This is a genomic window from Pseudomonas sp. FP2294 (assembly GCF_030687625.1).
Classification (GTDB): Bacteria; Pseudomonadota; Gammaproteobacteria; order Pseudomonadales; family Pseudomonadaceae; genus Aquipseudomonas; species Aquipseudomonas shahriarae.
Genome location: NZ_CP117441.1, coordinates 3320484 through 3551169, shown reverse-complemented (window position 1 = coordinate 3551169; position 230686 = coordinate 3320484). Strand labels below are relative to the sequence as shown.

The window sequence follows — 230686 nt, the reverse complement described above, 5'->3', positions numbered from 1 at the left end:
GAGCCAGTAAGCCTAGGGGAATTGCCATGTCAATGAGATCCATAAGATTGAACTCCCGTACCACCCTGTGTTTTGGCGTGGTGTGCCTGTTGCTTTTAATACAAGGCGCGATGACCCTGGTGAAAGTTGACAAAGTCTATTCGTCCACTGTGCAAATAGAAACTAACTGGCTACCCAGCATTCGTCAGGCTGGAAAGATGGAAAGTACGTTATTGAAACTTCGCTTGGAGTTGCGCAGGTTTGCACTGGATGCTAATCGGCTAAGTTCAACTTCGGTCGCTGCTGTTAAAGAGGCGAGTAGTGCGCTGGTTAAAGTAACCAATGAGTATGCTTCGTTTGTATCCAGTCCCGAAGAAAAGAATAAATATGATCAAGTCATACGGGATATACAGGCCTATAACCTGAAAGTTGATGAGTTGCTGGCCATGGACAGTTCACATTCGGCTGCTGACTTGAGTGTGTTTTTTAGAGATTACACCAGCCCTCTGGCCGTTAAGCTGCAGTCCATGATTGGGGAATTGTTGGCTATCAACGAAACGGGTGGGCAGGCCGCAGTGGCCACTGCGGCCCATGAATATGATGCTGCCCGATTGTTCACATTGATCCTGATGTTAGCTTCGGTGCTGTTGACCATTGTGGTCGCCCGACTGTTCACCAAAAGTATCATCACGCCGGTTGGCGAACTGTTGGCCGCGACGGCGAAGATTGCCCAGGGAGACTTGCGTGTCGCCATCCAGATCAGCGGCAAGGACGAACTGACCGACCTGCAACAGTCCACTGCAGCCATGCAGATGAGTTTGAAAAGTACTTTGCAGCATATATCCGAAGCATCCGGCCAACTGGCATCGGCTGCTGAAGAGATGAGTTCGATCACCAAGGAGTCCAGTGCCGGTATTGAACGACAAAGTATGGAGACCGATCAGGCCGCCACGGCGGTCAATGAGATGACTGCCGCGGTAGAAGAAGTGGCGCGTAATGCGGTGTCGGCCTCCCAGTCGACCCAGGACTCCCAACGCTCGGCAAAAGTCGGCCAGGAGCGGGTGACCCAGACCATCGCTTCGATTGAAAAATTGAGCGCCACCGTCCAGCAAACCGGGGTCGAAGTAGAGGGGCTGGCCAAACAGGCCCAGGACATTGCAAGGGTGGTGGAAGTCATCCGCTCCATTGCCGAGCAAACCAACCTGCTGGCCCTGAATGCGGCCATCGAAGCGGCCCGGGCCGGCGAGCAGGGGCGTGGCTTTGCGGTGGTGGCCGACGAGGTCAGGGCGTTGGCCCATAGAACGCAGACCTCGACCCAGGAAATCGAACAGATGATCGCGAAGATCCAGAGCTGTTCCAGTGAGGCGGTGCTCTCGATGGGGCTGAACCGAACTGAAGCCGTGGATTCGTTGAAGATCGCCCATGAAGCGGGTGCGGCCATTACTCAAATCACCCATGCGATCGAGGATATCAACGAGCGAAACCTGCTGATCGCCACCGCGTCGGAAGAGCAGGCCCACGTCGCACGCTCTGTCGACCAGAACCTCATCAGCATTCGTGACCTGTCTATCCAGAGCTCGTCGGCCGCCAGTCAAACCTCGATCGCCAGTAATGAACTGTCGAAGCTGGCGATTGATCTCAAACAGATTGTTTCGAGGTTCTCGGTGAACTGAGCCGAGTCGGGCAGGTTGTTTGATCTTGAACTGTGAGGTAATGCCTATGTTGAAATGCATTCCTACTTCGCAAGTCAGGTTGGGTATGTACGTCCAGAAGCTCAACGGCGCCTGGACTGACCATGGTTTTTGGAAAAACAGTTTTTTGCTGACCCGTCTGCAAGACCTGCAGCGTTTGCGTCAGTCACAGGTGCAGAGCCTGTGGATTGATACCGAGAAGGGGGACGACGTGCTGCCGGACGAGCTGCCGCGTTCGCCAGCTGTTACCTCAACGGTCGCTGCACTGGCGCAATCTGCGGTGCCCCCGCGTGTTGATATGAAGGTCGAGGTGGCGCGTGCCGTCAAGGTGTGCGCGCGGGCCAAGAGTGCCGTCGTCGAAATGTTCAGTGACTTGCGCATGGGGGGCGCGATCGACCCTACTCGCGTGGTTAGCCTGGTGGATGAAATTTCCCAGTCGATTTTGCGCCACCCCCATGCCTTGATCAGCCTGGCCCGGTTGAAGCGGGCCGATGAATACACCTATATGCATTCGGTCGCGGTCAGTGGCTTGATGATCGCGTTGGCCAGGCAGTTGGGGCTGTCGCCGGCATTGGTCCAGGAAGCAGGGCTGGCAGGGTTGTTCCATGACGTGGGGAAAATGGCCATCCCGGAGGGCATTTTAAGCAAGGCCGGCAAGCTGACTGAGGCGGAGTTCGAGATTGTGCGCAGCCATCCCCAGGAGGGGGTGAACATGTTGCGCAACAGCCCGCATATCAGCGCCCTGGTATTGGATGTGTGCTTGCATCACCATGAAAAGTGCAACGGCGAGGGTTATCCCCACGGCCTGCGCCAGGATCAGATCAGCTTGTTTGCACACATGGGCGCTGTGTGTGATGTGTACGATGCGGTGACCTCAGAGCGGCCTTATAAACAAGGCTGGGGGCCGGCCGATGCCATTCAGAAAATGGCCGAGTGGAAAGGCCATTTCGATGAGCGGGTGTTCCAGGCGTTTGTCCGGTGCATGGGGATTTACCCGGTGGGCGCCTTGGTGCGCCTGGAGAGCGGGCGTATCGGTGTGGTGATTGAGCAAAGCCAGAAGTCGTTGCTCACGCCACGGGTCAAAGTGTTCTTTTCGGCGCGCTCCCGCTTGCCCATTATCCAGGTGGTGGTGAACCTGGCCGAGCAGCGCGACAAGATTGTCGCTCGCGAGAGCATCGAGGACTGGGGCTTCAAGCATATCGACGAGCTTTGGTCAGGCTTGCCCAAGCCCAAGGGCTCTTACTTCAGTTGAGCCCGATGTGCCGTGTCACAGCTGGTTGATCGGGATTTTCAGGTACACCACGCCATTGTCTTCCGCCGGCGGCATATTCCCCGCTCGTACATTCACCTGGATCGCCGGCAGCAACAGCGTCGGCATGCCCAGCCCGGCATCACGGGTGGTGCGCATTTGCACAAATGCCGCTTCATCCACCCCGTCATGCACATGGATATTGCTCGCTCGCTGTTCAGCCACGCTGGTCAGGCATTTGGCCTCGCGGCCCTCGGGTGGATAGTCATGGCACACGTACAGCCGGGTGTCGCCGGGGAAGGCCAGCAACTTGCGCATCGAGGCATACAACTGGCGCGCATCGCCGCCAGGGAAGTCACAGCGGGCGGTGCCCACGTCGGGCATGAACAGGGTGTCGCCCACCAGGATCAACTGGTCGTCGATCAGGTAGGCCATGTCTGCCGGGGTATGGCCGGGCACGTGCAGGGCCTGGGCCTTGAGGTTGCCGATGTGGAACACCTCGTCGGGGGCGAACAGATGGTCGAACTGCGAACCGTCAACGCGAAACGCCGGCTCCAGGTTGAACAGGTGCTTGAACACGCTCTGCACCTGGCTGATGGACTGGCCAATGGCGATTTTGCCGCCCAAGGCACGGCGCAGGTACGGCGCGGCGGACAGGTGGTCGGCGTGGGCGTGGGTTTCCAGCAGCCATTGCACCTGCAAGCCATGGGCCTGGACGAACGCCACGACGTGGTCGGCCTGGCGCGTGTCGGTGCGTCCGGACGCGGGGTCGTAGTTGAGCACCGAGTCGACAATGGCACAGGGTCCACCGTCCGCTTCATAGACGATGTAGGTCCAGGTCGACGAGGCCTCGTCCAGGAAGGGTTGAATCAGCGCAGGCATGACGGTTGTCCCTGATGGCTAAAAAAAGCGTGATATTCACTTTATGTTTAAACATAATGTTTTGAGCTTAAGTGAGAGAAAGGACCGAAGCAAATGGAATCCAGTCTGAGTGAAGGTGAAGTCGCCCAGTTGCGTGCGTCTGCGTCCAAGGCCTGTACCTTGCTCAAGGCCCTGGCCAATGAGGACCGGCTACTGATCCTCTGCCAGTTGACCCAGGGCGAGCGCAATGTGGGTGAGCTGGAAACCATGACCGGCGTGCGCCAGCCGACGTTGTCCCAGCAACTGGGAATCCTGCGCGACGAAGGGCTGGTGGCGACCCGTCGTGAAGGCAAGTACATCTTTTACGGGTTGGCCAGCCACGAAGTGATTCAAGTGATGAAAACCCTCTCCGGGCTGTACTGCGGGGCGGTGATAAAAAGCTGGGCGTGACGCCATACGGCAACGACCCTTGTGTGCATTGTTGAAATAAGAAAGGCCAGGACTATGAACGACCAACACTGGGGACCGACCATCAGTGGCGACATCGTGGTCATCGGCGGCGGCTCGGCAGGCATCGGCCTGCTGGCCAGCCTGCTCAAGCGCGACCCGCAGCTCAATATCATCCTGATTGAACCCAGCGCCGAACATTACTACCAACCCGCCTGGACCCTGGTGGGCGGTGGCGCCCATGACATCCGCAAGACCATGCGCCCCATGGCCCGGGTATTGCCCGACGGCGTGACCTGGGTGCAGGCGGCGGTCAGTCAGTTGCTGCCCGACGAGCAGGCCCTGGTGCTCGACAGCGGCCAGCGTGTGACCTGGAATAACCTCATCGTCTGCCCCGGCCTGCGCCTGGCCTGGGAGAAAATCCAAGGCCTGGAGCAGACCCTGGGCCACAACGGCGTTACGTCCAACTACAGCTACCAGCACGCGCCCTACACCTGGCAACTGGTGCAGCAGCTCAAGGGTGGCAAGGCGATCTTTACCCAGCCGGCCATGCCGATCAAATGCGCAGGGGCGCCGCAAAAGGCCATGTACCTGTCTTGCGATCATTGGCTCAAGCAAGGTGACCTGAACACCATCGACGTCGAATTCAACCTGGCCGGCGCCGCGCTGTTTGGCGTGGCAACCTTTGTGCCGCCGTTGATGAACTATGTCGAGAAATATGGCGTGCAGTTGGCCTTCAATTCCAACCTGATCAAGGTCGATGGCCCGGCGCGCAAGGCCTGGTTCGAGGTCAAGGACGCCGAAGGCAATACCAGCGTCGAAGAAAAATCCTTCGACATGCTGCACGTCGTCCCGCCGCAAGTGGCCCCGGACTTTATCCGCCACAGCCCACTGGCCGACGCCGCTGGCTGGTGCGAGGTCGACCCCCACAGCCTGCAACAGGTGCGTTACCCGCACATCTTCGCCCTGGGCGATGTGTGCTCCACCAGCAATGCCAAGACGGCGGCGGCGGTGCGCAAGCAAATCGTGGTGGTCGCCGAGAACTTGCTGGCCCTGCGCAGACAGGCGCCATTGCCGCTCAAATACGACGGTTATGGCTCCTGCCCGTTGACGGTGGAGAAGGGCAAGGTGGTGCTGGCCGAGTTCGGTTATGGCGGCCGGCTGCTGCCGACCTTTCCCCTCGACCCGACGGTGGCGCGACGCTCGGCGTGGTTTTTGAAGGCGACGCTGCTGCCGTGGTTCTACTGGAACGGCATGCTCAAGGGCCGCGAATGGCTGACCCGTCTGGCCAAGGTGGAGTGAGAGAACCCTATGCTGCTGGCAAGTTTTTTTGGCGTGTTCATGGGGCTGGTGATGGGCCTGACCGGGGCCGGGGGCGGGATCCTGGGGGTGCCGGCGTTGGTGCTGGGGCTGGGCTTGACCATGACCCAAGCGGCCCCGGTGTCATTGTTCGCCGTGGGGGCGGCGGCAGCGGTGGGGGCGATTGATGGCTTGCGCCATGGCCTGGTGCGGTACCGCGCGGCGTTGCTGATTGCCTTGCTTGGCGCCCTGTTTTCGCCGCTGGGGGTGTTCTTCGCCCATCAGTTGCCGGACAAGATCCTGATGGGCCTGTTCAGCGCGCTGATGGTGCTGGTGGCGTGGCGCATGTTGCGGCGCGAAAAGCTCGAGGCCGGCCCCAGCGACCATGGCGCCGCGTCCTGGGGGCAGAAGAACTGCATGCTCGATCAGCAGACCGGGCGGTTTTCCTGGACCGCCAAATGCACCGCGACCCTGGCCGCCCTCGGTGCGGTGACCGGTGCGGTATCGGGCCTGCTGGGGGTGGGCGGCGGTTTTCTGATCGTGCCGGCGTTCAAGCAACTGACCGATGTGCAGATGCGCGGGATTGTCGCCACCTCGCTGATGGTGATCAGCCTGATTTCGCTGATTGGTGTGGTCGGCGCGTTCCATGCCGGGGTGGTGATCGACACCCTCGGCTGGGTGTTTATTGGTGCCAGCATCGTCGGCATGCTCATCGGCCGGCGCCTGGGCTCGCTGATTCCGGCGCGGGCCTTGCAAATCGGCTTTGCCAGCCTGTGTATCGTGGTGGCAGGCGGGATGTTGTTCAACGCCCTTTGACCCCAACCCCGCGCCTACCGGTGTAAGCCTTAAGTGGCGGGCCCTCGGCGCCCTCCAAAGCACCGCGCATTTCCCTCCAAGGCAGCGTTTAACCGCGCTGCCTGGCTTTCGATAATCGCCTCCGACACCCAGACCCCCGTCGCGGAGCGCGCCATGCATAACAATAAGAACTTCCCCCGTCGTTTGTTGCCAGCCTTTATCGCCAGCCTCGGTTTGAGCTCGGTGGCCCAGGCCGAGATCGTGCTGTACGACAAGGACCAAACCACCTTCTCCACCGATGGCTACGTCAACGCCTTCTACGTCAACAGCGATGTGGACCGTGCCGGCGAGCAATACGACCGGCGCCAGTCGCGGGTGAAAATGGGCTTTTTGCCCAACTACCTGGGCTTCAACATGGGCAAGCAGGTCGATGACCTCAAGCTCGGCGCCCGTGCCTCGTTCTGGGTGACCATCAACGACAGTGAAACCAACGGCACCGACACCGCCATCGACGTGCGCCAGTTCTACGGCACCGTGGCCAACCCCGAGTGGGGTGAAGTGCTGATCGGCAAGGACTTCGGCCTGTTCGCCCGTTCCAACATCCTGCTCGACGAACTGCTCGCCGGCTATGGCCAGGTCAGCGACAGCCTGGGCCTGGTGGACGGCGGCGGAGTATCGTTCGGCAATATCGGCAGTGGCTACCCGTACCCGTTCCCCACCTCGCAAATCACCTACCGCACCCCGGTAATGGACGGCCTGCGGGTGGCCGTGGGCATCATGGACCCGGTCGACACCAACGACAGCAGCCCGCTGGGCAAGGCCTACCAGAAGAACCCACGTACCGAGAGCGAGATCACCTACCAGTTCGACGTGGGCGGGGCGAAGATCTACAGCTGGCTCAACGGCAGCTACCAGACCTCGGACAACACCGACTCTACCGTCGAGTCGGTGACCTCCAAGGGCCTGGGCTATGGGGTGCAGGCGAAGATGGGCGGCTTGTCGCTCACCGGCTCCGGCTTCCAGGCCAAGGGCATCAACCCGTTCTTCACCAACAACGCCGGGGAGGCCACCTTGCGTAATGTCGACAGCAATGGCTACCTGCTGCAGGGCTCCTACAAATTGGGCAAGAACCGCCTGGCGCTGTCCTACGGCAAGACCAAGGACGACGGCAACGGCGTGGTCGGCAGCGGCGCCGACTACGAAACCCGGGGCATTGCCCTGTTCCATGACATCAACGACAACCTGAAGCTGGTGGCCGAGTACAACCAGTTCGAGATCAGCGGCCACGACACCAGTGCGCAGAATGAAGACACCGATACCTTTGCCGTAGGCGCGGTGCTGACCTGGTAATGATCTGGAACACGGTCAAACGTGTGGGAGCCAGCTCCCACACAAAGCCAGTTCCCACTGAGATTCATCTGTTGCCCGGTGGCTCTCATCCCATCGAAGCCCCGACCCAGTACCCAAGTAGCATAGGTCGCCACCCCGCGCGTTCGTACACTTGAGCTTCAACGGGGAGATGACCATGCAACAGGTGCACAGCGAAGGCGTAGTCACAGCCATGTCCCAGGCCAGCGATGCGCAGCTGGTGGCCGATGAGCTGGCGTGCCAGTTGTTGCACCCGTACCTGGGGTTCGTGCTGTTCTTCTGCTCTGCCACCTATGACCTGCAGGCCCTCGGCCAGGCCCTGCAACACAGTTTCGGTGGTGTCCGCGTGGTGGGTTGCACCAGCGCCGGCGAGATCACGCCCCAGGGTTACGGGCGCAATTGCGTGACGGCGGTGGGGTTTGACCATGCGCACTTTTCCATTGCCACCGAACTGATCGACCAGGTCGAGCACTTCAGCCTGATCGACGCGCAACAAATGGTCGAACGCCTGGTGGGTGGCTGTCGCAGCAACACCCTGGCCCCGATCAAGGGCAACAGCTTTGCCTTGACCCTGCTCGACGGCCTGTCCAGCCGCGAAGAAATGGTCCTCGCCGCCCTGAGCGCAGCGCTCGGCGATATCCCGCATTTCGGCGGTTCGGCCGGCGATGACAACCACCTGACCCACACCCACGTGTATTTCGACGGCGCCTTCCACAGCGGCGCGGCTGTCGTGGTGCTGGTCAATACCTGGCTGGACTTCGAGGTGTTCACCACCCACCACATCCTGCCCTTGGCACACAAACTGGTGGTGACAGGGGCGGACAGCGCGTCGCGGCGGGTCTTTGAGTTGAATGCCGAACCTGCCGCCGAGGAGTACGCACGGCATATCGGCGTGGCCGTTGCACAGTTGGATCACCGGATCTTCGCCGCCCATCCGTTGGCGGTGCGTATCAACGAGCAGTACTACGTGCGGGCGATCCAGCAGGTCCACGATGACTTGAGCCTGAGTTTCTACTGCGCGGTGGAAAACGGCATCGTCCTCACCGCCATGACCCCGGGGCCGATCCTGCCCAACCTGCAGACCCTGTTCGACGGCCTGCAAGCGCGTCTCGGCGACCTGCTGCTGACCATCGGCTGCGACTGTTTCCTGCGGCGCCTGGAGCTGGAAGAGCACGGCACCCTGGAGCCGATCGGCGCCTTTTTGCGTGAGCAACGGGTGATGGGGTTCAACACCTACGGAGAACAGTTCAATGGCATGCACATCAACCAGACCTTTACCGGGGTCGCCATTGCCCGTGGTCGAAGCTCTGGACAGCGCTGAACTGCACGCGCAGATCCGCGCCCTGCAGCAGGACAATCGCAAGCTGGCGCGGATCAACGCCGCGCTGATCGAGCGCGTCGAGTCCGGCGCGACCCGTGGCAACGACCCTTATGCGGCGTTCCAGCATTCGGTGGTGCTGGCCGAGCAGGTGCGCGAACGTACCGACGCGCTCAACCAGGCGATGGCCGAACTCAAGGCCAGCAACCATCTGCTGCGCGATGCACGGCTGCGCGCGGAAACCGCCCACCAGCATTTGATTGATGCCATCGAGAGCATTTCCGATGCCTTTGTGCTGTTCGACCAGCACCAACATATTGTGTTGTTCAACAGCCGCTTCCAGGGGTTCTGGAGCAACAGCCCGGTGCAGATTGTCGCGGGCATGGGCCTGCGTGAGGTCAAACGGCTGATGACGGTCAACGGCCTGTTCACCGAAGAGGCCCACGGGCACGCTGATGAAACCCTGTTTTACCGTCTGGATAACGGCCGTTGGCTGCAAGTCAGCGAGCGGCCGACCCAGGACGGTGGGCGGGTGATTCTGTTTACCGACATCACTGACGTCAAACTGGCGGAAACCCTGCGTCGTGAACAGGCCGTCGCGCAGAAATCCCAGGAAAGCGAACGCTGGATCCGCCTGATCACCGACCATGTGCCGGCGTTGATTGCCTACCTCAATGCCGATCTGGTCTACGAGTTCACCAACAAGGTCTACGAGCAATGGTATTGCTGGGCGCAGGGCGCGATGCTCGGCAAAAGCCTGCGCCAGGCCCACAGCGAACAGCATTACCAGCGCCTGGAGGCCTACGTGGCGCAGGCGCTGGCGGGGGAGAGCGTGACCTTCGAGTTCGCCGAAACCAATATCAACCATCAGGAGCGCTACATGCTGCGTTCCTATGTGCCCAACCGCCTGGCCAGTGGCGAGGTGGTGGGGATCTTTGTGCTGATCCGCGACATCACCGAACGCCGGCGCACCGCCGAGGCCCTGCACCAGGCTTATCAGAACCTGGAACTGCGAGTGCGCGAGCGCACCGCCGAACTGACTTCGCTCAACGACCAACTGCTGCAGGAAATCGACGAGCGCCGCCGCGTGGAGTCGCGCCTGCGCGAAGCCAAGCTGGAAGCCGAGCAGGCCAACCTGTCGAAAACCAAGTTTCTGGCGGCGGTCAGCCATGACCTGCTGCAACCGCTGAATGCCGCCCGCTTGTTTACCGGGGCCTTGCTGGAGCGGCGTGACCCGGTGGCCAACGAGACCCTGGTGCGCAACGTCAGCAATTCCCTGGAGGACGTGGAAAACCTGCTGGGCACCCTGGTGGATATTTCCAAGCTCGACGCCGGGGTGATCAAGGCCGATATCGCACCGTTTGCCTTGAGCGAACTGCTGGACAACCTCGCCGCCGAATACACCCAAGTGGCGCGCAGCGAAGGTTTGCAGCTGCACTTTATTGGCTGCTCGGCCCTGGTGCGCAGCGATATCCAGTTGCTCGCCAGAATCTTGCGCAACCTGTTGAGCAATGCCATCCGCTACACCTACGGCGGGCGCGTGGTGCTGGGTTGTCGGCGTGAGCATCAGCGGTTGTCGATCCAGGTCTGGGACACCGGCATGGGCATCGCCGAGGAGCGCCTGGAGGAGATTTTCCAGGAGTTCAAGCGCGGCGATGTGCAACGCCCGGACCAGGATCGTGGGTTGGGCCTGGGGTTGGCGATTGTGGAAAAAATTGCGCGGATCCTCGGGCACCGGATCAGCGTGCGCTCCTGGCCGGGACGGGGCTCGATGTTCAGTGTGGAGGTGCCGTTGAGCAGCACCGCACCCAGGGTCTTGCCTATGCCGGTGATGAGTGAGCCGATGCTGGAGCGTTTGCAGGGCGCCCGGGTGTGGGTGCTGGATAACGACGCGGCGATCTGTGCCGGTATGCGTACCTTGCTCGAAGGCTGGGGCTGCCAGGTGATTACCGCCTTGTCCGAACAGGACCTGGCACGCCAGGTGGATAACTACCATGCCCAGGCGGACTTGCTGATTGCTGATTACCACCTGGATGACGAACAGAACGGCGTGGACGCGGTGGCCAGGATCAATGCGCGGCGGGCCAGTGCCATTCCGGCGATGATGATCACCGCCAATTACAGCAACGAACTGAAACTGCAGATCCGCGAGCTGGGGCATACCCTGATGCACAAGCCGGTGCGGCCGATGAAACTCAAGACTGCCATGAGCCACCTCTTGGGCCGTCCCTGACATGCCCTCGATCAAAATGTGGGAGCGGGCTTGCCCGCGATAGCGGTGGGTCAGGCAAATAAATGCTGAATGACACACCGTTATCGTGGCGTAGGTATCTACACAGGTCTTTTCTGGGGGGGGTGTACATATCCGTTGCTGCGGTCATGGCCACTTAGGGTTCCGCCCTTACGGCGGCTCACTTTTGGAAAAGAGCCCGGAGTGCCGGCCCAGCCAAAAGTAACCAAAAGGGCTCTTGCCCCACCACTCGGCACCTCGCCTAGGCTCGGTGTGCCCGTCATCCGACATTGATTTGGGGGGCCGCCGCGATGGGCCATCCATGGCCCAGCGCGGCTAACCCGGCGTCCTGCCGGGTTACCCCCCAAATCAAAATCGGATGACGGCCAGCGTGGTTTAACGGGGCGCCTCAGATCAAGATCAAGATCAAAAGCAAAGCGAGGCGGCCTTAAAGCCGACCTGATCTTTGAATCGTACGCGTACCCCTGTGGGAGCTCAGTTGTAAGGAAAATCAGCGCCGCAGGTAGGAGCCGAAGTCGATATCTCCAGCGCTAAGGATCGCCTGCACCCGGTTATGTACGTTCAACTTGCGCAGAATCGCCGACACATGGGCCTTCACCGTGGTCTCGGCAATTTCCAGGGTGTAGGCAATCTGCTTGTTCGACTCGCCCTTGGTCATCCGCTCCAACACCAGCAACTGTTTGCGTGTAAGGGCCTGCAGCAGTTCCGGGGCGAAGGCCGGGTTGTCGTGCATGCGCCGCTGGCCGGGGTTTTTCTGGGTGCGGATGATGTCGGGCGGCAGGTATACGTTGCCATTGAGGATCTGCTGGATCGCTTCGGTCATCTGCGCCCGTGGCGAGGATTTGGTGATAAAGCCCACCGCGCCATAGGTGATGGCTTGCAGCACGATCTGCTTGTCCTGTTCGGCCGAGACGATCACCACCGGTATGGTCGGCGCTTCGTTGCGCAGGTTGATCAGGCCGTTGAGGCCGTGCATGCCGGGCATGTTCAGGTCCAGCAGGATCAGGTCGAGGTCGTCGTGCTCCTGGGTCAGGGCCAGGGCGCTGTCCAGGTCGGCAGTTTCCATCACTTCGCTGCCGGCAAAACCGTCGCTGATGACGTTATGGATCGCTTCGCGAAACAGCGGGTGATCGTCGGCAATCAGAATTTTATACATGGCCGTTCACCTTTTTATTGTGATGTTTCAGGGGGCAAGCTCAAAGGGCTCTGGGTGTGCCGCGGCGACGGGCAGCTTGGCGGCCTCCCACGCGTCCAGGCCATCGCGATACCAATACACAGTGTTATAGCCCAAGGCTTTGGCCCGTTTTACCGCGTTCCAACTCAACCAGCAATCGGCGCGGCAGTAGAACACCAAGGGGTGGGCAAGGTGACCGTCGGTGTAGGTGTACAGGTGGCGGGCAAAGTAGCTCTGCCACTCGGGCGTCAGCTCGCCATCGCCGGTATTGGCCAGCCAATGGCTGCCGGGCAGGTTGGCGTGGGGCAGGTCTTCGATGAACTGGCCGTGCAGCCATTGCCGGCGGTAAACGTCGATCAGCACCGGGCGCGGTTGTTGCGCCAGCAGGGTTTGCAGGGCCTGGGTATCGACGATGGTCGCGCCCGGCAGGTGTTCGGGGGTGGGACTGCGATAGAGGTTGATGCGGTAACCGTCGCGGGAAAACAGCGCGGTTGGCGGCTGGGCAGCAGCCAGCAGCGGGGTCAGCGACAGCACGGCAGCCAGAGTCAGTCGGGCGGGCAGCATGGCAGGTACGATCCTTATAGTTATGCGTCTATTACATGCCAGTCGCGCTGCCTTGGGAATGCGACGATAGACAGCAAAACCAGTACCAAAGTAGTAAATCAGCCGGCGCTTGAGGGCTCTAGCATGAAAGTACCGGTCATCCTCAGGAGTTGTACGATCATGCGAATTCTCAAGGCGCTGCTCTTGCCGTTTTTGCTGATTGTCAGCCTGATCGGCGTGGACAAGCTCCACGGCCCGCGACCGGCGCCGCTGTTGGTGATGCCGGCGCATGCCTCATGAATATCCTGTTGGTAGACAAGCACGCCGTGGTGCGCCTGGGTTACAGCAGCCTGTTGCGGGCGCTGCTACCGGGCGTGGAGGTGCGCGAGGCGGGCACTGGCGAAGAGGCGCTGGCGCGGGTGCAGGAGGCGGTGCCGAACCTGGTGATCATCGGTTTTGGCCTGCCGGGCATCAGCGGCCTGGAGACCACTCGCCGCCTGCGCCAGCGCCTGCCGCAATTGCGCGTGCTGTTTTTCAGCCAGCATCAGGAGCTGCCCCTGGTACGCCAGGCCCTGGAGGCCGGTGCGTCGGGCTATATCACCAAGGGCGCGACGCCTGCGGTGATGAATGAAGCGGTGCAGCGCATTCTCGACGGCCACACCTATATCGAACAGGCCCTGGCCACCGAGCTGGCCTACCACCCGGTCGATCATCGCCTGCAGGGCATGACGGCCCGTGAGCTGGAGATTTTCCTGATGCTGGCCAAGGGCACACCCACCCGGGCCATTGCCGATCAACTGAGTATCAGCAGCAAGACCGTGTCCAATCACCTGACCTTGCTCAAGAGCAAATTGCAGGTCAGCTCCCATGCGGAGCTGGTGCATGTGGGGATTGATATGGGCGTGGTGCGGGCGGCGGGATAAGTCGCTCCTCTGCGGGAGCCGGCAAGCCCGCTCCTGCAAAAGTTAACGATCCCAGGTGGTGGGGCAGTCCTTGCAGCCCTCCATATTCGCGTCCTGGAAGTTTGCATAGTGCTGGCGGCTGCCGGTGAGGGTGGCCTGTTCCAGGTTGCTTTCACCGAACTTGGCCTCTTGCAGGTTGGCGTCGCTCAGGTCCGCACCTTGCAGGTCGGCTTTGCTCATCCAAGTCATTTCCAGGTCTGCTGCACGCAGGTTGGCCTTGTGCAGCTTGGCCCCCGACAACCGCGCAAATTGCAGGTAAGCCGCGCTGAGGTTGGCGTTTTCAAATTGCGCGCCCTGGGCAAACATGCCCCAGCCTTGCACGGCCATCAAAGTGGCCCCGCTGAAATCTGCCAGGCGCAGGTTGGCTTGCTGCAGGCTGGCGCGGGTCAGGTTGGCGCCTTGCAGTTGGGCTTTTTCCAGGTTGGCCAGGTCGAGGTTCGCGTGGCGCAGGTCGGCCTCGCGCAGATCGGCCCCGGCCAGGTTCATTTTGCTCAAGTCCTGGTTGCGCAGGTTGGCGCCCTTGAGGTTGGCGCCGGGGCATTGGCTGTGGGGGGCGAGGGTGCAGCCGTTGATGACCAGGGGTTGATCGTCGCCGTCGTCGGCGTAGGCCAGAGGGAGGGAGAGCAGGAGTAGCAGGGGCAGGTAGTTCATGGCAGGGACCTCGTGGTGGCCGTTGGGGCGCGGAGCGCCCTGGGAGGCATTCCCACGCAGAGCGTGGGAACGATCATCAACGGGGGGTTATTTTTGCGCGGTTTTGTTATCCCAGCTCGGGATTTTGAAGACCCAGAACGACCCGCCCTGTGCCACCGGTTTGGTCAGCTCGGCCATGTCGCCGCCCCACAACGGCACGGCGCCGCCGTAGCCAACGGTCACGCCGATATATTGCTCGCCATCCTGATCCCAGGTGATCGGTGGGGAGACGATGCCGCTGCCGGTCTGGAACTTCCACAGCTCCTTGCCGGTTTTTGCGTCGAAGGCTTTGAAGAAACCGTCGCCGGTGCCGGTGAACACCAGGTTGCCCTTGGTCGCCAGCACGCCGGCCCACAATGGCAGGGCCTCCTTGTGCTCCCACACCACCTTGCCGGTGGTCGGGTTCATCGCGCGCAGGGTGCCGACGTGGTCGTCATACATGCGCTTGATACGGAAGCCCATGCCCAGGTACGCCGAACCCTTCTTGTAGTTGACCTCTTCGGTCCAGTATTCCTCTTTCCACTGGTTGCCGGGGATGTAGAACAGGCCGGTGTCCTGGCTGTAGGCCATGGGGTTCCAGTTCTTGCCACCGAGGAACGGCGGCGAGACTTCCACCGGCTTGCCCTTGGTTTCACCCGGCAGCGGCTTGGCCGGACGCTGGCCTTCGTTTTCCACGGGGCGGCCGGTCTTCAGGTCGATATGACTGGCCCAGGTGATGTTGTCGACGAACGGGAAGGCGTTCTGCAGCTTGCCGTTGTTACGGTCCACCACGTAGAAGAAGCCGTTGCGGTCAGCGTGGCCGGTAGCCTTGACCACTTTGCCGTCCTTGTCCTTGTAGTCGAACAGCACCAGTTCGTTGTTGCCGGAGAAGTCCCAGGCATCGTTTGGCGTGTGCTGGTAGAACCACTTCACTTCGCCGGTGCTTGGGTCGACACCCACTTGGCCTGAGGTATAGAGGCTGTCGAAGTCGTGAGGGTTGCCATCCTTGGAAGTACGCGCCCAGGTGTTCCACGGGCCGGGGTTGCCGGCGCCGACGATGATGGTGTTGGTCTCGGCATCGAAACTGGCGCTCTGCCAAGGGGCACCGCCGCCGTGGCTCCAGGCCTCGACCTTGCCGGTTTCGGTGGTCGGATCATCCGGCCAGGACGGTGCTTTCACATCGCCGGTGGTGGTGCTGTCCTTGCCATTCAGGCGGCCCATGTGGCCTTCGACGAACGGGCGCATCCACACTTCTTCGCCGGTGTCCGGGTCGCGGGCAAACAACTGGCCGACCACGCCGAATTCATCGCCGGAGCTGCCGTGGATCAGCAGGACCTTGCCGGTGACCTTGTCTTTGATCAGCACCGGGGCGCCGGTCATGGTGTAGCCGGCGGCGTGGTCGCCGAATTTCTTGTTCCACACCACTTTGCCGGTGTTTTTATCGAGGGCGATCAGGCGCGCATCGAGGGTGCCGAAGTAGATCTTGTCGCCAAAAATCGCGGCCCCGCGGTTGACCACGTCACAGCACGGGCGAATGTTGTCGGGCAGGCGGTGGTTGTAGGTCCACAGGCGCTTGCCGGTCTTGGCGTCGAGGGCGAACACCCGGGAGTAGGAGCCGGTGACATACACCACGCCGTCGTTGACGATGGCCTGGGACTCCTGGCCGCGCTGCTTCTCGTCACCGAACGAGTACGACCAGGCCGGGGTGAGCTTGAATACGTTCTTGTCGTTGACCTGGGCCAGGGGGCTCCAGCGCTGGGCGTTGGTGCCCATGCCGTATTGCAGCACGTCCTTGGTGGTCAGGTGGTCGTTGGCAATGTCTTCCCAGGTGACGTTGCGCGTCTGCTTTGCAGGTTCGGCAGCGGCGAAGCTCGCCGCACTCAAGGACAGGCTGCCGACCAGCAGGAAAGCCTGCACGGCAAGGCTCAGCGGCGAGAGGGCGGGTAGCGATCTTATTGTCATGGTTGCAGTTCCCAGTGGAGGTTTTGGCCTGCACAGGTTGCTGGCTGGACGGTGCCCGCGGATACGGAAAATATCCCGGTGTGGCCGGGACAATTTCCCGAACCGCATCTGATTTAGCAGGGGCCCGCAAGCCTTACTACGAAGGGAGTAGAGCCCGGCCACCAAAGCAGCATACGGGCCCTGGCGAGGCGTTCCTATGATGGTTGCCATAGCCTCTGTAGAGAGGTTTTGCGTGCAATCCTGAGGGGACAATAATGACAACAAAACGCAACGCCTTGCTGGTTGCCGGCCTGTTGGCCGGGGTGATCGGTGCAGGCTCCGTCTGGGCTCACGGCAACGTGACGCCAACTGCCGTGGAAACCCAAGGCCTGACCCCGATCAAGGACGCCGGCGTACCGCTGGATGCCGATGGCTGGGCGGCGGTGAACCCGTATCGCCAGTCGCCGGAACACGCCAAGGCCGTCGAAGTGGGGGCCTCGGCCTATAACCAGAACTGCGCCGCGTGCCACGGTCTGGAAGCCAAGTCCGGTGGGATCGCCCCCGACCTGCGCATGCTCGATGAGGGCGATGCCGGGGACGAATGGTTCGTCGAACGGGTGCGCCACGGCGCCGTGCGCGATGGTCGGGTGTACATGCCGAAAATGGCCGACTACTTGAGCCAGGAAGCCTTGTGGGCGGTACGCACTTATCTTGATAGCGTGCACGTCGAGGAGTAAGCCATGGGCTGGCGCGCACGTTGGCTGTTGGCTTGCTGGTTGCCAGTGGCCGCCTACGGGATGGACCCCGGCAAAGACCCGGTGCCATCGGTGATGTGGAGCTATTTCCACCAGCAGTTCCTCGGCAATGCGCCGTTTGTCTTTGATGAACGGGTCAAGCTGCTGGCGCCGCCATTTGCCGAAGATGCGCGGCAGGTGCCCCTGGAAATCGACGCTCGCGCCTTCAAGGGCCAGGTGGTGAAAATCATCGCCTGGGCCGAACTCAACCCACTGCCGAAAATCGTCGACTTCCAGCCGGGCGAGGGCGTGTTGCCGTGGCTGGCGATCCGCGTCCGGATCGAGCAGGCCACGCCGTTGCGCGCCGCCGTGTTGACCAAGGATGGCCTGTGGCATGTGGGGTCGACCCTGATCGACGCCGCCGGCGGCGGCTGTACCGCGCCCAGCGTGGTGCGCAGCCAGCCGGGCTGGGAAGAACACCTGGGGGAAGTGTTGGGCGGTCGTTACCCCCGCGAGGATTTCAGCCGACTGCGCCTGCAGGTAGCACACCCGATGGACAATGGCATGGTCAGCGGCATCCCTGAGTTCTACATCAACCACGCCGAACTGCGCGACGCCCAGGACCGGGTGTTGGCGCGCCTGGAGCTGTTCGCGGCGGTCAGCGAGAACCCCGACCTGGCGTTTGACCTGCAAGGCGCCGGGCCGGTGCGCCTGCTGTTGCGCGATACCAGCGGTAGTGAATTCGCCGGGGCCATCCCATGAAGTGGCTATTACTGCTGTTACTCGGCCTGGGCCTGCCCGCGCTGGCCGACCTCGACTACGCCCTCAAGCCCCGGCAGATCGCCGCCGACACCTGGCTGCTGGAAGGCAGCACGGATAATTTCGCCAGGGCCAACGGCGGCAACATCGTCAATACCGGGTTTATCGTGACCCAGGCCGGGGTGGTGGTGATCGACACCGGGCCGTCCCGGCGTTACGGCGAAGCATTGCGCCAGGCGATTGCCACGGTCACCGACAAGCCGGTGATCCAGGTCTTGTTGACCCATCATCACCCCGACCATGTGCTGGGCAACCAGGCGTTCAAGGATGTGCCGATCGCTGCGCTGGCAGGCACCACCACGCTGCTGCGCGAACAGGGCGATGGCATGGCGGAAAACATGTACCGCATGGTCGGCGACTGGATGCGCGGCACCGAAGTGCTGCTGCCCAGCCAGACGTTGAGCCCCGGAGTGCAGACCGTCGGCGGCCACGCTTTGCGATTGTTGAGCCTGAGCGGCCATACCGGCGCCGACCTGGCGATTTTCGACGAAACCACCGGCGTGCTGTTTGCCGGCGACCTGGTGTTTTACCAGCGCGCCCTGACCACCCCCAACACCCCGGGTCTGGCGGTATGGCTGGCGGATATCGCCACCCTGCAAGGCCTGCCCTGGAAACTGATCGTGCCCGGCCACGGCCCGGTGGCCAGCGATGCCCAACCCTTCGCACAAATGCGTGATTACCTGGGCTGGCTCGACCAGCTCATGGCCACCGGTGCTGCCAATGGCAGTGCCATGGGCGAGATGATCCGCAGCCCCATTCCCGAACGTTTTGCGGCCATCAGCCTGAGCCGCTACGAACTGATCCGCAGTGTCAGCCACCTGTATCCCCGCTATGAACGCGCTCAGATGCAACGGATAGATCAATAACAACATCCCCCGAAAGAGGCCTCATCATGATCTACGCACAACCTGGCACCCCCGGCGCCATCGTCACCTTCAAGCCGCGCTACGGTAACTTTATCGGTGGCGAGTTTGTGGCCCCGGTCAACGGTGAATACTTCACCAACACCTCGCCAGTGACTGGCGAGGTGATTGCCGAATTCCCGCGCTCCAGCGCCGCCGATATCGACAAGGCCCTGGACGCTGCGCATGCTGCCGCCGACGCCTGGGGCAAGACCTCGGCCCAGGACCGCGCCCTGGTGCTGCTGAAAATTGCCGACCGCATCGAGCAGCACCTGGAAGTGTTGGCCGTGACCGAGACCTGGGACAATGGCAAGGCCGTGCGCGAGACCCTGAATGCCGACGTGCCATTGGCCGCCGACCACTTCCGTTACTTCGCCGGCTGCATCCGCGCCCAGGAAGGCGGCGCCGCCGAGATCAACGAACTGACCGCGGCCTATCATTTCCATGAGCCCCTGGGCGTGGTCGGGCAGATCATCCCGTGGAACTTTCCGTTGCTGATGGCCGCCTGGAAACTCGCCCCGGCCCTGGCCGCCGGCAACTGCATCGTGCTCAAGCCGGCCGAGCAGACGCCGCTGTCGATCATGGTGTTTGCCGAACTGATCGCCGACCTGTTGCCGGCCGGCGTGTTGAACATCGTCCAGGGTTTTGGCCGCGAAGCCGGCGAGGCCCTGGCCACCAGCAAGCGCATCGCCAAGATCGCCTTTACCGGCTCCACCCCGGTGGGTGCGCACATCATGCATGCGGCGGCCGAGAACATTATTCCGTCCACCGTCGAGCTGGGCGGCAAGTCGCCGAATATCTTCTTTGAAGACATCATGCAGGCGGAGCCGGCCTTCATCGAGAAAGCCGCCGAGGGCCTGGTGCTGGCGTTCTTCAACCAGGGCGAAGTGTGCACCTGCCCGTCGCGGGCGCTGGTGCAGGAGTCGATCTACGAGCCATTCATGGCCGAGGTCATGAAGAAGATCGTCAAGATCAAGCGCGGCAACCCGCTGGACACCGAGACCATGGTCGGCGCCCAGGCGTCCGAGCAGCAGTACGACAAGATCCTCTCGTACCTGACCATCGCCCAGGAAGAGGGCGCCGAACTGCTGGCCGGTGGCGCCGCCGAACACCTGGCGGGCGACCTGTCCAGCGGCTATTACATCCAGCCGACTCTGCTCAAGGGCCACAACAAAATGCGCGTGTTCCAGGAAGAAATCTTCGGCCCGGTGGTGGGCGTGACCACCTTCAAGGACGAAGCCGAAGCCCTGGCGATTGCCAACGACAGCGAATTCGGCCTGGGTGCCGGGCTGTGGACCCGCGATATCAACCGCGCCTACCGCATGGGCCGGGCGATCAAGGCCGGGCGTGTGTGGACCAACTGCTATCACCTGTACCCGGCGCATGCTGCGTTTGGTGGCTACAAGAAGTCCGGGGTAGGGCGTGAGAACCACAAGATGATGCTTGATCATTACCAGCAGACCAAGAACCTGCTGGTGAGCTACGACATCAACCCGCTGGGGTTCTTCTGATTGCCTGATTGAACTGCCAGCTTCCACCCTTTGATGGGTAGGCATCAGCCGCCCTGCTTGAAATGCAATCAAGTGTGGGAGCTGGCTTGTCTGCGATAGCGGTTGTCCAGCTTGCATTATTGGCGGCTGACCTTCGGTCATCGCAGCATGAGTAGCTACACAACCCTCTTCTGGGTATGTGTACATATCCATTGCTGCGGTCACGGCCACTTAGGGTTCCGCCCTTACGGCGGGTCACTTTTGGAAAAGAGCCCGGAGTGCCGGCCCAGCCAAAAGTAACCAAAAGGGCTCCTGCCCCACCACTCGGCACCTCGCCCAGGCTCGGTGTGCCCGTCATCCGACATTGATTTGGGGGGCCGCCGCGATGGGCCATCCATGGCCCAGCGCGGCTAACCCGGCGTCCTGCCGGGTTACCCCCCAAATCAATATCGGATGACGGCCAGCGTGGTTTAACGGGGCGCCTAAGATCAAAATCACCAGCAAAGCGAGGCGGCCTGACAGCCGACCTGATCGTCGAATCGTGCGCGTACCCCTGTGGGAGATTCTATGTACATCCGAGACTAACGACTGCGACCGGTTCGTTCGAAAGTAGCATTCGCCCGCCAGCCCACCCATGTATTAATGCCTGTACCGGACTCTCCCGGTATAACAAGAGGAACGCTCCCATGTGGACCAAACCCGCCTACACCGACCTGCGTATCGGCTTTGAAGTGACCATGTATTTCGCCAACCGCTGAAACCATCCCAGGAGCCGGCCTGCCGGCTCCTGCAGGGATAAGGGCTAGCCCATTGGTCTGATTGCATTCGCCAGCGGATGCGTTAGTGTGGCCCGTATCTTCCAAAACAATAAAAACAGGCTTTCCAATGAGCCATAGCCTCAGCCAATTGCGTAAATTCGTCTCCCCAGAAATCATCTTCGGCGCCGGTTCCCGGCACAGTGTCGGCAATTACGCCAAGACTTTCGGTGCGCGCAAGGTCCTGGTGGTCAGCGACCCGGGTGTGGTCGCTGCCGGTTGGGTCGCGGATGTCGAGGCCAGCCTGCAGTCCCTGGGGATCGAGTACTGCCTGTACACCGCGGTGTCACCCAACCCGCGTGTCGAAGAAGTGATGCAGGGCGCCGAGGTCTACCGCGAGAACCATTGCGATGTGATCGTCGCCGTCGGTGGCGGCAGCCCGATGGATTGCGGCAAGGCCATAGGTATTGTGGTCGCCCATGGGCGCAGCATTCTTGAGTTCGAAGGGGTGGACACCATCCGCGTGCCCAGCCCGCCGCTGATCCTGATCCCGACCACCGCCGGCACCTCGGCCGACGTGTCGCAGTTCGTGATCATTTCCAATCAGCAGGAACGCATGAAGTTTTCCATCGTCAGTAAGGCAGTGGTGCCGGATGTGTCGCTGATCGACCCGGAAACCACCGCCAGCATGGACCCGTTCCTCTCGGCCTGTACCGGGATCGACGCGCTGGTGCATGCCATCGAAGCCTTTGTGTCCACCGGCCACGGCCCACTGACCGACCCCCATGCGCTGGAAGCCATGCGCCTGATCAATGGCAACCTGGTGCAGATGATCGCCAACCCCGGCGATATCGCCCTGCGCGAGAAAATCATGCTCGGCAGCATGCAGGCCGGCCTGGCGTTTTCCAATGCGATCCTCGGCGCGGTGCATGCCATGTCCCACAGCCTGGGCGGCTTTCTCGACTTGCCCCATGGCCTGTGCAACGCGGTGCTGGTGGAGCATGTGGTGGCGTTCAACTACAACTCGGCGCCGGAACGGTTCAAGGTGATTGCCGAGACCTTCGGCATCGACTGCCGGGGCCTCAACCACCGGCAGATCTGCGGGCGGCTGGTGGAGCACCTGATTGCCCTCAAGCACGCCATCGGCTTCCATGAAACCCTCGGCCTGCACGGGGTGCGGGTGGCAGATATTCCGTTTTTGTCGCAACACGCCATGCACGACCCGTGCATCCTGACCAACCCGCGTGAGTCGAGCCAGCGTGACGTCGAGGTCGTCTATGGCGAAGCTCTCTGACGACCAGCAGCGGGCTCTGGCCGGGCTGCTGGGGCTGGGCGATCACTCGGCGCGCAAGAGCCACTACCCGGAGCTGACGGCGCGGCTGGATGAACTGGAAGCCGAGCGCAAACGCTATATCCGCCTCAACGATGAGCTGGAACAACGGGTGGCGGCGCGCACCGATGAGCTGCTCGAAGCCAACCACAACCTGCAACAGCAGATCGCCCGGCGCGAACAGACTGAACAAGACCTGCGCGACGCCCGTGACGCCGCCCAGGCCGCCAATCGCAGCAAGGACAAGTACCTGGCCGCTGCCAGCCATGACCTGCTGCAACCGCTCAACGCGGCGCGGCTGCTGATCTCTACCCTGCGTGAACGCAACCTGCCCAGTGTCGAGAAAGTGCTGGTGGAGCGCACCCATCAGGCCCTGGAAGGGGCCGAGGACCTGCTGACCGACTTGCTGGATATCTCGCGCCTGGACCAGGCGGCGGTCAAGCCGGACGTGGCGCTGTACCGCCTGGATGAGCTGTTTGCGCCGCTGGTGTCGGAGTTCCATTCGGTGGCCCAGGCGGCGGGCCTCAAGCTGCGGGCGCGCACTGCCGGCTACGCGATCCGCACGGACTTGCGCTTGATGACGCGTATTTTGCGCAACTTCCTCAGCAATGCCTGCCGCTACACCGACGAAGGTTGCATCCTGTTGGGCGCGCGGCGGCGCGGTGATCGCCTGCGCCTGGAGGTCTGGGACACCGGGCGCGGAATTGCGGCGGACCGGTTGAGCTCGATCTTTCTGGAGTTCAACCAACTCGATGTCGGCCGCGCCGCGGATCGCAAGGGCGTTGGGTTGGGCCTGGCGATTGTCGAGCGTATCGCGCTGATTCTGGGTTACCCGGTGGCAGTACGCTCATGGCCGGGGCGCGGCTCGATGTTCAGCATCGAGGTGCCGTTGAGTGCCGAGGTACCCCTGGCCATCAGTCAGTTGCCGACACAGCCGAGCACTGGTAATCCGTTGCCCGGGCGCCGCCTGCTGGTGATCGATAACGAGCTGAGCATCCTTGAAAGCATGCGCGCGCTGCTCGGGCAGTGGGGCTGCGAGGTGGTGACCGCCACCGACCAGGCCGGTGCCTTGCTGGCGTTGCAGGGCCGGGCGCCGGAGCTGATCCTGGCTGACTATCACCTCGACCATGGGGTGGTGGGGTGTGCGGTGGTCAAGCAGTTGCGCGAGCATTTCGCCCAGAACATTCCCGCCGTGATTATCACAGCGGACCGCACCGACCAGTGCCGCCGCGCCCTGCGCCGCCTGGAAGCACCGTTGCTGAACAAACCGGTCAAGCCAGGTAAGTTGAGGGCGGTGTTGAGCCAGTTACTGGGGTAGGGCAATACTCCCTGCTCTTGTACGGGGCTATCGTTAAAAATTCTTTCGCTCTGAATAAAAATTACATGCTGTGTGTTTCTGTAAAAGCAGCACAAACTTTGCCTTATTCCACTGTCATTTAAATAGATGGTGATTTAAGGAGCGCTCCATGCAGTCGATTTTTCATCTGGCCTACCATGTTCGCGATTTGGAAGTTTCACGTCAGTTCTACTGTGACTTGCTGGGTTGCGCACAAGGGCGCAGCACGGATACATGGATGGACGTGAATTTCTTCGGGCATCAATTATCCCTGCATCTGGGTGAGCCCTTTGCCGTCACTGATACCGGCAGGGTCGGCGACCATCTGGTACCGATGCCTCATCTGGGGGTGTTGCTGGAGATGCCGGACTGGCTGGTGTTAAAGGACCGTTTGATCGCGGGCGGGGTGAAGTTTGTCCTCGCCCCTTATCTGCGCTTTGCCGGCGGACCGGGCGAGCAGGCAACCCTGTTCTTCCTGGATCCGGCCGGCAATCCCATCGAGATAAAAGGCTTCTGTGATTTGCAATCGGCGTTCGCTGTTTAACGCATGTTACGCAAACGACGTTAAGTTGATTTAAGTCTTTTGGGCACGCCAGCCAACGGTAGGACGTGAACTCGTCAAGTTGCTCAATGGCTGCGACGGAACCTGGAGCGCGTGCGCATCCCGGAGCAGGCCCACAAGGTGCCGGGCAATTGTCGGGCTGTCAGCAACAGCGCGTGGCGATTACCCGTGCCCTGTGCATGAAGCGGAAAATCATGCTGTTCGACGAGCCGACCTCGGCGCCCAATGACTTCTTCGACAACCCGCAGCTTTTGCATTGAGCCCTTGGGCAGACAGGCCTGTAACAGAGGAATGCCATGTACCGTTTTGATCATTTGGATGCCTCCGCCCTGGCACAGCGGGTCTGTGCGGGTGAGGTGAGCGAAGAGACAGTCGCCGCACACTTCCTTGGGTGTGCCGAGGCCCAGGAGTCGACAGTACAGGCCTTTGTTTCGTTCGACCCCGACGCGGTACGTGCTCAAGCGAGGCAATTGACCGGGACGCGTGCGCGAGGTCTGTTGGCAGGTATTCCGGTGGGGGTCAAAGATAACTACGACACCGTGGATCATCCCACCGGTTTTTACTCGCCGATCTATGAGGACAACCGCCCGTCCCGTGACGCACAGGTTGTCTCGCTGCTGCGCCAGGCGGGGGCGCTGATTATGGGCAAGACCCATACCACCGAATTCGCCTATATGTACACCGGGCCGACGCGCAATCCCCGGGACCCCCGACGCACGCCTGGGAGTTCGAGTGCGGGCTCGGCGGCGGGGCTGGCGGCTGGATTCTTTCCCATCGCCCTGGGTACGCAGACGGCCGGATCATTGATCAAACCTGCCGCTTACTGTGGGGTGCACGCCTTCAAACCCAGCTATGGGCTGGTCTCGCTTGAGGGGGTCAAGCCACTGGCTCCGAGTTTCGACACGGCCGGCTGGTTTGGGCGTTCGGTGCGTGACTTGAGCCTGATTGCGCAAGTCCTGATCCCGGGGTTCCCGGCGCGCCCCGCGGAAAGCCCGCTACGGTCGTTGGGTTTTTGCCGTACGGCGCGCTGGGATCAGGTGGACAAGGACGTGGCCCTGGCACTGGAAGCCGCTATGGATACGCTGCGTGCGGCAGGGCACCGAGTGAGCGAGGTGGTGTTGCCCGAGGGGTTTGCCAGAGTGTTTGATGACCATCTGCTGATAAACGATTGTGAGGGCGCCCGCTCATTGGCCGCTGAGCTCAATCGACATCCGGACAAGATGAGCATGGAAATCCTCGATATGTTCGCCCGCGCCGAGCGGACCAGTTGGGAGCAAGAGTCAGCGGCCAAGAGGCGTCTGGCACAGTTGGCGCCGGTGCTGGAGGAGATATTCAGCCCGTTTGACGCTGTCCTGGGGGCGAGCTGCGGCATCGTCGCCCCGTTGGGCCTTGGCGCCACTGGGCCGTCGGATTTCATCAAGTTCTGGATGGCATTTGGATTGCCGCAAGTGAATATTCCTCTTGTGCGCAAGGCCGCAGAGCTGCCGGTAGGGCTGCAAATAATCGGAGGATTTAGAAACGACAGCCTTTTGCTAAGCGTGGCTGAGCAGGTCGATGCTCTGCTGCGGCCGGCTGGCCGATAGGAGGGGGCTGGGCTCACGTGTTGGCCTGGCACGTTGATACCCGTCAACACGGCGTGCGGTGCTTTGCCTCATGCTGTCGGCCTGATTTGAAGGCTGACGGAGAACCCCATGAACGGCCCCGCAACAACCGCTGCATCATTCAAGTTGCCCATGGGCCTGGTGATTGCCGTACTGGTGATGGTCGGCGTGCTGCTGTTGCCGCTGCCCGCCGATTTGCCGGTGGCCGGCCAGCGGATGCTGGCGATCCTCGCGTTTGCCGTGGTGGTGTGGATCACCGAGGCGGTGTCCTACGAAGCCAGTGCGATCATGATCACCTCGTTGATGGCCTTTCTGTTGGGCACTGCACCGTCCTTGCAGGACCCGACGCACCTGATCGGTTCCAGCCCCGCTATCAGCATGGCGCTCACCGGGTTTGCCAACCCGGCCCTGGCCCTGGTGGCCGGTGCGTTGTTTATCGCCGCCGCCATGACCCACACCGGCCTCGACCGGCGTATCGCCCTGGTGACTCTGACCCGGGTCGGCACCAGCACTCGCGGGATCCTGGTGGGCGCGATTGCGGTGACCATCCTGCTCAGCCTGGTGGTGCCCAGCGCCACCGCCCGCAGCGCCTGCGTGGTGCCGATCATGATGGGGGTGATTGCCGCGTTTGGCGTGGACAAACGCTCGAATATCGCCGCCGGAATCATGATCGTCGTCGCCCAGGGCACCAGTATCTGGAACGTCGGGATCCAGACCGCCGCCGCGCAGAACCTGCTGACGGTCGGTTTTATGGACAAAATGCTCGGCCAGCGCGTGTCGTGGATCGACTGGTTGATCGCCGGGGCGCCGTGGGCGCTGATCATGTCGGCGGTACTGCTGTTTCTGGTGCTCAAGTTGCTGCCCCCGGAAAGCAATAGCATTCCCGGTGGCAAGGAAGCGGTGGCGCAGTCCCTGGTGGAGATCGGCCCGATGACCGGGCCGCAGAAGCGCTTGCTGACCGTTTCGGTATTGCTGCTGCTGGCCTGGGCCACGGAAGGGCGCCTGCACAGCTTCGATACCACCTCCACCACCTACGCCGGCCTGGTGTTCCTGCTGCTGCCGGGGATCGGCGTGATGACCTGGAAGGACGTGCAGTCGCGTATCCCCTGGGGCACGGTGATTGTGTTCGGTGTGGGCATCAGCCTGGGTACCGCGTTGCTCACCACCCAGGCCGGGCAATGGCTGGGCGCGCAGGTGGTGGGGCATACCGGCCTGGATCAACTGGGGCCGCTGGGGGTGTTTGCGATCCTCGGCGCATTCCTGATTGTGATTCACCTGGGTTTTGCCAGCGCTACCGCGCTGACCTCGGCGTTGTTGCCGATCCTGATTGCCGTACTGCAAACCCTGCCGGGAGACTTCAGCCGGCTGGGCATGACCATGTTGCTCGGGTTTGTGGTCAGCTACGGTTTTATCCTGCCGATCAACGCCCCGCAGAACATGGTGTGCCTGGGCACCGGCACCTTCACCGCGCGGCAGTTTGCCAAGGTAGGCTTGCTGGTCACGGTGATTGGCTATCTGCTGATGCTGGTGTTTGCCGCCACCTACTGGAGCTGGCTGGGCTGGATCTAAAACCCCCTGTGGGAGCTGGCTCTCACAGGAGGGGCTCGGCTGGGGCACATAATTTGCGCCACATCACAAATCAAATGTGGGAGCTGGCTTGCCTACGATGGCAGTGTGTCAGCCACCAGAAATAGCGCCTGAACCGCCGCTATCGCGAGCAAGCCCGCTCCCACAGGGGGGGCGGCTGGGCACGTATTTGCGCCACATCACAAATCAAATGTGGGAGCAGGCCAGCTCCCACAAAGATGACAAGATGAACCCCGCTCAGGTCTACTAAGCTCTGAGTCAGGGTTTTACCGGCCTCGTGCGTCGGTCATCAAGGTCACGAATGGATAAATACACCCCGCACACCTGGCAACCCCACGAGCGTCCGAGCTTGCCGGGGTCGCCGTCGACGCCCCATCACCCCACGCTCAAACGCTGGGCTTTTGCCCTGGTTGGGGTGCTGGTGGCAATCACCGGCGGCCTGGGCAATGCGCTGGTGATCGCCAATCTGCCGTATCTGCAAGGGGCATTGGGCGCGACCACCGCCGAAATGGCCTGGCTACCCGCCGCCTATGTGATGACCAACGTGTCCATGAACCTGCTGCTGGTGAAGTTCCGCCAGCAGTTCGGCTTGCGCGCGTTTACCGAGGTGTTCCTGGTGCTCTACGCCCTGGTCACCTTTGGCCATCTGTTCGTCAATGACCTCAGTTCGGCAATCGCCGTGCGTGCCGCCCACGGCATGGTGGGCGCGGCCCTCAGTTCCCTGGGGTTGTACTACATGGTCCAGGCGTTCCCGGCGAAGTGGCGGCTCAAGGCTCTGGTGCTGGGCCTGGGTACCGCGCAACTGGCGTTGCCGATGGCGCGGCTGTTTTCCGAAGACTTGCTGCAGATTGCCGAGTGGCGCGGCCTGTATCTGTTTGAGCTGGGCATGGCGCTGACTTGCCTGGGCTGTGTGTTCCTGCTCAAGTTGCCGCCGGGCGATCGCTTCAAGACCTTTGAAAAGCTCGACTTCCTGACCTTTGCTTTGCTCGCCTCGGGCGTGGCATTGCTCTGCGCGGTACTGTCCCTGGGGCGCATCGACTGGTGGCTGGAAGCCCCGTGGATCGGCGTGGCCTCGGCCTGTTCCCTGGTGCTGATCATGGCCGGGCTGGCCATCGAACATAACCGCGCCAACCCGCTGCTGATGACCCGCTGGCTGGGCGGCGGGGTGATGATTCGCCTGGCCCTGGCGGTAATCCTGATCCGCATGGTGCTGTCCGAGCAATCCACCGGCGCCGTGGGCTTTTTGCAGGCGCTGAATATGAGCAGCGAGCAGATGCGCACCCTGTACCTGGTGATGCTGCTAGGGGCGATCAGTGGCCTGGTGATCAGCGCGCTGACCATCAACCCGGCACACTTGCTGATGCCCCTGGTGATTTCCCTGGCGCTGATGGCCACGGGCTCGGTGATGGACAGCTTCTCCAGCAACCTGACGCGGCCGCAGAACATGTACCTGAGCCAGTTTCTGCTGGGGTTTGGCGGTACCTTCTTCCTCGGCCCGACCATGGTGCTGGGGATGCGCAATGTGCTGGCCAACCCGCGCAACCTCGTGAGTTTCTCGGTGTTGTTCGGGATCTGCCAGAACCTCGGCGGGCTGATGGGCGCGGCGTTGCTCGGCACCTTCCAGGTGGTGCGGGAGAAATTCCATTCGAGCATGATTGTCGAACACCTGACCCTGCTGGATCCGCGGGTCGCGGCCCGTGTACAAAGCGGCGGCTCGGCCTACGGCTCGGTGATTGCCGACCCGGAACTGCGCAACCTGATGGGCATTCGCAGCCTGGCCACGGCGGCCACCCGCGAGGCCAATGTCATGGCTTATAACGACGTGTTTATGCTGATCGCGATCATCGCGATCCTCACCATGTTGTGGATCTTTACCCGCAGCCTGTGGCTGATGAGCACCACCAAGAAAGCTGCCGCCAGTGCAGCGCCTTCCGTTCAACCTAGCGGCGCACTTCCTTCATGAGCGAACCTACGGCTACCACCACGACCACCAATGCCATTGCTGCCACCCCGGAGGGCAGCACGCCGCCGGGTGCGACGGCCATCGAGCCACGCTCCCTGGGCGTGCGCATCGTCTCGTCCCTGGGCTTTGCCGCGATTGCCATCGTTGGCGTGTTGATTGTGCTGTACGCCTGGCAATTGCCGCCGTTCAGCAGCGCTGTGGAAACCACCGAAAATGCTCTGGTACGCGGCCAGGTGACGATCATCAGCCCGCAATTGGGCGGTTATGTGTTCGAGGTGCCGGTGCAGGACTTCCAGCACGTCAAGGCCGGGGATTTGCTGGTACGCCTCGACGACCGCATCTACAAGCAACGCCTGGACCAGGCCCAGGCGCAACTGGCGGTGCAGCAGGCCGCCCTGGCCAACGTGGTGCAACAGCGCAACAGTGCCGAGGCGACCATCAAGCTGCGCCAGGCCGCCCTGGCCGATAGCCAGGCCCAGGCGCGCAAAAGTACTGCGGACCTGCGTCGCAACGAAGAGCTGATCAGCGACGGCTCGGTGTCGCGCCGCGAACTGGACGTGACCCGCGCCGCCAATGCGCAAACCATCGCCGCTGTGGCCCAGGCCCAGGCCAGCCTGGAAATCGCCCGCCAGGACCTGCAGACGGTAATCGTCAATCGCGGCTCCCTGGAAGCGGCGGTGGCCAGTGCCGATGCAGCGGTGGAGCTGGCGCGGATCGACCTGTCGAACACCCGCGTCCTGGCCCCCCGGGACGGCCAGCTGGGGCAGATTGGTGTGCGCCTGGGGGCCTACGTCAACTCCGGCGCGCAGTTGATGGCACTGGTGCCGAACCAGTTGTGGGTGATCGCCAATATGAAAGAAACCCAGATGGACAACGTGCAGGTGGGCCAGCCGGTGACGTTTACCGTGGATGCCCTGGACCACCGCAAGTTTCATGGCACGGTGCAGCGTATTTCGCCGGCGACGGGGTCTGAGTTCAGCCTGTTGCAGGCCGATAACGCCACCGGCAACTTCGTCAAGATCGCCCAGCGCGTGCCGGTGCGGATCACGGTGGACCCCGATCAGGAGCAAAGCGAACGCCTGCGACCGGGGCTGTCGGTGGTGGTGAGTATCGACACGGCGGGGCGCTTGAAGAACAGTCCGCCTTGAACTGGACGATGCTCCTACAGCATCGGTGGCAGGGTGCCCAATAGGGAAACGGCTGCCACCGCCGCCGCGCCCAACAGCCATTCCAGCAACACGCTGGCCTGCAATTGGCCACGTCGCTGCTGGCAATCCTGGGTCCGTAGCCGGTTCAGCACTGCCAGGCCGAGCATGCCCGCCACCAGCAGCGCCTTGATCAACAGGATCAAGGCAAACCCGCTGAACAGCGGGGTAGGCCAGAATTGCCCGGTGAGCACGCGGATATTGATCAGCCCGGTGACCAGCAAACCCGCCACCAGCCCGTAACCGACGCCACTGAAGCGCTGCAGAATCTCTTCCAGGGGCGTGTGCTGCGTTTGGCGCAGGAGCAGGACCAACAACAGCAACCCACCGAGCCACGCACCGACGCAGAGCAGGTGCACCGCCTGGTTGAGGATCAGCAATTGGCCGCTCAGGCCACTGAGCATGGCGCCATGGCCCACGGGGGCCAGGGTTGCCAGGAGCAGCGCCGTCAGGGGCAGGCGCGCGCGGTTGCAACGTGTCAGCAGGCTCAGCACCAACAGGCCATTCAACAGCAGGTGCACGCTCCAGACCTGGCCGAAAAAAGTCTTGCCCAGCACCAATTGCACCGTTGCAAGGTCCAGCGCCAGCAAGTCGCTGCCGGCCATGCTGGCACTGATCAACAGCAGCCACGCCACACCGCTGCCCAGGGCCAGCCAGGCCAGTGGCCCGGTGAGGCGCGCCAGTTGCCGGTCCACTGCCGGCTGGGGCTTGGTGCCCAGGAGCAAGGGCCGGAACACACTGGCCCCGAACATCAGCAGCACCGCCATAAAGTGCAGGAAACGGCATAGCACCAGCAGGGTTGCCATGGGTTATTGGCCGACCTTGAAGCTGTAGCTGCCTGCGCTCTTGTGGGTATCGACCGAGATGACGTGCCACTCGACCTTGTAGGTGCCGGCAGCCAACGGGGCGGCCGGGGTCACCACCAGAGTTTTCTTGTCTTTGTCCGGAGTTTCCAGGCCCTTGACCGCCACTTCGGTACCGTCCTTGCTCAGGGACACCTTGGTGAACGTGGCTTCGACGCCTTCGGAAAACACCAGGCGCACGTCGGCGGGGGCCGCGACGGTGCTGTCGGCCGCCGGCGTGGTGCTTTTCAGGTGGGCGTGGGCCAAGGCCGCCTGGGCGCCCAGCAGAGAGGTCAGCAAGGCAACCGCCATCAACGTGTTCTTGATCAACATCGTGCACTACCTATCAAGGGGAAGAGCGGGCAGTGTACGAAGTTTCCACTTAGGCTGTCGCCCCGATCTAGAGCGGATGGTAGTCTTCCAGGCATGTCGTTGTCAGGGAGCCCCTATGGGCAATCACAAGATCGGTATCCGTCGGGTCAACGTCGAAAAGATTCTGCTGGCCGCTGAAAAGGTCTTCGCCGAAAAAGGCTATGGCAGCACCGCCATGGCCGACATTGCCGAACAGGCGCAACTGCCGCGTTCCAACCTGCATTACTACTTCAGCACCAAGAGCGAGTTGTACAGCGCAGTGTTGTTCGACCTGCTGGAAGTGTGGAAGCAGGATGCGCTGTGCTTCGAAATGTTCGATGACCCACGGGTGGTGCTCAGCAGCTACATCCGGGCGAAGATGCAGCACTCGCGCAGCCGCCCCTATGGTTCGAAAGTCTGGGCCAATGAAATCATCCACGGCGCGCCGACCCTCGGCGAAGCGCTGGATGCGAGCCTCTACGATTGGGCCAAGATGAAGGAAGCGAAGATCCGCCAATGGGTGGAAGACAAGCGCATCCTCGCGGTGGAGCCGTCGAGCCTGCTGTATATGATCTGGGCCTCGACCCAGCACTATGCCGACTTCGATCACCAGGTGATGATCCTCAACGACCATCAGGCGCTGTCGGATATGCAGTTCGAACGGGCGGTGCAGACGGTGACCAGTGTGATTTTGCGGGGGATTGGCTTGGAGCCCTGAGCTTTGGGGAGAGGTTGAGGGCCTCATCGCAGGCAAGCCAGCTCCCACATTGGATTGGATTTACACCATTGAAATGTGGAAGCTGGCTTGCCTGCGATAGCGATTTAAACGGTTACACCGCCTCCCGATAGGGGTTCCTCGGATCCTGGGTCCAGTTGAGAAACGGCTTGCCAGTGTCCATCGGCACCATCTCGATGCAATCCGCCACCGGGCAGGTGATCTGGCACAGGTTGCAGCCCACGCATTCGTCGTCGATCACTTGGTACACGTGGGTGCCATCGGCCTGCTTGAGGCTGGCAATCGCCTGGTGCGAGGTGTCTTCACAGGCAATATGGCAACGCCCGCAGCCGATGCACGCGGCCTGGTCAATCTTGGCGATGACCTGGTAGTTGATGTCCAGGTACTTCCAGTCCGTGGTGTTGCCCACCGCGCGCCCGGAAAAATCCTGCAGGCTGCTGTAGCCCTGGCTGTCCATCCAACGCGACAAGCCATCCTTCATCTCGTCGACAATCCGAAAACCATGCAGCATCGCCGCCGTGCACACCTGCACTGCACCGCAGCCCAGAGCCACGAATTCTGCGGCATCGCGCCAGTTGCCGATGCCGCCGATCCCACAGATCGGCAGGCCCTGGGTCTGGGGATCGCGGGCAATTTCGGCGACCATGTTCAAGGCAATCGGCTTGACCGCCGAGCCGCAGTAGCCGCCGTGGGTGCTTTGGGTGCCGACGATCGGCAGGGCGACCATGCGTTCCAGGTCGACGCTGGTGATGGAGTTGATGGTATTGATCAGCGACACCGCATCGGCGCCCCCGCGATACGCGGCACGGGCGGCCACGCGAATATCGGTGATGTTGGGCGTGAGCTTGACGATCACCGGCAGCGAACAGTAGGTCTTGCACCAGCGTGTCACCTGTTCCACGTACTCCGGCACCTGGCCCACGGCCGCGCCCATGCCCCGTTCCGGCATGCCGTGGGGGCAGCCGAAGTTCAGTTCGATGCCATCGCAACCGGTGGCTTCCACCAGGGGCAGAATGTTTTTCCATGACTCTTCGACGCACGGCACCATCAACGACACAATCAGTGCGCGGTCCGGCCAGTCCTTTTTCACCTGGGTGATTTCCCGCAGGTTGATCTCCAGGGAGCGGTCGGTAATCAGCTCGATATTGTTGATACCCAGCACTTCGCGGTTGGCGCCAAAGTGCGCCGAATAACGGGACGAGACGTTGACCGCCGCCGGGTCCTCACCCAGGGTTTTCCAGACCACGCCACCCCAGCCGGCCTCAAAGGCGCGGACCACGTTGTAGGCTTTGTCGGTGGGTGGCGCAGAAGCCAGCCAGAACGGGTTGGGGGCTTTGATACCGGCGAAGACAATCGAGAGATCGGCCATTTACGCAGCCTCCACGTTGAGCATGAGTTGAGCGTGCATGGCCTCGGCGGCCAGCTTGCCGTGTTGCACGGCCTGGACGGTGAGGTCTTGCCCGAGGCTGACGCAATCGCCGCCGGCATACACGCCGGGGATGCTGGTTTGCAGCTGCGCATCGACAAAGATCCGTTCACCCTGGCGTTGCAGTTGCTGGGCCAGGGGATCGTGCAAGGCCTGCTCGTCGAAGCCTTGGCCGATGGCCTTGAAGATCGCATCGGCCGCCAGCTCGAAGGTTTCGCCGGTGGTGTGCAGCCGGCCGTTTTCCAGGCGCGTGCGGGCAAAGCGCATACCGCGTACCTGGCCGTGGTCGTCCAGCAGCACGGTGTCGGGTTGGGCCCAGGTCAGCAGGCGGACCTGGTTGGCCTTGGCGATCTCCTGTTCATGGTCGGTGGCGCCCATGTCGGCAAGGCCACGGCGATATACCAGGTTGACGTCCCGCGCGCCCAGGCGAGCCATTTGTACGGCCATGTCGATGGCGGTATTGCCGGCACCGAGCACGATGCAGCGGTCGGCCAGGGGCAGTTGGCTGAGGTCGTCGGCCTGGCGCAGCTCACGGATGTAGTCGGTGGCGGCGAGCAGACCGGGGGCGTCTTCGTGGGGCAGGCCCAGGTGTTTGCTGGCGGCCAGGCCCAGGCCGAGGAATACCGCGTCGAATTGCTGGTGCAGGTCGCTCAGGCTCAGGTTGTCGCCCAGGCGCTGGCCGTGGCGGATTTCGATGCCGCCTATCTGCAAGAGGAAATCCAGCTCCTGCTGGGCGAAGTCATCCACCAGTTTGTACTTGGCGATTCCGTATTCATTGAGGCCGCCGGCCTTTTCCCGTGCTTCGAAAATCACCACGTCATGCCCATGCAAGGCACTGCGATGGGCACAGGACAGCCCCGCAGGCCCGGCACCGACCACCGCGATGCGCTTGCCGGTAGGGGCGGCGCGCTGGAACGGGTGTTGCTCAAAGTGCGCGTTGTCGATGGCATAGCGTTGCAACAGGCCGATCAGCACCGGGGCGCATTCGTCGCTGTGGTTGCGCACACAGGCCTGCTGGCAGAGGATTTCTGTCGGGCAGACCCGGGCGCAACTGCCGCCGAGGATATTGGCCGAGAGAATCTTCTGCGCCGCGCCCTGGACGTTGTCGGTGTGGATATTGCGAATGAACGAGGGGATGTCGATCTCGCTGGGGCACGCGTTGACGCACGGCGCGTCGTAGCAATACAGGCAGCGCGAGGCTTCCAGGTGGGCCTGGCGGGCATTGAGGGGCGGTGCCAGGTCGGTGAAATGGCTGGCGAGGGTCGCCCCATCTTCGTTGGGGTGGGGGAGGTGGTTCAGGGTCTGGATCACGGTAAGGGCCTCACGGTTTTTTTTGCCTCTGGCGGGCATTGGTTTTTTGTTGTTTGCACTGGCCTCATCGCGGGCAAGCCTGCTCCCACATTTGATCGGGTTCACCTATCAACGGGGGGCAGCTGGCTTGCCTGCGAGTGGCGATTTCAGCGGTTTATCGCGACTGGCCTGGAATGCTCGGCCCGCTTGCGCAGCTGCTCGAACACCGCCGGATACGCCGGCCGTTCGACATAGCGCCCGGCACCACGCTCGGCGCGCAGGTCGCCATCGACCCACACCAGCTTGCCCTGGCTGATGGTGTGGCTGGGTACGCCGCGTACGGTCTTGCCTTCGAAGATATTGAAGTCCACCCGCTGGTGGTGGGTCTTGGCCGAGATGGTCCGTGTGCCCTGGGGATCCCACAGCACCAGGTCGGCATCGGCACCGACGCGGATCGCCCCCTTGCGTGGGTAGAGGTTGAAGATTTTTGCGGTGTTGGTGGAGGTCAATGCGACAAACTCCTGCATCGACAGGCGCCCGCTGTTGACGCCTTCGTCCCACAGCAACGCCATGCGGTCTTCGATGCCGGCGGTGCCGTTGGGGATCTTGCTGAAGTCGTCACGCCCGGCGGCCTTTTGGTCGGCGCAGAAGCAGCAGTGGTCGGTCGCGGTGGTGTGCAGGTTGCCCGATTGCAGGCCGCGCCACAGTGCGTCTTGATGCCCGCGGGGGCGGAAGGGCGGGCTCATCACGTAGCCCGCTGCGGTTTGCCAGTCGGGATGCTGGTACACGCTGTCGTCCAGCAGCAGGTGCCCGGCCAGGACCTCGCCGTAGACCGCCTGGCCCTTGGCGCGGGCGTAGGTGATTTCGTCGAGGGCTTCCTGGGTCGAAACATGCACCAGGTACAGCGGCGTGCCGATGGTTTCGGCAATCCGGATCGCCCGGCTGGCCGCTTCGCCTTCCACTTGTGAAGGGCGCGACAGCGGATGGGCTTCGGGCCCGGTGATGCCCTGGGCCATCAGCTTGCGTTGCAGGTGATACACCAGCTCGCCGTTCTCTGCATGCACGGTGGGCACCGCGCCCAGTTCCAGGCAGCGTTCGAAGCTGGCGACCAGGGTGTCGTCGGCGGCCATGATCGCGTTCTTGTAGGCCATGAAGTGCTTGAAGCTGTTGATGCCGTGGTGGCTTACCAGCTCGGCCATTTCCTCGCGCACCTGTTCGCTCCACCAGGTAATCGCGACATGAAACCCGTAGTCGGCCGCCGACTTCTCGGCCCAGCCGCGCCACTGATGGAAGGCCTCCAGCAACGACTGCTGCGGGTTGGGAATCACGAAGTCGATGATCGACGTGGTCCCGCCCGCCAGGCCTGCTGCCGTACCGCTGAAGAAGTCCTCGCTGGCCACGGTGCCCATGAAGGGCAGTTGCATGTGGGTATGGGGGTCGATACCGCCGGGCATCAGGTATTGGCCGCTGCCATCGAGTATCTCGGTGCCGGCGGGCACCTCCAGATCAGTGCCAATAGCGCGGATTAGACCGTCTGCGCACAAGACATCGGCTGGATAACTTTCATCATGGGTAACAACGGTGGCGCCGCGGATCAACAGAGACATGCCGAGTTCCTCAGGGGCTTGACCGGCTTATGCCAGTTCTAAGTGTTGTAGTTCTGCTCACCGTACAGAATCTATTCTTGTCATCGGTGACAGGAATAGAAACTAGCCCGAGTTTTTCGAATGATCAAGATTATTTTTTATAAGTATATATCTGTAATAACTTATTGATTTATAAGGGTAAAAACTGAAAATCACCAAAATGTAGCGACCTCTCACCATTTTGACGCACTTGACAGGTTCCCAATATGAGCAACATTTCCTATTGCAAATCAGACGCTTGAGAGTTGCCTCTTGACGGCAGGCAGTAATAAAAATAATTGTGTTGCACCAGATTGAGTCCTGATTGTTCGGACAACTTCTGCGTTATTTGGCCTGAGTAACGTTGAAAGTGCCGTGGGACTTTTCGGTAAACAAAATAAAGCTGATAAACATCAGCCAGTTATATAAGCGGTACGGATGCGGTGACGGTGTGCGGCACGGTAATTGAGTGCGCTGCCGGTTGGCCGGGTCCGTGATGTCATGTTGTCCATGCGGGACTGCGGCCATCCAGCGTTGAACGCCGGATGAGCAACAATAATTCAAAAAAACCGTGGAGCGGCCATGCAACAGAACAGATCGCAAGTCATAGAACGCGACGGCCTGTATGAACTCGACGCCGGCAGCGACGTCCTCGACAGCCCCCGTTACAACCACGACATGGCACCGACCAAGGTGCACGAACGAACCTGGAACAAGTGGCACATCACCGCGCTGTGGGTCGGCATGTCGATCTGTGTGCCGACCTACACCCTGGGCGGGGTGCTCACCGCGTACTTCGGCTTGTCGGTGGGCGAGGCGCTGGTGGCGATCCTGCTGGCCAATATCGTGGTGCTGGTGCCCCTGACGCTGAATGCCTTTCCGGGCACCAAGTACGGCATTCCGTTCCCGGTGTTGCTGCGTTCATCCTTCGGCATCCTTGGTTCCAATGTGCCGTGTCTGATCCGGGCGCTGGTGGCCTGCGGCTGGTTCGGTATCCAGACGATGTTCGGCGGGCTGGCGATCCACTTGTTCCTCGGCTCGATCTTCGAGGGCTGGAAGAGCCTGGGCGGCACCGGTGAGGTGATCGGCTTCATGATCTTCTGGGTGCTGAACCTGTGGGTGGTGCTGCGCGGTGCCGAGTCGATCAAATGGCTGGAAACCCTGTCGGCACCGCTGCTGGTGGCCGTGGGTATCGGCCTGCTGGTGTGGGCATTGCCCAATGTGTCGTTCAGCGAATTGATGGCGATCCCGCCCAAGCGGCCCGAAGGGGCGAGCCTGACGGGGTACTTTATGGCAGGGCTGACCGCGATGGTCGGGTTCTGGGCCACCTTGTCCCTGAACATTCCTGACTTCAGCCGTTATGCCAAAAGCCAGAAGGACCAGATCCTGGGGCAGATTTTCGGCCTGCCGCTGACCATGTTCCTGTTCGCCGCCCTGGGCGTGATCATGACCGCCGCCTCGGTGAAACTGGTGGGGGTCAGCGTCTCCGACCCGGTGACCCTGATCGGGCACATCCAGAGCCCGGTGTGGGTCGCGGTGGCGATGGCGCTGATCATCATTGCCACGCTGTCGACCAACACGGCGGCCAATATTGTTTCGCCCACCAACGACTTCCAGAACATCGCGCCCAAGCTGATCAACCGCACCACCGCGGTGATACTCACCGGCCTGGTGGGGCTGGCGTTGATGGCCCACGAACTGCTGAAAAAGCTCGGCCTGATCGTGTCCGATGTCAGCCTGGAAACGGTGTATTCCAATTGGTTGCTGGGTTATTCGAGCCTGTTGGGGCCGATTGCCGGGATCATGGTGGTGGACTATTTCCTGATCCGTCGCCAGCAACTGGACCTGGCGGGGCTGTACCGCGATGACGTGTACCCGGCCTGGAACGTGGCGGGTTTTATCGCTTTCGGTGTGCCGGTGGTGCTGACCTTGCTGTCGTTGGGCAGCGATGCCTTCAGCTGGTTCTACAGCTACGGCTGGTTTACCGGATCGGCATTGGGCGGGGTGTTGTATTACGGGCTGTGCAGCAAGCGCAAAACCAGTCCTATCGCCGCTAAATTTCCGTCGTAAATGCGGTCAATGTGGGCGCTGGCTTACCTGCGATAGCGGTGGTAACTGACCCACCGCCATCCCAGGCAAGCCAGCCCCCGCGGATATCGCGCCGACTCAAACAATAATATTGCCTGAGGAGATCCCCATGAACGCTGCCATCGACGTTCTGCAATCCACCCATCAGCACATCAACCGCGACCGCCTGTGGCAGTCGTTGATGGACCTCGCCAAGCTTGGCGCTACCCCCAAGGGCGGTGTGTGTCGCCTGGCCCTGACCGACCTTGATCGTCAGGCCCGGGATCTGTTTGTGCAGTGGTGCGAGGCGGCGGGGTGCACTGTGACCGTCGATGGGGTGGGCAATATTTTCGCCCGTCGTCCGGGGCGCAACCCGGCGCTGGCGCCGGTGATGACCGGCAGCCATATCGACACCCAACCCACTGGCGGCAAGTTCGATGGCTGCTTCGGTGTACTGGCGGGTGTGGAGGTGTTGCGCACGCTCAATGACCTGAAGATCGAAACCGAGGCGCCGCTGGAGGTGGTGGTGTGGACCAACGAAGAAGGCTCGCGCTTCCCACCGTGCATGATGGGCTCCGGGGTGTTCGCCGAGAAATTCACCCTGGCAGACACCCTGGCCAAGACCGACGCCGAGGGCGTCACGGTGGGCGATGCACTGAATGCGATTGGCTATGCAGGCACCCGGCCGGTCAGCGGGCATAAGGTGGGGGCCTATTTCGAAGCCCATATCGAACAGGGGCCGATCCTGGAAGACGAACGCAAAACCATCGGCGTGGTGCTGGGGGCGCTTGGCCAGAAATGGTTCGACCTGACCCTGCGCGGCGTTGAGGCTCATGCCGGGCCGACGCCGATGCACCTGCGCAAGGATGCTCTGGTCGGCGCTTCGGCAGTGGTGGCTGCGGTCAATGCCGCAGCCCTCGGCCATCAGCCCCATGCCTGTGGCACCGTGGGTTGCCTGCAAGCCTACCCGGGCTCGCGCAATGTGATCCCCGGCGAAGTGCGCATGACCCTCGACTTCCGCCACCTGGAACCGGCGCGCCTGGACTCGATGATTGCCCAGGTGCGCCAGGTGATCGACGACACCTGCGCCAAGCACGGCCTGACCTTCGAAATGGTGCCCACCGCCGATTTTCCACCGCTGTATTTCGATAAGGGCTGTGTCGATGCAGTGCGTGAGGCGGCCAATGGCCTGGGGTTGTCGAATATGGATATCGTCAGTGGCGCCGGGCACGACGCGATCTTCGTCGCTGAACTGGGGCCGGCGGGGATGATATTTGTGCCGTGTGAAGGCGGGATCAGCCATAACGAGATCGAAAATGCGGCACCGGATGACCTGGCGGCGGGGTGCGCGGTATTACTGCGGGCGATGCTGGCGGCGTCAGTTGCGGTCGCTCGCAAACAGCTGGCCTAGATCTGTAGGGGCCGGCTGCCTGCCGGCTCCTGGCTGGGCTCAGGCGTGATGCGCGACCGGCTTGTGGCTCTTGGCGTGTGCAGCGGGTTTGGGTTGTGGGTGATGGTGCCGGCGGGTCACGCGCAACACCCCCCACAACATGGCGCCGGCGACGGCCAGCCAGCCAAGCACCAGCATGAAAATCGTGGTTGTCAGGCTCATAAGTGCCTCCTTTTGCCCTGTGCAGGGCACTCACTGTCTTTGCAATGGACAGTCTAGCTGCCTCCCGGTTGCGTGCTATTGACCAATGGTCGTGTACATCCAACTTGTTTGCTCTATGCCGGGCTTTTTACTGTGGCCCAAGGCTATACCCGCGTCCCCGGGCGCCCTATGATCAACGCCCCAGCCCGCTGATGATCAAGAGAGTGAAGAAGTTGCGTTTACGGTCGAACCTCAAAACATCCTTGTTGGTGGCTGCCTGCGTCCTCGGCTTGGCCGCGTGTGCGGGGCATCCCACTCCCTCGAACATCCGCGGTTTGCCCGAGCGCGTAGAGCTCAACGGGGTGCCGGCGTTTCGCGGTGACACCTATCAGGGTGGTCCGGCCGCTTTGGCTAGCATGCTGTCGCAACAAGGCATTGTGATTACACCGGGGTTGCTGGATAAGCCATTGCACTTGCCGGGCGGGGAAGCCGACCTTGAGCGCAATATGCAGGTACTGGCGCGTGAGTACGGGATGCTGGTGTATCCGCTGGACCCCAAGCTGACCGCGCTGTTGGCGCAGGTGGCGGCGGGGTACCCGGTGATGGTGCGGATTACCGAGGGCTCGACGCTATGGGCCGAGCCGCGTTATGCGGTGCTGGTGGGGTTTAATCAGCAAAACAGTACGGTGGTGTTGCGAGTTGCCAGGGACCGGAGACGCCCAGTGGCGTTCAGCGACTTCGAGTCCGCCTGGAAAAGCGCCGGCCAGTGGGCGGTGCTGGTCCAGCGGCCAAGCCAGTTGCCGGCCAACCTGGATGCGGGTAGGTGGCAGCAGGCCGCCAACGCCACGGCCCAGGCCGGCCAGGAACAGGCGGCCGCCCAGGCACTCAAGGTGATGGCCGAAAGGCCGAAGCAGCCATAATGCAAATGGCGCCCGAGGGCGCCGTTTTTTGTGCCTGTCAACCGTGCCTCAGTGGGACTGGGCGACCCCGGTCTGGCGGGCCTTGAGGTTCTTGTCGGCCTTGTATTGCAGGGCCACGTCCGGCACCGAGCCGCTCTTGCCGGTTTCGATCCACTTGCGGATGCGGCTGGCATCGGCAAAGTGTGTGAACTTGCCGAAGGCATCGAGGATCACCAGCGACACCGGGCGGTTGCCCATGCTGGTCACCAGCACCAGGCAGTGGCCGGCCTGGTTGGTGAAGCCGGTCTTGGTCAGCTTGATATCCCAGTTGGCACGGTTGACCAGGTGATCGGTGTTGGAAAAGCCCAGGGTGTAGTTGGGCTTGCGGAACGACACGGTTTTTTCCTTGGTGGTGCTCAATTGCGTGAGCATCGGGTACTTGCGCGCGGCCTGCACCAGCTTGCTCAAGTCGCGGGCGGTAGACACGTTATGGATCGACAGACCGGTCGGCTCGACATAGCGCGTGCTGTTCATGCCCAAGGCCTTGGCCTTGGCGTTCATCGCGGCAATAAACGCGGCATAGCCGCCCGGATAGTGATGGGCCAGGCTGGCGGCGGCGCGGTTTTCCGAGGACATCAGGGTAATCAGCAACATCTCCTTGCGCGGCATCTCGCTGTTGAGCTTGACCCGCGAGAACACCCCTTTCATTTCCGGGGTGTCGCTGATGTTGATGGAGATGTACTCGTCCATATTCTGCTTGGCGTCCAGCACCACCATGCCGGTCATCAATTTGGTGACGGAAGCAATCGGCACCACTACGTCGGGGTTGCTGGCGTAGATCACCTTGTTGGTTTGCAGGTCCACCAACATCGCGCTGCCCGAAGCGATGTGCAGTTGCGAGGTGTCCCGTGGGGCCAGGGTGGTTTCGCTGGCGTTGGCGACAGTGCCTGCGAATGCGAAGAACAGGCTGACAAGAGAAAGACGAATATTCACGCGGATGAACTCGCTAAAAGGTAGAAAAATACCGGGTGTGACCGGCTATATGAAAAATGACGTTACATATTATTAGTATGGATCAGAAACTGATAGAGAGCCTTTAAATAAAGGCTGTAAGCCGATGATTGGTTAGGGTTGTAGCGCAAAGCGCATTGGCGCGCAGATATGGCAAAAACGCTTCTGTCAGCCCTGGGCATGTAGGACTGATACAAAAGCCTCAGGGCCTTTGAGAGGGGCTTTTTGTCAGCGGTGCGTCGAGTAGGAGTCGTTGAAATCAGGGACGAAGATGAACGGTAAAACGATTCGTTGGGCCACCCATTTATTACTGTGCGTAGGGGTACTACGTTGTTGATCGGTGAAGTCGCAGATGCCACTGACCATCATAGGGTTATGGGGTTTGGGGATTGCACTGCTGATTGGCGTTGCTTTTAAGTGCGCAGGCATCACTTTCAGAAAGCCGCGGCGCACTGTTCTGTCGAGCGGGAATAAAAAAATCCGCTGCCAGACAGCTGGCAGCGGATTTTTCAGGAGGCCCGGCGTGACCTGTGAACAGCCTTGGGTCAAGACGGGGCTCTTTTGGCGCTGCAGGTGATCAGCTGTGCAGGGTTTCGGCCGCGTACAGCGTGTTTTCCAGCAGGCAGGCACGGGTCATCGGGCCAACACCACCCGGCACCGGGGTAATCCAGCCAGCACGGGGCAGGGCGGTTTCATACACCACGTCGCCCACCAGCTTGCCGTCGTCCTGACGGTTGATGCCCACGTCGATCACGATGGCGCCTTCCTTGATCCACTCACCCTTGACCAGGCCCGGCTTGCCGGCGGCGACTACCACCAGGTCGGCACGGCCGACATGGCCCGCCAGATCCTTGGTGAAGCGGTGGGTCACGGTCACGGTGCAGCCGGCCAGCAGCAGTTCCATGGCCATTGGGCGACCAACAATGTTGGACGCGCCGACGATCACGGCGTCCAGGCCGTACAGGTCGACGCCGGTGCTTTCCAGCAGGGTCATGATGCCCTTCGGCGTGCAGGGGCGCAGCAGTGGAATACGCTGGGCCAGGCGACCGACGTTATAGGGGTGGAAACCGTCGACGTCTTTGTCGGGGCGGATGCGCTCCAGCAACAGGGAAGCATCCAGATGCTCCGGCAGCGGCAATTGCAGCAGGATGCCGTCGATATTCGGATCGTCGTTGAGGCCGTCGATCAGGTCGGTGAGGGCCTGCTGGGTGGTGTCGGAAGGCAAGTCGTAGGCCTTGGAAATAAAGCCGACCTCTTCACAGTCTTTACGCTTGTGCGAGACATAAACCTGGGAGGCAGGATCGCTGCCGACCAGGATCACCGCGAGCCCCGGCGTGCGCAGGCCAAGCTGGCGACGCTCGGCGACACGTTTGGCGATCTGCTGGCGCAGGCTGGCGGCGATTGATTTGCCGTCGATAAGTTGTGCAGTCATTACGCGTGATTAACCATCGAGAGGGGGAGGAAAAGTGCGCGCATTCTCGCACGCCAGGACGTGAGGGCAAAGGCGCTTGGTCTGCAAATTCCCCTAACCCCTTAAATAAAATGAATTTTTTTCAAAAAAGATTTGACGGCCCCTGGGGGCGTCTATACTATTCGTCGCACTTGTCGGGCACAGCCTAGCACTGGTTAAGAAGGTCGAGCGCAATAGCTGTTTGATTGTGTGAGGCTGGAAGCATTTAGTTTGTAGTCCTCCAAGAGTACAGATTAATCAGGCGCCCGTAGCTCAGCTGGATAGAGCATCCGCCTTCTAAGCGGATGGTCGCAGGTTCGAGTCCTGCCGGGTGCGCCATTAGGCAGCTTTGGCACAAGTAGCGCAAGATGGTGGGCGTAGCTCAGTTGGTAGAGCACGGGATTGTGACTCCCGTTGTCGAGGGTTCGATCCCCTTCGTCCACCCCATATTTCAAAAGGCGCCAGATTTAACGGTCTGGCGCCTTTGTTTTAAAAGTTTCAAGCCGCGGATGTGGTGGAATTGGTAGACACACTGGATTTAGGTTCCAGCGCCGCGAGGCGTAAGAGTTCGAGTCTCTTCATCCGCACCAAATACAGCGTCACCCTTGCCATGGGCTAGGTTGGGGCTTAACAGAGAAGGCAATTGGCTTCTTTGTCACGCAATATGGTGGGCGTAGCTCAGTTGGTAGAGCACGGGATTGTGACTCCCGTTGTCGAGGGTTCGATCCCCTTCGTCCACCCCATATTCCGAAAGGCGCCAGATTTAACAGTCTGGCGCCTTTTTTGTTTTAGCGGTTTGCGTATTCGGCGGCTGCAGGTACTGGGTCGCAGGGGTAGGGCGCTTCGTCGTATTTTTGTTTCTCGATGATGCCGAACTACCCGCCGGCCTTGCGTGCAAGGTCGGCTGTCAGGGAGATGGTCGCTGGCTGCTTCTATATATAGAAGGGTTGGCACAGAGCCCTGGCGTGATTGGCTGTATTTGTCACTGGGGCGAGGAGCATTCGTGCATTCGTACCTGTAAATTGCCTGCTGTTTTTTTACCCGTTTTCAGTAGGGTGACTTCTTGAGTTTGACCCACTAGAATGCATGCCCTTGATTCTTGGGTCGGAAACGGCCGGCTAACGTCTGTGCAACGAGGAATATCCATGCAAGTTTCTGTTGAAAATACTACTGCTCTCGAGCGCCGCATGAGCATCACCGTGCCGGCAGAGCGCATCGAGACCGCGGTCAACAAGCGTCTGCAGCAGACTGCCCAGAAGGCCAAGATCGCTGGTTTCCGTCCAGGCAAAGTGCCGATGAGCGAAATCAAGCGCCGTTTTGGTGCTGATGCACGTCAAGATGCTGTCGGTGACGTGATCCAGGCTTCCTTCTACGAAGCTGTTGTCGAGCAAAAGCTGAACCCGGCTGGCTCGCCTTCCATCGAGCCTAAGTCCCTGGAAGCTGGCAAGGACCTGGAATACGTTGCTGTATTCGAAGTGTTCCCGGAGTTCACCGTTGCTGGCTTCGAAGGTATCGAAATCGAGCGCCTGAGCGCCGAAGTGGCCGATGCCGACCTGGACAACATGCTGGAAATCCTGCGCAAGCAGAACACCCGCTTTGAAGTGGCCGATCGCGCTGCCCAGAACGAAGACCAGTTGAACATCGACTTCGTGGGCAAGGTTGACGGCGAAGTGTTCGCTGGCGGCTCGGCCAAGGGCACCCAGTTGGTACTGGGCTCCAACCGCATGATCCCGGGTTTCGAAGACGGTCTGGTTGGCGCTAAAGCCGGCGAAGAGCGCGTTCTGAACCTGACTTTCCCTGCTGACTACCAGAACCTGGACCTGGCTGGCAAAGCCGCCGAGTTCACTGTGACCGTCAACAGTGTTTCCGAGCCTAAGCTGCCAGAACTGAACGAAGAGTTCTTCGCCCAGTTCGGTATCAAGGAAACCGGTATCGAAGGTTTCCGCGCCGAAGTTCGCAAGAACATGGAGCGTGAGCTGCGCCAGGCCATCAAGTCCAAGGTCAAGAACCAGGTTATGGACGGTCTGCTGGCCTCCAACCCGATCGAAGTGCCTAAGGCCCTGCTGTCCAACGAAGTGGATCGCCTGCGCGTACAAGCTGTTCAGCAGTTTGGTGGCAACATCAAGCCTGATCAACTGCCGGCCGAGCTGTTCGAAGAGCAAGCCAAGCGCCGCGTTGTGCTGGGTCTGATCGTGGCTGAAGTGGTCAAGCAGTTCGACCTCAAGCCAGACGAAGATCGCGTTCGCGAAATGATCCAGGAAATGGCTTCGGCCTACCAGGAGCCTGAGCAGGTCGTGGCTTGGTACTACAAGAATGACCAGCAGCTGAACGAAGTCCGTTCGGTTGTGCTGGAAGAACAAGTTGTGGATACTGTTCTGCAGAAGGCTAAGGTGACCGACAAAGCGGTCTCTTACGAAGAAGCAGTCAAGCCGGCAGAAGCAGCACAAGCCGACTGATTGTCCAACTCGTTTGAAAATACACCCATAAGCCAGCCTCGCGCTGGCTTATGCGTATTCAAGACATGACTATTTGGGAGTAACTGCAGAGCATGTTCCGTAATTCGTATATTCAGCAGAACTCTGATATCCAGGCCGCAGGCGGCCTGGTCCCGATGGTTGTCGAGCAATCTGCTCGTGGCGAACGCGCCTACGACATCTATTCGCGCCTGCTCAAGGAGCGAGTGATCTTTCTGGTTGGTCCGGTAGAGGACTACATGGCCAACCTGATCTGTGCGCAACTGCTGTTCCTTGAAGCGGAAAACCCGGACAAGGACATCCATCTTTACATCAACTCCCCAGGCGGTTCGGTGACAGCCGGCATGTCGATCTACGACACCATGCAGTTCATCAAGCCGAACGTGTCCACCACTTGCATTGGCCAGGCCTGCAGCATGGGTGCATTCCTGCTGACAGCCGGTGCTGAAGGCAAGCGTTTCTGCCTGCCTAACTCGCGTGTGATGATTCACCAGCCACTGGGCGGTTTCCAGGGCCAGGCGTCGGACATCGAAATCCACGCCAAGGAAATCCTGTTTATCCGTGAGCGCCTCAACACGCTGATGGCCAAGCACAGCGGGCACACCCTGGAAGAAATCGAGCGCGACACTAACCGCGACAACTTCATGAGTGCCGAAGCCGCACGTGAATACGGGCTGATCGACGCCGTGATCGACAAGCGCCCCGCTTAATATAAGCAGCTCAAAATAGGCCTGGTCGGCATGTCCGACCACCGGCGGGCTTGAAAAAGCCCGCATAAGCCTTCATCTTGTGTTGCAAGCCTATCGGATTTGGATCGAACGAATGACTGACACCCGCAACGGCGAGGACAACGGCAAGCTGCTCTATTGCTCCTTCTGTGGCAAAAGCCAGCATGAAGTGCGCAAATTGATTGCCGGCCCCTCGGTCTTTATCTGCGACGAGTGCGTCGACCTGTGCAATGACATCATCCGTGAGGAGGTGCAGGAGGCACAGGCCGAGAGCAGCGCGCATAAATTGCCTTCGCCTAAAGAAATCAGCGGCATCCTTGATCAGTACGTGATTGGTCAAGAGCGTGCAAAGAAGGTTCTGGCCGTAGCGGTGTACAACCACTACAAGCGCTTGAACCAGCGTGACAAGAAAGGTGATGAGGTCGAACTCGGCAAGAGCAACATCCTGCTGATCGGTCCTACAGGCTCGGGTAAAACCCTGCTTGCAGAAACCCTCGCTCGCCTGCTGAACGTTCCCTTCACCATCGCCGACGCCACCACCCTCACCGAGGCGGGTTACGTGGGTGAAGATGTCGAGAACATCATTCAGAAACTGCTGCAGAAGTGCGATTACGATGTAGAGAAGGCCCAGATGGGTATTGTCTATATCGATGAAATCGACAAGATTTCGCGCAAGTCTGACAACCCGTCGATCACCCGGGATGTTTCCGGTGAAGGCGTGCAGCAAGCCCTGCTGAAGCTGATTGAAGGCACGGTCGCTTCCGTACCGCCCCAAGGCGGCCGCAAGCACCCGCAGCAGGAATTCCTGCAGGTTGATACGCGTAACATCCTGTTTATCTGTGGCGGTGCGTTCTCCGGCCTGGAAAAGGTTATTCAAAACCGTTCCACCCGTGGCGGCATCGGTTTCAGTGCAGAAGTGCGCAGCAAGGAAGAAGGCAAGAAGGTGGGCGAGTCCCTGCGTGAAGTCGAGCCTGACGATCTGGTCAAGTTCGGTCTGATCCCGGAGTTCGTTGGCCGTCTGCCGGTCCTGGCGACGTTGGACGAGCTGGATGAGGCTGCTCTGATTCAGATCCTCACCGAGCCGAAAAACGCCCTGACCAAGCAATACGCCAAGCTGTTCGAAATGGAAGGTGTAGACCTCGAGTTCCGTGCCGACGCGCTTAAATCGGTGGCCAAGCGGGCACTGGAGCGCAAGACCGGTGCACGCGGTTTGCGTTCGATTCTCGAAGGCGTATTGCTCGACACCATGTACGAAATCCCCTCGCAGTCCGAGGTGAGTAAAGTGGTGATCGACGAAAGCGTTATAGAAGGTAAGTCCAAGCCACTGTATATCTACGAAAACAGTGAGCCGGCTGCCAAGGCTGCGCCAGACGCGTAAGCGTTTCGCAGTTTCGGTACAAACAAGGGGCCTCTAGGGGCCCCTTTGTTTTGCATAGGAATTTTTACTGTGTGTAACTGCCAGCATTGAGCTTGTTTTTTTTACACGCAGCCCCCATCTTGGTTTCAAGCTTACTTTCATCTGTCATAGAGGCGAAATCATGAAGACAACCATTGAATTGCCTCTCCTGCCATTGCGTGATGTGGTTGTGTATCCGCACATGGTTATCCCGCTGTTCGTGGGGCGCGAGAAGTCTATCGAAGCCCTCGAGGCCGCGATGACGGGCGACAAGCAGATCCTGCTGTTGGCCCAGAGAAATCCGGCTGACGACGATCCAGGCGAAGAAGCCCTGTATCGCGTCGGCACTATTGCTACCGTTCTGCAATTGCTCAAGCTGCCAGATGGCACCGTCAAGGTGCTGGTCGAGGGCGAGCAGCGCGGTGCGGTCGAGCGCTTCATGGAGGTGGATGGCCACCTGCGTGCAGAAGTGGCGTTGATCGACGAAGTCGATGCGCCTGAGCGTGAATCCGAAGTTTTTGTACGCAGCCTGCTGTCCCAGTTCGAGCAATACGTGCAACTGGGCAAAAAAGTCCCGGCTGAGGTCCTGTCCTCCCTCAACAGCATTGATGAGCCAAGCCGCCTGGTCGACACCATGGCCGCGCACATGGCGCTGAAGATCGAGCAGAAGCAGGACATCCTCGAAATCATCGACCTGTCGACCCGGGTCGAGCACGTCTTGGCCCTGCTGGATGCCGAGATCGACCTGCTGCAGGTTGAGAAACGCATTCGCGGTCGCGTGAAGAAGCAGATGGAGCGCAGCCAGCGCGAGTACTACCTGAATGAGCAGATGAAGGCCATTCAGAAAGAGCTCGGCGACGGCGAAGAAGGCCACAACGAGATCGAAGAGCTGAAAAAGCGCATCGACGCCGCTGGCTTGCCTAAAGACGCGCTGACCAAAGCCACCGCCGAGTTGAACAAACTCAAGCAAATGTCGCCGATGTCCGCCGAAGCCACCGTGGTTCGTTCCTACATCGACTGGCTGGTGCAGGTGCCGTGGAAGGCCCAGACCAAGGTACGCCTGGACCTGGCGCGTGCCGAAGATATCCTCGACGCCGACCACTATGGCCTCGAAGAGGTCAAGGAACGCATCCTCGAATACCTCGCCGTGCAAAAGCGTGTGAAGAAGATTCGTGGCCCGGTATTGTGCCTGGTCGGTCCTCCTGGCGTGGGTAAAACCTCCCTGGCCGAGTCGATCGCCAATGCCACCAACCGCAAATTCGTGCGCATGGCCCTCGGTGGTGTGCGTGATGAAGCGGAAATTCGCGGTCATCGCCGGACTTACATCGGTTCGATGCCGGGAAGATTGATTCAAAAGATGACAAAGGTTGGCGTACGCAACCCACTGTTCCTGCTCGATGAAATCGACAAAATGGGCAGCGACATGCGTGGCGATCCGGCATCGGCCTTGCTTGAAGTGCTCGACCCCGAGCAGAACCACAATTTCAACGACCATTACCTGGAAGTCGACTACGACCTGTCCGACGTAATGTTCCTGTGCACCTCCAACTCCATGAACATCCCGCCGGCGTTGCTGGACCGGATGGAAGTGATTCGTCTGCCGGGTTACACCGAAGACGAGAAGATCAATATCGCCGTCAAATACCTCGCGCCCAAGCAGATTTCGGCCAATGGCCTGAAGAAGGGCGAGATCGAATTCGACGTCGAGTCGATCCGCGACATCATTCGTTACTACACCCGCGAAGCCGGTGTACGGGGCCTTGAGCGCCAGTTGGCGAAGATCTGCCGTAAGGCGGTCAAGGAACACGCCCTGGAAAAACGCTTCTCTGTGAAGGTCACCGCCGATGCTCTGGAACACTTCCTGGGCGTGCGTAAATTCCGCTACGGCCTGGCCGAGCAGCAGGATCAGGTAGGGCAGGTGACTGGCCTGGCGTGGACCCAGGTGGGCGGCGAATTGCTGACCATCGAAGCGGCGGTTATCCCTGGCAAAGGTCAATTGATCAAGACCGGTTCCCTGGGTGACGTGATGGTCGAATCCATCACTGCTGCGCAGACCGTGGTGCGCAGCCGCGCACGCAGCCTGGGGATCCCCCTGGACTTCCACGAGAAGCACGACACCCACATCCACATGCCGGAAGGGGCTACCCCCAAAGACGGCCCCAGCGCTGGCGTAGGCATGTGCACGGCCCTGGTATCGGCCCTGACCGGCATTCCGGTGCGCGCCGATGTCGCCATGACCGGGGAAATCACCCTGCGCGGCCAGGTATTGGCCATTGGTGGCCTGAAGGAAAAGTTGCTGGCGGCCCACCGTGGTGGCATCAAGACGGTGATCATTCCGGAAGAGAATGTTCGCGACTTGAAGGAAATTCCTGACAACATTAAGCAGGATCTGCAGATTAAACCGGTTAAATGGATTGACGAGGTCCTGCAAATTGCGCTGCAATACGCGCCGGAGCCCTTGCCGGATGTGGCTCCGGAGATAGTCGCGAAGGACGAAAAACGCGAGACTGACTCTAAGGAAAGAATTAGCACGCATTAATACGTTTAAGCCTGGTGGCTTCCTTGACAGCTTTTTAGAGCCCTTGTTATAAAGCGGCTCTTAAGTGTCTGTAGGCCATTCAGCACTGGTTTTTGCTTTCACCAAAAAACTTAGAATCATACTCAATAGATATAAGGGGACTTAGAGTGAACAAGTCGGAACTGATTGATGCTATCGCCGCATCTGCTGATATCCCGAAAGCCGCTGCTGGCCGTGCGCTGGACGCAGTAATCGAATCCGTCACTGGCGCTCTCAAGGCCGGCGACTCCGTGGTACTGGTAGGTTTCGGTACTTTTTCTGTGACCGATCGCCCAGCTCGCACTGGCCGTAACCCACAGACTGGCAAAGCACTGCAAATCGCTGCTGCCAAGAAACCAGGTTTCAAAGCCGGTAAAGCCCTGAAAGAAGCCGTTAACTAAGCTTCGTTCAAGCCTTTGCCTATCCGGGCTGGACGCTGGTCTGGCCTGGCAGCGGAGCGGCAACTGACCCGAGTATCCATCGGGTCGCTACGCCGGGGGGCGGGTTCAATACCCGTCCGTTCCGCCAGTTACGAGAAGGCGCATCCTCGGATGCGCCTTTCTTCTATCCGGATTCTACCCACGCTCCACGGTTGCCTAATTTTGAAGTTCAACCGTTTCTGGGGGACGCATGCTGCAGAATATCAGGGACAATTCACAAGGCTGGATTGCCAAGACCATTATCGGCCTCATCGTTGTATTGATGGCTTTCACCGGTATCGAGGCCATTTTCCAGGCCACGACCAACAGCCAGGACGCGGCCAAGGTCAACGGTGAAGAAATCAGTCAAAACGAGCTGAGCCAGGCCGTCGACATGCAACGTCGGCAGCTGATGCAACAACTGGGCAAGGACTTCGACGCGTCCTTGCTGGATGAAAAAATGCTGCGCGAAGCGGCCCTCAAGGGCCTGATCGAGCGCAAGCTGCTGCTGCAAGGCGCGGCGGATTCGAAGTTCTCCTTCTCGGAAGCTGCACTGGACCAAGTGATCCTGCAGACCCCGGAGTTCCAGGAAGACGGCAAGTTCAGCGCTGAGCGCTTTGACCAGGTGATCCGTCAACTGGGCTACAGCCGTATGCAATTCCGTCAGATGCTGACCCAGGAAATGCTGATCGGCCAACTGCGTGCAGGCATTGCCGGCAGCGGTTTTGTCACCGATCAGGAAGTCCTGAACTTTGCGCGCCTGGAAAAACAGACCCGTGATTTCGCCACCGTCAGCGTCAAGGCCGACCCGGCCGCAGTGAAACTCACTGACGACGAGGTCAAGGCTTACTACGACCAGCACGCCAAGGAGTTCATGACCCCGGACCAGGTCGTCATCGACTACCTGGAGCTGAAGAAGGCTTCGTTCTTCGACCAGGTAACGGTCAACGACGATGAGCTGCAGGCCCTGTACGAGAAAGAAACCGCCAACCTCGCTGAACAGCGTCGTGCCGCGCACATTCTGATCGAAGTCAACGACAAGGTGACCGAGGCCCAGGCCAAGGCCAAGATCGACGAAGTCCAGGCACGCCTGGCCAAGGGCGAAAGCTTCGAGGCCCTGGCCAAGGAGTTCTCCCAGGATCCGGGCTCGGCCAACAACGGCGGCGACCTGGGTTTTGCAGGCCCTGGCGTCTACGATCCTGAGTTCGAAAGCGCCCTGTACGGCTTGAACCAGGACCAGGTCTCGGCACCGGTACGTTCCAGCTTCGGCTGGCACCTGATCAAGCTGCTGGGTGTTGAAGCGCCAGAAGTGCCATCGTTCGCCAGCCTGAAAGACAAGCTGACCCGCGAGCTGAAGACCCAGCAAGTGGAGCAGCGCTTCGTCGAGGCGACCAAGCAACTGGAAGACGCGGCATTCGAAGCCTCCGACCTGGCCCAGCCAGCTTCGGACCTGAAACTGACCGTGCACACCTCCGCGCCGTTTGGCCGTGAAGGTGGCGAAGGCATCACGGCCAACCGTGCCGTGATCCAGGCAGCTTTCAGCCCTGAAGTGCTGGATGAGGGTGCCAACAGCACCGCCATCGAGTTGGATCCGGAAACCATCGTAGTCCTGCGCGCCAAGGAGCACCGCAAGCCGGAGCAACTGCCGCTGGAAAGCGTGGCGACCGCCATCCGTGCCCAGATGACCAAGGAGCGTGCAAGCGCTGCGGCGAAGGCTCACGCTGACGAACTGATCGCCAACCTGCGCGATGGCAAGCTGGCGTTGGACAAGCCGGTTGATGGTCAGGCCTGGAAAGTCACTGAAGCGGCCACCCGTGGCCAGGAAGGCGTTGAGCCTGCCGTACTGCAGGCACTGTTCCGCATGGCCAAGCCTGTTGCTAAAGACAAGCCGACCTTTGCTGACGTGACCCTGCGTGATGGCAGCTTGATGATCGTGCGCTTGAACAGCGTCAACGAAGGGGCTGCGCCAACCGAAGAGGAGAAGGAGCAGTATCGTCGCTTCCTCGCTTCGCGCGTCGGCCAGCAAGACTTCGCTGCGTTCCGCAAGGAACTGGAAGCCAAGGCTGACATCAAGCGCTTCTGATGCTGTGATACCGCCGCAAAAAAAGACCCCGGCCTGAAACCGGGGTCTTTTTTTGCCTGTTTGTCAGGTACGGCGAGGCTGTAGGGTGGTGATCAATGCCAGCGTAGCCAAGGCGGCAACGACCCAGGGAAACCACATGACGCCCCATCCCTGAAGCAGTATGCCGCCCAGCAGCCCACCGCCGGCAATCCCCAGGTTCCACACCGTCACCAGCATCGACTGGGCTGCATCCGCCGAGTCACCGGCCGACTTGGCCAGCGCGGTTTGCAGCAAGGCAGGCAAGCCGCCAAATGCCAGGCCCCAGATGGCGACCGACAGGTAGACGACCTCGGTAGAGGCGATCCACAGCCCCAGGGCCAATGCCGCAGTGGCAAACAGCGTGCAACTGATCACCAGCAAGACCTGCAGCAGGCGGTCAATCAACAGGCCGACGATCCAGATCCCCATCAGCGCGGCCAGGCCAAATACCAGCAACACCCGGTCGATGTCGGCGCTAAGCCCGGCGGGCACCAGGAACGGCGCGATATAGGTGTACAGAATGTTGTGCGCCAGCACGTAGGTAAAGGTCACCCACAGCACCGGACGCACCCCCGGCAAACGCAGGACCTGGTGCAAGCCCAGGCGCTGTTGCGCACGTTGCCCGGCAAAGTCCGGCACCTGCCAGCGCACCCACGCCAGTAGCAGCACCGTCAGTCCGGTCATGATCGCAAAGCTCAAGCGCCAACCCACTGCAGTGCCCAGAAACGTGCCGGCAGGTATTCCAAGGGATAACGCCAGGGGCGCGCCCAGCATTGCCACGGCAATCGCCCGGCCCTGTAGGTGCGGCGCCACCATGCGGCTGGCGTATCCTGCCAGCAGTGCCCAGAGCAAGCCCGCGAACACCCCGGCCAACAGCCGTGCGACCAGGGTCAGCCAATACACGCTTGATAGTGCCGTGACACTGTTGACTAGCGCGAAGCCACCAATGGCTAGCATCAGCAAGGGGCGGCGGCGCCAGCCACGGGTGGCGATGGTCAGGGGGATGGCGGCCAGCAACGAGCCGAGGGCATACAGCGTGACGAGCTGGCCGACCAGCGCCTCGCTCACCCCGAGGCCGGCGCTCATCTGGGGCAGCAGACCTGCGGGCATCGCCTCGGTGAGGATGGTGATGAAGCCGGCGGTGGCCAGCGCCAGCAAGCCCGCCATGGGCAGGCGTTCGCGCTGGCTGGGCAGGCATTGCGGTGTACTGCAGTCATTCATGTGGCTCGGCTCCGTATTCAAGGCATCAGGACATCGGGGCAGAGTAGGGGGCTGAACCACTTGGAAAAATGGGCTAAGGTTCCGAACTTATCGGACGTTTATATCCGTAATTCGCAGGAAGTGACAATGGACAGTCTGGGCAGTATGTCGGTGTTTGTGCAGGTCGCGGAGACCCGCAGCTTTACCCAGGCCGGTCGGCTGCTGGGGGTGTCGTCCTCGGCTGTGGGCAAAAGCATTGCGCGCATGGAGCAGCGTCTGGGGGTGAGGCTGTTCCATCGCAGTACCCGCAGTATCACGCTGACGGCCGAGGGCGCGCTGTTTCTCGAGCGTTCACGGCGGATCCTGGCCGAGGTTGAAGCGGCCGAGCAGGAGTTGACTGAAGCAGCGACCACCCCCCGAGGCAAATTGCGCATCAGTTTGCCCCAGGTCAGGGGCCTGTTGATGCCGGTGCTGACCGAGTTTATGCGGGCCTATCCAGAGATTGAGCTGGACGTGGATTTTTCCGACCGCATGGTGGATGTGATCGAGGAAGGCTTCGACGCTGTGGTGCGCACCGGCAAGCCCGAGGATTCGCGGCTGTCGGCGCGGCTGCTGGGGCACTATCGGTTGGTGCTGGTGGGAGCGCCGCAGTACTTCGCCCTACACGGCGTACCGGCCTGTCCTAAGGACCTCAACCATCATGCCTGCCTGCGTCACAAGTTCTGCGCCACCGGCAAGCTGGAGAGCTGGCCCCTGCGCCATTTACCCGGCGAACCCGAGCCGGTGCTGCGTGCACCGTTGGTCAGCACTACCATCGAGTCGCTAAAGCACGCAGTGCACGAAGGCCTGGGGATTGCCTGCCTGCCGGACTTCATGGTCCGCGAATCCGTCGAGCAGGGCCGCCTGCAGCGGGTGCTGGACGATTACCTGGAGCACAGTGGCAGCTTCTGGATGCTCTGGCCGTCGAGCCGACATGCCTCGGCCAAACTGCGGGTGTTTATCGATCATATGAGCGCCAGGCTTTTTCCTGCACCGCGCGTCGAGCCGGCCAGTGACGTTTTACCGACAGGAATCCGCGCGCGCACCCGGTGATCTGTTGCACAATACCGCCCTGACCGTTTTCCTCAGGATGATCAATGTCGACTTCATTTCACTTGCGTGGCCTTGCGCTCGCGCTGGTGCTGGCAGGCGCCACGGGCTGCTCGTCGCCCAAGACCGCTATCTACGAACATGAGAATTTCGACGATTCCGGTACGTTTTCGCGCAATTACCCGGTCAGCGATGTCGCGGCCTGCGAAGCGGCACGCCGGGCGTTGCTCAGCCAGGGCTACATCATCACCAGCAGCGACCCGAAGCTGGTGAGTGGTAACAAAAGTTTCCAGCAGACCGGCGAGACCCATCTGCAGATCAGCTTCAACGTGGTGTGTGCCGAAGATGGCGGCGGCGAGCATCATGCGACGATGTTTGCCAACGCCCTGCAGGATCGCTACGCGCTGAAGAAGGTCAACAACTCCGCCAGCCTGGGGGTGGGCGTGCTCGGTTCGGTGTCGATGCCGATTGGCTCCACCGACGACTCGATGGTCAAGGTGGCCAGCGAGACCGTCACCTCACCCAAATTCTATGACCGCTACTTTGCCTTGGTGGACGTGTTCCTGCCTCAGGAAGTGAAGGCCGCCGAACACATTCCCGAAGCGCCCAAGGCCGATCTCGGCGTGCCGGAGCCCAAGCCCGCGCCGGTGGTGGACAAGGTGCAAGCGCCTCAGGAAGCGCCGACCATGCCTGTCGCACCGCCCGTCTCGGAGCCGCTTGCACCACCGGTGGAAGCCACGCCGATTGCGCCAGAGGCAGTACCGGCAGAAGTGCCAGCGCCGACTGCGCCTGTGCTGCCGCCACCGACAGAGACCATCCCGCCGCTGCCGGCCAACGGGCAGTAACTAGACGCCGGCCGGGTCGGCTTTATCGACGTCGATCCCGTAGCGGCTGATTGCCTCGCCGACTTTGGTGCGGCTGATCAGGCCGTCATCAGCCAGGGCCTTCAATGTCGCCAAGACGATGAAATGGCGGTCCACCTCGAAGAACTCGCGCAGCGCTTCACGGGTATCGGACTGGCCAAAACCGTCAGTGCCCAGCGCGACAAAGCGCCTGCCTGTGACGAATGGGCGAATCTGATCGGCGAAGATCTTCATGTAGTCGGTGGCAATCACCACCGGCCCCGGGTGGTCCGCCAGGCATTGCTCCACGTAGCTGGTGCGTGGCTCGTCCTCGGGGTGCAAGAGGTTCCAGCGCTCCACCCCAAGGCCCTCGCGGCGCAGTTCGGTGAGGCTGGTAACACTCCAGACGTCACTGTCCACGGCAAAGTCCTCGCGCAGCAAATCTGCGGCGGCGATCACTTCGCGCAGGATCGAGCCACTGCCCATCAGTTGCACCTGGGCTTGCTGGCCCGCCTTCAGTCGATACATGCCCTTGAGAATGCCATCCTCGACACCTTCGGGCATGGCCGGGTGCGGGTAGTTTTCATTGAGCAGGGTGATGTAGTAGTAAATGTCCTCCTGTTCGACGTACATGCGCCGCATGCCCTCGCGGATGATTACCGCAAGCTCGTAGGCAAAGGTTGGGTCGTAGGACACGCAGCAAGGAACCACCGAGGCCAGCACATGGCTATGCCCATCATCGTGCTGTAAGCCTTCGCCCATCAGTGTGGTGCGCCCGGCGGTGGCCCCCAGCAGGAAGCCACGGGCCCGCGCATCGCCTGCGGCCCAGGCCAGGTCGCCGACACGCTGGAAACCGAACATCGAGTAGAAAATGTAGAAGGGCAGCGTCATCAGGCCGTGGTTGGCGTAGGACGTGCTGGCAGCGATCCACGAAGAAAACGCGCCGGACTCATTCAGGCCCTCCTGTAGGATCTGCCCGTCTTTGCTCTCTTTGTAGTAGCTCAGTTGCCCGGCGTCCTGCGGGGTATAGAGCTGGCCCACGGCAGAATGAATACCGATCTGGCGGAACAGGCTTTCCATGCCAAAGGTGCGCGATTCGTCCGGCACAATCGGCACGATCAACTTGCCGATGTGCGGGTCTTTCAGCAGGGTGCCGAGGATGCGCACGAAGGCCATGGTAGTGGAAATGGCACGCTCGCCAGTGTCTTTGAGTTGGGTGGCAAACGCTTCGAGCGGCGGCACTTGCAGGGCCGGTACCGAACTGTGCCGGGCAGGAATATAACCGCCCAGGGCCTGGCGCCGCGCGGCAAAGTAGCGGCCTTCTTCGCTGTCGGCAGCGGGCTTGAGATAGGGGATTTCAGCCAGTTGGTCGTCAGCCACCTCCAGGCCGAACCGGTCGCGGAACGCCTTGACGGCCTCGGCGCCCATTTTCTTGAGCTGGTGATTGATGTTCTGGCCTTCGCCTGCCTCGCCCATGCCAAAACCCTTGACGGTTTTCGCCAGGATCACCGTAGGTTGCCCGGTATGGCGGACTGCGGCGGCATAAGCGTTGTAGACCTTGTCGGGGTCATGGCCGCCCCGTGAGAGCTTCCAGATATCGTCGTCGGAAAGATCCTCCACCAGTGCCAGCAACTCCGGGTATTTGCCGAAGAAGTGTTCGCGCACGTAGGCGCCGTTTTGCGACTTGTAGTTCTGATAGTCGCCATCCACACATTCCATCATGCGTTGGCGCAGCAGGCCGCTGCGGTCCTTGGCCAGCAGGGCATCCCAGCCACTACCCCAGATGACTTTGATCACGTTCCAGCCGGCAGCGCGATACAGGCTTTCGAATTCCTGGATGACTTTGGCGTTGCCCCGTACCGGGCCGTCGAGGCGTTGCAGGTTGCAGTTGACCACGAAGATCAGGTTATCGAGTTTCTCGCGCCCCGCCAGGGAGATCGCCGCCAGGGATTCCGGCTGGTCCATCTCGCCATCCCCCAGGAACGCCCAAACTTTGCGCCCCGCCTCAGGCTTGAGGGCGCGCAGGTCCAGATAGCGCATGAATCGCGCCTGGTAGGCCGCAGTGATCGGCCCCAGGCCCATGGACACGGTAGGAAACTGCCAGAAGTCCGGCATGAGGCGGGGGTGGGGATAGGACGACAGACCCTGGCCGCCGGCCTCGCGGCGGAAGTTATCGAGTTGTGCTTCGTCGATGCGCCCTTCGAGGTAGGCGCGCCCGTAGATGCCTGGCGAGGAGTGCCCCTGGATATACACCAGGTCGCCGGCAAAGGTCTCGGTTCGACCACGGAAGAAATGGTCAAAGCCTACGTCGTAGAGTACCGCGGCCGACGCATAGGTGGCGATATGCCCGCCCACGCCCGAGTGTTTACCGGCGCGCAAGACCATGGCCATGGCGTTCCAGCGGATAAACGCATTGAGCCGGCGTTCGATTGCCAGGTTGCCGGGGTAGGGCAGTTGCCGGTCCACCGCGATGGTGTTGACGTAGGGGGTGGTGACCCGCCCATGGAAGTCGCCATGTCGCGCTACGTCGAAATCCAGCAACTGATCGATCAGGTAATGGGCGCGGGGGCGACCTTCGGTGGACAGCACCGATTCGATGGACTCCAGCCATTCGCGGGTTTCCTGTGGATCGTCGTCGAGTCTTACTGCGTTGTTCGCGTTCATGTGAGGCTCCAGGTGTGCGGATACCAGCGTGCGGTTTCCTTGTGGGAAGGTGATTCGGCACGCTGCAAAAGTAATTGCAATTGCAACTACATGCCTGAATTTAGCGCGGGATGCGCTACCATTGCAACCTTCTCGAATTCCCCGGATGGTGTTGCATGTCGTCGAAAGAGCCTGATGTCTGGTTCCGTTTTGTCAGGGCCCACAGGACAGTCATCCGTGAAATCGAACGGCGCCTGGCCTTGGCCGACCTGCCGCCATACGCCTGGTACGATGCCCTGTGGGGCCTGGAAAGCGGTCCTGATGGCACTCGGCGCATGCATGAATTGGCCGATGTGCTGGCGATCGAGCGCTACAACCTGACGCGATTGGTGGACCGCCTGGAAAAGGACGGCCTGGTGGTGCGCTCGCGCTGCGAAGGTGACGGGCGCGCCGCGTTTGCCTCGATCACCGATGAGGGCCGGGTGTTGCGTAAAAAGATGTGGGGCATCTACGAAAGTACTGTGGATGAACTGTTCCTCTCGCAACTCGACGCCGAGCAACGCCAGGGCTTTGCCGATGCGCTGGAGCGCACGGCCGGGCTGGCGATGCAGGCCAGTGTGCAGACCCGCGGACGGCGCAGGCCTGAAACACCATAGGCAAGGGCATGCTCTTGCTCATTTGAGGGCGTACTGTTGCAGCGCGCGCTCCACTTGTCGCACCTCGATCCGTCCCTCGTCTGCCAGCGCCTTCAGGGCCAGCACGGCAATCCAGTAGCGGTCAGGTGCCGTCGGTTGGACTGAGCCGGCCCCCAGCGCGACAAACCGTGCATCCACATGGGCCGCCAACGGGTCGACGATGGATTGCGGATAGCCGGTGACAGCGATCACCGGGCTGTGGTGGGCCGCCAGGCAATCGCGCAAGTGGCAGCTACGCTTTTCGGCCAGAGGGTGTAGGCGGTTCCAGCGCTCGGCGGCGCGTGCTTCCCGCGCCAGCCGGGTGTAGCTGGGGCAGCTCCATAACTGCGCCGATACGTTCCAGTCGGTCTCCAGCAGCCTCGCTGCATGCAGGACTTCTTCAAGTGCGCGGCCAGCCCCCAGCAAGCGCACGTGCAATTCGCCGGGTGGCTCGCGCCCGATCCGATACATCCCCTTGATTGCATCCTGTCGGTGCTGTGGCGCCAGTCCAGGTCCGTCGTCCTGGTCATGCAGGGCCAGGTAGTAAAATCCGGGCCTGCCGTCGACATACAGCGCGTGCAAACCCGCCAGCACAATCGCTCGGGTTTCGTCGCCGGAGGCTGGATCGTATGGGGTGCACTGCGGGTTGCTGGCCAGCCATAGCGCAAGTGAAGGGTGCGCGCCGTGGCGCCCGGAGGCGGGGCGGGTGTGGATGTCGTTGCACAGAATCCCGCGTTGATCGGTGCCCTGGCAGAGGGCACGCAACTGCGCCGATGAAGTGGCGTTATGCAGGTACAGCAGTGGTTTTTCCCCGGTATTACGCGCAAACCAGGTGGGCCAGGCGGTAATGCGCCTGGAGTGGGATTGGCCGCGAATGACCCAGGCTTGCCGGCGTGTCGCCGGGTGAAACTCCAGGGTGTTGGCCATGGCCATCACTGTATACAGGGGCGAGCTGCGGGGTGGTTGTTGATCGTTGAGGGTGTCGATGCAGATTCGTGCGGATTGCGCAGTGCTGGCAGTCATGAGTCACGTCCCATGGCAATGGAGCGCATCACCCTACTGGAAGTTGACATATAATTGCAATTGCAATGATTGCAGTTGCATTTAAATCGCTCGGTTAAATCCGCGCCTGGCTGCTGCGTTTAATCTTCAAGCGCAGGAACGTCATGCCCCTGTCTTTTTTTCGTCATGACGGCACTTTACGCTGGTGATGCAGGTCACTTGAGTCACCTGCTTTGATTAAACAAGGAGTCGACGATGGACGATTATCAAGAAGAGCTGCTGGAATACCAGGCCTTTGAACTGGACCCTTCGCACCCGGCCGACGACGCCACCGAGCTGTAGGCAGGCGTCAGGCGGAATGCCGCTGACTGCGGCGAAATTCCCCTGGGGTCTGGCTGTTCCAGCGCTTGAAGGCCCGTTGAAAGGCTTCCGCTGAGGCGAAACCGAGCAAGTAGGCAATTTCCCCGAACGCCAGTTCGGTATCGCGAATGTAGGTCATGGCCAGGTCGCGACGGGTGTCGTTGAGAATGGCGCGAAACTGCGTGCCTTCCTCGGCCAGTTTGCGGCGCAAGGTCCAGGTCGGCAGTTTCAGGCGTGCCGCCACTTCTTCCAGGTCGGGTTCCCGGCCGCCATTGAGCATCGGCCCCAGTAAACGTGTGATGCGCTCGCGCAGGCTGCGGGTGCGGGTCAGTTGTTCCAATTCCCGTTCACACAGTTGCAGCAGCAAGTGCCAGGTACTGGGGCAGTGCTGCGGGTTGCGCAGGCCAAGGCTGTGCTGGCTCAGGCGCAGTTGATTGAGTTCGGCGCCGAACTGGATCGGGCAATCTCCCAGCACGGTGTAGCTCGCGCTGTAGTCCGGCGCGGCGAATTCGATTTCGATCCGCTCGGCCAATACAGGCTGCTGGCACAAGGTCGCCATCTGCTGCAGCCAACCGGCCAGAATCGAGTCCACCACGAAGCGGTTATAGGCGTTGTAGGGGCTGATGGAATAGAAACGCAGCCAGGCACCCTGGGCGTCTTCATGAAAGCTCGACTGGCCACGGTAGTTGGCGCCGTACAGGGCCTCGAAGCGCGTCAGGGTGCGCGCGGCTTCGCGCACGTTGGGCGCCTGGGCGGCGGTGACGCCGGCCAGGCCAAGTTGATTCATGCGGCTCAACTGGCCCATGCGCAGGCCCAGGCTGGGGTCGCCGGTCAGTTGGATGGCTGCATGGCCCAGGCGCATATAGCGTGGGATCGACAGGCGCGCACCGGGCTCACTCAAGCGCGCCGGGTCGAGGCCGTACTGCAACAGCAGCGGCTGCGGGTTCAGGCCATGGCTGAGGATGGCGTCGGCCAGGGTATGCACGATGCCCACCGATAAGTCCCCGAGGCGCATCGGTGCCGGTTTCATGGGCTTACAGCCACACGTTCAGCAGGCGCGCACCACGCGCGTTGCTGTCGGCGAAGACTTGGCCCTGGGCACTGAGAAAGCTCTGGCCGCTGGTTCCCTGGTCCCAGAATTGCCCGCGCATGAATACGCTCATGCCCGCACCCGCGAGGCTGATGGGAGGCTGGCTGATCAGGCTCAGACGATGCCAGGCTTCGCCTTCACTGAGCTCTTCGGGCTTGAGGCTGACTTCCGGGGGCGTGGACACGCTCTTGAAGCCGCGCCATGGCTTGTCCCAGGTGTCGCGGCCAATCACCAGTGCCGGCACGGCCACCAATTGCGCACCTTGTTCGTTGAGCTTGCGGTAGTTGTCGGGGTACCAGCTGTCGCTGCCGATCAGGATGCCCAGGCGCCCGGCCGGAGTGTCGATCACGCTGATCGCGTTTTCGTCGCCCGGGGCGATAAAGCCGCGCTCATTGAAGATCGGGTAGAGCTGGCGCTGGGGTTGGCCCAACGGCAAGCCATCGCGGTCGAACACCAGGCTGGTGTTGTACAGCGCGCCATGACCGACCTGCAATTGGCCCTGGCTGACGCTCGGGTTGGGCAGGGCGATGGAGCCGGCCACCAGGGTCACTCCGAACTCTTTGGCCAGGCCGCCAAACAGCACCTGGTAATCACGGGCCATGGCCGGCGCCTTCATGCGCAGGTAGGCATCGTCCAGGCGGTTATCGCCCTGGGCACTGATCAGTGCGCGCAGGAACAGCAACGGATTGCTTGCCGACAGCCAGTTCATCGCCTCTTTCAGGCTGGTGGCCTGATACAGCTGGTTTTTTTCGCCACTGACCATCAACCAGGTGCCGACGTGCTCCGGCAGGACCACGATGGTTTTGTCGTTGATCAGGCCCATGTCCCGGGCATTGCGCAGGTAGGCCGAGAGCTTCAGGTGCAGGCGTTCCAGGCTCTGGTAGTCGGCGGGGAACAGCTCCGGCTGGATGCCCAGCAGGTTGCCGTGATCGGCGGGAGTGCCCTCGTTCACCGCCAGGTTGATCCGCAGGTCCGACAGGTAATGCCCCACGGGGCGCTCCTGGGTCCAGACCAGATAGGCGGAAACGGCGGCGACCAGGGCCATGGTCAGGGTCAAAGCAAGTAATTTACGCATGGGGGAACAGACAACAGGCCGTGTGCAGGGTTCGCCCCTAGGGTAGGGCCCGTCGTCCCGCTTGCCAAGGGGCGCTGCACATTTGGATCAATAAGTTGTCAGTTTCAGTCATTGAGCGCTAAGGGCGGGGCTCTTAGTCTGTGGGACATAAACCGATGGCCGGCCATTCGAGCCTGCCACGTCCCGTGATGATCCGTTGTGGAGCTGTACCATGACCGCTGCTGCCTACCCGCACCTGCTGGCCCCGTTGGACCTGGGTTTTACCACCTTGCGCAACCGTACCCTGATGGGGTCGATGCACACCGGCCTTGAAGAAAAGCCCGGCGGCTTCGAGCGCATGGCCGCGTATTTCGCCGAGCGTGCCCGTGGCGGCGTCGGCCTGATGGTCACCGGCGGTATTGGCCCGAACGATGAAGGCGGGGTGTATTCCGGGGCAGCCAAGCTGACCACTGAAGCCGAAGCGCTCAAGCACAAGATCGTCACCCAGGCCGTGCACGAGGCGGGCGGCAAGATCTGCATGCAGATCCTTCACGCCGGGCGTTATGCCTACAGCCCCAAGCAGGTTGCGCCGAGTGCGATCCAGGCGCCGATCAACCCGTTCAAGCCCAAGGAGCTGGACGAGGAAGGCATCGAGAAGCAGATCAGCGACTTTGTCACCTGCTCTCTGCTGGCCCAGGTCGCTGAGTACGACGGCGTCGAAATCATGGGTTCCGAAGGTTATTTCATTAACCAATTCCTCGCCGCCCACACCAACCATCGCACCGATCGCTGGGGTGGCGCCTACGAAAACCGTATGCGTTTGCCGGTGGAAATCGTGCGCCGGGTGCGCGAAGCCGTCGGGCCGAATTTCATCATCATCTTCCGCCTGTCGATGCTCGACCTGGTGGAAGGCGGCAGCACCTGGGAAGAAATCGTGCAGTTGGCCAAAGCCATCGAGCAGGCGGGCGCGACGATTATCAATACCGGTATCGGCTGGCATGAAGCACGCATCCCGACCATCGCCACCAAGGTGCCGCGCGGCGCGTTCAGTAAAGTCACGGCCAAGCTGCGTGGCGCGGTGCAGATCCCGTTGATCACCACCAACCGTATCAACACCCCGGAAGTGGCCGAGCAGATCCTCGCCGAGGGCGATGCCGACATGGTGTCCATGGCGCGGCCGTTCCTCGCCGACCCGGAGTTCGTCAACAAGGCCGCCGCTGGCCGGGCCGACGAGATCAATACCTGCATCGGCTGCAACCAGGCCTGCCTGGACCACACCTTCGGTGGCAAATTGACCACCTGCCTGGTCAACCCGCGCGCCTGCTACGAGACCGAGCTCAATTACCTGCCGGTCCAGCAGATCAAGAAAATCGCCGTGGTCGGTGCCGGCCCAGCCGGCCTGGCTGCTGCCACCGTGGCGGCGGAGCGCGGCCATCAGGTGACCCTGTTCGATTCGGCCAGCGAGATCGGTGGCCAGTTCAACGTGGCCAAGCGCGTGCCGGGCAAGGAAGAATTTTTTGAAACCCTGCGTTACTTCAAGCGCAAACTGCAGACCACCCATGTCGAACTGTGCCTCAACACCCGGGTCGATGTAGCGCAACTGGTGGCCGGCGGTTATGACGAGATCATTCTGGCCACCGGTATCGCGCCGCGTACCCCGGCGATTCCTGGCGTGGAAAACCCCAAGGTGCTCAGCTACCTGGACGTGCTTCTGCAGCGTAAACCGGTGGGCAAGCGCGTTGCGGTGATCGGCGCCGGTGGTATCGGCTTCGACGTGTCGGAGTTCCTTGTGCACCAGGGCGTGTCCACCAGCCTGGACCGTGAAGCGTTCTGGAAGGAGTGGGGCATCGACACCCTCCTGCAGGCGCGCGGTGGCGTGGCCGGGATCAAGGCCCAGCCCCATGCCCCGGCGCGTGAGGTGTACTTGCTGCAGCGCAAGGCTTCCAAGGTTGGCGACGGCCTGGGCAAGACCACCGGCTGGATCCACCGTACCGGCCTGAAGAACAAAAAAGTGCAGATGCTCAATAGCGTCGAGTACCTGAAGATCGACGACGCCGGCCTGCATATCCGGATCGGCGCCGAGGGCGAGCCCCAGGTGCTGGCGGTGGACAATATCGTCATCTGCGCCGGCCAAGACCCGTTGCGCGAGTTGCAGGACGGCCTGGTCGCCGCTGGCCAGAACGTGCACCTGATCGGGGGGGCCGACGTGGCTGCCGAGTTGGACGCCAAGCGCGCCATCAACCAGGGCTCGCGCCTCGCCGCCGAGCTGTAAGGCGACACGAGGGGCGGTGTTAGACTACCGCCCCTTTTTTCATGCAGACATGCACTGATGGGTCCTTTCGACTGGCTTCCCCATGCGCCCCTTGAACCTTTGCAACTGGAGTGGCTGAACGGGGTAGAGGTGGCGGTGTTGCGCCTGGACCGCATCGACCCGCTGATCAGCGGCAACAAGTGGTTCAAACTCACCGGGCACCTGGCCGAGGCGCAACAGGCGGGGGCCAGCGGTATCATCAGTCTGGGTGGCGCCTACTCCAATCATCTGCATGCCCTGGCGGCGGCCGGCAAACGCTTCGGTTTTGCCACCGTCGGCCTGCTGCGTGGGCACCCACAAGACACCCCAACCGTCCTCGACCTGCAAGCTTTCGGCATGCAACTGCACTGGCTGGGCTATGGCGGTTACCGCGCGCGCCATGGGCCGGACTTCTGGTTGCCTTGGCGCGAGCGATACCCGGATTTGCATCCCGTGCCCGAGGGCGGCGGCGCAATGACAGGGGCGTTGGGCTGTGGCGTGTTGGTCGAGCAGGTGCGCAGGCAGTTGCACACCCTGGGCTGGGCCGATTACCACGCCTGGTGGCTGGCAGCCGGTACCGGTACCACCCTGGCGGGCCTGGTGCTGGCGGAGGCGGGTGCCCATCTTGTGTACGGGGCCCTGGCGGTGCCGGATGACCACGGCGTTGCGCAGAACGTGCAGGCTATCGTGCAGGGCGGGTATGAGTTGCTGGATGCCAGCCGTGGCGGCTTTGCAAAGGTCGATCCGTTATTGCTTGAGTTTATCCAGGCCACCGAGCGGGCCAGCGGCCTGCCGTTGGAACCGCTTTACACCGGCAAGGCGCTGCTGGCGCTCAAACAACAGATCGAGGCCGGGCGCTTTGCCCCCGGCACTCGCCTGATTTTTGTGCACACCGGTGGCCTGCAAGGCCGCCGGGGTTTTGTGGGTTAACGCTTGGGCAACATGCGCAACACGGTGTTATCCCGCATGAAGTAGTGGTGGTACAGACCCGCCGCGGCATGCAGGCCGATCAGCCAGTAACCGAGGGTGCCGCCCAACACATGCCAGCCTTCGATCTGCTTGGCCAGGTCCTTGTTCTCACCAATCAGCGGTGGCAACTCGATCCCGTAGAACCACACCGAATGCCCTTCGGCACTGACGATCAGCCAGCCAAAGATCGGCATGCCGATCATGAACACATACAGCGCCACATGCATCAGCGTCGCCAGCAGGGCTTGCCATTGCGGCGGCGCGGGTAAAATCTTCGGCGCCACGCCAAGGCTGCGGGCAAACAGGCGCAGCCAGACCAGTACGAATACGGTCAGGCCGAACATGAAGTGCATTTCCTTGATCAGGGTGCGGCCGCCGCTACCCTTGGGGAAAATCCCGCGAAACTCAATGGTGGTGTAGACCAGCACCAGCAGCACTAGCATCAGCCAGTGCAAGGCGATGGACATCGTACTGTAACGGGACTCGCTGTTTTTCCACGGCATCGCGTATTTCCTCACTCATCAGGGGCAAACCTCCGTTCTTTGGCGACGAAGTCCCTTTAGCCTAAACCTGTTATGCAAGGTTTGCCCGAGTGAGGGGCGATGTATTGACGTCGATCAGGCGCTTTGCGGCATTTCACCTCGGGCCAGGCGCTGATTGATGTCGGCGATCACGCCGGGCAGGTCGGTGATGGTGTCGATCAGGTAGTGCGGGCGCGAGCCGGCAAACAGCGTTTCGATGCGCTGGCGTTCACTGGCCAGGGTCGCCGGGTCCAGGGCGCGGAACTGCTCGTAGGTCAGGCCCAGGGCGTTGCCTGAGCAGGTCAGCGCCACGGTCCACATCCCGGCGCGGCGGCCTTCGAGGATGCCCGGCACGGTGTCGTCGATCTTCACGCAGGCCGCCACGTCATCGATGCCCAGGGCGATCACGTTGGCCAGGGCCTGGGCCGGCCATGGGCGGCCATTGGGTACTTCGTCGGTGGCCACGACGTGGTCGGCGATGTAGCCGTTGGTGGCGGCCAACTCGACCACTTTGTCCATCACTTGCTTGGGGTAGCCGGAGCAGGAGCCGATCTTGATCCCTTGCGCACGCAGCGCGGCAATGGTCTCCAGGGCGCCGGGAATCAGCGCCGAGTGTTCGGCGATCTTCTCGATCTGCAACGGCATGAAGCGCTCGTAGATGGCGGTCACGTCATCGTCGGTCGGCGTGCGGCCGAAGGCCTTGCGGTAGCGCTCGGCGACTTGCGGCTGATCGCACAGGGTGCGGATGTGGTCCCACTTGCCCATGCCCATCGGGCCACGGGCTTCTTCGATGGAGACCTGCACGTCGAACTCGGCAAACGCTTCGACAAAAATCTGCGTAGGCGCGAAGGAGCCGAAGTCGACCACGGTGCCGGCCCAGTCAAGAATGGCGGCCTGCAGGGTGTTGGGGTTCTGATAGTTCATGGTTTAAATCCTGTCAGTAAGGGGTAGGAGTCGGCTTGCCGGCGATGGCGGCCGTGAAGGCCCCATCGTCGAGGGAATCAGATTTCGAGTACTTCCATCTCTTGCAGCGCCTGGGCAATCGCCGCCACCGCCGCTTGCATCTCGGCCTGGTTGACATGGCCGATGCAGCCGACGCGGAAGGTCTCCACTTGGGTCAATTTGCCCGGATACAGAATGAAACCCTTGGCCTTGACCCGCTCGTAGAAGTCTTTGAACTGGTAGCGCGGATCGTTCGGCGCATGGAAGGTGACGATGATCGGCGCCTGGATCGCGCTCGGCAGGAAGCTGCGCAGGCCCAGGTCGGCCATGCCATCCAGCAGCGTCTGGCAGTTGGCGGCATAGCGCTGATGGCGCGCCGGCAAGCCGCCTTCTTCGTTGTATTGCAGCAGCGCTTCATGCAGGGCGGCCACCACGTGGGTCGGCGGGGTAAAGCGCCATTGCCCGGTCTTGGCCATGTAGGCGTGCTGGTCGAACAAATCCATGGCCAGGGAGTGGCTGTTGCCCTGGGCCGCGGCCAGGGCCTCTTTTTTCGCAAACACAAAACCCATGCCTGGCACGCCTTCCAGGCATTTGCCGGAGGCGGCGATCAGTGCATCGAACGGCACCTGGGCGGCGTCGATGGGCAGCGCGCCAAAGGAGCTCATGGCGTCGATGATCAGGTGCTTGCCGTGGCGCTGGATGACCTGGGCGATCTCCGGCAGCGGGTTGAGGATGCCGGTGCTGGTTTCGCAGTGGATCAGCGCGATATGGGTGATGCTGCTGTCAGCCTGCAACAGCCGGTCGACATCGGCGGCGGTGGTGGGCTGGTCTTCGGCGGTTTCGAAGGTGCTGAACGGGCGGCCCAGCACTTCGCAGATCTTCGCCAGGCGCTTGCCGTACGCGCCGTTGATCAGCACCAGTACCTTGCCATCGCGGGGTACCAGGGTGCCGATGGCCGCTTCGACGGCGAACGTGCCGCTGCCCTGCAAGGGCACGCAGTGATGGCTGTCGCCACCGTTGATGATCGCCAGCAGTTGCTCGCAGAGGCTGGCGGTCAGTTGGTTGAAGCGGTCATCCCACGAACCCCAGTCAACCATCATCGCCTGGCGGGTGCGGGCGGAGGTGGTCAGGGGCCCAGGTGTGAGCAGGATCGGCGCGGCAGTACTCATTCTCATGTCCTCGCAAAGCAGTGGGATGAAGCTACGGGACATAAATTGCAGTTTGGCTTGTCATCAATCAAATTGTTTGTTGTTATGCCAGCCATCAGTGAGGCCGATAGCTATGAATCTTTTCCAACTCCGTGCATTTGACGCCGTGGCCCGGGACGGCAGTTTTACCCGTGCCGCCGCACGCCTGTTTATCAGCCAGCCAGCCGTGACCGGGCATATCAAGGCGCTGGAAGAGCACTACCAGATCACCCTGCTGCGGCGTACCGCGCGGCGCGTCGAGTTGACGGAGGAGGGCATCAAGCTGGCGGCCATTACCCGCAGTATCTTCGGCCTGGTGGATGAAGCGCAGACCCTGCTCGAAGCCAACCGCCAATTGCTCACCGGGCGCCTGGAAGTGGCGGCGGATGGCCCGCATATGGTCATGCCGATGCTGGCCAAGCTGCGTGCCCGTTACCCGGGGATTACCGTCAACCTGCGCCTGGGCAATGCCCAGGAAACCCTGGCGGCGCTGCTGTCCGAGCATGCGGATGTGGCCGTGTTGACCGAAGTCGAGCCGCGCAAGGGCGTGCACCTGCAACCCTTGAGCGAATCCCGTATCTGCGCCTTGGTACCGGCTGGCCATCCGTGGCTGGCGGACCCGGCGGGTATCCGTCTGGAGCAGTTGGACCAGGTGATCATGGTACTGCGCGAGCCCAGTTCCATTACCCGCCGCACCTTCGACGACGCCTGTGCCAAGGCCAGCGTGCAGCCCAGGGTGTTGCTGGAACTGGACAGCCGCGAAGCGGTGACGGAAGCGGTGGCGGCCGAGTTGGGGGTGGGCGTGGTGTCGTCGGTGGAAGTCAGCCGCGATCCGCGGGTGCATGCGATTCCTATCCGTGGCGACGGGCTGCTGAACCAACATATGCTCGGCTGCATGGAGCGGCGCCGGGAATTGCGCTTGATTCAGGCGTTCTTCGAGTTGGCTTCAGGCTGATCTTCGCGCAGGCTTTCGCGGACAATCTCCAGAAAGGTCGCCACTACCCGCCGCGAACTCTGTTCCTTGAGGCACACCAGTGTTTCCTTCATGCGCTGGGTGCAGTCGCGGATGGGCATGGCATACACCCGTGAATCGGCGCCGAACTCCGACGCCGACACCACGCCCACGCCAATCCCCACCACCACGGCCTCACGCGCGGCTTCGCGGCCCTCCACCTGGATCGCCGGGCGGATGCGCAGCCCGGCCTGGTGCATCTCGCGCTCCAGGGTCTGACGGGTCACCGAGCCGGTTTCCCGCAGGACCAGGGGGGTGTCGTCCAGATCCGCCAGCTCGATGGACTCGCGCCCGGCCCACGGGTGGTTGCGGGCGACGAACGCCAGCATCGGGTCATCACGCAAGGGGATCGAAAGCAGGCGCTCATCGTCGACGTCACGCCCCACCAACGCCAGGTCGGCCTGATAGTTATACAGGCGGTACAGCGCATCATCGGTGTTGCCGGTCTCGATTTTCACGGTGATTCCCGGATAACGTTCGCAAAACCGGGCGATTTGCGGCAGCACATGCACCGGGGCGTCCACCGCCAGGGTCAGGCTGCCGGTTTGCAGGGCCTTGGAGTCTTGCAGCAGCTCCTGGGCTTCGGCGGCGATGACAAACAGGCGCTGGGTGATACTCAGCAGGCGCTCGCCGAGGTCGGTCAGGCGCACCGAGCGTTTGTTGCGATGGAACAGCAGCACGCCAAAACGCTCTTCAAGCTTGCGCACTTGGTCGGAAATGGCCGGCTGGGTGAGGAACAACCGTTCGGCCGCCAACGTGAAACTGCCATGGACAGCCACGGCATGGAAGGCTTTGAGTTGGGCGTGGGAAACCGACATGGCGCGACCTCTTACAAGCTGAGCTTATATTTGAAATACGATAAATCGATTTTACCTATTAGTCAGCCATTGCTTTGATAGCCCTCAGTCGCCGTAGGTTGAGTCCTACAACTTCGGCGATCATGAGCCCTTGCGTGCAACCTTGCAGGACTCATCTGACCAGTACCCGGTGCTCTGCCACCCAGTACTGCAGTGCAAAACAATAAAAACACAGGCAATTGCTTCTCGATTCTGCCGGCACACTCACACCTGAGGTCAGAACCACCATGAATATCCCTATGGGTAGCATCAAGCGTTGGCGCGTGCAGATTTTCGCCATCACCTGGCTGGCATATGCCGCTTTCTATTTCACCCGCAAAGCATTTTCCGTGGCCAAGTTAGGGATCGTTGACGACCCGAGTTTCCCGCTGGACAAGATGATGATGGCCAACCTGGATGGCCTGTACCTGGCGGCCTATGCCGTCGGCCAGTTCACCTGGGGCATGCTCGCCGACCGTTTCGGGCCACGGGTGGTGGTGTTGGGCGGGCTGGTGATTTCAGCGGCTGCCGCGCTGGTCATGGGCACGTTTGCCACCTTGCCGATCTTTGTCACGTGCATGTTGATCCAGGGGTTGGCGCAATCCACCGGCTGGTCGGGGCTGTGCAAGAACCTTGGTAGTTTCTTCCCGGCGCAACAGCGCGGGCGTGTGCTGGGCTTATGGAGCTCGTGTTACGCGTTTGGCGGGCTGGTAGCCTCGCCCTTTGCCGGCTGGTGGGCCTACACCCTGATTGGCAGTTGGCACGCGGCATTTATCTCCAGTGCCGCGGTGGTGGCGGTGGTGGCGGTGCTGTTCTTTATTTTCCAGCGCAACACGCCACAGGACGTCGGCCTGCCAGAAGTGGAGCCCGAGCCGGCAATGAGCGCCGAAGAGCAGGCGGCGGCGAAAAAAATCAGCATCCTTGAGCCGTTGCGCGAGATCTTGCGCAACCGCACGGTGCTGACCCTGGGCCTGGCGTACTTCCTGTTGAAACCGGCGCGTTACGCGATCCTGTTGTGGGGCCCGGTGATTGTCTATGAGCAGATGCCCTCGGTGGGCAAGGTCGGCGCGGCCATTGTGCCCACGGCGTTCGAGCTGGCGGGGTTGTTGGGGCCGATCATGATTGGCCTGGCGTCCGACAAACTGTTCGGCGCCCGGCGCATGCCGGCCTGTGTTCTCAGTTTGTTGGCGCTGACCGTGTCCCTGGCGCTGTTTATGGGGGCGTTGCATACCGGCAGTGTGATGTTGGTGATGGCTTTGCTGTTTGTCATGGGTCTGACCCTGTACGGGCCGGACTCGATGATCAGCAGCACGGCGGCCATTGACTTCGGTACCGCCAAGGCCGGCGCAACGGCGGCGGGCTTCGTCAATGGTTGCGGCTCGGTGGGCGCGATCCTCGGTGGCCTGCTGCCGGGCTACTTCGACACGGTGACGGTGTTTATCGTGTTCGCCGGCGCTGCCCTGTTTTCCTCGCTGGTGCTGATGCCTTATTGGAACGCCCGGCCTGCGGTATTGGCGCAAGTGGGCGACTTTGTGCCGGATCGCACGGTGGCAATCAAACCCCTGCGCACCTGAGGTACCTGCAACGCTGGCCGGTTTTTTGGTGGAACGATGGGTTCTTGCCCTATAAACTCTGCGGCCAAAGCGCCGGCCAGTAGACGTCTCGGCGCCACGGATATCAAGAGAGTGAGTCATGGGCGCACAGTGGAAGGTTAAACATAAAGAAGCGGCATCCAATGCCAAGGGCAAGATTTTCGGCAAGCTGGTGAAGGAAATCACCATTGCCGCCCGTAACGGTGCGGACACCGCGACCAACGCCCACCTGCGTCTGGTGGTCGAGCAGGCCAAAAAGGCCTCGATGCCCAAGGAAACCCTGGAGCGCGCAATCAAGAAAGGCGCGGGCCTGCTCGGCGAGACCGTGCAGTACCATCGCGTGACTTATGAAGGGTTCGCCCCGCACCAGGTGCCGTTGATCGTTGAATGCGTGACCGACAACATCAACCGCACCGTGGCGGAAATCCGCGTAGCTTTCCGCAAGGGGCAACTCGGAGCTTCGGGCTCGGTGGCCTGGGACTTCAACCATGTAGGGCTGATCGAGGCCTCGCCGGACACCCCCGATGCCGACCCGGAAATGGCCGCCATCGAAGCCGGTGCCCAGGACTTTGAGGAAGGTGAAGAAGAGGGCACGACCCTGTTCATCACCGAGACCACCGACCTGGACGCGGTGCAGAAGGCGTTGCCGGAGCAGGGTTTTACCGTGTTGTCGGCGAAGTTGGGCTACCTCGCGAAAAACCCGGTCAGCGGCCTGAGCGACGAGCAGATGGCTGAAGTCGAAGCCTTCCTGGAAGGCCTGGACAACCATGACGACGTGCAGGACATGTTCGTCGGCCTGGCGGGCTAAACCCGGCCTGGAATTATGGGCACGGGCTTGTGTGTGAGCGGGCTTGCCCGCGATTGCGGTGTATCAGATGGCACATCAGCTGGCTGACCCACTGCTATCGCGGGCAAGCCCGCTCACACATAAGCCCGCTTCCACATTTGCAGGGCGTTTCAGAGTGAGGACAGCAGTGCCTCGATCTCTTCGAACGCCGGACGCGCCAGCACCTGCGGCTGGCAGCAGCGCTCCCGCAGCGCCTCCAGCACTTGGCGCTGGTCATCGCTCAAACCTGCGTCAATGCGCTCCAGCAACTCCTCCAGCAACACCCCGAACGCCCGCACTTCAATGCGCTGCAACGCCCTGGTTTCCAAGGTGTCGGCCGTGGCATGGAATGACGCCGCGCCAAAGTCCCCCAGCAAACAATCACCCCCGGCATTCCACAGGATATTGTGGCCATACAGGTCGCCATGGGTGATGCCATGCCGGTGCAGGTGTGCGGCCACGGAGGCGATGCCGCGCGCCATGCGCAACGCCACAGCCACGCTGAAACGGCTGGCGGGGTCGTAGATGTCCCGGGTGCAGGACGCCAGGCTGGGCAGGCCGGCGAGGTTGCGGTAGCTCGGGTCGATCAGGTCCATCACCAGCGCGGCCTGGTCATCGGGGTGGCCGATTACCCGGCCTTGCACCTTGATCAGGTTGGGGTGCAGCCCGGCGGCAATGCAGGCCTGCATTTCATGCAGCGGTGAACCGTCGCTGGTGATGGTGCCCTTATAGAGTTTGACCGCGACCGGCTCGTTCGACGGTTTGCGCAGTGCCTTGCGAATCACCCCCGAGGCGCCTTCGCCGAGCACCTCGGCCAGCTCCAGTTCGGCCCAGGGAATATTCGCTGTGTTGTCGTCAATTGCCAGTTCAACCGCGCTTTCCACCGGGTTGCCGGCATAGGCCAGCCAGGTCAGGCGCGGCAGCGTCAGCAGCCATTGCGGCAATTGCGTCAGGCGGTTGGCGGCGATGCGCAGCAGTTCGAGGTTATGGCACTGGGCCAGGCTCGCCGGCAGTTGCTCCAGGCGATTACCGGCCAGCATGAGTTTTTGCAGCAGCGGCCGTTCGCCGAGTTCATCCGGCAAGTGGCTGAGACGGTTATCGGTGAGGATCAACCAACGCAATTGCGGCGGCAGTGCAGCAGCCGACACCTGCTCGATCTGGTTGGCCTTGAAGCCGACCATGCTCAATTGCTGGCATTGCCCCAGGCACGCCGGCAGTTCGGTGAAGGCGTTGTCCGAGCAAAACAGCACGCGCAGGTGGGGCAGCCGGTGCAGGTCGTCGGGCAGGCTGCGCAGGGCGTTGCCGCTCAGGTTGAGGATTTCCAGGGAGTCGGCCAGGTCGAAGATTTCCCGGGGGAACTGCGTCAGGCCGCAGGACAGGTCCAGGCGCTTGATGCCAGCCAGTTGGCCAGCCTTGAGTTGGGCAAGGGTATCCATGAACAGCTTAGGTCACTCGACAAGGTCAAAGGCGCTCATGATAGCGACTTGAGCGCCAGCGGGCTGACTTGTTGCAACTGCCCCAGGCGGCTGCGGGTGCGCGCCAGGTCAATCGCCTGGCCTTGCAGGGCATCGTCCAGTGGCTGTTGGCCCAGCAGGGTCAGGTGCTTGTCCTGGTCGTACAGCACGTCGATCAGGTTGATAAAGCGCTGTTGCACGGCAATCGGGCAATCGCCGAGCAGCGGCAGGTCGTCGATGATCCAGTGGTCGAAATCCTCGCACAGCAGCAGGTAATCCATCACGGCGGTGGGCTGTTCGCACAGGTCGTTGAAGGTCAAGGCCAGGCTGCGCGCCTGGTGCCAGCGCACCTGCAGTTGCCGCGAGCCGACCGCCAGCGCCAGGGGCGGGCCATCGGTGGCGGGCAGCCCCAGCTCACGGCGCTGGGCCGGGGCGCCCGGCCACACGTACTGGCCATGGGTGAAGCGCTGCAGCTGGTGGTTCTGCGCCAGGCCCCGGTAGTCCTGAGGCGCGCTGACTTCCATGACGTCCATGCGCGCGCTGATCAAGTCAATCACCGGCTTGAAGCGCTGATGGTACAGCGGGTTGGGCAGCAAGCCCTGGGGCGGGTAATTGGAGGTGACCAGCAGCAGGATGCCCCGTTGGAACAGGGCCTTGAACAGGCGGGTGATCAACATCGCGTCGCCGATGTCATGCACATGGAACTCGTCGAAACACAGCACCCGGCAGCCGTCGAGCAATTGATCCAGGGTGGCGCCCAGGGTATCGGCCTGCTGGCGGTGGGCAAACATGCCGCGGTGCAGGCGGGCGAAAAAGTCGTGGAAATGTACCCGCTGCTTGTCAGGCAACGGCAGGGCCTGGAAAAACCCGTCCAGCAGCCAGCTTTTGCCCCGGCCGACAGCGCCGTGCAGGTACAGGCTGCGGGTCGGGCGCTGGGCCAGCAGGTGTGCGGCCTGCCGCGCCATAGCGTCGATCACCTGCACCTGGCTGGGGCTGAGGGTGTAGCCCTGTTGCCGAGCCTTGTCCGCGAAGAAGCGCTGAATGGCTGGCGCGCTGTCGTGGGCGGTTTTTTTGCCCAGCAGGCGTTTGAGCAGGGGCAGGCGCCGGGGGCGGCTCTCTCGAAAAGGCATGGCGTTGGCGTCCTAGAACCGGGTGGTCTGCTTGAGCAATGGGGTGGTCGGCTCGTCCTCCGGGCTGACCATCGCATAGTTGTAGCCGGGGCTGGACCAGTATTCGGCCTGCAGTCCATCGGCACTGCGGCTGCCCCGTGGCAGCAGGGTGTTTTGCGGGCCGGGCGGGCGAATATAAAAACTGATGCGCCGGCCCTGCGGGTTCTCGTAAAGCACCATCGCTGCCGCGCCCTGATCGGTGCTGAGCAGCCGTGCGCTGACCGGGCTGAAGCCGGCCTCGCTGAGGTCTGGCAGGCGATGGGCCTGGGCGAAGTAACGGTCGAGCCAGGCTTGCATATCGCCATTGCCCTGCACCTGGTAATCGGCGGGCATGATTGGGTTCTGGGCAAACAGGCGGTACGCCTGCATGGCGTCGGTCATCGGCAGTGCGCTGGCGACCAGGGTCGCCTGCCGCGCTTGCCAGCCACCCAGGCCGCCCAGGCCGACGGCGAGCACCAGCATGGCGGCAGTGGCCAGCTGGCGGCGCGACTGGTGCTTGAGACGCTGGCGAATCTGCGCCGGATCCAACTCGGGGTTGGCCGCTGGCGGCGCACCGATGGCCGTGCGCAGGTGCTGGGCATCCTGTTGCCAGGCGTGGACCTGGGCCGCGACCTCGGGGTGGGCGGCGAGCCAGATCTGCAGTTGGCGGCGATCCGGCTCGCTGAGCTGGTGATCGACGTACGCGTGCAGGTCGCGTTCGTTGGGGGGCAGGCTGATCATTTGAGTATCCGCAGGGAAGGGCGGGTGATGTCACCGTCGCTGAGCTGGCGCAAGGCCTGGCGGGCACGGGACAGGCGTGACATCACGGTGCCGATGGGCACGTCGAGGATATGGGCGACTTCCTTGTAGCTCAAGCCTTCCACCGAAACCCACAGCAGCAGGGCGCGTTGCTCGCTGCTCAACTGGTCGAAGGCTTGCAGGGTCGATTGGGCGATCACCGTACGTTCGACTGACGGTTGCGCGTCATCACGACCGGTGAAGAACTCCAGCATCCGCGCATAACGCCGCGAACGCCGGTGCGCGTCGAGGAACTGCCGGTAGAGGATCGAGAACAGCCAGGCGCGCAAATCGCCGTCGACGCGCTTGTTGCGCCAACTGACGATGGCGCGCTCAAGCGTGGCCTGCACCAGGTCGTCGGCGCTGCTGGGGTTGCGTGTCAGGGATACGGCAAAGCGCCGTAGCCTGGGGAGGAGTTCACGCAATGAGTCGTCGAGTTCGTGCATGGCAATCTTGGTCACTGTGCTTGGACCAGGAAGACGTCCGGCCTTGGAGGTTATTCCAGGGATTGAAAAATAAACAGTGCGGGTGGGAATAGAGCGTGTCGACGCTCGTCCTGCTTCTCTCTCACCTGTGGCCGCTGGCCCTGGAGCACTGCATGCCAGATCAACCATCCCCCTTACGCCCGCCGCTGGGGCGCGCCAGCCTGATGCTGCGCCTGGCCGCTATCGGCGTGGTCGTCGGCGCCGCCGCCGGGGCGTTTGCCTACGTCAACGGTACACTCGACCCGCAGCGGTTGCGCCCCCAGGCCCTGGTCAATGCCCTGGAAACCAATAACGGCGTGCACCCCGGCTACCGGCGCAACCATTCCAAGGGTGTATGCGTGGCGGGCTATTTCGAGAGCAGTCCTGCGGCGCGTGCCTATTCCCGTGCGCAGGTATTCAGCGAGGCCCGCACCCCGGTGATCGGCCGTTTTGCCTTGCCCAGCGGCAACCCCTATGCCCCGGACAGCAGCGTGCCGATCCGCAGCCTGGCCGTGCAGTTCAACCAGGCCAACGGCCAGCAATGGCGCAGCGGGATGAACAGCATGCCAGTGTTCCCGGTGGGCACGCCCGAGGCGTTCTACCAGATGCTCAAGGCGGGGACTCCCGACCCGGCGACCGGCAAGCCCAACCCGGCCAGTATGCCGGCGTTTTTTGCCAGCCATCCGGAGACGGCGCCGTTCCTGGCCTGGGTCAAGACGGCCAGGCCATCAGCCAGCTATGCCACCGAGCGTTACAACGGCATCAATGCGTTTTACCTGGTGAATGCCGACGGGCAGCGCCAGGCCGTGCGCTGGGGGCTGGTGCCGATGAGCCAGGACGTCAGCGCAGCCGCTGCGCCGCCAGGGGCGGATTTCCTCCAGGCCGACCTGGAGCAACGATTGGCGGCCGGCCCCCTGCGCTGGCAGTTGCAGATCACCCTGGCCAACCCCTCAGACCCGGTGGATGACGCCAGCAAGGCCTGGTCTGGGGCGCACACGGTGCTGGATGCCGGCACCCTGGTACTCGAGCGCAGTCAGCCACAGTTGGACGGTGATTGCCGCGATATCAACTTTGACCCGCTGATCCTGCCCAGTGGTATCGAAGCCTCCAATGACCCGCTGCTGGCTGCACGTTCTGCTGCCTATGCCAGTTCCTACCTGCGCCGTACCGGCGAAGTCAGCCAGTTGCACAGCGCCTCTCAGGAGTCCCAGCCATGAAGACTCAACCACGTTTTTTCGCCCCGCTGGCGCGCCTGCTGCACTGGCTGATGGCGCTGATGGTCATTGCCATGCTGTTTATCGGTGCTGGCATGGTGGCCTCGGTGTCCCAGCGCCATGCATGGTTGTTGCACCTGCACAAGCCATTGGGCATTGCGATTCTGCTGTTGGTGATCGTGCGCCTGGTGGTGCGCTTTGCTACCCGCCAGCCGCCGCTGCCTGCCGATTTGCCGGCGTGGCAGGTGTTGGCGGCCAAGGCGTCGCATCTGCTGCTGTATAGCTTGATGCTGGCGCTGCCGTTGTTGGGATGGGCGATGATTTCGGCGGCCGGTGACCCAGTGATGCTGAGCAGTTCTTTGCAGTTACCGGCGTGGGTGCCGGCCAACGCGCAGTTGTTTGCAATCCTGCGCAAGGCCCATGGGTATCTCGCCTATTTGCTGTTCCTCACGGTGTTGCTGCATTTGGCGGCGGCGTTGTTCCATGGCTGGATTCGCCGGGATGGCGTTTTGCAAAGCATGCTCGGCAAGGACTGAGGCCCCAGGGTCGCCCACCAGTATCCCAGGGCCAGTAGGTTGATGGCGGCGCCCAGGGCACAAACGCCGAGCCAGCCGGCCCAGGCGTACATCAGGGTGGCGCCGAGCGAGCCCAGGGCGCTGCCTGCCGAATAGAACAGCATGTAGCCGGCAGCCAGGCGGCTCTGGGCTTCGGGGCGCACGCTGTAGATCAGGCTTTGGCTGGTGACATGCACGGCTTGCAGGCCGAGGTCGAAGGCAATCACCCCAAGCAACAGTGCCCACAACGAAGACTGGGTCAAGGCGATGGGCAGCCAAGACACCAGCATCAGCGCCAGGGCCGCGCCGCTGGTCCACTGTGCCCAGCCTCGGTCAGCCAGGCGCCCGGCATGGGCCGCTCCCAGCGCGCCGGCGGCACCGGCAAGGCCGAACAGGCCGATCTGGGTGTGGGACAACGACAGCGGCGGGGCGCTCAAGGGCAATACCAAGGGCGTCCATAGCACCGTGCCCGCGGCAAAAATCAGCAAGGCCAGCACTGCGCGGTCGCGCAGCACTTTTTCCTCGCGCAACAGGCTGAACACCGAGCCGAGCAACTGGCGATAGGCGCCTGGCGCCCGGGGCTGCTCGGTAGCGGGCAAGACACGCCAGAGCAGCAGCGCCATCAGCAACGTCAAGCCAGCCGACAGCAGGTACACCGAGCGCCAGCCGGCCAGGTCCGCCATGAGCCCGGACACCGTGCGCGCCAGCAGCAAGCCAACCACGATACCACTGGTCACCAGGCCCACCACATGCCCCCGTTGCTCGGGGCGCGCCAGGTTTGCGGCGTAGGCCACCAACACCTGGGCCACCACGGCGAGCAAGCCCGTCAGCAACAGGCCAGCCAGAAACCCCACGCTGCTGTTGGACAGGGCGACCAGCAATACCGCGCCGGTGGACAGCAGTAACTGGCCGACGATCAAGTGCCGACGGTTGAGCAGATCGCCCAACGGCACCAGCAGTAATAAACCGAGGCCATAGCCGACCTGGGTCAGGCTGATCACGATGCCGACGGTGGCGGGGTCCATGGCGAACGTCGTGGCCATGGCATCCAGCAGGGGTTGGGCGTAATAGACGTTTGCCACCGACAGGCCGCAGGCAATGGCGAACAGCAGCACCACGGCGCCGCTTAACGATGATTGGGGCATGCTGAGTTCTCATTGTGGTTGTTAAATAAAACCAGTTGTACGGTAGGTATTCCGGTTTTATATTGCAACTACATTTTTATCAGGCAGGCGTTACTCATGGTCAAACTCACTCGCTTTGAAAGTGCCGAATGCCCGGTGGCGCGCTCGCTGGAGGCGATTGGCGATGGCTGGGCACTGTTGATCATTCGCGATGCATTCGATGGCATCCGCCGCTTTGGCGAGTTTCAGCGCAGCCTGGGCATGGCCAAGAATATTCTTTCGGCACGCTTGCGCAGCCTGGTCGGCCACGGGATTTTCGAGATTGTCCCGGCCTCGGATGGCAGTGCATATCAGGAGTATGTGTTGACGGAAAAGGGCAGGGGGCTGTTTGCCGTGATCATTGGGTTGCGGCAATGGGGCGAGGGGTTTTTCTACGCCGAGGGCGAGGCCCATTCGGTGCTGTTGGACCGTGAGCACGGACAGCCGCTGCAGGCTTTGCACGTGCAGGCGGCAGATGGCCGGGTGCTTGGGCCGCTGGACTGCGTGCGGGTGGCGGCGCAGTCCGAGGCTGAGGGTTAACGACGCTTATTGGGGCAGGGTCAGCGCAGTACGTTGACCATGTCCGCCACGGTGCTCAGCACGTCCTTGCCCAGTTGCCGGGAGCGTTTGCCGGACCAGCCGGTGCGTGGGTCGGGCGCATCGTCATTGTCCTTGAACGGCATTTCAAGGGTCAGGGACAGGCAATCGAATTTCTCGCCCACGCTGTTGCACGCCAAGGTCATATTGGCCTGGCCCGGCAAGTCGCGGGTGTAGCCATGGGTGGTCTGGAAGTCGCGGGTCAGTTCGCTCAAGTGGCTGCGAAAGTGTTTTTCCAGGGCCTCGATACGCGGGGTATAGCCGGGGTTGCCTTCACACCCTGCGGTGAACACATAGGGGATTTCTTCGTCGCCGTGGATATCCAGGAACAGGTCGACGCCGTATTTTTCCATTTGCTGCTGGACGAACAGCACTTCCGGGCTCTGTTCCTGGCTTGCGCTTTGCCAGGCGCGATTGAGGTCCTGGCCCATGGCGTTGGTGCGCAAGTGACCGTGGAACGCGCCATCCGGGTTCATGTTCGGCACCAGGTACAGGTCGGCGGATGCCAGGAGTTTTTTCAGTTCAGCATCACCTTCCTGCTGCAGGCGCTCGATGATGCCTTCCATAAACCACTCGGCCATATGCTCGCCCGGGTGCTGCTGCGCAATGATCCACACTTTGCGCTGCCCGGCGTCACCCTTGCCACGGCGTAGCAGGGGAATATCACGGCCTTCGACACTCTTGCCGGTGGCCAGCAATTGCGTACCGGCGCGGTTCAGTGCCTGCTCGATCAACCAGGCGTGACGCTCGCGACTGTAGGGTTCGAAGTAGGCGAGCCAGGCGTGTTTTTGCTCGGCCTGCAGTTCGATGTGCAAGGTTTCGCCATCAAAGCGTGTCGGCACCCGGAACCAATTGACGTGGTCGTAGGACGCCACGGCGTTGTAACCGCTCCAGGCATGTTTGTAGGAGGACTGGCCGGCGTTGCTCAGGCGAAAGGTATGGGTATGACCAATGTGCATGCCTTCGGCCTTGAAGTGGAACCATTGGAAGTGCTGGCTGCGGGTATCAGGTTTGATCGCCAGCAGTAACTGATGGGCATCGCTGGTGTCGAGCACCTGGATATTGCCACTGTCGAAGTCGGTGCTGATTTTGATGGAGGTCAAGGCCACGGTCATAGTCTGATTGCCTGAATATGAGAGTTGTGGCGGGCAGTTTACACAGACGCGGGGTAAAGTCTGGACGCAAATTATTGCGAAAAGGGAGGGGGCGTCATCCTTGACGCAGCCGCAGCTTAGAGTCTGTGAGATTGATTCTCAAGTGCTATCTTGGAAAGAAGCGGGCCAGAGCGCTTGATCGGCTTTCTTTCGGTGATTGTCTTTTGCTACCATGCGCGCCATCGAGCAACACACAGTCTTCATTAGCCTGAAGCCACGCCAGAATAACTGGCAAAAAAAAGACCCGGCCAAAGAGCCGGGTCAAAAACCGTGATTAGCCTGATGAGGAGATATTCCAAGAGTCCGACCTAAGGTCTCTTGGCCTATCGACTGATCTCGCGACCAGCTGCTTGCAATAATAATCATTATCATTTGCAAGTCAAATGTTTTTATCCGTCTGATAGAAATATTTTTCCTTCTGTTCCTGCACGCCTATCTGGCTATGAGGCTTTGCCGCCTGCCAGTTGCAGTGGACGCTCCAGCATGGCCTTGGCCATATCAATCAAATACACCACTGAAAACGCCAGGTCTCGGGTGCCCCCCAGCTTGTTGTTCGCCAATTCATACGCGATGGCGGCGGCGCTGCGCAGCAGGTCCGAGGCATGCACCAGGGCTTCTTCGCTGCTGACATGGGGGTTGGCCTCGAAAAAGGCCACATCGTCCACTGGCTCCGTGTCCTCTTTCAAGTAGTAGTCCAGTGCGCGTCGGGCGGCTTCGCTGCCCTGCAAGAACTTTATTTCATCGTCATCAGGTGTGCCAGGCAGGTGATCCAGGGTAGTGGTCATGAGGTCGGTGCTCTGGGTGGGAAGGTGAACAGGTGGGGTTGATAATAATACGATCTGTATTTATGTCATTTGATTGATTACTACAAACTGTTTATTGTCGCCCTGAATTCATCCGGTATTGTGTGGCCCATGGATAAATGGATAGCGTTGGTCAAAGCCAACATGAAGGCCCGCAAGGTCACGCAGCATCAACTGGCCGCACGCTTGGGCATGTCCCAGGGCGGCATTGGCCACTGGCTGGGCAAGCGCCGGGTGCCCAGCCTCGCCGATATGAACCGGGTGCTCGAAGAGCTGGGCCTGGGCTATCTGGAGACGGTGCTGGTGATCCGCGAAAAAAGCGACGCCCCGGCGAACGACGACGCCGCGTCGGTCACTCAATACAATCCGTATTTTCGTTACCCTGTGACCGACTGGAAACACCCCTGCCAGGTGCACGAACAGCGGCCAGCCTATGGCGCCACGCGTTTTGAGGCGAGCGATTACGAGGCCGACGGCGAGGCGTTCTGGCTCCAGGTGAGCGGCGATGCGATGACCGCGCCCAGTGGGCCGAGTATTGCCGAAGGGATGATGATCCTGGTGGACCCGGCCCGCGAAGCCGAGCCCGGTACATTGGTGGTGGCCCAATGGGCCGGCAGCAGCCAGGCTACCTTTCGCAAGTTGATCGAGGAAAGCGGCCAGCGTTACCTGGTGCCGCTCAACCCGACCTACCCCAAAGCCCTGCTCACCGATGACTGCCGGATCATCGGCGTGGTGGTACAGGCCACGGTGAAGTTCTAGGCCTGGGCTTCCAGCTCCACCAAGGCGCTGCCTTCGCCGACCATTTCGCCTTCCTGGCAATACAGGGCCTTGATCACGCCTCCATGGGGCGCGCGGATGCTGTGCTCCATCTTCATCGCTTCAAGCACCACCAGTTGCGCACCGGCCTCCACTGTCTGCCCGACTTCCACCAGCACCCGCACGATGCTGCCGTTCATGGGGGCGCTCAGGCCGCCCTGATGGGCTTGTCCGGCATCGACGGCGGCGATCGGGTCAAACAGCGTCACGCTGCGCATCTCACCTTGCCAGCGCAGGAACAGCGTCTGCCCATGGCGCACGGCCAAGTGCGAACGGCGGATGCCAGCATCCTCGATCAGCAATTGTTCGCCACGCAGTTGCGGCGCGGTGCTGGTTTGCAGTGTTACCAGGCGATCCTGGCCGTCACTGCTCAAATGCAGGGATGTTTCGGCAGGCAGGCCCGCACGAAAGCCCAGGGTTGCAGCCCACGGCGAGGCAGGATCGTCCTGCCGCAGCCGGGAGGGCTGGCTCTGCATGAAAGCATGACCGGCCGCCTGCCAGAACTCATCACTCAACGCACTGGCGGCAGGCAGCAGTTGCTCCTGATAACGCGGGATAAACCCGGTATCCAACTGCGCTGCGGCAAAGGCGGGATGGCCGATGATGCGCCGTAAGAAGCCCAGGTTGGTCTTCAAGCCGCCGACCGCAAACTCGTCGAGCATGCTCAACAGGCGCAGGCGCGCCTGTTCGCGGTCCTCGCCCCAGGCAATCAGTTTTCCAAGCATCGGGTCGTAGAAGGGCGAGACGTCGTCCCCTTGCTCGACGCCACTGTCCACCCGCCGTCCCGGGCCTGGCGCCGATTCGCGGTACAGCGCCAGATGCCCGGTGGCCGGCAAAAAGTCATTGGCCGGGTCTTCGGCATACAGCCGCACTTCAATCGCGTGGCCGCGCAACGGCACCTGCTCCTGGGTCATGGGCAGCGGCTCGCCTTGCGCCACGCGAATCTGCCAGGCCACCAGGTCCAGGCCGGTGATGGCCTCGGTCACCGGGTGTTCTACCTGCAAGCGAGTGTTCATTTCCATAAAGAAAAACTCACCGCGCGCATCCAGCAGGAACTCCACGGTGCCGGCGCCCACATAGCCAATCGCCTGGGCGGCACGCACCGCTGCCTCGCCCATGGCCTGGCGCAGGGCAGGGCTGAGGCCGGGGGCCGGTGCTTCTTCGACGACCTTTTGATGGCGACGCTGGATCGAGCAGTCGCGTTCATTGAGGTACAGGCAATGGCCGTGCTGGTCGGCAAACACCTGGATCTCCACGTGGCGGGGCTTGATCAGGTACTTTTCCACCAGCATCTGCGCATTGCCAAACGACGACAGCGCCTCGCGCTGGGCCGAGGCCAGGGCTTCGGCCAGTTGGCTTTCGTCCTCGACCACTTTCATGCCCTTGCCGCCGCCGCCCGCCGTGGCCTTGAGCAGCACCGGGTAGCCAATGCGCGCGGCGGCCTGGCGGAAGGTTTCCAGATCCTGGCCGGCACCGTGGTAACCCGGCACCAGCGGCACGCCAGCGGTTTCCATCAATGCCTTGGCCGCCGACTTGCTGCCCATGGCATCAATGGCCGAGGCGGGCGGGCCAAGGAAAATCAGCCCGGCCTCTTCAATCGCTCGGGCAAAGCGTGGGTTTTCGGAAAGAAAACCATAGCCTGGATGAATCGCCTGGGCGCCGCTGGCCTTGGCCGCGGCGATCAGTTTGTCGATCTGCAGGTAGCTGTCGGCGGCCTTGCTGCCGCCCAGGTCCACCCGGATATCGGCTTCTCGGCTGTGGCGCGCATCGCGGTCCGTGGCGCTGTGCACGGCAACGGTGGTCATGCCCAGTGCCTTGGCCGTGCGCATGACCCGACAGGCGATTTCGCCCCGGTTGGCCACCAGTACGCAGGTAATCAACGGTGCACTCATGAACGTGGCTCCTGGGACTGCCAACTGGGCGCACGCTTTTGCAAAAATGCGCGCAAGCCTTCCTGGCCCTCGGCGCTGACGCGGATGCGCGAGATGGCGTTTTCGCAGTAGCGGCGCAACGCCGGGGTCAGGGCGCCATTACCCACTTCGCGCAACAAATCCTTGCTGGCGCGCATGGCGGCCGGGCTGTTGAGCAGCAGGTTGGCGATCCATTGCTCGACGTGCTGATCCAGCGCATCCAGCGGGTAGCTTTGCGCCAATAGCCCGATGGCCTGGGCCTGCTGACCGTCGAAGCGTTCTGCGGTCAGGGCATAGCGGCGTGCCGCGCGCTCGCCAATCGCCTGCACCACAAACGGGCTGATGACCGCCGGCGCGAGGCCGATGCGTACTTCCGACAGGCAGAACTGCGCATCATCGGCGCCAATGGCCATGTCGCAGCAACTGATCAGGCCCAGGGCGCCGCCGTAGGCCGCGCCCTGGACCACCGCCAGTGTCGGGATCTTCAGCTTGGCCAGGTTGTACATCAACTCCGCCAATTCGCGGGCGTCGTCGAGGTTGGTGTGGTAATCCAGTTCGGCCGACTGTTGCATCCAGGCCAGGTCCGCGCCGGCGCTGAAATGCTTGCCGCGCCCGCGCACGACCAGAAAACGCAGCGCGGCATCGGCCTGGACCTGGTCCAGGGCAATGATCAGCTCGCGGATCATTTCGGCGTTGAACGCGTTGTTCTTCTCTTCCCGGCTCAACCACAGCGTGGCAAAGCCACGGGGGTCGTTGACCAGCTCAACAGTGTTGAAATCGCTCATGGGTGCAGCTCCAATTACATGCGGAACACGCCGAAGCGGCTCGGCTCGATGGGGGCATTCAGCGCGGCGGACAAGGCCAGGGCCAGCACGTCACGGGTCTGCAAAGGGTCGATGACGCCGTCATCCCACAGGCGGGCGCTGGAGTAGTAAGGGTGGCCCTGGGTTTCGTACTGGTCGAGGATCGGCTGCTTGATCTGCGCTTCGTCCTCGGCGCTGAACGCCTGGCCACTGCGCTCGGCCTGTTCGCGCTTGACCTGCACCAGCACGCCGGCGGCCTGTTCGGCGCCCATCACGCCAATGCGGGCGTTGGGCCACATCCACAAAAAGCGCGGGTCGTAGGCGCGCCCGCACATCCCATAGTTACCGGCACCAAAGCTGCCGCCGATGATCACTGTGAATTTCGGCACCTTGGCGCAGGCCACGGCCGTGACCAACTTGGCGCCGTGCTTGGCGATGCCGCCGGCTTCGTATTTCTGCCCAACCATAAAGCCGGTGATGTTCTGCAAGAACAGCAGGGGAATCCCGCGCTGGCAGGCCAACTCGATAAAGTGCGCGCCTTTTTGCGCCGCTTCGGCGAAGAGGATCCCGTTGTTGGCGAGGATCGCGATGGGGTAGCCATGCAAATGGGCAAAGCCGCAGACCAGCGTGGTGCCGAACAGCGCCTTGAATTCATCGAAGACCGAGCCGTCCACCAGTCGCGCAATCACTTCACGTACATCGAACGGTTGCTTGGCGTCGGCCGGGATCACCCCATACAGCTCTTCGCTGGCATACAACGGCGCGACCGGCGTGCGCTGTTGCAACTGCCCCTGTTTGCGCCAGTTGAGGTTGGCGATGCTGCGACGGGCCAGGGCCAGGGCATGTTCGTCGCTGTCGGCGTAATGGTCGGCCACCCCGGAGATCTTGCAGTGCACATCGGCACCGCCAAGGTCTTCGGCGCTGACCACTTCACCGGTGGCGGCCTTCACCAGTGGCGGCCCGGCGAGGAAGATGGTGGCCTGCTGGCGCACCATGATCGCTTCATCGGCCATCGCCGGTACATAAGCGCCACCCGCCGTGCAGGAGCCCATCACCACGGCAATCTGCGGAATGCCCTGGGCGCTCATATTGGCTTGGTTGAAAAAAATCCGCCCAAAGTGCTCGCGGTCGGGGAACACCTCGTCCTGGCGCGGCAGGTTGGCGCCGCCGGAGTCCACCAGGTAAATGCAGGGCAGGCGGTTCTGTTCGGCGATGGTCTGGGCGCGCAGGTGTTTTTTCACGGTCAGCGGGTAGTAGGAACCGCCTTTTACCGTGGCATCGTTGGCGACGATCATGCATTCGACGCCTTCGACCCGGCCGATCCCGGCGATCACGCCCGCGGCCGGTACCTCTTCACCGTAGACCTGATACGCCGCCAGTTGGCTGAGTTCGAGGAACGCCGAGCCCGGGTCGAGCAGGCGGTTGATACGCTCGCGCGGCAGCAGCTTGCCACGGGAGGTATGACGCTCCTGGGCCTTGCTGCCGCCGCCTTGCTGGACCTGGGCGAGCAGGGTGTGCAAGGCATCGACCTGTTTGAGCATCGCCGCGCTGTTGCTGGCGAATTCCGCCGAACGCGGGTTGAGTTGGGTGTGCAGGGTGGCCATGGTGCACTCCCTCAGCGGGTTTCGTTAAACAGTTCGCGACCAATCAACATGCGTCGGATCTCACTGGTGCCCGCGCCGATTTCATATAGCTTGGCATCACGTAACAGACGGCCTGCGGGGAATTCATTGATGTAGCCATTGCCGCCGAGAATCTGGATCGCATCGAGGGCCATCTGTGTTGCGCGTTCGGCGCTGTACAGAATCACCCCGGCGGCGTCCTTGCGCGTGGTTTCGCCGCGCTCGCAGGCCTGGGCCACCGCATAGAGGTAGGCGCGGCTGGCGTTGAGCTGGGTGTACATGTCGGCAACTTTGCCCTGGATCAGCTGGAATTCGCCGATGCTCTGCCCGAACTGCTTACGGTCGTGGATGTAGGGGACGATCAGGTCCATGCAGGCCTGCATGATCCCGGTAGGGCCGCCGGAGAGCACCACACGCTCGTAGTCCAGGCCGCTCATCAGCACTTTGACCCCGCCATTGAGCACGCCGAGGATGTTTTCTTCGGGCACTTCGACGTCATCGAAAAACAGCTCGCAGGTGTTGGAGCCGCGCATGCCCAGCTTGTCGAACTTGTTGCTGCGGCTGAAACCCTTGGCGTCGCGCTCGACAATAAACGCGGTAATACCATGGGCGCCTTTTTCCAGGTCGGTCTTGGCGTAGATCACATAGGTGTGGGCATCGGGACCGTTGGTGATCCAGGTCTTGCTGCCGTTGAGCACATACACGCTGCCGCGTTTGTCGGCGCGCAGCTTCATCGACACCACATCAGAGCCCGCATTCGGCTCGCTCATGGCCAGGGCGCCAATGTGTTCGCCGCTGATCAGCTTGGGCAGGTACTTGAGTTTCTGTTCATGAGTGCCGTTGCGGTTGATCTGGTTGACGCACAGGTTGGAGTGCGCCCCGTAGGACAACGCCACCGAGGCCGAGCCGCGGCTGATTTCTTCCATGGCCACCACGTGGGCCAGGTAACCCAGACCGGCACCGCCGTATTCTTCCGGCACGGTGATGCCCAGCAGGCCCATGTCACCGAACTTGCGCCACATATCCACGGGGAACAGGTTGTCGATATCAATCTGCGCTGCCCGTGGCGCCAGCTCCTTGGCCACGAAGGCCTGCACCTGGTCGCGCAGCATGTCGATGGTTTCACCGAGGGCGAAATTCAGGGTCGGGTAACTCATGGAGGGGCACCTATAAACATTATTGTTGTGGGGCTGGCGACGCCATTGGGCGATCACCTTTACGTTAACGTAAACTTGCGTTGCATGACTGTCAATCGTAGCTTACGTTAACGTCAAGCTCGCGCCTGACCGGCGCACCGTCCACCTACAAAAAAGACAATAGGGGTCGTCATGGATCAACCGAATCAGAGCTACAGCCGTGGCCCACAGGACAAGGCCTTGCTGGCCATGACCATCGGCCAGGCATTTGACCGCACGGTGGCGCAGTACCCGGAGGGCGAGGCCCTGGTGGTGCGCCATCAGCAGCTGCGCTACACCTGGCGGCAGCTAGCCGAAGCCGTGGACCTGCATGCACGCGGGCTGCTGGCGCTGGGGTTGCAGGCCGGGGATCGCCTCGGCATCTGGGCGCCGAACTGTGCCGAGTGGTGCATCAGCCAGGTGGCCAGCGCCAAGCTCGGGGTGATTCTGGTCAACGTCAACCCGGCCTACCGCAGCAGCGAGCTGGAATACGTGCTCAAGCAGTCGGGTTGCCAGTGGTTGATCTGTGCCGGTTCGTTCAAGTCCTCCGACTACCACGGCATGCTGCAGGCGCTGGTGCCGGAACTGGCGGAGCAGGGCATTGGCCAGTTGCACTGTGATCTATTGCCGGAACTGCGTGGGGTGATCAGCCTGGATGCGCGACCGCCCTCGGGGTTCATGCCCTGGTCGCAATTGTCGGCCCTGGGGACGGGGACACCCCCGGAACAATTGCAGCACCGCGAGGCCAGCCTGCACTTCGATCAAGCCGTCAATATCCAGTACACCTCCGGCACCACGGGCTTCCCCAAGGGCGCCACCCTCAGTCACCACAACATCCTCAATAACGGTTACATGGTTGGCGAAAGCCTGGGCCTGACCGCGCAGGATCGCCTGGTGATCCCGGTGCCGCTCTATCATTGCTTTGGCATGGTCATGGGTAACCTGGGCTGCATCACCCATGGCACCACGATGATCTATCCCAATGACGGCTTCGACCCACTGCTGACCCTGACCGCCGTGGCCGAAGAGCGCGCCACCGGCCTGTACGGCGTACCCACGATGTTTATTGCGGTGCTCGATCATCCGCAACGCAGCACGTTCGATCTGTCGAGTCTGCGCACCGGGATCATGGCCGGCTCCACCTGCCCGATAGAGGTGATGCGCCGGGTCATCAGCGACTTGCATATGAGCGAGGTGCAGATTGCCTACGGCATGACCGAGACCAGTCCCGTTTCCCTGCAGACCGGCGCGGATGACGATCTGGAGCGGCGCGTGACCACGGTCGGGCGGACCCAGCCGCAACTGGAAAGCAAAATCATCGACGAGGCCGGTAACACCGTGCCGCGTGGGCAGATTGGCGAGTTGTGCACCCGAGGCTACAGCGTGATGCTCGGCTACTGGAACAACCCTGAAGGCACCCGCGAAGCCATCGACGACGCCGGCTGGATGCACACCGGCGACCTGGCGACCATGGATGAGCAGGGTTATGTGTGCATCGCCGGGCGCAACAAGGACATGATCATTCGCGGTGGCGAGAACGTGTACCCACGGGAGTTGGAGGAGTTCTTCTTCACCCACCCGGCGGTGGCGGATGTACAGATCATCGGCATTCCCGATGAGCGTTATGGCGAAGAGATCGTGGCCTGGATCAAGTTTCACCCCGGGCACGTGGCCAACGAGCTGGAACTGCAAACCTGGTGCAAGGGGCGCATTGCACACTTCAAGACGCCGAAGCATTTCCGCTTTGTCGAAGAGTTTCCGATGACTGTGACGGGGAAGATTCAGAAGTTTCGCATGCGTGAGATCACCATCGAGCAACTGCGTAGCGAAGACTGAGATCTGGCGCCGATCAAAAATGTGGGAGCGGGCAAGCCCGCTCCCACATTTGCCTTTGCATGTACCGCGCAATGGTTTTCACCCAGACAGCACAAAGGGGAGCCGAAGCTCCCCTTTAATTTGTTGTTACGTGCTCTTTTTTTATTATTGAGGGGCGGTCTATTGTTGTTTTTGGCAACCGTGGCCCTTTACCGCTGTTTTTGGCGACCCCCATCCGGGGTCAAGAGCAAACGTATTTTTTTGAGCGCTGATCTGCTTCTTCGCACGCGATCCAACCAGTGGGTAGCTACCTTGAGGTAGTTTTATTGTTCTCTGCCCGGTTGCGAGTGGCGGCTTGCGCCGTACCCTGCGAAGCACATCTTCTCCAAAAAAATCTGTTAGCTGCGTCTCTGCCGTGTTGTTTTTGTTATGTCAGAGTCGTTACGTCTTATTTTTATTAGGTTTGGTGCTTTTTATTCTTGTTATGCCATAGAGATAGCAGAAGCCGTGCCAACTTTTAAAAGCCCTTTAAAATCAATGGTTTGATTTTTTAGTAGGAAATTTACTTCAGGGAATGCGACAAAATATGTTCCCGTGTTACCCGATGTGTAGCCGCGAGGTAACACATCGGAGCAGGCGCGCTACTCAACGGGTGCTACGGGCCTTGGCCACGCGTGAGCCGGTGGGGCGGCCCAGGACCGTACAGATCTGCTGGCCCGCTACAATCAACTTGTCCATGTCGATACCGGTTTCGATGCCCAGGCCGTCGAGCAGGTACAGCACGTCCTCGGTGGCCACGTTACCGCTGGCGCCCTTGGCATAGGGGCAGCCGCCAAGGCCCGCGATAGAGCTGTCGAACACCTGGATACCCTCCAGCAGGCTGGCGTAGACATTGGCGATGGCCTGGCCGTAGGTGTCATGGAAGTGTCCGGCGAGCTTTGCCCGTGGCACGTCCTTGCCCACTACCTCGAACATGCGCCGCGTAGCGCCTGCGGTGCCGGTGCCGATGGTGTCGCCCAGGGACACTTCATAGCAGCCCATGGAATACAGCTCGCGGGCCACCGCAGCGACTTGCTCCGGGGCGACCTGACCTTCATAGGGGCAACCCAAGACACAGGACACATAGCCGCGCACACTCACGCCGTGCTGTTGTGCCGCCGCCATGATGGGTGCAAAGCGCTCCAGGCTCTCGCTGATGGAGCAGTTGATATTGCGCTGGGAAAACGCCTCGGACGCCGCTGCAAATACTGCGACCTCCTTGACCCCGGCCGCCAGCGCGTCCTCGAAGCCCCGCAGGTTCGGCGCCAACGCGCCATAGATCACGCCCGGCTTGCGCTGGATCTGCGCAAACACGTCGGCCGAGCCGGCCATCTGCGGTACCCACTTGGGCGAGACAAAACTGCCGACTTCGATATAGCCCAGGCCCGCCGCGCTGAGGGCGTCGACCAGTTGCACCTTGTCGGCCACGCTGATGGGCTGGGCTTCGTTTTGCAGACCGTCGCGCGGGCCGACTTCGATCAGGCGCACCTGAGAGGGGAGAGACATGGGATCTACCTTTTTATTGGGGTTGGCCGGCCTGGCTCTGGATCGTCTGTTCCAGGGCCTGGGTGCAACGTTCTTCGGCGGTGTCCAGTTCCAGTTTCATCTGCTCGATGTCCAGCAACTGCTGTTCCAACTGCTCACGGCGTTCGCTGATTTTTGCCAGCATGCTGTGCAGTTGCTTTTGATTGCCGCTGCTGGGGTCGTAGAGTTCGATCAGTTCGCGGCATTCGGCCAGGGAAAAACCGATGCGCTTGCCCCGCAGGATCAGCTTCAGGCTGACTTTGTCCCGGGGCGAATAGATACGCTCCTGGCCGCGGCGCTCGGGGCGCAGCAGGCCCTGTTCTTCATAGAAGCGAATGGCCCGGGTGGTGATGTCCAACTCGCGGGCCAGGTCGGAGATGCTGTAGGTCGTGCTCATGGTGGCGCTCAAGGAGGGTCTTGGCGCTACGCTAATGGCTGCTTGACGTAAACGTCAAGCAAATCACCGCCTACGTGTTATCCAACTTCTTCTCACGCGCGGTAACCTGCTGGCACAACTCGATCATCTGCTCGCGCATCCAGCGGTTGGCCGGGTCCTGGTCGGTGCTTTCATGCCAGTACAAGTGGGTTTCCACCGGCGGCACATCATTGACCGGCAGGTTGAACGAGTGCAGCTCGTTACGCCGTGCAAAGCGCTCGGGCACGGTCATTACCATATCGGTCTGCTGCAACACCTGGGAAGCCATCAGGTAATGCTGGGAGCGCAGGGCGATCTTGCGCTGGATCCCCATTTTGCCGAGGGCCAGGTCGACGTGGCCCAGGCCATTGCGCCGGCTGGAAATATGGATATGGGTCAGCGACAGGTAGTCATCGAGGCTGAACTTTTCCTTGCCCGCCATCGGGTGGCCCTTGCGCATGGCACACACGTAGCGGTCTTCCATCAGCTTGACGTGGCGCACTTGCGGGTCGGTGTTGAGCGGCGCGTCCACTGCGAAATCCAGGCGGCCGGCGGCCAGTTCCTTGGTGGTTTCCCGACGTTTGGACAGGAAACTCTCAATGATCACCGTGGGCGCCAGGCGGCGCAGGCGCTGGAACAGCGGCGGCAGGATCACCGCTTCAGTGAGGTCGGTCATGCTGATGCGGTAGGTCTTGGCCGCTTGCAACGGGTTGAAGATCCGGCTCTCTTGCACCGACACCCGCAGCAACGACAGGGCATTGCGCACTGGGCCAATGATGTTCTGGGCCATGGGGGTCGGCACCATGCCCTGGGCGGTCCGCACGAAGAGCGGGTCGTTGAAAGTCTCGCGCAGGCGTGCCAGTGCGTTGGATACGGCCGGCTGGGTGATGCCCACGATCTGTCCGGCACGGGTCAGGTTGGCTTCGGTGTAGATCGCGTCAAAGACGATGAAAAGATTGAGGTCGACCTTGCTCAGATTCATTTCGTTGCGCTCTTCTTGTTAGGTTTTCATACGCCGATCATATATCGGTGATGAATGTTAATACACGCCGAGAATAGGCTAGGTAAATTATCAGCGCTGTTCTAGCATCGTTTGCATGACCTAAACAACCTCTCCAAGAAGGGAGCTGCTCATGGATTTTGCCTATTCGCCCAAGGTTCAGGAACTGCGTGAACGCGTCACCGCGTTTATGGATGCTTACGTTTACCCCGCCGAGCCGGTGTTTGAACGCCAGGTCAGCGAAGGTGACCGCTGGCAGCCCACTGCGATTATGGAAGAGCTCAAGGCCAAGGCTAAGGCCGAAGGCCTGTGGAACCTGTTCCTGCCGGAATCCGAACTGGGTGCTGGCCTGACCAACCTGGAATACGCGCCGCTCGCCGAAATCATGGGCCGCTCCCTGCTGGGGCCGGAGCCGTTCAATTGCTCGGCACCCGACACCGGCAATATGGAAGTGCTGGTGCGCTACGCCAACGAAGAGCAGAAACAACGCTGGCTGGAGCCGCTGCTGCGTGGCGAGATCCGTTCGGCGTTCGCCATGACCGAACCCGATGTGGCGTCTTCCGACGCCACCAACATGGCCGCCCGCGCCGAGCGCCAGGGTGACGAGTGGGTGATCAACGGTAAGAAGTGGTGGACCTCCGGCGCGTGCGACCCGCGCTGCAAGATCCTGATCTTCATGGGCCTGAGCAACCCGGATGCGCCGCGCCACCAGCAGCACTCGATGATCCTGGTACCGGTGGATGCGCCTGGGGTGAAAATCGTCCGGCCGCTGCCGGTGTTCGGCTACGACGACGCGCCCCATGGGCATGCCGAAGTCCTGTTTGACAACGTGCGTGTGCCGTACGAAAACGTCCTGCTGGGTGAAGGCCGCGGCTTTGAAATTGCCCAGGGGCGCCTTGGCCCGGGCCGTATCCATCACTGCATGCGCTCGATCGGCATGGCTGAACGGGCCCTGGAGTTGATGTGCAAGCGTTCGGTCAGCCGCACCGCCTTCGGCAAACCGCTGGCGCGCCTGGGTGGCAATATCGACAAAATCGCCGACTCGCGGATGGAAATCGACATGGCACGCCTGCTGACGTTAAAGGCCGCCTACATGATGGATACGGTCGGCAACAAAGTGGCGAAAAGTGAAATCGCCCAGATCAAGGTCGTGGCGCCGAATGTGGCCCTGAAGGTGATTGACCGGGCGATCCAGATCCATGGCGGTGCCGGGGTCTCCAATGACTTCCCGCTGGCCTACATGTACGCCATGCAACGTACCCTGCGCCTGGCCGACGGCCCGGATGAAGTGCACCGGGCGGCGATTGGCAAGTTCGAGATTGGCAAATATGTGCCTAAAGAACTGATGCGCAGCGGCCAGTAGGACCGAGTCGCCGGTATCTCGGGCAAGCCCGCCCCCACATTGTGATCGCACGCGGTCAGTGTGGGAGCGGGTTTGCCCGCGATTGCGGTGGGCCAATCCACACCCGTCTTCAGGTTTCAATAAACCCATACCTCCACCCGGCGATTCTTGATCCGCCCCTCATCCACGGTATTCGCCGCTACCGGCATCTCGGCGCCGAAGCCGCGAATATCGCGCAACACCACACCACTTTTGACCAGCTCCCGGCGTACCGCCATTGCCCGCAGCTTGGACAGCAGGTCGGCGCGCTGCGGATCATCCTTGGCGTCACCAAACCCCACCAGCGTGACACGCTTGTCCCGTTTATCGTGGCTATCTATATAAGCGACCACGCGGGCGAGGTCCTGGCGCGCCTTGTTGTCCAGGCTGGCGCTGCCTTCTTCGAAGCGAAAATTCACCGTCAGGCGCTGCGCATCGCGGGCAATGGCCTGGTAGTCGGCTGGCATCGGCGCCCGTGGCTGCACGGTGATGGCCTGGACCTGCTGGGCGATAAAACCATTGGCCGCCACGATGGCCTGGCCTTGGGCGCTCTGGGTAAAGTCCACCAGCGCTTCGGCCCAGGGATTGCTGTTGTTGGGCGGCAGATAGAAAAACAAGCGGCGCGACAGCGGGTAGTCTTCGGTGGCGATCAGGCTGCTCTGCGGCAACATGGCTTGGGAGTCGCCATCGCTGATGGCCACCGCCTTGGCCTGACGCACATAGGGCAGGCCGATAAAGCCAATCCCCTGAGGATCCTGGCTGACTGCATCGGACAATTGCTCGCTCGATTCAAAGCGCTGAGCCTTGCTGTCGAGGGTTTTGCCGCGACGGCTGAGCACCAGCTCCTTGAAGGTGTCGTAGGTGCCGGATTGATCATCGCGAGCATACAGGCGGATCTTCCCACCGCTGCCGCCCAAGGCTTCCCAGGTGCTGATCTCGCCGCTGAAAATCCTCGCCAGTTGTTCGGTGGTCAACACCTGCAGCGGGTTGCGTGGGTGCAGGATGATTGCCAGGCCATCAATCGCGATCACCTGTTCGGCACCGGGGCTTTTCAGGTCACCCAGGGGCTCGAGGTCCACCAGTTCGCGGTCCTTGATCGGGCGTGACGCGGCCGCCAGGTCGGCCGCGGCCTGTTTCAGCGCGGCAAAGCCGGTGCTGGAACCATGGGCGGCGATCTCGACCAGTACCCGCTTGCCTTGGGGGCTGGTGCCGACGAGGCGCTCTTCGTTGGGGTGGGCGGGTGTTTCGCTGTGTACAGCCTTGAGACCCTGTTGCTCCATCAAACCCCTGACCAGCGCCGGGCCCAACGCCGCGCCAATGGTGTTGGAGCCCTGGATGCGTAAGGCCGGGCCGTGTTCGGGAAAGGGTAGGGGCGTTGCAGAAACTGTAAGAGGAAAAACGCTGCAAAGTGTCAGCAGGTACAGAACGCGCAGCATCATGCCGGCACCTTCTCAAGCCAAAGGACGTGCGGGCAGATTAAGTCAGTAAGGTTGCCAAAATATGACTGACACCCAGCCGGTCCAAATGTGCGAGCAGGCTTACCTGCGAAGGCGGTGTGTCAGTCAACATATCTATCGACTGACCCAGCGCCATCGCAGGCAAGCCAGCTCCTACATTTTATGGTGTGGTCGCAAAGATCAGCTCAGTTCCAGCCAGATCGGCGCATGGTCCGAGGGTTTTTCCAGGCCGCGCAACTCATAGTCCACACCCGCATCCTTGACCCGTGGCAACAGGCCGTTGGAGGCCATGATCAGGTCGATCCGCAGGCCACGCTTGGGTTCGTCTTCAAAGCCGCGGCTGCGGTAATCGAACCAGCTGAAGCGATCCGCCACGTCCGGGTTGAGGTGACGGAAGCTGTCGGTCAGGCCCCAGTTCTTCAGGCGCGCCATCCACTCGCGTTCTTCCGGCAGGAAGCTGCATTTGCCGGTCTTCAGCCAGCGCTTGGCATTGTCGGCACCGATGCCGATGTCGCAATCCTCGGGGGAAATATTCACGTCGCCCATCACCACCAATGCCTGGTCATTGCTGAACTGGCTCTCCAGCAGGTGCTGCAGATCTTCGTAAAAGCGCTGCTTGGCCGGGAACTTGGTCGGGTGGTCGCGGCTTTCGCCCTGTGGGAAGTAGCCATTCATGATGGTGATCGGGTTGCCGTGTTCATCGGCGAAGGTGCCCCAGATAAAGCGGCGCTGGGCATCCTCTTCGTCGCTGGCAAACCCCTTGTGCAGGGCCAGCGGTTCCTGGCGCGAGAGCAGGGCGACGCCGTAGTGGCCTTTCTGCCCGTGGTAGTACACGTGATAGCCCAGGGCCTGGACTTCGGCCAGCGGGAACTGCTCGTCGTGGACTTTGGTTTCCTGCAGGCCGATCACGTCGGGTTGATGTTTGTCGATCAGGGCCGCCAGCTGATGAGGCCGGGCGCGCAGCCCGTTGATATTAAAAGAGACGATTTTCATGGTCGGCAGTCCAGTCTGGCAAAAGGGCGATGCTAGCCGACAAGTCGGACGGGGGCCAGCGTGGCGGTAGGACAGATGCGCTGCTAATGTCTCTCAGGGAGCCAATGGCAGGGAACGACTCCGTTGCCCCGGGCTCGTAACAATAAGAGCGCGACCTTTTTGAGTGGCGCCCAGGGGAGATACGACTGATGCCCGACACCTCGACCGCCGTTGCCCAGGTGCACCTGCTCGATAGCGGCTATTCCCGCGAAGCGCGCTCGCTGCTGTACCACGCCTATCGGCATGAGCCGACCTTTGCCTACCTGTTCGAAGCTGAACGCTCAGGGTACGAGCAGCGGGTCCGCGCGACGGTGCGCGAGCTGGTCAAGCAGCACTTTCTCCAGGAACTGCCGGCCATCGGCCTGCTGGTCAATGACCGCCTGATCGGCATCGCCCTGATTGCCCCGCCGCAACGGCGCCTGGGCATCACGGAAAGCTGGGCCTGGCAATTGCGCATGTGGCTGAGCACCGGTTTCAGGTGCACCCGGCGCTACCTCGAATACCATCAGGCGGTGCTGGCGTGCTTGCCATCGGAGTCGGTGCATGTGCTGCCGCTGCTGGGGGTCCACCCGCAATTCCAGGGCAAGCATTACGGCGAACAACTGCTGGAAGCCGTGCATAACTGGTGCGCCGAAGACCCGCATTCACAAGGGGTGGTGCTGGATACCGGCAATCCGCTGTACCTGGAGTTCTACAAGCGCCAGGGCTATGCCGAAGTGGCAGAGGTGGCTGTAGGACCCATTCTGGAGCATGTGTTTTTTCACCCGAATCCCCAGGTGTTACAACCTGCAACGCCTTAACCCAGAATTATTCAGACAATTCCAGGTTCTAAGGTGCTCCTCAGCTCGTGTAGCATCCGCGCCTATGAAGTTTCCAAATAAAATTACCAGCGGCTTGATCCTGCTGTTCACAAGCTGCGGCGCCTTGGCACAAAGCGAACTGGACGTGCGGGTCAAGCCTTCAAACGATGCGCTGAAGGCCAATATCGAAGGCTATATCGGCGGGGTTGGCGAGCGTGACGAAGAGGCCTTGCAGCGCTTCAGTCGCGGTGCCGAGGAGCAGGCGCGCAAGGCCGCCCAGGCACTGGGCTTTTATCAGCCGCAGATTGCCAGTGAGGTAAAGCCCGGCAAGAATCCGCGCCTGATCCTCAGTATCGACCCCGGCGAACCGGTGCATTTACGCAATGTCACGATTCGCGTCGACGGCCCGGCGGCCGAACTCAAATCCTTCCGTGTGCCCGACAGCAAAGACCTCAAGTCCGGCGCCGTACTCAACCATGGCCATTACGAAGACGCCAAGCGCCTGATCCAGAACCAGGCCTCGCGCTTCGGCTATTTCAGTGGCCGCTTCACTCGTCAGACACTGTCCGTCGACCCCCAGGCGGGCGTGGCCGATATCGAACTGGTCTACGACAGCGGCCCGCGCTACACCCTCGGCAAGGTCAACTTTGCCGGCGATACCCCCTTTGATGAAGAGCTTTTGCAACGCATGGTGCCGTTCAAGAGTGGCGCGCCCTACGATTCCGAACTGATCGCCGAACTGAACCAGGCCCTGCAATCGAGCGGCTATTTCGAGGGCGTGCGCGTGGATGCCGCCCCGGCAGCGGCGGCCAATGATGTGATCCCGGTGGCGGTCCAACTGGAAACCCGTAAACCGCGGACCATGGGCCTGGGCCTGGGTTTTTCCACTGACGTCGGCCCGCGTGGCAAGGCCAACTGGACACGGCACTGGGTCAACCCCCAGGGGCACAGCTATGGCTGGGAGGCCGAGTTGTCGGCGCCCCGGCAGAACGTCGGCCTGTGGTACGACATTCCCCTTGATCCGCCGCTGACCGACAAGCTGCGTTTTGCCGGTGGCTATCAGAATGAAGAGCTGGCCAATACCGACACCCTCAGCAAGCTGCTCACCCTCGGCCCGGAATGGCACAGCAAATTGCCCAGCGGCTGGACACGGGTGATCTCGCTCAAATGGCAGCGCGAAGAATATCGCCTGGGGGACGACTCCGGCTTGAGCAATTTGCTGATGCCCGGTATCAGCTATTCCTACCTGCGCAGCGATAACCGCATCGACCCGCATAATGGCTATCGCCTGCAGTTCGATACCAAGGTGGCCAAGGAAGGGCTGGGCTCTGACACCAACCTGCTGTACGGCACTGCGATGATCAAGGGCTTGACCACCGTGTGGGACAAGCACCGTTTCCTCGGCCGCGCGCAGTTTGGCGGCAGCGCCACCAACGGCTACAAGTCGGTGCCGCCGTCCCTGCGTTTCTTTGCCGGTGGCGACCAAAGTGTGCGTGGCTACGAGTACCAGACCCTGTCCCCGGAAAACAACAAGGGCGACCGCATCGGTGGCCGCTACATGGTGGCCTTGAGCGCCGAGTATCAATATTCCATCGCCGAAAAATGGCGGATCGCGACCTTTGTCGATCAGGGCAACTCCTTTAACACCCTTGAGTTGCCAAGCCTGAAAACCGGGGTCGGCGTCGGCGTGCGCTGGGTGTCTCCGGTCGGCCCGATTCGTCTTGACCTGGCCCATGCCCTGGAAGATCCGGGCGGCATTCGTTTGCACTTTTCCATGGGGCCTGAGCTGTGAAGCGTGGTTTGAAAATAGCGGGTCTGAGTGTGGCAGCGGTCGTTGCCTTGGTGCCGCTGGCGGTGTGGAGCGTACTGGGTACGCAAGTCGGCAGTCGCTGGGCCCTCGGCCAAGTCCCGGGGTTGAGCGTGGAAAACTTCCAGGGCCGTTTGGGTGGGCAATGGAGCGCCGACCAGGTGCTGTGGCAACAAGACAGCAGCCGCGTAGAGCTCAATGCCCCCAAATTCGACTGGTCGCCGGCGTGCCTGCTGCGCATGACCCTGTGCATCCGGCAACTGGACGTGGAGCAGGTCAGCCTGCAATTGCCACCCAGCACCGAAGACAGCAGCGGCCCGATTACCCTGCCGGACTTGAACCTGCCCGTGGCGATCGAACTGGGCGACGTGCGCGTCGGCAGCCTGCTGTTCAACGGCAGCGAAGAACTCAAGGGCCTGCAACTGGCCGCGCACTGGACCGCCGAGGGCATGCAGATCGACGCGGTACATCTGCAACGCGACGACCTGGTGCTGGATCTCAGCGGTGTACTGCACCCCGCGGGCGATTGGCCGTTGACCGCGACCGGCAACCTGAGCCTGCCCTATGCCCCGGGCGGCGCGCCGTGGACGGTGGCGCTGAACGTGACCGGTGATCTGCTCAAGACCCTCAAGCTCGACGCCGACAGCACGGGCTACCTGCCGGCCAAACTTAGCGGCGAGCTGCAACCCCTGGTCGAGAACCTGCCAGCAGAGTTGCGAATCACCGCCGATGGCTTCAAACCTGCCGCCGACTTGCCGGACACCTTGCAGCTCAACCAACTGGACCTGACTGCCAAGGGCGACCTGGGCAAGGGCTATCAGTTGCTGGGCAAGGCTGTATTACCCGCAGAAAAGGGCCCGGTTGACCTGTTGCTGCAAGGCCGGGTCGATGCCAAGGGCGCGCAGCTCGCCGGCCTGGACCTGAATGCCGGGGACAAGCAAAGCCTCAAGCTCAGCGCCCAACTGGATTGGCAGCAGGGCTTCAGCGCAGACGCAAAAATCGACTGGCTGGACTTCCCCTGGCATCGCCTGTATCCGCTGATTGACGAGCCGCAAGTGGTGCTACGCACCTTCAACGGTGAAGTGTCCTACAAGGACGGCAACTACCTGGGCAATCTCAAGGCCGACCTCGATGGCCCGGCCGGCAAATTCAGCCTGATCACGCCGTTCAGTGGCGACCTCAAGCAAGTGTTCCTGCCCGAGCTGAAATTGACCGCTGGCCAGGGCAAGGCCGAAGGGCACTTGAACCTGCAATTTGCCGAGGGCATCGCCTGGGATACGGCGCTGGACCTGTCGGCGTTGAACCCGGCGTACTGGGTCGCAGAATTGCCCGGTACCCTGGCCGGGCCGCTGCGCAGCAAGGGCGAGTTCAAGAACGAACAACTCAAGCTCAACGCCGACCTTGACCTCAAGGGCCGCTTGCGCGGCCAAACGGCGGTGCTGGCCGCCAAGGCCGAAGGCGCGGGCGAGCAGTGGACCCTGGCCAACCTGGATATCCGCCTGGGTGACAACCGCATCAATGGCAGCGGCAGCCTGCAACAGCGCCTGGCCGGGCAGATCGACATCAAGCTCGCACGCCTGGCCCAGCTGTGGCCGCAGTTGCGTGGGCAGGTCAATGGTCGACTCGATGTGGCCGGTACTCTAAAGGCGCCCCAGGGCAAGCTCGACCTCAAGGGCCAGCAACTGGTGTTTGAAGATAACCGCCTGCAAGCCCTCACCCTGGACGCCACGCTTGATAACGCACAACGGGCGAAGATCGACCTCAAGGGCACCGGCATCCAGGCCGGGGATACCCAGCTCGGTACCTTGACCGCCAGCGCCCAGGGCGACATCAAAAACCAGAAAGTCCAACTGGACCTCATGGGCCCCCTGGTCAAACTGGCCCTGGCCCTGGACGGCACGCTCGACAAGGGTAACTGGCGCGGGCGCCTGGCCAGTGGCGAGGTGCAGGCCGGGGGCCAGGACTGGAAGCTGCAGGCCCCGGCGAAAATCGAGCGCATGGCCGATGGCAAGCTGACCTTCGCTGCCCATTGCTGGGTCTCCGGGCCCGCCAGCCTGTGTGGCGAAGACCAGCGACTGATGCCCGATCCCAAGCTGCGTTATCACCTCAAGCAGTTCCCCATCGACAGCCTGGCGCAGTGGCTGCCCAAGGATTTCGCCTGGCAAGGCAAACTCAACGCCGATATCCAGCTCGACCTGCCGACCAGCGGCCCTAAAGGCCTGATCGCGGTGGATGCCAGTGGCGGCACGTTGCGGGTCAAGGACAAGGACCAGTGGCTGGACTTCCCCTACGACACCCTCAAACTGGACACCACGCTCAACCCCACGCGCATTGATACCCAGCTGAATTTCCGCGGTGGCAAGCTCGGCGAGTTGCTGCTGCAGGCGCAGATCAACCCGCTGGCGAAAAACAAGCCGGTCTCCGGCAACTTCAGCCTTACCGGCCTGGACCTGGCGGTAGCGCGGCCGTTTGTGCCGATGGTGGAAAAACTCAATGGCAAGCTCAATGGCAGCGGGCGCATCTCCGGCGGCTTGTTGGCGCCGCAGGTCAACGGCAACGTCAACCTGATCGCCGGCGAGATTTCCGGACCCGAACTGCCCATCAGCCTTGAAGGCCTGAACGTGCAGGCCCTGATCGCCGGCGAAAGCGTGCAGCTCAACGGCGGCTGGCGCAGTGGCAAGGCCGGGCAGGGCAGCCTCAAGGGGCAGATCGACTGGGGCCGGGCCCTGGCCGTTGACCTCAGCCTGCAAGGCTCGCAACTGCCGGTCACGGTCGAGCCCTACGCCGAACTGGAAGTGGCGCCTGACCTGAAGATCACGCTCAAGGACGACAAGTTGGCGATTGCCGGCAATGTGCATATCCCGCGCGGTGATATCACTGTGCGTGAACTGCCGCCATCGACGGTCAAGGTCTCGGATGACACGGTGATCGTCGGCAGCCAGACCGAAGAGGGCAAGCCGCCGATGGCCATCGCCATGGACATCAACGTGGTCGTGGGCGAGGACCAGCTCAACTTTGCCGGTTTCGGCCTGACTGCCAAGGTCCAGGGCCAGGTGCATATCGGCGATAACCTGGACACCCGTGGCGAGCTGTGGCTCAACGACGGGCGCTACCGCGCCTATGGCCAGAGGCTGGATGTGCGGCGTGCGCGCCTGCTGTTCGCCGGGCCGCTGGACCAGCCATACCTGGATATCGAAGCCATCCGCAAGACCAACGACGTGATCGCCGGTATCCGCCTGAGTGGCAGTGCCGAGCAGCCGACCACGCAGATCTTCTCGGAGCCGGCCATGAGCCAGGAGCAGGCGCTGTCCTACCTGGTGCTGGGCCGTCCGTTGAGCACCACCGGCGAAGACAACAATATGCTGGCGCAAGCGGCACTGGGCCTGGGCTTGATGGGCAGTGCCGGCGTGACCTCGGACATTGCCAAGAACCTGGGGATCCAGGACTTTGAGCTGGACACCCAGGGCAGCGGCACCAACACGGCAGTGGTGGCCAGCGGCAAGATCACCGAGAAACTCAGCCTGCGTTACGGGGTCGGGGTGTTCGAACCGGCCAGCACCATTGCCTTGCGTTACCTGCTGAGCAAGAGGGTGTACCTGGAAGTGGCCAGCGGCGTGGCCAGTTCATTGGATATCTTCTACAAGCGGGATTTCTGACGGTTAAAGGCACATCAAATGGTGGGAGTTGGCTTGCCAGCTCCCACCGTCGTTTTGGGGGGCATTCAGCGCCTGATTACCAAGCAACCTAACTATTTATTTGACATTCGCTGCCTAGGCAGTAATATTTCGTCACACATTCACTGCCTAGGCAGTAATAAGGTGACTCCCGATGGAACACTTCACCCCGGAAAACTTCCATAACTGCCATCTCGGGCTGTTGCTGGGGCGCGCCGCGATTCTCAAGGACCGCATCATCGACACCCATATGGAACCCCACGGCATCACTGCCGCGCAGTTCAAGGTGTTGATCATCATGGCCCAGTTCGGCGTCGATACCCCGGCGGAGCTGTGCCGCAACCTGTCCCTGGACAGTGGCTCGATGACTCGCATGCTCGACCGCCTGGAGCAAAAAGACCTGCTGGCGCGCAAGCGCTCCGAGCAGGACCGGCGCCAGGTACAACTGGTGCTGACCGCAGAAGGCCAGCGCCTGGCGGACATGCTGCCGCAGATCGGCGCCCAGGCCCTGAACCAGTTGGCTGGCGCACTCGAACCGGGGGAGTTGCAGACCCTGGAGCACATCCTGAAGAAAATCCTGATCGCTGCGGGTGATCCCATCACGTTGCAGCGGGTCGGGACTCAATGAACACGCCAGTCACGCGCGCTGAATAACGCAAGGTACTTGTCATGGCTACTGCCCAAGCAAACAACACCGCACACTCCCAACCCAACGACGGCAACCCGCGCAAACGCAAAATCATGTTGCTGGGCCTGGCGCTGATCGTCGTCCTTTGCGTCCTGGGCGTGTGGGGCTGGTACGAGCTGTATGGCCGTTGGAGCGAAAGTACCGACGATGCGTACGTGAATGGCAACGTGGTGGAAATCACCCCGCTGGTCACCGGTACCGTGGTCAGCATTGGCGCCGACGATGGCGACCTGGTCCACGAAGGCCAGGTGCTGATCAACTTCGACCCCAACGACGCCGCCGTCGGCCTGCAAAGTGCCCAGGCCAACCTGGCGCGCACGGTACGCCAGGTGCGTGGCTTGTACAGCAATGTGGATGGCATGAAAGCCCAGGTACAGGCGCAAAAAGCCCAGGTGCAAACCGCCCAGGACAACTTCAACCGCCGCAGAGTCCTCGCCCAGGGCGGCGCGATTTCCCTGGAAGAACTGTCCCACGCCCGCGACGCCCTGAGTGCGGCGAGCAACTCACTGGCCAACCTGCAACAGCAACTCAATACCTCCACTGCGTTGGTGGATGACACGGTGATTTCGTCCCACCCGGATGTGCAGGCCGCTGCCGCGCAACTGCGCCAGGCCTACCTGACCAATGCGCGCAGTACCCTGATCGCACCGGTCACCGGCTACGTCGCCAAGCGCACCGTGCAACTGGGCCAGCGGGTCGAGCCGGGTACCGCGTTGATGGCGGTGATTCCCCTGGACCAACTGTGGATCGACGCCAACTTCAAGGAAACCCAACTGCGCCAGATGCGCATTGGCCAGCCGGTGGATATCGAGGCCGATCTCTACGGCAGCGACGTGAAGTACAGCGGCACCGTCGACAGCCTCGGCGCCGGTACCGGCAGCGCCTTTGCCTTGCTGCCGGCCCAGAACGCCACCGGCAACTGGATCAAGATCGTGCAGCGGGTACCGGTGCGCATCCATATCAATGCCCAGGAGTTGGCCCAGCACCCGTTGCGGGTGGGCTTGTCGACCCAGGTGGAAGTCAACCTGCACGACCAGAGTGGACCGGTACTGGCGCAACAACCGCCGCAAAAAGCCTCGTTCACCACCACCGTGTATGACCGCCAGTTGGCCGAGGCCGACGCGATGATCACCCAGTTGATCCATGACAACAGCGTGGCCGCGCCCAAGGCAGCACAACGCTGATGAGCAATAACGCCTCGTTCACGCCACCCAGCTTGCTGATGGCCACCATTGGCCTGTCCCTGGCGACCTTTATGCAGGTGCTCGACACCACCATCGCCAACGTGGCGTTGCCGACCATTTCCGGCAACCTGGGCGTGAGTTCGGAGCAGGGCACCTGGGTCATCACCTCATTTGCCGTAAGCAATGCCATTGCCTTGCCATTGACCGGCTGGTTGAGCCGGCGCTTTGGTGAGGTGAAGCTGTTTTTGTGGGCGACCGTCCTGTTTGTGCTGGCCTCGTTCCTGTGTGGTGTCTCCACCTCGATGCCCGAGTTGATTGGCTTTCGCGTGCTGCAAGGCTTGGTGGCGGGCCCGTTGTATCCAATGACCCAAACCTTGCTGATTGCGGTCTATCCCCCCGCCAGGCGCGGCATGGCCTTGGCGTTGCTGGCGATGGTCACGGTGGTCGCGCCCATTGCCGGGCCTATTCTTGGCGGCTGGATTACCGACAGCTACAGCTGGCCGTGGATCTTCTTTATCAACGTGCCCATCGGGATATTTGCGGTGATGGTGGTGCGTGCGCAGCTCAAGAAACGCCCGGTGGTCACCAGTCATCAGCCGATGGACTATGTCGGGCTGCTGAGCTTGATCGTCGGGGTCGGTGCCTTGCAGATCATCCTCGACAAGGGCAATGACCTGGACTGGTTCGAATCCAATTTCATCATCATCGGCGCGGCCATTTCGGTGATCGCCCTGGCGGTGTTTGTGATCTGGGAAATGACCGACAAGCACCCAGTGGTCAACCTGCGCCTGTTTGCCCATCGCAACTTCCGCATCGGCACCATCGTCTTGGTGCTGGGCTACGCCGGGTTCTTTGGTATCAACCTGATCCTGCCGCAATGGCTGCAGACGCAGATGGGCTACACCGCGACCTGGGCCGGGCTGGCGGTGGCGCCGATCGGCATCCTGCCGGTGCTGATGTCGCCCTTTGTCGGCAAGTACGCGCACAAGTTCGACTTGCGGCTGCTGGCCGGCCTGGCGTTCCTGGCGATCGGCCTGAGCTGCTTTATGCGCGCCGGCTTCACCAATGAAGTGGACTTCCAGCATATCGCCCTGGTGCAGCTGTTCATGGGTATCGGCGTGGCGCTGTTCTTTATGCCGACCTTGAGCATCCTGATGTCCGACCTGCCGCCGCACCAGATCGCCGACGGCGCAGGCCTGGCGACCTTCCTGCGGACCCTGGGCGGCAGCTTTGCGGCATCGCTCACCACCTGGATCTGGATTCGCCGCGCGGACCAGCACCATGCCTATATGAGCGAGAGTATGAGCGTGTACGACTCGGCTACCCGCGATGCGCTGAACACCCTGGGCGGTGCGGGGCACAAGGCCTACGCGCAACTGGACCAGATCCTCACCAGCCAGGCGTACATGATGTCCACCGTGGATTACTTCACGCTGCTGGGGTGGATGTTCATGGGCTTGATCCTGTTGGTGTGGCTGGCCAAGCCGCCGTTTACTGCGAAGGCGGGGCCGGCGGCATCAGGGCACTGATCTTGACGTGTTCGCGGTTAAAAATGTGGGAGCAAGCCCGCTCCCACATTTGCTTCGTGTTGTTTGCAAGTCAGGCGCCAGGCAACGCCAACTGCGGATTGACGAAGTCAAACGCCGCCAGTTGAAACCCTTGCTCATCCACCTGCAACGCCCAACCCTGCTTGTCCCAATCTCCCAGCACAATGCGCTTGGCCGCCTGCTCGCCAATCTGCAACTTGTGAATGGCCGGGCGGTGGGTGTGGCCGTGGACCAGGGTGCGCACGCCGAAGGCTTGCATCACCCGTGGCACTTCCTCGGGCGTTACATCGACAATATCGTTGGCCTTCATGCGTACCTGGGCACGGCTTTCACTGCGCAGCTTGTGCGCCAGTTTATGGCGGGTGCGCAAGGGCAGGTGGCGCAGGATAAACAGCACGATGGGATTACGCAGGATGCGCCGCAGCTTCATATAGCCGAGGTCGCGGGTACACAGGCTGTCGCCGTGCATCAACAGCACGGGCTCGCCATACAGCTGCACGACGGTAGGGTCCTTGAGCAACGTTGCGCCTGCGGCTTTGCAGAACGCCTTGCCGATCAGGAAATCCCGGTTGCCGTGCATCAGGAATACTTGGGTGCCACTGTCGCTCAGTTCACGTAGAGCCGCGCAAATCGAACGCTGGAACGGGGTCATGCCATCGTCACCAATCCAGGCTTCGAAAAAGTCCCCCAGGATGTACAACGCTTGCGCGCCACGGGCGCGGCCGTGGAGTAAATCCAGAAACGCCCGGGTAATGTCCGGGCGCTCCTCTTCCAGATGCAAGTCTGAAATCAGCAGTATCACGCAACGATCTCGGCTTTCTCGATGATCACGTCTTCTGCTGGTACGTCCTGGTGACCGCTTTTCGTGGTGGTGGAAACACCCTTGATCTTGTCCACGACGTCGGTGCCTTCGGTGACTTTACCGAATACCGCGTAGCCCCAACCCTGTACGGTCTTGGCGCTGTGGTTGAGGAAACCGTTGTCAGCCACGTTGATGAAGAACTGCGCGGAGGCCGAATGCGGCTCCATGGTACGGGCCATGGCGACGGTGTACTTGTCGTTGGAAAGACCGTTGTCCGCTTCGTTCTGGATGCTTGGACGCTTGTCTTTCTTTTCTTTCATGCCAGGCTCGAAACCGCCGCCCTGGACCATGAAGTTGCCGATGACACGGTGGAAAACAGTGTTTTCGTAGTGGCCGGCGTTAACGTACTCGATGAAGTTGGCGACGGTGATCGGCGCTTTCTCGGCGTTCAGCTCGATGACGATGTCACCGTGGTTGGTGGTCAGTTTGACTTGAGTCATGTTCATTACTCTTTTCAGGGAATTCGTGGGTTCGGACGCCTGGGCACCTTACCGGGTTGGCTAAACTGCGGCCAAGGCGCGCAGTTTAGCGTGCCTGTCAGGAATTTCGAGGTGGTTTTTTACCGCCCATGCAATAAATGCAGCAGTTTTTGGCCATGCCCTGTCAGGTGCTTGACGGCATCGGCTATGATAAGCCCTTTGTTTGTCTGGCCCGACCCGGCCACGTACCTGTCTGTTCAAGGATCCTATGAGCAAGCCCACTGTCGACCCTACCTCGAATTCCAAGGCCGGACCTGCCGTCCCGGTCAATTTCCTGCGCCCGATCATCCAGGCGGACCTGGATTCGGGCAAGCACACGCAGATCGTCACCCGTTTCCCACCTGAGCCCAACGGTTACCTGCACATCGGCCACGCCAAGTCGATCTGTGTGAACTTCGGCCTGGCCCAGGAGTTCGGTGGCGTAACGCACCTGCGTTTCGACGACACCAACCCGGCCAAGGAAGACCAGGAATACATCGACGCCATCGAAAGCGACATCAAGTGGCTGGGCTTCGAATGGTCCGGTGAAGTGCGCTACGCCTCCAAGTATTTCGACCAGTTGTTCGACTGGGCCGTGGAGCTGATCAAGGCTGGCAAGGCCTACGTCGACGACCTGACGCCTGAGCAGGCCAAGGAATACCGTGGCACCTTGACCGAGCCGGGCAAGAACAGCCCGTTCCGCGACCGTTCGGTAGAAGAGAACCTGGACTGGTTCACCCGCATGCGCGACGGCGAGTTCCCGGACGGCGCCCGTGTATTGCGGGCCAAGATCGACATGGCCTCGCCGAACATGAACCTGCGCGACCCGATCATGTACCGCATCCGCCACGCCCATCACCACCAGACCGGTGACAAGTGGTGCATCTACCCCAACTATGACTTCACCCACGGTCAGTCGGACGCCATCGAAGGCATTACCCACTCCATCTGCACCCTGGAGTTCGAAAGCCATCGCCCGCTGTACGAATGGTTCCTCGACAGCCTGCCGGTGCCGGCGCACCCGCGTCAGTACGAATTCAGCCGCCTGAACCTGAACTACACCATCACCAGCAAGCGCAAGCTCAAGCAGTTGGTCGATGAGAAGCACGTACATGGCTGGGACGACCCACGCATGTCGACCCTGTCGGGCTTCCGCCGTCGTGGCTACACCCCGGCGTCGATCCGCAATTTCTGCGACATGGTCGGCACCAACCGCTCCGACGGCGTGGTTGACTACGGCATGCTCGAGTTCAGCATCCGTCAGGACCTCGACGCGAACGCCCCACGCGCCATGTGCGTGCTGCGTCCGTTGAAAGTCGTGATCACCAACTACCCGCAAGACCAGGTCGAGCACCTCGAACTGCCGCGTCACCCGCAAAAAGAAGAACTGGGCGTGCGCAAGCTGCCGTTCGCCCGTGAAATCTACATCGACCGCGATGACTTCATGGAAGAGCCGCCCAAGGGCTACAAGCGCCTGGAGCCGAACGGCGAAGTGCGCCTGCGTGGCAGCTACGTGATCCGTGCCGACGAAGCCATCAAGGACGCCGATGGCAACATCGTCGAACTGCGTTGCTCCTACGATCCTGAAACCCTGGGCAAGAACCCTGAAGGCCGCAAGGTCAAAGGCGTGGTGCACTGGGTACCGGCCGCGGCCAGCATCGAGTGCGAAGTGCGCCTGTACGATCGCCTGTTCCGCTCGCCTAATCCCGAGAAGGCCGAAGACAGCGCCAGCTTCCTGGACAACATCAACCCTGACTCCCTGCAAGTACTTACGGGTTGTCGTGCCGAACCGTCTTTGGGCGACGCACAACCGGAAGACCGTTTCCAGTTCGAGCGCGAAGGCTACTTCTGCGCGGATATCAAGGACTCGAAACCTGGTCAGCCGGTATTCAACCGTACCGTGACCTTGCGTGATTCGTGGGGCCAGTGATCAAGTCTTAAGGGAAACATCGTGCTAACGATCTACAACACGCTCAGCAAGACCAAAGAAGTCTTCAAGCCGCTGGACGGCAACAAGGTGCGCATGTACGTGTGCGGCATGACCGTGTACGACTACTGCCACATCGGCCACGGCCGCAGCATGGTTGCTTTCGACCTGGTGACCCGCTGGTTGCGTTTCAGCGGCTACGACTTGACGTACGTGCGCAACATCACCGACATCGACGACAAGATCATCAATCGCGCCAATGAAAACGGCGAGTCGTTCGACGCGCTGACCGAGCGCATGATCGCCGCCATGCACGAGGACGAGGCGCGCCTCAATATCCTCAAACCAGACATGGAGCCGCGCGCCACGGACCATATCCCGGGCATGCACGCGATGATCCAGACCTTGATCGACAAGGGCTACGCCTACGCCCCGGGCAATGGCGACGTGTACTACCGCGTCGCCAAGTTCATGGGCTACGGCAAGCTGTCGCGCAAGAAAATCGAAGACCTGCGCATCGGCGCCCGCATCGAAGTCGACGAAGCCAAGCAAGACCCGCTGGACTTCGTGCTGTGGAAAGGCACCAAGCCCGGCGAGCCGAGCTGGGAATCACCCTGGGGCGCCGGGCGTCCGGGCTGGCACATCGAATGCTCGGTGATGTCCACCTGCTGCCTGGGCGAGACGTTCGACATTCATGGCGGCGGCAGCGATCTTGAGTTCCCGCACCACGAAAACGAAATCGCCCAAAGCGAAGCGGCCACCGGCAAGACCTACGCCAACGCGTGGATGCATTGCGGCATGATTCGCATCAATGGCGAGAAGATGTCCAAGTCCTTGAACAACTTCTTCACCATCCGCGACGTGCTGGAAAAGTACCACCCAGAGGTTGTGCGTTATCTGCTGGTATCGAGCCATTACCGCAGTGCCATCAACTACTCGGAAGACAACCTCAAGGACGCCAAGGGCGCCCTGGAGCGGTTCTACCACGCGTTGAAAGGCCTGCCGGTTGTGGCGCCGGCCGGTGGCGAGGCGTTTGTTGAACGCTTCACTACCGTGATGAACGACGACTTCGGCACCCCCGAAGCCTGCGCCGTACTGTTCGAGATGGTCCGCGAGATCAACCGCCTGCGCGAGAGCGATCTCGCCGCAGCGGCCGGCCTGGCGGCACGCCTCAAGGAACTGGCCAGCGTGCTGGGCGTGTTGCAAATGGAAGCGGACGACTTCCTGCAAGCCGGCGCCGAAGGGCGTGTGGACGCAGCCGAAGTCGACGCCTTGATCCAGGCCCGCCTGAATGCCCGTGCCAACAAGGACTGGGCAGAATCCGACCGCATCCGCGACCAACTCACCGCCATGGGCGTGGTATTGGAAGACGGCAAGGGCGGGACGACCTGGCGCTTGGCTGACTGACGGCTGATGCCTGCATGAATAAAAACGCCCCGACTGGTTCGGGGCGTTTTTGTTTGTGGCGGTGTTGCGAGTCAACGCTGCTCGATGGCATACCGGCTCTGGACAAAGCCATTGTCCGAGGTACAGGTAGCGATGTGGCGAAGCTCACATTCACGACCGACGTGACTGAACAAGGGAACTCCCTGGCCCAGCAGAATCGGAATGCGGGTGATGATCAACTCACTGAGCAGGCCTGCTTCAAGAAATGCCTGGATGGTCTGGCCGCCGTCGATATAAAGATGTTTCATGCCGCGCTCGGCCAGTTGGTCGACGAGCGTGCTCACATCGGCGGCCAACACCTCCACCTTGCCCTGTAGGTGCGCAGGAATCTCTAAGGTCTTGTGGGAAAGCGCTATGACCGGCGTGCCCTCATAGGGCCACTCTGGAAAGGACAGTACTTTTTCCAGGGTCTTGCGCCCCATGACCAACCCGTCGACTGTTGCGATGAAGCTTTCATAAGTGATGCCATTCAAGCCCGAACTTTCATATTCCGGTCGGTGCAGCCACTCAATATCCCCATCTGGTTGGGCAATAAAACCGTCAATGCTTGCTGCGATAAAGACGGAACATTTGATCCTCATGGGTGGTAAAACTCCTTTTTTATCAAGTGGAATCAAGACGGTATCACTTTAGCGCCTGCACGTTGGCGGCGAATGGCGGAGCGACGTGGTGGTTTGCAGGGCAAGGTTGCTCAGTCGTACGTCGGCCTCTACTCAGATAGCAACCTTAGATAAGGCGGCGCCGGACTGACTTCATAAGCGCTACTTTTTGCGTCATTACGGATCGTTTCATAGTGTTGGTTATTCTTGAAATGCAGGGCGACCCCGTCGTCGGCTGCGTAAGCAGGGTGCACACCCTTAAGCTTCACAAGCTCAACAAATGATTCTGCTCTTCCTGCCTCTGAGCTGAAGTGCGGACACAGCGCGCCGGGAAGTAAACCCAGGCCGTCGATCAGGGCGAAGGCTCCCCCTGAGTCGGAGTGGCCGTAGTCGAACCAGCAAATGGCTCCGGCACTGACACCACAAAGCACCTTGCCACTTTCCCATGCCTTCCTTAGCAAGCCAACTACACCAAATTCTCGCCAGATAGCTAACATGGCGCGCGTATTCCCGCCTGCTACATAAACAATGTCGGCCTGTTCAAACAACGATGCAATATAGCCAGCGTCGGGAAACGGCGGAATAAAAAACGTCAAGCAGGTGACGGTGCAACCGATACTTTCGTATTTGGTGATGAAGTCGGAAATTTTCAGGCGGTCATCGCCATTGGCTGTGGAGATATAGAGAACGGTGGGACGTGCCTTGCCCGATAGTGCGACGATGTGTTCGTCAATGCGAGTCATGCAGGTCATTTCCTCGGCTGACTCGCCACCAATAACAATTATGGATTTATCCATCACGACCTCTACCTCGTCCTGAATTTCAGCTTTTTCAAGGTATTTGAACACTGGGAAAATATCATTCAAACACATTGCTCAAGGTAGCAAAGATCAAAGGTGGGAGCTGTCGAGCCCCAGCGAGGCTGCGATGGCGGCGGCGCTGCCAGTATTTATACTGTGTGAGGCACCGCCATCGCAGCCTCGTTGCGGTTAATGGCGGTCAAATGGTTTGTTCCTCGGATCTATTCGTGTCGCCTCTATTGAGAGGGGGGAGGGGGGGAACAGTCAGTGGGCCTAAGATCCACATAGTCGAGGTCACCTTCAAATGTGATGCAGGCAATCCAGCATAGGTTTTCAGGAAAAAAATAGGTGTGTTGGGGGATTTCAGAAAATATGTCAATTGCTTCTCTAATATCGTCAATTTGAACGACATAAGCGTGATCTATAACGGAACCCCCTGAAAAGCACACATTATTAATATTTAAATGGCTAAGGGCTTCTGAGATATGAGCCAAAGCTTCGAGTCTGTCTAGAATGTTTAGATTGACGGAAGTTTTTACAGTGCTTGAATCTATCTTGCTTCCTGCGAACGTGAATTTTTTTGTATTTCATCAATTAGCTTTGCTTCTTCAGTTTTAGATAGCTCATTTTTTCGCAAACCTTCTGTTTATTTTGAGAACTGATTCTGCAGAACCTTGGAACAGATAGTGGGGCCCTTTTTTCTTTCCCTACTAGACGTTTGCGTGAGAGCCATTTCGCTCATCACGCCGTAGTGGATGGTTTATCCAAGCACACAAACTCAGGGGGCATAGGCGATCAATGGCGGATCTACTACTGCATCGACTCGCCATCAAATAGATTCGTCCCTTACTGTATGTCACTTTGGTTTTTAAGCCCAGAGCACGCAATCATGGTCATCCAGATGAACCAAAAACGATAGATCATGATCGGTGACCCAGAACGGATAACCAGTTGTTTCGCTTATTAACAGCGCAAGGTCTTGTGCGTTTTCGAGTTTCCATGCTCTGTGACCCGTGTCAAAAACCAAAAGTATGAGGTCGTTTTTTTTTATGCGGTCTGGTATTTCCTTCCAAAAGTCAGGGTTGTGCTCGGTGCATTTCTCGTTGAAATCGACTGGATCTAGTACATTTTTTTCTGTTTTAAAGTATTTTTTGGTTAAGGTGGATATTAATGTTGCGATCTCTTCAGAATTGAGCTTCTTTGAGGAGATTTTCAACGTGTTTATAGTTTCGTCTAATTCTTCTTCTAGATAATTCATCATGGTTCTCCGATTCTTGAGCGGCTAACTGGAAGTAACTCTAAAAGTATATGGCCCCTTACTGCACCACCACCTGCCCTTTTTCCGGCAGTTTGGTAACCAATATGAGGTGATTGAGGACCTTTTTTGCTAGAAACAAGCGTTGGGTCATCAATGTTGACTTCCGTTCCTCTGTTTGGCCCTTTCTGTACACGCCACTCGGTTGGGAAGGTTTTTCCGTATTTGTCCTTTCCCCACTTGGTCACGCTGTAATCGTCCTTGGAGACCCCTATCCGGCGAAATGCCTTGCGAAAAGGGGGCGGATCTATTTAACAAAGTGTAAAGATAACGACTATAATTGTTTGCCGAGCACCAGGCCTTAGTGGTTGGCTTCATTCAGACACACTACTTAAGGGGGGCATTAATGACGGGCTTGTTTTTTATTGGCTAGGAATTAAATATGTCCGTCACTTTTATCGGGCTGCGAAACCCGGTCGCTGAATTTGCAGCGACTGCCGAAGATTATGGGGGGGGCTTCCCAGTGGCAACCCTAAAACGCTGTCGGAAATATCTGAGAGGGGATTGATATATAACCCTTCCGGTAGTTGGTTAAAGGAACGGATCTATTTAGCGCCCTGCGGGAGCAATGGCCGTTTGCCGCCGCTCAACGCGTTTTGGTGTTGATTCATAGTGGGCAATGGTGGGCCTATTACTAAATTTACTAGCGATTAAATAGGTTCGTTCCTTTTGTTCCGGTTTTTATCAAGGTTTCTGGAAAAATAAGTTGGAAGTTGAGCCCTGAATTTTCTTTGCTTTTCCTTTTTCTACGTACTCGCTGAACTCTCGCTCGAGCGTCGTCTTGTTAGTGTATTTTTTGTATTTTTTTGGAACTTCGCATGCGTAAATGTAAAGTCATCCATGATTCGAAGCCATCAATTCGACCGTCGGGGCCGTAATCGAAGTCAATACATTTCTCGGATATGTAAACCCTACAGCCGACTCCATGTAGTTCGTACGTTGCGTCATCGCTGAGCTTTCCGCGCAGCGGGATTTTTTTTGAACGCCACAGTCCTAAGATATTTTTTGTACCAAAAGATAATTCAAGTAAGTTGGTTGCCTTTTCAACTTCCTCTAAGTATTCGCTGATTAGGTCTTCTAGCGTCTGAGTTTTCATTTTCTTGACCTTTCTAGCCTATCTGGTCCAGCGATTTTTGAAGAGTTCACTACGTCATTGATGCTGCTAAATGAGGTGTGGTGGTTTTCTATATTGTCAATCAGTCTTATGGTGACAAGTGTATGTGTTCGCCTTGCTGCAGACGCCCGATGGTGCCCATATTATATAATGCGAAAAGGGGGCGGATCTATTTAACAAAGTGCACAGATAACGACTATAAGCGTTTACCGAACATCACGCCTTAGTGGTTGGCTTAATTCGGGCGCACAAGTTAAGGGGGCGCATTAATGACGGACTTATTTTTTATTGGCTAGGGATTAACTATTTCCGTCACTTTTATCGCTGATATGCAGGTTCTGGACAAGGCTGTCGATACTGGGTACATTAAAGTATTGACTTTCAAGTGAGTGGCTCTCGTCTAGACGTCTGTTGGGTAAAGTGAAATGTTTGTTGTTTTTAAGTTTACATACTTTGGAGTATGGTCGGGCTTTTCTTTCAGGTCTATAAGGATTGTTTAAGATCCAATGCGTAGGGCTGCGCAATTATCATCATTCCCTAAGATCAGTTCTGCGGTTATGTAGGTAATGCTGTCTATGATCTCTATTTTTTCCTCATGCTGGGGTGGTCGGGTAATATTATTGTTTCCAACAAAAAATATCATTCAGGTCGAATTCGACATCAATATACTCTCCGATTTTCGGTATCGGGCCTATCCACGTTGCTACACCACGTCCGGCAGATGTCTCATAATTAACATAAGATTTTTCGCGATGAGAAAATATATTTAGTATTTTTACAATCATCTTATTTTTTTGTAGTGCGCTTTAATTGCTGGGTTGTCAATGTTCATTGTTTTGTTTTTTGGGGGAGTAAAAGGGAGCTATTATTGCATCGGCTTGCGATCAAATAGAATCGTTCCGTTTTTTACGTTTGGTAGTGTATGTGTTGTGTGTGCAGTCAAGTTTTTCAGCGGTATAGCTACCTGCAATTACTGTAAATATCACATCGCATCCGTCACTGGATGTGAAGCAATAACTTGTCCCTGTCTCGTTTGGATCTACTCGTGTTGCCTCTGCTGAGAGAGGCGTGTCAGTGGTTTCGTACATTTCGGATATTTCAGATCCGATCGCACCTATCCCTTGGAAGGCGATTAGTTTGTGGAAGGTTATTAGCCATAGCTGCTCCTGCCAGTCTGAAAACTCTATTGATAGCGTGCTTCTATCGCATATTAGTTTTTCTATTGTTCCGTCTGAAACGGGAAATTTCTTCATCTTAAGATCCTGGATGTTTTTCGCCCGGTAGAAACCCAGTTCCGTGCCCGGGCTGATAATTTTCAGGGGTGACCTTCAGTAGCGTATTTTGTTTTTCAGATTGCTTCCAGCTTAAGTCATTCGGCTTAAGCTCAATGTGATAGTGGTTGCCGTGATGTCTTGGACTAAAAGGGCCAGGATCTCCCGGGTGGCTTTCAAATCTAATGCGGGTATCTGTATTAGGCCTCCATTCCATTCGTTGGGTACCGTGTTTTGTTGTTGAAATCTTTGGCTGTACGCCTAAAGCCTCGGTAAAGTCATTTGGATCAGAAGGGAAGTGGGTGTAAGCATTCGGTATAGCAGGTGAGTTGTGGTCGGCTTCTATTTGCGATGTAGGGTCTTCGATACGAACGGCTGGTTTACACCCGCTTTCGCCCGGACACGTATTCAACCCCAACGGATCCACCCACCCCGTAGGGTTGGGCACATACAAATACCCGTTCAGCCCACCGGCCAACTTCACCGGGTCGGGCGTCAGGTAGCGTCCGTTATCCGGATTGTAGTAGCGATGCCGGTTGTAGTGCAGCCCGCTTTCCCGGTCGAAATACTGCCCCTGAAAACGCAGCGGGTTATCGACGGTGCTCACGTCCAGCCGGGTGATTTTTCCGTAGGCTTGGTAATGGGCTGACCAGACGATTTTGCCGTCCGTGTTCGTTAGCTCCTGGGGCGTACCCAGGTGGTCCAGTTGGTAGTGGAACGCCTGGGTATTGGCCGGACCAAACCCTTCCAGCAAGGCCAGCGGCCTGAAGCTATCAGGCTCGTAGAGATAGCTGCGATGCTGCCCCGCCGTGTGCTCGGCGATGACTTTGTCGCCTTGCCAGAAAAACTCAGTGGTTTTGCCCGCCACGGTTTTGCTGATGCGCCGCCCAAATGGGTCATAGCGATAACTGGCCTGGCTGCCGTCCGGTTGCGTCACGCCGATCAGGCGGTGCTGGCAGTCGTAGCGGTATTCGGTGACTAACTGCTGCGCGCGGCCACGGCGTTCGCGTATGAGGTTTCCGAAGGCGTCGTAGTCGTAATGCCGGTCGCCTTGCAGTAACAGGCGGTTGCCGACGACGATGCCGGGGCCTGGGCGGTCTTGCATCAGCAGGTTGTTCGCCGGGTCGTGGGCGAAGCGTTCGGTGGGATCCTGGGAATGGTCGGTGCGGGTCAGGCGGTCGAGGGGGTCGTAGTGGTAGTCGTGCTGGCCCTTGCGGGTGTCGAGCAGGCGGGTGAGGTTGCCGCTGTTGTCGTAGGTGTAGCGGCGAAGGCCGTGGCGGTGTTCGTGTTGGGCCAGGCGGCCCTGGTCGTCGTAGTGGTAGTGGCTCAGCAGTTGGCCCTGCTGGCGCTGGTGTTCGCGGCCTGCTTTGAACAGGTGCGAGCTGAGTGTCCGGCCATTCAGGTCGACAGTGGCAAGGTGGCCGCCCTTGTCGTGGTTGAAGGTCAGGCGGTTGTTGTCTGGCAGGCGCAGGGTTTCGAGTTGGCCGCAGTGGTCGTAGCCATAACGCAGGGTGCCCCAGCCTTGGTGCTCGGCGGTCAGGCGGCTTTGCGCGTCGTATTCGTACTGCAGCGGCCAGTGGCCGTCGTCGACGCTAAGCAGATTGCCGAGACGGTCGTAGGTGTAATCCACGGTGCTGCCATCGGGCAGGTTTTTTCGGACGAGGCGGCCGGCGTTATCGCGCTGGTAGGTGGTAACCAACTGACGGTCATCGTCGCCAAATTCGGTTTTTTCCTGCAGGTGGCCGTTGAGGTCGTAGACGTAGGCGGTGCGTTGGCCGTCGAAGCCGGTTTCCTGCTGGATCAGGCCGTTGGCGTGGTACTCCAGTTGATAGCGCTCACCTGCCTCGTTTTCGATCTCGGTCAGCAGCAGGCGAGTGTTGTCGTAGCGGTACTTGAGTTGAGAGCCATCGGGGTTGATCCGGCGACTGATCAGGTGCAAGCCATCGGCATATTCATACCGGGTCACACGCCCCAGCTCATCGCGCTCGGCGGTGATTTTTCCGTAGGGGTTGTAGCTCAATTCGCGGGTGGCGCCGCCCGGCATTACCACCTTGATCAGCCGACCCACCGCGTCCCAGTGATACTGGGTCAGGGCGCCATGTTCATCCTCGCGGGCAATCTGCCGGCCCAGGTCGTCATAGCGATAACGGCGCACGCCGCCATTGGGCAGTTGCTCGCCAATCAACTGCCCAAGCTCGTTCCACGTCAGGCGCTGACAGCTGTGGTCCGGGTACCAAACCGCTAAAAGCTGCCCACGCTTGCCATAGCTGTACTCGGTGACATTGCCGTCAGGGTCAGTCTGGCGCGTGATCGCGCCCTGATCATTACGCTGGTACTTCCAGACCGCCTCACCCCGGCGCATAACCCGTACGAAGCCATTCTCATACTCGTAGGAGGTAGGCTCGTCATCCCCGGGAAACAGCGCCACCAAGCGCCCAGCCTCGTCGTACTGATAGGCCGTGATCGCGCCCAGGGGATCCTGCTCAACCGTCAGCCGCCCCTGTGCGTCGTAGGACTTGAAATGCTCGCCGCCATCCGGATCAACCCGCTGCACCAGGCGTGCCCGCGGGTCATGCACGTAGACTTCCTGACTGCCATCGGCGTTAAGCAGGGTGACGCGGCCGTCATCCCAGCTATAGCGCGTATCCATCTGCGCAAAACTGGCCCAATGCCGCACACAGCGCGCCGCCTTGCCAGACCGTTCCCACTCCCAGAAAAAACTCGCCCCACCGGCCAACTGCCGCTCAGTGATCACCGCAAGGCTGTCGTACTGATAGCGCTCGCTTTCGCCGACGGCATTGATCGCCTCAAGCAGTCGCCACTGTTCGTCATAGCGGTAGGAAACAACGTTCTGCTCAGTAACCCAGGCGTCATCCGATTCGCTTCCCACGCGAAACACCTGGTAGTCCACCGCCACGATATGCCCGCGGTCATAACGCAACAGCAAGGCGCGACCGGCACCGTTATCCAGGCGCAGAATCCGCCCCAAGCCATCGCGGGAAATACCCAGGCGGTTGTCATACCCATCGCTGATCGCCGTCAGCACACGGTCGTGAAAGTGGTAGAAGCGTGCCCCCTGCGCCAGCACCAGCTCATCCGGCGTCGCCCCCAGATAAATCGCCGCTTCAGCCAGGCTATTGCTGATCGCCGGGCGGGCAACGGAGGGCAGGGGAAAGGTGGTGCTGCGGTTCTCATGGTCCGTCCACACCACCGACCCGCCGACCACCTCCAGCCGCTGCGCCAAGGAGTGGCTCCAGCCAAAGCCCAGCCCGCAATCCACCTCCACGGCACTGGTGCGATACAGGCGCGTCCAGGCAAATGGCAGCACGCCATCCAGTTCGCCATCGGTCAGGGTCAGCAGTTCTTCGCCGGTGACCATGGACACCGGGCAACCGTGGGTCGCGGTTTTATCAGCGCTAGCAGTTGCTTCCCCGTTGGGGTTTTTCGCGGAGGAGGGTGCGTCGTCCAACGCCTCTGCCTGCTTGAGCGTGGTATTGCGCCGCGCGCCCCAGTGCATCTGCAGGCCACCCTTTTTCAAGCCGCCAACCACGCCGCGCACAGCCACCGCCTTGTAGCGATCCACCGCGCCCATAAAACGCTTGAGGATGTCGAACACGCCATTGACGAAGCCCACTGCAACGTCAACCACCTGCTTGCCATACTTCGCCAGACGCAGCCCCAGGTACGCGATCCCGGCACCTTGCAGGGCAATGGTCAGCACCAGCGCAATCAGCAAATCAATGAGCAGCGACACGGCAAACCCGGCAATCACCTCGGCGGTTTTCCCTGCCACCTGGCTGGGCGGCAACGCCGACAACCAGATCATCGCCGTGCGCAACATCAGGTACAGCGCCGCTTCGTCGCTGGCCAGCAACATCGCCTGTTCCATCACCTGCGGCGCTTCGCGCGCCAGGGCTGTCAGCTCGGCGGCCTGGGCGCCAAGGCGTTCGATGTGTTTGGCCGGGTCCTTGAGGATGTCCTGCACCAGCGACAGGCTGTCCCACACCTCGGAAATGGCTGACCAGGTACCGGCCAATACCCCACTGCCAATGGCACTTGACGCCGACACCTGCCAGTGCGGTTTGAACCCCCTCCATTCCTTGCGCAGCCAGGCTTGTAGCTCGGCGGCCAAACTGTCGTAGGACGCAAACAGCGCCTCCACCTGCGCCGCCGAAACCCCGCCCTGTACGCGCACCTGATAGCGCCCACCGGCCGCGCAGTGATGGGCGCCCTTGCCCTGTTCATCCAGTTGGATAAATGTGGAACTGCCGTCCTCCAGGCCAATCACCTGCACCTGGAGATTGCCCAGCGGCACGTCATACACCGACTCGAATTTGCTTTCGATCTTCAGCTCGCCGCCTGCCGGGCACACGGCAACACTGGAAGTAAAGTCGGTGTCGGTCAGGCTTACCGACACCTGGGAATCACCGATCCGCAGCACCCGCTCCATGCCCAGCAGCGACGGCAAATCCGTGGCGTGGCTGACCTTGTCCAGGGCCAGCGCGTACCAGCTTGTTACCTGCTGGCGATACAGCGCCAGGCTCTGGTGAAAGCCATCCAGCTCGTATTCGATCAGGTCGATGGGCGATGAATCAGGGGCAGGGGCTGGCATCCATGACGTCTCTGCAAAAGAAAGGCGTCGGAGAATGCCGCAGGAAAAGGGCGCTTGGAGGTGTGGTCTGTTAAATCAGAATGGGCTTACGGACAGGGGGAGTTTTTCAGTTGGAATCGGCGTTTACGCCCACATCAACTAGCGATCAGTCTTAAAGAAAGACACAGGGTTTACGGCTATGGAGCGGCGCGTAATCGCTTGTATAAGGTAGTGCGGCTGACCCCCAACTCCCTCGCCAAGTGGGAGATATTGCCGCCGACCGCTGCCAGTCGTTGCTGAAGGTTTTGCCTATCGTCCAGATCGTCCATGACCACCGGCGCGCTGGGTGCGGCTTGCCTCAGGTCGACAAAAAAATCATCCGGCAGGTGCTCGGGGCGAATCGGTTGATCTTCGGCCATGACCAGCGCCACCTGCATTACGCTGCTGACCTGGCGCAGGTTGCCCGGCCAGGGGTGTTGCTCGAATAACGCCAGCACTTCAGCACTGAGCCCGGCCCACTGCGTGGGCTCGCGGTGCTGTTGCCACAGTTGCTTGAACAGCGCCTGCTTGTCACTGCGCTCGCGCAGGGGCGGCAGTTCCAGGGTCAGGCCGCCGATGCGGTAGTACAAATCCTCCCGAAACCGTCCGATCTGTACCTGTTCGCGCAGCGAACGGTTGGTCGCCGAGATAATCCGCAGGTCCACCGGGAACAATTCGCTGCTGCCCACCGGCTGGACGCAGCGCTCTTGCAATACCCGCAGCAGCCGGGCCTGGGTGGGCAAGGGCATGTCACCGATTTCATCGAGAAACAGCGTGCCTTTGTCCGCCTTGCGGATCAGGCCAATGCTGCCTTTTTGATTGGCGCCGGTGAACGCGCCTTTTTCATAGCCAAACAGCTCCGATTCCACCAGCTCCGCCGGAATTGCCGCACAGTTGACCGCGATAAACGCCTGCTGGCTGCGGGAACTGGCCTGGTGCAGGGCTTTGACGAAAACTTCCTTGCCGACACCGGTTTCACCGTGGATCAGCAGCGGAATGTCTTTTTCCAGTAGGCGTTCAGCCTGGCGCACAGCCTTTTCCACGCGGCTGTCACCAAAGTGCAGGGTCTTGAGGCCGATGGGCGCGGAGGCTGGTTCACTAAAGACCCTGGCCTGCACCGGCGCCTGTTTGGGGCGTTTGAGCAGGCACTGGAAACGGTTGCGCCCCGCAGCCTGCAGGGCAAAGGGCAGGCCTTCGGGCTGGTTGAGCAACTCCAGCAGCGAGACCTTGAACAGGCTGTCGATCATCACCCGCGACAGGCTGATGCCCAGCAAGTTGTCGGCGCGGCGATTGGCTGACAGCACCTGGCCACTTTCATCGAAGATCAGCAGGCCGGCCCATTGGCTGTCGAGGTTGTTCAGGCCGGTGTTGAAGGTCAGTTGGAAGTGTTCGCCGCCAAACAGGTTAAGGATCAGCCGGTTTTCCACGGTCTGGCTCATCATCTTGACCATGCCCAGGGTGTGGGAGGGCGGCAGGTAGCTGTCGCTGGACACATCCAGTACCGCAATGATCTCGCGGTTGGCATCAAAGATCGGCGCGGCTGAGCCGGTCATAAAACGGTTGGCCTTGAGGAAGTGTTCGTCATGTTCGATATGCACCGCCTGGGCGCAGGCCAGCGCGGTGCCGATGGCGTTGGTGCCGGTGGCGCGCTCCATCCAACTGGCTCCGGCGTTGAAGCCACGGGCCAGCTTGGGGTCGATAAAGCGTTGGGTGCCCCACGAGGTCAGGACTTGGCCCTGATTGTCGGCCAGCATGATCAGGCAGTTGGAATTGCTGAGGATGTTCTCGTAATAAGGCAGCACTTCCTGGTGGGTGGTCTGGACCAGCGCGTGCTGGCTCTCCAGCAGTTGGCTGATGCCCTCGGCGGGCAGCTGGTCGAAGCTGGGGGCGCTCTGGTGATCCAGGCCGAACGCACGGCAGCGGCGCCAGGAGTCCTGGATGATGGTGTCGTGGGGCAAAAGCGGGGCTGGTGCGGCCATGGCGGTGACCTTCTTTTTATTGTTGTTATGAACCCTATGCAATTCCAATGTGCGAGCGGGCTTGCTCAGTGTTGTTCAGAACTGTTCATTGTCAACCTGGAGGTTGTTCAATTGTTCAGTTGTGAATGTTCATTTCTGTTCAGCACTGAGCAGTGGTTTTGCTCAAGTCTTTGGCAAATCGACGTTTTTTATTATTGGCACGAAACTCGCTCTGCCCCTGGAAGAACAATTCCAATAAGAAAAAGGGCGTGTCATGTCATTGACCCTGGAACATGTGACCCGTGTCGTCGAAGGCCAGACCTGGATCGACGACGCCAACCTGCGCTTTGAAGCCGGTTCTTTCAATGTGTTGCTGGGCCGTACGCTGTCCGGCAAGACCAGCCTGATGCGCCTGATGGCCGGCCTGGACAAGCCTGACAGCGGACGCATCCTGATGAACGGCGTCGACGTCACCCATAAGCCGGTGCGCTTGCGCAATGTGTCGATGGTGTACCAGCAGTTCATCAACTACCCGACCATGACCGTGTTCGAGAACATCGCCTCGCCGCTGCGCCAGGCCGGGGCCTCCAACGAACTGATCCACAGCAAAGTGCTGGAAACCGCGAAGATGCTGCGCATCGAGAAGTTCCTGCAACGTCACCCTCTGGAGCTGTCCGGTGGCCAGCAGCAACGCACGGCGATGGCCCGGGCGCTGGTCAAGGATGCCGAGCTGATTCTGTTCGACGAACCCTTGGTCAATCTGGACTACAAACTGCGCGAAGAGCTGCGCCAGGAAATGCGCGAGCTGTTCAAGGCCCGCAACACCATTGCCATCTATGCCACCACCGAGCCTAACGAGGCACTGGCGCTGGGCGGCACCACCACCATTCTCCACGAAGGCCGGGTGATCCAGAGCGGCAAGGCCGCCGAGGTCTATCACCAACCGCAGACCGTGCTGGCAGCCGAACTGTTTTCCGAACCGCCGATCAACCTGATGCCGGGGCGCATCAGCGGCAATGAAGTGAGTTTCGCCAGCGACGTGCACTTTCCGTTGAATGTCGACCTGCGCCCCATCGGCGAGGGCGAATTCCGCTTTGGTGTGCGCCCCAGCCATATCAGCCTGGTGCCCAGCAACGACGATGATCTGGAACTGGCAGTAACCGTGGAAGTGGCGGAGATCAGCGGCTCGGAAACCTTCCTGCACGTGCGCAGCGAGCATTTTTTGCTGGTTTTACACCTGCCGGGAGTACACGAGTACGACGTGGATGCGCCGATCCGCATCTATATTCCGACCCATAAACTGTTTGTGTTCGATGGTCAGGGCCGTTTGGTCCAGGCTCCCGGGCGCCGTGTCGCGAGGGTTGCCTGATGGCCGAGATCCATTTGCAGAACCTGGCACATAGCTACAGCCCTACACCCGCCGGGCCTGAAGACTACGCCATTCGCGAAATGAACCACATCTGGGAGCAGGGCGGTGCCTACGCGTTGCTCGGGCCGTCTGGCTGTGGCAAGTCAACCTTGCTCAACATCATCTCCGGCCTGCTCAGCCCTTCGGAAGGCCAGGTGCTGTTCGACAATAAGGTGGTAAATGAGCTGACCCCGGAAAAGCGCAATATCGCCCAGGTTTTCCAGTTCCCGGTGGTCTACGACACCATGACCGTGTTCGATAACCTGGCATTCCCCCTGCGCAACCAGGGCATGGCCGAGGCGAAAGTGCACAGCAAGGTGCAGGAAATTGCTGAAGTGCTCGACCTGCAGAACCTGCTGGGCAAAAAGGCCCGCAACCTGAGTGCCGATGAAAAGCAAAAGGTCTCGATGGGCCGTGGGCTGGTGCGCGATGACGTCTCGGCGATCCTGTTCGACGAGCCGCTGACGGTAATCGACCCGCACCTGAAGTGGAAACTGCGGCGCAAGCTCAAGCAGATCCATGAGCAGTTCAATATCACCATGGTTTACGTCACCCACGATCAGTTGGAGGCCTCGACCTTTGCCGACAAGATCGCGGTGATGTACGGCGGGCAGATTGTGCAGTTCGGCACGCCGCGGGAATTGTTTGAGCGTCCCAGCCATACCTTTGTCGGCTATTTCATCGGCAGCCCAGGGATGAATCTGATTGAAGTGCAGGCCGAAGCTGGTGGGGCGCGGTTTGCCGGGACACATCTGGCGTTGTCCGAGGTGCAGCAGCGGCAGATCGCGGAAAAGGACTACAAAAAACTTCAGGTCGGCATTCGTCCCGAGTTTATCCATGTGTGGGACGAGCCCAATCCTGATGCGTTGCAGGCCGACGTCATGCATATCGAAGACCTGGGCACCTACAAGATCCTGACCCTCAACCTCGACGGCGCGCCGTTGAAAGTACGCCTGGCCGAAGACAAACCGGTACCCGAGGGCCGGGCGTCGATCAGCTTCCCGGCGCAATGGTTGATGGTCTATGCCGATGATTACCTGCTGGAGGCGCGGCCATGAACAAGGTGCAGAACAACAAGGCCTGGTGGCTGGTATTGCCGGTGTTCCTGCTGGTGGCGTTTAGCGCGGTGATCCCGATGATGACCGTGGTCAACTACTCGGTGCAGGACATTTTCGACCAGTCCAGCCGCTATTTCGTCGGTGCCGACTGGTACAAGCAAGTGCTGCTGGACCCGCGCCTGCATGACTCGCTGCTGCGCCAGTTCATCTATTCCGCGTGTGTGCTGTTGATCGAGATCCCGCTGGGCATTGCCATTGCCCTGACCATGCCCACCAAAGGCCGCTGGTCGTCCCTGGTGCTGATTGTGATGGCCATCCCGCTGCTGATCCCGTGGAACGTGGTCGGTACCATCTGGCAGATCTTCGGCCGTGCCGATATCGGCCTGCTGGGTTCGAGCCTGAATGCCATGGGCATCAACTACAACTATGCCGCCAACACCATGGACGCCTGGGTCACGGTGCTGGTCATGGATGTGTGGCACTGGACCTCTCTGGTGGCGCTGCTGTGCTACTCCGGGCTGCGGGCCATACCGGATGTGTACTACCAGGCCGCGCGAATTGATCGGGCATCAGCCTGGGCGGTATTCCGACATATCCAGTTGCCGAAGATGAAGAGCGTGCTGCTGATCGCCGTGATGCTGCGCTTCATGGACAGTTTCATGATCTACACCGAGCCGTTTGTCCTGACGGGGGGCGGGCCGGGGAATGCGACGACCTTCCTCAGTCAGACCTTGACCCAGATGGCTATCGGCCAATTCGACCTGGGGCCGGCGGCAGCGTTTTCCCTGGTGTATTTCCTGATCATCCTGTTGGTGTCCTGGCTGTTCTACACCGCCATGACCCACTCCGACGCCAACCGCTGAGGCCGCCAACATGAGCAAGCGCAAGGTCATCCCCCTGCTGATCTACATTCTGTTCCTGCTGGTGCCGATCTACTGGCTGCTGAACATGTCCTTCAAGAGCAACACCGAAATCCTCGGCGGCCTGACGCTGTTTCCGCAGGATTTCACCCTGGCCAACTACAAGGTGATTTTCACCGACCCCAGTTGGTACACCGGGTATCTGAACTCGCTGTACTACGTGAGCCTGAACACCGTGATTTCCCTGACGGTGGCACTGCCGGCGGCCTACGCGTTTTCGCGCTATCGCTTCCTCGGCGACAAGCACCTGTTCTTCTGGTTGCTGACCAACCGCATGGCGCCGCCGGCGGTGTTCCTGTTGCCGTTTTTCCAGTTGTATTCGTCCATCGGCCTGTTCGACACCCATATCGCTGTGGCTCTGGCCCACTGCCTGTTCAACGTGCCGCTGGCGGTGTGGATCCTGGAAGGCTTTATGTCGGGGGTGCCCAAGGAGATCGACGAAACGGCCTATATCGACGGCTATAGCTTTCCGAAGTTTTTCGTGAAGATCTTTATCCCGCTGATTGGCTCGGGGATCGGTGTCACGGCGTTTTTCTGCTTTATGTTTTCCTGGGTCGAACTGCTGCTGGCGCGCACGCTGACGTCTGTGAATGCCAAACCGATTGCCGCCGTGATGACCCGCACCGTGTCAGCGTCCGGGATTGATTGGGGCGTACTGGCGGCCGCCGGGGTGCTGACCATCCTGCCGGGCATGCTGGTGATCTGGTTTGTTCGCAACCATGTGGCCAAGGGCTTTGCCCTCGGCCGGGTCTGAGGAAACGATGATGGAATGGATGGCCTGGACCACCCCGACTGCACTGTTCTTTGCGGCGATTGCCCTGTTGCTGGCGGGCATGACCACGTGGGAGCTGCGTTCGCCGAGCATTCCCCGGCGCGGGTTGTTACCGATCAGCACCACCCGTGGTGATCGTTTGTTTATCGGTCTTCTCGGGAGCGCCTACCTGCATCTGCTGGTGATTGGCGTAACCGGCTGGAGCATCTGGGTGGCGTCCGCGCTGTCTGTGGTGTGGCTGTTGTCTGTGATGCGTTGGGGATAGCCACAGGCATCCCTTTTGATCCCAACCAGGAGGTCTCTATGTTCGATAAAAACAATAAGCTGCGACATAGCATTTCATTGGCCGCTGTCTTGGCCCTCAGTGGCCTGAGTGCTGCGGCCTGGGCTGATGCCTATGAGGATGCCGCGAAAAAATGGATTGGCAGCGAGTTCAAACCGTCCACCCTCACCGAAGCCCAGCAACTTGAAGAGTTGAAGTGGTTTATCAAGGCCGCCGAGCCGTTTCGTGGGATGAAGATCAATGTGGTGTCGGAAACCCTTACCACCCACGAGTACGAATCCAAGGTGCTGGCCAAGGCCTTCAGTGAAATCACCGGGATCAAGCTGACCCACGATCTGCTGCAGGAAGGCGATGTGGTGGAAAAACTGCAGACCCAGATGCAGTCGGACAAGAATATCTATGACGGCTGGGTCAACGATTCCGACCTGATCGGTACGCACTTTCGCTATGGCAAGACCGAATCCATCACCGACCTGATGGCCAATGAAGGCAAGGACTTCACCTCGCCGACCCTGGACCTCAAGGACTTTATCGGCATCTCGTTTACCACTGCGCCGGATGGCAAGATCTACCAGTTGCCCGACCAGCAATTTGCCAACTTGTACTGGTTCCGCGCCGACTGGTTCGAGCGGGCCGATCTCAAGGCCAAGTTCAAGGAAAAGTACGGCTATGAGTTGGGCGTCCCGGTGAACTGGTCGGCCTATGAAGATATCGCCAAGTTCTTCAGCGAAGACGTCAAGGAAATCGACGGCAAACGCGTCTATGGCCATATGGACTACGGCAAGAAGGATCCGTCCCTGGGCTGGCGTTTTACCGATGCCTGGTTCTCCATGGCCGGGGGCGGCGACAAGGGCCTGCCCAACGGCTTGCCGGTGGACGAGTGGGGCATTCGGGTCGAGGACTGCCACCCGGTGGGTTCCAGCGTGACCCGTGGCGGCGATACCAACGGCCCGGCCGCGGTGTTTGCCACGCAGAAATATGTCGACTGGATGCGCGCCTATGCGCCACCGGAAGCGGCGGGCATGACCTTCTCCGAGTCCGGGCCGGTACCGTCCCAGGGCAACATCGCGCAGCAGATTTTCTGGTACACCGCCTTTACTGCCGATATGACCAAGCCGGGCTTGCCGGTGATGAACGCCGATGGCACGCCGAAGTGGCGCATGGCACCGTCACCACGCGGTCCATATTGGGAGGAGGGTATGAAGCTGGGGTATCAGGACGTGGGCTCCTGGACCTTCCTCAAATCCACGCCTGAGAAGCAAAAACTGGCGGCCTGGCTGTATGCGCAGTTCGTCACCTCGAAAACCGTGTCCTTGAAGAAAACCATCGTCGGCCTGACGCCAATCCGCGAATCGGACATCAACTCCCAGGCCATGACTGACCTGGCACCGAAACTCGGCGGCCTGGTGGAGTTCTATCGCAGCCCGGCGCGGGTGCAATGGACGCCGACCGGCACCAACGTGCCGGATTATCCGCGCCTGGCGCAGCTGTGGTGGAGCCATATCTCGGAAGCCGCCAGCGGCGAGAAAACCCCACAACAGGCGCTGGATGGCCTGGCCAAAGATCAGGACGCCATCATGACGCGCCTGGAGCGCTCCAAGGTGCAGCCGATCTGCGGGCCGAAGATGAACCCCGAGCGCGATGCCCAGTACTGGTTCGACCAGCCAGGTGCACCGAAGCCGAAACTGGCGAACGAAAAGCCCAAGGGTGAAACCGTGAACTATGCCGACTTGCTCAAGTCGTGGGAGGCGGCGCGTAAGTGAGGTAGGGCAGATAGCACAACGGCACCGTGAGGTGCCGTTTTTTGTGGTGTCGCTGCTACCGCCATCGCGGGCAAGCCCGCTCCCACATTGATCCGGTTTCATCATGAGAGCACGGTCATGTGTGGGAGCGGGCTTGCCCGCGATGGCGACAGCGGTGGCACCGCATATCTCCCCCCAGAAACGCAAAACGGCACCCAAGGGTGCCGTTCTGTTTACTGCTTGAGCCTAAGCGATCAACCCGCCATCACCGCATGCTGCACCAGGGTGAGCAACGGTTGTGGGTAGACACCCAGGAAGAACGCCAGCAGGGCAATGGCCAGCAGCATCACGCCACCGGCTTTTTGCTCCCAGTGCAGCTCGGCGTCCACACGGCGCAGGTTTGGCTCGATCAGGTACAGGGTAACCATCACGCGCAGGTAGTAGAACACGCCGATGGCGCTGCCCATTACCAGGGAGGCTACCAGCCACCATTCGTGGGCTTCAACACCGGTCGCGACGATGTAGAACTTGCCGATAAAGCCGGCGGTCAGCGGGATACCGGCCAGGGACAGCATCATCACGGTCAGCACGGCGGTCAGGTACGGACGGCGCCAGAACAGGCCGCGGTATTCGTACAGGGCGTCGGCGTCCCGACCTTTGTAAGGCGAGGACATCAGGGTGATGACGCCGAACGCGCCGAGGCTGGTGATCACGTAGGTGACCAGGTACACGCCGATGGCTTCCACGGCCAGGCCTTTGCTCGCCACCAGGGCGATCAGCAGGTAGCCGAAGTGGGCGATGGACGAGTAACCCAGCAGACGCTTGAGGTTGTTCTGGGTCAGGGCCAGCAGGTTACCGAACAGGATCGACGCAATGGCGATCACGGTCAGCACGTCGCTCAGTACGCCGGTGTTGGCGGCAGGGGAGATCTGGAACAGACGCACCATCACCGCAAACACTGCAACCTTGGACGCGGTAGCCAGGAACGCGGCTACCGGCGCCGGGGCGCCTTCGTACACGTCCGGGGTCCACAGGTGGAACGGTACCAGCGACAGCTTGAACGCCAGGCCGATCAGCATCATGGCCAGGCCCAGTTGGGCAAGCGGCGCAGGCATGCTGGTGGTGGCCAGTGCGTGGCCGATACCGCTGAAGCTCAGGCTACCGGCTTCGGCGTAGAGCAGGGCCATACCGAACAACAGGAACGCGGAACCGGCGGCCGACAGCACCATGTACTTGATGCCGGCTTCCAGGGAGCGCTTGTTGAAGAAGGCGTAGGCCACCAGGCCGTAGGTCGGGATCGACAGCAGTTCCAGGCCGATGAACAAACCGGCCAGGTGCTGCGCGCTGACCAGCACGATACCGCCGGCCGCAGCCAGCAGGATCAGCAGGTACAGCTCTTCGCGGTTGCCCGGGTAGCCGGTGCCGCCTTCGCCGAGGTAAGCGTGGGCGAGGGTGACGCAGGCCAGTGTCGCAACCAGGATCAACGCGGTGTACAGCAGCGCGAAGTCATCGATCATCACCAGCGGGGTCACCGCCAGTGGGGCGACCTTGAGTGCCGGGATAATCGACAGCAAGGCCAGGTTCAGACCTGCGGTAGACAGCAGGAACGTCTGTGAGTGATTGCGGCGCCAGGCGATCGCCAGCATCACCACCACAATGGTGAGGCTGGTAATCAGCAGCGGCGCAAGCGCGATAAAGTGTTGGATCGTGAATTCCATAGCGCTCTTACCGGGCCGAAGCGAGTTGAGTGAAGGCGGTGCTCAACCACTGCTGCACGCCATGCATCGTGGCGGCAGAGGTGTCGAGGAACGGTTGCGGATACACGCCGATATACACCAGCAATGCCGCAAGGCCGAGCACCATGATCAGTTCGCGAGCATCCATCCCTTTGAGGACAGCGTCCGACTTGGTCGGGCCGAAGTAGGCGCGGTGGATCATGATCAGCGAGTAGACCGAACCGAACACCAGGCCGGAGGTGGCAATCGCGGTGATCCACGGCGCACTGACGAAGCTGCCCATCAGGATCAGGAACTCGCCGACAAAGTTACCGGTGCCCGGCAAGCCCAGGGAGGCGGCTGCAAAGAACAGGCTGATCGCCGGCAGGTAGGCGATACGCGACCAGATGCCGCCCATTTCACGCATGTCACGGGTGTGCAGGCGCTCGTACAGTTGGCCACTGAGGATAAACAGTGCGGCTGCCGAAACACCGTGAGCCAGCATCTGGATCACGGCGCCTTGCAACGCCAACTGGCTGCCGGAGTAGATGCCGATCAGTACGAAACCCATGTGGGAAACGGACGAGAAGGCAATCAGACGCTTGATGTCGGTTTGTGCGAAGGCCAGGAACGCGCCGTAGAAGATCCCGATCAGACCCAGGGTCATGGCAATCGGCGCGAACTCGGCCGAAGCATTCGGGAACAGCGGCAGGGCGAAACGCAGCAGGCCGTAGGCCGCCGTCTTCAACAGGATACCGGCCAGGTCCACGGAACCTGCGGTGGGTGCCTGGGCGTGAGCGTCAGGCAACCAGGAGTGGAACGGTACCACTGGCAGCTTCACCGCGAAGGCGATGAAGAAACCGAGCATGAGAATGTACTCGGTGGTCATCGACATCTTGGTTTTCAACAGGTCGGCGTAGTTGAAGGTAATCACGCCGGTGTTGTTGAAGTTGACCAGGACCAGGCCCAGGATCGCCACCAACATGATCAGGCCGGAAGCCTGGGTGAAGATGAAGAACTTGGTCGCCGCGTAGATCCGGGTTTTCTTGCCGTCCGAAGAACTGTGACCCCAGAGCGCGATGAGGAAGTACATCGGCACCAGCATCATTTCCCAGAAGAAGAAGAACATGAACAGGTCCAGCGCAAGGAACACGCCGACAACGCCGCCCAGGATCCACATCAGGTTCAGGTGGAAGAAGCCCACGTGACGCTCGATTTCTTTCCAGGAGCAGAGTACCGAGAGGATACCCAGCAGGCCGGTCAGCAGGATCATCAACAGCGACAGGCCATCGAGGGCCAGGTGCACGTTGATGCCGAAGCGTTCGATCCAGACGTGCTTGAATTCAAGCGCGAAGGTTGGATCGACACCCGGTGCCGGAGCAAATGAATAGTCGCCATGGGCCCACAGCCAGAGGCCGAGTGCGAGTTCCAGGGACATGGTCAGCAACGCAATCCAGCGGGGCAGGGTAGCGCCGAAGCGCTCGCCCATCCAGCAGAGCAGGCCGCCGATAAAAGGGATCAGGATTAGCCAGGGCAGAATCATGACGGGCTCGTTTCCTTTCGCAAGTTCGCAAAGTTCATATCAGACCGCTACCACTACGATGGCGCCGATCACCAGCACGGCACCGGCCGCCATGGAAGCTGCATACCAACGCAATTGGCCGGTCTCGGTGCGGCTCAGGGCGGTGTGACCGGCCTTGGCGGCACGCGGGATCAAACCAATGGTCTGGTCGAGCGGGTCTTTGCGCAGTACATGGCTGATCGCAAGGTAAGGCTTGACGAACAGTTTGTCGTAGATCCAGTCGAAGCCCCAGGCAGCGAACCACCAGGCCGAAAGGAAGCGGCCAATGCCACTGTTGGCCACGGCAGTGACGAAGCGACGCTTGCCGAGGAACAACATGGCCGCCAGCAGGATACCGGCGATGGCGATGGCGCCCGAGGCGATTTCCAGGCTGTGCTTGGCGTCGCCGCCGGCATGCCCGACGCTTTGTGGCAGTACGCCAGCCAGTGGCGGGGTGATCATGGCGCCGACGAAGGTCGACAGGATGATCAGCACCGACAGTGGCAGCCAGTGGGAAATGCCGTGACCTGCGTGGGCTTCGGTCTTGGCTTCACCGTGGAACGTGATGAAGATCAGGCGGAAGGTGTACAGCGAGGTCATGAATGCGCCAACCAGACCGGCGTACAGCAGGCCTTGGTTACCGCTGGCAAAGGCTTCCCAGAGGATTTCGTCTTTGGAGTAGAAACCTGCGGTCACCAGTGGCAGGGCTGCAAGCGCCGCGCCGCCGACGATGAAGCTGGCGTAGGCCAACGGCAGTTTTTTCCACAGGCCGCCCATCTTGAAGATGTTCTGCTCGTGGTGGCAGGCAACGATCACCGCACCGGACGCGAGGAACAGCAGGGCCTTGAAGAAGGCGTGGGTCATCAGGTGGAAGATCGCGCCGTCCCAGGCGCCGACGCCCAGGGCCAGGAACATGTAGCCGATCTGGCTCATGGTCGAGTAAGCGAGGATCCGCTTGATGTCGGTCTGCACCAGCGCGGCGAAGCCGGCCAGCACCAGGGTCACGCCACCCACCAGGCCCACCAGGTGCAGGATTTCCGGCGCCAGGGTGAACAGGCCGTGGGTACGGGCGATCAGGTAGACACCGGCGGTCACCATGGTGGCGGCGTGGATCAGTGCCGAAACCGGGGTAGGACCGGCCATGGCGTCTGCCAGCCAGGTTTGCAGTGGCAGTTGTGCCGACTTACCGACAGCGCCGCCCAGCAGCATCAGGGTCGCCAGGGTGATCCAGAAGTCGCCGACCTGGAATTTCTGCGGTGCCAGCACCAGCAGTTCCTGGATATTCAGCGTGCCCACCTGTTGGAACAGGATGAACAGGCCGATTGCCATGAACACGTCGCCGATCCGGGTCACGACAAACGCCTTGAGTGCCGCGTTACCGTTGTTGCGGTTGCTGTAGTAGAAACCGATCAACAGGTACGAGCACAGGCCCACGCCTTCCCAGCCGAAGTACAGGAACAACAGGTTATCGCCCAGCACCAGGAACAGCATGCTGGCGATAAACAGGTTGGTGTAGGCGAAGAAGCGCGAGTAACCGGCCTCACCGCGCATGTACCAGGACGCGAACAGGTGGATCAGGAAGCCCACGCCCACCACCACGCCGAGCATGGTGATCGACAGGCCGTCGACGTAGAGGGCGAAGTCAGGCTTGAAGCCTTCGACCGCCATCCACTGCCACAGCACCAGGGTGTAGTGACCCGCTTCTGGTGGCGCAACGTTGAATTGCCAGATGACGTAGGCGGCGACAATCGCCGACAGGCCAATGGAACCCACGCCGACCAGGGCCGAGAGGTTTTCCGACCAGCGTCCACGGGAGAACGACAGCAGCAGGAAACCGATCAGGGGAAATACGAAAGTCAGAAAGATCATGTTCATCCGCGCATCTCACTGGCAGCGTCGATATCAAGCGTGTGGAAGCGACGATACAGTTGCAGCAGGATCGCCAGGCCAATACTGGCCTCGGCGGCTGCCAGGCTGATCACCAGGATGAACATCACTTGCCCATCCGGCTGGCCCCAACGCGCACCCGCCACGATGAAGGCCAGTGCAGCAGCGTTCATCATGATTTCCAGGCTCATCAACACGAACAGAATGTTACGGCGAACCATCAGGCCGACCAGGCCAAGGCAGAACAGGATGCCGGCGACCGCCAGACCATGCTCCAAAGGGATAGCAGGCATCGTCATTGCTCCTTGGCTTCGTTGCGGCCCAAGTGGAAGGCAGTGATGGCTGCAGCGAGCAGCAGCATCGAAGCCAGTTCGACCACCAGCAGGTACGGGCCGAACAGGCTGATGCCCACGGCCTTGGCGTCTACGGTGGTGTGGCCGATGGCCTGGCCGCTCTGGTGAGCGAACAGTACATACAGCAGTTCAGCCAGCAGCAGCGCTGCCAGGATCACCGGGCCAAGCCAGATGCCGGGCTTGAGCCAGACGCGCTCCTGGGCGACCGAAGCCGGCCCCAGGTTGAGCATCATCACCACAAACACGAACAGCACCATGATGGCGCCAGCGTAGGCGATCACTTCCAGGACACCGGCAAACGGTGCGCCGAGGCTGAAAAAGGTCATGGCCACGGCGATCAGCGAAATGATCAGGTAGAGCAGGGCGTGCACGGGGTTGGTGTTGGTGATCACGCGAAGCGTGGACACCACTGCAATACCCGATGCGAAATAGAAAGCGAATTCCATCTTTCTTCCTTAAGGCAGCAAGCTCTTCACGTTGATCGGCTCGGCTTCGTTTTGTGCGGCGCCCTTGGGCTTACCGGCAACGGCCATACCTGCAACACGATAGAAGTTGTAATCAGGGTTTTTACCGGGACCAGAGATCAACAGATCTTCTTTCTCGTACACCAGGTCCTGACGTTTGAACTCGGCCATTTCGAAATCCGGTGTCAGCTGGATTGCGGTGGTCGGGCAAGCTTCCTCGCAGAGGCCGCAGAAAATGCAGCGCGAGAAGTTGATGCGGAAGAAGTCCGGGTACCAGCGACCGTCTTCGGTTTCAGCTTTCTGCAGGGAGATACAGCCAACCGGGCACGCCACGGCGCACAGGTTGCAGGCTACGCAACGCTCTTCGCCATCGGGGTCGCGGGTCAGTACGATACGGCCGCGATAACGCGGCGGCAGGTACACCGCTTCTTCCGGGTATTGCAGGGTGTCGCGTTTGCGAAAGCCATGGCCGAAAACCATCACCAGGCTTCGCAACTGGGTACCGGTACCCTTAACGATGTCGCCAATATATTTGAACATGGGTCAAATCCTCACTGAACCGCGCCCGCTGGCGTGTTCAACAACACAACGGCAGCAGTCACCAGCAAATTGATCAGGGTCAGCGGCAGGCAGAAGCGCCAGCTGAAATCCATCACCTGGTCGTATCGTGGACGCGGAATGGAAGCGCGCAGCAGGATAAACAACATGATGAAGAACGCGGTCTTGAGGAAGAACCAGAAGAACGCCAACTGCGGCAGGATGCCGAACGGACCGTGCCAGCCGCCGAAGAACAGCGTGACCAGCAGGGCCGAGATCAAGATGATGCCGATGTACTCACCGACGAAGAACATGCCCCATTTCATGCCGGCATATTCAATGTGGTAACCGTCGGCCAGTTCCTGTTCCGCTTCGGGCTGGTCGAAAGGGTGACGGTGAGTCACGGCCACGCCAGCGATGAAGAAGGTACAGAAGCCGAAGAACTGCGGAATGATGAACCACAGGTTCTGTGCCTGGTACTCGACGATGTCGCGCATGTTGAACGAGCCCACCTGCACCACGATGCCCATCAGCGCCAGGCCCATGAACACTTCGTAGGACACAGTCTGGGCCGAGGCCCGCAAGCTGCCCAGCAGGGCGAACTTGTTGTTACTGGCCCAGCCGGCGAACAGCACCGCGTAGACCGACAGACCGGCCATGGCGAAGAAGAACAGCAAGCCGATGTTCAGGTCCGCCACGCCCCAGGTCGGGGTGATCGGGATGATCGCGAAGGCGATCAGCAAGGCGCTCATGGCCACGACCGGTGCCAGGGTGAAGATCACCTTGTCGGCAAACGGCGGGGTCCAGTCTTCCTTGAAGAACATTTTCAGCATGTCGGCAGCGATCTGGAACATACCAAATGGGCCAACGCGGTTCGGACCGTAACGGTCCTGCCACCAGCCCAGCAGGCGACGTTCGACGAAGCTGAGCAGGGCGCCCGCGACGACCACGGCCAACAGGATCACGATGGCCTTGACGACCGAGATGATCACGTCGATCACTTCAGGGGTGAACCAGGTCATTGCGCTGCCTCCTGCAGACCGTCAACGGTTTGGCCAAAGATCGCAGGAGGAATCCCGGCGAGGCCTTTTGGCAGTGCAACCAGGCCAGCACCCAGCTCGTCGTTGATGCGCAGCGGCAGACGCAGGGTCTGGCCGGCTACGTTCACGCTGAGCAGGGCACCGTCGTTGACGCCCAGGCGATCGGCTTCGGACTTGGCCACGGACACGTAGGCTTGTGGAATGCGCTCTTGCACCGGTGCGGCTTTGGAAGAGGTCTCTTCGCTGCCGAACAGGTGGAAGAACGGCACAACCTGCCAGGTGCCCTGGGCCGGGTTGAACGGACGCGGTACTGCAGCGAACCAGTTCAGCGAATCGCCGGTGCTTTCGATCAGGCGGGTGCCTGGGTCGCCAGCGCGGATATGACCACCGACTTCGTCCTGGAACTTGTTCCAGGCCTGCGGCGAGTTCCAGCCCGGCGACCAGGCAAATGGCACCTGCTGACGGGGCTCGACCGAACCCGAGTAGCCTTCCATGGAGAAGGCGAACGCGGTGTCGTTGTCTTGCGGGGTACGCGGTTCGTGCACGCTGATATCCGCGCGCATGGCGGTACGCCCGGAGTAACGCAGCGGTTCACGGGCCAGCTTCATGCCCTTGATGCGGAACGCGGCGGACGGTGCGGCATCGACGATACGCGCCAACTGCGGTGCGCTCGCGGCGACGGCTGCGGTGACGTGGTCGAGCTGGGTCCAGTCGATCGGCTGGTTCAGCAGGGTTGCGCGCAGGGCATGCAGCCAGCGCCAGCCTTCGTGAACCAGGATGCTGGCGTCCATGTACTTTGGATCGAACACCTGGAAGAAGCGCTGGGCGCGGCCTTCCTGGCTGACCAGGGTCCCGTCGCCTTCGGCGAAGGTGGCGGCTGGCAGCACCAGGTGGGCGCGGTCGCTGGTGGCGGTCTTCTGGTGATCGGCGACGATCAGCACTTTGGCAGCATTCAGCGCTGCATCGACCTTGGTCGCATCGGTGCGGGTGTACAGGTCGTTTTCCAGTACCACGATGGCGTCCGCAGTGCCGTCGATCACGGCTTGCAGGGCGCTGTCCAGGGACTCGCCACCGAGCATGGCCAGGCCGAGGCTGTTGGCTTCCGGCACGACCAGGCTGATGGAGCCGTTCTTCTCGCGCAGCTTCAAGGCTTTGGCGATGTTGGCGGCGGCCTCGATCAGCGCCTTGGAACCCAGCGAGGTACCGGCAATGATCAGTGGACGCTTGGCCGCCAGCAGGGCATCGGCGATGCGCTGGGCCAGGGCTGCAGCTTCTGCGTCCAGGCCTTCGACGGCAGGGGCGCTGGCCTCGAGGGCGTGGGCCACGGCGAAACCGATGCGAGCCAGGTCGTCGGGTGCTGCGTGTACGCATTCTTCGGCGATATCGTCGAGCTTGGTTTCAGCCAGGCTGGCGATAAACAGCGGGTTCAGCGCGTGCTGGCCGATGTTTTTCACCGCGGCGTCGAGCCACGGCTGGACGCGCATGGCGTCGGCCATTTCTTCGGCCTTGCCTTTGACCGACTGGCGCAGCGACAGGGCGATACGTGCGGCGGTCTGGGTCAGGTCTTCACCGAGCACGAAAATCGCGTCGTGGTCTTCGATGTCGCGCATGTTCGGTACTGGCAGCGGGCTGTCATTGAGCACTTGCAGGACCAGGCGAATGCGCTCCAGCTCACCGGCTTCGATACCGCTGTAGAAGTGCTCGGCGCCTACCAGCTCGCGCAACGCGTAGTTGCTTTCGAGGCTGGCGCGTGGCGAACCGATACCCACGATGTTGCGCCCGCGCAGCAGGTCAGCGGCTTTATCCAGCGCCGCGTCCAGGCTCAGCTTGGCGCCATCGGCCAGCAATGGCTGGCGAGGGCGGTCTTCGCGGTTGACGTAGCCATAGCCGAAACGGCCACGGTCGCACAGGAAGTACTGGTTGACCGAACCGTTGAAGCGGTTTTCGATGCGACGCAGTTCGCCGTAGCGCTCGCCCGGGGAGATGTTGCAACCGCTGGAGCAGCCATGGCAGATGCTCGGCGAGAACTGCATGTCCCACTTGCGGTTGTAGCGCTCGGAGTGGGTCTTGTCGGTAAACACACCGGTCGGGCAGACCTCGGTGAGGTTGCCGGAGAACTCGCTTTCGAGCACGCCGTCTTCAACGCGACCGAAGTACACGTTGTCGTGGGCGCCGAATACGCCCAGGTCGGTGCCGCCGGCGTAGTCTTTATAGAAGCGCACACAGCGATAGCAGGCGATGCAGCGGTTCATTTCGTGGGAAATGAACGGGCCGAGGTCCTGGTTCTGGTGGGTACGCTTGGTGAAGCGATAACGGCGCTCGTTGTGGCCGGTCATCACCGTCATATCTTGCAGGTGGCAGTGACCGCCTTCCTCACAGACCGGGCAGTCGTGGGGGTGGTTGGTCATCAGCCATTCGACAACGCTGGCGCGGAACGCCTTGGATTCATCATCGTCGATGGAAATCCAGGTGTTGTCGGTGGCCGGCGTCATGCAGGACATAACGATACGACCACGGGTGTCGTTTTCGTCGGTGTACTGCTTGACCGCACACTGGCGACAGGCACCGACGCTACCAAGCGCGGGGTGCCAGCAGAAATAAGGGATGTCGAGGCCTAGTGACAGACACGCCTGTAACAGGTTGTCCGCCCCATCGACTTCGAGCGCTTTGCCGTCTACGTGGATAGTGGCCATGGTTCAAAGTTCTTCGTTGGCCCGTTGTCAGCGGGCGTGGCTAATGGAATCTTGTTATTCATGTGCATCAACACAGCCTTCAAGGCGTCAGCACATGACAAGGCGAAGGGCACGGACCCTTCGCCTATTGAAGCGTTACGCGCCGACTACGATCGGCTTTGCCAGAGGCGGGACGGCGGCGCTTTTGGGCGCGATGCCGGCTTCGAACTCCGAGCGGAAGTACTTGATTGCGCTGCCCAGTGGCTCCACGGCGCCCGGTGCGTGAGCACAGAAGGTCTTGCCCGGGCCGAGGAAACCCACGAGGCCCAGCAGGGTCTCGATATCCCCCGGCTGGCCTTCGCCTTTCTCGATCGCCATCAGGAGCTTGACGCTCCATGGCAAGCCATCGCGGCACGGGGTGCAGAAGCCACAGGATTCGCGAGCGAAGAACTGCTCCATGTTGCGCAGCAGCGAGACCATGTTCACGGTGTTGTCCACCGCCATCGCCAGGCCGGTACCCATCCGGGTGCCCACCTTGCCGATGCCGCCGGCATACATCTGTGCGTCGAGGTGCTCGGGCAACAGGAAACCGGTGCCGGCGCCGCCTGGCTGCCAGGCCTTGAGGGTGTAGCCGTCGCGCATGCCGCCGGCGTAGTCCTCGAACAGCTCACGGGCGGTCACGCCGAATGGCAGCTCCCACAGGCCAGGGTTCCTGACCTTGCCGGAGAAGCCCATGAGCTTGGTGCCCATGTCTTCGCTGCCTTCGCGGGCCAGGGATTTGTACCAGTCCACGCCGTCGGCGATGATCGCCGGCACGTTGCACAGGGTCTCGACGTTGTTCACGCACGTAGGCTTGCCCCACACGCCAACGGCGGCAGGGAAGGGCGGCTTGGAGCGCGGGTTGGCGCGGCGGCCTTCGAGGGAGTTGATCAGGGCGGTTTCTTCACCGCAGATATAACGCCCGGCGCCGGTATGCACGAACAGTTCGAAGTCAAAACCCGAACCGAGGATGTTCTTGCCCAACAGGCCTGCGGCCTTGGCTTCGGCCACGGCACGGTTCAGGTGCTTGGCGGCGGTGGTGTATTCGCCACGCAGGAAGATGTAGCCCCGGTAGGTTTTCAGCGCACGGGCACTGATCAGCATGCCTTCGATCAGCAGATGGGGCAGTTGCTCCATCAGCATGCGGTCTTTCCAGGTGTTGGGCTCCATCTCATCCGCGTTGCACAGCAGGTAACGGATGTTGATGGATTCGTCTTTAGGCATCAGGCCCCACTTCACACCCGTGGGGAAGCCTGCACCACCGCGACCTTTAAGGCCTGCGTCCTTCACGGTCTGGACGATATCGTCCTGGGCCATGTCGGCAAAGGCTTTGCGCGCTGCGGCGTAACCGTTCTTGGCCTGGTACTCGTCAAGCCATACCGCCTCGCCGTCGTCACGCAGGCGCCAGGTCAGCGGGTGAGTCTCGGCCGAACGCTTGATCAGGTTGGCGGGACCAAAGGAAGTCAGGGTCATGGGTAGCCCTCGAGCAATTGGGTGACGCCAGCAGCCTGGACGTCGCCGAATGTGTCGTCGTCGATCATCAACGCCGGCGCCTTGTCACAGTTGCCCAGGCAGCACACCGGCAGCAGCGTGAAGCGACCGTCTGCAGTGGTTTGGCCCAGGCCGATGCCCAGCTTGCTCTGGATCGCGTCGACCACCGACTCGTGGCCACCGATGTAGCAGACCATGCTGTCGCACACGCGAATGATGTGGCGGCCGACCGGCTGGCGGAAGATCTGGCTGTAGAACGTCGCCACGCCTTCCACATCGCTGGCCGGGATGCCGAGGATCTCGCCGATGGCGTAGAGGGCACCATCGGGCACCCAGCCACGTTCCTTCTGGACGATCTTCAAGGCTTCGATAGACGCCGCGCGCGGGTCTTCGTAGTGATGCAGCTCGTGCTCGATGGCCGAGCGCTCGGTTTCACTCAAGGTGAAACGGTCTGTCTGGATAAGCGTGCTGTTCATGCTTAGCGGTCCACGTCGGCCATAACGAAATCGATACTACCCAGGTACGCAATCAAGTCCGCGACCATCTCGCCTTTGATCACCGAAGGGATCTGCTGCAAGTGGGCAAAGCTTGGGGTACGAATCCGGGTGCGGTAGCTCATGGTGCCGCCATCGCTCGTCAGGTAATAACTGTTGATACCCTTGGTCGCTTCAATCATCTGGAAGGACTCGTTGGCCGGCATGACCGGGCCCCACGAGACTTGCAGGAAGTGCGTGATCAGGGTTTCGATGTGCTGCAGGGTGCGCTCTTTAGGCGGCGGCGTGGTCAGCGGGTGATCCGCCTTGTACGGGCCGGCCGGCATGTTGCGCATGCACTGCTCGATGATTTTCAGGCTCTGGCGCATTTCTTCGACGCGCACGATGCAACGGTCGTAGGCATCGCCGTTGGCCGCCAGCGGGACTTCGAACTCGAAGTTCTCGTAGCCGGAGTACGGGCGCGCCTTGCGCAGGTCGAAATCGCAACCGGTGGAACGCAGGCCAGCACCGGTGACACCCCACTCCAGGGCCTCCTTGGTGTTGTACTGGGCGACGCCGATGGTCCGGCCCTTGAGGATGCTGTTATCCAGCGCAGCCTTTTGGTACTCGTCCAGACGCTTGGGCATCCAGTCGATGAATTCCTTGACCAGGCGCTCCCAGCCGTTCGGCAGGTCGTGGGCCACACCGCCGATGCGGTACCAGGCCGGGTGCAGGCGGAAGCCGGTGATGGCTTCGATGACCTTGTACGCACGCTGACGGTCGGTGAAGGTGAAGAACACCGGGGTCATGGCGCCGACGTCCTGGATATAGGTACCCAGGAACAGCAGGTGGCTGGTGATCCGGAAGAACTCGGCCATCATGATGCGGATGGTGTCGACGCGGTCCGGAACCTTGATGCCGGCCAGCTTCTCGACCGAGAGCACGTACGGCAGGTTGTTCATCACGCCGCCGAGGTAGTCGATACGGTCGGTGTACGGGATGAAGCTGTGCCAGGACTGGCGTTCGGCCATTTTCTCGGCACCACGGTGGTGGTAGCCGATGTCCGGTACGCAGTCGACGATTTCTTCGCCGTCCAGTTGCAGGATGATGCGGAAGGCACCGTGGGCCGAAGGGTGGTTCGGGCCCAGGTTGAGGAACATGTAGTCCTCGTTGGTGCCGGAGCGTTTCATGCCCCAGTCTTCCGGACGGAAGCGCGCCGCTTCTTCTTCAAGCTGCTGCTTGGCCAGGTTGAGGCTGAACGGATCGAATTCGGTGGCGCGGGCAGGGAAGTCCTTGCGCAGCGGGTGACCTTCCCAGGTTGGCGGCATCATGATGCGCGTCAAGTGCGGGTGGCCCGGGAAGTCGATGCCGAACATGTCCCAGACTTCGCGTTCGTACCAGCTGGCGTTCGGCCAGATACCGGTCACGGTCGGGATGCTCAGGTCGCTTTCCGACAGGGCGACCTTGATCATCACGTCGCTGTTACGTTCCAGCGACATCAGGTGATAGAACACGGTGAAATCAGCGCCGCTCGGCAGCCCCTGGCGCTTGGTGCGCAGACGCTCGTCCACGCCATGCAGGTCATAGAGCATGACGTACGGCTTGGGCAGGTTGCGCAGGAAGGTCAGGACTTCGACGAGCTTGGCACGCGCCACCCACAGCACCGGCATACCGGTGCGTGTGGCCTGGGCAGTGAAGGCGTCAGGGCCAAAACGGTTATTGAGTTCGACGACCACATCCTGGTCGTCTGCCTTATAAGGCGGGATGTACAGAGCACTGCCTGTAGTCATGGTTTTTTATCGCTTTCGGTCAACGTAAAGAATGAAGCCAGGTTTTCGTTCTATAAAAGAAGCGGTTCTGGATCAGACTTCGTCGGGGCTGCGCAGGTTGGTGACTGCGATTCGCTGTTCGCGGCGCTGTTCCTTTTGTGACGGCATCTCGGCGCGGTACACGCCTTGATCGCCGACAACCCAGGACAGTGGGCGACGCTCCTTGCCAATCGACTCCTGCAGCAGCATCAAGCCTTGCAGGAAAGCTTCAGGGCGGGGCGGGCAGCCAGGCACGTAGACGTCCACGGGCAGGAACTTGTCGACCCCCTGAACCACGGAGTAGATGTCGTACATGCCACCGGAGTTGGCGCACGAACCCATGGAGATAACCCACTTCGGCTCGAGCATTTGCTCGTAGAGACGCTGGATGATCGGCGCCATCTTGATAAAGCAGGTACCGGCGATAACCATGAAATCCGCCTGACGCGGCGATGCCCGGATAACCTCGGCGCCAAAGCGCGCGATGTCGTGGGGCGCCGTGAAGGCGGTGGTCATTTCCACGTAGCAGCACGAAAGGCCGAAGTTGTACGGCCACAGGGAGTTCTTACGCCCCCAGTTGACCGCGCCACTCAGCACGTCTTCCAGCTTGCCCATGTAGATGTTTTTGTGGACTTGGTCTTCTAACGGATCGGAGACGGTTTCCCGCTCGCCGATGGGGTACTGATCGTTAGGAGCATCCGGGTCGATCCTGGTGAGATTGTATTGCATCGCCAAAGCCTCATTGTTTCAGCTTCGCTTGCCGCTTGCGACGAGCTTCCGGAGCCCAGTCAAGGGCGCCCACTCGGAACAGGTAGACAAGACCTGCCAACAGAATTGCTATGAAAACGAGAGCTTCGACGAATCCGGTCCAGCCGCTTTCGCGGACGGACACAGACCAGGCAAAGAGAAAGAGGGCTTCGATATCGAAGATCACGAACAGCATCGCGACCAGATAGAATTTGGCTGAGAGCCGCAAGCGGGCGCCACCTGTAGGTAGCATGCCGGACTCGAACGGTTCGTTTTTGCTGCGGCCCCAGGCTTTTGACCCGAGGAGGCTGGAAACACCGAGCATGAAGGCGCAGAGGCCGACAACACCGAGGAGGAAAATGGCAAAGCCCCAGTTGTGGGCCATGAGTCCTGTCGCTTCGGTCATGCTGGAAATCCTTAACAGAGAGCAAAGGTCTCTGAGCTCGAAAAAGTAACGACGCAGTGACGATATGTCGCAGCGCAATCAATCGCGGTGATTTTATGGCTAAACACCTAGCAAGTAAAATTCCTGTGGCTAAATTATTCGCTGAAATAAGGACATAGTGCACCTTTGTGGGGCTGTAGCCCAGACGCTGCGGGCATTAGCTTGATTTTAATCAATTGTGTTTTGTTTAGGGTGTAACGAAGTTTTATTGCTCTAAATGATAATGAATATTGTTTGCGAGAGTTTTAAGCGGGTGTTGAGTGCGTCGCGGGGAAAGTTGTTGTTACTTGCCCGTATGGCGCAAGTTGCCAGCGCGCAACTTTTAACTGATTTTTCCTAAGCCAATACCGCTCTGGATCAAGGTTTTGCTCAAAAAGTCGTTTTGACTCGGTTTCTGTGGGAGTCGGGCTTTTCGGATCGCCGCATCGCCGCGATGGCGGTGGGGCATTAGGCAAATGGGTGGCTGAAACGCCGCTACCGCAGGCAGGCCAGCTCCCACATTGGGTTTCGGGAGGGGGGGCAGTAACCTTTCGCCCAGGCAAAAAAACGCCCCGAACCAGTCGGGGCGTCAGATCGTGCGGCACTGCGGTTAGCTTTCTATCGGGCCCGCAATGGCCGTGTACTCAGGTCACTTAGTGAAACTGTTCTTCTTCGGTCGAGCCGGTCAGCGCGGTCACGGACGAGGTGCCGCCCTGGATCACGGTGGTCATGTCGTCGAAGTAGCCGGTGCCCACTTCCTGCTGGTGCGCCACGAAGGTGTAGCCTTTGGCGGCGTCAGCGAATTCCTGCTCTTGCAGCTTCACGTAGGCAGTCATGTCGTTGCGGGCGTAGTCGTGCGCCAGGTTGAACATGCTGTGCCACATGTTGTGAATGCCGGCCAGGGTGATGAACTGGTGCTTGTAGCCCATGGCGGACAGTTCGCGCTGGAACTTGGCGATGGTCGCGTCGTCCAGGTTCTTCTTCCAGTTGAAAGAAGGCGAGCAGTTGTAGGACAGCAGTTGGTCCGGGTATTCCTTCTTGATCGCCTCGGCGAAGCGACGGGCTTCGTCCAGGTCTGGCTTGGCGGTTTCGCACCAGATCAGGTCGGCGTACGGTGCGTAGGCCAGGCCGCGGGCAATTGCTTGATCCAGGCCGGCGCGTACCTTGTAGAAACCTTCCTGGGTGCGCTCGCCAGTCACGAACGGCTGGTCGTACGGGTCGCAGTCCGAAGTCAGCAGGTCAGCAGCGTTGGCGTCGGTACGGGCCAGGATGATGGTCGGCGTGCCGGCAACGTCAGCTGCCAGACGGGCAGCGGTCAGCTTCTGTACGGCTTCCTGGGTCGGAACCAGTACCTTGCCGCCCATGTGGCCGCATTTTTTCACGGAAGCCAGTTGGTCTTCGAAGTGCACGCCGGCGGCGCCTGCTTCGATCATGCTTTTCATCAGCTCGTAGGCGTTCAGTACACCACCGAAACCGGCTTCGGCGTCAGCCACGATTGGCGCGAAGTAGTCGATGTAGCCTTCGTCGCCCGGACCTTTACCGGCTTTCCACTGGATCTGGTCGGCGCGGCGGAACGAGTTGTTGATGCGCTTGACCACGGTTGGCACGGAGTCCACCGGGTACAGCGATTGGTCAGGGTACATGGACTCGGCGGAGTTGTTGTCCGCAGCCACTTGCCAGCCGGACAGGTAGATCGCCTGGATACCGGCCTTGACTTGTTGCACAGCCTGGCCGCCGGTCAGGGCGCCCATGCAGTTGACGAAATCTTTCTCGGGGCGGAAGGACGGCTTGGCGCCCTGGGTAACCAGCTTCCACAGCTTCTCGGCGCCCAGTTTTGCAAAGGTGTGCTCGGGTTGAACCGAGCCGCGCAGGCGGACGACGTCAGCAGCGGAGTAAGCGCGAGTCACGCCTTTCCAGCGTGGGTTTTCAGCCCAGTCTTTTTCAAGGGCTGCAATTTGCTGTTCGCGTGTCAGTGCCATGGGGAAAAACCTCGTCGCGTCTTTTGTGGAAAAACTACTGGGTTGAAAATTCCGTTTTGCCAGCCACGCATTCAGTACGTGGTTATGGCTGCTCGCTGACCAGAAGCTTAGGCGGTCAAGTTGGGCTTGGCGGGGAAGGCGACGGGATGAACGATAGGCTCAAGGGAGAAAGTGAGCAGGTAGAGGCGAACCGAGAACAGTCTTCGGGCGTCGTGGGCCTTTGTACGATCCAACAGTGTGTTGCCGGGTTACCTGGTTAGCTTCCGTCCCTCGGGACAACTTCGTTCCAGTCGCAACCTCGTCAAACACGCCTTGTGGGCGGTACAGACACGAATCGGCTCAGGTGGGTAACTTGGAGCGACGATCCGAAGGCCCTTGCCAGGGCCCCTGATTAGCGGGAGCGAGGCCATCATGCCCATGCTTTTTTGGATCGTCAAATGTTTTGTAGTGCTTTTTTTATGGCACTACATCTTTGGTCTAATACGACTAATCAGTCAGTTTTTGGTGCTTCAGTTCAAGGTGTCGACTTTGACCCGCACTGTCAGGTCATCCCGGCCCTGGGTCGAGTAGGTGCGGGTCGCGCCCTGTTTGTCGGCCTGGGTCTGGCGATTGATGCCGGCCAGGGTGATCCACTCACCCAGGCGCCCGCTGACGGTTGTGTCGGTACTTTGCACGTTCACTACATCGGGACGCTCCTGGCTCATGCGGTCACGATTGGTGCTGATGCTCAGGTGCACGGTCTCGCCGGTGACGCTGGCGGTGACATAGAAGCCCTGGGTGACGTTGCGGTACTGGGTCTGGTTTTGCGGGCGGCCATAGGCATCGGGCTGGGTGGTGGTCAGTGGCACGCTCTGGCCGACCTGGATCAGTGCGGGCACGCCTTCGCTGGCCTGGATCTGCTGGATCCCGCCGTCTCGGCTTTCGGTGCTGTAGGTGATGACCTGGCGGTTGGCCTGCTGATTGTTTTCGTTGGTGTCGACGGTGATCAGCAAGCGTTTGGAGGGTGTATCCAGTTGTGCGAGCAGGGCGCGCAGGGCCTGGATCCTGTCGGGCTCGGCATTGACGATCAACTGATTGCCGTAGGCGCTGACAGTGCCGTCCTTGCCAATGAAATTCTGCGCCACGGGTAACAGGTCGGCGCTGGTGCGGTTGTTCAAGGGTACGACTTCGGTGGCTGCCATTGCCGATAAGCTGACGGCCATGAGCAGGCTGGCGACTAGGGTGCGTAGGGACATGTCCGTTATCTCTGCAAGTCATTTGGGCTTGATGGTGCCAGTTTATCGGCCCGGCGGGGCGCAAGTTGAATCGTAGACGGCAAAAGGCCCTGGCATCGGTGGATGGCAGGGCCTTTTTGGGGGGGGGCTGCTAATGACGCCTTCGCGAGCAAGCCCGCTCCCACTTTTGACCGCATTTCAGGGGTCGAGCTCGATCAAGTGTGGGAGCGGGCTTGCTCGCGAAGGGAGCGACTGGGTCTAAAGTCAGCCCTCGCGTTCCATATCAACATGGGGAATCCCGACTTCCAGGAATTCCCCGCTGACGATCTTGAACCCCAACCGCTCATAGAACGGCGCGGCATACACCTGTGCGCTGAGGAACTGCCGGGTCTGGCCGCGTTTCTCGGCCTCGCCAATCACCGCTTCCATCAGTTTGTCGCCGACCTTCAGCCCGCGCCAGTCCTTGAGGACCGATACGCGACCGATCTCGCCGCTGGGCAGCAGGCGCGCCGTGCCAATGGGGAAGTCGCCTTCGAACGCGAGGAAATGCATGGCCCCGGCGTCGTCTGCGTCCCATTCCAGCTCAGGTGGAACCGATTGTTCAGCGATAAATACCGCTTCACGAATGCGCCGAATCTCGGCGATATCCTTTTGCCAGTCCGCGACACTTACGTGAATTTTATTCATCGGCAAACCCCAGGCTTCCTTGCTTGACCAGTTCGCACAGCAGGTCGCGGCCATCTTCATCAACCAGCCACGGGCCCAGGTTGTCGACGTGCAGGGCGTCGGCCGCGCAGATCAACTTCAGCAGTTCGCGCAGTTTGCCCGGCAGGTAACGGCTCTGGCCGCTGGCGAACAGCAATACATCGTCGTCCACTTCCGACCAGGCCAGGCGCGCGCTCGGGTTGCGGATCAGGACTGCACCGTCTTCCAGGCTGCTGATCACTTCATCCTGCGCCAGCTCTTCGGGGCCGGCGACCAGTTCCGGGTAGCGCGGCTCGGTCATGAATTGGCCGAACCAGGTCAGCAGCATGCGCTCGTCGCTCATGTGCTCGGCCAGCAGGCTTTTCAGGCGGTCGAGGGCGTCGCTCTGGATCTGGTGCGGGTCACTGACGGGCTGGACATCGGCGTCGGTGTAGCGCTCTTCATCCGTCAGGTACTGGCTGAGGAAGTCGGTGAAGTGGGTCAGCACTTCGGCGGCGCTCGGTGCGCGGAAGCCGACCGAGTAGGTCATGCAGTCATCTTCGGCGATGCCGAAGTGCGCCAGGCGCGGCGGCAGGTAGAGCATGTCGCCAGGCTCCAGCACCCATTCGGCGCTCTCTTCGAATTCGGCTAGGATGCGCAGGTCGGCGTGTTGCAGCAGCGGGCTCTCCGAGTTGCACATCTGGCCGATCTTCCAGTTGCGCTTGCCATGGGCCTGCAGCAGGAACACATCGTAGTTATCGAAGTGCGGGCCTACGCTGCCACCAGGGGCGGCAAAGCTGATCATCACGTCGTCGATGCGCCAGCTTGGCAGGAAGCGGAACTGCTCCAGCAACTCGGCCACTTCCGGTACGAACTGGTCGACCGCCTGCACCAGCAGGGTCCACTCGCGCTCGGGCAGGGTGCTGAAGGCATCTTCGGCAAATGGGCCGCGACGCAGCTCCCACGGGCGCTCGCCGTGCTCGATCACCAGGCGCGACTCGACTTCTTCTTCCAGTGCCAGGCCGGCCAGTTCGTCGGCGTCGATCGGGCTTTCGAAATCAGGGATGGCCTGGCGGATCAGCAGTGGTTTTTTCTGCCAGTAGTCGCGCAGGAATTCCCTTGCCGTGATGCCGCCCAGAAGTTGAAGAGGAATATCAGGATTCATGTGTAACCTATTGAAAAAAAGCACTTTTCAGACGGGAATAAAAACGCCCGGCGCTGCCGGGCGTCTTAAGGGGTCAAGCCGCAATCAGATGCGTTTGGCTTGGTCTACAGCGTTGCCGATGTAGTTGGCCGGGGTCAGCAGTTTCAGCTCGGCCTTGGCCGCAGCTGGCATGTCCAGGCCGTCGATGAAAGTTTGCAGTGCTTCAGGGCTGATGCCCTTGCCGCGTGTCAACTCTTTCAGCTTCTCGTACGGGTTTTCGATGTTGTAGCGGCGCATTACGGTCTGGATCGGCTCGGCCAGGACTTCCCAGCAGGCGTCCAGGTCAGCGGCGATTTTCTGCGCGTTGAGCTCCAGCTTGCTGATGCCTTTGAGGCTGGCTTCGTACGCGATCACGCTATGGGCAAAGCCCACGCCGAGGTTGCGCAATACGGTGGAGTCGGTCAGGTCGCGCTGCCAGCGGGAGATCGGCAACTTGCTGGCGAGGTGCTGGAACAAGGCGTTGGCGATGCCCAGGTTGCCTTCGGAGTTTTCGAAGTCGATCGGGTTGACCTTGTGCGGCATGGTCGACGAGCCGATTTCGCCTGCGATGGTGCGCTGCTTGAAGTAGCCCAGGGAGATGTAGCCCCAGATATCGCGATCGAAGTCGATCAGGATGGTGTTGAAGCGCGCAATGGCGTCGAACAGCTCGGCGATGTAGTCGTGGGGTTCGATCTGCGTGGTGTACGGGTTGAAGCCCAGGCCCAGCTCGTCTTCGATGAAGGCGCGGGCGTTGGCTTCCCAGTCGATCTCAGGGTAGGCCGACAGGTGGGCGTTGTAGTTGCCTACGGCGCCGTTGATCTTGCCCAGCAATGGCACGGCAGCCACTTGCGCGATCTGGCGCTCCAGGCGGTACACCACGTTGGCCAGTTCTTTACCCAGGGTGGTCGGCGAGGCTGGCTGGCCGTGGGTGCGCGACAGCATCGGCACGTCGGCGAAGCGGATGGCCAGTTCGCGGATGGCGTTGGCGGTCTGGCGCATCAGTGGCAGCATCACGTCATCACGGCCTTCGCGCAGCATCAGGGCGTGGGACAGGTTGTTGATGTCCTCGCTGGTGCAGGCAAAGTGGATGAACTCGCTGACCTGGGCCAGTTCCGGCAGCTTGGCCGCTTGTTCTTTGAGCAGGTACTCGATGGCTTTGACGTCGTGGTTGGTGGTGCGCTCGATCTCTTTCACACGCTCGGCGTGCTCCAGGGAGAAGTTTTCCGCCAGGGTGTTGAGTACCGCGTTGGCTTGCGCAGAAAACGCCGGCACTTCGCTGATGGCGGGGTGAGCGGCCAGGCGCTGGAGCCAGCGCACTTCAACCAGTACACGAGCACGGATCAGGCCGTATTCGCTGAAAATAGGGCGCAGGGCCTGGGTTTTGCCGGCGTAGCGGCCGTCAACAGGGGAAACCGCAGTGAGCGAAGAGAGCTGCATGGGGTGTTCTCGGACAGTCGGGCAACGAAATGGGGCGCGTATCATACATGAAAAAATCCGCCGGTCCGTTGCCAACTGACCGGCGTATTACGCGTAACGGCTTGAAAATAGCCCGTGGCTGCGACTTATTCGTTGCGCATCAACGGGTAAAGCTCTTTGAGCAATTTGCGACGGCTGATGACCAACTGCCAACGATGACCGCCCAACTGCCGCCACAACCGCGCCGAACGGATACCGGCCAGCAGCAGGGCGCGGATTTTCGAGGCGTTGTTGGGCTGTTGCAGGTTGCGCATGTCGCCGTGGACCTGGATCCGCTGGCGCAAGGTGCTCAAGGTGTCCTGGTACAAAGCGCCACAGGCGGCGATCACGTTCTCGTGGGCCGGGCCGAAGTGCTCGACCTGGGACTGGATCTGCGGCAGGCGCTTGCCGATGGTTTCCAGCAGGTCGTCGCGCTTGGCCAGTTGCCGCTCAAGGCCGAGCATCGACAAGGCATAGCGCAGCGGCTCGCGTTGCAGGGTGCTGGGGTCGCGCTCGAGGGCGCCGATCAGCGCCCGATAACCTTCACGCAGGCTCAGGTCGTCGCCGCCGTACACATCCAGGGTGTCCTTCGGGTCGACCACCAGCAGGCTGCCGAGCATGCAGGTCAGGCCGGCCTCGGTGACCTGGCCGGTCTTGGCGATCTTGTCCACCAGCACTGCGGCGAGAAACACGCCGCCCAATGCCGTCAATTGCTCCTGGGTCGGGCTCATGCCGGGGTGCTCCAGGGTTCGGCGACTTCAATCACGCCGCCCCCCAGGCAGATCTCACCGTCGTAGAACACTACGGACTGGCCGGGCGTGACCGCACGTTGCGGGTCATCGAAGGTGGCACGGTAGCCATTGGTGGTTTTTTCCAGGGTGCAGGGCTGGTCGCTCTGGCGATAGCGCACCTTGGCGGTCAGGCGGCGCGGAGCGCTCAGGTCGATCGGGTTGACCCAATAGATCTCCGAGGCCAGCAGCGCGCCGGAGAACAGCAGGGGGTGCTCGTTGCCCTGGCCGACGATCAGCACGTTATGTTGCAGATCCTTCACCAGCACGTACCACGGCTCTTCACCGGCGTCCTTCAAGCCGCCAATACCCAGGCCCTGGCGCTGGCCGATGGTGTGGTACATCAGGCCGTGGTGACGGCCGATGACTTCGCCTTCGGTGGTCTTGATCTCGCCCGGTTGCGCCGGCAGGTACTGCTTGAGGAAGTCACTGAAGCGGCGTTCGCCGATAAAGCAGATCCCGGTGGAATCCTTCTTCTTGGCGGTGGCCAGGCCGTGTTTCTCGGCAATCTTGCGTACTTCGGGCTTTTCCAGTTCGCCCACCGGGAACAGGGTCTTGGCGATCTGTTCACCGCCGACGGCGTGCAGGAAGTAGCTCTGGTCCTTGTTCGGGTCCAGGCCCTTGAGCAATTCGGTGCGGCCATCAACATCGCGACGGCGCACATAGTGGCCAGTGGCGATCAGGTCGGCGCCGAGGATCATGGCGTAGTCGAGGAACGCCTTGAACTTGATTTCGCGGTTGCACAAGATGTCCGGGTTCGGCGTGCGACCGGCCTTGTATTCGGCCAGGAAGTGCTCGAACACATTGTCCCAGTACTCGGCGGCGAAGTTGGCGGTGTGCAGCTTGATGCCAATCTTGTCGCACACGGCCTGGGCGTCCGCCAGGTCGTCCATGGCGGTGCAGTATTCCGTTCCATCGTCTTCTTCCCAGTTCTTCATGAACAGGCCTTCCACCTCATAACCCTGCTCCATGAGCAGAACGGCGGAAACGGAAGAATCCACGCCGCCGGACATACCGACGATGACGCGCTTCTTTTGTGTGTCAGAAGGGGCTGGATCACGCATAGGATTTCAACGGGTGTCTTTAAAAAGGACGCGATTCTAGCAGGCCCGAGCCCGCAAGGCTAAAGAGAAGGACGGATCAATTCGAGACTGTGGCAGTGGCCGGCCAGATAATCGTCAATACAACGCATGATCAGCTCGCTGCGCCAGTCATCGCGCAAGGCCATCAACTCGTCACGGGTCAGCCAGCGGGCGCGCACGATGCCTTCGTCCAGTTGATAGTCCGGGTGGTGTTGCAAGGCCTTGGCGACAAAGCACACGCGCTGGTAGGTCACGCCATTGCTGGGAGCGGTGTACAGATAGATGCCGACGATGCCGGTGGCTGCGACGTCCCAGCCGGTTTCCTCGAGGGTTTCGCGCACGGCGGCTTCGGTCAGGGTTTCGTGCGGGTCGAGATGGCCGGCAGGCTGGTTGAGCACGGTGCGGCCGCCCTTGAGCTCTTCGACCATGAGGAAGCGGCCATTGTCTTCGACGATGGTGGCGACGGTGATGTGGGGTTGCCAGGTCATAGCGGCCTCGAATTCGGTGGGGTTGGGCCTAATCAGTGTGGGAGCTGGCTTGCCTGCGATGGCGGTGGCTCGGCTACATCTGTACCGACTGGCAGACTGCTATCGCAGGCAAGCCAGCTCCCACATTTGCTCGGGTTTTTTCATTAAAGCGGTGTTGGACACAAAGACAAACCCCGGCACATGGCCGGGGTTTGTGATGTCGCCCTACAGCATTACTTCAATGCAGCAATCGCCGCATTGAGGGTAGCGCTCGGACGCATAGCCTTGCTGGTCAGCTCAGGATTCGGCGCGTAGTAGCCGCCGATGTCCACTGGCTTGCCCTGCACGGCGTTGAGTTCGGCAACGATGGTTGCCTCGTTCTCGGCCAGGGTTTTTGCCAGTTGAGCGAACTGCGCCTGCAGCGCGGTATCTTCAGTCTGGGCGGCCAGGGCTTGTGCCCAGTACAGCGCCAGGTAGAAGTGGCTGCCGCGGTTGTCGATGTTGCCGACTTTGCGCGATGGCGACTTGTTGTTGTCGAGGAACTGGCCGGTGGCCTGGTCCAGGGTCTTGGACAGTACCAGGGCTTTCGGGTTGTTGTAGTTCACACCCAAATGCTCAAGGGAGGCTGCCAGGGCCAGGAACTCGCCCAGGGAGTCCCAACGCAGGAAGTTTTCTTCCAGCAGTTGCTGCACGTGTTTTGGAGCCGAACCGCCAGCGCCGGTTTCGAACAGGCCGCCACCGTTCATCAGCGGCACGATCGACAGCATCTTGGCGCTGGTGCCCAGTTCCATGATCGGGAACAGGTCAGTCAGGTAGTCGCGCAGTACGTTGCCGGTCACCGAGATGGTGTCCAGGCCCTTGCGGGTGCGTTCCAGGGTGAACTTCATCGCGTCGACCGGCGACATGATGCGGATGTCCAGGCCTTCGGTGTTGTGGTCTTTCAGGTAGGCCTGAACTTTCTCGACCACGACGCCGTCGTGGGCGCGCAGCGGGTCCAGCCAGAAAATTGCTGGCGTGTTGCTGGCGCGGGCGCGGTTGACGGCCAGTTTGACCCAGTCCTGGATCGGCGCGTCTTTGGTCTGGCACATGCGGAAGATATCGCCGGCTTCAACCGACTGTTCCATCAGCAGCTTGCCCTTGCTGTCGGTGACGCGGACTACGCCGTCAGCCTTGATCTGGAAAGTCTTGTCGTGGGAACCGTACTCTTCGGCTTTCTTCGCCATCAGGCCAACGTTTGGCACGCTGCCCATGGTGGTTGGGTCGAAGGCGCCATTAGCCTTGCAGTCTTCGATGACCGCCTGGTAGATGGTGGCGTAGCAGCGATCCGGGATCACGGCCTTGGTGTCGTGCAGCTGGCCGTCGGTGCCCCACATTTTGCCGGAGTCACGGATCATGGCTGGCATCGAGGCGTCGACGATCACGTCGCTCGGCACGTGCAGGTTGGTGATGCCTTTGTCGGAGTTGACCATCGCCAGGGAAGGGCGAGCGGCGTAGACCGCCTGGATGTCGGCTTCGATCTGCGCTTGCTGGTCGGCCGGCAGGGCCTTGATGCGAGCGTACAGGTCGCCGATGCCGTTGTTCAGGTTGAAGCCGATCTGTTCCAGCACGGTAGCGTGCTTGGCCAGGGCGTCTTTATAGAACTCGGCAACGATCTGGCCGAACATGATCGGGTCGGAGACCTTCATCATGGTGGCTTTCAGGTGAACCGACAGCAGCACGCCTTGTCTCTTGGCGTCTTCGATTTCGGCGGCGATGAAGCTGCGCAGGGCGTTCTTGCTCAGCACGGCGCTGTCGAGGATCTCGCCGGCCAGTGCGGTGGTCTTTTCTTTCAGGACGGTGGTGCTGCCATCCTTGCCGACCAGTTCGATCTTGACCGCATCGGCGGCTTCGATCTGTACGGCTTTTTCGCTGCCGTAGAAGTCGCCGTTGCTCATGTGAGCGACGTGGGACTTGGAGTCAGCAGCCCAGGCACCCATTTTGTGCGGGTGCTTGCGCGCATAGTTCTTGACCGACAGTGGGGCGCGGCGGTCGGAGTTGCCTTCGCGCAGGACCGGGTTTACGGCGCTGCCCTTGACCTTGTCGTAACGTGCACGGGTTTCTTTTTCCGCGTCGGTGGTTACGGTTTCCGGGTAGTCCGGCAGGGCGTAGCCCTGGGCCTGCAGTTCCTTGATCGCGGCTTGCAGCTGCGGGGTCGAGGCGCTGATGTTAGGCAGCTTGATGATATTGGCTTCGGGGGTCACGGCCAGGGCGCCCAGTTCGGCGAGGTGGTCCGCAACGGCCTTGGTGCCCAGTTGCTCGGGGAAGCTTGCGAGGATGCGCCCTGCGAGGGAGATATCGCGGGTTTCCACTTCAATATCAGCGGAAGCGGTGAAGGCCTCTACGATAGGCAGCAGTGAATAGGTGGCGAGGGCTGGGGCTTCGTCGGTGAAGGTATAGATGATCTTCGAGCGGGTGGGCATATTCGGATTAACTCTCTTCTTTGCTAAAAGCGTGCGCGGAAACTCGAGATGCGCCGGGTAAAGCGCGTTCGTTCAAAGTCATCCATGAGCCGAATGTCGATGTTTCTTCGCGGTGATGTTGGGTTGCATCAGTCGAGCGTCAAGCGGGTGGGCTACGGTGGCAGCCCGGCTTTTTCAGGCGCAGGTGCTCGATATAGAGCGGTCGGCCGTCGTGACTCTTTGGTCAGCGGCGGCATTATACATAGGTCGCTATGCTTACGCCGAGCCTTCATGCAAAAGGTGGATCGTCCATTGGTCTAAAGGTCGCATGGACCGGATTGCGCCTAAAGTCGCACGCAGTGCTCAAGTTTGGCGTTTTTCCCTTTTGTTTCAAGGTTGTAGGCGACTAAATCTATCGTTTTCGCAGCAAATGTACCGGGCGCAAGGTTCCAGTCCACATTCAACTGGAGTAGGCTCGGGCACAGCCAGATGTTCAATCCACAAACGGAGTTCAGCATGGGATACAAGAAGATTCAGGTTCCGGCAGTCGGCGACAAAATCACCGTCAACGCAGACCATTCTCTCAATGTTCCTGACAACCCGATCATTCCCTTCATCGAAGGTGACGGTATTGGCGTCGACATCAGCCCGGTGATGATCAAGGTGGTCGATGCAGCTGTTAACAAGGCTTACGGCGGCAAGCGCAAAATCTCCTGGATGGAGGTGTATGCCGGCGAGAAGGCGACTCAAGTTTACGACCAGGACACCTGGCTGCCCCAGGAAACCCTGGACGCGGTCAAGGACTACGTGGTTTCCATCAAGGGCCCGCTGACCACGCCGGTCGGTGGCGGTATCCGCTCGCTGAACGTTGCCCTGCGCCAGCAGCTGGACCTGTACGTCTGCCTGCGTCCGGTGCGTTGGTTCGAAGGTGTGCCAAGCCCGGTCAAGAAGCCCGGCGATGTGGACATGACCATCTTCCGTGAGAACTCCGAAGATATTTACGCCGGTATCGAGTGGAAGGCCGGTTCGCCCGAAGCAACCAAGGTCATCAAGTTCCTCAAAGAGGAAATGGGTGTCACCAAGATCCGTTTCGACCAGGATTGCGGGATTGGCATCAAGCCGGTTTCCAAAGAGGGCACCAAGCGCCTGGCGCGCAAGGCCCTGCAATATGTAGTGGATAACGACCGTGAGTCGCTGACCATCGTGCACAAAGGCAACATCATGAAGTTCACCGAAGGTGCCTTCAAGGAGTGGGCCTACGAAGTGGCGGCCGAAGAGTTCGGCGCGACCCTGCTCGATGGCGGGCCGTGGATGCAGTTCAAGAACCCGCGCACCGGCCGCAATGTGGTGGTCAAGGATGCGATTGCCGACGCCATGCTCCAGCAGATCCTGCTGCGCCCGGCCGAATATGACGTGATCGCCACCCTGAACCTCAATGGTGATTACCTCTCCGATGCCCTGGCGGCAGAAGTGGGCGGTATCGGTATTGCACCGGGCGCCAACCTGTCCGACACCGTGGCGATGTTTGAAGCCACCCACGGTACTGCGCCTAAGTACGCGGGCAAGGACCAGGTCAACCCGGGTTCGCTGATTCTGTCGGCGGAAATGATGCTGCGCCATATGGGCTGGACCGAGGCGGCCGACTTGATCATCAAGGGCACCAACGGGGCGATTTCGGCCAAGACCGTGACCTATGACTTCGAGCGCCTGATGGACGGCGCCAAGCTGGTGTCGTCGTCGGGCTTCGGCGATGCGTTGATTTCGCATATGTAAGTCGAAGGCTATGAAAAACGGCCATCCTGATTGCTCGGGATGGCCGTTTTTTTATGCGTGGTATCTGCTCGGTGGCGGATCAGGCCGTTTGTTTCTTTTTCGAATGAGCGGATTTATCTGCCTTGTCGTGCCTGTCTTCGTTGGTTTTTCCAGGCTCGGCTGCGCAGATGGCGACAGCATGCAGGCCCTTGGGTCCCTGGACGATTTCAAAGGACACTAATTGACCTGCTTTAAGGGTCTTGTATCCGTCCATCGTGATCGCCGAGTAATGCGCAAAAAGATCATCCTCTTTGCCGTCTTCGTTAATGAAGCCGTAGCCCTTGGCATTGTTGAACCATTTGACCTTGCCACTGATCTTGACGCCAGACATACCCATATCCCTCTGCACCAGACTCCATCACTGGAGTATCATCCAGTTTATCCGTCCTAACCCGAATAAATAAGGTTGACTGCGCGGACCTTTTTTACCCACTGTGGGTTCTATTGGTTGTAACACCGTTTTGCCGATAGTCAAGGTGACCAGTCGGTCGGAGTTGAATTTCTGACAGGTCGCCCCCATCACTGTAAATGCACAACAGACGAACCTTTCTTTCATGCATGCATTCAGCCAGATTCGACTAACATTCAATCAGGATCGCCCGGATCATCTAGAAGACGATGACGGTTCTGCAGGCATCGCTGTTCAAGAGGCCAAGCCTGCTTTACAGGCGCCGCCGATGTACAAGGTGGTTTTGTTCAATGATGACTACACGCCGATGGATTTCGTCGTCGAAGTACTCGAGGTGTTTTTTAATCTGAACCGCGAGTTGGCGACCAAGGTAATGCTGGCCGTTCACACAGAAGGACGGGCAGTATGTGGAGTGTTTACCCGCGACATCGCCGAGACCAAGGCCATGCAGGTCAACCAGTACGCCAGGGAAAGCCAGCATCCGCTACTCTGTGAAATCGAGAAGGACGGTTAACTCCGACCACTTGGGTATGAGGTGAAGCTATGTTAAACCGCGAGCTCGAAGTCACCCTCAATCTTGCCTTCAAGGAGGCCCGTTCGAAGCGTCATGAATTCATGACCGTCGAACACCTGCTGCTGGCACTTTTGGATAACGAAGCTGCCGCCACCGTTCTGCGTGCGTGCGGCGCCAACCTCGACAAACTCAAGCATGACCTGCAGGAGTTCATCGACTCCACCACGCCACTGATCCCCGTGCATGACGAGGACCGTGAGACCCAGCCAACCCTGGGCTTCCAGCGGGTGTTGCAGCGTGCTGTCTTCCATGTGCAGAGCTCCGGCAAACGCGAAGTGACGGGCGCCAATGTCTTGGTTGCCATCTTCAGCGAACAGGAAAGCCAGGCCGTGTTCCTGCTCAAGCAGCAGAGCGTGGCGCGCATTGATGTCGTCAACTACATCGCCCACGGCATCTCGAAAGTGCCAGGGCATGGCGATCATTCCGAGGGTGAGCAGGATATGCAGGACGACGAGGGCGGTGAGTCTTCTTCTTCAAGCAACCCGCTGGATGCCTACGCCAGCAATCTCAACGAACTGGCGCGCCAGGGGCGGATTGATCCGCTGGTGGGGCGTGAGATGGAAGTTGAGCGTGTTGCGCAGATCCTCGCGCGTCGTCGCAAGAACAACCCTTTGCTGGTGGGCGAGGCGGGCGTGGGCAAGACCGCGATTGCCGAAGGCCTGGCCAAGCGCATTGTTGATAATCAGGTGCCTGACCTGCTGGCCAACAGCGTTGTCTACTCCCTGGACCTGGGCGCGCTGCTCGCCGGGACCAAGTACCGTGGCGACTTTGAAAAGCGTTTCAAGGCGTTGCTTGGCGAGCTGAAAAAGCGTCCGCAGGCGATCCTGTTCATTGATGAAATCCACACCATTATTGGCGCCGGTGCGGCTTCCGGTGGGGTGATGGATGCGTCCAACCTGCTCAAGCCGCTGCTGTCTTCGGGTGATATCCGTTGCATCGGCTCGACCACGTTCCAGGAGTTTCGCGGGATCTTCGAAAAAGACCGTGCACTGGCGCGTCGCTTCCAGAAAGTCGACGTGTCCGAGCCTTCGGTCGAAGACACTATTGGCATCCTGCGGGGCCTGAAAGGGCGTTTCGAAGCGCACCACGGCATCGAGTACAGTGATGAGGCGCTGCGTGCGGCCGCCGAGCTGGCCTCGCGCTACATCAATGACCGGCATATGCCCGACAAGGCCATCGACGTGATCGACGAAGCCGGGGCCTACCAGCGCCTGCAGCCGGTAGAGAAGCGCGTGAAGCGCATCGAAGTGCCGCAGGTCGAGGATATCGTGGCGAAAATCGCGCGAATTCCGCCAAAACACGTCACCAGCTCCGACAAAGAGCTGCTGCGTAACCTGGAGCGCGACCTCAAGTTGACAGTGTTTGGCCAGGATGCGGCGATTGACTCGCTGTCGACGGCGATCAAGCTGTCCCGGGCTGGCCTCAAGTCGCCGGACAAACCGGTGGGTTCGTTCCTGTTTGCCGGGCCTACCGGCGTCGGCAAGACCGAAGCGGCGCGGCAGTTGGCCAAGGCCATGGGCATTGAGCTGGTGCGGTTCGACATGTCCGAATACATGGAGCGGCACACCGTGTCGCGCCTGATCGGTGCACCTCCGGGCTATGTCGGCTTCGATCAGGGCGGTCTGTTGACCGAGGCGATTACCAAGCAGCCGCACTGCGTACTGCTGCTCGATGAAATCGAAAAGGCCCACCCGGAAGTCTTCAACCTGCTGCTGCAGGTCATGGACCACGGGACCCTGACCGACAACAACGGGCGCAAGGCGGACTTCCGCAACGTGATCGTGATCATGACCACCAACGCCGGTGCCGAGACGGCCGCGCGGGCTTCCATTGGCTTTACTCATCAGGATCACTCTTCCGACGCCATGGAAGTGATCAAGAAGAGCTTCACGCCGGAATTCCGCAACCGCCTGGACACCATTATCCAGTTTGGTCGCCTCAGCCATGAGGTGATCAAGAGCGTGGTGGACAAGTTCCTTACCGAGCTTCAGGCGCAGCTGGAAGACAAGCGCGTGCAGTTGGAGGTGACGGAGGCGGCACGCAGTTGGATCGCCGAGGGCGGCTACGACGCGGCAATGGGCGCCCGCCCAATGGCGCGTCTGATCCAGGACAAGATCAAGCGGCCATTGGCCGAAGAGATCCTGTTCGGCGAGCTCTCCGACCATGGTGGCGTGGTGCATATCGACTTGAAGGATGGCGAGCTGACCTTCGACTTCGAGACCACTGCTGAAATGGCCTGATCGCAACACAACAAAAAGGCGCTTCGGCGCCTTTTTGCTATTTCTCAAGCGCTGCAATCAAAATGTGGGAGCGGGCTTGCCCGCGATAGCGGTGTATCGGTGCCAGATGTATTGCCTGACACACAGCTATCGCGAGCAAGCCCGTTCCCGCATTAATTTTATAGCGCGCACAAAAACGCCCGGCATAACCGGGCGTCTTGTATTGACTTGTTTAGCGAGCGCGGTAAGTGATGCGCCCTTTGCTCAAGTCATAGGGCGTCAGCTCGACGCGCACTTTGTCACCGGTAAGAATACGAATGTAGTTCTTGCGCATCTTGCCGGAGATATGCGCGGTTACGACGTGCCCATTTTCCAACTCCACACGAAACATGGTGTTGGGCAGGGTGTCGACGACAGTGCCTTCCATTTCGAAGCTGTCTTCTTTCGACATGCAGTAAAGCCCTCGGTATCCAGTGAATGGCCCGGTGCAACTGCGCCAGGCAAAAGCGGCGTGCATTGTGCCCGAAAAAGGGTGTTTAAGCCAAGGGGTTCTAGTTAAGCGTGACCCATCTTTGATTAATTAGCAGCTCAATGGGCCGATATTGGGTCTTGTAATTCATCTTTTTGCAGTTTTTTATCCAGTATCCGAGGTACACCGCGTCCAGGTTTTGCCGGGAGGCTTCACTGATTTGCCACAAAATCGCAAAGCGCCCGAGGCTGCGGCGCTCTTCGGCGGGTTCGTAAAAGGTGTAGACCGCCGATAAGCCATTGGGCAGCAGGTCGGTGACCGCGACCGCCAGCAGCTTTCCCTCAAGGCGGAATTCGTAAAAACGCGAGAACGGCAGGTCGCGCACCAGGAACGTGGAAAACTGATCACGACTGGGTGGGAACATGTCACCGTCGGCGTGGCGTTGTTCGATATAGCGCTGGTACAGGTCGAAGTACTCTTCGCTGAAGCCGGGCTTGGCGGGGGTCACGATCAGGTCGGCATTGCGCTTGAGGATGCGTTTTTGATTGCGATCGGCTAAAAATTGCGCCACGGGGATACGCGCCGGCACACAGGCGTTGCAGTTTTGGCAGTGCGGCCGGTACAGGTGGTCGCCACTGCGCCGAAAGCCCATCTCTGACAGGTCGGCATACACATGCACGTCCATCGGCTGGCTGGGGTCGAGGAACAGCGTAGTGGCCTGTTCTTCGGGCAGGTAGCTGCAAGAGTGGGGTTGAGTGGCATAAAACTTCAAGCGCGCCAACTCGGTCATGATCAACCCTCGGATAAGCTTTGAAATAAGTGTAAGCCAGGTGCGCGCATGTCGCCTAAGAAACCCACGGCCCACTGCTGGCTTGATCAAGATGGTCGCGCAGGTAACCGGCAAAGTCGCTGCGGGGAATGGCGCGGGCGCCGAGGCTGTGCAGGTGATCGGTGGGCATCTGGCAGTCGATCAGCACAAAACCCCAGGCCTGCAATTGCCTGACGAGCGTGGCAAAGCCATATTTCGAGGCATTGTCTGCGCGACTGAACATCGACTCGCCAAAAAACAACTGGCCCATGGCCAGGCCATACAGGCCGCCGACCAGTTCGCCCTGGTCCCAGACTTCAACGGAATGGGCGTAGCCCCGTTGGTGCAGTTGCAGATAGGCGTTCTGCATGGCTTCGGTGATCCAGGTGCCGTCTGCATAGCTGCGTGGCGCAGCACAGGCCTGTATGACAGCGGCGAAGTCCTGGTCGAAGGTGACCTCGTAGCGTTGCTGGCGCAGCAGCTTGGCGAGGCTGCGGGACACGTGCAGTTCGGCGGGGAACAGCACCGTGCGTGGGTCTGGCGACCACCATAGGATGGGCTGGCCTTCGGAGAACCAGGGGAAACAGCCGTGGCGATAGGCCTGGACCAGGCGGTCGGCGGACAGGTCGCCACCGGCAGCCAGCAGGCCGTTGGGTTCACGCATGGCTTTGGCCAGCGGTGGAAACGTCAAGGTGTTGCGTTGCAACCAGGTGAGCATGGTATTCAGGCTTACAGAAGGGGAGGGCGGTGACAGGCCGGGGCCCGCCGCGTTAAGCAGTGATTATTGTCGAGCCGGCGCCACTCGGCCAGCCCGATCATGTAATCCGTACCCTGATGCATGAGCGGGTGTTTCTGCAACTCTATAGCGGTGATGCGGTCGTAATCGCGTCATGTCGCCATCCGTTGAGCGGGAATGCTGGGTAAAGCTTGTCCAGTCTGATAAAAACAGCTCATAAGCCTTTGTCAGTAAAGACAATGCATGCTCAAATTGAAATGCATCGGCAATGCGCCGGATGATGCTCCATGAGCGAAGCCGGCAGCGTGGCAACGGGCACACAAACCCGTACAATGGCGGCACTATGTCCTTGTGGGCTGGCGTTAACGTCGGCGCATGATTCAATCTCGGAGTGTTAAAGGACGCTTGACGACGCTCATTCACTTTTCATCTGTCCGGATTGGGCAGTATTTTTATAGTCATTCAACTGTTGGACGCGCTTAAGGCGCAGGAAAAGACCCGTTTTGAAGAAATCCGCCGCAGCACCCAAAACAGCAGTAGTACCGGCCTGGCGCCAGCACCTGCACTATCGGCTCAAGGAAGGCGCGCTGATTGCCATCGGTGCTTTATGCCTGTTCCTGATGATGGCCTTGCTGACCTATGGCAAGGACGATCCGGGCTGGAGCCATAACAGCAAGATCGACGATGTGCAGAACTTCGGCGGGCCTGTGGGCTCCTACAGCGCCGATATCCTGTTCATGATCCTGGGCTATTTCGCCTATATCTTCCCGTTGTTGCTGGCGATCAAGACCTGGCAGATCTTCCGCCAGCGCCATGAGCCGTGGCAGTGGAGCGGCTGGCTGTTCTCCTGGCGCCTGATCGGCCTGGTGTTCCTGGTGCTGTCGGGCGCGGCCCTGGCGCATATTCACTTCCATGCACCGACCGGCCTGCCGGCTGGCGCGGGCGGTGCCTTGGGCGAAAGCCTGGGTGACCTGGCCCGCAGGACCCTGAATATCCAGGGCAGCACGCTGACGTTCATTGCCCTGTTCCTGTTTGGTCTGACGGTATTTACCGACTTGTCGTGGTTCAAGGTCATGGACGTGACCGGCAAGATCACCCTCGATCTGTTCGAGTTGTTCCAGGGTGCCGCCAACCGCTGGTGGGCCGCCCGTGTGGACCGCAAGCGCATGGTCGCGCAATTGCGTGAAGTCGACACCCGGGTCAACGAAGTGGTGGCCCCGAGTACGCCGGACCGCCGTGAGCAGGCCAAGGTCAAGGAGCGCCTGATCGAGCGCGAGCAGGCCCTGACCAAGCACATGTCCGACCGCGAGAAGCAAGTGCCGCCGGTTATCGCCCCGGCGCCGGTCAAGGCGCCCGAGCCAAGCCATCGCGTGCAAAAGGAAAAGCAGGCGCCGCTGTTTATCGACAGCGCCGTCGAGGGCACTTTGCCGCCGATCTCGATCCTCGATCCGGCGGAAAAGAAGCAACTCAACTATTCCCCGGAATCCCTGGCGGCCGTCGGCCATCTGCTGGAAATCAAACTCAAGGAGTTTGGCGTCGAAGTGTCGGTGGATTCGATCCACCCCGGCCCGGTGATTACCCGTTACGAAATCCAGCCGGCCGCAGGGGTCAAGGTCAGCCGTATCGCCAACCTGGCCAAAGACCTGGCGCGCTCCCTGGCGGTTACCAGCGTGCGGGTGGTGGAAGTGATCCCCGGCAAAACCACCGTGGGTATCGAGATTCCCAACGAAGACCGGCAGATCGTGCGCTTCTCCGAAGTGCTATCGACCCCGGAATACGACAACTTCAAGTCGCCGGTCACCCTGGCCCTGGGGCACGACATCGGCGGCAAGCCGGTGATCACTGACCTGGCGAAAATGCCCCACCTGCTGGTTGCCGGTACCACCGGTTCCGGTAAGTCGGTGGGTGTGAACGCGATGATCCTGTCGATCCTGTTCAAGTCCGGCCCGGAAGACGCCAAGCTGATCATGATCGACCCGAAGATGCTCGAACTGTCGATCTACGAAGGCATCCCGCACCTGCTGTGCCCGGTGGTGACCGACATGAAGGACGCCGCCAACGCCCTGCGCTGGAGCGTGGCCGAGATGGAGCGGCGCTACAAACTGATGGCGAAGATGGGCGTGCGTAACCTGTCCGGCTTCAACGCCAAGGTCAAGGAAGCCCAGGACGCCGGCACGCCGCTGACCGACCCGCTGTACAAGCGCGAAAGCATTCACGATGAAGCGCCGCTGCTGACCAAGTTGCCGACCATCGTGGTGGTGGTCGACGAATTTGCCGACATGATGATGATCGTCGGCAAGAAGGTTGAAGAACTGATCGCGCGTATCGCGCAGAAGGCCCGTGCGGCCGGGATCCACTTGATCCTCGCGACCCAGCGGCCGTCGGTGGATGTGATCACCGGCCTGATCAAGGCCAACATCCCGACCCGCATGGCGTTCCAGGTGTCGAGCAAGATCGACTCACGGACCATCATCGACCAGGGCGGTGCCGAGCAACTGCTGGGCCATGGTGACATGCTCTACATGCCGCCCGGCACCAGCCTGCCGATCCGCGTTCACGGTGCATTTGTGTCCGATGACGAGGTGCACCGCGTGGTCGAGGCGTGGAAACTGCGGGGTGCGCCGGAATACAACGACGATATCCTGGCGGGTGTCGAAGAAGCCGGCAGCGGTTTCGACGGTGGCAGCGGTGGCGGCGACGATGATGCCGAGACCGACGCGCTGTACGACGAAGCGGTGGCATTCGTGCTGGAAAGCCGTCGCGCCTCGATCTCGGCGGTGCAACGTAAACTGAAGATCGGCTACAACCGCGCCGCGCGTATGATCGAGTCCATGGAAATGGCCGGCGTCGTTACGGCCATGAACACCAACGGCTCGCGCGAAGTCATCGCGCCAGGGCCGATGCGCGACTGACCTCGCGCCGCGTGGCAGCACGCGGCGCGCCTTTCACATCATTCTATGAGGACTCCCATGCGTCTTATCCGCATGCTGTTGTTGCCGGCATTGGCCCTGACCGCGTTTTCGGCCCACGCCGACCAGGCATCCGTCGCGAGCCTGACCAACTTGCTGGACAAATCCAAGACCCTGACCGCGCGCTTCTCCCAGTTGACCCTGGACGGTGGCGGTACGCAGTTGCAGGAAACGGCCGGTGAAATGGCCGTGCAGCGTCCCGGCCTGTTCTTCTGGAAAACCGACGCGCCCAATGAGCAGACCATTGTCTCCGATGGCAAGAAAGTCACGCTGTGGGACCCGGACCTGGAGCAGGCGACCATCAAGACCCTCGACCCACGCCTGAGCCAGACCCCGGCCTTGCTGCTGTCGGGTGATGTGTCGCAGATCAGCGAGAGCTTCGAGATTACCTCCAAGCAACAAAGCAACGTGATCGACTTCACCCTCAAGCCCAAGTCCAAGGACACGCTGTTCGACAGCCTGCGCCTGTCGTTCCGCAATGGGGTGATCAACGATATGCAACTGATCGACAGTGTCGGCCAGCGCACCAATATCCTGTTCACCGGGGTCAAGGCCAATGAGTCGGTCCCGGCCAAGACGTTCAAGTTCGACATCCCCAAGGGTGCCGATGTGATCCAGGAGTAAAAAGCCGCCCATGGACCTGTTTCGCAGTGACCCGATTGCCCAGCCATTGGCCGCGCGCCTGCGCTCGACCAACCTGGATGAGTATGTCGGGCAGGAGCACTTGCTGGCTCGTGGCAAGCCGCTGCGCGAAGCTCTGGAGCAGGGTGCCCTGCACTCGATGATCTTCTGGGGGCCGCCGGGCGTGGGCAAGACCACCCTGGCGCGGCTGCTGGCGAAGGTCTCCGATGCACACTTTGAAACGGTCTCGGCGGTATTGGCCGGGGTCAAGGAAATCCGCCAGGCGGTGGAAGTCGCCAAGCAACAGGCCGGGCAATACGGCCGCCGCACTATCCTGTTTGTCGACGAAGTGCATCGCTTCAACAAGTCGCAGCAGGATGCGTTCCTGCCTTACGTGGAAGACGGCACGCTGATTTTTATCGGTGCGACCACGGAAAATCCCTCGTTTGAGTTGAACAACGCTTTGCTCTCGCGAGCGCGGGTGTATGTGCTCAAAAGTCTCGATGAAGCGGCGATGCAGAAGCTGTTGCAGCGGGCGCTGAGCGAGGACAAGGGGCTGGGCAAGCGCCACCTGAGTCTGGGTGACGAGGGTTTCAAGATCCTGTTGGCGGCGGCAGACGGTGATGGCCGGCGGTTTCTCAACCTGCTGGAAAACGCCTCCGACCTTGCCGAAGATAATAGTGAGATTGGCGTCGACCTGCTGCAAAGCCTGTTGGGCGATACCCGGCGGCGTTTCGACAAGGGCGGCGAAGCCTTTTACGATCAGATTTCCGCGCTGCATAAATCCGTGCGCGGCTCTAACCCGGACGGCGCGCTGTACTGGTTCGCCCGCATGATCGACGGCGGCTGCGACCCGCTGTACCTGGCCCGGCGCGTGGTGCGCATGGCCAGCGAGGACATCGGCAACGCCGACCCACGGGCCCTGAGCCTGTGCCTGGCGGCCTGGGAAGTCCAGGAGCGCCTGGGCAGCCCGGAAGGTGAGTTGGCGGTGGCGCAAGCCATCACCTACCTGGCCTGCGCGCCGAAAAGCAATGCGGTGTATATGGGCTTCAAATCGGCATTGCGCGCCGCGGCCGAGCACGGCTCGCTGGAAGTCCCTTTGCACCTGCGTAATGCACCGACCAAGCTGATGAAACAATTGGGTTATGGCGATGAGTACCGCTACGCCCACGATGAACCGGATGCCTATGCCGCCGGTGAAGACTACTTTCCCGACGAGCTTGCCCCGCAACCGTTCTACCAGCCGGTGCCCCGTGGCCTGGAGTTGAAGATCGGGGAAAAGCTCAACCACCTGGCGCAACTTGATCGCCTGAGCCCCAAACAACGGAGAAAACTATGATTCCCTTGGTGGTCGCAGTCTCTGTTGGCGGTGTGGCCGGTACCTTATTGCGCTTTGCCACCGGTAATTGGATTAACGCCAATTGGCCGAAACACTTCTATACCGCGACGCTGGCCGTTAATATCGTGGGCTGCCTGTTGATCGGCGTGTTGTACGGCCTGTTTCTGTTACGCCCGGAGGTGCCTGTTGAGGTGCGCGCCGGGTTGATGGTGGGCTTCCTTGGCGGCCTGACCACCTTTTCATCCTTTTCACTGGATACCGTGCGCCTGCTGGAAAGTGGGCAAGTGCCGCTGGCGATAGGCTATGCGGCCATCAGTGTATTCGGCGGGCTGCTCGCCACCTGGGCCGGCCTGTCCTTGACCAAACTTTGATAAACGAGAGACCGACATGCTCGATTCCAAACTGTTACGTAGCAACCTTCAGGACGTAGCGGACCGCCTGGCATCCCGTGGCTTTGCCTTGGATGTTGCGCGCATCGAAGCGCTGGAAGAACAGCGCAAGACCGTCCAGACCCGCACCGAAGCACTGCAGGCTGAACGCAATGCGCGCTCCAAATCCATCGGTCAGGCCAAGCAGCGTGGCGAAGACATCGCGCCGTTGATGGCGGACGTCGAGCGTATGGGCAGCGAGCTGTCTGACGGTAAGGTCGAGTTGGACAAGATTCAGTCCGAGTTGGATTCGATCCTGCTGGGCATTCCCAACCTGCCGCATGAGTCGGTACCGGTCGGCGAAGATGAAGACGGTAACGTCGAAGTGCGCCGCTGGGGTACGCCAAAAGCCTTTGATTTCGAGATCAAGGACCACGTCGCCCTGGGCGAATTGACCGGCGGCCTGGATTTCGAAACCGCCGCCAAGATGTCCGGTGCGCGCTTTGCTCTGCTGCGCGGTCCGATTGCGCGCATGCACCGGGCCCTGGCGCAGTTCATGCTCAACCTGCACACCGGCGAACACGGGTACGAAGAGGCTTATACCCCTTACCTGGTTCAGGCGCCGGCGCTGATGGGCACCAGCCAGCTGCCGAAGTTCGAGGAAGACCTGTTCAAGATCAGCCGCGATGGCGAAGCCGATCTGTACCTGATTCCGACTGCCGAAGTGTCGCTGACCAATATCGTGGCCGGCGAGATCCTCGACGCCAAACAGCTGCCGATCAAGTTCGTGGCCCACAGCCCGTGCTTTCGCAGTGAAGCCGGTGCCTCGGGGCGTGACACCCGCGGCATGATCCGCCAGCACCAGTTCGACAAGGTCGAGATGGTACAGGTGGTCGAGCCGTCGACCTCCATGGAAGCCCTGGAAGGCCTGACTGCCAACGCCGAGCGCGTCCTGCAACTGCTGGAGCTGCCGTATCGCGTATTGGCGCTGTGCACTGGCGACATGGGTTTCAGCGCGGTGAAGACCTACGACCTGGAAGTGTGGGTGCCGAGCCAGGATAAATACCGCGAGATTTCTTCGTGCTCCAACTGCGGTGATTTCCAGGCCCGACGCATGCAGGCGCGTTTCCGTAACCCGGAAACCGGCAAGCCGGAGCTGGTCCACACCCTTAACGGTTCGGGCTTGGCGGTAGGTCGCACCCTGGTTGCCGTTCTGGAGAACTACCAGCAGGCCGACGGTTCGATCCGTGTACCTGAAGTGCTCAAGCCGTACATGGCGGGCGTTGAGGTCATCGGCTAAATGGAATTTCTGCCACTGTTTCATAACCTGCGCGGCAGCCGTGTGTTGGTCGTCGGTGGTGGGGAGATTGCCTTGCGCAAGTCCCGGCTGCTGGCCGATGCCGGCGCGGTATTGCGGGTGGTTGCTCCCCTGATTGAAGATCAGTTGCGTGAACTGGTGCAGGGCAGTGGCGGTGAACTGATTGCGCGCGGTTATCAGGAGGCGGACCTTGATGGCTGCACCCTGATCATCGCTGCAACCGACGACGAGCCGCTGAACGCGCAAGTGTCCAGCGATGCCCGGCGGCGGTGTGTGCCGGTCAATGTGGTGGACGCGCCAGCCTTGTGCAGCGTGATCTTCCCGGCGATTGTCGACCGCTCACCCTTGGTGATTGCGGTGTCCAGTGGCGGCGACGCGCCGGTGCTGGCGCGTTTGATCCGCGCCAAGCTGGAAACCTGGATTCCGTCCACCTACGGTCAATTGGCCGGGCTGGCCGCGCGCTTTCGCGCCCAGGTCAAGGGTTTGTATCCCGATGTTCAGCAACGCCGGGCTTTTTGGGAAGAGGTTTTCCAGGGCCCGATTGCTGATCGGCAACTGGCGGGGCAAGGTGATGAAGCCGAGCGGTTGCTGGTGGAAAAAGTCAACGGCAAGCCGCCCCATGCACCAGGTGAGGTGTATCTGGTGGGCGCAGGCCCCGGTGATCCGGACCTCCTGACCTTTCGCGCGCTGCGTTTGATGCAGCAAGCCGATGTGGTGCTGTATGACCGCCTGGTGGCCCCCGCGATTCTTGAGCTGTGCCGACGGGATGCCGAGCGGGTCTATGTCGGCAAGCGCCGCGCCGATCACGCGGTGCCGCAAGAGCAGATCAACCAGCAACTGGTGAACCTGGCCAAGCAAGGTAAGCGTGTGCTGCGCCTCAAGGGCGGCGACCCGTTTATTTTTGGGCGCGGCGGCGAAGAGATCGAAGAGCTGGCGGCCCATGGCATCCCGTTCCAGGTGGTGCCGGGCATTACCGCGGCCAGTGGATGCGCGGCTTACGCGGGCATCCCTTTGACCCATCGCGACTATGCGCAATCGGTACGCTTCATCACCGGCCACCTGAAAGATGGCACCTCGGATTTGCCCTGGAATGACCTGGTGGGGCCGTCGCAGACCCTGGTCTTCTATATGGGGTTGGTGGGCTTGCCGCTCATCTGCGAGCAACTGATTCGCCATGGTCGTTCGGCGGACACCCCGGCTGCGCTGATCCAGCAAGGCACCACGTCCAACCAGCGTGTGTTTACCGGCACCCTGGCCGACTTGCCGCGCCTGGTGGCGGAGCATGAAGTGCATGCGCCGACCCTGGTGATCGTAGGCGAAGTGGTGGTGTTGCGTGAGAAGTTGAAGTGGTTTGAAGGCGCCCAGTCCCAGGTATAACCTGGTCGCCCGGCTGCACACAGACCCACCGTGGGAGCCGGGCTTGCCCGCGATGAGGCTGGCGCATCAGCGCCAGATCTCTTTACCGCTCAATCCTTCTCGATCATGTTTGCTATCAAACGTCTGCAACGGCCCCTTCGGCACGATCCCTGTCGGATTGATCGTCCGGTGGCTGGCATAGTAATGCCCCTTGATATGCGCAAAATCCACGGTCTCGGCCACCCCCGGCCATTGATACAGCTCTCGCAACCAATTCGACAGATTCGGATAATCTGCTATCCGTCGTAGGTTGCATTTGAAGTGGCTGTAATACACCGCGTCAAACCGAATCAGCGTGGTAAACAGCCGCACATCGGCCTCTGTCAGGTATTCACCGGCCAGGTAGCGCTGCTGGCCCAGGTGTTGTTCCAACTGATCCAACTCGGCAAACACCTCATCAAATGCGCTTTCATACGCCTGCTGCGAGGTGGCGAAGCCTGCGCGATACACGCCATTGTTCACGGCGGGATAGATCCGCTCGTTCAACGCGTCGATGGTCGGGCGCAGCGGTTCGGGGTAGAAGTCCAGGGTGTTGCCGGTCAGCCCGTTGAACGCGCTGTTGAACATGCGGATGATCTCTGCCGACTCATTGCTGACGATGCGATTGAGCTTCTTATCCCATAGCACCGGCACGGTGACACGCCCGGTGTAGTCGGCGGTATCGGCGGTATAGCGCTGGTGCATGAAGGCAAAGTCGTCGAGCTTGTCGCCAGTGGAGCCGTGGGCCTTGTCGAAGGTCCAGCCATTCTCCAGCATCAACCAACTGACCACCGACACGTCAATCAGGCTTTCCAGGCCCTTGAGCTTGCGCAGGATCAGGGTGCGGTGCGCCCACGGGCAGGCGAGGGAAACATAGAGATGGTAGCGGCCAGCCTCGGCCTTGAAGCCGCCATCCCCGCTCGGGCCAGGTTGGCCATCGGCGGTGACCCAGTGCCGGCGTTGCGCCTGTTCCCGTTGGAAGGCTCCATCTGCGCTACTTTCGTACCACTGGTCGTGCCAGTGTCCTTCAATCAGCAAACCCATGACTGACTCCTTGGCTAGTAAGCGTTGGAGTGCAGTCTAATCGTCTGGGTTCGAACAAATAGCGCAAAGGGTCGGGGTTAATTATCGACTAGTTCGATGTGTTGCGCGCATCCCAATACTGTTGGGCCAGTTCGAAGGCCTGTTCCCGTGGGTGCCCCAGGCCGCGCAGGGCCAAGGCCATGGTGGCGATCAGCGCTAATTGCGGGTAGCTGTCTTGTACCTCACCACGCCACAGGGCCTTTAGATGTTCGGGGTCGAGACTGGCGGGCTTGACGTGGCGCTGGGCGGAGAGGGCAGGCCACTCCTCGTCCCAGCTTGTGCCGCCGGTGGTACCGTACAAGTGGCTGGTGGTGTCGGGATTGATCTCGATCTCGCCGCCATCGCCCTTGATCACAATGCTGTTGTCACCCAGCAGGCCACTGGCATCGCGGTGTACCCCCTGGTAGCCGGGATGGAAGATGCTTTGCAGGCCGCAGCGCGCGCCCAGCGGGTTGAGGATGCGGGCCAGGGAGTGAATGGGCGAGCGCAGGCCGAGGATATTGCGCAGGTCAATCATGCGTTGCAACTGCGGGGCCCAGTCGCCCAGTGGCATAAATGCCAGGTTGCCTTGTTCCAGAGCGGTCTCGACCTGTTGCCAGTTGCGGCACAGTGGAATCTGCAGCTCACCCAGCAACTGTTCGGTGTACAGCCGGCCGGCCGTATGGGCACCGCCGCCGTGCATGAAAATCCGCACGCCGTTCTGCGCCAGGCACTTGGCGGCCAGCAGGTACCACGGCAGGTGGCGTTTTTTCCCGGCATAGGTGGGCCAGTCGACATCCACCTTCAGTGCTGGCGGGCTGAGCCGCTCGCGCAGGGCCTCGGTGAAGCCGGCGAGCTCCTCCGGGCTTTCTTCCTTGTGGCGCAGCAGCATCAGGAACGCACCGAGCTGGGAGTCCTCGACTTTCTCGTCGAGCAGCATGCCCATGGCTTCCCGGGCTTCTTCGCGCGTCAGGCTGCGGGCGCCGCGCTTGCCTTTGCCGAGGATCCGCACAAACGGCGCAAAGGGGTGTTCGGCGGGAGTTTCGGTGATCAACGGGGCAAAGTCGGTCATAAGCAATTCGTCGGCCTGGGCAGGCCCGCCAGCTTGGCGGCAAGTTTGGCGGGAGTGCCTTTGAACAGTCGGTTGAGGTGCAGGCTGTTGCCCTTTTCCGGGCCCAGCTTCAAGGCGGTGTACTTGATCAGGGGGCGGGTGGCCGGGGACAACTGGAACTCCTGGTAAAAACCCCTGAGCAGCTTGAGGATTTCCCAGTGTTCGTCGGTCAGTTCCAGCGCTTCGGCGCTCGCCAGGGCATTGGCCACCTCGACTGACCAGGCATTCAGGTCAACCAGGTAGCCGTCCTTGTCCAGCTCAAGGGTGTGGGTGCCTACAGTCAGGGTGTTCATAGCCAGGTGTTGACCTTGTCATGGTCGATCGACAGCTGCACAAAACCTGGGTAGTCGACACTCCTGGCCCACTGCGGCAACGCCAGGCCGCGGGCCTGGGCATCTTCGGCAAGCACGAAGATGGCCAGGGCCTTGGCTTGCAGGGCCTGGAAGGGGGCGCTACCGGGTTGCAGGGCATAGATTGCATCGCCGCACAGCAGGATCGCATCTTGCGCGCCACACAGGCGTAGGCAACTGCCGAGGCGGCTGTCGGTAAACGGGGAGTGGGACAACACATGCAAGGTCGACATCAGAGGGTCATCACCTGATCGTAACGGTCAATCATCTGGGAAATCTGTTCGCTGCTCAGTGGCTGCGCGCTATCAGGGGCGGTCAACCCACGCTCCGCCAGGCTGTGGCTGCATGCGAACACGTCGTCGATGCCAAACAGCGAGAGGGCCTGCAGGTTGGCCGTCACATCCTTTTGTTGCACGGCCTTGGCATCCTGGGCGGTTGCCAGTTGAAACACCCCGTCATCGAGAAACAGCAGCCCGATCGGCAAGTCGAATGCGCCGCCGGCCAGCACCACATCCAGTGCTTCCCGCGCACTGGGCCCGGACCATGGCGCCTGGCGGCTGATGACTAACAAGGATCTGGACATTTCATGGCCCTCCAAAGCAGATCAGGCGGTCGGCGTCCTGAATGGCGTCGTGCAACTGCCCCAGGCCCGACAGCGCCCACGGCGCGTCCAGATTCACCGCACTGCGCTGGTAGCGCGCAGCTTCCTCGGCATTCAACACCCCTCGGCGCAGCGCCGCCGCAATGCAGACCACGCCGTCAAGCTGATGCTCGCTGACGAAGGCGCGCCATTGTTGGGCGATATCCTGCTCATCCTGGGGCGTGACCACCGAATTGGCAGCGCTGTAGACGCCATCCTGATAGAAAAACAGCCGCACAATCTCATGCCCGCCGGCCAACGCCGCCTGGGCAAACTGCAGGGCGCGGCGCGAGGAGGGCGCATGGGCGGCGGAAAAAAGCGCAATCGCGAACTTCATGGAACACTCTGTAGGCAAACCTTTGCCAATGATAAAGCCGCAGGCAACAAAAAGCCCGCCGAAGCGGGCTTTTTGATGAGGCTGGGATCAGTCGTCGCGGCTCATGATGCCGAAGATCTGCAACAGGCTGACAAACAGGTTGTAGATCGATACATACAGGCTGATGGTCGCCATGATGTAGTTACGCTCGCCGCCATGGATGATGGCGCTGGTCTGGAACAAAATGCAGACCGAGGAAAACAGCACAAAACCGGCGCTGATCGCCAATTGCAGGCCGCTGATCTGGAAGAACATGCTCGCCAGCACGGCCGCCAGCAACACGAAGAAGCCAGCCGTGATGAAACCGCCGAGGAAGCTCATGTCCTTACGGGTGATCAGCACATAGGCCGACAGGCCACCAAACACCAAGGCCGTCATGGCGAATGCCGAGCTGACCACTTCCGCGCCGCCCTGCATACCCAGGTAACGGTTCAGGATCGGGCCCAGCAGGAACCCCATGAAACCGGTCAGGGCAAACGCCGACACCAGGCCCCAGGCCGAGTCGCGCAGCTTGTTGGTGAGGAAAAACAGGCCGTAGAAGCCGATCAATACCACGAAGATATTCGGGTAGCCGACACGCATCTGCTGCGCCACATACGCCATCACGCCGCTAAATGCGAGGGTGAGGGCGAGCAAGCCGTATGTATTGCGCAGGACGCGGCTAACCTCTAGCTGCTCAGCCTGCACGTTGCTATTAACTGCGTAATCCTGTTCGCGCATGGCGACACTCCTTCAGTTTTGAAACGTTCAGTCGCAAAGATCATAACAGACGCTCTGTAACAAGCTATGCAGAGAGTTTGACAGTGTGTTTCATTCGGGTATTATGGCGCCCGCTGAGACAGGATGGGCTATTATAATCCTGTGTTGCGCAAGGGAAATTGGCAGAGTGGTTGAATGCACCGGTCTTGAAAACCGGCGAACGTTAATAGCGTTCCCAGGGTTCGAATCCCTGGTTTCCCGCCAAAATTCATACGAAAGCCCCGCGAATGCGGGGCTTTTGTGTTTCTGGCGTTCGATAATTGGACAGGGTTTTAAACTAACAGTTTCCGCATCGTTTAAGACGCTTTCCGCAACTACTGTCAGATCCTCTATCAACGGGTCGGCTTTACGATCTCACCAACACGTCTATAAACCGTCTCGGTTATCCGCTTATCCATGTGCCCAAGCAGGCGACTGGCATCGCCCAGGTCCAATATTTCACTGGCTGCTTTTGGGCGGATGTCGCGGAACTGGAATTGCCGGATGCTCGCCGCAAGCACGCCGTCTCCCGCTTCGTTAGCAATGGCGATTGCCTTGTTCCTGGCATCGTCAAAGCGTAGGCGTAACATCGGCTTGGTCACCTGCCGGCCATCTTCAGTGATTATTAGGTATGGAGTCCGTACTCCACGCGAGCGCCGCTGCTCTGTTAGTCGCTCGACCAGTGTGCCCAGGTCATTAAGGTTTCCGGCAGCGGTAAGGCGGATCCGGAGCTTCTTGGCCGTCTTGCCTTGCGACACCTGCAGGAATTCATTTACCGCATCAGCCTCGCGCATCGAAAGCACATCTGCGGGGCGCTGTCCGGTCAGGTAGGCCAAGTCCATAGCATCGCAAAGCTCCGAGGCTGCGACTTCGTACACGGAGCTCCAGATCTCCTCAGTTGCGTAGAAGTCCCGAGGGGCTTCCTTGTTCTTGCGCACGCCGGCGGCAGGGTTGTTCTCGGTGAGCCCCCACTCCCGCGCAATGTTGTAGATGTGCGACAACAGTGATATTTCCCGGTTGGCTCTTACCTTGGCGGTCCGGCTATCCCTGTACTGCGCGATGATCTGTGGCGTAACCGCATCAATAGGGGCGTCGCTGAACGCTTTGCGCAGTTGCTTCAGGCTCAGTAGATTATCGCTCTGCGTCTTGGGTGCCTTGCCTGGGATGATCTCGCGCTCGTAACGGTCAAACACCTGGCCCAGTAGGGCTCCTTTCTTCGGTACCGGCTTGCAGTTGAGCTTTGCCCATTCAGCCTTCGCAATTTCCAGGTCACCCCCGAGCGGTATCTCCACCCGCTTCCCGTCTTCATTCCTCCCGTCGTAGTAATACCCAACCCACACTTTACCGCCTTCTTAGCTCGCATCTTTTTATCCTACCTTTGATAAATCTAGCGACCAGGCTTCGGCCGCAACGTTTTCTGCTGATGGTTTCACGCCGGCCAGCTTCATCCGGGCGTAAACGCGGCCCACCACTGGTCGGCGCGAGCGAGTCAGTACGTATTTCCAGCCGTTTTTGTTGAGCCACTCGATCTGCCTGGACGGGATCATGTAGCCCGTTACTGCCGCGATCTCTTCCTCGGCAAGCGTTTCGCTTTGCATTTCCATGGTGTGCACCTCTATGCCCGGGGATTGTCATGCGGGCCAGTAGGCCGCGCTGTCTTGATGATGTGGATGATGAAACCGAAGGTGAGCAGCATCCAGGCGACGGTGCCTGCGAATGCTGCGACCAGGGTTTGGTCGGTACCGGTGGAGAGCAGCTCCGGCACCTGCCAGAAAAACCAGAAGGTGGACCCCGCCACGTACAACACGATGGCCGTTATGAGCAGGGTGAGTTTCGTTGCGTACATGAGGTGTCCTTGCCGCTCGAGGCAGCAGATATTGATATAGGGAAGGGCGGGTGTTTCTCGCTGGAAAATTCAGTCAGGACTGTTTTCGGACAGTTCCTACAGACGATGCGAATTCGCGTTCATATGATTTTGGATTTCGTACCTAGCAACTCCTGTGGCCGCCGGCGAGGAGTTTTAGGTAGCCAAATTCATAGTTCTAAGGGTTGAACATGTCTGATTACTGGAAAGAGGTTGCTGAGCTGAGTAGCAAGGTCGAAGTTGCTTCGAAAAACCTTACGGAGTATCTACGGATCAATCCTGAGCCTTGGAGAGCCTCTGACCTTAGGGAGTTTGCTGCTTTGCATGTAGAGCTTTTGGATGCACAGATTGCATACGTCTCTTTTCAACACACAAAACTTGTATAGACGCCGATGCCCTTGAAACGGTGAGCAACTGCAGGAATCATTTGATACTGATTATCAGTAGAGGGTATCTTTGCCGCGCTTCCCCAGCAGGGAAGGCTCTTTACCGGTCTATGGATGGCGAGGCGTACTCTGCTGGGTGATCACCTCGCCGGCCGTTCACCAGCAGGAATTTATGGTGTAATGAGAATGATTCTTAAAGGTGGGGCGAGATGGTCAAGGCGTTAAGGCGGGGCTACCCCGTTACCGATGACATCCAGCAAGCTAAATCATGAGATAGGGCATTGCGATGCGTTTATCTCAAGCCTCCCTTCGCGAATGAAGGCGTCAAAGGAAATGCGCTCATGAAGTACAGCTGGATAGTGATTGTTTTACTGCTTTGTGCTTGTGTCAGTGGCCCAAGCCCTCAACAGCTGGCAGAGCAGCGCTTATGGGAGCAACAGTTGCTCACCCATCTCTCCTCGTACAAGTACTACCCCGAACAAGCTCGACTTCAAGGGGCGACAGGCTTGGTTAGAGCCGAATTCTTCGTCGACGCTCGAGGCAACGTCTCACGTCAGAAAATCATCAACTATTCTGGGTCGGAACTCTTTGTTCCTGCTGTACAGGCATTGATTTCGGTAGCATCACCCGTACCTGCGCCGCCACCTTCAATGCTTAAGGACGGTGAAGTCCAGATAGTAGCCCCCTTTCTATATTGCTTGGAGCAGGGTACATGCCCGCGTCCCACAGTAGGCATTTAAGCAGCACGGAATAGTGCTGCGGCAACTCTAGCTGTCACAGCGGATTTTAAGAGCTAAGGGGCGACATTCCAGGCCATGAAGGGCGGCTAATTATGAGTCCGCATTTGTGTGTGGACTTGTGGTCGTGAACCTTGCTTTTCTTACGTATCGAGCCAGGCAGCAAGATCTTTCGAACGCGAAAGACTGAGTTGGTTATCACCATCCGTGATATACGATGCAGCGAGTAGGGTGGTTTTTTTCAACAGGAAGACAGCAGTGGTTCGCTCGCCGCCCCTGCGCGGGGCGGAGATATAGACAGGGTTACTTGACGTCTATGAAAGGAAGGGCGCTGTTCGGCAGAACAGTAGTAGGCAGCACTCCGTTCCAGCGTTCTGCTTTGGTCAGCTCAACCAAGTTTTGATTACTGGCCAACGCTTGAGCTCTTGCTTTGATAGCTTCTGCTTCTGCTTTGCCTCGCAACTCGGTGGCCTGGGCATCTGCTTTAGCCTGAGCGAGCTGTGAATCTGCTTCCGCCTGGGCTTGAGTAACTCTGATCTGAGCTTGAACCTGCTCTGTGGCTAGTTGTTGTTCGCGGGTTTTTACTTGCACCTCTGCGGCCATGCGCGCCTCAATAGCCCTCTCATAGGCGTCGCTAAAGTCAATGTTCTCAACTTGCACACTATCGATGATTACCGGCCCGATGATGGTTGCCTTAATTGCTGTTGATATATCGTTTACCAATTGAACGCGGTTCTGCACAGCAGCAACCGCATTGAATTTACCGAAGACATTCTCGACCTGCGTTGGTACCTGGCGACTGATCAACCTGTCGCGGATGCCGTCGAGGTCTTTGAACTGCGTGTAGACCTTCGCTACGTCTGACGGTGCGATGTGCCAGGACACAGAAACCTTGAGATTTGCTGATTGCTGGTCTTTGCTGTATGCCTGCATGCCATCGTAGGAGGTAACTTGGCTCTGGGTGCTGATGAAGCGCACCGATTCAATGAACGGGGTTTTGAAGGATAGTCCAGGGTCGACGACGCCGACGAGTGCTCCGTTGCGCAGTAACACACCGCGTTCTGTTTCATCTACCGTGTACCAACTTCCAAAGAACACGAACAGCAGGGCAAGAGCGATTGCTGCGCCGATGATGCTACCGTAAGCCTTACTGATCATTTTTTCTCTCCTTGATTAATTTATAGGCGGCGACTGCGCCGTACATGACCAGCGCAATCAGTACGACGGCGCCGATAAGCGTTGCTAGTGCTCTCATGAGCTCTCCAAAGGTAATCGCGCCGTCCGTCACGGAAGCAGCAGGGCGAGGTTTGATATTTTTTGATATACAATAACGTTTCGCTGTGGAAAGGGCGCGAAGGAGTGCAGAAATTTATTCAGCTCAAATAATCACTGTCGTGCCAGGCTAACCGCTCTATGCCAAAGCGCTTATCCGGCTTTCTTCCTGTCTCGGTAGCTCAAAGAATACTTGGCTGCTGCTGATCTCTCCGCTGACATCTCAAGTCTCCGTCCAGCCAAATAGAACACCTTCGCCGTGACTACTCGTCGAAAGCCGCTTCTAGATTAAGTTTTGCGGCGCCGCCTTCCCGTTGAAAACCAGGCTGGTTCAGCCTTACAGACCATACATAGTCGTGTTTGGGGCCCACGTTGTCGATGTGACATTGGGCGCACTGAGCACGCGCTCGCGCTGGAGAGAATTGTTCATAGGGTGGCGCCTGATGCCCAAAACTGAAGTACGACCAACCGCCCGGCTCGCCGGGATAGCGTTTGCTGTCTTTGAGCATTAGGCTGAGCCCTGTTTGTCCGTGGGCAAAAATGACCTTACTGCCGCCGAGATTGCAAACATAAGCTGGCGGACCATCGCAGTTCTTCGGATCGATACTAGTGATACTGAACTCCTTGATCATCAGAGAACCTTCCGGCCACGTCCCTGTTTTCATGAAGGCTCGGTAGGCGCTTGGCTCAACATAGACACTATGGAATTCGGGCGTCTTCGTTACGGTGTTGTCTAGAGGGGTTACAGTGATAGATTCCCACGCTGTATAGGCGTGCACCCACGAGCGGTAGCCTTTCGGAAGGGCCGCCTCACCGTTTTCGTTAAAGGCGAGCTTCACTGCCGGGAGAGGCAGTCCGGCATCATTGGATTGCTTCTCAATGGTGCCAGCCAGGGCAAAGGTCCCCGCCAAGGCTACCGCCGCCATAATCAGCCCATAAGGCAGTACTCGAACCATACATCCTCCTAGAGACGCCGCCAGTGAGAACGCTCTCACTGCATTGTTTGCTTTCCTTAAAGATAGAAATAATCGAAGTACTTGATCGTTAGTTTCGTTCCAATCACTGGTCCACTTTCTGTTGTAGTGGGTCAGCGAACGTTTCAGGCTAGATCGCTGCGCTCCGTGTCACTCTGTTTGGATTGAGTCGCCAGTTGTTGCGCCGCGTTCTTGAGCAGCACCAACGAGCCGGCCATCAACACCAGGTCTTTGATAAGGAAAGAGGTGGCGCCGCCCATGGCTGGGAAACCACCTGCCGAAGCCTCCCAACCACCCGGAGTGGTTAGGAGCAGACTGGCGGTTGTCAGATAGGTAAGAGAGGAGGCGGCGGCGGCAATAAACGCGATCCTCGGTGACCATGCGCCTATGGCCAGACCGAGACCGATAGTCCACTCAGCTGCACCGAGAGCATAACTTGCGCCCTGAGTGCCAAACGCTCCGTACATCCAAGAAAGGAGGGGGCTGTTGCTGATCAGAGGGATCAATGCCTGGGCTTCGTAATCAAACCATTTTGTGTAGCCAAACATCAGGAATATCAATACAAGAGCCCAGCGCATGAATTCGACTTCAAACGACTGGCGAAGCAAGCGGGAATATATTGATGAGAGCATGGGATTTCCTTAACGTCTACGAGAGTTATAGACGTAGAGTTCCCTCAAATCGGTGCGTTACAGTTTTTGTAAGTTTTTTTGTAATTTTTTTGAAAAGGTCATGAAGGGGATGCTGCGCTCGACCAACGTGCCGACGAATCTCGACTGGGGGGCGCCGGGAGATGATGAGTCAGAGCTTTATGACGAGGCTTGATCAGTTATGGTCGGTGGCTTGCAAATAAGGTTGGTGTTCGTTCGGCAGGACGCCGGGGGAGAGGGTAAATCATTTCCGCAACTGTACATACGCCCCTTGATCTGTGGGGCTTACAGACCAGCAAAAATCGACCAAGTGCGGAAACGATACATGGCTAAGGTGTTGATTTATTTAGTTAACTCGGTAGTCTTGAAAACCGGCGAACGTTAATAGCGTTCCCAGGGTTCGAATCCCTGGTTTCCCGCCGAGATTCATACGCGAATGCGGGGCTTTTGTGTTTCTGGGGTTTGATAATTACAGTTTCCACTCGCTCGACCAGTGCGCCAAGAAGGCGAATCCAGAGATTATTGCCGGTGAGTCCTACACTGGACGACCCACAGAAACCCTGCTCCCGAAGACCGCTGTGGCGAGCGAAATCGTGCATAGCTGGGTTCATTCGCATGTTCTCTCTAGATATGACCTGGGTCATCCCCCTATTTCAGTAGCCTGCTAACGTATCAGGCCGCTGACGGTTTCAGGGAGGATGAGGTTCAGCCTACGACACCATATTCATAACGGGAGCGTTCACGGTGAAGAGCTGGCACTGCATACTCGGTATCTTAGTGATTACGACACTAACGCTGCTGATTGAAATACCTGTTGATACTTGGCTCACTTCGGCAACTCTCAGCCTGATACTTGGAGCTTGCGCACTGGTTTATATGGCGGCTTCCTGCCTGTTGGCCAGTCGCTGGAGGGTAGTTGAGAATCTATTCGGCGGCTTGGACCGGGTCTATGAGTCACACAAGTGGCTAGGTATCTGGGCGCTTGTATTCGCCACGTATCACTTTGTATTCAAGGCAAATCTGGATGCCTGGAACAGCGTGCCTATTCTGGAATTGCCAAAATACTGGACGCGGCTAGTGCGCCAGTTGAGCTATGTAGCACTAGGTCTGATTGTACTTCTTGCGTTGAATCGCAATATTCCTTACAGCCTGTGGCGGTGGTGGCACAAGCTCTCCGGGCCATTGTTTCTGGTCGTGATTTTACATTGGTTAAGCTTCAAGTCGCCGATCACTTTGTTCAGCCCTTCAGGTCTCTGGTTGGCGCTGTCCTGCGGGTTGGGTGTGCTGGCAGCCCTTTACAAACTGGTTCTTTACCCCTTTTTTGCCCGTGCTGGCGAGTACAGGGTGAAAACCGTCAATAGGGGCAACAGGGCGCTGCATTTGACGCTGGAGCCCATCCATAAAGCATTTGACTTCAGTGCCGGGCAGTTTGCGTTTCTGGCCATGCAGCAAAAAGGGTTGCGTGAGCCTCACCCTTTCACGATCGCTAGCGCCAACGGTCCGAATGGGCAAATTGAGTTCATTATCAGAGGGCTTGGGGATTACACCAAAAAGCTCTGCGAGTGCGCGAAAGCCGGAATGCTTGCCACGGTCTACGCCCCTTATGGGAGATTTAAACGGGCCTCTCACGCCGAGCGGGAAATCTGGATCGGTGCGGGAGTGGGGATTTCGCCTTTTATTTCCTGGTTGCAAGATCCGAATGCCAAAGACTTCGAAAAGGCAACGCTGGTCTATTGTTTCACCCCCTCGCGCGCCTTCCCTCCGTCCGAAGAGTTGGAAAGTATGGCCACCATGCGTGGTGCGCAATTTGTTCGTAATACGGGGGGGACTGAGCAGTTGGCTGAAACCTTGAGTGACGCGGTGGCTCAAACCAAACCGCACCAAATTCATGTCAGTTTTTGCGGCCCCAAAGGACTACTGAGCAAGGTGTATGAACTAATGGATCTCCATCGAATTCCGAAAGCTAATCTTCACTTCGAACTTTTCGACTTCCGTTGATTCGATAGACTGCCTACTGCAGGTCATGCCAGCTGGTCATCCAGCTCCTGGGAGAGCAGCTAGGCTGCAATCCCTGGAGGCTGTTAGATGATCCGTAAAAACCAGCCTCTACGAAGCGCGCGTGTTGTTCTCTCGACGGGCATTACTGCTGATTCATCTGATAGACCACTGTGCTCCAGTAGCGGTTTCCGTTACGAATCTGGCGAGTCCAGCCGTTAGCCTCGAGCTGCTTGCCGATCATTCGATTCATAAATCCATGACCGAGCAACAGGACTGGCCCGGCGCTGGAAAGGTCTTGAAGTTGTCGCGCTGCCTTGCCGGCCCGTAGCTTGGCCTGGCGGGCTGATTCGACCGTTCCCGAGAAACCGCACAACCAGGAAATACGCAGGATAAACGCCCACGTAAACCCAGAGAGCTTCGGCAGTCTCCAGCGGCCATGGGGCAGTTGTGCCTCACAGAACACCGGGTCTACCACTGTAGGCTGAAGACACAACGCCCGTACGGAGGAAAGCGCTCGAGGGGCACTACTCGATACGATTACTCGAGCGGTCGCCGCCAGTTGCATGCTCGCCTGCGGGGCGGGCTGGCGGGTGATTTCAGATAAGTTGTAGTGTTCGATCCAGTGTTTCATTTCGAATAATGAAACCTTGCCGAGCATGGTCAGGTTCGGCTGGCCATGGCGCATCAGGATGATCTCCCTGTTCATTGTGTTCACGTCCTTGTCTTGCCGCACATTGAGCCGAAAGGGTATCAGCTAGCCAGCAGGTTTGTGGAGCCACCATCATTAAATCAGGCCATCGGATAAGGGCAATCAGCTATTAGCCTTTCTGTGCGAGTTCCTCCGCCAGGGGATCAATGCTGACTTTTTCTTTGTTTTTATTGTGAGAGAGGGTTTTTATGCCTGACCGCTTCTCTGATGCTTTATTGGTTTAATTAAATAAATCCGTCCCCCTAACATGGCTCACATGTCCAGAGTGGGAATGGTCACCTGGCCACACTCTATGAGTTGGCCAGCGGTCACTTGCAGCCCATCATTGGGTTTTGCGGCGTACCCGGCAAGAAAGCCGGCGGCCACCAAGGCGATACAGAGCAGGGATCTTCTGAGAATCATCGGGAATTCGCTGAGTTGTTGGTATGAAAACATGCAGCACTGATTCCCGATTATGAAAAAGGTTCCTGGCGCACGGGCTCTGCAAGGCACCACCTACGACAGCACCACCACACGGGCGCTCTCGAACAGCACCGGACGGACAAGAATTTTGTAGCTGTCAGCATCGAAGGACTGCGGCGGGAGGGCCGGCGCCAATCGGGCTTCGGCCTCCGAGGCATAAGTCCCGATGTACCGCCAGTTGTCCACGACGTGGTATTGCTCCATCTGGCCATGGCGTTCGTGCAGCGCAATGGCCGCGGGGTATGGCCAGCGGTGGACGGCCCAGTGCGCCAATGCCTGCAGCAAACGTTCGGTATGGGCTGCATGGGTTTCGTCGCCCCGGCATGCCCCGGCGCATTTACGGATCTGCGCGCGGAAACAGCCCTTTGCGTTGGCTGGCTCTATACCCAACAGGCTATGACAGAGGCGATGCTCGTCGGCGAGCAGCATCAACGCTTCGATTGCCATGCGCCGGGTGCGGAACAGTCCGTACAACTGTGGCCCCTCAGCTAGCGCGGTGGTGTCGATGATCTCGAGTTTGCCTTGGTGCATGCGCAGCGAGCACAGGCGTCGCTGCCTGCGCAGGCGCTTGTTCTTCAGGGGCTGCAGCTCTTTGATCAGGCGCGACTCCAGCAACAGTGCACCGATTTCCCCAGCGGTCTGCTGGTACTCGATCCGCTGTGCCTGACGCAGCATGCGCGCTTCTTCGGGAGTGCGCAGGTGTGCCAGCAGACGGCTGCGGATATCGACACTTTTACCGATATACAGCGGCATCGAATCGCCTTGCGCGTAGAAAAAATACACGCCGGGCGCACGCGGCGCAGCTTCGGCCTGGGCGCGAAGGTGGGCAGGGTATTCGAAGGGCAGGGCAGGGGGCATCGGTCGTAGAGGCATGCCAAATATAGTGCGGCATCAACTGGCGAAACGGGGTGCCGCTGGTCGGGCACGTTGGTGGACACGCCTCAGGGGGTTCGACCCCCTTTGATCTTGGCGGTCTTGAGGTGTGATTGAGACCTGTTGCTGGTATTTCTCCTCACGCTGCCCGTCTTCACAGCGCTCAGGATTTTTTGAAAGTTCGCGCACTCGATATGCCGCGCCGCAGGGCAGGCCGCAGCACGCCGCAGTCCATCACGTATGGCGCTGAGCTGCTGGATCGTACGGTCCAGCTCATCAGCCTTTTCGGCCAGCCGCTGGTGGTCAATGGCCGGCTGGCCATCCGCGTCCAGCATGGTGGCGATATCGTCCAGGGAAAACGCCGCAGACTGGCCGAGGGTGATCAATGACAGGCGTTCAAGTACATCCGCAGCAAATACCCGGCTCAGGCCACGGCGACCTATGGAGCGGATAAGGCCTTTTTCCTCGTAGTACCGCAGGGTCGAAGACGGTAGGCCGCAGCGGCGTGCCACTTCACCGATATCCATTTCTTTCATGCTTGACCTCAAGTCGACTTGAACTTGCAGACTGCCGGGATCAAAACCGGCCAAAGGCAAGAGGAAATAACATGGAAACCGCTGAGATGGTACTGCGTATGGTGCTGGTTGGGCTGGGGGCCACGTTGATCATGGACCTGTCAGCGTTGATTCAAGCACGGGTATTTGGCAGCGCATCGCTGGACTACAGGCTTGTCGGCCGTTGGCTGGGCCACATGCCCAAAGGACAGTTTCGCCACGCCTCGATTGTGGCTGCGCACCCTACCCGACATGAAAGCCTGATTGGCTGGGGGTTCCACTACGTCACCGGTGTTGTCTTCGCGATGGTGCTTCTGGCATTCCAAGGGCAGGCCTGGCTCTGCAGCCCCTCGCTGATGCCCGCGTTACTGACGGGCTTGATCAGCGTGCTTGCACCGTTCTGCATCATGCAGCCCGCCTTTGGTTTCGGTTTCGCCGCTTCCAAGACGCCGACACCGAACCGAGCCAGGCGCCGAAGCCTGCTTGCCCACCTCACGTTTGGTGCCGGGTTGTTTGTGGCGGGCTGGTTACTGATCCAACTCTTTCCCGGGTCGGTGTGCCTGGGGCAAGGATGATCGAGTCCGATTCCACTGATCCGCCACGTCCCCCATGGTCAAGGGCTCGCTACTCTTGATCCAGGCCATGAACGCCCGATCGAACTTGAATGACTCCCCGCACTCGCCGATCAGGAACTGGCGCACCTTCTGTGTATTCCTGTAATGCTTGTCCAGTGGGGTGGTGCGGGTGATGGGGCCGGAGTGCCAGTCGAAGCTCATTGCCATTCCTTGGGTGATGTAACGCGTTGCGGGTATGAGAAGCGTGACCCTTGTCTACCGGGAAAGATCGCAGCGCATTACAACCATCCCGATGTCGGCCTTGTCGGTACTGAACGGGATTTCGCCGAGTGCCTCAAATCCGCAGTTTTCATAAAAGCGCTGTGCACTGGTATTGGACTTCAGCACATCCAACCAGATAGCGCCTTCCTTACGGTCTTTTGCGTACTGGTGGATAAGCTGCAAGAGTTGCTTTCCGTAGCCTTTGCCCGCCTGTGACTTGAGGAAGTAAATTTTCTGTAGCTCACTGCCAACCTGACCAGGCAGGGGCATAGGTTTGGACCAGTTGACCTTTGAAAAGCCTACGGCGTGGTTGGTTTCGTCAAATGCGATGAGCCAGCAGTGATGGGCAGGCGACTCGATGGATTTCTGCATTTCGCGGGTCGAGAAATCTTCGTTCAGGAAGTTCTGCATGCCCGCAGCGGTCCAGATTTCAGAGAAATGCTCTCGGTATGTCTTCATGCCGAGTTCCTGAAGGAGGGGGATGTCTTCTATGGTTGCTTCCCGAATGCTGATCACTGCACTGCTCCTTGCCTGAATTGTCGGACGCAGGTCCTGAATTTTTTCACTCAACAGTTAAATACCGGTGCATAGCGCTCTTCGCGTTTCTTGAAGTGAATCGGCGCCATCGGCACTTTTTCACCGTTCACAAATATAGCCGGGAAGGTGAGGGTGAAATCATCCATATCGCCCTTGCCCAGGGCCGTGCCCTTGCCGCTGCTGCTGGATTGCTTCTTGGGGTCAAAGCCGGTTTTCAGTTGTTCGATACTGACTTGATAGGTCTCGCCTGTCGCCAGCGTAACAGTGACCAACGGCGAATCGGCGCTGACCCACAGCGGCGGGTCAGTTTGTTTGTAAGCCGCCCGGCGTTGATCCGGGGTGTCCAGGTTGCGCAGGCGTGGGGGGATGTAAAGCCGGCCAAACAGGCGCAGTTCGGTGTCGGTTGAACGCAGGTTGCCTGGCCAGCTGGATGTTCCGGGTGGTGCTACATAGACCAATACGTGCACCCAATCGAGTTCTTCCGAGAGCGGGGCGTAGCTCATTGCGGCTTTCGGGCCGGGGCAGGTACGTTCGAGTAACGCATGGGTGCCCACTTCCGATTGCGGATGCAGATACGGCCCGCTGCTGCATCCAGCGAGCAGCGCCAAGAGGGGGTAGAGGATGTATTGCTTCATTGGGGGCCAACTCCATTTGCTGTACGGGCGACTATGGCATTTCTGCGGTTGATTCTCATCAGCTCTGTGCAGCATTATTCTGGTGTTTTTCAGGATCGTCGGGCGCAAGTGAGCGGATACCGTCACCATTATCCAGGGATAAACCAATGAAGTACCTGAGCACCTTGAATGCCGCAATGGAACGCTTTCTGAGCCGGTTTACCCCCACGCAATTCCTGTGCGCCGCCATTGCGTTGACCGCGCTCAACTTCTTATTGGACTACACCGTTGCTTCGTACACCTCTATCTACCTGTCCATGCTCAGTGGTTGGCTGTTTGCCATGAGCTTTCTGAGGTTCCGGGCCCAGTGATGGCGCTGTTTGAGCCTTACCTGAACGGTGATGAGCCTGGAGTCACCCTCGGGGTAGCACAACTGGCCGCGTCGGCGCTTAGTCGGTGATGCTTGTTGCCGTTGCAGGCACTGTTTGGTTGCGGATAACAGAAAGGTAATCATCAAGCTACCTTGCTGACAGGGTCGGTTCGTTAATCTCAAGCCTGGAATGAGTGACTTGAGAGGTAAACCCGATGAACCTGTTGAAACTGAGTATTGCTGCATTGGCGTTGTCATTGTCTACGGTCGTGCTCGCCACGGGAGGCAGTGATCGTGCATTTGAGGCGTTGATGAGCGATAACCAGAAAGCCATGGAGGCTTACGCGTTAAAACATGGCAAGGACCGGCCAGTGGTCCAGGACTATCGCTACGGGATGAAACTGGACATCGCCAAGGTGGTCAGCGTGACCCCGCCGATCCGCTCCTGTGACATCGTACCGTCGCGGATGACCTACGAAGATTCGAGCGGCAAGCTCAACACCATCGAATATAAAGTCATGGGGCTGTGCCGTAACAATGGCCGCTGAAAGGACGCCGCGGCGGGCCCTGCGCCGCAGGGGAGTAACGCACCGTCTGCTCAAGAAAATGGCCCCACACGTCGGGTTTTTCTCATAGGGGCCGTCCAGTTCAGGCAAGCCAGCTCCCACATCGGATTTGTGGTGGGACCACAATTCTCTGCCCCAATGAGGTCCCCTGTGGGAGCGGGCTTGCCCGCGATGACGGTGTACCAATCACTATAGTGGGTGGCTGACCCGCCGACATCGCAGGCAAGCCAGCTCCCACATTGGATTTGTGGTGGGACCACAGTTCTCTGTCCCTATGAGATCCCCCGTGGGATCAGTCAGTCAATCCGCGGATGCTGTTGTGCCAGGTTCTTGCGCTTGGTCTCCAGCTCGGCGATCTGCTCGTCGAGGTCTTCGATTTTCTGTTCGATATTGTCGTGGTGTTCCTGCAACAGCTCCCGAGCTTCTTCAATATCCGACGCCGCCGGCGCCGCGCCGCGCAGGGGTTTGTTGGCGGTTTCCTTCATGGTCAGGCCGGTGACCAGGCCCACCACGGCAATGACCATCAGGTAGTAGGCGGGCATATACAGGTCGTTGGTGCTTTCCACCAGCCAGGCCACGGCAGTGGGGGTCAGGCCGGCGATCAGCACCGAGATGTTGAATGCACTGGCCAGGGCGCTATAGCGTATATGGGTGGGGAACATCGCCGGCAGGGTGGACGCCATCACGCCGATAAAGAAGTTCAGCACCACTGCCAGTATCAGCAAGCCTGCAAAGATCAGCCCCAGCTTGCCGCTGTTGATCAGCATAAAGGCCGGAATCGCCAGGGCCAGCAGGCCGATGCTGCCAGCGATGATAAAGGGCCGGCGTCCGACCTTGTCGCTGATAAAGCCGATCAAGGGCTGCACGAACAGCATGCCCACCATGATCGCGATGATGATCAGCACGCCATGGTTTTCGCTGTAGTGCAGGTTGTGTGTCAGGTAGCTGGGCATGTAGGTGAGCAGCATGTAGTAGGTGACGTTGGTCACCGCCACCACGCCGACACAGGTCATCAGGCTGCGCCAGTGTTGGGTGGCGATTTCCTTGAACGACACGCGCGGGCCGCGTGCCAGGCCTTCGCGGTCACCTTGTTCGAGCTTCTCGACATGCTGCTGGAAGGCCGGGGTTTCCTCCAGGGCGTGGCGCAGGTACAGGCCGATCATGCCCAAGGGTAGGGCGAGGAAAAACGGCAGGCGCCAGCCCCATTCCAGGAACTGTTCTTCACCCAGTACCGACGAGATCCCGACTACCACGCCGGCGCCGAGTACAAAGCCGGCAATGGAGCCGAAGTCCAGCCAGCTGCCGAGAAAGCCGCGCTTGCGGTCGGGTGCGTATTCGGCGACGAAGATCGAGGCACCGGTATATTCCCCGCCCACCGAGAAACCCTGGGCCATTTTGGCCAACAGCAACAGGATCGGCGCCCAGATGCCTATCGAGGCATAGGACGGGATCAGGCCGATGGCAAAGGTACTGAGGGACATGATCACGATGGTGGCCGCGAGGACTTTTTGCCGCCCGTATTTATCCCCCAACGCACCGAAGAACAGGCCCCCCAGGGGGCGGATCAGGAACGGCACGGAAAAGGTTGCCAACGCTGCGATCATCTGTACGCCAGGGTCGGCGCCGGGAAAGAACACCTTGCCCAGTACGAAGGCGACAAAGCCATACACGCCGAAGTCGAACCACTCCATGGCATTGCCCAGCGCCGCGGCGGTGATCGCCTTGCGCATCTTGGCGTCGTCGACAATGGTGATGTCTTTCAACCCGATAGGGCCGACACTTTTCTTGCGCGATTTCATACAGGTCACTCTGTTGCTGATCGGTGTCGATGCCATTGTTTTAATGGCATGGTCTATTGGGTCAGATACATGAGGACACTAAATAATTCATCGCTCGACGTTATTTTTCACTAGCGCGCCTATCAGCGCGCATTGGCCAGCTCTGATCCCTACCGATCAGCGCTTCGTTGTGGGTCTCCCCGCGAACAAGGGTACTTTTAGTCCCAGTCCTATTTGCATCTTTTTTGGTACTGCTAAGCTTTTTTTCTGGAAAAGTATCGGGAAATTTTTGTCATGATCGTAAATGCCGCCGTGTCTGAGGAGTTCAACGCCCTACGCGTTATCACGTTGGCAGCTGACGTCACCTGTGCCGATCGGTTAGCCGGCGCGCTGAGCAGTATGGGCGTTACAGCGCTGACCAATGCTCAATCGTTGAAGGACGTGGAGGCATGGCTGTTGGAACAGCCGGTGGACGTCATCGTCTGCGAAATTCTCCCGGGATGTGATGATGGGCTGATGCTGCCAAGCCTGCTCAAGGGGCTGCACGAAGCCGGTGCCGTGGCGCAATTGCCGAGCATCTTCTGGACCGGTAAAGCCACCTTGAATGCCCAACTGCGCGATGTGAAAGGGGGCAGCGTGACTGCCCCGCATACTGGCACCCAGCAGTTCTGGATCAAGTACATGGGGGGAGTGGCCATCAGTGCGTTGGAGTCTCATGCACGATTGGCCCGGGCTGCAGGCATCCTGGTGGAAATTCTGCGTGAAGGCGCAACCCTGGAACTGGGCGATGCCTTGCGAGCCGTGGTGCTGACCCGGGCGAAACCGGACCCGCAGTTGTGCATGACCACATTCGACGCCTTGGCCGAAGATGAAGTGATCAACGCGCTGACCACGGGGGAGGGATTGCGTTTTGTGTTCCAGCCACAATTCGAGCTGTTGAGCCGGCGTGTAGTGGGGGCCGAGGCGCTGGTGCGCTGGAAGCACCCGCGCTTTGGTGAAATCCCGCCGTCGGTGCTGATGCCGTTGGTTAACCGACTGGGCCTGGACCTGTTGCTGTTCAGCCTGGTGGAAATGTGGAGCATCAGGGCGATGCTGGCGCTCAAGCGTGAAAACATCCTGATCCCCATCGCGGTGAATGCATCGGCAAAAACCATTTGCACCCCACATTTTGCCGATCGCCTTGCCACACGGATGCAGCAGGCCGGCTTACCGAACCGTTTGCTGAAAATCGAGCTTACCGAGGACGTACACGAACCGGATGAGCTTCATCTTTCGGCATCACTGACGGCGATCCGCGCCAAGGGTTTCCAGGTGTCCCTGGATGATTTTGGTACCGGCGCGGCTACGCTGAACCTGTTGGCGAACCTATCGTTCGATGAGATGAAAATCGACGGCTCATTCGTGCGTGCTGTAGAGCAACATTCCTCATCACGCAAGGTGATTGCGGGCATCGTCAGTTGGGCCGGCCTGCTGAATCTGAACCTGGTGGCCGAGGGCATTGAGGATGAGTCCACGATCCCTTTACTGCATCGCCTGGGCTGCCGCGTCGGGCAGGGTTATGCGCTGGCGCGGCCGATGGAAATCGAGGCCTTCTTGAGCTTCCTGATTGAGCGGGGGAAACACCCGTAAAAAAATATTTCTGTCCGTCTGGCTCTGGGAGGAGGCGGTTTTTAGGAGTGCTCTTATTTCAATTGTTTCGTCATGGTCTTAAATTTCTATCATCGATTTTTTTATATTGTATGCCGCTGGAGTTAACTGCTCTGCCCATTCGATAACCACTGCTGGATGTCTTGAATCTCAAAAAATCGACTACTTGCCTGGCAACTTAAAGTTTGCCGGTGGGTGTTGTATTGCCTGATCGAAAGTTCGCCTGTTTGTTTTTAATGTGCGATGGCTCAGTTGCACGGATGGAATTGATGTTGTAGGTCCGTCTTCCCTGGCGGCAACTTACCAATGATGAAATAGCGTTATTTTTCATCTTTTTGCTCGTTATACAGAGTGTCCTGTGATCTATGAAACGCTTACAAATTGCTTTGCTGGATGATCATGCAATCGTGCGACATGGCCTGGTCAATCGATTGCTGCAGGAACCTGATTTTGAAGTGGTCGGTGTCTACGCCCGGACGCGTGAACTGTTGGCAGGGTTGGCCAAGGACCCGGCGCAGGTGCTGTTGCTGGACTATGTCCTGGGGCCCAGCGAGTTGGACGGCGTGTTACTGATTCGAGCGTTACGGGTGAAGTTTCCACAATGCCGCATCCTGGTGTTCTCTACGCACCATGACGCCGCTACCGTGATCCTGGCCTTGCGTGCCGGTGCCCGGGGATTTCTCGGCAAGGGTGAAGACATGGGCCAGTTGGTCGACGCCGTCCGGCTGGTGGCGTCGGGGGCGGTTTACCTGAGCCCGGACATGGCCTACAGGGTTGCCGAAGCCACTGCGGTCAACTATGACGGCGAGGCGCGCAATCGCGAGGATGCGTTGCGCTTTGTCAGTCTCTCTGCCCGTGAGCAGGAAGTGATTCGCTGTTATCTGACGGGTATGACCATCACCGAAATTGCTGAGAAATTCAGCCGTAGCATCAAGACCATCAGCACCCAAAAGGCTTCGGCTTTTCGCAAGTTGGGTGTGATATCGAACAACGAGCTATTCAAGATCAAGCACCTCATTGAAGGTATCTGAACCTGGCGGGTTGGCGCCGTGTCATTTGCCGGTTATTGCATATACTGTTCTATCGTTGGGTATCCCTGTTTTCGGCAGCGCGGTTTGCGCTGGGTTGAGTGGGCTCGATCATAATGAAATCTATACGTATTGCTTTGTTGGATGATCACGCGGTTGTTCGACATGGTCTGGCCAATACCCTGGCGGCCGAGGCGAACTTTGAAGTAGTAGGCATTTATGAGCGCAGCCGCGACCTGATTGCCGGTCTCGCCACAGCGCCTGCAGACTTGCTGCTACTGGATTTCTCCCTGAGTCCCGAGGAGTTGGACGGCGTGTCATTGATCCGTGCCTTGCGAGTCAAGTTTCCTGCTAGCCACATCCTTGTGTTGTCCACCCATCACGACCCGGCGACCGTGGGCCTGGCCATGCGTGTCGGAGCCCGCGGGTTTGTCGGCAAGGGTGAGGACATGGACCAGTTGGTCAAGGCCATTCGCAAAGTGGCGTCGGGGGCGGTGTACCTGAGTCCTGACATGACCTATCGCCTGGCCGAAACCGTCACCAGTGATACCCGCAAAGGCCCTGGCGAAGTGCCCGACGCCCTGATCCTGGCGGAGTTGACCAGTCGCGAGCAGGAGGTCATTCGTTGTTATCTGGCGGGCATGACCATCACTGAAATTGCCGAGAAGTTCAATCGCAGCATCAAGACCATCAGCACCCAGAAAACCACGGCGTTTCGCAAGCTGGGGGTTACGTCGAACAACGAACTGTTCAAGCTCAACAAAATCATTGGCTCGCCATGAGGCGGTGGTGGCTGGGGGGCGTGCTGTTGTGGTCGCTTGGAGGGACCGTCTTCGCTGCTGGCCCGGTTCAACTGAGCGAGCAGGAGCAGCGCTGGATACAGCAGCATCCGGTGTTGCGGGTGGGCGTGGTCGAAGACCTGATACCTTTTGAGTACATGCGTGATGGCACCCTGCAGGGACGCTCAGCGCATTACCTGCAATTGGTGACCGATGCCACCGGCCTTGAATTCACCTATGTCCCGGGAAAGACCATTGAGATACGCGAGCAAATGCTCCTCGATGGCCAGGTGGATCTGCTGTCCTCTTACTTGCGTTTCAGGACTGAGCCGGCCACCAAGGGCCTTGCCTTGCTGACCTACCAGACCACCTCGCCGATCATCGTGACGCGCTTCGAAGACCCGGATATTTTCGACCTCGACCAACTGCATGGCAAAACCGTGATGGTTCCCGACGTGGATCATTACGAAGAGATCGTCGGAGCATCAGGGATCGAGGTCACGCTGATCAAAAGCAAATCGGCCCTGGAGATGCTGACCCGCGTCCGGGACGGCAGTGCTGACGCGGTCGTTGCCACGGAAATCTTCCTGATGCCTTATCTGTACCGCCAGTTCCAGGGCATCCTGGAGGCTTCAGGTGTGGTCGGCAGCCAGATGCTGGATGTCAGCATGGCGGTTCGCTCGGACCAAGCGCTGCTGCATTCGATCCTCGAAAAAGTCCTGGGCTCGATCACTGCCGAGCAACGCAATGAGATGTACGAGCACTGGTATCACGACCTGGGTCTGGATGTTCCAACCCTGGTTGCCGTCTCCAGCCACTACTGGCATGTACTGATCATGGGGGCGTTGCTGCTGGCCAGCCTGTGTGTGCTGGTCTATCGCGGCCATCTCCGGTGGCGTCAGGCTGTGCGCAACGAGCAGGAAAAAACCATGTTTCTGGCGGTCATGGGCCATGAAATCCGTTCGCCTATGAATGCCGTGCTGGCGGCCATGGAGTTATTGGGGCACACCCGGCTCAATGAACAGCAGCGCCACTTTGTGCACCTTGCCAATGGCGGCGCCAATGCGTTGGTGCGTTTGCTGGATAACGTGCTGGACACGCCAGGCTCGGGTGCGCGGGCGTTGCGCCTGAGCATTGAACCGACCGATGTGACGGCGCTGGTGCAGGGTGTAGTTGGCTTGCACCGCCTGCGCGCCCGGGAAAAGCACCTGAGCCTGAATGTGAGCATCCACACCGCGCTGCCCTTGCTGTTACTCGACAGCTCCCGCCTGACGCAGATTCTTCATAACCTGCTTTCCAATGCCATCAAGTTCACCGATGTCGGCGGTGTCGACATCAAGCTGTACCTGTTGGCCCTACCGGCCGGTGGTCAACAGTTGCAAGTCAAGGTGCGCGACACCGGGATCGGTATCAGTGAAGCGGTACAGGCGTCGTTGTTCCGGCCATATGCCCAGGCCAGTCAATCCTACAAGCGCTCCGGTGGTACCGGGCTGGGCCTGGTGATCTGCCAGCAACTGGCGAACTTGATGCAGGGGTCGTTGACACTCAGCAGTGAGCCGGGGGTTGGCACGACCTTCATCCTCTGCGTGCCGGTAACGGTTGCCCCCCAGACTGCTGAACCACCGCAGGTTCAGCAGTCCGCGCCAGAGGCCGAGACGGACGGCCTGCAAATCCTGGTCGTGGAAGACACCCTGGCCAACCAGGAAGTGCTGCGGGCGCAGATCGGCGGCTTTGGCTGCGAGGCGGTGATCGCCGCCGATGCCGCCCAGGCCCACAGCTTGTTCGTGCAGCAGGCCTACCAATTGATTCTGATGGACTGTGACCTGCCGGACCAGGACGGTTACAGCCTGGTTCGCGAACTGCGTGAGTTCGAGCGCGGCTTGGGGCGTCCACGCTGCCCAATCATTGCCATTTCTGCCCTGACCGGTGAACAGCACCTCAAACGTTGCATGGATGCTGGGATGGACGCCGCATTGAGCAAGCCGATACGCCTTGGGCAACTGCGCGAAGTGATCGAGCGCTGGTGCGACGTCACCCTGGCTGCACCTCGTGCGAGCCTGATGGCCCCTCAACTGGATCAGGCGGCGATCAATCGGGAGATGGCCAGTGACCTGGGGAGCCTGATCAAGGCCATAGCGCTCTGTGACCGCCCCAGCGCCGTCCACGTTGCCCATCGTCTGCACGGTGCTGCGCTGATTATGGAGTGGCTGGCCCTGGGGCAGAGTGCCGAGCATCTGGAGCGCCTGCTGCGCGCGCAGGAGGGCTGGGATTGCCCGGCCTACGCCCAGGCCCTGCGGGCGTTGGTTGAGCATTGGCGGGCCTTGGGCGGGGATGCTCCCCTGGAAGTGCTGCCGCCCGCGCGTGCCTCGCGGGTGACCCAGCGATGAACGCCAAATTGCTACGCCTGCTGCTGATAGCGTTCGTGTTGGGAAACCTGGGCGTCGGGGTGCAGGCCGGCCCGACGCCGCTGGACTTGACCCAGCAGGAGCGTGATTGGATTGCCGCCCATCCGGTGCTGCGTGTTGGCGTATTCGATAACTTGCAGCCTTTTGAATACATCAGCAATGGCCAACTCAGAGGGTTGTCAGCCAAATACCTGGGGTTGATTGCATCGCGCACGGGCCTGTATTTCGAACCCGTCACCACCACTACGCGCAGCGCCCGCAAGGACATGCTGATCAGCGGCGAAGTCGATATCCTGTCCACCCGGCGCCGGGATGATGACCCGGCAAAGGATCTCGGGCTGCGTTACACCGCGCCCTACAACACCAGCTCGACCGTTATGGTCAGCCGTTTTGGCGATCAACCGTTTGCCGACTTGGAGCAACTCGCCGGCAAGCGGGTGGTGGTGCTGGGGCGTGAGGAGGATTACGTCGCTTTTTTGAAGCGTAAGGCCCCGGGGATAACCATTGTTTCAGCCCTGAATGCGCTGGACATGATGGCGATGGTCAAGGACGGCCGCACGGACGCGGCGATTGCTTCGGAATGGCTGCTGATTCCCTACCTGTCCCGCCAATATCATGGGGTACTGCAGATTTCTGGGGTGCTGCCGTCGCTGCATACCGGCGTGAGCATGGCAGTACGTGACAGCGATGTGCTCCTGCTGTCTATTTTGGACAAGGTGCTGGCGTCCATCAGCGGCGAAGAGCGCAAGGCGATCTATGACGCCTGGTTTGTGGATATGGACCTGGATATTCCCACCGTCAAGGCCATTGCCGAGCACTACCAAGGTGAGCTGTGGTTGCTGCTGGCCGTGGTGGCAGTGCTCGTCGGGCTGGTCGTGCAAAGTCGCCTGCAACGGCGCCAGGCCATGAACAGCGAACGGGAGAAGGCGATGTTCCTGGCGGTCATCAGCCATGAAGTGCGTTCGCCGATGAACGCAGTGCTGGCCGCCGTGGAACTGCTGGAGCACACCCCGCTCGATGAGCAGCAGCGACATTTCACCAGCTTGGCCAATAGCGGCGCCAATACCTTGCTGCGGCTGGTGGATGATGTGCTGGATATCTCCAAGATGGAAGCCGGGCAACTGGCCCTCAATCTTGAACCGGTGGACCTATGGGCGCTGGTCTTGCGGATAGTCGATGAGCATCGAGCGCAAGCACAGGAAAAGGGCATTGAGCTGCTCGTCACCGGCGAGCGTCCCGGCGCCCCATTGTTGCTGGACGAACTGCGTCTGGCGCAGGTGCTGCGCAACCTGATCTGCAACGCCGTCAAGTTCACCGATGTGGGCCGGGTAGAGGTGCAGTTGCAACAGCTGGAAAAGCCTGCGGTCGAGGTGCGACAGCTGGTGATCCGGGTCATCGATACGGGCATAGGCTTGTCCAAGCAGGTGCAAGCCTCGCTGTTCCGGCCGTATGCCCAGGCCAAGCAATCCTATCGGCGCACTGGCGGTACCGGCCTGGGCCTGGTGATCTGCCGGCGCCTGGTCAGCTTGATGCGCGGCAGGTTGGTGCTCAGCAGCTTGCAGGGGGTCGGTACCCAGGTCGAGGTGTGGTTGCCAGTTGAGCGGGCTGTTTCCCCGCAACTGCCGGCACCTGAGCCTGCGCCGAGCGCGGAATCGGCTAACGGTTTGCAGGTGTTGGTGGTGGATGACTCGCTACCCAGTCGGCAAGTGTTGCAGGCACAACTCGACAGCCTTGGTTGCGCGGCGCTGCTGGCGGCTGATGCCGACCAGGCGGTGGCGTTGTTCAGTGCGCACCGGGTCGATATGGTGCTGATCGATTGTGACTCGCCAGAGGGCGACGCCGAGGGCATGGTCAGCGCGTTTCGTGAGTCGCAGCTCCAACAGGAACGCTCATATTGCCCGATCATCGCGCTCTCGCAATTTAGCGGGAATGAATACCTGCAACGTTGTTTCGATGCCGGTATGGATGGTGTACTGAGCAAACCGGTCCAACAGGCCATGTTGCAGCAGATGATTGAACTCTGGTGCGAAGTAACCCCGGCGCCGCAAGTTGCAGAGTACCTGGAAACTCCAGGGTCGCCGGAGGCTGTGCGCCAGGAACTTAACAGCCTCATAGAACTACTTGCCCTGCGCGATCGCGGCATGGCGCTGGAGGCGCTACACAGACTGCGCACTGCCGCGTTGGACGTCGGCTGGGAGGACTTCGCGGCCACCGCGCAGCGTATCGAAGTGCTGTTGCAGGACGAAGTGAACTGGCCAGCAGAAGCGGTTGCGGGCCATGCCCGTAGCCTGCTTGAGCACAGGGCCGGGCTTCCCTGCGGAGCCTAGGTAGAGTAGGGGCTTCACAGCAGGACAGGTTGATCTGGGAATGATGCAATCGCCGCGAATTGCATGCCCTGCCGCAACATCTGCCTCACCGCCTCGATAAAACTCGATGGCGGCCACCGGTTGTTTGCTGCTTCTGCATTGATAAACATTGCAGCGCCTGTTTTTAGGAGTGCTCCTATAGACGGGTTACTAATGTTTTTCCATTAAATAGTGCAGTGCGGCAGTAAGTTTTATAGTGGTTTTAATTGTTGGGAATTTTCCGTGCTCAATTGTTTTTCAGAGCGCTCCTATATTGAGTTCGATGTGGGCTCCCTAAACTCAGCCCCGCAACAGCACAGAAGCTCTCCGATAAACGGAAGCTTTATAACTTACTGTAGAACATCGCTCTCTCGGAGTTACTCATGAATTACAAAGCTCGCGCCCTCGCTGTACTGGTCGCTGCCACCGCCTCTACCGTTGCTCTGGCTTCAGACGGCAAAATCGATTTCAACGGCGAACTGAAAGCCGAAACCTGCAAGGTTGCGGTTAACGGCGCGGCTGGTGCGAGCCCGTCGACTGTCACGCTGCCAACCGTCTCTACCGCTGCCCTGGGAGCAAAAGGCCAAGTGGCAGGCCAGACCGGTTTCAATATCGAGCTGAGCGATTGTTCTGCCGCGCTGAAAACAGCTGCTGCATTCTTTGAGTCGAGCGGCAGCGTTGATGCAACCAGCGGCAACCTGAAGAACGTGAGCGGTACTGCCACCCAGGTTCAGCTGCAATTGGTTGACGCAACCAATGGCAACGCGATCAAGGCCGGCAACACTGCGCAGGTCACTTCCACCAGCCGTATTGCCATCGATGCAACCTCCAAGGCCGCCATCCTGCCATACGCTGTCCAGTACTACGCTCAAGCCCCGACCACTCCGGGTACCGTAGTTGGCTCCGTGACTTACTCCATCAATTATCAGTAAGTCGCCGCTCATGGACACACGCCCTGTTCAGTGACAAAAGGGCGTGCTTCCAGGCAGCAACGGGATTACGTAATGCCTTGCACATCTGCCCTCAGACAATTGCTCCTGGCAAGCCTTGTGACACTGACGTGTTCCCAGGCTATCGGGGGTGTAGTGATTACCGGAACCCGCCTGCTCTACCCGGCGGACCAGAAAGAAATCACGGTAAAACTCAACAACAACGGCACGCAGCCAGCGCTGATCCAGTCGTGGATCGACACCGGCAGCGTTGAGTCGACTCCGACCAGCTCCAAGGCGCCGTTCCTGCTTTCACCGCCGGTGGCGCGCATCGATCCGACCAAGGGCCAAAGCCTGCGGGTGTTGTTTACCGGGGCTCCCATGGCCCAGGACAAAGAGTCGGTGTTCTGGCTCAACGTATTGGAAATTCCACCCAAGCCCGAGGCGGGTGCAGATATCAATACGCTGCAAATGGCATTCCGTTCGCGGATCAAATTGTTTTATCGCCCGACCGGCTTGCCAGGCACTGCCAGCGAGGCGATCGAGCAGGTGCAGTGGCAATTGGTGCCCGCACGCGATGGGCAAGGCTTGGCCTTGCAGGCCTTCAATCCGTCGGCGTTCCATGTTTCGCTGATCGAGTTGGAACTGGTGGCTGGCGCCCAGCGTGAGCGCAGTGAAGACGGCATGATCGCTCCGGGTGAAACCCGCCAATTTGTGCTCCCAACGCTCAAGGTCCGACCGGCTGCGGGTGCTCAGGTGGAGTTCAGCGCTATCAACGATTACGGCGCACTGATCCCGACCCGTAAAGCACTCAAGCCCTGATTAAACCTCAAGTTTTTTAGTCGCGAGTCATTTATGTCGACCTCTTCCAGCTGCAGGCTTTCTCTGCGGGCGCGGCCTTGCTTCGCCTTGAATCCGCTCTCTGCCTTGATCCTCAGGGTATTGGCCATCGCCCCTGGTGCATGGGGTATACAGGGTGCGCTGGCGCAAGAGGTGCAGTTCAACGATGCGTTCCTGCCTGAAGACTCGCGCAATCTCGACTTGGGCGCCTACCAGACCGGCAACCCGGTGATGCCCGGGCAATACCGTGCAGACGTAGTGCTTAACGGCCAGTTGAACAGCCGCCAGGACATTCGCATCGACGCCCAGGCCGACGGCAGTAAGCCGGTGGTCTGCATGACGCGTGGCTTGCTTGAGCGTCAGGGTGTGGAGATGAGCAAGCTGGCGCCTGAAAGCACTTTGGCGCTGGACAGCCAGGGCTGTGCCGCCGTGGGCAGTCTGATCCCGGGTGCAACCGCGAATTTTTCACCGGAAAACCAGGCCCTCGACCTGAGCATTCCCCAGGCGGCGCTGCGGCGCAATGCCCGAGGATACGTCAGCCCGGAACTGTGGGATCGCGGCGTGACCGCAGGCATGCTCAGCTACAGCTTCAATGGCAGCCGTAACCGTACCCGCAGTGGCAACTCTGACTCGGCATTCCTGGGCCTGCACACCGGCCTCAACCTGGGTGACTGGCGCCTGCGCCACAACGCGTCGATGAGCTGGCAGTCACGTCAGGGCAATAATTACCAAGCCCTGGACTCCTATGCGCAACGCGACATCACCGCGTTGAAAAGCCAACTGACGGTGGGTGAGTCCAACACCTCCGGCGAGATCTTCGACACCCTGTCCTACCGTGGTGTGCAACTGGCCAGTGACGACCGCATGCTGCCCGACTCCATGCGCGGCTATGCCCCGGTGATCCGTGGGATTGCCCGCACCAACGCCCGTGTGACCATTCGCCAGGCCGGCAACATCCTGCTGGAAACCACCGTGGCTCCCGGGGCATTTGTGATTGATGACCTGTATTCAACCGGCTATGGCGGCGACCTCAGTGTCAGCGTGGCGGAAGCCGACGGCACTGAGCAGAACTTCATCGTGCCCTATGCCTCGGTCAGCCAGTTGCTGCGCCCCGGTACCTCGCGCTTCAGCCTGACCGCAGGCGAGACCCGCAATAACTACGTCGACAAGCAATCGCGCCTGCTACAAGGCACTGTGCAATATGGCCTGAACAATACGTTCACCGGATTTGCCGGGATGCAGTCCAGCGATGACTACACCGCCGTGCTCACCGGCCTGGCGTTTGGCACGCCGATCGGTGCCATGGCCATCGACTTGACTCACGCCCAGACTGACCTGGCCACTGGTGCCGCCAAAGGGCAGAGCATGCGGGTGTCCTACAGCAAAAATGTGCTCAGCACGGGCAGTAACTTCACCGTTGCGGCTTATCGTTTTTCTACCAGCGAATACCTGGACTTCAGTAACGCCATGCAACTGCTCGATGCCGAGAAAACGGGGTGGGACACCAGCATGTTCGGGCGCCCGCGCAGTCGCTTTTCGGTCACCGCCGACCAGAGCCTGGGGGAGTGGGGGCAAGTGGCAATCAGCGGCTATGCGCAGAACTACTGGAACCTGCCGGGCAGTGATTTGCAGTACCAGTTCAGCTACAGCAAGCAGTTCAATCGCATCAGCTTCAGTGTGAACGCCAACCGCAGCCGCATGGGCCTGGGGGACATGGAAAACAGCTTTTTGCTGACCATGAGCATGCCTCTGGAATTTGGCGGTCCAGGCTTCAGCCCGCAAATGACCGCACAGGTAGGACGTGACTCCCAAGGCAACTACAGCGAGCAGGCCGGCATCAGCGGCACCGCTGGCGAGGACCGTCAATATGGCTATGGCGCGACGGTCGGCCATGACGGTGCCAGTAACAGCAAGAGCGCGGCCCTCAATGGCCAATACACCGGCGCGCGCGCCATGCTCAGCGCTGCCCTGGGACGCGGTGATGGCTACACCAGCGCCTCGGTGGGCGCGAGCGGCAGCGTGGTGGCGCATGCCGATGGGGTGACCATGACTCCTTATCGCGGTGAAACCATGGCGGTGGTCAGTGCCCCGGGTGCGCAGGGGGCCAAGGTGTCCGGCTACCCTGGCCTCAAGCTCGACAGCCGCGGCAATGCCGTGGTTCCGTACCTGCGGCCATATGAGTTGAACGAAGTGGCAATCGACCCTATTGGTAGCTCGCTGGACGTCGAACTCAGCGAAACCAGCCAACAGGTGGCCCCGCGCGCCGGTGCGGTGGTGCACCTCAAGTACACCACCAACCAGGGCCGCGCAGTGTTGCTCAACGTACGCCTCGACGATGGCAGCAGCCTGCCCTTTGGTGCTGGCGTGACAGATATCGACGGCACCTCGGTCGGCGTGGTCGGGCAGGGTGGCCAGCTCTACGCACGGATCAAGCCGCAAACCCGTCAGTTACTGATCAACTGGGGAAGCAAGACCCATCAACAGTGCGCACTGGTCATCCCGGCGGGCCCCGGCGAAGGGCAGCAATTGCAACAGGTAGACGCGGTTTGTGCGGCCGGTAAGCAAGTCGCTGGCAGCGTGCAGCCCAACACTCTTCAAAAGGTACAGTTATGAACATTGGCGCTTTGATCAAGGCGGGCCTGGCCGTCGCGGCATTGTGGGCGGCGGCGGGGACGGCCATGGCGGTCACTTGCACCTACATGGAGGGTATCCAGCCGGCCGTGGGCTCCATGCCATTGCAGATTTCGGCGATCACTATCGGGCGCGATCTGCCGGTGGGTACCGAGGTATATCGTCAGCGCTTCAGCATGGCTGCGGGCCAGGCGCCCAAGCTTGAATGCCTCTATGCCCCGTATCAGCAGTGGACTGAGATGACAGTCGACTCCCGTTATCCCATGGCCAATGTGTCCAGCGGGACCTACGCCAACAAGGTCTATAGAACCAGCATTCCGGGGCTGGGGGTTGCCTTCAACAGCTCGGGCGGCCTGCTGCCAAGGCAATCTGGCAAGGCATGGACCACATGCACATCTGGCTACAGGTGTGTGGTCCCATTTGACGGGCCTTCGAACTTTGAGCTGATCTTGATCAAACTGGGCGATGTAACGCCTGGTGTATTGGTGGGCAATACGTTGCCGGTCGTCAGTCTGTACGGCAACTTCGGCGATGCGAGAATGCGCGGCTTCAGTATGGGGATCTCCGGCAATATCCAGATTGTCTCGAGTACCTGCCGTACACCGGATGTCTCGGTGCCCATGGGCTCTCATCTGACCTCCAAGTTCACCGGGCTCAACAGCAGCACGGGCTGGACGGATTTTTCCATCGCTTTGAATGACTGCCCGGCGTTCAACGGGATCTATACGACAACGGGGCCGGCCTGGTCATCGCAAAGTGGAAATTTTCCTTCTGGTACGAACATCGGCAGTGGCTCTCTGGTGCGTAACACCCTGCAGTACCGCATCGACCCCGCGCGTACGGCGATCAACACGAATAACGGTGTACTGGGCCTCGACCCTGGCGCCACGGGCAGTGCGCCCGCCGCCACAGGGGTTGGCGTGCAGGTGCAGAACCGCAACGGCAACTCGGTCATCCTTGGAACCAACCAAAGCAGCGGCCTCACCCTGCGCCCCAACGAGGGGAGTTATACGATCCCCTTGCGCGCCCGCTACCTGCAGACGGCGAGCAAGGTAACCCCCGGCCCGGCGAATGCCTCGGCGACGTTTACGATTATTTACCAGTGATTGCTCCTGCTAGGTCTGCGTCAGAACCGATCCAGCCGATAGGCCGCCAATGCCGGCAATCCCTGGGGCTGAGGCACATAAATCGGCGATACCCACTGCGCGATCAGCTCGGCAGTGACGGCCGCTTGCGTCAACCCCAAATGTTGATGCCCGAAAGCAAGCAACACTCTGCCGTCGCACACCCGGTCGATGATTGGCAGCGAGTCCGGCAACGACGGCCGAAAGCCCATCCACGGCGTGGCGTCCTCAGCGCTCAGTTCGTCACGCAACAGGCCGCGGCTGAGCCGGTGCAACTGCCAGGCGCGCTGCATGTTTGGCGGGCGGTCGAGGCCGGCGAATTCCACGGTGCCGGCCAGCCGTAGCCCATCGCTCATGGGCGTCATGATGAACTTGCGTTCCAGTGAGGTGACGGCGAAGGGCAGGCGATCTTGTTCATGGGGCAGCATCAGGTGATAACCGCGCTCGGTGTCCAGGGGCACCTTTTTGCCGGTCAGCGCCTGGGTGAGCCTGGCCGAGTGGGCGCCGCAGGCGATCACCACCTGGCGTGCGGCCAAGCGGCCCTGGTCGGTGATCAGTGCAACGCCCTGGTTCTGAAGCTGGCCGTCCCGGACCTGGCGCTTGAGAAAGGTCACGCCGCTGGCCTTGGCGGCCTCGACCAGTTCGCACACCACGCGATACGGATCGAGGAAATGCCCGGTGCGGGGAAAGAACAAGCCCCCCTGGATCCGCTCGCTCAATTGCGGTGCGGCCTGCTGCACGGCGTCGGCCGACCAGCAGTCCACCGGCACGTTCTGCTGGGTCATGCGCGCTTGCAAACCCTCAATTGCTTGCCGCGATTCGGCACGCTCGAACACCAGCAGCGAGCCGTCCTCGCGCATCAACTGGGGCCGGTCGATGTTCGCCAACAAGCGCTGCCAGGCGCCCAGGCTGCTTTCGTTGAGGGCACGGATACCGGCGACCGTGCGCTGGTAAGCTGCCGGGCGCAGGTTTAACAAGAGGCGAGCAAACCAGGGCAGCGCACGGGGCAGGTATTTCCAGTCCAGGCGCAGCGGGCCCATGGGGTCCATGAGCATCGCGGGCAGGCGCATCAGGATCGACAGGTCGGCGATGGGGAACACCTGTTCGGTGGCCAAATGCCCGGCATTGCCGAACGAGGCGCCCATCCCCGGTTCCTGCTGGTCGATGACCACCACGCGCCGGCCCTGGTGCGCCAGTTGCAGCGCGCAGGCGACGCCGATGATGCCGGCGCCGACCACCGCGATGTCGATCTCGGGTTGACGATTGTCGAGCATGATCAGGCTTCTCTCTGGCCGTCGAGCAAGCGTCGCAGCCGCAGCGGGTTGCCTTGTTTCAGTGCGTCGGGCAGCAGGCTGTCGGGGAAGTCCTGGTAGCACACCGGCCGCAGGAAACGCAGGATCGCGGCGGTGCCGACCGAGGTCGAGCGCGAGTCCGAGGTCGCGGGGAAGGGCCCGCCATGCACCATGGCATCACACACCTCGACCCCGGTCGGCCAGCCGTTGACCAGCAGCCGGCCAGCCTTGCGCTCAAGTGCCGGCAGCAATGCCCGTGCCTGTTCAACATCCCCCTCATCCAGGTGCAGGGTGGCGGTCAACTGGCCTTCGAGGTGCTCAGTCACTTGGCGCATTTGCGCGTTGTCGGCGCACTGCACCAGGAGCGAGGCGGCGCCGAAGACTTCGGCCTGCAAATGCGGGTTGGTAAGGAAGTCTTGCGCGTGGGTAGTAAACAGCTGCGCCTGGCATTGGTTCGGCCCTTGCGCCGGCAACCCGCTGGCCAGGCAGTGGGCATGCTCAGCCAGTGCGCTGACGCCCGCCTCATAGGCCTGGAAGATGCCCGGTGTGAGCATGGTCTGCGCCGGGCTGCGTTGCAGCAAGTCGCTGGCGAGGCTGACAAACTGCTGCAGTTCCGGACCTTGAACCGCAATCACCAGGCCGGGGTTGGTGCAGAACTGCCCGGCGCCCTGGGTCAATGAGGCGACAAACCCTTGTGCCAGTGCTTCGCCGCGCGCCTTGAGGGCGCCCGTAAACAGGTACACCGGGTTGATGGCGCTCATTTCCGCGTACACCGGAATGGGCTCCGGCCGTGCCTGGGCCGCCTGGCACAAGGCAATACCGCCACTTTGCGAACCGGTGAATCCCACTGCCTTGATCCTTGGGTCGCTGACCAGGGCAATCCCCACTTCGCGTCCGGAACCGTACAGCAGGGAAAACACGCCCTCGGGCAGACCACACTGCTTCACGGCACGGGCCAGCGCGCGGGCCACCAGTTCGCTGGTGCCGGGGTGGGCGCCGTGGGCCTTGACGATCACCGGGCAACCGGCGGCAAGGGCTGAAGCGGTATCACCGCCGGCCACCGAGAACGCCAGCGGGAAGTTACTGGCGCCGAATACGGCCACCGGGCCCAGCGGCACCTGGCGTTGGCGCAGGTCGGCACGGGGCAGGGGCTGGCGGCCTGGTTGGGCGCCATTGACCCGCACGTCCAGCCATTCGCCAGCGCGTACGGTGCGGGCGAAGGTACGCAGTTGCTGGCAGGTGCGGCCCCGTTCGCCCTGGATCCGCGCGTGGGGCAAGCCGGTTTCGGCCACGGCACGCTCGATCAGTTCATCGCCGAGGGCTTCGATTTCGCTGGCGATGGTTTCGAGGAATTCAGCACGCGCCGCCAGTGATGTCTCGCGGTAGCTGTCGAAGGCTGACCACGCCAACGCGCAAGCCTGGGCCACCTGCTCGGTGGAACCGCCGGGATAGGCCGGCTCCAGCGCAGCATCGGTGGCTGGGTTGATCGCACGGATGGCTGTGCGGGTGCCGGGAATGGAGTGCTGACCGATCAGCATATTGCCTGTCAGAGTCATGGCCTGTTCCTGAAAAAAGAAGGGACGCCGCTGTGTAGCAGCGGCGTACGAGCAGTCAGTCGACGTTCTGTTCTGCCGACCAGTTGGCGTACCACTGGCGGAACAGCGCGTACTGGTGCTCGGCATACCGGCGTTGGGCATCGCTGAGCACATCGCTGTCGTTGAAGTGCAGGCTGTATTCCAGGTCGCCATTGAGCACCATCAGGTGCTTGTAATAGAGCACCAGGTCGCAGCCTTCATCGAAGGACGACAGCACCGCCAGCGCCGCTTCCAGCTCCCGGGCCTGGCGCCGGGCCTTGGCATCGCCCTTGGCAGCCTTCTTACTCAGGGCCACCAGTTGCAGGACTTCCCGTGGCAGGGCGTTGCCGATGCCAGTGATCGCGCCGGTGGCGTTGCAGTTGACGAAACCGTGCACCACCTGGGTATCGACACCGACCATCAGGGTCACGTCATCGTCTTTGGAAGTGATGTGTTCGGCCGCATAGCGCAGGTCGGCGCCGCCGCCGAACTCCTTGAAGCCGATCAGGTTCGGGTACTCGCGACGCAGTTCAAAGAACAGGTCTGCGCGGGTGGCGAAGCCGTAGTAGGGGCTGTTGTAGATCACCGACGGCAGGTTCGGTGCGGCGCTGAGGATCGCCGCGAAGTGGGCCTTTTGCGCAGTGGCCGAAGCGCCACGGGACAGCACCCGTGGGATGACCATCAAACCGTGGGCGCCGACCTTGGCGGCGTGGGCGGCATGGGATATTGCTTCACGGCTGTTGACCGCCCCGGTGCCGACAATGGTCGGGATGCCCGCAGCCACCAGGCGCGCCACGCCTTCCTGGCGCTGGGCTTCGGTGAGCAACGGCCAGTCGCCCATGGAGCCGCAATACACCACGGCGCTCATGCCGATGTCGATCAGTTCGCGGCCCTTGGCGACCAGGGCGTCGAAGTCCGGCTGACGCTCGGCGGTGCACGGGGTCATCAGGGCAGGGATGCAGCCGGTGAAAATGTTATCGCTCATGGTTCTATCTCCTTGGAAGGGTCTGTTGTAACGCTGCCGGGTGCTCAAATGCCCCAGGCGAAGGGGTCCTGTTCGTCGATCAGCAAGGTGCTGTCGGCGGTCATATAGGCGCGGCCGGTGATGAAGGGGCGGATGCGTTCGCCCTCCCATTCAAAACGGCCTTCGAATTGGCTGGCGGTGATGCTGGCTTGTACCCAGGGCTCACCGGCCTGAAGCTTTCCATCGGCGGCCAGGCACGCCAGCTTGGCGCTGGTACCCGTGCCGCAGGGCGAGCGGTCGTAGGCCTTGCCGGGGCACATGACGAAGTTGCGGCTGTCGGCCTGGTCGTCATCGGCGAACAGTTCGATATGGTCGATCAACGCGCCGTCTGCGCCATGGATGCCTTGGGCTTCGAGGGCCTTGAGCATGGCCCAGGTGAAGTCGGTAAGGACCTCGACATTGGCCATGTGCACATCCTGGCCGTGCTCGGACACCAGGAAAAACCAGTTGCCGCCCCAGGCGATATCGCCGTAGATCCGGCCATGCCCCGGTACATCCACGGGCACCTGCTGGCGATAGCGATAGGCGGGCACGTTGCGCAGGGTGACCGCGCCGTCCTCATGCAGGGTGGCGCTGACTTGGCCCACCGGCGTGTCGATGCTGTGCACCCCTGGCGCGATGCGGCCCAAGTAGTGCAACGAGGCAATCAGGCCGATGGTGCCGTGGCCACACATGCCGAGGTAGCCGGCGTTGTTGAAAAAAATCACCCCGCAGGTGGCCCCCGGCGAAACCGGCTCGCAGTACAGCGCGCCGACCAGTACATCGTTGCCACGGGGCTCCAGCAGGCAGGCGCGGCGCCATGGGTCGTGCTCGGTGCGCAGGCTCTCAAGCTGCTCGGCGATGGTCTGGCCGGCCAGCTGCGGGAAGCCATTGATGATCAGGCGCGTCGGTTCGCCGCCGGTGTGGGAGTCAATCACATGCAGTCGTTTCATCCAGCTATTCCTTGGTGATTGGCCAATTACGCGTTCGCCGGGTGCATGCCGGTAGTGGGCAGCACGGCTTCGCTTTCGTCGTCTTCGTGTTCCAGTTCTACCAAGTGCGCCGGCACGCCGGTGGCTGCACCCCAGTAGTAGATGCCCATGGCACAGGCGGCGACGACCAGGGTGTCGAAGGGATGGCTGAGCACGCCCAGGCCGCCGAAACTGCCGAGTTTCGACAGCACCATGGTCACGGTGTAGAAGCCGATCAGCCACGCGCTGGAGCGCACTTGCTGGGCGATGCTCAGGTGCTGGGTCGGCACCAGGCGGCGGCACAGCAGGTACACCACAAACATCACGATTTGCAGGCCCAGCAGCCAGGACACGGTGTTCCAGCCCGACCAGTAGACGATCAGCGCGGCGATGATGAACGACAGCGGGCCCAGCACACTCATCCACTTGACCCGGAACGGGCGCGGCATGTCCGGCGCATTGCGTCGCAACGCAGCCACGCACACCGGGGCCACGGCGTAGCTCAACACCAGGGCGGCGGACACCACATTGATCAGCGCTTCCCAGGACGGGAACGGCAGGGTCCAGAACACCGACAAGCCAAAGGTCAGCCACAACGCCGGGCGCGGGATACCGGATTTCTCATCAATACGCGTGAAAATCTTGAAGAAAGTGCCAGTCTGCGCCCAGCCATAGATCACCCGTGGCGTGGCGTTCATATAGATATTGCCGCAGCCGCTGGGGGAGATCACCGCGTCGGCCACCACCAGGTAGGCCAGCCAGCCCACGCCCAGGGCCAGGGCGATATCGCGATAGGGCAGGGCCAGTTCCTTGCTGATGCCGGCCCAGCCATTGGCGAGCATTTCGGTGGGCACGCCGCCGAGGAAGGCCACTTGCAGCAGCACATAAATTGCCGTGGACAGCAGCACCGAAAGGATCAGGGCAATGGGAATGGTGCGTTGTGGGTTTTTCACTTCGCTGGCCACCGAGATGATCGGCGTCAGCCCCAGATAGGCAAAAATCACCCCGCCGGCGGACACCGCCATTTCAATCCCCGACAGGCCGAACGGCGCGAACCCCTGGGAGTGGAAGTTGGCCGGTTTGAAGAAGGTGAACAGCACGCCAATCACCAGCAGCGGCACGATGAACTTGAAAATGCTGACCAGGTTATTGGCGATGGCGAAGGTCTTGACGCTGCGGTAATTGAGCACGAAAAACAGGCAGAGCAGGCCGAACTGCACCAGCCAGCCGAGGGGGGTGGGGTCGCTGGAGCCAGCCTTGGTCAACTCGGGAAACCAGGCGGCGGCATATTGCCTTGCGGCAACCACTTCAATCGCCACCAGGCTGGAAAACGCGATCAGCGTGATAAAGCCCATCAGGTAGCCCAGCAGCGGGCCGTGGGAATACACCGGGTAGCGCACCACGCCCCCGGCACGGGGCAGGGCGGCGCCCAATTCGCAATACACAATGCCCAGCAACAGCACGGCAAAACCGCCGAGCAACCAGGAAAAAATCCCCGCGGGGCCGGCAATGGACGACACGTGACTGGCGGCAAACAACCAACCGGAACCGAAGATGGCTCCCAGGCCGATAAAGGTGAGGTCGATCAGAGACAGCTGTTTCTTGAACTTGCCTTGGGCTGACATAGCGGCGCCTTCTTGTGGGTTATTGGATAGGCATGCAGTGGCGCTACAGTGAACCCATCGGCGCGCTGGCGATTGATGTTTTGCGCGGCTATCAATGACGAATTCAGCACAATTGCCAGGTGGGCAACGGCACTCGACAGGGCCCCGGCCATCGGGCAATCTGCTGGCCCGGCGAGGCGATAAACGAGGCGGTGAGCGGCATGATGCACAACGCGTTTGCAGCCCTGTGCCAGGGCGATGAGCAGCGCCCCCACAGCCTCGAACAGCTGCTGGCGGGCGTGGCCATGCTGTTACCGATGCTCGACGTGATCCCCAATGCGACGATGTTTATAAAGGATGTGCAGGCGCGCTATGTCATGGCCAACCACACCCTGGTGCAGCGCTGTGGCTTGAAAGACCGGCGCCCGTTACTGGGCAAGACCAGCGCCGAAGTGTTCCCCGCGCAGTTGGGGCCGGGCTATACCGAACAGGATCGGCGCGTACTGGAGCAGGGCCTGGTACTGGAGGACCAACTGGAGTTGCACCTGTACGGCAGCCGCGAACCCGGTTGGTGCCTGACCCACAAATGGCCGTTGTATAACCGCGAGGGGGCGATCATCGGCTTGGCTGGGATTTCGGTCGACCTGCAATCCGCCAGCGAGACCCACCCGGCCTATCAGCGCCTGGCGGCGGTGGACGAACACATCCGCGCCCATTTCAACCAGCGCGTGACCCTCGGCGAACTGACACGCATCGCCGGCATCTCGGTGGCGCAACTGGAGCGTTACTGCAAGCGCGTATTCCACCTGACACCCCGGCAGATGATCCAGAAAGTGCGCCTGGAACATGCCCATCGCCTGTTGCACACCGAGTTGCCGATCACCGAAGTGGCCTTGCAATGCGGCTACACCGACCACAGTGCATTCACCCGCCAGTTCAAGGCATTGACTGGCTTTACGCCGCGTCAGTATCGGCAGGCCACCAGCCAATGAGTGGACGCAAGTCCATGTGACAGATGGCTTGCCAGCGATAGCGGTGGGTCAGCCAACATCAATCCCAGCAATGCCGCCGCCATCGCAGCCTCGCTGGGGCTCGACAGCTCCCACCTCGATCTTCAGGGGGTGGAGGATTGCGTTTCAGCTGCCATTGCAGGATGCATCCGGTACTCAATGTACTGAGGATCCAAGGTGGGAGCTGGCTTGCCTGCGATAGCGGCGGGTCAGCCAACATCAATCCCAGCAATGCTGCCGCCATCGCAGCCTCGCTGGGGCTCGACAGCTCCCACCTCGATCTTCAAGGGGTGGAGGATTGCATTTCAGCTGCCACCGCAGGATGCATACGATGCTCAATGTGCTGAAGATCCAATGTGGGAGCTGGCTTGCCTGCGATAGCGGTAGTTCAGCCAACATCAACCCCCGCAATGCTGCCGCCATCGCAGCCTCGCCGGGGCTCGACAGCTCCCACCTCGATCTTCAGGGGGTGGAGGATTGCATTTCAGCTGCCACCTTGGATCTTCATTGCTGCAACTGAAGGGCCTCACGCTTGAAAAAGCGCTTCTGCTCAAATGGAATCTCTTCGCGGTCGGCGTAGGGTGCGCTGTACCAGTTGCCGTAGGTGGGATTCGGCAGCAGGAACCAGCGCTGGCCGAACCAGCCTGCATAGGGCTCGACCGCCCGGCGTTGGGCGGCCAGGGTGTTGTGTTCGGCCTGGACGAAATCCCCCAGGGAATCCCCGACCATCAACAGCACCCGCGCCTGGCTGGCGACCCACTGGCGGCGGCAGTTCTTGCCGTAGCCGGCCTGTTCGCAATGGCCGGTCGGGGTGGCGGCCGCCAGTATTTGTTGGTTGCTGTCCACCGGGAAACCACGCAGGCGCAGGTTAGCGACCGTGGCCTGAACCTGGCTGTGTTCGCGGTTGGTCAGGTAATACACCTTGATCCCGCGTTGCTGCGCCGCCTGCACAAACGCCACGGCACCGGGCAGGGTCTGGGCCTTGGCCTGGTCGACCCAGGTGTTCCAGCGATCATAGGAGTAGACCTGGTTGTTGATGATGTCCCGCGCGTTGAGTGGCACGTTGTCCAGCAGGGTTTCGTCGATATCGACGATCACCGCCGGCGGCAGGCCGCTGAGGTTGCGTGGGGCAAAGGGCAGGGCGTCCCAGTCCTTGCTGGCCAGGGCCACGTCGAGCTGGCGGGTGGCGTTGGCAAACACCTGGCGATAGATCAACTCATGCTCGATGGAGGTTTGGGTCCAGAGCACCGCATCCAGTTGGTCGTTGGCCGGTGGGTGCTGTTGGCAACCGACCAATAGTGAAGAGAACAGGCAGATGCTGGCGAAGGTGAGATTGCGCATGAAAGGCTCGGCCTCAAGAGTGAAGGGGCGCTCAGGGCCAGCACATTAGCCTAATCGACGAGGTTTGTGCGTGACCTGCGTATGATCCGCGGCTTCCAACCGCAGACCTCTTCAAGGATACGGCCCATGCGCCTGCGACAACCTCTGCTTGTTCTTTCCCCGCGCTGGCTCGGCTTGGGGGCTGCCCTGACGTTCAGCCACCTGGCCCAGGCCGATGAGGCGCTGCAGTTGGCGCCGCTGCAAGTCACCAGCACCGAACTGAGCGAAGGCGAAGCGGCCCAGGCGCAACTCAAGCAGGTACCCGGTGGGACCAACTACGTTGACATGGCCAGCGTCGAGCAGGGGCGGGTCAGCAGCAATGAAGACGTGTTCAAGTACCAGGCCGGCATCTATGCCAAGGCGGCGAATAACGAAGGGGTGAAAATCTCCATTCGCGGCTCGGGCATCAACCGTGGCCCCGGCAGCCATGCGTCCGGCCTGTATGAAACCATCGACGGCCTGCCACTCACCGGCCCCGGCGGCACGCCTTATGAACTCAAGGACCCGCTGTGGCTCAGCCGCGTCGAAGTGCTGCGCGGTGCCAACGGTTTCGACCGCGGCGCACTGGCCCTGGGCGGGGCGGTCAACTATGTCACCCGCACCGGCTACGATGCGCCCAAGTTGCGCGTGCGTTACGAGGCCGGCAGCCATGGATATGCCCAGCGGGAAATCAGCTCCGGGCAAGTGCTGGGCGATGCCGACTATTACATCAGTCTGACCGACACTGACTACGATGGCTTCCAGCAACAAAGCGCCGGCAGTGGCAAGGGCGTGGCGGCCAACTTCGGCTACCGGCTCAACCCGGACCTGGAAACCCGCTTCTATTTGCGTTACCGCGAAACCGCCAACGACAGCCCCGGCAAACTCACGCGCCAGCAGATCGAGCACAGCCCGCGTGCGGCCAATGCGCTCAATTTGACGCGCGACTCCAAGCGCTTGCAGCCGGGTTCTACCTGGATCGCCAACAAGACCACGCTGCAGTTGGACGATAACTCCCGCATCGAAGCGGGGCTGGTGTACCACGACTACCCCATGGACCTGCGCGAAGGCACCAACCGGCTCAAGGTGGCGTATACCGATATCAGCGGCACCTTGAACTACATCCGCCAGGACACCCTGCTGGGACGCGACAGCAAGACCACGGTCGGCCTGCGCACCACCCAGGGCCTGCCCAATAACGGTGTGTCGGAGTACGTGCGGGTGCCTACCGGTACCACCGCCACCTTCGCCCCGGGCACCAAGACCCGTGACTACAGCTACCTGGGGTCGGATACGGTGCTGCACGTGAGCAACGACCTGGAGCTGCTGCCCGATCTGTGGCTGACCACCGGGCTGGCGGCGATCTATACCCGTCGCGAAACCGAAGTCACCTATCCCGAGACCCATGCCCCCTTGAGCACTCATGCCTGGGACTATGCCCCGCGCGTGGGCCTGCGCTATGACTTCAACCCGCAATTGCAGGTGTATGGCAACCTGAGCCGCTCGGTGGAACCGCCGCATGCCTGGTCGATGATCTGGGGTTCCAACAAGTTCTTTGCCGAAGATGTTAATAATCCGGCTTCAGGCTTGGCCCGCGAAGGCGTTAAGCTGCAAAACCAGACCGCCACCACCCTGGAAGTGGGCGGACGCGGCGAAGCCTGGTTCGGCCAATGGGACCTGGCGCTGTATCACTCGCTGGTGCGCCATGAGTTGCTCAGCGTCGAGACCCAGGCGGCTACGCCCAACCTGTCGCAGGTGGTCGCCGAATCCAACGCCAGCCCGACCATTCACCAAGGCCTGGAACTGAGCCTCACCAGCCCGTTGTGGGAGGGCGGCAACACTGGCCGCCTGGCCCTGCGCCAGGCCTACACCTACAGCAACTTCCACTACCGCGACGAACCGCGCTTTGGCGACAACACATTGCCCGGTATCCCCAAGCACTATTACCAGGCGCAGGTGCGCTACGGCCATCCCAGTGGCTTTTTCAGCAGCCTCAATGGCGAGTACTCCTCGCGGGTGGCGGTGGACTACGCCAACTCCTACTACGCGCGAGCCTATGGCTTATTGGGCGCCACCGTTGGCTATGACGCGCCGAAGCACGACTGGCAAGCCTGGGTCGACCTGCGCAACCTGACCAACCAGCGCTATGCCAATACCGTGACCCCGGGCTATGACGATCATGGCAAGGATATGGCGCGCTCGACGCCGGGCGATGGCATGGGCGTGTATGCCGGGGTGTCCTGGAGCTTGCGCTAAGCAGGCCATTGCCGGCGAACCCCTCGCCATAAGTCGGGCCTCCTGCACCCGTGGGGGACAGCTGGTCTGGATGTGCCTGGGGTTCGTTGCCGAGCCCTTGCCCTGCCATCGTTTTACTGTCATCGTTTGCGCGATTGGTAATCTTTCTTGTTTGAGAAACTTTTGCGCATGCATGACTTTCCTGTGGCCGATTGTGATATAGCCCGCCGCCAGCAGACACTCACCGCGCTCTACAGCGACCACCATTCCTGGTTGCAGGGTTGGTTGCGCAAGAAACTCGGCTGTTCGCAGCATGCGGCGGACCTGGCCCAGGATGCATTTGTGCGGGTGTTGCTGCTGGCCGAGCCCCACAATATTCAGGAGCCTCGGGCATTTCTCGCGACCACTGCCGGGCGCTTGCTGATTGACGGTGCGCGGCGACGCAAGATCGAGAAAGCCTATATGCAAGCCCTGGCGATCCAGTACGAAGACGCTGGCATGCCCGATCCGGCGACCATTCATGTCGCGCTGCAGGCCCTGGAACGCATTGCGCTGATGCTCGCCGGCCTGCCGGACAAGGCCCGCGAAGCGTTTCTGCTCAGTCGCCTGGACGGCCTGACCTACAGTGAAATCGCGGCCCAGCTCCAGGTCTCCTCCAGCACAGTAAAAAACTACATCTCCAGCGCGCTGGTGCATTGCTACCAGACGCTGCATGGCGCGGATCCGCTTTGATGTCCGCCGAACAGATTGTCAGCGAGGCAGCGCAATGGTTGGCGCTGCTCAATGATGAGAAAGTCAGCGCCGCTGACCGCCAGGCATTTGAAGAGTGGTGTGAGGCTGACCCACGCCATCGGGTGGCTTTCGAGCGCATGGGGGCATTGTGGGGCAGCCTCGATGAACTGCCTGCCGAACCGGCACGGCTGGCATTGAATCAAGCCTTCATCCCACGCAAGCCCGGTTACGCCGTGCGCGGCGGGCAGGTCCTGGGGCTGTTGGGTGTGTTGGTGCTCGGCTGGGCGAGCGTCGAGCAACTGCCACTGTGGATGGCCGACCAACGTACCGGCGTCGGCGAACGGAGCCAAGTGGTCCTGGCCGATGGCAGCCGGGTGCAGCTCAACAGCAACTCGGCACTGGACGTGAAATTCGACGGCCAGCAGCGTGTAATCGAGTTGCTCAAGGGCGAGATGTGGGTCGAGGTGGCCAAGGATGCGCAGCGGCCATTTGTGGTGCGCACCGACCAGGGCACGGCGACCGCGTTGGGCACGCGTTTCCTGGTCCGGCGCGCGGTGGATGGCTCGACCGTGGTCACGGTGATCGAATCAACGGTGGCCGCCAAAGGCAATCACAGCGAGGCGGTGAAGGTCACGGCAGGCCAGCGCGCGATCCTCAAGCAGGGCCACGCCCAGCCGGCGCAAGCGGTCGGCAGCGGCGACCCGGCGGCCTGGACCCGGGGCTTGCTCACGGTGGATGACCGGCCGTTGAGCGAGGTCCTGCAAACCCTGGCCAGCTATCGCCATAGCGTGGTGCGTTTTGATCCTCAGGCGTTGCAAAGCATGCGCGTGTCAGGGGTGTTCAAGCTCGATGACAGCGATGCAGCGCTGGCGACCCTGGCGGATAACCTGCCGATCAAAGTGGAGCATTTCACCGACCTGCTGGTGGTGATCAAACCCCTCTGATCTGCCTGAAGACACCCGTTCAAATAAAAACCGGTCTCATTCATACCCGATTTCCCGACATGGCCGTCATGGAATATAGAACCCTCTTTTCCAGGACCTCTCATGTCACGCTTTGCTCGTCCGTTGCACCCGCTGGCGCTGTCAGTGGCGATGGCTTTTGCCGCTGTGCCCCTGACCATTCACACCGCATGGGCTGATGAAAGCAGCCATTTCTCGATCCCTGCCGGTGACCTGAGCCAGGCCCTCAACGGCTTTGCCGAACAGGCCGGGCTGGTCCTGGCCTTTGATCCGGCCTTGACCCGCGGCAAGCGCAGCAGCGGTTTGAACGGGCAGTTGAGCAGCGACGCGGCACTCGCCCAGTTGCTGGCGGGCAGCGGTTTGCGGGCCCAGGCGCTGTCTGCCCAGCGCTATCGCATCGAGCCGATCCCCCAGGCGGATGGCTCAGTGGAGTTGCAAGCCACCACCATCAGCGGCGCCGCTCAAAGTGAAAGCCCCATCGGCCCGGTGTCCGGCTATGTAGCCACGCGCAGCCTGTCCGGTACCAAGACCGACACCGCGCTGATCGAGACCCCACAGTCGATCTCGGTGGTCACCAAAGACCAGATGCGCGCGCAGAATGCCGAGAGCCTCAACCAGATCCTGCGCTACAGCGCCGCGGTCGTCCCGGAAACCCGTGGCGCCACTGCCTCGCGCCTGGACCAGTTGACCATTCGCGGCTTCTCGCCGGTGACTTACCTCGACGGCCTGCGCGTGGCGTCGAGCCGCGATGCCTCGCCGCAAAAGGATGCCTTCGACCTGGAGCGCGTGGAGGTCCTGCGCGGCCCGGCCTCGGTGTTGTATGGCCAGGGCAGCCCCAGCGGCGTGATCAATATGGTCACCAAGCGCCCGCTGGATACGCCTTTTCACGAAGTGGGCGTGGAGTACGGCACCTTCAACAAAAAGCGCACCACCTTCGATCTCAGCGGCCCGCTGGATGAGCAAGGGGTTTACTCCTACCGCGTCGCCGGCTTGTTCGATGATGCCGACGGCCAGGTCGAGCACACCGAGACCCGCCGCCAATCCCTGTCTTCGGCCTTCACCTGGCGCCCGAACGAGGACACCTCGCTGACCCTGCTCGGGCATTTCCAGAAGGATCCCAAGGGCGCTTCCTACGGTTCGATGCCGGCCTGGGGCTCGGTGTTGCATAGCCCGCTGGGGCGCAAGATTGATGTCGATTTCTACGACGGCGAGAAGAACTTCGAGAAGAGTGACCGCGCGCATTACTCCATCGGTTATGCCTTCGAGCATCACCTCGACGACGTCTGGACCGTACGCCAGAACGCTCGCTATATGCGCAGCGAAGGGATCTACCGCAGTATCTACAGCAGCAACCTGCAGGCCGATTACCGCACCTTGAACCGCTCGACCATTGCCACCGATGTCGACATGGATGCCTACAACCTGGATAACCAGTTGCAGGGCAAGTTCGACACCGGCCCGGTCCAGCACACGCTGTTGATGGGGCTTGATTACCAGAACACCAGCGTCGATACCAAGGCCGGTTACGGCAAGGGACCGGACCTGGATATTTTCGATCCGGTATATGGCGCGCCAGTCACCACCCCGGCATTTTCCAGCGACGCCACCCAGCGCAGCGAGCAGACTGGCGTGTATCTGCAGGAGCAGGCGAAGTGGGATAAGTGGGTGCTGTTGATGGGCGGTCGTTATGACTGGGCCAGCACGGATAACAGCTCATTGAGTTTGACCGACGGCAAGAAAACCAAATCCTCCCTGGACAGCAAAGCCTTCACCGGCCGCCTGGGGGTGGTCTACCTCTTCGATAACGGCCTGGCGCCATACGCCAGCTATTCCGAATCCTTCTCCCCGCAATCGGGCACCGGCTACGGTGGTTCGGTGTTCAAGCCCACCGAAGGCAAACAGTACGAAATCGGCATCAAGTACCAGCCGCCAGGCAGCAACAGCTTTATCACCGCCGCCATCTTCGACCTGCGCCAGAACAACGTACCGACCATGGACCCGGACCCAACTCACTTGTGCGGCAATGGTCGCTGCCAGGTCCAGGACGGTGAAGTGCGCTCCCGTGGCTTTGAACTCGAAGGCAAGGCCAGCCTCAACGACAATCTGGATATCACGGCGGCCTATGCCTACCTCGATAACCGCATCAGCAAATCCAACAGCACCGTGCGCTATGCGCCGATCACCGACATTGGCGTCGGCCCCGCCGTGCCGACCCAGGGCACCACGACCTATGCTGTGCCGCGCCACACCGCCTCGGTGTGGGCCGACTACACCTTGCATGACGGCAACCTCAAGGGCTTCGGCGTGGGCGCAGGCGCGCGGTATGTCGGCTCGTCCTGGGGCGATACCGCCAACACCCTGAAGGTTCCGGGCTACACCTTGTTCGATGCGTCGGTGCACTACGACATCCCGCACATCAATACCCAGGGCGACAACCTGCGCCTGGCGCTGAACGCCACCAACCTGGCGGATAAAGAGTACGTGGCGTCCTGCTATTCGTACTCGTGGTGCTGGTACGGCTCGCAACGGACGGTGCAGGCCAGTGCGACGTATCAGTGGTAAACGCCGAGAGTTGATGAGGTTTTTTCCTACAACGGCCTTTTACCCAGGCCGTTGACTCTCTATTATCCGCCCCCAGCACCTCCGGCCATGGAGACGCTCCATCAACTAAGGAAGTCGTAATGCACATTGGAAAAATGCTGGGGTTGGCCCTAATGATGTTGGCAGTGAGTGGCTGCGCCAGCTTCACCAAGGACGAAGTCGCGCCAGTCACCCTGCCATCGAAGGCGAGCTTCGCCAACAAGCCGAACGTTTACGTCGACTTTGATTTCTATCAAGGCGAACCGACCAACGCTGCCGCTGCCGAAGTCCCCCAGGCGCGGGATATGCTGCGTCCGCAGCTGCAAAAAATCCTCACCGATTCCGGCCTGTTCGGTCGCGTGACCCTGGATGAGTTCCAGAAGCAGCCAGGCGATTACAGCCTGCGCCTGAAGGTCTACAACCATCCGCCAGGGGGCGGTCAGATGGTACTGGCGTTTATCAGCGGCTTCACCTTCACCATTATTCCGGCGTTGGGTACCGACCAGTACACCATGAGCCTGGAAGCCCTGGACCCACAAGGCCAGGCGCTTAGCAAAGGCAGCAACCACGATGCGATCAACACCTGGTTGGGTATCTGGTTTATCCCGATGATGGCCTACACGCCAAAAGAAGCGGTGACCGATACTTTCACGCGCCAGGTCAATGCGTTGCTCAAGCAGATGGTCGAGAGCAATAACCTGAAGTACTCGGCACTGGATGGCGGTGTACCGCGGGCCTGATGCGGCCTGCAAAAAAGGGAGCCGGCTGACGGGCTAATACCCGTTAGTTAAGGACGAACACTGTCTCTGTGGCGAGCGGGCTTGCCCGCGTTGGGGCGCGCAGCGGCCCCAACCATGGGACTGCTACGCAGTCCGACGCGGGCAAGCCCGCTCGCCACAATGGGTTCTACTTAACTAACGGGTATTACCCGGCTGACCGGCTTCCTTTTTTTACCTGGTTTTTTACTTGAGTGCCTGGATGAACAGCGGGTCGCTGTACAAGGCTTTGAGCAAGTCACGCACCAGCGGGTTATAGGCATTCGCCGCATTCGGAATCGCAATGGGGCCGAAGAATGAACTGGACCACACGCTGGTCACTTCCTTGGTGGCGTCGTACACCACTGCATCGTTCTTGAACAGGGTGAAGCGCGCGGCCAGCGTGCCGTGGCCTGAGCCTACGCCTGCCGTCAGCTCGTTCTTCACCAGCAGCACGTCAAGGCGGCGTGGCGCGCTTTGATTAAGCAGGCCGGCCAGGGACAGTTCCTGGGTAAGTGCCGCCTGCACATGGGCGGGGATACTGCCGGCGGGCGAACTGATCGGATTGGCCCGAACCATCAACGAACCCTGGCCCGAGGCAGCAGTGACCTTGGCCTGGCTGACGGGCTGCAGCGGTGGCGTCTGCTTGAGGCGCTGGACGTTGTCGAAGTTGGGCTCGTATTGCGTCATGGTCACGCCGCAACCTTGCAGCAGCAGGACTAACAACGGGGCTAACAACAGAAACTTCTTCACGGCATTTCCTTGCGTGAGGGGAATAGTGGCGCGCGATTATGGGCAGCCGCGGGTAGGGCGGCAACCATGGCGGGGAGGGCAGGTGGCCGAGAAGGCATTTTAATGGCCCCCAACTGGCCGATGTTTCGCCAAAATCACTTTTGTTTTCAGGTGGTTAGGTGGGATGCCAATGCGCAACGTAAAAATCACGCTGATTGCCTTGGCCCTGGCGAGCGCTGCGGCGGCGGCCCAGGGCAAGACGCTGCGCGAAGGGGATCGGTACATGTGCAGTTGGGGCGCGGGCACGGCGGCCAGGGCCCAGGAGCTGAAGTTGGCCGGTGTTTCGCTGTATGCCGCGCGGCAGAAAATCCAGCGGTACAAGTTCGACAAGTCCTGGATGCGCATGATGGCCATGGGGATCACCGAGCAGACCTATGACAGCCCCTCGCGGCTCAAACCGACGGCTGTTCGTTCGAGCTTTTATGAAGAGTGCGTGCGCTACAAACTGGCGCGTAAATAGACATGCTACATACTCGGTTATTAACCTGATAGTTATTAGGGTTTTAACCCGGCAAGTTTGGAAGTTGCACCAAAAAGTGGCACGAAAGATATCGCGAACCCTGAAAAATGTGTGGTTATTGAATGACTTAGCGCTGTTTCAATCCGACGAAAGGCTAATAATCAACTTGTTACAGGTTGTCTCGATGGTTATTATGACCGGGCGTTCACCTCCCACGGTTTATGCATTTTTAAATCCCAAGTTTCCATCAGCTACTTGGGATTTTTTTTGTCCGCGATTTGACCTTCATACCTGCCTGGCAGATAAACGTCCGTGGTTTTTCTGGCGCCAGTGCACCAACGCTTTCGCAGAAAAGTGTGGGGTAGCTAACACTTTCGTAGGATTGCCTACACGCGTTGCACAACCTGATCTACCCTGCATGGATCACGTCCATCGCGTCATGTGTGAGCAAGGGTGCCCAGGATGATTCCGATCGCTGAGTTGAGCCGCATCATGGCGTCCGGTTTCGTCCCGCTGTCGTGCGATTGTAGTGTCAACCCCCAGGGTTTCTTGACCATCCGAGTCTTCGAACCGGAGTCCGGTCGCGTCGAGCTGCTGTTGACCGGCGTGTCGCCCCAGGGTCTGGACAGCATCCGTGCCATCTCCAACCTGATTGGCGAACTGCGCACCGAACTCAAGGCCGGGCGCCGTGGGTTTGCGGCATTCGGCTAGGCGTCAGAGCCGGCGCAGAAACGAGCGGACAATGCGCTTGGTGGCGTCGGTGGTGTCCAGTTGCTCCAGGGCACTATAGGCATGCCACTGGCAGTCGGTGATTTCATTGCAGGGCCGGGCCTGGTCGATGTTCACCACTGAGGCTTCAAAGACGTGATGCAGCGTGTCACTGGCCTTCAACTCCTGCAGATACAACAAACCATCCACGTTCAGCCCGGTTTCCTCCTGTAACTCCCGCTCGGCCGCGCCGACTGGGCGCTCATCGCGCTCGACCTTGCCACCGGGCAATGCCCATTTCGACCTGGCCTTGCGCACGAACAGAATGTGCCCCTCATGTTCGCAAATCACCGTTGCGCGTATTTTCATCGTCTGTGCCCCCGCAAGATGATCGTCATAAAAGTGTAATGCAATTGTCATGCTGGGTCTTTATGGGCGGAGGCTGGAGACCGCGCAGGAAAACGCTGATACTGCCCGACTGAAAAAGTACCGATGAAGGAAAGTCATATGAGCACCATCCGCTGGGGCATGATCGGTTGTGGCAGTGTTACTGAAATCAAGAGTGGACCCGCTTTCTACAAAGCGCCAGGCTCGGCCCTGGTGGCCGTGATGGGGCGCCGTGAGGAAGCCGTGCGCGATTATGCGGCACGCCATGGGATTGCCCGGTTTTACACAGATGCCCAGGCGCTGATTGATGACCCCGAAGTGGATGCGGTGTACATCGCTACGCCCCCCGACAGCCACCTGGAATACAGCCTGCTGGTGGCGGCGGCGGGCAAGCATTGTTGTGTCGAAAAGCCGATGGCGCTGAATGCCGAGCAGAGCGCCTTGATGCAGCGCACCTTCGAGCGGGCCGGGCTGCATCTGTTTGTTTCCTATTACCGCCGCTCCCTGCCGCGCTTCCAGCAGGTGCGTGCCTGGCTGCAAGAGGGGCGCATCGGCGAGTTGCGGCAGCTGAACTGGACGTTGTGCAAGCCGCCATCGCCCACGGACACCAACGCGAGCAACTGGCGTACCGATCCGGCGATTGCCGGCGGTGGTTATTTTGCCGACCTCGCCAGCCATGGCTTCGACCTGTTCCAGTACCTGGCAGGGGATATTGTCGAGGTCACGGGTTATACCGCGCGCCAGGCCGGGCGCTATGCGGCGGAAGATGCGGTCACCGCCTGCTGGAGCTTCAGCTCGGGCGCGCTGGGGATGGGCTGCTGGAACTTTGTGGCTGACCGACGCGAGGATCGGGTCGAGTTGATTGGCAGCACAGGGCGCATCAGTTTTTCCGTGTTCGACGAGCAGCCGTTGCAACTTGCAGCCGAGGTCAGCGAAACCCTGCATATTGCCCATCACCCCCATATCCAGTGGCACCACGTGCTGGGCATGAACGCGCATATTCGCGGCGAGAGTGTGCACCCGGCACTGGCGATCGAGGCCTTGAAGACCGACCGCATCATGGATCGGGTGTTGCAGCGCAAGCCCTGACGCCGCCCACCCTTGTCGGAGCCGGCAAGGTGTTGGTCTGACTGGCGGCTATTGTCAGGAATTTCCCATAGGAGTACAAATGTACTCCATGACGACTCTCACTCCCCGCCGTTCCGCCATCCTGAACTTCATCCGCGAACGTATCGCGAAGCAAGGTCAGCCCCCCAGCCTCGCCGAGATCGCCGAGGCCTTTGGTTTTGCTTCGCGCAGTGTGGCGCGCAAACACGTGCTGGCGCTGACCGAAGCCGGGTTTATCGAGGTCAACCCGAACCAGGCCCGGGGGATTCGCCTGCTCAATCAACCGGCGCGGCCTGAGTGGCTGGAGGTCCCGGTGCTGGGCCGCGTGGCCGCTGGCCTGCCCATCGGCGCCGACGCCGAAGTGCACACGCGGCTGATGCTCGACCCGGCGACCTTCGCCCGGGTCCCGGATTACCTGCTGCGGGTCCAGGGGGACTCGATGATCGAGGACGGCATTCTCGATGGCGACCTGGTGGGCGTGCGGCGCAGTGCCGAGGCGCTGAACGGGCAGATCGTGGTCGCGCGCCTGGACGGCGAAGTCACCATCAAGCGTTTCGAGCGAGTGGGCCACAGTGTGCGCCTGTTGCCGCGCAACCCTGCCTATCAACCTATTGTGGTTCGTGCCGACCAGGACTTGGCCATCGAAGGCGTGTTCTGTGGCTTGGTGAGGCAAGGTTGATGGGCGCGGTGGTTGCGCTGGACTCGCTGTTCAATGGCGGGCGGGTGTGGAAGGGGCGGCCGGCCGCGCCGCCGGCCAGTGTGCACCCCACCGGGCTGGCGGCCCTGGATGCGGTGTTGCCCAGCGGTGGCTGGCCGGAGGCGGCCTTGAGTGAAATCCTTGTGGCCCAGCAGGGGGTGGGCGAGCTGCGACTGGTCTGGCCAACCCTGGCGCGGCTGTCGGCGGCCGGCGAGCGGATTGTGCTGGTGGCGCCGCCGTATACCCCATACCCCCACGCCTGGCAGAACGCCGGGGTGGACCTGCGCCAGCTCTCGGTGATCCAGGCCGATGAACGCGATGCCTTGTGGGCGGCCGAGCAATGCCTGCGCTCCGGCAGTTGCGGCGCGGTGCTGTGCTGGCCGCACAAGGCCGATGACCGGGCCTTGCGCCGTTTGCAGGTGGCCGCCGAAACCGGCCAGACCCTGGCGTTCGCCTGGCGGGCCCTGAGCGAGGCGATCAACCCGTCACCGGCCGCCCTGCGCCTGGTCGTCGAACCGAGCCAGGTGCGGGTGCTCAAGTGTCGGGGCGGCCTCGCCCATCCCGCGCCGATTGCCCTGGCCAGCGGGCACTGAGGTTGGTATGCGCTGGGTGTGCATTGTCTTCCCGCAATTGGCGTTGGACGGGGTCTTGCGTCAGCGTCCCGAACCCGACCAACCCTTGGCGTTGTTGGCCGGCCCGCCGCAACGCCGGGTGTTGCAAACCGTCAATGCCGCTGCACGTGCCCTGGGCTTGCGGCCCGGCCAATCCCTGACGGCGGCCCATGCCCTGACCAAGGCTTTTACCTGCGTCGAATACGACCCGGTGGATATCGAGCGCTGCCAGCAATTGCTCGCGGCCTGGGCCTACCGTTTCAGTTCCCAGGTCAGCGTGTTCTATCCGCGGGCCTTGTTGTTTGAAATCGAATCGAGCCTGGGCCTGTTCGGGCCGTGGCCGCTGCTGGAAGCACGCTTGCGCGAGGAACTGACCGCCCTGGGTTTTCGCCACCGTATCGTCGCCGCCCCCAACCCGGCCGCTGCGCGGGTGTTGGCCAATGCCTACGATGGCCTGGCGGTGGCCGATGTCGAGGGTTTACAGCACGCCCTTGGGTCGATGCCGATTGATCGCGTCGGCCTCGACCCGCAAGCCGCCACGGCCTTGTCGCGCATGGGCCTGCGGACCCTGGCCCAGCTGCAGGCGTTGCCCCGGCATACCCTGGCCAGGCGCTTCGACGCGGGGGTGCTCAAGCACCTGGATGCCTTGACCGGGCAACGGCCACTGGCCCTGGATTTTTATCAGCCGCCGGATCGTTTTGATCTGCGCATCGAGTTGAATTTCGATGTGCAGTCCCACCAGGCGCTGCTGTTTCCCTTGCGGCGCCTGACCGGCGACCTTGCGGCGTTCCTTTGTGGCCGCGACAGTGGCGTGCAGCGTTTTGCCCTGCACCTGGAGCATGCCGAGGCGCCCGACAGCGTGATCCAGGTGGGCCTGCTCAGTGCCGAGCGCGAACCCTCGATGCTGTTTGAACTGGCCCGTGGCCGCCTGGAGCAGGTGCAAGTGGCGGCGCCGGTGCGTGGCCTGCGCCTGCTGGCCGAAGACTTGCCGGTGTTTGTACCGCAGCGCCAGGACCTGTTCGACGAGCGCCCGCAGCAAACCCTGCCCTGGGTGCAATTGCGCGAGCGTCTGCGCGCGCGCCTGGGGGATGAGGCGGTGCAGGGCTTGCGTTTTCATGCCGACCATCGTCCCGAGTGCGCCTGGCTGCCGGGCGCCGACAGCCGTGCCTGCCCGGCCTTGAGCCCGGTGCAACGCCCTGGCTGGCTGCTCCATGAACCGACTCTGCTCGCCGAGCAGGGCCTGCAGATCCTGCTGGGCCCGGAGCGCATCGAGTCCGGTTGGTGGGATGGCGCGGATATCCGCCGCGATTACTACCTGGTGCGCACTCGCAGCGGGCAGCAAGGCTGGGCCTATCGCACCGTGGGTGACAGCGCCGGGCTGTGGCTGCAAGGCTGGTTTGCATGATGGAGGGCTACGCCGAGCTGCACTGCCTGTCGAACTTCAGCTTCCAGCGCGGCGCGTCCAGTGCCCGCGAGTTGTTCGAGCGCGCCAAACAGCAGGGGTATCAGGCCCTGGCAATCACCGACGAATGCACCCTGGCCGGCATCGTGCGGGCCTGGCAGGCGGCCAAGGAGGTTGGTCTGGGGTTGATCGTCGGCAGTGAGGTGCGCCTGGAAAACGGCCCGAAACTGGTGCTGCTGGTGGAAAACCTGCAGGGCTACCAACACCTGTGCCGACTGATCACCCAGGCCCGGCGCCGTGCCGCAAAAGGCCAGTACCGCCTGTTACGCGAAGACTTTGCCGAGCCGGTACCGGGGCTGCTGGTGCTGTGGCTGGCCGAGGAGGGCGACACACCTGCCGACGGCCAATGGTTGTGCGAAACCTTCAGCGGGCGGCTATGGCTGGCGGTAGAGCTGCATTGCGCCCAGGACGATGCCCGCCGCCTGGCGCAACGCCTGCAACTGGCCGCCGACCTGCACCTGCCGGCCGTGGCCTGTGGCGATGTGCATATGCATGTGCGCAGCCGGCGTGCCTTGCAGGACACCATGACCGCGATCCGCCACCACCTGCCGGTGGCGCAAGCTGGCCAGCGCCTGCACCCCAATGGCGAGCGGCACCTGCGCAGCCTGGAGGCCCTGGGTGCGTTGTACCCGGCGCACTTGCTCGAAGAATCGCTGCACATCGCCCGCCGTTGCAGCTTCGACCTGAGCCAGTTGCGCTATCAATACCCCAGGGAGCTGGTGCCAGAAGGGCAGAGCCCAAAATCCTGGCTGCGTGCCTTGACCGAAGAAGGCATTGCCCGGCGCTGGCCCGAGGGGGTAGCAGCCAAGACTCTGGAGCAGATCAATAATGAGCTGGAGTTGATCAGCGAGCTGGGCTACGAAAGCTACTTTTTGACGGTGCACGACATCGTGCGCTTCGCCCGCAGCCGTTCGATCCTCTGCCAGGGCCGTGGCTCGGCGGCCAACTCGGCAGTGTGCTTTGCCCTGGGTATCACCGAAATCGACCCCAGCCGCATGAACATGCTGTTCGAGCGCTTCCTGTCCCGGGAACGCAACGAGCCACCGGACATCGACGTGGATTTCGAACACGAGCGTCGTGAAGAGGTGCTGCAATACGTGTTCCAGCGCTATGGCCGGCGCCGCGCGGCCTTGACCGCAGTGGTCAGCAGCTACCACGGTGCCGGCGCGGTGCGTGATGTGGCCAAGGCCCTGGGCCTGCCACCGGATCAGGTCAATGCCCTGGCCGATTGCTGTGGGCGCTGGAGCGATGAAGCGCCGCCATTGGAGCGCCTGCGCGAAGGCGGTTTCGACCCGGACAGCCCGGTATTGCGGCGGGTGTTGGGCCTGACCCAGCAACTGATCGGCTTCCCGCGTCACCTGTCCCAGCACCCCGGCGGTTTCGTGATTTCCGAGCAGCCGCTGGACACCCTGGTGCCCGTGGAGAACGCCGCCATGGCCGAGCGCACCATCATCCAGTGGGACAAGGACGACCTGGACGCCGTGGGCCTGCTCAAGGTGGATATCCTCGCCCTCGGTATGCTCAGCGCGATCCGCCGCTGTTTTGACCTGCTGCGCCGCCATCGTCACCTCGACCTGACGCTGGCGACGGTGCCCTCGGAGGATGCGGCGACCTACGCAATGATCAGCCGCGCCGACACCATCGGCGTGTTCCAGATCGAATCCCGGGCGCAAATGTCCATGCTGCCCCGACTCAAACCCAAGACGTTCTATGACCTGGTGATCGAGGTGGCCATCGTGCGCCCCGGGCCGATCCAGGGCGGCATGGTGCATCCGTATCTGCGCCGGCGGAACAAGGAAGAGCCCACGACCTATCCATCGCCCGAGCTGGAGGCGGTACTCAAGCGCACCCTGGGTATCCCGCTGTTCCAGGAGCAAGTGATGCAGATCGCCATTGTCGCGGCGCACTACACACCCGGCGAAGCGGACCAGTTGCGCCGCTCGATGGCCGCCTGGAAGCGCCATGGCGGCCTGGAGCCCCATCGCCAGCGGCTGCGCGACGGCATGCTCAAGAACGGTTACAGCCAAACCTTCGCCGCCCAGGTGTTCGAGCAGATCAAGGGCTTTGGCAGCTATGGTTTTCCTGAGTCCCATGCGGCCAGTTTCGCCTTGCTGACCTATGCCAGTTGCTGGCTCAAATGCCATGAACCGGCGGCGTTCGCCTGTGCCCTGATCAACAGCTGGCCCATGGGCTTCTACAGCCCGGATCAGATCCTGCAGGATGCGCGTCGCCATCATTTGCAGATTCGCCCGGTGGACGTGACCGCCAGTGACTGGGATTGCAGCCTGGAACCCATTGACGGCCAGCAGCCGGCGATTCGCATGGGCTTGCGCATGATCAGCGGCTTTCGCGAAGAGGATGGCCGGCGTATCGAAACCGCCCGCCAGGCCGCTGGGTTTTGCGGGATCGCCGACCTGGGCGAGCGCGCCCAGTTGGACAGCCGTGCCCAGGAACTGCTGGCCGATGCCGGGGCCTTGCGCCAGTTGGCCGGGCACCGGCACCGGGCACGCTGGGACGTGGCCGGGGTGGAGCAACAGTTGGGGTTGTTTGCCGGGGTGTCGAGCCCGCGGGAGGAGGCGGTGCAACTACCGGCTCCCAGTGTCGGTGAGGACCTGTATGCCGACTATGCCAGTGTGGGCACCACCCTGGGGCCCCATCCCCTGGCGCTGTTGCGTGATCAACTGCGTGCGCGGCGCTGCCGCAGTTCACAGGAATTGCAGGCGGTGGAGCACGGACGCAATGTCAGCGTTGCCGGCCTGGTCACCGGGCGCCAGCGCCCGGGCACGGCCAGTGGCGTGACCTTCGTGACCCTGGAAGATGAGTTTGGCAACCTCAACGTGGTGGTCTGGCGTGAGCTGGCCGAGCGTCAGCGCCAGGTGCTGGTGGGCTCACGGCTGCTCAAGGTGGATGGGCGCTGGGAGGCGGTGGGCGAAGTCCGCCATTTGATCGCCGGCCGCCTGAGCGACCTGACGCCGCTGTTGGCGGGGATCAGCGTGCGTAGCCGGGATTTCCACTGACGGGTAGGGCGCACCGACCTAATCGTCCCTCCTGTGGGAGCCGGCTCCTGCAATGGTTCTTCTACACAGTGAAACCATCGCGCCCGGCTATGCTCCAACATTGGCGACTGTCCTCTCTCTG

The 230686-nt window shown here is 60.5% G+C and carries 199 protein-coding genes, 5 tRNA genes and 2 pseudogenes; 103 read left to right on the top strand and 103 right to left on the bottom strand.

Translation table 11 applies throughout. The annotated features are described in order from the left end of the window. The first annotated feature begins 26 nt into the window (after positions 1 to 26). Complete coding sequence (locus PSH73_RS15665) at positions 27 to 1652, top strand: methyl-accepting chemotaxis protein (RefSeq protein ID WP_198799386.1); 1626 nt, start codon at positions 27 to 29, stop codon at positions 1650 to 1652. 46 nt (positions 1653 to 1698) lie between these two features. Then, entirely contained in the window at positions 1699 to 2922 is a 1224-nt protein-coding gene (locus PSH73_RS15660) for an HD-GYP domain-containing protein (protein WP_198799385.1), read from the top strand. A 15-nt stretch (positions 2923 to 2937) separates the two neighbouring features. Here the strand turns inward: PSH73_RS15660 and PSH73_RS15655 are convergent, their stop codons facing one another. Next, a complete protein-coding gene (locus tag PSH73_RS15655) occupies positions 2938 to 3801 on the bottom strand; it encodes an MBL fold metallo-hydrolase (protein WP_198799384.1) in 864 nt (287 codons plus the stop codon). Between the two features lie 93 nt (positions 3802 to 3894). Here PSH73_RS15655 and PSH73_RS15650 point away from each other — a divergent pair, with 93 nt between their 5' ends. The 6 genes from PSH73_RS15650 to PSH73_RS15625 all read left to right on the top strand — a co-directional run bounded on the left by PSH73_RS15650 (position 3895) and on the right by PSH73_RS15625 (position 11240). Next, positions 3895 to 4230: a helix-turn-helix transcriptional regulator gene (locus tag PSH73_RS15650; RefSeq protein WP_032860171.1), complete on the top strand. Its 336-nt coding sequence runs from the start codon at positions 3895 to 3897 to the stop codon at positions 4228 to 4230. Between the two features lie 54 nt (positions 4231 to 4284). Then, positions 4285 to 5529 (top strand): FAD/NAD(P)-binding oxidoreductase, encoded by a 1245-nt coding sequence (locus tag PSH73_RS15645; RefSeq protein WP_198799383.1) that lies wholly within the window; start codon positions 4285 to 4287, stop codon positions 5527 to 5529. Between the two features lie 9 nt (positions 5530 to 5538). Beyond that, on the top strand, positions 5539 to 6342 hold the full coding sequence (locus PSH73_RS15640) for a sulfite exporter TauE/SafE family protein (protein ID WP_057439411.1): 804 nt from the start codon (positions 5539 to 5541) through the stop codon (positions 6340 to 6342). Positions 6343 to 6495: 153 nt separating this feature from the next. Next, on the top strand, positions 6496 to 7671 hold the full coding sequence (locus tag PSH73_RS15635) for a porin (protein WP_057960082.1): 1176 nt from the start codon (positions 6496 to 6498) through the stop codon (positions 7669 to 7671). A gap of 175 nt (positions 7672 to 7846) precedes the next feature. Beyond that, complete coding sequence (gene nosP / locus PSH73_RS15630) at positions 7847 to 9010, top strand: nitric oxide-sensing protein NosP (RefSeq protein ID WP_198799382.1); 1164 nt, start codon at positions 7847 to 7849, stop codon at positions 9008 to 9010. Further along, a complete protein-coding gene (locus PSH73_RS15625; protein ID WP_120733526.1) occupies positions 8940 to 11240 on the top strand; it encodes a PAS domain-containing hybrid sensor histidine kinase/response regulator in 2301 nt (766 codons plus the stop codon). The genes nosP and PSH73_RS15625 overlap by 71 nt, the downstream gene beginning before the upstream one ends. A gap of 508 nt (positions 11241 to 11748) precedes the next feature. Here the strand turns inward: PSH73_RS15625 and PSH73_RS15620 are convergent. After that, on the bottom strand, positions 11749 to 12414 hold the full coding sequence (locus PSH73_RS15620) for a response regulator transcription factor (protein ID WP_029296512.1): 666 nt from the start codon (positions 12412 to 12414) through the stop codon (positions 11749 to 11751). A gap of 27 nt (positions 12415 to 12441) precedes the next feature. Beyond that, entirely contained in the window at positions 12442 to 12996 is a 555-nt protein-coding gene (locus tag PSH73_RS15615) for a PQQ-dependent catabolism-associated CXXCW motif protein (RefSeq protein WP_115128522.1), read from the bottom strand. Between the two features lie 275 nt (positions 12997 to 13271). Between PSH73_RS15615 and PSH73_RS15610 the strand changes: the two genes are divergently transcribed. Then, positions 13272 to 13898 carry a response regulator transcription factor gene (locus tag PSH73_RS15610; RefSeq protein ID WP_200656901.1) on the top strand — a complete coding sequence of 209 codons (627 nt, stop codon included), beginning with the start codon at positions 13272 to 13274 and terminating at the stop codon, positions 13896 to 13898. Between the two features lie 42 nt (positions 13899 to 13940). Here the strand turns inward: PSH73_RS15610 and PSH73_RS15605 are convergent, their stop codons facing one another. Beyond that, complete coding sequence (locus PSH73_RS15605; protein WP_120733525.1) at positions 13941 to 14588, bottom strand: pentapeptide repeat-containing protein; 648 nt, start codon at positions 14586 to 14588, stop codon at positions 13941 to 13943. Between the two features lie 87 nt (positions 14589 to 14675). After that, positions 14676 to 16568, bottom strand: coding sequence for a quinoprotein ethanol dehydrogenase (exaA, locus tag PSH73_RS15600; RefSeq protein WP_057960074.1), 1893 nt, complete (start codon positions 16566 to 16568; stop codon positions 14676 to 14678). A gap of 254 nt (positions 16569 to 16822) precedes the next feature. Here exaA and pedF point away from each other — a divergent pair, with 254 nt between their 5' ends. From pedF to PSH73_RS15535, 13 genes and pseudogenes are all read left to right on the top strand, one after another. Further along, a complete protein-coding gene (pedF, locus tag PSH73_RS15595) occupies positions 16823 to 17284 on the top strand; it encodes a cytochrome c-550 PedF (protein WP_057439405.1) in 462 nt (153 codons plus the stop codon). Between the two features lie 3 nt (positions 17285 to 17287). Continuing rightward, complete coding sequence (locus PSH73_RS15590; protein ID WP_057439404.1) at positions 17288 to 18043, top strand: quinoprotein dehydrogenase-associated SoxYZ-like carrier; 756 nt, start codon at positions 17288 to 17290, stop codon at positions 18041 to 18043. Beyond that, a complete protein-coding gene (locus PSH73_RS15585; RefSeq protein WP_169990361.1) occupies positions 18040 to 18966 on the top strand; it encodes a quinoprotein relay system zinc metallohydrolase 1 in 927 nt (308 codons plus the stop codon). Before PSH73_RS15590 ends, PSH73_RS15585 begins: the two co-directional genes overlap by 4 nt. Before the next feature lie 26 nt (positions 18967 to 18992). Continuing rightward, a complete protein-coding gene (locus PSH73_RS15580; RefSeq protein ID WP_057439402.1) occupies positions 18993 to 20513 on the top strand; it encodes an aldehyde dehydrogenase family protein in 1521 nt (506 codons plus the stop codon). A 665-nt stretch (positions 20514 to 21178) separates the two neighbouring features. Then, entirely contained in the window at positions 21179 to 21250 is a 72-nt protein-coding gene (gene pqqA, locus PSH73_RS15575) for a pyrroloquinoline quinone precursor peptide PqqA (protein ID WP_003243383.1), read from the top strand. A 127-nt stretch (positions 21251 to 21377) separates the two neighbouring features. Then, positions 21378 to 22541, top strand: a complete 1164-nt coding sequence (ercA, locus tag PSH73_RS15570; protein ID WP_186625820.1) for an alcohol dehydrogenase-like regulatory protein ErcA — start codon at positions 21378 to 21380, stop codon at positions 22539 to 22541. Beyond that, a complete protein-coding gene (locus PSH73_RS15565) occupies positions 22525 to 23895 on the top strand; it encodes a hybrid sensor histidine kinase/response regulator (protein WP_057960070.1) in 1371 nt (456 codons plus the stop codon). Before ercA ends, PSH73_RS15565 begins: the two co-directional genes overlap by 17 nt. Before the next feature lie 148 nt (positions 23896 to 24043). Beyond that, the gene (locus PSH73_RS15560) at positions 24044 to 24457 is read left to right on the top strand and encodes a VOC family protein (protein WP_057439400.1); all 414 of its coding nucleotides are present in this window, start codon (positions 24044 to 24046) and stop codon (positions 24455 to 24457) included. A gap of 146 nt (positions 24458 to 24603) precedes the next feature. Further along, positions 24604 to 24696: pseudogene (locus PSH73_RS15555) on the top strand (ATP-binding cassette domain-containing protein); the annotation flags it as partial. Between the two features lie 75 nt (positions 24697 to 24771). Continuing rightward, on the top strand, positions 24772 to 26058 hold the full coding sequence (locus tag PSH73_RS15550; RefSeq protein WP_305460876.1) for an amidase: 1287 nt from the start codon (positions 24772 to 24774) through the stop codon (positions 26056 to 26058). 108 nt (positions 26059 to 26166) lie between these two features. Next, positions 26167 to 27645 carry a DASS family sodium-coupled anion symporter gene (locus tag PSH73_RS15545; protein WP_057439399.1) on the top strand — a complete coding sequence of 493 codons (1479 nt, stop codon included), beginning with the start codon at positions 26167 to 26169 and terminating at the stop codon, positions 27643 to 27645. Between the two features lie 319 nt (positions 27646 to 27964). Continuing rightward, positions 27965 to 29626, top strand: a complete 1662-nt coding sequence (locus PSH73_RS15540) for an MFS transporter (RefSeq protein WP_115128516.1) — start codon at positions 27965 to 27967, stop codon at positions 29624 to 29626. Further along, positions 29623 to 30774 (top strand): HlyD family secretion protein, encoded by a 1152-nt coding sequence (locus PSH73_RS15535; RefSeq protein ID WP_057960067.1) that lies wholly within the window; start codon positions 29623 to 29625, stop codon positions 30772 to 30774. The genes PSH73_RS15540 and PSH73_RS15535 overlap by 4 nt, the downstream gene beginning before the upstream one ends. 14 nt (positions 30775 to 30788) lie before the next feature. Here PSH73_RS15535 and copD read toward each other — a convergent pair whose 3' ends face one another. Both copD and copC read right to left on the bottom strand, forming a co-directional pair. Continuing rightward, positions 30789 to 31637, bottom strand: coding sequence for a copper homeostasis membrane protein CopD (gene copD / locus PSH73_RS15530; RefSeq protein WP_305460873.1), 849 nt, complete (start codon positions 31635 to 31637; stop codon positions 30789 to 30791). A gap of 3 nt (positions 31638 to 31640) precedes the next feature. Further along, on the bottom strand, positions 31641 to 32006 hold the full coding sequence (gene copC / locus PSH73_RS15525; protein ID WP_305460871.1) for a copper homeostasis periplasmic binding protein CopC: 366 nt from the start codon (positions 32004 to 32006) through the stop codon (positions 31641 to 31643). A gap of 115 nt (positions 32007 to 32121) precedes the next feature. Between copC and PSH73_RS15520 the strand changes: the two genes are divergently transcribed. Beyond that, positions 32122 to 32742, top strand: a complete 621-nt coding sequence (locus PSH73_RS15520) for a TetR/AcrR family transcriptional regulator (protein WP_029298440.1) — start codon at positions 32122 to 32124, stop codon at positions 32740 to 32742. 112 nt (positions 32743 to 32854) lie between these two features. Here PSH73_RS15520 and preA read toward each other — a convergent pair whose 3' ends face one another. The 3 genes from preA to hydA all read right to left on the bottom strand — a co-directional run bounded on the left by preA (position 32855) and on the right by hydA (position 37083). Next, positions 32855 to 34129, bottom strand: a complete 1275-nt coding sequence (gene preA, locus PSH73_RS15515; protein ID WP_057441482.1) for an NAD-dependent dihydropyrimidine dehydrogenase subunit PreA — start codon at positions 34127 to 34129, stop codon at positions 32855 to 32857. Then, complete coding sequence (locus PSH73_RS15510) at positions 34130 to 35497, bottom strand: NAD(P)-dependent oxidoreductase (protein ID WP_120734445.1); 1368 nt, start codon at positions 35495 to 35497, stop codon at positions 34130 to 34132. It lies immediately after the preceding gene. Between the two features lie 146 nt (positions 35498 to 35643). After that, entirely contained in the window at positions 35644 to 37083 is a 1440-nt protein-coding gene (gene hydA / locus PSH73_RS15505; RefSeq protein WP_057441486.1) for a dihydropyrimidinase, read from the bottom strand. A 600-nt stretch (positions 37084 to 37683) separates the two neighbouring features. Between hydA and PSH73_RS15500 the strand changes: the two genes are divergently transcribed. Further along, the gene (locus tag PSH73_RS15500) at positions 37684 to 39171 is read left to right on the top strand and encodes an NCS1 family nucleobase:cation symporter-1 (protein WP_169990354.1); all 1488 of its coding nucleotides are present in this window, start codon (positions 37684 to 37686) and stop codon (positions 39169 to 39171) included. A 127-nt stretch (positions 39172 to 39298) separates the two neighbouring features. After that, positions 39299 to 40579, top strand: a complete 1281-nt coding sequence (locus PSH73_RS15495; protein WP_186625814.1) for a Zn-dependent hydrolase — start codon at positions 39299 to 39301, stop codon at positions 40577 to 40579. A gap of 39 nt (positions 40580 to 40618) precedes the next feature. On the opposite strand, the gene PSH73_RS15490 is transcribed toward PSH73_RS15495, so the two are convergent. Then, positions 40619 to 40780: a hypothetical protein gene (locus PSH73_RS15490; RefSeq protein ID WP_164844848.1), complete on the bottom strand. Its 162-nt coding sequence runs from the start codon at positions 40778 to 40780 to the stop codon at positions 40619 to 40621. 212 nt (positions 40781 to 40992) lie between these two features. On the opposite strand from PSH73_RS15490, the gene PSH73_RS15485 reads away from it, so the two are divergent. After that, on the top strand, positions 40993 to 41679 hold the full coding sequence (locus tag PSH73_RS15485; protein ID WP_057960079.1) for a peptidase C39 family protein: 687 nt from the start codon (positions 40993 to 40995) through the stop codon (positions 41677 to 41679). Between the two features lie 48 nt (positions 41680 to 41727). Here PSH73_RS15485 and pbpG read toward each other — a convergent pair whose 3' ends face one another. From pbpG to folD, 3 genes are all read right to left on the bottom strand, one after another. Next, positions 41728 to 42651 carry a D-alanyl-D-alanine endopeptidase gene (gene pbpG, locus PSH73_RS15480; RefSeq protein ID WP_057441495.1) on the bottom strand — a complete coding sequence of 308 codons (924 nt, stop codon included), beginning with the start codon at positions 42649 to 42651 and terminating at the stop codon, positions 41728 to 41730. 246 nt (positions 42652 to 42897) lie between these two features. Then, on the bottom strand, positions 42898 to 43218 hold the full coding sequence (locus PSH73_RS15475; RefSeq protein ID WP_128593476.1) for a hypothetical protein: 321 nt from the start codon (positions 43216 to 43218) through the stop codon (positions 42898 to 42900). Positions 43219 to 43246: 28 nt separating this feature from the next. Next, entirely contained in the window at positions 43247 to 44101 is an 855-nt protein-coding gene (gene folD, locus PSH73_RS15470) for a bifunctional methylenetetrahydrofolate dehydrogenase/methenyltetrahydrofolate cyclohydrolase FolD (protein WP_057445013.1), read from the bottom strand. Positions 44102 to 44381: 280 nt separating this feature from the next. On the opposite strand from folD, the gene PSH73_RS15465 reads away from it, so the two are divergent. The 10 genes from PSH73_RS15465 to PSH73_RS15420 all read left to right on the top strand — a co-directional run bounded on the left by PSH73_RS15465 (position 44382) and on the right by PSH73_RS15420 (position 53776). After that, positions 44382 to 44458 (top strand) — tRNA-Arg (locus PSH73_RS15465). A 32-nt stretch (positions 44459 to 44490) separates the two neighbouring features. Next, positions 44491 to 44566: transfer RNA gene (locus tag PSH73_RS15460), tRNA-His, on the top strand. Between the two features lie 58 nt (positions 44567 to 44624). Next, a tRNA-Leu gene (locus PSH73_RS15455) sits at positions 44625 to 44709 on the top strand. Positions 44710 to 44786: 77 nt separating this feature from the next. Next, positions 44787 to 44862: transfer RNA gene (locus PSH73_RS15450), tRNA-His, on the top strand. A gap of 402 nt (positions 44863 to 45264) precedes the next feature. After that, positions 45265 to 46575 carry a trigger factor gene (tig, locus tag PSH73_RS15445; RefSeq protein WP_057441496.1) on the top strand — a complete coding sequence of 437 codons (1311 nt, stop codon included), beginning with the start codon at positions 45265 to 45267 and terminating at the stop codon, positions 46573 to 46575. Positions 46576 to 46667: 92 nt separating this feature from the next. Then, a complete protein-coding gene (clpP, locus tag PSH73_RS15440; protein WP_029298421.1) occupies positions 46668 to 47303 on the top strand; it encodes an ATP-dependent Clp endopeptidase proteolytic subunit ClpP in 636 nt (211 codons plus the stop codon). Positions 47304 to 47415: 112 nt separating this feature from the next. Continuing rightward, positions 47416 to 48699 carry an ATP-dependent Clp protease ATP-binding subunit ClpX gene (gene clpX / locus PSH73_RS15435; protein WP_029298419.1) on the top strand — a complete coding sequence of 428 codons (1284 nt, stop codon included), beginning with the start codon at positions 47416 to 47418 and terminating at the stop codon, positions 48697 to 48699. Positions 48700 to 48859: 160 nt separating this feature from the next. After that, positions 48860 to 51256, top strand: coding sequence for an endopeptidase La (gene lon / locus PSH73_RS15430; protein WP_169990353.1), 2397 nt, complete (start codon positions 48860 to 48862; stop codon positions 51254 to 51256). Positions 51257 to 51402: 146 nt separating this feature from the next. After that, the gene (locus PSH73_RS15425) at positions 51403 to 51675 is read left to right on the top strand and encodes an HU family DNA-binding protein (RefSeq protein WP_003174819.1); all 273 of its coding nucleotides are present in this window, start codon (positions 51403 to 51405) and stop codon (positions 51673 to 51675) included. Between the two features lie 229 nt (positions 51676 to 51904). Further along, on the top strand, positions 51905 to 53776 hold the full coding sequence (locus tag PSH73_RS15420; protein ID WP_198799378.1) for a SurA N-terminal domain-containing protein: 1872 nt from the start codon (positions 51905 to 51907) through the stop codon (positions 53774 to 53776). A gap of 63 nt (positions 53777 to 53839) precedes the next feature. Here the strand turns inward: PSH73_RS15420 and PSH73_RS15415 are convergent, their stop codons facing one another. After that, positions 53840 to 55015 (bottom strand): MFS transporter, encoded by a 1176-nt coding sequence (locus PSH73_RS15415; protein ID WP_186625812.1) that lies wholly within the window; start codon positions 55013 to 55015, stop codon positions 53840 to 53842. Positions 55016 to 55141: 126 nt separating this feature from the next. On the opposite strand from PSH73_RS15415, the gene PSH73_RS15410 reads away from it, so the two are divergent. Both PSH73_RS15410 and PSH73_RS15405 read left to right on the top strand, forming a co-directional pair. After that, positions 55142 to 56086, top strand: coding sequence for a LysR family transcriptional regulator (locus PSH73_RS15410; protein ID WP_186625811.1), 945 nt, complete (start codon positions 55142 to 55144; stop codon positions 56084 to 56086). Between the two features lie 44 nt (positions 56087 to 56130). Further along, a complete protein-coding gene (locus PSH73_RS15405) occupies positions 56131 to 56928 on the top strand; it encodes a DUF2242 domain-containing protein (protein WP_186625810.1) in 798 nt (265 codons plus the stop codon). On the opposite strand, the gene aceE is transcribed toward PSH73_RS15405, so the two are convergent. Further along, positions 56929 to 59589 carry a pyruvate dehydrogenase (acetyl-transferring), homodimeric type gene (gene aceE / locus PSH73_RS15400; protein WP_128593478.1) on the bottom strand — a complete coding sequence of 887 codons (2661 nt, stop codon included), beginning with the start codon at positions 59587 to 59589 and terminating at the stop codon, positions 56929 to 56931. 155 nt (positions 59590 to 59744) lie between these two features. On the opposite strand from aceE, the gene PSH73_RS15395 reads away from it, so the two are divergent. Beyond that, positions 59745 to 60224: a MarR family winged helix-turn-helix transcriptional regulator gene (locus tag PSH73_RS15395; protein WP_057441509.1), complete on the top strand. Its 480-nt coding sequence runs from the start codon at positions 59745 to 59747 to the stop codon at positions 60222 to 60224. An 18-nt stretch (positions 60225 to 60242) separates the two neighbouring features. Here the strand turns inward: PSH73_RS15395 and PSH73_RS15390 are convergent, their stop codons facing one another. The 3 genes from PSH73_RS15390 to PSH73_RS15380 form a co-directional block, all read right to left on the bottom strand. Further along, a complete protein-coding gene (locus PSH73_RS15390; protein ID WP_057960057.1) occupies positions 60243 to 61265 on the bottom strand; it encodes a hypothetical protein in 1023 nt (340 codons plus the stop codon). Positions 61266 to 61593: 328 nt separating this feature from the next. Then, a complete protein-coding gene (locus tag PSH73_RS15385) occupies positions 61594 to 62634 on the bottom strand; it encodes an AraC family transcriptional regulator (RefSeq protein ID WP_216312471.1) in 1041 nt (346 codons plus the stop codon). 4 nt (positions 62635 to 62638) lie between these two features. Further along, positions 62639 to 63769 (bottom strand): carbon-nitrogen hydrolase family protein, encoded by a 1131-nt coding sequence (locus PSH73_RS15380; protein WP_057960056.1) that lies wholly within the window; start codon positions 63767 to 63769, stop codon positions 62639 to 62641. A 211-nt stretch (positions 63770 to 63980) separates the two neighbouring features. On the opposite strand from PSH73_RS15380, the gene PSH73_RS15375 reads away from it, so the two are divergent. Both PSH73_RS15375 and PSH73_RS15370 read left to right on the top strand, forming a co-directional pair. Then, positions 63981 to 66020, top strand: a complete 2040-nt coding sequence (locus tag PSH73_RS15375; RefSeq protein ID WP_115128504.1) for an NADPH-dependent 2,4-dienoyl-CoA reductase — start codon at positions 63981 to 63983, stop codon at positions 66018 to 66020. 57 nt (positions 66021 to 66077) lie between these two features. After that, positions 66078 to 66968 carry a 1-aminocyclopropane-1-carboxylate deaminase/D-cysteine desulfhydrase gene (locus tag PSH73_RS15370; protein WP_057960054.1) on the top strand — a complete coding sequence of 297 codons (891 nt, stop codon included), beginning with the start codon at positions 66078 to 66080 and terminating at the stop codon, positions 66966 to 66968. Here the strand turns inward: PSH73_RS15370 and PSH73_RS15365 are convergent. The 3 genes from PSH73_RS15365 to PSH73_RS15355 form a co-directional block, all read right to left on the bottom strand. Next, the gene (locus tag PSH73_RS15365) at positions 66965 to 67510 is read right to left on the bottom strand and encodes a cytochrome b (protein ID WP_057960053.1); all 546 of its coding nucleotides are present in this window, start codon (positions 67508 to 67510) and stop codon (positions 66965 to 66967) included. The genes PSH73_RS15370 and PSH73_RS15365 overlap by 4 nt on opposite strands. Positions 67511 to 67624: 114 nt before the next feature. Then, entirely contained in the window at positions 67625 to 68452 is an 828-nt protein-coding gene (phnX, locus tag PSH73_RS15360; RefSeq protein ID WP_057441522.1) for a phosphonoacetaldehyde hydrolase, read from the bottom strand. A gap of 77 nt (positions 68453 to 68529) precedes the next feature. Then, positions 68530 to 69639 carry a 2-aminoethylphosphonate--pyruvate transaminase gene (locus PSH73_RS15355; protein ID WP_057444272.1) on the bottom strand — a complete coding sequence of 370 codons (1110 nt, stop codon included), beginning with the start codon at positions 69637 to 69639 and terminating at the stop codon, positions 68530 to 68532. Positions 69640 to 69751: 112 nt separating this feature from the next. Here PSH73_RS15355 and PSH73_RS15350 point away from each other — a divergent pair, with 112 nt between their 5' ends. Then, a complete protein-coding gene (locus PSH73_RS15350) occupies positions 69752 to 70612 on the top strand; it encodes a LysR substrate-binding domain-containing protein (RefSeq protein ID WP_057960052.1) in 861 nt (286 codons plus the stop codon). Here PSH73_RS15350 and PSH73_RS15345 read toward each other — a convergent pair. After that, the gene (locus PSH73_RS15345; RefSeq protein ID WP_057441524.1) at positions 70582 to 71487 is read right to left on the bottom strand and encodes a LysR substrate-binding domain-containing protein; all 906 of its coding nucleotides are present in this window, start codon (positions 71485 to 71487) and stop codon (positions 70582 to 70584) included. The genes PSH73_RS15350 and PSH73_RS15345 overlap by 31 nt on opposite strands. A 266-nt stretch (positions 71488 to 71753) precedes the next feature. On the opposite strand from PSH73_RS15345, the gene PSH73_RS15340 reads away from it, so the two are divergent. Both PSH73_RS15340 and PSH73_RS15335 read left to right on the top strand, forming a co-directional pair. Next, a complete protein-coding gene (locus tag PSH73_RS15340; RefSeq protein ID WP_057441526.1) occupies positions 71754 to 73079 on the top strand; it encodes an MFS transporter in 1326 nt (441 codons plus the stop codon). A gap of 118 nt (positions 73080 to 73197) precedes the next feature. Further along, positions 73198 to 73905 carry a YebC/PmpR family DNA-binding transcriptional regulator gene (locus tag PSH73_RS15335; RefSeq protein ID WP_057441529.1) on the top strand — a complete coding sequence of 236 codons (708 nt, stop codon included), beginning with the start codon at positions 73198 to 73200 and terminating at the stop codon, positions 73903 to 73905. Between the two features lie 149 nt (positions 73906 to 74054). On the opposite strand, the gene PSH73_RS15330 is transcribed toward PSH73_RS15335, so the two are convergent. Genes PSH73_RS15330 through PSH73_RS15315 form a run of 4 tightly spaced genes read right to left on the bottom strand, consistent with a single transcriptional unit; the run spans position 74055 to position 77769 of the window. After that, on the bottom strand, positions 74055 to 75359 hold the full coding sequence (locus PSH73_RS15330) for a protein kinase (protein WP_169990348.1): 1305 nt from the start codon (positions 75357 to 75359) through the stop codon (positions 74055 to 74057). 35 nt (positions 75360 to 75394) lie between these two features. Beyond that, complete coding sequence (gene zapE / locus PSH73_RS15325) at positions 75395 to 76507, bottom strand: cell division protein ZapE (protein ID WP_057960050.1); 1113 nt, start codon at positions 76505 to 76507, stop codon at positions 75395 to 75397. Positions 76508 to 76519: 12 nt separating this feature from the next. Further along, positions 76520 to 77266 carry an anti-sigma factor gene (locus PSH73_RS15320; RefSeq protein ID WP_057960049.1) on the bottom strand — a complete coding sequence of 249 codons (747 nt, stop codon included), beginning with the start codon at positions 77264 to 77266 and terminating at the stop codon, positions 76520 to 76522. Then, on the bottom strand, positions 77263 to 77769 hold the full coding sequence (locus tag PSH73_RS15315) for a sigma-70 family RNA polymerase sigma factor (RefSeq protein ID WP_057441590.1): 507 nt from the start codon (positions 77767 to 77769) through the stop codon (positions 77263 to 77265). The genes PSH73_RS15320 and PSH73_RS15315 overlap by 4 nt, the downstream gene beginning before the upstream one ends. A 152-nt stretch (positions 77770 to 77921) precedes the next feature. Between PSH73_RS15315 and PSH73_RS15310 the strand changes: the two genes are divergently transcribed. Together PSH73_RS15310 and PSH73_RS15305 are read left to right on the top strand one after the other, a co-directional pair. Beyond that, entirely contained in the window at positions 77922 to 79004 is a 1083-nt protein-coding gene (locus tag PSH73_RS15310) for a catalase family peroxidase (RefSeq protein WP_198799376.1), read from the top strand. Continuing rightward, entirely contained in the window at positions 79001 to 79537 is a 537-nt protein-coding gene (locus tag PSH73_RS15305; protein ID WP_198799375.1) for a cytochrome b, read from the top strand. Before PSH73_RS15310 ends, PSH73_RS15305 begins: the two co-directional genes overlap by 4 nt. Here PSH73_RS15305 and PSH73_RS15300 read toward each other — a convergent pair. Continuing rightward, positions 79435 to 80700 (bottom strand): MFS transporter, encoded by a 1266-nt coding sequence (locus PSH73_RS15300; protein WP_252117795.1) that lies wholly within the window; start codon positions 80698 to 80700, stop codon positions 79435 to 79437. The genes PSH73_RS15305 and PSH73_RS15300 overlap by 103 nt on opposite strands. 96 nt (positions 80701 to 80796) lie before the next feature. Here PSH73_RS15300 and PSH73_RS15295 point away from each other — a divergent pair, with 96 nt between their 5' ends. Continuing rightward, the gene (locus PSH73_RS15295; RefSeq protein WP_057960045.1) at positions 80797 to 81258 is read left to right on the top strand and encodes a helix-turn-helix domain-containing protein; all 462 of its coding nucleotides are present in this window, start codon (positions 80797 to 80799) and stop codon (positions 81256 to 81258) included. Positions 81259 to 81278: 20 nt separating this feature from the next. Here PSH73_RS15295 and PSH73_RS15290 read toward each other — a convergent pair whose 3' ends face one another. Further along, a complete protein-coding gene (locus PSH73_RS15290) occupies positions 81279 to 82430 on the bottom strand; it encodes a M14-type cytosolic carboxypeptidase (RefSeq protein WP_120733500.1) in 1152 nt (383 codons plus the stop codon). A 479-nt stretch (positions 82431 to 82909) separates the two neighbouring features. Then, positions 82910 to 83254: a DUF3077 domain-containing protein gene (locus PSH73_RS15285; protein WP_057960043.1), complete on the bottom strand. Its 345-nt coding sequence runs from the start codon at positions 83252 to 83254 to the stop codon at positions 82910 to 82912. A 129-nt stretch (positions 83255 to 83383) separates the two neighbouring features. Here PSH73_RS15285 and PSH73_RS15280 point away from each other — a divergent pair, with 129 nt between their 5' ends. Next, positions 83384 to 84031 carry a LexA family transcriptional regulator gene (locus PSH73_RS15280; RefSeq protein WP_057960078.1) on the top strand — a complete coding sequence of 216 codons (648 nt, stop codon included), beginning with the start codon at positions 83384 to 83386 and terminating at the stop codon, positions 84029 to 84031. Here the strand turns inward: PSH73_RS15280 and PSH73_RS15275 are convergent. From PSH73_RS15275 to PSH73_RS15260, 4 genes are read right to left on the bottom strand one after another with little or no spacing between them, the layout of a single operon-like run. Continuing rightward, on the bottom strand, positions 84028 to 85980 hold the full coding sequence (locus PSH73_RS15275) for an acetyl/propionyl/methylcrotonyl-CoA carboxylase subunit alpha (protein WP_169961072.1): 1953 nt from the start codon (positions 85978 to 85980) through the stop codon (positions 84028 to 84030). The genes PSH73_RS15280 and PSH73_RS15275 overlap by 4 nt on opposite strands. Beyond that, positions 85977 to 86783 (bottom strand): gamma-carboxygeranoyl-CoA hydratase, encoded by an 807-nt coding sequence (locus PSH73_RS15270; RefSeq protein WP_120733498.1) that lies wholly within the window; start codon positions 86781 to 86783, stop codon positions 85977 to 85979. Before PSH73_RS15270 ends, PSH73_RS15275 begins: the two co-directional genes overlap by 4 nt. Positions 86784 to 86797: 14 nt before the next feature. Then, positions 86798 to 88405 carry a carboxyl transferase domain-containing protein gene (locus tag PSH73_RS15265; protein ID WP_057960040.1) on the bottom strand — a complete coding sequence of 536 codons (1608 nt, stop codon included), beginning with the start codon at positions 88403 to 88405 and terminating at the stop codon, positions 86798 to 86800. 11 nt (positions 88406 to 88416) lie between these two features. Next, positions 88417 to 89580, bottom strand: coding sequence for an isovaleryl-CoA dehydrogenase (locus PSH73_RS15260; RefSeq protein WP_057441554.1), 1164 nt, complete (start codon positions 89578 to 89580; stop codon positions 88417 to 88419). A gap of 171 nt (positions 89581 to 89751) precedes the next feature. Here PSH73_RS15260 and PSH73_RS15255 point away from each other — a divergent pair, with 171 nt between their 5' ends. After that, positions 89752 to 91434 (top strand): AMP-binding protein, encoded by a 1683-nt coding sequence (locus PSH73_RS15255; RefSeq protein WP_128593485.1) that lies wholly within the window; start codon positions 89752 to 89754, stop codon positions 91432 to 91434. Between the two features lie 624 nt (positions 91435 to 92058). Here PSH73_RS15255 and PSH73_RS15250 read toward each other — a convergent pair. The 3 genes from PSH73_RS15250 to PSH73_RS15240 all read right to left on the bottom strand — a co-directional run bounded on the left by PSH73_RS15250 (position 92059) and on the right by PSH73_RS15240 (position 94373). Then, on the bottom strand, positions 92059 to 92958 hold the full coding sequence (locus tag PSH73_RS15250; protein WP_273866780.1) for a hydroxymethylglutaryl-CoA lyase: 900 nt from the start codon (positions 92956 to 92958) through the stop codon (positions 92059 to 92061). 13 nt (positions 92959 to 92971) lie between these two features. Continuing rightward, on the bottom strand, positions 92972 to 93373 hold the full coding sequence (locus PSH73_RS15245; protein WP_057441560.1) for a MerR family DNA-binding transcriptional regulator: 402 nt from the start codon (positions 93371 to 93373) through the stop codon (positions 92972 to 92974). 70 nt (positions 93374 to 93443) lie between these two features. Next, positions 93444 to 94373: a LysR family transcriptional regulator gene (locus PSH73_RS15240; protein ID WP_057441562.1), complete on the bottom strand. Its 930-nt coding sequence runs from the start codon at positions 94371 to 94373 to the stop codon at positions 93444 to 93446. A 151-nt stretch (positions 94374 to 94524) separates the two neighbouring features. On the opposite strand from PSH73_RS15240, the gene PSH73_RS15235 reads away from it, so the two are divergent. Beyond that, a complete protein-coding gene (locus PSH73_RS15235) occupies positions 94525 to 95754 on the top strand; it encodes an acyl-CoA dehydrogenase (RefSeq protein ID WP_029298342.1) in 1230 nt (409 codons plus the stop codon). 116 nt (positions 95755 to 95870) lie between these two features. Here PSH73_RS15235 and PSH73_RS15230 read toward each other — a convergent pair whose 3' ends face one another. Continuing rightward, positions 95871 to 97211, bottom strand: coding sequence for a substrate-binding domain-containing protein (locus tag PSH73_RS15230; protein ID WP_128593486.1), 1341 nt, complete (start codon positions 97209 to 97211; stop codon positions 95871 to 95873). A gap of 198 nt (positions 97212 to 97409) precedes the next feature. Continuing rightward, entirely contained in the window at positions 97410 to 98222 is an 813-nt protein-coding gene (gene xthA / locus PSH73_RS15225) for an exodeoxyribonuclease III (protein WP_057441571.1), read from the bottom strand. A gap of 188 nt (positions 98223 to 98410) precedes the next feature. Here xthA and PSH73_RS15220 point away from each other — a divergent pair, with 188 nt between their 5' ends. The 6 genes from PSH73_RS15220 (at position 98411) to PSH73_RS15195 (ending at position 107943) form a co-directional block, all read left to right on the top strand. Beyond that, positions 98411 to 99061 (top strand): GNAT family N-acetyltransferase, encoded by a 651-nt coding sequence (locus PSH73_RS15220; protein WP_057441572.1) that lies wholly within the window; start codon positions 98411 to 98413, stop codon positions 99059 to 99061. Positions 99062 to 99125: 64 nt separating this feature from the next. Continuing rightward, positions 99126 to 100853: an autotransporter assembly complex family protein gene (locus PSH73_RS15215; RefSeq protein WP_057441574.1), complete on the top strand. Its 1728-nt coding sequence runs from the start codon at positions 99126 to 99128 to the stop codon at positions 100851 to 100853. Continuing rightward, positions 100850 to 104524 (top strand): translocation/assembly module TamB domain-containing protein, encoded by a 3675-nt coding sequence (locus tag PSH73_RS15210; RefSeq protein ID WP_305460852.1) that lies wholly within the window; start codon positions 100850 to 100852, stop codon positions 104522 to 104524. Before PSH73_RS15215 ends, PSH73_RS15210 begins: the two co-directional genes overlap by 4 nt. Before the next feature lie 172 nt (positions 104525 to 104696). Further along, a complete protein-coding gene (locus PSH73_RS15205) occupies positions 104697 to 105170 on the top strand; it encodes a MarR family winged helix-turn-helix transcriptional regulator (protein WP_057441577.1) in 474 nt (157 codons plus the stop codon). Between the two features lie 41 nt (positions 105171 to 105211). Then, on the top strand, positions 105212 to 106414 hold the full coding sequence (locus PSH73_RS15200) for an HlyD family efflux transporter periplasmic adaptor subunit (RefSeq protein WP_220172365.1): 1203 nt from the start codon (positions 105212 to 105214) through the stop codon (positions 106412 to 106414). Then, complete coding sequence (locus PSH73_RS15195) at positions 106414 to 107943, top strand: DHA2 family efflux MFS transporter permease subunit (RefSeq protein WP_057441580.1); 1530 nt, start codon at positions 106414 to 106416, stop codon at positions 107941 to 107943. Before PSH73_RS15200 ends, PSH73_RS15195 begins: the two co-directional genes overlap by 1 nt. Positions 107944 to 108013: 70 nt before the next feature. Here PSH73_RS15195 and lpxH read toward each other — a convergent pair whose 3' ends face one another. Continuing rightward, the gene (gene lpxH, locus PSH73_RS15190) at positions 108014 to 108763 is read right to left on the bottom strand and encodes a UDP-2,3-diacylglucosamine diphosphatase (protein ID WP_057960031.1); all 750 of its coding nucleotides are present in this window, start codon (positions 108761 to 108763) and stop codon (positions 108014 to 108016) included. Beyond that, the gene (locus PSH73_RS15185) at positions 108760 to 109263 is read right to left on the bottom strand and encodes a peptidylprolyl isomerase (RefSeq protein WP_057441582.1); all 504 of its coding nucleotides are present in this window, start codon (positions 109261 to 109263) and stop codon (positions 108760 to 108762) included. The genes lpxH and PSH73_RS15185 overlap by 4 nt, the downstream gene beginning before the upstream one ends. Positions 109264 to 109510: 247 nt before the next feature. Here PSH73_RS15185 and PSH73_RS15180 point away from each other — a divergent pair, with 247 nt between their 5' ends. Further along, on the top strand, positions 109511 to 111211 hold the full coding sequence (locus PSH73_RS15180) for a glutamine--tRNA ligase/YqeY domain fusion protein (RefSeq protein WP_305460848.1): 1701 nt from the start codon (positions 109511 to 109513) through the stop codon (positions 111209 to 111211). A 21-nt stretch (positions 111212 to 111232) separates the two neighbouring features. After that, a complete protein-coding gene (gene cysS / locus PSH73_RS15175) occupies positions 111233 to 112615 on the top strand; it encodes a cysteine--tRNA ligase (protein ID WP_057441584.1) in 1383 nt (460 codons plus the stop codon). Positions 112616 to 112686: 71 nt separating this feature from the next. Here cysS and PSH73_RS15170 read toward each other — a convergent pair whose 3' ends face one another. The 7 genes from PSH73_RS15170 to PSH73_RS15145 all read right to left on the bottom strand — a co-directional run bounded on the left by PSH73_RS15170 (position 112687) and on the right by PSH73_RS15145 (position 124362). After that, positions 112687 to 113235, bottom strand: a complete 549-nt coding sequence (locus tag PSH73_RS15170) for a dihydrofolate reductase family protein (RefSeq protein ID WP_305460846.1) — start codon at positions 113233 to 113235, stop codon at positions 112687 to 112689. Between the two features lie 128 nt (positions 113236 to 113363). Further along, on the bottom strand, positions 113364 to 114119 hold the full coding sequence (locus PSH73_RS15165) for a peptidase E (RefSeq protein ID WP_233100817.1): 756 nt from the start codon (positions 114117 to 114119) through the stop codon (positions 113364 to 113366). Between the two features lie 802 nt (positions 114120 to 114921). Beyond that, positions 114922 to 115311: a hypothetical protein gene (locus PSH73_RS15160; RefSeq protein ID WP_170045415.1), complete on the bottom strand. Its 390-nt coding sequence runs from the start codon at positions 115309 to 115311 to the stop codon at positions 114922 to 114924. Next, positions 115311 to 115556: a polymorphic toxin type 47 domain-containing protein gene (locus PSH73_RS27035; protein ID WP_253207633.1), complete on the bottom strand. Its 246-nt coding sequence runs from the start codon at positions 115554 to 115556 to the stop codon at positions 115311 to 115313. Before PSH73_RS27035 ends, PSH73_RS15160 begins: the two co-directional genes overlap by 1 nt. 1810 nt (positions 115557 to 117366) lie before the next feature. Continuing rightward, complete coding sequence (locus PSH73_RS15155) at positions 117367 to 117735, bottom strand: hypothetical protein (protein WP_081044273.1); 369 nt, start codon at positions 117733 to 117735, stop codon at positions 117367 to 117369. A 1-nt stretch (position 117736) separates the two neighbouring features. Beyond that, entirely contained in the window at positions 117737 to 122365 is a 4629-nt protein-coding gene (locus PSH73_RS15150) for an RHS repeat-associated core domain-containing protein (protein ID WP_305460843.1), read from the bottom strand. 176 nt (positions 122366 to 122541) lie between these two features. After that, a complete protein-coding gene (locus tag PSH73_RS15145) occupies positions 122542 to 124362 on the bottom strand; it encodes a sigma-54-dependent Fis family transcriptional regulator (RefSeq protein ID WP_305460841.1) in 1821 nt (606 codons plus the stop codon). Positions 124363 to 124615: 253 nt separating this feature from the next. Between PSH73_RS15145 and PSH73_RS15140 the strand changes: the two genes are divergently transcribed. From PSH73_RS15140 to PSH73_RS15115, 6 genes are read left to right on the top strand one after another with little or no spacing between them, the layout of a single operon-like run. Then, positions 124616 to 125710 carry an ABC transporter ATP-binding protein gene (locus PSH73_RS15140; RefSeq protein WP_057445261.1) on the top strand — a complete coding sequence of 365 codons (1095 nt, stop codon included), beginning with the start codon at positions 124616 to 124618 and terminating at the stop codon, positions 125708 to 125710. Next, positions 125710 to 126807, top strand: coding sequence for an ABC transporter ATP-binding protein (locus tag PSH73_RS15135; protein ID WP_115128482.1), 1098 nt, complete (start codon positions 125710 to 125712; stop codon positions 126805 to 126807). The genes PSH73_RS15140 and PSH73_RS15135 overlap by 1 nt, the downstream gene beginning before the upstream one ends. Then, a complete protein-coding gene (locus tag PSH73_RS15130; protein WP_057441394.1) occupies positions 126804 to 127670 on the top strand; it encodes a carbohydrate ABC transporter permease in 867 nt (288 codons plus the stop codon). The genes PSH73_RS15135 and PSH73_RS15130 overlap by 4 nt, the downstream gene beginning before the upstream one ends. A gap of 10 nt (positions 127671 to 127680) precedes the next feature. Beyond that, the gene (locus PSH73_RS15125) at positions 127681 to 128481 is read left to right on the top strand and encodes a carbohydrate ABC transporter permease (protein ID WP_017735079.1); all 801 of its coding nucleotides are present in this window, start codon (positions 127681 to 127683) and stop codon (positions 128479 to 128481) included. 10 nt (positions 128482 to 128491) lie between these two features. Continuing rightward, positions 128492 to 128764, top strand: coding sequence for a DUF2160 domain-containing protein (locus PSH73_RS15120; protein WP_029293327.1), 273 nt, complete (start codon positions 128492 to 128494; stop codon positions 128762 to 128764). A 38-nt stretch (positions 128765 to 128802) separates the two neighbouring features. Then, a complete protein-coding gene (locus PSH73_RS15115; protein WP_029293329.1) occupies positions 128803 to 130545 on the top strand; it encodes an ABC transporter substrate-binding protein in 1743 nt (580 codons plus the stop codon). A gap of 233 nt (positions 130546 to 130778) precedes the next feature. Here PSH73_RS15115 and nuoN read toward each other — a convergent pair whose 3' ends face one another. The 22 genes from nuoN to PSH73_RS15005 all read right to left on the bottom strand — a co-directional run bounded on the left by nuoN (position 130779) and on the right by PSH73_RS15005 (position 157046). Beyond that, entirely contained in the window at positions 130779 to 132242 is a 1464-nt protein-coding gene (nuoN, locus tag PSH73_RS15110) for an NADH-quinone oxidoreductase subunit NuoN (protein ID WP_200659675.1), read from the bottom strand. A 7-nt stretch (positions 132243 to 132249) separates the two neighbouring features. After that, complete coding sequence (gene nuoM, locus PSH73_RS15105) at positions 132250 to 133782, bottom strand: NADH-quinone oxidoreductase subunit M (RefSeq protein WP_057445263.1); 1533 nt, start codon at positions 133780 to 133782, stop codon at positions 132250 to 132252. A 39-nt stretch (positions 133783 to 133821) separates the two neighbouring features. Beyond that, complete coding sequence (nuoL, locus tag PSH73_RS15100; RefSeq protein WP_029293339.1) at positions 133822 to 135675, bottom strand: NADH-quinone oxidoreductase subunit L; 1854 nt, start codon at positions 135673 to 135675, stop codon at positions 133822 to 133824. After that, a complete protein-coding gene (gene nuoK / locus PSH73_RS15095) occupies positions 135672 to 135980 on the bottom strand; it encodes an NADH-quinone oxidoreductase subunit NuoK (protein WP_003174727.1) in 309 nt (102 codons plus the stop codon). Before nuoK ends, nuoL begins: the two co-directional genes overlap by 4 nt. A 2-nt stretch (positions 135981 to 135982) precedes the next feature. Continuing rightward, positions 135983 to 136486 (bottom strand): NADH-quinone oxidoreductase subunit J, encoded by a 504-nt coding sequence (gene nuoJ, locus PSH73_RS15090; RefSeq protein WP_017476146.1) that lies wholly within the window; start codon positions 136484 to 136486, stop codon positions 135983 to 135985. Positions 136487 to 136495: 9 nt separating this feature from the next. Next, complete coding sequence (gene nuoI, locus PSH73_RS15085; RefSeq protein WP_003174725.1) at positions 136496 to 137044, bottom strand: NADH-quinone oxidoreductase subunit NuoI; 549 nt, start codon at positions 137042 to 137044, stop codon at positions 136496 to 136498. A gap of 11 nt (positions 137045 to 137055) precedes the next feature. After that, the gene (gene nuoH / locus PSH73_RS15080; protein WP_017737147.1) at positions 137056 to 138063 is read right to left on the bottom strand and encodes an NADH-quinone oxidoreductase subunit NuoH; all 1008 of its coding nucleotides are present in this window, start codon (positions 138061 to 138063) and stop codon (positions 137056 to 137058) included. Continuing rightward, positions 138060 to 140774 carry an NADH-quinone oxidoreductase subunit NuoG gene (gene nuoG, locus PSH73_RS15075; RefSeq protein ID WP_305460839.1) on the bottom strand — a complete coding sequence of 905 codons (2715 nt, stop codon included), beginning with the start codon at positions 140772 to 140774 and terminating at the stop codon, positions 138060 to 138062. The genes nuoH and nuoG overlap by 4 nt, the downstream gene beginning before the upstream one ends. Positions 140775 to 140909: 135 nt before the next feature. Further along, positions 140910 to 142265 (bottom strand): NADH-quinone oxidoreductase subunit NuoF, encoded by a 1356-nt coding sequence (nuoF, locus tag PSH73_RS15070; protein WP_305460837.1) that lies wholly within the window; start codon positions 142263 to 142265, stop codon positions 140910 to 140912. After that, positions 142262 to 142759: an NADH-quinone oxidoreductase subunit NuoE gene (gene nuoE / locus PSH73_RS15065; protein WP_057441399.1), complete on the bottom strand. Its 498-nt coding sequence runs from the start codon at positions 142757 to 142759 to the stop codon at positions 142262 to 142264. The genes nuoF and nuoE overlap by 4 nt, the downstream gene beginning before the upstream one ends. Before the next feature lie 2 nt (positions 142760 to 142761). Further along, the gene (gene nuoC / locus PSH73_RS15060) at positions 142762 to 144546 is read right to left on the bottom strand and encodes an NADH-quinone oxidoreductase subunit C/D (protein WP_033896875.1); all 1785 of its coding nucleotides are present in this window, start codon (positions 144544 to 144546) and stop codon (positions 142762 to 142764) included. A gap of 72 nt (positions 144547 to 144618) precedes the next feature. Continuing rightward, positions 144619 to 145293: an NADH-quinone oxidoreductase subunit B family protein gene (locus tag PSH73_RS15055; protein ID WP_012724951.1), complete on the bottom strand. Its 675-nt coding sequence runs from the start codon at positions 145291 to 145293 to the stop codon at positions 144619 to 144621. A gap of 10 nt (positions 145294 to 145303) precedes the next feature. After that, positions 145304 to 145717: an NADH-quinone oxidoreductase subunit A gene (locus tag PSH73_RS15050; protein ID WP_003219575.1), complete on the bottom strand. Its 414-nt coding sequence runs from the start codon at positions 145715 to 145717 to the stop codon at positions 145304 to 145306. A gap of 671 nt (positions 145718 to 146388) precedes the next feature. Further along, the gene (gene aceA, locus PSH73_RS15045; RefSeq protein WP_003219577.1) at positions 146389 to 147714 is read right to left on the bottom strand and encodes an isocitrate lyase; all 1326 of its coding nucleotides are present in this window, start codon (positions 147712 to 147714) and stop codon (positions 146389 to 146391) included. 509 nt (positions 147715 to 148223) lie between these two features. Beyond that, on the bottom strand, positions 148224 to 148949 hold the full coding sequence (locus tag PSH73_RS15040) for a secretin N-terminal domain-containing protein (RefSeq protein ID WP_305460835.1): 726 nt from the start codon (positions 148947 to 148949) through the stop codon (positions 148224 to 148226). Between the two features lie 243 nt (positions 148950 to 149192). Then, entirely contained in the window at positions 149193 to 149615 is a 423-nt protein-coding gene (locus PSH73_RS15035; protein ID WP_029293368.1) for a GNAT family N-acetyltransferase, read from the bottom strand. Then, positions 149608 to 150777 carry a cupin domain-containing protein gene (locus PSH73_RS15030; protein ID WP_057441404.1) on the bottom strand — a complete coding sequence of 390 codons (1170 nt, stop codon included), beginning with the start codon at positions 150775 to 150777 and terminating at the stop codon, positions 149608 to 149610. The genes PSH73_RS15035 and PSH73_RS15030 overlap by 8 nt, the downstream gene beginning before the upstream one ends. An 84-nt stretch (positions 150778 to 150861) precedes the next feature. After that, a complete protein-coding gene (gene purB / locus PSH73_RS15025) occupies positions 150862 to 152232 on the bottom strand; it encodes an adenylosuccinate lyase (RefSeq protein ID WP_038441746.1) in 1371 nt (456 codons plus the stop codon). A 125-nt stretch (positions 152233 to 152357) separates the two neighbouring features. Continuing rightward, positions 152358 to 152981: a high frequency lysogenization protein HflD gene (gene hflD, locus PSH73_RS15020; RefSeq protein WP_005789104.1), complete on the bottom strand. Its 624-nt coding sequence runs from the start codon at positions 152979 to 152981 to the stop codon at positions 152358 to 152360. After that, the gene (gene mnmA, locus PSH73_RS15015) at positions 152978 to 154102 is read right to left on the bottom strand and encodes a tRNA 2-thiouridine(34) synthase MnmA (RefSeq protein WP_169990596.1); all 1125 of its coding nucleotides are present in this window, start codon (positions 154100 to 154102) and stop codon (positions 152978 to 152980) included. The genes hflD and mnmA overlap by 4 nt, the downstream gene beginning before the upstream one ends. A 59-nt stretch (positions 154103 to 154161) precedes the next feature. Further along, positions 154162 to 154608, bottom strand: a complete 447-nt coding sequence (locus tag PSH73_RS15010; protein WP_128593586.1) for an NUDIX hydrolase — start codon at positions 154606 to 154608, stop codon at positions 154162 to 154164. Positions 154609 to 154820: 212 nt separating this feature from the next. Continuing rightward, positions 154821 to 157046: an NADP-dependent isocitrate dehydrogenase gene (locus PSH73_RS15005; RefSeq protein ID WP_169990005.1), complete on the bottom strand. Its 2226-nt coding sequence runs from the start codon at positions 157044 to 157046 to the stop codon at positions 154821 to 154823. Between the two features lie 495 nt (positions 157047 to 157541). Here PSH73_RS15005 and icd point away from each other — a divergent pair, with 495 nt between their 5' ends. After that, a complete protein-coding gene (gene icd, locus PSH73_RS15000; protein ID WP_057441442.1) occupies positions 157542 to 158798 on the top strand; it encodes an NADP-dependent isocitrate dehydrogenase in 1257 nt (418 codons plus the stop codon). A gap of 79 nt (positions 158799 to 158877) precedes the next feature. Here icd and cspD read toward each other — a convergent pair whose 3' ends face one another. After that, entirely contained in the window at positions 158878 to 159168 is a 291-nt protein-coding gene (gene cspD, locus PSH73_RS14995) for a cold shock domain-containing protein CspD (protein WP_120734442.1), read from the bottom strand. Between the two features lie 223 nt (positions 159169 to 159391). Between cspD and clpS the strand changes: the two genes are divergently transcribed. Together clpS and clpA are read left to right on the top strand one after the other, a co-directional pair. After that, entirely contained in the window at positions 159392 to 159760 is a 369-nt protein-coding gene (gene clpS / locus PSH73_RS14990) for an ATP-dependent Clp protease adapter ClpS (protein ID WP_029293391.1), read from the top strand. 29 nt (positions 159761 to 159789) lie between these two features. After that, complete coding sequence (gene clpA, locus PSH73_RS14985; protein WP_057445275.1) at positions 159790 to 162060, top strand: ATP-dependent Clp protease ATP-binding subunit ClpA; 2271 nt, start codon at positions 159790 to 159792, stop codon at positions 162058 to 162060. Between the two features lie 211 nt (positions 162061 to 162271). On the opposite strand, the gene infA is transcribed toward clpA, so the two are convergent. The 3 genes from infA to aat form a co-directional block, all read right to left on the bottom strand. Beyond that, positions 162272 to 162490, bottom strand: a complete 219-nt coding sequence (gene infA, locus PSH73_RS14980; RefSeq protein WP_002553999.1) for a translation initiation factor IF-1 — start codon at positions 162488 to 162490, stop codon at positions 162272 to 162274. 100 nt (positions 162491 to 162590) lie between these two features. Further along, a complete protein-coding gene (locus PSH73_RS14975; RefSeq protein WP_120733463.1) occupies positions 162591 to 163298 on the bottom strand; it encodes an arginyltransferase in 708 nt (235 codons plus the stop codon). Between the two features lie 55 nt (positions 163299 to 163353). Beyond that, complete coding sequence (gene aat / locus PSH73_RS14970; RefSeq protein ID WP_057441414.1) at positions 163354 to 164034, bottom strand: leucyl/phenylalanyl-tRNA--protein transferase; 681 nt, start codon at positions 164032 to 164034, stop codon at positions 163354 to 163356. Between the two features lie 521 nt (positions 164035 to 164555). On the opposite strand from aat, the gene PSH73_RS14965 reads away from it, so the two are divergent. Genes PSH73_RS14965 through cysG form a run of 6 tightly spaced genes read left to right on the top strand, consistent with a single transcriptional unit; the run spans position 164556 to position 172044 of the window. After that, positions 164556 to 166964, top strand: coding sequence for a DNA translocase FtsK (locus PSH73_RS14965; RefSeq protein ID WP_057441416.1), 2409 nt, complete (start codon positions 164556 to 164558; stop codon positions 166962 to 166964). Between the two features lie 57 nt (positions 166965 to 167021). Next, positions 167022 to 167645 carry an outer membrane lipoprotein chaperone LolA gene (gene lolA, locus PSH73_RS14960; protein WP_057960009.1) on the top strand — a complete coding sequence of 208 codons (624 nt, stop codon included), beginning with the start codon at positions 167022 to 167024 and terminating at the stop codon, positions 167643 to 167645. Positions 167646 to 167655: 10 nt separating this feature from the next. Next, the gene (locus PSH73_RS14955; protein ID WP_057960008.1) at positions 167656 to 168981 is read left to right on the top strand and encodes a replication-associated recombination protein A; all 1326 of its coding nucleotides are present in this window, start codon (positions 167656 to 167658) and stop codon (positions 168979 to 168981) included. Continuing rightward, the gene (gene crcB / locus PSH73_RS14950) at positions 168978 to 169352 is read left to right on the top strand and encodes a fluoride efflux transporter CrcB (RefSeq protein WP_057441422.1); all 375 of its coding nucleotides are present in this window, start codon (positions 168978 to 168980) and stop codon (positions 169350 to 169352) included. The genes PSH73_RS14955 and crcB overlap by 4 nt, the downstream gene beginning before the upstream one ends. 16 nt (positions 169353 to 169368) lie before the next feature. Continuing rightward, entirely contained in the window at positions 169369 to 170649 is a 1281-nt protein-coding gene (gene serS / locus PSH73_RS14945) for a serine--tRNA ligase (protein ID WP_057441423.1), read from the top strand. After that, positions 170650 to 172044 carry a siroheme synthase CysG gene (cysG, locus tag PSH73_RS14940; RefSeq protein WP_128593585.1) on the top strand — a complete coding sequence of 465 codons (1395 nt, stop codon included), beginning with the start codon at positions 170650 to 170652 and terminating at the stop codon, positions 172042 to 172044. It begins immediately after the preceding gene. Between the two features lie 66 nt (positions 172045 to 172110). Here the strand turns inward: cysG and PSH73_RS14935 are convergent, their stop codons facing one another. The 7 genes from PSH73_RS14935 to PSH73_RS14905 all read right to left on the bottom strand — a co-directional run bounded on the left by PSH73_RS14935 (position 172111) and on the right by PSH73_RS14905 (position 176321). Further along, complete coding sequence (locus PSH73_RS14935; protein WP_057441425.1) at positions 172111 to 173106, bottom strand: glutathione S-transferase family protein; 996 nt, start codon at positions 173104 to 173106, stop codon at positions 172111 to 172113. An 88-nt stretch (positions 173107 to 173194) separates the two neighbouring features. Continuing rightward, positions 173195 to 174196 carry a glycosyl transferase family protein gene (locus PSH73_RS14930; RefSeq protein WP_186625903.1) on the bottom strand — a complete coding sequence of 334 codons (1002 nt, stop codon included), beginning with the start codon at positions 174194 to 174196 and terminating at the stop codon, positions 173195 to 173197. Then, the gene (locus PSH73_RS14925) at positions 174193 to 174528 is read right to left on the bottom strand and encodes a TusE/DsrC/DsvC family sulfur relay protein (RefSeq protein WP_169961316.1); all 336 of its coding nucleotides are present in this window, start codon (positions 174526 to 174528) and stop codon (positions 174193 to 174195) included. Before PSH73_RS14925 ends, PSH73_RS14930 begins: the two co-directional genes overlap by 4 nt. Then, positions 174525 to 174818: a sulfurtransferase complex subunit TusB gene (gene tusB, locus PSH73_RS14920; RefSeq protein WP_128593583.1), complete on the bottom strand. Its 294-nt coding sequence runs from the start codon at positions 174816 to 174818 to the stop codon at positions 174525 to 174527. Before tusB ends, PSH73_RS14925 begins: the two co-directional genes overlap by 4 nt. Further along, complete coding sequence (gene tusC / locus PSH73_RS14915; RefSeq protein ID WP_057960003.1) at positions 174818 to 175168, bottom strand: sulfurtransferase complex subunit TusC; 351 nt, start codon at positions 175166 to 175168, stop codon at positions 174818 to 174820. Before tusC ends, tusB begins: the two co-directional genes overlap by 1 nt. 1 nt (position 175169) lies before the next feature. Next, a complete protein-coding gene (gene tusD / locus PSH73_RS14910) occupies positions 175170 to 175562 on the bottom strand; it encodes a sulfurtransferase complex subunit TusD (RefSeq protein ID WP_057960002.1) in 393 nt (130 codons plus the stop codon). Positions 175563 to 175649: 87 nt separating this feature from the next. Continuing rightward, complete coding sequence (locus PSH73_RS14905; RefSeq protein ID WP_029293588.1) at positions 175650 to 176321, bottom strand: Bax inhibitor-1/YccA family protein; 672 nt, start codon at positions 176319 to 176321, stop codon at positions 175650 to 175652. Positions 176322 to 176473: 152 nt separating this feature from the next. On the opposite strand from PSH73_RS14905, the gene PSH73_RS14900 reads away from it, so the two are divergent. Then, positions 176474 to 176564: transfer RNA gene (locus PSH73_RS14900), tRNA-Ser, on the top strand. Positions 176565 to 176692: 128 nt separating this feature from the next. Here PSH73_RS14900 and PSH73_RS14895 read toward each other — a convergent pair. Genes PSH73_RS14895 through PSH73_RS14885 form a run of 3 tightly spaced genes read right to left on the bottom strand, consistent with a single transcriptional unit; the run spans position 176693 to position 178185 of the window. Continuing rightward, positions 176693 to 177679: a tyrosine-type recombinase/integrase gene (locus tag PSH73_RS14895; protein ID WP_057959926.1), complete on the bottom strand. Its 987-nt coding sequence runs from the start codon at positions 177677 to 177679 to the stop codon at positions 176693 to 176695. Positions 177680 to 177706: 27 nt separating this feature from the next. Next, entirely contained in the window at positions 177707 to 177943 is a 237-nt protein-coding gene (locus tag PSH73_RS14890) for a DUF4224 domain-containing protein (RefSeq protein ID WP_057959925.1), read from the bottom strand. Between the two features lie 11 nt (positions 177944 to 177954). Further along, a complete protein-coding gene (locus PSH73_RS14885; RefSeq protein ID WP_057959924.1) occupies positions 177955 to 178185 on the bottom strand; it encodes a hypothetical protein in 231 nt (76 codons plus the stop codon). A gap of 745 nt (positions 178186 to 178930) precedes the next feature. Here PSH73_RS14885 and PSH73_RS14880 point away from each other — a divergent pair. Further along, on the top strand, positions 178931 to 179329 hold the full coding sequence (locus PSH73_RS14880; protein WP_081044265.1) for a TonB family protein: 399 nt from the start codon (positions 178931 to 178933) through the stop codon (positions 179327 to 179329). 300 nt (positions 179330 to 179629) lie between these two features. Here PSH73_RS14880 and PSH73_RS14875 read toward each other — a convergent pair whose 3' ends face one another. The 3 genes from PSH73_RS14875 to PSH73_RS14865 all read right to left on the bottom strand — a co-directional run bounded on the left by PSH73_RS14875 (position 179630) and on the right by PSH73_RS14865 (position 182204). After that, positions 179630 to 180484 carry an SPFH domain-containing protein gene (locus PSH73_RS14875; protein ID WP_057959923.1) on the bottom strand — a complete coding sequence of 285 codons (855 nt, stop codon included), beginning with the start codon at positions 180482 to 180484 and terminating at the stop codon, positions 179630 to 179632. Between the two features lie 377 nt (positions 180485 to 180861). Continuing rightward, positions 180862 to 181554: a cytochrome P460 family protein gene (locus PSH73_RS14870; RefSeq protein WP_057959922.1), complete on the bottom strand. Its 693-nt coding sequence runs from the start codon at positions 181552 to 181554 to the stop codon at positions 180862 to 180864. A 143-nt stretch (positions 181555 to 181697) separates the two neighbouring features. After that, positions 181698 to 182204: a YkgB family protein gene (locus PSH73_RS14865; protein WP_057959921.1), complete on the bottom strand. Its 507-nt coding sequence runs from the start codon at positions 182202 to 182204 to the stop codon at positions 181698 to 181700. Positions 182205 to 182337: 133 nt separating this feature from the next. Here PSH73_RS14865 and PSH73_RS27030 point away from each other — a divergent pair. Beyond that, positions 182338 to 182425: pseudogene (locus tag PSH73_RS27030) on the top strand (DUF4113 domain-containing protein); the annotation flags it as partial. Positions 182426 to 182966: 541 nt separating this feature from the next. Next, a complete protein-coding gene (locus PSH73_RS14860; protein WP_198799367.1) occupies positions 182967 to 184220 on the top strand; it encodes a ferric reductase-like transmembrane domain-containing protein in 1254 nt (417 codons plus the stop codon). 142 nt (positions 184221 to 184362) lie between these two features. Here PSH73_RS14860 and PSH73_RS14855 read toward each other — a convergent pair whose 3' ends face one another. The 3 genes from PSH73_RS14855 to PSH73_RS14845 form a co-directional block, all read right to left on the bottom strand. Then, entirely contained in the window at positions 184363 to 184926 is a 564-nt protein-coding gene (locus PSH73_RS14855; RefSeq protein ID WP_057959918.1) for a histidine phosphatase family protein, read from the bottom strand. Positions 184927 to 185424: 498 nt separating this feature from the next. Continuing rightward, entirely contained in the window at positions 185425 to 186264 is an 840-nt protein-coding gene (locus PSH73_RS14850) for an endonuclease (RefSeq protein WP_128593580.1), read from the bottom strand. A 68-nt stretch (positions 186265 to 186332) separates the two neighbouring features. After that, positions 186333 to 186800, bottom strand: a complete 468-nt coding sequence (locus PSH73_RS14845) for a helix-turn-helix domain-containing protein (RefSeq protein WP_057959916.1) — start codon at positions 186798 to 186800, stop codon at positions 186333 to 186335. 71 nt (positions 186801 to 186871) lie between these two features. Between PSH73_RS14845 and PSH73_RS14840 the strand changes: the two genes are divergently transcribed. After that, positions 186872 to 187393: a DUF2938 domain-containing protein gene (locus PSH73_RS14840; RefSeq protein WP_057959915.1), complete on the top strand. Its 522-nt coding sequence runs from the start codon at positions 186872 to 186874 to the stop codon at positions 187391 to 187393. On the opposite strand, the gene PSH73_RS14835 is transcribed toward PSH73_RS14840, so the two are convergent. The 3 genes from PSH73_RS14835 to PSH73_RS14825 are packed head-to-tail and all read right to left on the bottom strand — an operon-like array spanning position 187346 to position 188826. Next, the gene (locus PSH73_RS14835) at positions 187346 to 187594 is read right to left on the bottom strand and encodes a DUF6434 domain-containing protein (protein WP_057959914.1); all 249 of its coding nucleotides are present in this window, start codon (positions 187592 to 187594) and stop codon (positions 187346 to 187348) included. The two genes, PSH73_RS14840 and PSH73_RS14835, sit on opposite strands and share 48 nt — an antisense overlap. 54 nt (positions 187595 to 187648) lie before the next feature. Beyond that, positions 187649 to 188170 (bottom strand): GNAT family N-acetyltransferase, encoded by a 522-nt coding sequence (locus PSH73_RS14830; protein WP_216312087.1) that lies wholly within the window; start codon positions 188168 to 188170, stop codon positions 187649 to 187651. A gap of 50 nt (positions 188171 to 188220) precedes the next feature. After that, positions 188221 to 188826 carry a hypothetical protein gene (locus tag PSH73_RS14825; RefSeq protein WP_220172299.1) on the bottom strand — a complete coding sequence of 202 codons (606 nt, stop codon included), beginning with the start codon at positions 188824 to 188826 and terminating at the stop codon, positions 188221 to 188223. Between the two features lie 146 nt (positions 188827 to 188972). Here PSH73_RS14825 and PSH73_RS14820 point away from each other — a divergent pair, with 146 nt between their 5' ends. Both PSH73_RS14820 and PSH73_RS14815 read left to right on the top strand, forming a co-directional pair. Continuing rightward, positions 188973 to 189176, top strand: a complete 204-nt coding sequence (locus PSH73_RS14820; RefSeq protein ID WP_057441010.1) for a hypothetical protein — start codon at positions 188973 to 188975, stop codon at positions 189174 to 189176. Between the two features lie 214 nt (positions 189177 to 189390). Beyond that, positions 189391 to 189723: a DUF2790 domain-containing protein gene (locus PSH73_RS14815; protein ID WP_057959910.1), complete on the top strand. Its 333-nt coding sequence runs from the start codon at positions 189391 to 189393 to the stop codon at positions 189721 to 189723. 314 nt (positions 189724 to 190037) lie between these two features. Here PSH73_RS14815 and proP read toward each other — a convergent pair whose 3' ends face one another. After that, entirely contained in the window at positions 190038 to 191540 is a 1503-nt protein-coding gene (gene proP, locus PSH73_RS14810; protein WP_198818264.1) for a glycine betaine/L-proline transporter ProP, read from the bottom strand. A gap of 273 nt (positions 191541 to 191813) precedes the next feature. Between proP and PSH73_RS14805 the strand changes: the two genes are divergently transcribed. The 5 genes from PSH73_RS14805 to PSH73_RS14785 all read left to right on the top strand — a co-directional run bounded on the left by PSH73_RS14805 (position 191814) and on the right by PSH73_RS14785 (position 199705). Next, positions 191814 to 193148 (top strand): EAL domain-containing protein, encoded by a 1335-nt coding sequence (locus PSH73_RS14805; RefSeq protein WP_057959908.1) that lies wholly within the window; start codon positions 191814 to 191816, stop codon positions 193146 to 193148. Positions 193149 to 193531: 383 nt separating this feature from the next. After that, positions 193532 to 194197, top strand: coding sequence for a response regulator transcription factor (locus PSH73_RS14800; RefSeq protein WP_057959907.1), 666 nt, complete (start codon positions 193532 to 193534; stop codon positions 194195 to 194197). 113 nt (positions 194198 to 194310) lie between these two features. After that, positions 194311 to 194976, top strand: coding sequence for a response regulator transcription factor (locus PSH73_RS14795; RefSeq protein WP_057959906.1), 666 nt, complete (start codon positions 194311 to 194313; stop codon positions 194974 to 194976). After that, positions 194973 to 197360: an ATP-binding protein gene (locus PSH73_RS14790; RefSeq protein WP_081044264.1), complete on the top strand. Its 2388-nt coding sequence runs from the start codon at positions 194973 to 194975 to the stop codon at positions 197358 to 197360. Before PSH73_RS14795 ends, PSH73_RS14790 begins: the two co-directional genes overlap by 4 nt. Beyond that, positions 197357 to 199705 (top strand): transporter substrate-binding domain-containing protein, encoded by a 2349-nt coding sequence (locus PSH73_RS14785; protein ID WP_128593578.1) that lies wholly within the window; start codon positions 197357 to 197359, stop codon positions 199703 to 199705. Before PSH73_RS14790 ends, PSH73_RS14785 begins: the two co-directional genes overlap by 4 nt. Positions 199706 to 199719: 14 nt before the next feature. Here the strand turns inward: PSH73_RS14785 and PSH73_RS14780 are convergent, their stop codons facing one another. Further along, entirely contained in the window at positions 199720 to 199854 is a 135-nt protein-coding gene (locus PSH73_RS14780) for a hypothetical protein (protein ID WP_258571518.1), read from the bottom strand. Positions 199855 to 200106: 252 nt separating this feature from the next. Between PSH73_RS14780 and PSH73_RS14775 the strand changes: the two genes are divergently transcribed. The 4 genes from PSH73_RS14775 (at position 200107) to PSH73_RS14760 (ending at position 205229) form a co-directional block, all read left to right on the top strand. Beyond that, positions 200107 to 200655, top strand: coding sequence for a fimbrial protein (locus PSH73_RS14775; protein ID WP_057959903.1), 549 nt, complete (start codon positions 200107 to 200109; stop codon positions 200653 to 200655). Positions 200656 to 200808: 153 nt separating this feature from the next. After that, positions 200809 to 201474: a fimbria/pilus periplasmic chaperone gene (locus tag PSH73_RS14770; protein ID WP_307830297.1), complete on the top strand. Its 666-nt coding sequence runs from the start codon at positions 200809 to 200811 to the stop codon at positions 201472 to 201474. Between the two features lie 171 nt (positions 201475 to 201645). Next, positions 201646 to 204105, top strand: a complete 2460-nt coding sequence (locus PSH73_RS14765) for a fimbria/pilus outer membrane usher protein (RefSeq protein WP_309500895.1) — start codon at positions 201646 to 201648, stop codon at positions 204103 to 204105. Then, entirely contained in the window at positions 204102 to 205229 is a 1128-nt protein-coding gene (locus tag PSH73_RS14760) for a fimbrial protein (RefSeq protein ID WP_169989996.1), read from the top strand. Before PSH73_RS14765 ends, PSH73_RS14760 begins: the two co-directional genes overlap by 4 nt. Before the next feature lie 20 nt (positions 205230 to 205249). On the opposite strand, the gene PSH73_RS14755 is transcribed toward PSH73_RS14760, so the two are convergent. Genes PSH73_RS14755 through PSH73_RS14735 form a run of 5 tightly spaced genes read right to left on the bottom strand, consistent with a single transcriptional unit; the run spans position 205250 to position 211712 of the window. After that, the gene (locus PSH73_RS14755; RefSeq protein ID WP_198799363.1) at positions 205250 to 206521 is read right to left on the bottom strand and encodes an FAD-binding oxidoreductase; all 1272 of its coding nucleotides are present in this window, start codon (positions 206519 to 206521) and stop codon (positions 205250 to 205252) included. 2 nt (positions 206522 to 206523) lie between these two features. Beyond that, the gene (locus PSH73_RS14750) at positions 206524 to 208095 is read right to left on the bottom strand and encodes an aldehyde dehydrogenase (NADP(+)) (protein ID WP_305460823.1); all 1572 of its coding nucleotides are present in this window, start codon (positions 208093 to 208095) and stop codon (positions 206524 to 206526) included. Between the two features lie 55 nt (positions 208096 to 208150). Beyond that, complete coding sequence (locus tag PSH73_RS14745) at positions 208151 to 209098, bottom strand: dihydrodipicolinate synthase family protein (RefSeq protein ID WP_057441006.1); 948 nt, start codon at positions 209096 to 209098, stop codon at positions 208151 to 208153. A 44-nt stretch (positions 209099 to 209142) separates the two neighbouring features. Further along, positions 209143 to 210069, bottom strand: coding sequence for a 4-hydroxyproline epimerase (locus PSH73_RS14740; protein ID WP_057959897.1), 927 nt, complete (start codon positions 210067 to 210069; stop codon positions 209143 to 209145). Between the two features lie 26 nt (positions 210070 to 210095). Further along, complete coding sequence (locus PSH73_RS14735; RefSeq protein WP_115128464.1) at positions 210096 to 211712, bottom strand: APC family permease; 1617 nt, start codon at positions 211710 to 211712, stop codon at positions 210096 to 210098. Between the two features lie 200 nt (positions 211713 to 211912). Between PSH73_RS14735 and PSH73_RS14730 the strand changes: the two genes are divergently transcribed. Together PSH73_RS14730 and PSH73_RS14725 are read left to right on the top strand one after the other, a co-directional pair. Further along, the gene (locus PSH73_RS14730; RefSeq protein WP_198799360.1) at positions 211913 to 212683 is read left to right on the top strand and encodes an AraC family transcriptional regulator; all 771 of its coding nucleotides are present in this window, start codon (positions 211913 to 211915) and stop codon (positions 212681 to 212683) included. A 349-nt stretch (positions 212684 to 213032) separates the two neighbouring features. Beyond that, entirely contained in the window at positions 213033 to 213221 is a 189-nt protein-coding gene (locus PSH73_RS14725; protein ID WP_198799359.1) for a hypothetical protein, read from the top strand. Here the strand turns inward: PSH73_RS14725 and PSH73_RS14720 are convergent. Next, positions 213206 to 214042, bottom strand: a complete 837-nt coding sequence (locus tag PSH73_RS14720) for a 5'-nucleotidase, lipoprotein e(P4) family (RefSeq protein ID WP_057959222.1) — start codon at positions 214040 to 214042, stop codon at positions 213206 to 213208. The two genes, PSH73_RS14725 and PSH73_RS14720, sit on opposite strands and share 16 nt — an antisense overlap. A 126-nt stretch (positions 214043 to 214168) precedes the next feature. Between PSH73_RS14720 and PSH73_RS14715 the strand changes: the two genes are divergently transcribed. The 5 genes from PSH73_RS14715 to PSH73_RS14695 all read left to right on the top strand — a co-directional run bounded on the left by PSH73_RS14715 (position 214169) and on the right by PSH73_RS14695 (position 221309). After that, entirely contained in the window at positions 214169 to 216316 is a 2148-nt protein-coding gene (locus PSH73_RS14715; RefSeq protein WP_305460819.1) for a TonB-dependent receptor domain-containing protein, read from the top strand. A 168-nt stretch (positions 216317 to 216484) separates the two neighbouring features. Beyond that, the gene (locus tag PSH73_RS14710) at positions 216485 to 217027 is read left to right on the top strand and encodes a sigma-70 family RNA polymerase sigma factor (protein ID WP_057959224.1); all 543 of its coding nucleotides are present in this window, start codon (positions 216485 to 216487) and stop codon (positions 217025 to 217027) included. Next, positions 217027 to 217971, top strand: coding sequence for a FecR family protein (locus PSH73_RS14705; RefSeq protein WP_305460817.1), 945 nt, complete (start codon positions 217027 to 217029; stop codon positions 217969 to 217971). The genes PSH73_RS14710 and PSH73_RS14705 overlap by 1 nt, the downstream gene beginning before the upstream one ends. 102 nt (positions 217972 to 218073) lie before the next feature. Next, complete coding sequence (locus PSH73_RS14700) at positions 218074 to 220551, top strand: TonB-dependent siderophore receptor (protein WP_057959226.1); 2478 nt, start codon at positions 218074 to 218076, stop codon at positions 220549 to 220551. 119 nt (positions 220552 to 220670) lie between these two features. Then, entirely contained in the window at positions 220671 to 221309 is a 639-nt protein-coding gene (locus PSH73_RS14695) for a hypothetical protein (protein ID WP_099170904.1), read from the top strand. A gap of 222 nt (positions 221310 to 221531) precedes the next feature. Here the strand turns inward: PSH73_RS14695 and PSH73_RS14690 are convergent, their stop codons facing one another. Further along, positions 221532 to 222077: a hypothetical protein gene (locus PSH73_RS14690; RefSeq protein ID WP_115128457.1), complete on the bottom strand. Its 546-nt coding sequence runs from the start codon at positions 222075 to 222077 to the stop codon at positions 221532 to 221534. Between the two features lie 169 nt (positions 222078 to 222246). Here PSH73_RS14690 and PSH73_RS14685 point away from each other — a divergent pair, with 169 nt between their 5' ends. Next, a complete protein-coding gene (locus PSH73_RS14685; RefSeq protein WP_169989986.1) occupies positions 222247 to 222576 on the top strand; it encodes a hypothetical protein in 330 nt (109 codons plus the stop codon). 462 nt (positions 222577 to 223038) lie between these two features. Beyond that, a complete protein-coding gene (locus PSH73_RS14680; RefSeq protein WP_057440802.1) occupies positions 223039 to 223287 on the top strand; it encodes a DUF1652 domain-containing protein in 249 nt (82 codons plus the stop codon). Positions 223288 to 223290: 3 nt separating this feature from the next. Here the strand turns inward: PSH73_RS14680 and PSH73_RS14675 are convergent, their stop codons facing one another. Further along, positions 223291 to 223653 (bottom strand): NUDIX hydrolase, encoded by a 363-nt coding sequence (locus tag PSH73_RS14675; RefSeq protein ID WP_057440804.1) that lies wholly within the window; start codon positions 223651 to 223653, stop codon positions 223291 to 223293. Positions 223654 to 223791: 138 nt separating this feature from the next. Between PSH73_RS14675 and PSH73_RS14670 the strand changes: the two genes are divergently transcribed. The 5 genes from PSH73_RS14670 to PSH73_RS14650 all read left to right on the top strand — a co-directional run bounded on the left by PSH73_RS14670 (position 223792) and on the right by PSH73_RS14650 (position 230565). Beyond that, complete coding sequence (locus PSH73_RS14670; protein WP_057440806.1) at positions 223792 to 224760, top strand: Gfo/Idh/MocA family protein; 969 nt, start codon at positions 223792 to 223794, stop codon at positions 224758 to 224760. 79 nt (positions 224761 to 224839) lie between these two features. Then, positions 224840 to 225457 carry a transcriptional repressor LexA gene (gene lexA / locus PSH73_RS14665; protein ID WP_120733433.1) on the top strand — a complete coding sequence of 206 codons (618 nt, stop codon included), beginning with the start codon at positions 224840 to 224842 and terminating at the stop codon, positions 225455 to 225457. Next, complete coding sequence (gene imuA, locus PSH73_RS14660) at positions 225457 to 226068, top strand: translesion DNA synthesis-associated protein ImuA (RefSeq protein WP_120733431.1); 612 nt, start codon at positions 225457 to 225459, stop codon at positions 226066 to 226068. The genes lexA and imuA overlap by 1 nt, the downstream gene beginning before the upstream one ends. 7 nt (positions 226069 to 226075) lie before the next feature. Continuing rightward, a complete protein-coding gene (locus PSH73_RS14655) occupies positions 226076 to 227491 on the top strand; it encodes a DNA polymerase Y family protein (protein WP_170044257.1) in 1416 nt (471 codons plus the stop codon). Beyond that, on the top strand, positions 227467 to 230565 hold the full coding sequence (locus PSH73_RS14650) for an error-prone DNA polymerase (protein ID WP_305460812.1): 3099 nt from the start codon (positions 227467 to 227469) through the stop codon (positions 230563 to 230565). Before PSH73_RS14655 ends, PSH73_RS14650 begins: the two co-directional genes overlap by 25 nt. The last annotated feature ends 121 nt before the right edge of the window (positions 230566 to 230686 follow it).

Coding starts and splice junctions, on each gene's coding strand:
- clpX (WP_029298419.1), top strand. CDS start 47,416: ATGACTGACACCCGCAACGGCGAGGACAACGGCAAGCTGCTCTATTGC.
- PSH73_RS15140 (WP_057445261.1), top strand. CDS start 124,616: ATGTCATTGACCCTGGAACATGTGACCCGTGTCGTCGAAGGCCAGACC.
- PSH73_RS15405 (WP_186625810.1), top strand. CDS start 56,131: ATGTCGACTTCATTTCACTTGCGTGGCCTTGCGCTCGCGCTGGTGCTG.
- PSH73_RS15650 (WP_032860171.1), top strand. CDS start 3,895: ATGGAATCCAGTCTGAGTGAAGGTGAAGTCGCCCAGTTGCGTGCGTCT.
- PSH73_RS15420 (WP_198799378.1), top strand. CDS start 51,905: ATGCTGCAGAATATCAGGGACAATTCACAAGGCTGGATTGCCAAGACC.
- PSH73_RS15610 (WP_200656901.1), top strand. CDS start 13,272: ATGAATATCCTGTTGGTAGACAAGCACGCCGTGGTGCGCCTGGGTTAC.
- PSH73_RS15310 (WP_198799376.1), top strand. CDS start 77,922: ATGCCAGATCAACCATCCCCCTTACGCCCGCCGCTGGGGCGCGCCAGC.
- PSH73_RS15270 (WP_120733498.1), bottom strand. CDS start 86,783: ATGAGCGATTTCAACACTGTTGAGCTGGTCAACGACCCCCGTGGCTTT.
- hydA (WP_057441486.1), bottom strand. CDS start 37,083: ATGTCTCTGTTGATCCGCGGCGCCACCGTTGTTACCCATGATGAAAGT.
- PSH73_RS15170 (WP_305460846.1), bottom strand. CDS start 113,235: ATGAGGATCAAATGTTCCGTCTTTATCGCAGCAAGCATTGACGGTTTT.
- clpA (WP_057445275.1), top strand. CDS start 159,790: ATGTTAAACCGCGAGCTCGAAGTCACCCTCAATCTTGCCTTCAAGGAG.
- PSH73_RS15385 (WP_216312471.1), bottom strand. CDS start 62,634: ATGAAACCGGCACCGATGCGCCTCGGGGACTTATCGGTGGGCATCGTG.
- PSH73_RS14750 (WP_305460823.1), bottom strand. CDS start 208,095: ATGACTCTGACAGGCAATATGCTGATCGGTCAGCACTCCATTCCCGGC.
- PSH73_RS15655 (WP_198799384.1), bottom strand. CDS start 3,801: ATGCCTGCGCTGATTCAACCCTTCCTGGACGAGGCCTCGTCGACCTGG.
- PSH73_RS15370 (WP_057960054.1), top strand. CDS start 66,078: ATGGGTCCTTTCGACTGGCTTCCCCATGCGCCCCTTGAACCTTTGCAA.
- mnmA (WP_169990596.1), bottom strand. CDS start 154,102: ATGCGTGATCCAGCCCCTTCTGACACACAAAAGAAGCGCGTCATCGTC.
- PSH73_RS15620 (WP_029296512.1), bottom strand. CDS start 12,414: ATGTATAAAATTCTGATTGCCGACGATCACCCGCTGTTTCGCGAAGCG.
- copD (WP_305460873.1), bottom strand. CDS start 31,637: ATGGCAACCCTGCTGGTGCTATGCCGTTTCCTGCACTTTATGGCGGTG.
- PSH73_RS14655 (WP_170044257.1), top strand. CDS start 226,076: ATGCGCTGGGTGTGCATTGTCTTCCCGCAATTGGCGTTGGACGGGGTC.
- PSH73_RS15030 (WP_057441404.1), bottom strand. CDS start 150,777: ATGAATCCTGATATTCCTCTTCAACTTCTGGGCGGCATCACGGCAAGG.
- PSH73_RS15220 (WP_057441572.1), top strand. CDS start 98,411: ATGCCCGACACCTCGACCGCCGTTGCCCAGGTGCACCTGCTCGATAGC.
- PSH73_RS15550 (WP_305460876.1), top strand. CDS start 24,772: ATGTACCGTTTTGATCATTTGGATGCCTCCGCCCTGGCACAGCGGGTC.
- clpS (WP_029293391.1), top strand. CDS start 159,392: ATGCATGCATTCAGCCAGATTCGACTAACATTCAATCAGGATCGCCCG.
- PSH73_RS15395 (WP_057441509.1), top strand. CDS start 59,745: ATGTCGTCGAAAGAGCCTGATGTCTGGTTCCGTTTTGTCAGGGCCCAC.
- PSH73_RS15260 (WP_057441554.1), bottom strand. CDS start 89,580: ATGAGTTACCCGACCCTGAATTTCGCCCTCGGTGAAACCATCGACATG.
- PSH73_RS15115 (WP_029293329.1), top strand. CDS start 128,803: ATGTTCGATAAAAACAATAAGCTGCGACATAGCATTTCATTGGCCGCT.
- nuoH (WP_017737147.1), bottom strand. CDS start 138,063: ATGACCTGGTTCACCCCTGAAGTGATCGACGTGATCATCTCGGTCGTC.
- nuoL (WP_029293339.1), bottom strand. CDS start 135,675: ATGAACATGATCTTTCTGACTTTCGTATTTCCCCTGATCGGTTTCCTG.
- PSH73_RS15160 (WP_170045415.1), bottom strand. CDS start 115,311: ATGAATTATCTAGAAGAAGAATTAGACGAAACTATAAACACGTTGAAA.
- nuoJ (WP_017476146.1), bottom strand. CDS start 136,486: ATGGAATTCGCTTTCTATTTCGCATCGGGTATTGCAGTGGTGTCCACG.
- PSH73_RS14745 (WP_057441006.1), bottom strand. CDS start 209,098: ATGAGCGATAACATTTTCACCGGCTGCATCCCTGCCCTGATGACCCCG.
- PSH73_RS15120 (WP_029293327.1), top strand. CDS start 128,492: ATGGAATGGATGGCCTGGACCACCCCGACTGCACTGTTCTTTGCGGCG.
- PSH73_RS15605 (WP_120733525.1), bottom strand. CDS start 14,588: ATGAACTACCTGCCCCTGCTACTCCTGCTCTCCCTCCCTCTGGCCTAC.
- PSH73_RS15335 (WP_057441529.1), top strand. CDS start 73,198: ATGGGCGCACAGTGGAAGGTTAAACATAAAGAAGCGGCATCCAATGCC.
- PSH73_RS14715 (WP_305460819.1), top strand. CDS start 214,169: ATGCGCCTGCGACAACCTCTGCTTGTTCTTTCCCCGCGCTGGCTCGGC.
- PSH73_RS15500 (WP_169990354.1), top strand. CDS start 37,684: ATGCAACAGAACAGATCGCAAGTCATAGAACGCGACGGCCTGTATGAA.
- PSH73_RS15345 (WP_057441524.1), bottom strand. CDS start 71,487: ATGTCGGTTTCCCACGCCCAACTCAAAGCCTTCCATGCCGTGGCTGTC.
- PSH73_RS15545 (WP_057439399.1), top strand. CDS start 26,167: ATGAACGGCCCCGCAACAACCGCTGCATCATTCAAGTTGCCCATGGGC.
- PSH73_RS14875 (WP_057959923.1), bottom strand. CDS start 180,484: ATGATCAGTAAGGCTTACGGTAGCATCATCGGCGCAGCAATCGCTCTT.
- PSH73_RS15035 (WP_029293368.1), bottom strand. CDS start 149,615: ATGAATAAAATTCACGTAAGTGTCGCGGACTGGCAAAAGGATATCGCC.
- aceA (WP_003219577.1), bottom strand. CDS start 147,714: ATGGCACTGACACGCGAACAGCAAATTGCAGCCCTTGAAAAAGACTGG.
- aceE (WP_128593478.1), bottom strand. CDS start 59,589: ATGAACGCGAACAACGCAGTAAGACTCGACGACGATCCACAGGAAACC.
- PSH73_RS14905 (WP_029293588.1), bottom strand. CDS start 176,321: ATGCGCGAACAGGATTACGCAGTTAATAGCAACGTGCAGGCTGAGCAG.
- PSH73_RS15250 (WP_273866780.1), bottom strand. CDS start 92,958: ATGTCTCTCCCCTCTCAGGTGCGCCTGATCGAAGTCGGCCCGCGCGAC.
- PSH73_RS15495 (WP_186625814.1), top strand. CDS start 39,299: ATGAACGCTGCCATCGACGTTCTGCAATCCACCCATCAGCACATCAAC.
- PSH73_RS14695 (WP_099170904.1), top strand. CDS start 220,671: ATGCACATTGGAAAAATGCTGGGGTTGGCCCTAATGATGTTGGCAGTG.
- PSH73_RS14935 (WP_057441425.1), bottom strand. CDS start 173,106: ATGGGTTTGCTGATTGAAGGACACTGGCACGACCAGTGGTACGAAAGT.
- PSH73_RS15245 (WP_057441560.1), bottom strand. CDS start 93,373: ATGAGCACGACCTACAGCATCTCCGACCTGGCCCGCGAGTTGGACATC.
- xthA (WP_057441571.1), bottom strand. CDS start 98,222: ATGAAAATCGTCTCTTTTAATATCAACGGGCTGCGCGCCCGGCCTCAT.
- nuoN (WP_200659675.1), bottom strand. CDS start 132,242: ATGGAATTCACGATCCAACACTTTATCGCGCTTGCGCCGCTGCTGATT.
- PSH73_RS15280 (WP_057960078.1), top strand. CDS start 83,384: ATGGATAAATGGATAGCGTTGGTCAAAGCCAACATGAAGGCCCGCAAG.
- PSH73_RS14730 (WP_198799360.1), top strand. CDS start 211,913: ATGATGCACAACGCGTTTGCAGCCCTGTGCCAGGGCGATGAGCAGCGC.
- PSH73_RS14710 (WP_057959224.1), top strand. CDS start 216,485: ATGCATGACTTTCCTGTGGCCGATTGTGATATAGCCCGCCGCCAGCAG.
- tusB (WP_128593583.1), bottom strand. CDS start 174,818: ATGTCGACCTTGCATGTGTTGTCCCACTCCCCGTTTACCGACAGCCGC.
- PSH73_RS15255 (WP_128593485.1), top strand. CDS start 89,752: ATGGATCAACCGAATCAGAGCTACAGCCGTGGCCCACAGGACAAGGCC.
- PSH73_RS14925 (WP_169961316.1), bottom strand. CDS start 174,528: ATGAACACCCTGACTGTAGGCACCCACACCCTTGAGCTGGACAAGGAC.
- preA (WP_057441482.1), bottom strand. CDS start 34,129: ATGGCCGATCTCTCGATTGTCTTCGCCGGTATCAAAGCCCCCAACCCG.
- serS (WP_057441423.1), top strand. CDS start 169,369: ATGCTCGATTCCAAACTGTTACGTAGCAACCTTCAGGACGTAGCGGAC.
- PSH73_RS14670 (WP_057440806.1), top strand. CDS start 223,792: ATGAGCACCATCCGCTGGGGCATGATCGGTTGTGGCAGTGTTACTGAA.
- PSH73_RS14815 (WP_057959910.1), top strand. CDS start 189,391: ATGAACCTGTTGAAACTGAGTATTGCTGCATTGGCGTTGTCATTGTCT.
- PSH73_RS14780 (WP_258571518.1), bottom strand. CDS start 199,854: ATGTTTATCAATGCAGAAGCAGCAAACAACCGGTGGCCGCCATCGAGT.
- nuoI (WP_003174725.1), bottom strand. CDS start 137,044: ATGTTCAAATATATTGGCGACATCGTTAAGGGTACCGGTACCCAGTTG.
- PSH73_RS15330 (WP_169990348.1), bottom strand. CDS start 75,359: ATGGATACCCTTGCCCAACTCAAGGCTGGCCAACTGGCTGGCATCAAG.
- PSH73_RS15375 (WP_115128504.1), top strand. CDS start 63,981: ATGACCGCTGCTGCCTACCCGCACCTGCTGGCCCCGTTGGACCTGGGT.
- PSH73_RS14845 (WP_057959916.1), bottom strand. CDS start 186,800: ATGAAAGAAATGGATATCGGTGAAGTGGCACGCCGCTGCGGCCTACCG.
- PSH73_RS15135 (WP_115128482.1), top strand. CDS start 125,710: ATGGCCGAGATCCATTTGCAGAACCTGGCACATAGCTACAGCCCTACA.
- PSH73_RS15415 (WP_186625812.1), bottom strand. CDS start 55,015: ATGAATGACTGCAGTACACCGCAATGCCTGCCCAGCCAGCGCGAACGC.
- icd (WP_057441442.1), top strand. CDS start 157,542: ATGGGATACAAGAAGATTCAGGTTCCGGCAGTCGGCGACAAAATCACC.
- PSH73_RS14855 (WP_057959918.1), bottom strand. CDS start 184,926: ATGAACAGGGAGATCATCCTGATGCGCCATGGCCAGCCGAACCTGACC.
- infA (WP_002553999.1), bottom strand. CDS start 162,490: ATGTCGAAAGAAGACAGCTTCGAAATGGAAGGCACTGTCGTCGACACC.
- PSH73_RS15010 (WP_128593586.1), bottom strand. CDS start 154,608: ATGACCTGGCAACCCCACATCACCGTCGCCACCATCGTCGAAGACAAT.
- PSH73_RS15490 (WP_164844848.1), bottom strand. CDS start 40,780: ATGAGCCTGACAACCACGATTTTCATGCTGGTGCTTGGCTGGCTGGCC.
- hflD (WP_005789104.1), bottom strand. CDS start 152,981: ATGAGCCCGACCCAGGAGCAATTGACGGCATTGGGCGGCGTGTTTCTC.
- cysG (WP_128593585.1), top strand. CDS start 170,650: ATGGAATTTCTGCCACTGTTTCATAACCTGCGCGGCAGCCGTGTGTTG.
- PSH73_RS15565 (WP_057960070.1), top strand. CDS start 22,525: ATGGCGAAGCTCTCTGACGACCAGCAGCGGGCTCTGGCCGGGCTGCTG.
- PSH73_RS14840 (WP_057959915.1), top strand. CDS start 186,872: ATGGAAACCGCTGAGATGGTACTGCGTATGGTGCTGGTTGGGCTGGGG.
- nuoG (WP_305460839.1), bottom strand. CDS start 140,774: ATGGCCACTATCCACGTAGACGGCAAAGCGCTCGAAGTCGATGGGGCG.
- PSH73_RS15590 (WP_057439404.1), top strand. CDS start 17,288: ATGGGCTGGCGCGCACGTTGGCTGTTGGCTTGCTGGTTGCCAGTGGCC.
- PSH73_RS14790 (WP_081044264.1), top strand. CDS start 194,973: ATGAGGCGGTGGTGGCTGGGGGGCGTGCTGTTGTGGTCGCTTGGAGGG.
- PSH73_RS15315 (WP_057441590.1), bottom strand. CDS start 77,769: ATGCACGAACTCGACGACTCATTGCGTGAACTCCTCCCCAGGCTACGG.
- PSH73_RS15200 (WP_220172365.1), top strand. CDS start 105,212: ATGGCTACTGCCCAAGCAAACAACACCGCACACTCCCAACCCAACGAC.
- PSH73_RS15180 (WP_305460848.1), top strand. CDS start 109,511: ATGAGCAAGCCCACTGTCGACCCTACCTCGAATTCCAAGGCCGGACCT.
- PSH73_RS14930 (WP_186625903.1), bottom strand. CDS start 174,196: ATGACCGACTTTGCCCCGTTGATCACCGAAACTCCCGCCGAACACCCC.
- PSH73_RS15125 (WP_017735079.1), top strand. CDS start 127,681: ATGAGCAAGCGCAAGGTCATCCCCCTGCTGATCTACATTCTGTTCCTG.
- PSH73_RS14735 (WP_115128464.1), bottom strand. CDS start 211,712: ATGTCAGCCCAAGGCAAGTTCAAGAAACAGCTGTCTCTGATCGACCTC.
- PSH73_RS15580 (WP_057439402.1), top strand. CDS start 18,993: ATGATCTACGCACAACCTGGCACCCCCGGCGCCATCGTCACCTTCAAG.
- tusC (WP_057960003.1), bottom strand. CDS start 175,168: ATGTCCAGATCCTTGTTAGTCATCAGCCGCCAGGCGCCATGGTCCGGG.
- PSH73_RS14800 (WP_057959907.1), top strand. CDS start 193,532: ATGAAACGCTTACAAATTGCTTTGCTGGATGATCATGCAATCGTGCGA.
- PSH73_RS14870 (WP_057959922.1), bottom strand. CDS start 181,554: ATGGTTCGAGTACTGCCTTATGGGCTGATTATGGCGGCGGTAGCCTTG.
- PSH73_RS14775 (WP_057959903.1), top strand. CDS start 200,107: ATGAATTACAAAGCTCGCGCCCTCGCTGTACTGGTCGCTGCCACCGCC.
- PSH73_RS15365 (WP_057960053.1), bottom strand. CDS start 67,510: ATGCCGTGGAAAAACAGCGAGTCCCGTTACAGTACGATGTCCATCGCC.
- PSH73_RS15050 (WP_003219575.1), bottom strand. CDS start 145,717: ATGACCGAAGCGACAGGACTCATGGCCCACAACTGGGGCTTTGCCATT.
- PSH73_RS15205 (WP_057441577.1), top strand. CDS start 104,697: ATGGAACACTTCACCCCGGAAAACTTCCATAACTGCCATCTCGGGCTG.
- PSH73_RS15625 (WP_120733526.1), top strand. CDS start 8,940: ATGGCATGCACATCAACCAGACCTTTACCGGGGTCGCCATTGCCCGTG.
- PSH73_RS15285 (WP_057960043.1), bottom strand. CDS start 83,254: ATGACCACTACCCTGGATCACCTGCCTGGCACACCTGATGACGATGAA.
- PSH73_RS15380 (WP_057960056.1), bottom strand. CDS start 63,769: ATGCGTAAATTACTTGCTTTGACCCTGACCATGGCCCTGGTCGCCGCC.
- PSH73_RS14675 (WP_057440804.1), bottom strand. CDS start 223,653: ATGAAAATACGCGCAACGGTGATTTGCGAACATGAGGGGCACATTCTG.
- phnX (WP_057441522.1), bottom strand. CDS start 68,452: ATGAACTATCAGAACCCCAACACCCTGCAGGCCGCCATTCTTGACTGG.
- PSH73_RS15355 (WP_057444272.1), bottom strand. CDS start 69,639: ATGAGTACTGCCGCGCCGATCCTGCTCACACCTGGGCCCCTGACCACC.
- PSH73_RS15130 (WP_057441394.1), top strand. CDS start 126,804: ATGAACAAGGTGCAGAACAACAAGGCCTGGTGGCTGGTATTGCCGGTG.
- PSH73_RS14785 (WP_128593578.1), top strand. CDS start 197,357: ATGAACGCCAAATTGCTACGCCTGCTGCTGATAGCGTTCGTGTTGGGA.
- PSH73_RS15195 (WP_057441580.1), top strand. CDS start 106,414: ATGAGCAATAACGCCTCGTTCACGCCACCCAGCTTGCTGATGGCCACC.
- PSH73_RS14975 (WP_120733463.1), bottom strand. CDS start 163,298: ATGACCGAGTTGGCGCGCTTGAAGTTTTATGCCACTCAACCCCACTCT.
- PSH73_RS14825 (WP_220172299.1), bottom strand. CDS start 188,826: ATGAAGCAATACATCCTCTACCCCCTCTTGGCGCTGCTCGCTGGATGC.
- PSH73_RS15665 (WP_198799386.1), top strand. CDS start 27: ATGTCAATGAGATCCATAAGATTGAACTCCCGTACCACCCTGTGTTTT.
- PSH73_RS14760 (WP_169989996.1), top strand. CDS start 204,102: ATGAACATTGGCGCTTTGATCAAGGCGGGCCTGGCCGTCGCGGCATTG.
- nuoF (WP_305460837.1), bottom strand. CDS start 142,265: ATGACCCTGACTTCCTTTGGTCCCGCCAACCTGATCAAGCGTTCGGCC.
- PSH73_RS14685 (WP_169989986.1), top strand. CDS start 222,247: ATGCGCAACGTAAAAATCACGCTGATTGCCTTGGCCCTGGCGAGCGCT.
- PSH73_RS15560 (WP_057439400.1), top strand. CDS start 24,044: ATGCAGTCGATTTTTCATCTGGCCTACCATGTTCGCGATTTGGAAGTT.
- PSH73_RS15215 (WP_057441574.1), top strand. CDS start 99,126: ATGAAGTTTCCAAATAAAATTACCAGCGGCTTGATCCTGCTGTTCACA.
- PSH73_RS15230 (WP_128593486.1), bottom strand. CDS start 97,211: ATGATGCTGCGCGTTCTGTACCTGCTGACACTTTGCAGCGTTTTTCCT.
- PSH73_RS15055 (WP_012724951.1), bottom strand. CDS start 145,293: ATGCAATACAATCTCACCAGGATCGACCCGGATGCTCCTAACGATCAG.
- nuoK (WP_003174727.1), bottom strand. CDS start 135,980: ATGCCTGCTATCCCTTTGGAGCATGGTCTGGCGGTCGCCGGCATCCTG.
- PSH73_RS14720 (WP_057959222.1), bottom strand. CDS start 214,042: ATGCGCAATCTCACCTTCGCCAGCATCTGCCTGTTCTCTTCACTATTG.
- PSH73_RS15340 (WP_057441526.1), top strand. CDS start 71,754: ATGAATATCCCTATGGGTAGCATCAAGCGTTGGCGCGTGCAGATTTTC.
- PSH73_RS14705 (WP_305460817.1), top strand. CDS start 217,027: ATGTCCGCCGAACAGATTGTCAGCGAGGCAGCGCAATGGTTGGCGCTG.
- PSH73_RS15185 (WP_057441582.1), bottom strand. CDS start 109,263: ATGACTCAAGTCAAACTGACCACCAACCACGGTGACATCGTCATCGAG.
- PSH73_RS14805 (WP_057959908.1), top strand. CDS start 191,814: ATGATCGTAAATGCCGCCGTGTCTGAGGAGTTCAACGCCCTACGCGTT.
- PSH73_RS14725 (WP_198799359.1), top strand. CDS start 213,033: ATGCTCAATGTGCTGAAGATCCAATGTGGGAGCTGGCTTGCCTGCGAT.
- PSH73_RS14740 (WP_057959897.1), bottom strand. CDS start 210,069: ATGAAACGACTGCATGTGATTGACTCCCACACCGGCGGCGAACCGACG.
- PSH73_RS15265 (WP_057960040.1), bottom strand. CDS start 88,405: ATGGCCACCCTGCACACCCAACTCAACCCGCGTTCGGCGGAATTCGCC.
- PSH73_RS14820 (WP_057441010.1), top strand. CDS start 188,973: ATGAAGTACCTGAGCACCTTGAATGCCGCAATGGAACGCTTTCTGAGC.
- tig (WP_057441496.1), top strand. CDS start 45,265: ATGCAAGTTTCTGTTGAAAATACTACTGCTCTCGAGCGCCGCATGAGC.
- nosP (WP_198799382.1), top strand. CDS start 7,847: ATGCAACAGGTGCACAGCGAAGGCGTAGTCACAGCCATGTCCCAGGCC.
- PSH73_RS15585 (WP_169990361.1), top strand. CDS start 18,040: ATGAAGTGGCTATTACTGCTGTTACTCGGCCTGGGCCTGCCCGCGCTG.
- folD (WP_057445013.1), bottom strand. CDS start 44,101: ATGACTGCACAACTTATCGACGGCAAATCAATCGCCGCCAGCCTGCGC.
- PSH73_RS15540 (WP_115128516.1), top strand. CDS start 27,965: ATGGATAAATACACCCCGCACACCTGGCAACCCCACGAGCGTCCGAGC.
- PSH73_RS14700 (WP_057959226.1), top strand. CDS start 218,074: ATGTCACGCTTTGCTCGTCCGTTGCACCCGCTGGCGCTGTCAGTGGCG.
- crcB (WP_057441422.1), top strand. CDS start 168,978: ATGATTCCCTTGGTGGTCGCAGTCTCTGTTGGCGGTGTGGCCGGTACC.
- PSH73_RS15615 (WP_115128522.1), bottom strand. CDS start 12,996: ATGCTGCCCGCCCGACTGACTCTGGCTGCCGTGCTGTCGCTGACCCCG.
- lolA (WP_057960009.1), top strand. CDS start 167,022: ATGCGTCTTATCCGCATGCTGTTGTTGCCGGCATTGGCCCTGACCGCG.
- cspD (WP_120734442.1), bottom strand. CDS start 159,168: ATGTCTGGCGTCAAGATCAGTGGCAAGGTCAAATGGTTCAACAATGCC.
- PSH73_RS14955 (WP_057960008.1), top strand. CDS start 167,656: ATGGACCTGTTTCGCAGTGACCCGATTGCCCAGCCATTGGCCGCGCGC.
- PSH73_RS15660 (WP_198799385.1), top strand. CDS start 1,699: ATGTTGAAATGCATTCCTACTTCGCAAGTCAGGTTGGGTATGTACGTC.
- PSH73_RS15535 (WP_057960067.1), top strand. CDS start 29,623: ATGAGCGAACCTACGGCTACCACCACGACCACCAATGCCATTGCTGCC.
- tusD (WP_057960002.1), bottom strand. CDS start 175,562: ATGAAGTTCGCGATTGCGCTTTTTTCCGCCGCCCATGCGCCCTCCTCG.
- PSH73_RS15290 (WP_120733500.1), bottom strand. CDS start 82,430: ATGACCGTGGCCTTGACCTCCATCAAAATCAGCACCGACTTCGACAGT.
- purB (WP_038441746.1), bottom strand. CDS start 152,232: ATGCAGCTCTCTTCGCTCACTGCGGTTTCCCCTGTTGACGGCCGCTAC.
- lexA (WP_120733433.1), top strand. CDS start 224,840: ATGTACTCCATGACGACTCTCACTCCCCGCCGTTCCGCCATCCTGAAC.
- PSH73_RS14795 (WP_057959906.1), top strand. CDS start 194,311: ATGAAATCTATACGTATTGCTTTGTTGGATGATCACGCGGTTGTTCGA.
- PSH73_RS15410 (WP_186625811.1), top strand. CDS start 55,142: ATGGACAGTCTGGGCAGTATGTCGGTGTTTGTGCAGGTCGCGGAGACC.
- PSH73_RS15005 (WP_169990005.1), bottom strand. CDS start 157,046: ATGCCCACCCGCTCGAAGATCATCTATACCTTCACCGACGAAGCCCCA.
- lon (WP_169990353.1), top strand. CDS start 48,860: ATGAAGACAACCATTGAATTGCCTCTCCTGCCATTGCGTGATGTGGTT.
- PSH73_RS15305 (WP_198799375.1), top strand. CDS start 79,001: ATGAAGACTCAACCACGTTTTTTCGCCCCGCTGGCGCGCCTGCTGCAC.
- PSH73_RS15320 (WP_057960049.1), bottom strand. CDS start 77,266: ATGATCAGCCTGCCCCCCAACGAACGCGACCTGCACGCGTACGTCGAT.
- PSH73_RS15145 (WP_305460841.1), bottom strand. CDS start 124,362: ATGGCCGCACCAGCCCCGCTTTTGCCCCACGACACCATCATCCAGGAC.
- PSH73_RS15295 (WP_057960045.1), top strand. CDS start 80,797: ATGGTCAAACTCACTCGCTTTGAAAGTGCCGAATGCCCGGTGGCGCGC.
- aat (WP_057441414.1), bottom strand. CDS start 164,034: ATGCTCACCTGGTTGCAACGCAACACCTTGACGTTTCCACCGCTGGCC.
- PSH73_RS15240 (WP_057441562.1), bottom strand. CDS start 94,373: ATGAATCTGAGCAAGGTCGACCTCAATCTTTTCATCGTCTTTGACGCG.
- PSH73_RS14880 (WP_081044265.1), top strand. CDS start 178,931: ATGAAGTACAGCTGGATAGTGATTGTTTTACTGCTTTGTGCTTGTGTC.
- PSH73_RS15235 (WP_029298342.1), top strand. CDS start 94,525: ATGGATTTTGCCTATTCGCCCAAGGTTCAGGAACTGCGTGAACGCGTC.
- PSH73_RS15150 (WP_305460843.1), bottom strand. CDS start 122,365: ATGCCAGCCCCTGCCCCTGATTCATCGCCCATCGACCTGATCGAATAC.
- PSH73_RS15520 (WP_029298440.1), top strand. CDS start 32,122: ATGGGCAATCACAAGATCGGTATCCGTCGGGTCAACGTCGAAAAGATT.
- nuoM (WP_057445263.1), bottom strand. CDS start 133,782: ATGATTCTGCCCTGGCTAATCCTGATCCCTTTTATCGGCGGCCTGCTC.
- PSH73_RS14890 (WP_057959925.1), bottom strand. CDS start 177,943: ATGGAAATGCAAAGCGAAACGCTTGCCGAGGAAGAGATCGCGGCAGTA.
- nuoC (WP_033896875.1), bottom strand. CDS start 144,546: ATGACTACAGGCAGTGCTCTGTACATCCCGCCTTATAAGGCAGACGAC.
- nuoE (WP_057441399.1), bottom strand. CDS start 142,759: ATGAACAGCACGCTTATCCAGACAGACCGTTTCACCTTGAGTGAAACC.
- PSH73_RS15040 (WP_305460835.1), bottom strand. CDS start 148,949: ATGTCCCTACGCACCCTAGTCGCCAGCCTGCTCATGGCCGTCAGCTTA.
- PSH73_RS15350 (WP_057960052.1), top strand. CDS start 69,752: ATGAATCTTTTCCAACTCCGTGCATTTGACGCCGTGGCCCGGGACGGC.
- exaA (WP_057960074.1), bottom strand. CDS start 16,568: ATGACAATAAGATCGCTACCCGCCCTCTCGCCGCTGAGCCTTGCCGTG.
- PSH73_RS15390 (WP_057960057.1), bottom strand. CDS start 61,265: ATGACTGCCAGCACTGCGCAATCCGCACGAATCTGCATCGACACCCTC.
- PSH73_RS14885 (WP_057959924.1), bottom strand. CDS start 178,185: ATGTACGCAACGAAACTCACCCTGCTCATAACGGCCATCGTGTTGTAC.
- PSH73_RS14850 (WP_128593580.1), bottom strand. CDS start 186,264: ATGCCTCTACGACCGATGCCCCCTGCCCTGCCCTTCGAATACCCTGCC.
- PSH73_RS14680 (WP_057440802.1), top strand. CDS start 223,039: ATGATTCCGATCGCTGAGTTGAGCCGCATCATGGCGTCCGGTTTCGTC.
- clpP (WP_029298421.1), top strand. CDS start 46,668: ATGTTCCGTAATTCGTATATTCAGCAGAACTCTGATATCCAGGCCGCA.
- PSH73_RS15300 (WP_252117795.1), bottom strand. CDS start 80,700: ATGCCCCAATCATCGTTAAGCGGCGCCGTGGTGCTGCTGTTCGCCATT.
- proP (WP_198818264.1), bottom strand. CDS start 191,540: ATGAAATCGCGCAAGAAAAGTGTCGGCCCTATCGGGTTGAAAGACATC.
- PSH73_RS15155 (WP_081044273.1), bottom strand. CDS start 117,735: ATGAAGAAATTTCCCGTTTCAGACGGAACAATAGAAAAACTAATATGC.
- imuA (WP_120733431.1), top strand. CDS start 225,457: ATGGGCGCGGTGGTTGCGCTGGACTCGCTGTTCAATGGCGGGCGGGTG.
- PSH73_RS15635 (WP_057960082.1), top strand. CDS start 6,496: ATGCATAACAATAAGAACTTCCCCCGTCGTTTGTTGCCAGCCTTTATC.
- PSH73_RS14755 (WP_198799363.1), bottom strand. CDS start 206,521: ATGCTCGACAATCGTCAACCCGAGATCGACATCGCGGTGGTCGGCGCC.
- PSH73_RS15275 (WP_169961072.1), bottom strand. CDS start 85,980: ATGAGTGCACCGTTGATTACCTGCGTACTGGTGGCCAACCGGGGCGAA.
- copC (WP_305460871.1), bottom strand. CDS start 32,006: ATGTTGATCAAGAACACGTTGATGGCGGTTGCCTTGCTGACCTCTCTG.
- PSH73_RS14835 (WP_057959914.1), bottom strand. CDS start 187,594: ATGAGCTTCGACTGGCACTCCGGCCCCATCACCCGCACCACCCCACTG.
- zapE (WP_057960050.1), bottom strand. CDS start 76,507: ATGCCTTTTCGAGAGAGCCGCCCCCGGCGCCTGCCCCTGCTCAAACGC.
- ercA (WP_186625820.1), top strand. CDS start 21,378: ATGAGCCATAGCCTCAGCCAATTGCGTAAATTCGTCTCCCCAGAAATC.
- PSH73_RS15640 (WP_057439411.1), top strand. CDS start 5,539: ATGCTGCTGGCAAGTTTTTTTGGCGTGTTCATGGGGCTGGTGATGGGC.
- PSH73_RS14865 (WP_057959921.1), bottom strand. CDS start 182,204: ATGCTCTCATCAATATATTCCCGCTTGCTTCGCCAGTCGTTTGAAGTC.
- PSH73_RS15645 (WP_198799383.1), top strand. CDS start 4,285: ATGAACGACCAACACTGGGGACCGACCATCAGTGGCGACATCGTGGTC.
- pedF (WP_057439405.1), top strand. CDS start 16,823: ATGACAACAAAACGCAACGCCTTGCTGGTTGCCGGCCTGTTGGCCGGG.